The sequence below is a fragment of the Rhodanobacter thiooxydans genome (assembly GCF_021545845.1).
In the GTDB taxonomy this organism is placed as follows: Bacteria; Pseudomonadota; Gammaproteobacteria; order Xanthomonadales; family Rhodanobacteraceae; genus Rhodanobacter.
In genome coordinates this window covers 1642124-1872809 of the sequence record NZ_CP088923.1, presented here as the reverse complement: position 1 = coordinate 1872809, position 230686 = coordinate 1642124, and the positions used below count along the sequence as shown (strand labels likewise).

Here is a 230686-nt window from a genome sequence, read left to right as displayed (position 1 = left end):
GCCGCAACCGGCGCCGCAGCGACACTGGCGGCCGTGCTGGCGGTGGCGGTTTCCAGCTTCTCCACGGGCGCCGCGGGCACGGCGCCCGTGGCCTTCGTGTTGCTGGCGGCGGCCGCCGGCGATGCAGCCGCAGGCTGATTGGCCGCCTTGCGTGCGGCGGCCAGCTTGGCCTGCAGCTCGGCGATCTGGTTGTCCTTCAGCGACAGCAGGCGCTCGTTCTTGCTGTTGATGTCCGCCAGATCCTTCACGCGGGCCTTCAGATCCGTGGTCTGCTGCTGCAGGCTGGCCAGACTCTCCTTGGTGCGCAGCAGCTCCTGGCGCGCGCCATTGCCGGCCGCGCCGCCGCCCTGCGAGCCGGCGCCGGTGTTCGCCTTGGCCGGCATCAGGGCCAACCGGTCGCCGGTGTCGGGTGCGCCGGTCGACGCACCGGCACTGGACGTACGGGCGGCGGCGTTGGCCACGACCGCCGGCTTGCCCGGGGTACCGGCACGCCAGTCGCTGTTCTGCCGGCGCACTTCGGCGACGGCGGCGGCGATCGTCATGGCCTGCGCCTCGGCCGAGGTCGGCACGCGCAGCACCACGCCGGTCTTCAGCGCATTGATGTTGTTGCGGTAGAACGCATTCGGGTTGGCCTGCTGCAGCGCCAGCATCATCTGCTGCACGTCGACGCCGGACGGGGTCACGCTGCGCGCAATGCTGGACAGCGTCTGGCCACGCTCGACCGGAGCGGTCTGGCCGTTGCCGGCCTCTACGGACGCGGGAGCGGGCGCCGCCTTCGCCACAGCCGCCTTGGCGGGCTTGGCCGGGGCAGCCGTCTTCGTCGCCGGAGCCTCCGCCGCCTTGGCCGGCCGGGTCACCCTCGGGTACGGCGCGGAGGGCGCCGTGGTGGTCGCGACGGGCGCCGCCTGGGAACCGTTCGGCGGATCGAGCAGGATCGCGTACTCGCGCACGCTCCTGCCGGCCTTGCCGTTCACTTCGATCAACAGGTCGAGGAAGGGGTCGCCCACCGGCGTGCTGCTGGTGATGCGGATCACCGGTTGCCCAGCGCCGGCGGTGGCCACGCTGAAATGCAGCGGGACCGCGGTGCGCCCGCCAACGATGCCGGCACGCGCGAATTCGTCGCTGGAAGCCAGCTGGACGGTGAGCCCCTGCAACTCCGCCGGGCTTTCGGGATGCAGCGGAATCTCGGCCAGCAGCGGCTGTCCCAGCGCCGATTTGACCCGGATCTGACCAAGGTCCACAGCCATGACCTGGCTGCTGCCCAGCGCCAGCGCGATCAGCATCGACAATTTCAACGAACGATTCATTGCATGTTCCCCCGAACGATCCTGGCGCGACCCTTTATTTGTTCATGGCGCCGCCGCAAGGGCGGCCTGCCCCAAAATGAGCTGCCACTTTAGTTATATGCAGGCCAATCAACAATAGCTGCGGCGAATACTTGCAGTGCATTGCTGCAGTGTGTTCTCACCGCGGCGACACTTCTCAACGCGCGCCCGAGGCCGCCTGGGCCTGCAGTTTATGCAGCTGTTGCTGCAGCTCGGCGATGGTCTGGTCCTGCTGCTGCAGCCGTTCGCTGGCCCGCCTGCTGTCCGATTCCTGCCGGCCGAGGTGCTGCTTCAGCCGTGCCACTTCGGCCTGGCTGCCCGCCAGTCGCTGCCGGGCCGTCGACAGTAATTTTGCCGGCGCCGGCGCAGCCGGCGACGGCTTCGCCCGGTCACCGGCCCAGGCCGCCGACGCGAGGACGAACCCAGCAATTACAAGGAGTTGCATCAAACGCCTGTTCAGAGATAGTCCTCGATCAGCAATTCGGCGATCTGTACCGCGTTCAGCGCCGCGCCCTTGCGGATGTTGTCCGAGACGATCCACAGATCCAGCCCGCGTTCGTACGAGATGTCCTCGCGGATGCGCCCCACGTACACCGGATCGTTGCCGGCCGCCTCGCCCACCGGGGTCGGATAGCCGCCCGGCTTGCGCTCGTCCACCAGCACCACGCCCGGCGCCTGGCGCAGCAGCTCGCGGGCCTGCTCGGCGGTGATCTTGTCGCTGGTCTCGATGTGCACTGCCTCGGAATGGCCATAGAACACCGGCACGCGCACCGCGGTCGGGTTCACCTGGATCGACTCGTCCTCCAGGATCTTGCGGGTCTCCCACACCAGCTTCATTTCTTCCTTGGTGTAGCCGTTCGGCTGGAAATCGTCGATCTGCGGGATCACATTGAACGCGATCTGGGCCGGGAATTTCTTGCCCGGTTCCACGCTTTGGAAGTTCAGCAGCGCCGCGGTCTCCCGGCCCAGCTCCTCCATGCCGCTGCGGCCGGCGCCGGAAACCGACTGGTAGGTGGCCACGTTGATCCGCTCGATCTGCACCGCGCGGTGGATCGGCGCCAGCGCCACCAGCATCTGCATGGTCGAGCAGTTCGGGTTGGCGATGATGCCGCGCGTGGTGTACTGCGCGATCGCATGCGGGTTGACCTCGCTGATCACCAGCGGGATGTCGTCCTGGTAGCGGAACTCGGAGGTGTTGTCGATCACCACCGCGCCGGCCGCCGCCGCGCGCGGCGCATGCACGCGGCTGACCGAGCCGCCGGCGGAGAAGAACGCGATGTCGACGCCGGCGAAGTCGTAGGTGTCCAGCAACTGCACGGTGATGTCCTTGCCGCCGAAGCTGACCTTGCCGCCGGCGGAACGCTCGCTGGCCAGCGGCACCAGCTCGCTGACCGGGAACTCGCGCTCGGCGAGGATCGCCAGCACGGTCTCGCCGACCGCGCCGGTGGCGCCGACCATGGCGACCTTGTAACTGCTCTTCTGACTCATGGGATTGTCTGCTCGCGGGTGGTGATCGTGCCGGTTACAGCACGTTGGGATTGAGGATGTTGGGCGGGCGCCCGGTGCGCGGGCCGTGGCCGAACCGCGCCAGCACATTGTCGACCGCCGCCGAGGTCATTGCGCGGCGGGGGTCGGTCGTGGCGCTGGCGATATGCGGGCTGAGCACCACGTTGTCGAGTTCGAGCAGGCCCGGGTACAGCGCCGGTTCGCCCTCGAACACGTCCAGCACGGCGCCGGCCTGCCGCCGCTCGCGCAGGGCCGCGGCCAGCGCCTTGTCGTCCACGATGCCGCCGCAGGCCACGTTCACCAGCATCGCGGTCGGCTTCATCAGCGCCAGCTCGGGCGCGCCGATCGCATGCCGGGTCTGCGGCGTCAACGGCAACGCCAGCACCAGGAAGTCGGCCTCGCGCAGCAGCTGCGACTTGTCGACGAAGCGCGCGTTGCAGGCGCGCGATGGCCTCCGGCAGCGGCGAACGGTTGTGGTACAGCACCGGCATGCCGAAACCGACCGCACGCTGCGCAATGGCCTGGCCGACCCGGCCCATGCCGAGGATGCCCAGGCTGCGGCCGCGCACGTCGCTGCCCAGCCACGCCTCGAATTCGGTGGCCTTCCAGTGCCCGGCGCGCAGCCAGCGCTCGGCCGCGGTCATCCGCCGTGCCGCGCCGAGCAGCAGAGCCCAAGCGTAATCGGCCACGCTCTCGTTGAGCACGTCGGCGGTGTTGGAGACAGCGATGCCGGCGGCGCTGAGCGCGTCGAGGTCTAGATTGTCGTGGCCGACGGCAAGGTTGGCGACGATGCGCAGGCGGTGTGCGCCGGCAATCTCCGCCGCGCCGATACGGTCCTTCAGGCCGACGATCGCAGCGTCCTGCCCGGCCAGCTTCGCCGCCAGTTCGGCCGGACTGAACTTGCGCTCCTCCGCCTCGGCGGTCACCTCGAAATGCGGTTCGAGCCGGGCGATGACGCCCGGGAAGGTGGGTCGCGAGATCCAGATGCGCGGCTTGTCAGTCATCGACTTGGTTCCGGTTGCAGCACACGCCCCGTCACGGGATGCGCGGAGCCACCACGCCCACGTCGCCGCACTGAGCGCGGTGGCGCAAGGCGTGATCCATCAGCACCAGCGCCATCATCGCTTCGGCGATCGGGGTAGCGCGGATGCCGACGCAGGGGTCGTGGCGGCCCTTGGTCACCACCTCGACCGGTTCGCCGGCCAGGTTCACGCTGTGTCCGGGGATCAGGATACTGGAGGTGGGTTTCAGCGCGATCGAGGCGACTACTGCCTGTCCCGTGCTGATACCGCCGAGAATGCCACCGGCGTGATTGGACGTAAAGCCGTCCAGATACATCTCGTCGCGATGCCCGCTGCCGCGCTGGGCGACGGCGGCGAAGCCGTCGCCGATCTCCACGCCCTTGACCGCGTTGATCGACATCAACGCACCGGCCAGGTCGCCGTCCAGCTTGCCGTAGATCGGCTCGCCCCAGCCCGGCGGTACGCCGTCGGCGATCACGTTGACGCGCGCGCCGACCGAGTCGCCGGACTTGCGCAGCGCGTTGATGTAGTCCTCCAGCGCCGGCACCTGGGCCGCGTCCGGCCAGAAGAACGGGCTCTGCTCCACCGCGTCCCAGTCGAACGCATCCGGCACGACGTCGCCGATCTGCGCCAGGTAGCCGCGCACGCGCACGCCGTGATGTTCGGCCAGCCACTTCTTGGCGACCACCGCGGCGGCCACGCGCATGGTGGTCTCGCGCGCCGAAGAACGACCGCCGCCGCGCGGGTCGCGGATGCCGTATTTCTGCCAGTAGGTGTAATCGGCGTGGCCGGGGCGGAAGGTCTGCCCGATCTCGCCGTAGTCCTTGCTGCGCTGGTCGGTGTTGCGGATCAGCAGCGCGATCGGCGTGCCGGTGGTCCTGCCCTGGTAGACGCCGGAAAGGATTTCCACCTCGTCCGCTTCGTGCCGCTGCGAGGTGTAGCGGCTGCGGCCGGTGGCGCGGCGTTCGAGATCGTGACGGAACTGTTCCGGCACGATGGCCAGCCCCGGCGGGCAGCCGTCGATCACGCAGCCGATCGCCGGCCCGTGGCTTTCGCCGAAGGTGGTGACGGTGAACAGCTTGCCGAAGGAATTGCTGGACATGGCGCGTCCGGGATCAAAACTCCAAGCATACCGGCACCGCCCTTCCTGTAGGAGCCCGCTCACGGGCGATGCCTTGAAAGCCGGGATTCGGGATTCGGGATTCGGGATTCGAAAGAGCATTGCCCGCGAGCGGGCTCCTACAGTGGTGGCGTGGGCCGGTCGCGGGATGGCATGGCGAAGATCATGTCGTCGACCCATTCGCCGTGCAGCCACAGGCTCTCGCGGTGGTGGGGGGCTTCCTGGCGCATGCCGAGGGAACGCAGCAAGGCGAGGCAGGCCAGGTTGCGCGGGTCGACCGAGGCCTGCACGCGGTGCCGGCCCCACGGACCGAACACCTGGTCGAACAGCGCGCGCAACGCCTCGCCGGCGTAGCCGCCGCCCTGCGCGACCGGCACCAGGCTGACGCCGAACTCGACCGAGGCCTGCGCATCCTCCGGCAGGTTCACGCCGAGGTCGCCGATCAGCCGGCCGCCCTCGCGCAGGCGGATCGCGCGCTGGAACCAGCCGACGGGGGTCGCCGCGGAAGATTGCCGCTCGATGAAGGCACGCGCGGCGGCGGGATCGGCTGGCCGCCAGCCCTGGTAGCGCGCCACCGCGGGGTCGCTGCGCAGCGCGAACAGCGCCGCGGCGTCGTCAGGGCGCAGCGCGTCGATCCGCAGCTGCGCCGTGACCAGCTCCATCGCTCAGCCCGGCCGGCGCGCAGCGGCCACCGCACGGATCGCCGACGCGTGCTCGACCAGGTCACGCCGCTCCAGCGCGAACACGCCCATCGGGCCAACCTTGAACTCGATCCACACGAACGGCACTTCCGGCAGCAGCGCGGCCAGCGCGTGCTCGCTCTCGCCCACCTCGACGATCAGCAGGCCATCCTCGGTGAGATGGCCGGCGGCTTCGTCCAGCATGCGCAGGCATAGGTCCAGGCCGTCGGCGCCGGAGGTGAGACCGAGCTTCGGCTCGTGCGCATACTCGCCCGGCAGCGCGGCGTATTCGTCCTCGGTGACGTAGGGCGGATTGGAGACGATCAGGTCGTACCGGCGCCCGGCCACGCCGGCGAACAGGTCGGACTGGATCGCCTCGACGCGGCCCTCGACGTGCTGGAACGCGATGTTCTCGCGCGCCAGCGACAACGCCTCGTCGCTGACGTCGACGATGTCGACCTGCCAGTCCGGGTTGTACTCGGCCATGGCGATGCCGATGCAGCCCGAGCCCGTGCACAGGTCGAGCGCGCGCTCGACCTGACGCTGGTCCAGCCACGGCGCGAAGCCCGTCTCGATCAACTCGGCGATCGGCGAGCGCGGCACCAGCGCGCGGCGGTCGCTCTTGAACTTCAGCCCGGCGAACCAGGTTTCGCCGACCAGGTAGGCCACCGGCAGGCGCTCGTTGACACGGCGCTCGATCAGCGCCAGCACATTCGCGCGTTCGGCCGTGGTCAACCGACCAGCGCCGTACGCCGGCGGGATATCCGGCGGCAGGTGCAGGCTGGCCAGCACCAGGTGGGTGGCCTCGTCGATCGGGTTGTCGTGGCTGTGGCCGAAGGTGAGCCCCGCCGCCGAGAAGCGGCTGGCGCCATAGCGAATGAAGTCGATGATGGTGGCGAGTTCGGCGGTCACGGTGGTTCCGGCTGGGCGGCGAAAGGCCAGCGATTATAAGGCCGCGCCCCGTATACTTCGGTGGATGACCTTCAAGATCCTCCTGCAATACATGCTTCCGCACCGCTTCCTGTCGCGGGTGGTCTACTGGGCCACGCGCTGGACGTTCGCGCCGTGGAAGAACTGGCTGATCGCCACCATCGTGCGCAACTACGATGTGGACATGGCCGAAGCGGCGCAGCCCGATCCGCTGGCCTATCAGCACTTCAATGCGTTCTTCACCCGCAAGCTGAGGCCCGGCGCGCGCCGGGCCGACGCCGACCCGGCCGCCCTGCTTTCGCCAGCCGACGGCCGCATCAGCCAGGCCGGCGCGATCGTGGACGGCCGCATCTTCCAGGCCAAGGGCCAGGAATACACTGCTGCCGAGCTGCTCGGTGGCGACGAGGCCACCGCCGCGCCGTACCGCAACGGTCGCTTCGTCACCGTATATCTGTCGCCACGCGACTACCACCGCGTGCACATGCCGCTGGCCGGCACGCTGAAGGAAACTGTGCACGTGCCGGGGCGCATCTTCAGCGTGGCGCCGTTCACGGTGGAGGCGATTCCGCGGCTGTTCGCGCGCAATGAGCGGCTGGTCTGCCATTTCGAGGGCGAGCACGGCCCATTCGTGGTGGTGATGGTGGGCGCAATCCTGGTCTCGTCGGTGGCCACCGTATGGGACGGCCTGGTGATCCCGCCGTATGCGCCGTCGATCCGGCGCAAGTCGTTTGCCGGCCAGCACGTCACGCTGGACCGCTTCGCCGAGATGGCCCGCTTCAACATGGGCTCCACCGTGATCGTGCTGCTGCCCGAGGGGGCGGCCGAGCTGGATGCCTTGCAGCCGCAGCAGGCCGTGCGGGTCGGTCAGCGGCTGGGACGCCGTCGGCAATCGACGCCGAACTGACGCCGCGCGTCATTTTGTGACGCCCTAGGCGCTATTGCCGCAACCGCTTCGCTACGCTCGTGGCTTCGCCGCACGTGCTGCGTGCCACGAAACTCCAGCGCCGAAGGGGATCCCATGCAAATACTCACTCCGTTGCTCGTGGCGGTGCGCGCACGCCAGCTGGGTCGCCAGTTCCGCGACATCGAACGTAGCGTGCGTGCCCTGCCCAAGCGCAACCGCGAGCGCCTGGGCATGCTCACCCTGCGCGAGATCGGGCAGGCCTCGCGCAGCGATTTCCCGCACCTGTACGGCACCGCGCCGGAAGCGCGCTACCTACCCTGGGGCCATGGCACCGAGGCCGGTTACGAGCGCGCCTGCTCGACCAACGCCGAAGTGGCGCTGCGCGGCATCGCGCTGTGGCTGGCGGTGGCCTACTACGAAACCAAGAATTCCCCGTACCCCAGCCTGCAACCGCAGCACCGCCAGCTGATGCAGTTGCTGCGCGAACTGAAGGAAGTGTACGGGGCCGGCCACGTCGACACCGGCAATGGCAACAACTGGGGGCAGGAGAGCGCCGTCGCCTGAAGGCGCTACGGCGCGGCAGCGGATCAGCGGATCATCGGCAGACCGGCAGTTTCAGCGTCTGCCCGATGCTCAGGTAGTGATGCTTCAGCCCGTTCGCCTCGGCGACTTCCTGCACGCTGGAGCAATGCAGCTTGCGCACGATGCTGATCAGCGTGTCGCCACGGCGCACCTTGTAGCGGCTGGTTCCTCTCGCCGCCGGCGGCGGCGCCGGCTCTACCGGAGCGGCCGCCACCGGCACCACCGCATGGTGCAGGTCGCCGGCGAGGATCGGCCACGGACCGTCGACGCAGCGCGATGCGTATGCCTTCTCCAGCAGCTTCGGCAACTGCAGCGGCGTACCGGCCGGTTGGGTCACCTGCGGATCCAGCCGCGGGTTGAGGTTGCGCAGGGTGCGGAACCAGCCATCGCCCATGCCGCCGGCCGAGCCCAGGCAGACGGTAAGTTCCGACAACGAGGCCGGCCGCTTCAGCGTGACCGTGCCGGGCGCACCATCGACCTTCGGGAAGCGCAGGTTATAGCTATCCGGGTGCTGGAACAGCCACGCCGCGGCGAGCACCGCCGGCACGTAGTCGCGGGTTTCCTGCGACAGCTGGTCGTAGACGCGCGGGTCGTAGAAGCTCACCGAGGTGTCGTCGCCGACCGTGCGGCGCATGCGTCCCTCGCCGCCGTTGTAGGCGCCGAGGGCGAGTTCGAGGTTGTCGTTGAAGACCCGCAACTGCTCGTTGATGTACTCGGCGTTCGCCCGCGCCGATGCCGCGGGATCGAAGCGCAGGTCAAAACCGCTGTCGCTGCCCAGCCCGAAACGCATGCCGGTGGCGTACATGAACTGCAGCGGGCCTGACGCGCCCGAGCGCGAGACGGCATGCACCTTGCCGCCGGATTCCTTGGCCATGATGCCGAACAGCAGTGCCTCGGGCAGGTCCGCCTTCTGGTACTGCGGCCACATCTGGTAGCGCAGGTACTGGTAGTTCACCCAGGCATCCATCAGCTGCGGACGCCACTGGGTCAGCCACATCTCCAGCGCCGCCTTCACCGGGCCGTTCATCGCGATCAGCTGCGACAGCTTCTGCCCGTGCAGCAGGGTCACGCTGCGCTGCGCCTGCGGCAGGCTGGCCGCGCCGGTGCTGCCGCTGGCCAGCGCGGCCTGCGCCGGGTCGACGTCGCTGTCCAGGTCCTGGCCGCTGCCGAAATCGCCGTCCTTCAGGCGCAGCAGGTGGTCGAACACGGAGAAGAACCGCTGCGGATCGCAGCCGGGCGTGTTGCCGCAACGCGCCGATGCTTCCTTCAGGCGGTCCAGCGCGCGGGTCAGGGTCAGCCGCGAGGCCTGCAGGTTGCCTTCGCGCGACTGCTGCAGGGCGGTCTCGTAACCCTTGCTGGCCTGGTCGAGTTCGCCGTACAGCGTATCCAGAGGGGTGGTCGGCCTGGTGCTGCCGGTGCTGGCGCAGGCGGCCAGCAGACTGATCGCGACGGCCAGCGCGGCCAGACGCAGGGTACGCACAACGGAACGCGACAGCATCACGAACTTCACCCGCGGAAAACGCTCACCATAGCGGGCGCAGGGCCTCGACTCAACGCGCCGCGACAGCGCCGCCGGCTTGGCTACAATCGCTCGACCCGCAATGGATGGAACGCCATGACCGAGATCCTGATCGGCCGCAACGACAGCACCAGCGTCAATCTCGACCCGCACTACGGCAACCGTCACGGCATGATCGCCGGCGCCACCGGCACCGGCAAATCCGTTTCGCTGATGGTGCTGGCCGAAGGCTTTTCGCGGCTGGGCGTGCCGTGCTTCCTGGCCGACGCCAAGGGCGACCTGGCTGGTCTGGCGATGGCCGCCGGCGCGCCCGGCGACAAGCTCAAGGCGCGGCTGGACAAGCTCAAGCTCAGCGACTGGAAGCCGCAGGCCAACCCGGTGATCTTCTGGGACATCTACGGCAAGCTCGGCCACCCGGTGCGCGCCACCGTCAGCGAGATGGGCCCGGCCCTGCTCGGCCGCGTGCTGGAACTGAACGACACCCAGGAAGGCGTGCTGGAGGTGGTGTTCAAGGCCGCCGACGACCAGGGCTGGCTGCTGCTCGACCTGGCCGACCTGCGCGCCCTGCTCGGCTACGCCGCCGACAACGCCAAGGCACTCTCGGCCAAGTATGGGCTGATCAGCACCACCAGCATCGCGGCGATCCAGCGTGCGCTGCTGAAACTCGAGAACGACGGCGCCGACCAGTTCTTCGGCGAGCCGGCGCTGGAGCTGGCCGACCTGATGCGCCAGGACATGAGCGGGCGCGGCATCATCAATGTGCTGGCCGCCGACCAGCTGATCCTGAAGCCTCGGCTGTACTCCACCTTCCTGCTGTGGCTGCTGTCCGAACTGTTCGAGCAACTGCCCGAAGTGGGCGACCTCGACCAGCCGAAGATGGTGTTCTTCTTCGACGAGGCGCACCTCCTGTTCGACGACGCCTCGCCCGCGTTGCTGCAGCGGGTCGAACAAGTCGTGCGGCTGATCCGCTCCAAGGGTGTCGGCGTGTACTTCTGCTCGCAGAATCCCGACGACGTGCCCGGCGTGATCCTCGGCCAGCTCGGCAACCGCATCCAGCACGCGCTGCGCGCGTTCACCCCACGCGACCAGAAGGCGGTCAGGGCCGCGGCGGAAACCTTCGTCGCCAACCCGAAGCTCGACGTCAGCGTGGCGATCACCAAGCTCGCCGTCGGCGAGGCGCTGGCCTCTACCCTCGGCAACGGCGGCGTACCCTCGCCGGTGGAGCAGGTGCTGGTGACGGCGCCCTGCTGCCGCATCGGCGCGATCACTGACGCCGAGCGCGCCACCGTCCGCCAGCGCTCGCCGGTGGGCGGCAAGTACGACAACCCGCTCAACCGCGAATCGGCCGCCGAGATGCTGGCCAAGCGCGCCGACGACAAGGCGAGTGCCGACGCCGCGGCGGCAGACACGCCAGGCAAGGCCGAGGAAGCGGGCTGGGGCGGCGCGGTGCACGACGTGCTGTTCGGCACCAAGCGCCGTCAGGGCATGGTCGAGACGATGGGCAAGCAGGTGGTGCGCACGATGGGCAGCCAACTCGGCCGGCAGATCCTGCGCGGCGTGCCGGGCGGCATCTTCGGCGGCAAGCGCTGAGTGAGAGCCTGCTCCATGTCTTCGCATAGCCCGCGTTGCCTTGCCGTGGCCGTCAGGTGGTGGCGCGTGGCGCAGCGCCTGCCTGGCTGGCAGGTCAAGCCGCGCGCTGCCGCATGGCGGCCACGGCGAGGCAACCCGAAGGGCCGGGTCTGTTTGCCCGCATTCCTGCGTCATCACTCGGTCGTGGACGGACGTCCACTCCTTCGTTCTTCCTTGGTCTACGCGCAAACAGCTCCCGGCGCAGGCCATGCGAGGACATGGAGCAGGCTCTGATGCCGCGCGTCGAAGTCGTCGCTGCCGACACGCCGTTCGGCGAGCGCCTCGCGGCCGCTTTCGGCTATCCGCTGCGGGGCGCCGCGCTGCCCACCTGCGTGGTGCTGGCGCTGATCCACTACGTCGGCCTGCTGCCGTCGTGGACCGGTGCGCTGGCCAGCGCGCTGGTGTGGGCCGCCACCTGGCGTTACGCCGCCGACTGCCTGCTGCACACCGCCAACGGCTACGCCGACCCGCCCGACGTCGGCAGCGACGGCAACAGTGCGAGCGGCTGGGGCCTGACCGCGATCCACCTGCTGGTGGTCGCACTGTGCGTGGTCGCCATCGTGTTCTTTCCGCGATTGCTGTGGCCGGTGCTGATCCTGTCCGCCCTGGTGCTGCCGGCGATCGACATGTCGCTGGCGTTCGACGGCAACCTGGCGCTGGCGATCAACCCGTTGAACTGGGTGCGCGTGATCGGCGGTTTCGGTGCCGCCTACCTGATTCCCGTGGCGATCAACCTGCTGCTCGGTCTGCTCATCGTGCTGGCCTCGGTCACCACCGCGCTGCTGCCGCGGCTGCTGGCGCTGCCGCTGTTCGCCTTCGCCTACACCTACCTGGTCGTGCTGGCCTTCCACCTGATGGGTGCGCTGATCCACCAGCGCCACGAGCGCTTCGGCATCGAACCGGAAGCCGAGAAACTCGCCGCTGCCTCCGGCCAGGATGCCGACAGCAGGCTGGTCGACGAGGCGCGCCAGCTCGCCGTCGACGACCCACTGGCGGCGCTGCGGCGACTGGCCGCCCGCCTGCAGGATCGCGCCGCACCGGCAGCGGTGCACCAGCTTTATCGCGAGCTGCTGCAACGGCAGGGCCTGCGCGACGATCTGCTGGTGCATGGCCAGATCTGGATCGCTGCGCTGATCGCCCAGAAGGAATCGCGCCGCGCGCTCGGCGTGCTGCAGGAGTGCTGCGGCATCGACGCCGCGTTCGTGCCGGACGACCCGCGCACCTGCGGCGAGCTGGCCGACCTGGCCGCACGGCTGGGCATGGGCCGGCTCGCCATCCAGCTGTGCCGCGGCTACCTCGCGCACTGGCCGCGCGACGCACACGCGCCGTACTACGGCCTGCTGGCCGCGCGGCAGCTCGCGGCCCACGCCGACCAGCACGCCGAGGCCGTGGCGCTGCTGGACCGGCTCGCCACCGCGTGGCCGGACCACCCATTGCGCAGCGAGATCGACGCGCAACGGCGCCAGCTGGCCCCGGCATGAGCCGCTGGCGTCCGCCCTCGCCCGGCTCCACCGCGATCGTCACCCGCGAGGGTTTCGAGCGGCTGAAGGCCGAGCTCGACCAGCTGTGGCACGTGCTGCGCCCGGAGGTGGTGAAGGCGCTGGCCGCGGCCGCCGCCGAGGGCGACCGCTCGGAAAACGCCGAGTACACCTACCGCAAGAAGCAGCTCGGCGAGATCGACCGCCGCGTGCGCTACCTCAGCAAGCGCATCCCGTCGCTCAAGGTGGCCGAAGGCGTACCGGGCGACCGCCAGGCAGTGTTCTTCGGCGCCTGCATCGAACTGGAGAACGTCGCCACCGGCGAGGTTCACCGCTACCGCATCGTGGGCCCGGACGAGACCGATGCGAAACGCGGCTGGATCAGCGTCGACTCGCCGCTGGCGCGGGCAGTGCTGAAGAAGCACATCGACGACGAGTTCAGCGCCGAGCTGCCGGGCGGATTGACCACGTTTGCCGTGCTCGCGGTCGACTACGACGGAGCCTGACGCGGCATCGCGGCGGGAGCAGCGGGCCGCATGGCGCGGGGATTGCTCAGGCAGCCGGCGGGTACGCGCGCCCGGCGCGCCGCGGCTGATAACAGGCGGCATGGCGATGGAAGGCTTCGTCGGCATTGTCCGGATGCCAGCCCGGAATGCCCGACAGCGGCAGCGGCCGCAGCTCCAGTGGATCGAGCAGCAGGCGTTCCGCACCGACCGCCGCGGCGCAACGCACGGACAGGTCGGCGTCGCCGCCCGAGCGAAACGCCAGCGCCTTGCCCACCAGCAGCCGGCCCGGACTCAAGGCCAGCTCCAGCAGCGCGTGACCGAACAGCTCCAGCTGGATCGAACCGTCCAGCCATGCCTGCCGTCGGCGCCAGAACAGGCCATGCCAGTCATGCGCATCCCACAACGCCAGCAGCGCGGGATCGCGCACGGCGACGATCACGCCGGCTTCGTCGAAATGGGTCAACGCATACTGCGCGCGCGAGCGCCGCTTCGGCCCCATGCTGGCGATCCCGGCCACCTGCCGCGCGTTGAGCGTGCGCTTGAGGCTCGGGTAACGCAGCCAGACCAGCGCGTTGAACAGGTCGTGCCAGTTGTTTTCGCGGGTGGCTATTTCATCGCGTTCGGCGATGCGCTGCTCGTAGTGCAGGCCATCGGCGAGCAGCTCGTGGGTTTGCGCCACGAAGTGTTCGCGCATGCCGGCCGGGCGGCAGGCGTTGAGCGTGTCGATCGTCGGCCAGTCGCGGCCATCGATCAGCCCGGCATGTTCGCGCCACGCCGCCAGCGGCATCCGTCCGAACACCTGCGGATCGACCGCGTCGCAGGACGGAGCCACGTAGCGGGTTTTCTTCATGCGCCTGTCGGACACCTCGAAACCCCTCGACGACGTCATTCCCGCGCAAGCGGGAATCCATCCTGATCTTGCCAAACGGTAAACCGGATTCCCGCTTGCGCGGGAATGGCGAGCAGAAAAGCAGCTCCGATGCCGCTACTCATCGATGCCGGAACGGTCGTCCCTGGCCGTCCTTCAGATCACCTTGAGCGTCGGACGCGCCAGGCGCGCGGTGAGGTCGTGGTCACTGGCCGCCTCGACCACCACGTCGACGAACTGGCCGGGCTTGAGGTGCTGGCCGTCGGCGATCAGCACGCTGCCGTCGATCTCGGGTGCATCGGCGGCGGAGCGGGCCACGGCGCCGTCGGCGTTCGCCTCGTCCACCAGCACCTTGAGCGTGCGGCCAATCTTGCGCTGCAGCTTGGCGGCGGAGATTTCCGCCTGTACGGCCATGAATTGTTCCAGGCGGTCTTCCTTCAGCTCCTCGGAGACCGCACCGGGCAGCTCGTTGGCCTTGGCGCCGTCCACCGGCGAATAGGCGAACGCGCCCACGCGGTCCAGCTCGGCCTCACGCAGAAAATCCAGCAGCTCCTCGAACTCGGCGTCGGTCTCGCCGGGGAAGCCCACGATGAAGGTGCTGCGGATGGTGAGGTCAGGGACCTGGGCGCGCCAGTTGCGGATGCGCTCCAGCGTCTTGTCGATGTTGCCGGGGCGCTTCATCAGTTTCAGGATGCGCGGGCTGGCGTGCTGGAACGGGATGTCGAGGTACGGCAGCAGTTTCCCTTCCGCCATCAGCGGCATCAGCTCGTCCACGTGCGGGTACGGATAGACGTAGTGCAGGCGCGTCCACGCGCCCAGCTCGGCCAGGCCTTCGCACAGCTCGGTCATGCGCGTGCGGTACGCCTTGCCGCGCCACGGGCGCTCGGCGTACTTCAGGTCCACGCCGTAGGCGCTGGTGTCCTGCGAGATCACCAGCAGTTCCTTCACACCGCCCTTGACCAGCTTCTCGGCCTCCACCAGCACTTCGTCCACCGGGCGCGAGACCAGGTTGCCGCGCATCGACGGGATGATGCAGAAGCTGCAGCGGTGATTGCAGCCTTCGGAAATCTTCAAGTAGGCGTAGTGCTTCGGGGTGAGCTTCACGCCAGTGTCCGGCACGATGTCGATGAACTTGTTGCGCTGCGGCGGCAACGCCTGGTGCACCGCGCTCATCACGCTGGCGTAGTCCTGCGGGCCGCTGATCGACAGCACGTCGGGATAGGCCTCGCGGATCAACGCCTCGCGCTTGCCCAGGCAGCCGGTGACGATCACCTTGCCGTTCTCATTGAGCGCGGTGCCGATCGAGTCCAATGACTCCTGCACCGCGGCGTCGATGAAGCCGCAAGTGTTCACCACCACCGCGTCGGCCTCGCCGTAGCTGGGCACGATCTGGTAGCCCTCGACCTTGAGCTGGGTGAGGATGCGCTCGGAGTCGACCAGCGCCTTGGGGCAGCCGAGACTGACGAAGCCGATCTTGTGGGCGGTCTGGGACATGCGGGGCCACCGGGAACATGCGGAGTAACCGCAAATTATACGGCAGTGCGGCGCGGCCACCGGCGCGGCTAGACTTCACGCGATCCCCGCCAAGGAGCCAGCCATGGGCCAGCACATCAACATCCCCACCACCCGCACCCAGTGCATCGGCGGCTACCTCGCCCAGCCGCACGGCAAGCCGAAGGGTGGCATCGTGGTGATCCAGGAAATCTTCGGCGTCACCGCACACATCCGCCGTGTGGCCGACGGCTTCGCCGCGCACGGCTACACCGCGATCGCGCCGGCGTTCTTCGACCATCTGGAGAGCGGCGTGGAACTGGGCTATGACCAGGTCGGCGCCAACAAGGGCAAGCAACTGGTTGCGGAGCTGGGGCTGGAGCGGGCGCTGGAGGACGTCGCCAGCGCGGCCGAGTCGATCGCCTCGGCCGGCAAGATCGGCACCGTCGGCTATTGCTGGGGCGGCACCGTGGCCCTGCTCGCCGCATTGCGCCTGGGCCTGCCCTCGGTGAGTTACTACGGCGCGCGCAACCTGCCGTTCCTGCACGAGACGCCGCAGGCGCCGGTGATGTTCCACTTCGGCGAGAAGGACCGCAGCATCACGCCGGAGATGGTGGCAAAGCACCGCGAGGCGCTGCCGCAGATGGAACTCTTCACCTACCCGGCCGACCACGCCTTCAACCGCGACGGCAGCACGCCCTACCACGAGCCCAGCGCGAAGCTGGCGCTGGAGCGCACGCTGGCGTTCTTCGACCGGCAGCTGGCCAGCGCATGAGCGAGACCGGCTTTGTACTCAATCCGCGGCTGGCGGCAGATACCCACACGGTCGCCTCGCTGCCGCTGTGCGACGTGCGGCTGATGGACGACGCGCGCTGGCCGTGGCTGGTGCTGGTGCCGCGCCGCGCCGGGCTGGTGGAGATTGCCGACCTGCACGGCGACGAACAGGCCGTGCTGTGGCAGGAAGTGAACCGCGCCGCCGCCGCGCTGCGCGCGGTGACACCCTGCGACAAGCTCAACCTCGGCGCGCTCGGCAACATCGTGCGGCAGTTGCACGTGCACGTGATCGCGCGGGTCGAAGGCGATGCGGCGTGGCCGGGGCCGGTCTGGGGGCATGGTGCCCGCGTGGCCCGTGACGAGAAAGACGCCGCCACGTCGATCGCGGCGCTGAGGCGGGCATTGGCCGCCTGAGCCACAGTGATGGCCAATGAAAAGCCCGCGGCGCTGGCCGCGGGCTTTTCGCCGGGAAACCGCCGGGCGTCAGTGCTGCTGCGAAGGATCGTAGCTGCCGCCGGCAGCGGACTTGCCCTTCATCTCGTCGTTCATCTGCACCGGCGCGCGGTAATCCTCCAGCCGGCGCGCCTTGGTATCCACCGGGTTGATCTTCTTCAACGTGCCGTCGTCGTCGTAGTACACGGCGAAGCCGTAGTCGAGCTGCATGCGCGCCATGTATTCGAGATGCTGCTTGCGCACCTTGGAATCGTCGCTGCGCTCCAGCAGCACGGTCTTCGGCAGCTTGCCCTGCTCCTTCAGGTAGGCGAAATGGCTGCCCAGATCCAGCGCCGACAGTACCGCGTCGTCCAGCAGGAACTGGCCGCTCTTATAGGCCTTGACGGTGGTGTCGAACTGGCTTTGCGCCTGGGCGGCGCTGATCTCATCCTTGGTACTGCCGCGATGGCAGCCAGCCAGCACCAGCAGGCTGCCAAGCATGGCTGCCGCGGCTGCACGGATAAGCAGGGACGAAAAACGGATCATCGGTGTCTCCTGGAAAACGGGTCGGTGCGCCAGGCGAGTGTAGCGCCCGGCCATGATCGTGGGCAGCGTCCGGCGCCGCCCGTTCAGGGGAACGATCAGGTGCGCGGCAGGGTCACGCCCTGCTGGCCCTGGTACTTGCCGCCACGGTCCTTGTAGCTGGTCTCGCATTCCTCATCGGATTCGAGGAACAGCATCTGCGCCACGCCCTCGTTGGCGTAGATTTTCGCGGGCAGCGGCGTGGTGTTGGAGAACTCCAGCGTCACATGGCCTTCCCACTCCGGCTCCAGCGGCGTCACGTTGACGATGATGCCGCAGCGCGCGTAGGTGCTCTTGCCCAGGCACACCACCAGCACGTTGCGCGGGATGCGGAAGTACTCCACCGTGCGCGCCAATGCAAACGAGTTGGGCGGGATGATGCACACGTCCGCCTCGACGTCGACGAAGCTGGTCGGGTCGAACGACTTGGGGTCGACGATGGTGGAGTTGATGTTGGTGAAGATCTTGAACTCGCGCGCGCAGCGCACGTCGTAGCCGTAGCTGGAGGTGCCCCAGGACACGGCGCGGCCGCCGTCGGCGCCCTGCTTCATCTGCCCCGGCTCGAACGGCTCGATCATGCCGTGGCCCTGGGCCATGCGGCGGATCCACTTGTCGGATTTGATGCTCACACGGTCTCCGGTCGATTGCGGGCAGCCCGAGTCAACCGGGCGCAAAGCGGTAAAAATACATGGTCGGGACGCCCCCACGCCAGCCGACCGGTTCGCCATCGCTCCGTAGGAGCCCGCTGGCAGGCGATAGCTTTGAAAGCCGGGATTTGGGATTCGGGATTCGCAAAAGCTATCGCCCGCCAGCGGGCTCCTACGGGCGGGATGGAAGGTCGGTCAGGATGTCCAGCGCCGCGCGGTTGGACGACACGCGGCGCAGGCTGCTGCACAGGCACAGCACGCGCCGTGCCGTCACCGTCACGCCGCCGGCACGCCCTGCACCACGATCTTGCCCAGCCCCAGCGACTTGTTGCGCGGCTGCCGCGACAGCCGGCCGGCCACGTTGCGGGCGATCTCGCGATAACGCATGGCGAGGTCGGAGTCGGGGATCGCCGCCACCGTGGGGTTGCCGCCGTCGGTCTGCTCGCGGATGCGGATGTCCAGCGGCAGCGAGCCGAGATAGGCCGCGCCGTACTGCGTGGCCATGCGCTCGCCGCCGCCCTCGCCGAAGATGTTCTCCTCATGGCCGCAGTTGGAGCAGACGTGGGTGGCCATGTTCTCCACCACGCCGAGCACCGGCACCTCGACCTTCTCGAACATCTTGAGCGCCTTGCGCGCATCCAGCAGGGCGATGTCCTGCGGCGTGGTAACGATCACCGCGCCGGCCACCGGCACCTTCTGCGACAGCGTGAGCTGGATGTCGCCGGTGCCCGGCGGCAGGTCGACGATCAGGTAGTCGAGCTGCTCCCAGCGCGTGTCGGTGAGCAGCTGCATCATCGCCTGGGTGACCATCGGGCCGCGCCAGATCATCGGCGTGTCTTCTTCCACCAGGAAGCCGATCGACATCACCGGCATGCCGTGCGCCTGCATCGGGATGATGCTCTTGCCGTCCGGCGAAGCCGGCTTGCCGTGCACGCCGAGCATGGTCGGCTGGCTGGGGCCGTAGATGTCCGCATCCATCACACCGACCTTCGCGCCTTCGGCCTGCAGCGCCAGCGCCAGGTTCGCCGACACCGTGGACTTGCCCACGCCGCCCTTGCCTGAGGCCACCACGATGATGTTCTTCACGTTCGGCAGCGGCCCCAGCGTGCCCTGCACCTTGTGCACGTGGATGCGGCTGGTGATCGACACGACGGCCGCGTCGATCGTCGGATCGGCTTCCAGCGCCTGGCGCACGCGCGCGGCGAGGGCGTCGACGGCGCCGGCGGCCGGGTAGCCCAGTTGCAGGTCCACTGACACCTTCGTCCCGTCCACACCGACCGCACGCAGCGCCTCGGCCAGCGGCGCGCCGGTATGGGTGTCGATGAGGCCGCCAAGGATCTGGCGGACCAGGGCTTCGTTGGCCTGGGTCATGGTTCGGTATCGGGGCGTTTGCGGGACTGACATTATGCCAGCCCGCCGCTGCGGCCCCGCTGATCCAGGTCAGCGACGGGCTTGGCGCAATGCAGCTTGACGCCGCCGCGCCAGCCCGCCAGCCTCACCCCATACGCTTTCGTACGGAGGAGCACCCATGAAGCAAGCAGTTCGTCTCACCTTCGCCGCCGGCCTGCTGCTGGCTGCCGGCGCAGCGCTGGCCGCCAACGACACCCCGGTCGGCACCTGGAAGACCATCGACGACAGCACCCACCAGCCGAAGTCGATCGTCGAGATCACCGAGCACAACGGCGAGTACCAGGCGAAGATCATGCAGTTGTTGAACCGCACGCCCGAGGACGTGGCGCGCGACGGCGAGCATCCGGTCTGCGCCAAGTGCGACGGCGAGCGCAAGAACCAGCCGATCGTCGGCATGACCTTCATGTGGGGCGTCAGCCAGGATGGCGACGAATGGAGTGGCGGCAAGATCCTCGATCCGAAGAACGGCAAGGTCTACAAGGTGAAGCTCAAGCTGGTGGACGGCGGCAGCAAGCTCGACGTGCATGGCTACATCGGCTTCGCCCTGCTCGGCCGCTCGCAGATCTGGGAACGCCAGGACTGACCCCACCTCCACGCCTGACCCGACGCCCCGCACCGCCCGTCGGTGCGGGGCGTTTTCACGTGCGGCCGCTCAGTCGGCCGTCGGTTCGGCCCGGTGCACGCTGACGCCGCGGGCGCTGAACGCGGCGCGTGCCTGGCGCCCTACGGCATGCTCGAGCACCAGATGCTGCACCTCCTCGATGCGTGCGATGCGGTGCGTGGCCAGCGTACCCAGTTTGTCGCTGGTGGCCACCACCACGGTCTCGCCGCTGGCCTCGACCATCGCCCGCTTCAGCAGCGACTCCTCGCTATCGAAGCCCCACAGGCCAGTGCCCGCGTCGATGGCGCAGGCGCCGGGGAAACACAGGTCGGCGCGCACGCGCTGCAGCTCCTGCAGGGTCTGCGCACCCACCGCACCGCCGATCCGCGGGTCGATGCGACCGCCCAGCAGCAGGATCTCGAAACCTTCGCGCTCGATCAGCGCCAGCGCGATGTCCGGCGCATTGGTGACCACGGTGAGGCCCAACCGCTCGGGCAGGGTCGCGGCGATCGCGGCGTTGGTGGAGCCGGCGTCGATCAGCAGCACCTGTCCCGGGCGCACCAGGCTCACCGCCTTGCGCGCCAGCGCCAGCTTGCGGCCGACCTGCTCGCCGCGCCGCTGTTTCAACGGTGCGACGGCGGCCGAGAGCGGCAGCGCGCCGCCGTAGACGCGCTTGCACAAGCCCTGCGCGGCCAGCTCGCGCAGGTCGCGGCGGATCGAATCCTCCGACGCCGCCAACTCCGCCGCCAGTTCTGCCGCCACCACCCGTCCGCGGCTGCGCAGGCGCTGCAGGATCTCGCGCTGGCGCTCCTGCGGCAGCAATTCGCCGGGCCGCGTCGGCTTAGCCATGCGCCGCCTCCAGCAGGCCCGCACGGCACAGCTCCGCGCGCAAGGTGGCTGGATCGCGGAAGTGCAGCGCGTGCATGCCCAGCCGCGCCGCAGCCTCGACATTGCGCGGCGCGTCGTCGATGTACACCGTGCGCGCGGCATCCAGCCCATGGCGCGACAACAGCACGTGGAAAATCGCCGGGTCGGGCTTGATCAAGCGCTCCTCGCCCGACACCACGATGCCGCGGAACGCGTCCATGAAGCCGTAGCGTTGCCGCGCCAGCGGAAAGGTTTCCTGTGACCAGTTGGTCAGCGCGTACAGCGGCACGCCGCGTGCGCGCAACTCGCCGAGGATGGCCACGCTGCCCTCGATCGGCCCACGCAGCATCTCGTCCCAGCGCTCGCGGTAGGCGGCGATCAGTTCGGCATGCTGCGGATGCTGCGCGCTGAGCCCGTCGATGGCCTCGCGCCAGGGGCGTCCCGCATCCTGCTGCTCGTTCCAGTGCGCGGTGCACACCTCGGCCAGGAAGCGCTCCATCGCCGCCTCGTCATCGAACAACCGGCGATACAGATGGCGCGGGTTCCAGTCCAGCAGCACGCCGCCGAAGTCGAACACCACGGTGTCGAAGCGCGGCGCACTCATGGCCGCACCAGCCTTGCCGAAGCGGCGGTCAGCAGCAGCAGGCCGGCCACCGCCGCCAGCGCCACTGCGAGCGAGCTGGCCTGGGCGAGGAAACCGATCAGCGCCGGGCCGCTGAGCAGGCCGGCATAACCCAGCGTGGTCACCGTGGCGATGGCCACGCCCGGCGAGGTGCCGGGCAAGCGCCCGGCCGCACCGAACATCACCGGCACGATGTTGGCCGCGCCCAGCCCCACCAGTACGAAGCCGAGCAGCGCCGCACCCGGCCACGCCAGCGTCGACGCCAGCAGGAAACCCGCCGCCGCGATGCAGGCGCCGATGCGCACCGTCCACACCGGGCCGTAGCGCGCAACGACACGATCGCCGCTGAGCCGGCCCAGCGCCATCGCCACCGAGAAGGCGGCATAGCCGATGCCCGCCGACGCCGCCGGGAAACCGCGGAACTCGCGCAGGAACACCGCGCTCCAGTCCAGCATCGCGCCCTCGGCGAAGAAGCTGACGAAGCACAGCAGGCCCAGCAGCAGCACGACGCCGCGCGACATGCCGAGTGCTGCCGCGCGCCCGGCGGTTTCGCCAGCTCCGTCGAGCAGACGGGGCCATTGGCTCGCCACCACGATGGCCAGCAGCAGGGAGATGGCGACGGCCGCCATGGCGAGCGGCAGGCCCAGCGCGAGCAGCAGGCTCATGCCGGCCGCCCCGCCCAGGCCGCCGATGCTGAACAGGCCGTGGAAACCCGACATCAGCGGGCGGCCGTCACGGCGCTCCACTTCCACCGCATGCGCGTTCATCGCCACGTCCACCGCGCCCAGCGCGGCACCGAAGTACGCCAGTCCGAACGCCAGGCTGGCCACGCCGGGTGCCGTCGCCAGCAGCGGCAGCGCCAGGCACAGCAGCAAGCCGCCGACGCCGATCACGCGGCGGCTGCCGAAGCGGTGGGTGAGCCAGCCGACCAGCGGCATCGAGGCCATCGAGCCGCCGCCGAAAGCCAGTAACAACAAGCCGAGCTGGGCCTCGTCCAGGCCCAGCCGCGCCTTCGCGTACGGCACCATCGGTGCCCACGCGGCCATGCCGATGCCGGAGATCAGGAAGATCAGGCGGGTCGCAAGGATGGCCGGGGCCAATCTGCTGCGCGCACCCGCCGCCGTGGAACTGTCGCTGTACTGCACGCTCGTGGCCCTGCGATTCAATACGCATGAACGTACACAAACACGCATGAACGTGCAATCCACGCACGTCCGTTCCGCCCGTCCGGGCGGTCGGCCCGGATCGCCGAAACCTTGCCCTGCCAAGCGTGCCGGCCATGCCGCGGCGGCGGCGTGGCATAATCCGCAGTCATTTCGACCGAATGCCGCCATGAGTCGCCGCCTGCTCGTCACCAACGCCCTTCCCTACGCCAACGGCCCGCTGCACATGGGCCACCTGCTGGGCTACATCCAGGCCGACATCTGGGTACGCGCGCAGCGGATGAGCGGCAACAAGGTGGTCTACGTGTGCGCCGACGATGCGCACGGCACGCCGATCATGCTGGCCGCGGAGAAGGCCGGCATGACGCCGGAGGCCTTCATCGCCGGCATCCGCGAGGGCCACGAGGCCGACTTCGCCGCGTTCGGCGTGGCCTTCGACCAGTACCACAGCACCCATTCGGACGAGAACCGCGAGCTGTCGACGCTGATCTACACGCGGTTGCGTGACGGCGGCTACATCGCCAAGCGCAACATCCAGCAGCTGTTCGACCCCGACAAGCAGATGTTCCTGCCGGACCGCTACATCAAGGGCGTGTGCCCCAACTGCGGTACGCCCGACCAGTACGGCGACAACTGCGAGCACTGCGGCGCCACCTACGCGCCCACCGACCTGATCAATCCGTACTCGGTGGTATCTGGCGCTGCGCCGGTGCTGAAGGACTCGGAGCATTACTTCTTCGAACTGGGCAAGTTCGAGGGACTGCTGCGCGACTGGTTCGCCGGCAGGCTCACCCACGGCAAACCGGTGGCGAACAGCGGCGTCGCGGCGAAGCTTCGCGAATGGCTGGACGGCGGCCTGCGGGACTGGGACATCTCGCGCGACGCCCCCTATTTCGGCTTCCCGATCCCCGACGCGCCGGGCAAGTTCTTCTACGTGTGGCTGGACGCGCCGGTAGGCTACCTGGCCAGCTTCAAGGCGCTGTGCGACCGCACCGCCCGCCTCAAGTTCGACGACTTCCTCGCCCCCGGCAGCACGGCCGAGATGCACCACTTCATCGGCAAGGACATCATCAATTTCCACGGACTGTTCTGGCCGGCCATGCTGCACGGCGCGCAGATGCGCGTGCCCACCGCGCTGCACGTCAACGGCTACCTGACGGTGAACGGCGCGAAGATGTCCAAGTCGCGCGGCACCTTCATCCAGGCGCGCACTTACCTGGACGCCGGCCTGCATCCGGGATTCCTGCGCTACTACTTCGCCAGCATGCTCAGCGACGCGCCGGTCGACGTGGACCTCGACCTCAAGGCGTTCGAGGAGCGCGTCAACTCGCACCTGGTCGGCAAGTGGGTGAACATCGCCAGCCGCACCGCCGGCTTCGTGCACAAGTTCTTCGACGGCCGCCTGGCGCCGCAGTTCGGCGCAGAGGAAACCGCGCTGTGGAACACCCTGCTGGAACACTACGACGGCATCGCCGCGCTGTACGACAGCGGCGACTTCGCCGAGGTCACCCGCCGCTTCGTGCTGATGGCCGACCTGGTCAACGGCCACATCGCCGCCAAGGCGCCGTGGGCGATGGCCAAGGACGAGAGCCGCCGCGACGAACTGCACCAGGTGTGCTCGTTCGCGCTGACCGCGTTCCGCCTGCTGGCCGGCATGCTCAAGCCGATCCTGCCGATCACCGTGGCCGCCGCCGAACGGTTCCTGGCCGCGCCGATCGCCGACTTCGACGACGCCCGCGCCGGCCTGCGCAACCACGCCATCAACACCTTCGAGCCGCTGCTCGGCCGCATCGACCCCAAGCGCATCGAAGCGATGATCGAAGCATCGAAGGATTCGCTGGGCGCTCCCGCCGCCCCGAAAAAGAAAAAAGCCATGAACGACACCGCCACGCCGACCGCACCCGCTGCGCCGAATCCCGGCTCTCAAGCGACGAATGTCGGGTCATCCCGAGTCCCGGCCCCCGACACCATCGGCATCGACGACTTCGCCAGGCTCGACCTGCGCATCGGCAAGGTCATCGCCTGCGGGTTCGTGGACGGCTCGGACAAGCTGCTGCGCTTCGAACTCGATGCCGGCGCACTGGGCACCCGGCAGATTTTCTCCGGCATCCGCGCCGCCTACGCCGAGCCGGGAAAGCTGGTCGGCCGCAACGTGGTGTTCATCGCCAACCTCGCCCCGCGCAAGATGCGCTTCGGCCTGTCCGAGGGCATGATCCTGTCCGCTGGTGACGGCGGCAGCGACCTGTTCCTGCTCGACGCCGATCCGGGCGCCAAGCCAGGCGCCACGGTGCGTTAGGCGAGGAAAAGGGAATAGAGAATAGGGAATAAAAAAGCCGCCAGCCTGGCGCACAGCGCTCTTTGCTATTCCCTACTCCCTATTCCCCGCTCCCATGACCGACCTCGCCGACCGCATCGACGCCCTGCTGCCGCAGACGCAATGCGAGCAGTGCGGCTATCACGGCTGCCGGCCGTATGCGGAGGCGATCGCGCGCGGCGAGGCGGCGATCAACCGCTGCCCGCCCGGCGGTACGGCCGGCATCGCGAAGCTGGCGGCGCTGCTGGAGCGACCCATGTTGCCGCTGGACCGCGCCTGCGGCGTGGAGAAGCCGCGCATGCTGGCGCGCATCGTCGAAGCCGACTGCATCGGCTGCACCAAGTGCACCCAGGCCTGCCCGGTCGATGCCATCGTGGGTGCGTCGAAGCTGATGCACACCGTGCTCGCCGACGACTGCACCGGCTGCGAACTGTGCGTGCCGGCCTGCCCGGTCGACTGCATCGTGCTCGAACCGATGCCGATGGAACAGATCGATCAGACGCACGCCGACGCGGCGCGCGGACATTTCCAGCGCCGCGAGGCGCGACTGGCACGCGAAGCGACCGAGCGCGAGGCGGAACTGGCCATGCGCAAGACAGCGGTGGACACCGCCGCATCCAGCAACCCGGTGCTGGCCGCGCTGGCGCGCGCCCGTGCGAAGCAGGACAAATCGTCATGAAAACGCGAAGCCGCTCATCGTCGTTCCAGCGCAAGCTGGAACCCAGTGACTGTCAGGCCGGGGCAGCGGCAAGACACTGGATGCCAGCTTGCGCTGGCATGACGGACGTTTCGCCATGCCCATGAAACGCGCCGACGTGGTCGAGCTGTTCACCCGCCTGCGCGAGCTGAACCCGCATCCGACCACCGAACTCGCCTACTCCACCCCGTTCGAGTTGCTGGTAGCCGTGGTGCTGTCTGCGCAGGCCACCGACGTGGGCGTGAACAAGGCCACGAAGAAACTCTATCCGGTAGCCAACACGCCGCAGGCGATCCTCGCGCTGGGCGAGGAGGGGCTGAAGAAGTACATCAGCACGATCGGCCTGTTCAACGCCAAGGCGAAGAACGTGATCGCGCTGTGCCGGCTGCTGATCGAGCAGCACGGCGGCGAGGTGCCGCACACGCGCGAGGCGCTGGAAGCGCTGCCCGGGGTGGGTCGCAAGACCGCCAACGTGATACTCAACACCGCCTTCGGCGAGCCGACCATCGCGGTGGACACGCACATCTTCCGCGTCGCCAACCGCACCGGCCTCGCCCCCGGCAAGGACGTGCGCGCGGTCGAGGACAAGCTGGCGAAGGTGGTGCCGCCAGAGTTCAAACACGACGCCCACCACTGGCTGATCCTGCACGGCCGCTACGTATGCAAGGCGCGCAAGCCGGACTGCCCGCACTGCCCGATCCGCGACCTGTGCCGCTACAAGCACAAGACCGTCGAATAATGGGAAAAACGCCCACGCAGCCTGGTTTTTGTAGGAGCGCACCCTGTGCGCGATGCTCTTGGCTCCGATCAACATCAGAGCATCGCGCACGACCGAAGGAAGTCCCTTGTGGACAGGGTGCGCTCCTACACGCACCGTAACCCGGGCGTCAGGCCGGCAGCTGCGCCCGCTCCAGCGCCGCGATGTGGCGTTCCAGCCGTGGCCCCAGGTAGCAGTGCGAGCCGCACGGCAGCAACCCCACCTTGCCGAACTCGCGCAGATACCAGGCCGGCGCGCGCGCCACGAAACCGTGGTGGTCGCCGGCCACGTCGTCGCGGCTGGTGAACACCTCCAGGAACGCCACGCCTTCGAGCATCTCGCCGATGCCCTGCAGCCCGGCGCGGATCTCCGCCGGCTTCAGGTAATGCAGCACGTCGGTACACACGATCAGGTCGAAGCGGGTATCGAAGCGCAATTGCTCCAGCTGGCCGAACCGCGCCAGCCCGATGTGGCGGCTGCGCCCGTAACGCGCCACCACGTACTCGCTGGCGTCCAGTCCGCGATATACGATGCCCGGCCGCAGCGCTCGCAGCGGCGCGCGCCAGGTCGCCTCGCCGCAGCCCACGTCGAGTACGTTGTGCACCGGCCGGCCCAGGTAGTACTCGGCCTGCGCCACCACCATCGCCATCTTGCGCTTCAGCTCCGCCGGCGAGCCCACCGCATGCCGCCGGTCGCGGTACCACTTGTCGAAATAGGCGCGGTCGTAGGTCTTGGGCATCGGCGGTCGGTCCGGCAAAGGCCGCATGGTAACCGGGTGGTCCTCAATCCGCCGCGCGTGGCACCAGCATGTGCTTGGCGACCTGGCCGTGCACCCGGCCCAGCGTGCGCGCCAGATGCAGGGTGGCGAACAGCAGCACGATGCCGATCACGCACATCGCGATCGCGTCGCCCCAACCCGGCACATGTGCGCCGAAACCCCAGTCCACGGTGACCTGGCGCGGCCAGGACAACCAGCTGTCGTCGCGGAACAGCATCGCCAGCGGCGCGCCGATGAACGCCACCGACACGCTGAGCAGGGTCACCGCCAGCGTGAAATACACGATGCCCAACGGCAGCATCAGCCACATGTAGCAAAGAGTGGTCCAGGTATGCACGTCGGTGAACATGCTGCCGATACGCTGCATCAGGCTCATGCCCTGGGTGGGATACACCGGCCGGCGCGGCATGCGCATGCCCAGCATCGCCTCCACGATGCGCCCTTCCACCAGCGACAGCACGCGCACGCTGCCGAAGAACAGCACGATGAACGGCAAGCCGATGATCAGCACCGACAGCCCCAGCGACAGCGACAGGCCGGTCACCGCCCAGGTGAAGTAGAAGATGCCGGTGGCCAGCGCCAACAGCATGTAGAACAGCGCGCCGTAGGTGCGCGGGTCGGCGGCGACGCCGAAGAAGCGCCCGGCCAGCGAGCGCCGCTTCGGCGACGGCGGCGGACGCAGTGCGCGCTGGATCTTGATCTCCTGGTCGCGGTAGATCTCAGCCACCTCATCCGGCGCGCCGTAGCTGCCGACGACGTGCTCCAGCATCGCCGCTTCGCTGCGCCCGGGCTGCTCGGCCAGTTCGGCGCGCAGGTGTTCCTCGGCGTCGTACAAAGCGTCCTGGACCAGCGCCGGGTCGGCGCCGCGCAGCGCGACACGCAACTGTTCAAGGTATTCGACGATGGTGCGTGGCGCGTTCATGACACCCCTCCTTGCAAGACGTTGTCGACGGAATCGCGGGTGGCGTTCCATGCGGCGACCCATTCGCGCAGTACCTCGCGCCCCGGTCGGGTGATGCGGTAATAGCGGCGCGGCGGCCCGCTGACGGACGGCTCGACCTCGCTGGCGAGCAGGCCGGCCGCCTCCAGGTTGCGCAGCACGGGATACAGCGCGCTCTGCTTGCCGGCCAGCACTCCCTCGCCCGTTTCTTCGAGCCGCTTGGCGATCTGGTAGCCGTACATCGGCTGGCGCGACTGCCCCAGCACCGCCAGCAGCACCAGCGACACGGTGCCGCTGGACAGCTCCTTCTGGAACTTCTTCAACTGGCTGGCGCTGTCGTCCACTTCAGCTCACCCGCACTGCCGCATGGCATTGAGTGAACCATAGTGTGAACTTGATACTAGTGCATAGGCCTGAAGTCATGCCCGGCCGGACCGCATCCGCGAACATGGCACCGCAACCACATCGCTCCGATGCGGCTCAGCGGGCAGGCTCCGTCGCCTCGCTCGCGGGGGCCAGCAACACGTGGAAGCCCAGCCGCTCGCGCTTGGCGTGCCGCTTGGCGCGGGCCGCCAGCGTGGCGATCACTTCCGGGCGTCGGGGAAACGGGGCCTGGATGCGCACCGCACCGATCGACGCGGTGGCCAGCGCGAAGAACTGCCTCGCGCCACGGCGATCCTCGCCCTCGATGCCGCCCTGGGCGAGGTCCTCGGCGTCGAACAGGGCCCGCGAACGCTCGTTGAACTCGGCGATGATGGTGCGGCAGCGCGGCTCCCAGTCGGCGCTCTGGAACAGCAGGATGAAATCGTCGCCGCCGATGTGGCCGACGAAGTCGCGCGCCGGATCGATCCGCGCGGTGAGGGTCGCCGCCAGCAGGCGGATCATCTCGTCGCCGCGGAAGTAGCCGTACTGGTCGTTGAATGGCTTGAAGTCGTTCAGGTCGACGTAGGCGGCGACGAAGATGCGCTGTTCGCGCAGCAGCCGCTCCATATGCTCGGTCACCGGGATGTTGCCCGGCAGGAAGGTGAGCGGGTTGGCGTAGCGCGCCGCCTCGATGCGCTGCTCGGTCACGCGCCGCACCAGCGACTCGCCGGTGCCGAGCCCGAGGTAGCGCCCGCCGCGGGTGATGATGAAACCGTCGGTCAGGTAGCGCTGGTCCTCGCCGCGCAGCACGTCGGCCATGCTCTCCAGCGACTGGCCCTCCTCGCACAGCAGGGGCGCGACGTGCATGAAGGCGTCGCAGGATTTCCGCCCGAACAGCTCGCGCGCGAACGGCTGTGCAAGGCGCTCGGTGAACACGCGGCGATTGATGAGGCCCACTGGGCGTTCCGCGTCGGTGACCGCTATGGCGTGCAGTTCGTTGTGCCGCGCGAACAGCACCGCCACGTCGTCGTTGGTCTGCTGCAGGGTGACGGCCGGGGCAGAAATTACCAGATGCCCGGCCCGCACCGGCCGCAGCGTGACCGGGCCGCGCGGTCGCGGCGGTACCGGCACCACGTGCCCGCGGATCGCCTCGCGGGCCTCGTCGCTGACCGCGGCAGCGGCCTCGGCCTGCGGCCTCCCCAGCAGGAAGCCCTGGACGTAGGAGATGCCCAGCTCCCGCAGCAGCCGCAGGTCCGCGGCATCCTCCACGCCTTCGCCCACCAGGTCGGCGCCGAGCGTCTCGGCGACGCTGCACAGTGCGCGGACGATCGCGAGTTTTTCGGCGCTGCGCGCCAGTCCGTGCACAAGGTAGCGATCGATCTTCACTATTTCGGGGTGAAGCTCGTTCCACATTTCGAAGTTGGAATGGCCGTTGCCGAAATCATCCAGCGCGATGCGCGTACCGCGGGCGCGCAGATAGCCGACGGCGTGCGCGAGCTCGGTGGGGTTCTGCACGATGTCGCGCTCGGTGATCTCGACCGTGATGCGGTCGATGCTGATGCCGGCGCCCGACAGGACCGCGATCAGCAGGTCCGGCTGCAGCCCGCCGTCCAGGATGGCGTGCGCGCTGAGATTGACCAGCAGGCGGCCGCCCGCGGACTGCCTGGCGAAGGCGGTGCAGACGGTGCGGGCGGCCAGCAGCTCGAACTCGCCGAGCCGGCCCTTGGCGCGGGCCAGGTCGAGCATGTCGAGCACGCTGAGGTCCTGCGCGCCTTCCGCCGGCCGGCACAGGCCCTCGTGCGCAACCACGGTCATGTCCTCGAGCCGCACCACCGGCTGGAACACCGCCCGCAGCCCGCTGCCGCCGGCCGCCTGGTCGAGCAGGGATGGACCGCGATTGTCTGGACCGATGACCATGCTCATGTGGGCTTGACCGTCTGCTCAGGTGAGGGCCGGAAGAAGGCGGGCGACCAAGGGACGCGCAGGTGTGACGGGCTCGTCTTCGACCGGCGGCGGGTCCGGCGCCTCCGCCAGGGTGAAGAAGCCGACTTCATCCAGCAGGGCCGTGGCGCTCTCCCGCATCGCGCGGCTCGCCATGGCGGCCTGTTCGCCGAGCGCGGCGTTCTCCCGCGTCATCGCATCCATGTCGATCACCGCCTGGTTCACCGCGGTGATCTCGCCGGCCTGCCCGCGGCCGGCCACCAGCATGGCCGCCATCGCCTCGGCCAGGCGATCGACGCTGCTGCCGATGCTTTCGATCACCCCGCCGGCCTGGGCGACCCGGCCCAGCCCACTGCGCACGGCGTCGTCGCTCGCCTTGACCAGCCCGCGGATGTCCCGCGCCGCCTCCGCGCAGCGCTGGACCAGCTGGCGCACCTCGACGGCCACGGCAGCGAACCCGCGGCCGTGTGCGCCGGCCCGGGCAGCCTCGATGGCTGCATTGAGGGAAAGCAGCCGGGTCTGGAAGGCCACCTGGTCGATCAGATCCAGCATGTCTCCCATGCGGCGGCTGGTGCGGTCGATGGCTTCCATCGAACCAATGGCTTCGTCGACGGCAAGGCGACCGTGCGCGGTCTGCTCGCGCGCCTCGCCCGCCGCGCGATCGGCGTCCCTGCCCAGCCGCGCGTTTTCGGTGAGGGTCGCCGCGATGCTGGCCATGGCGCCGGAGGTGCGCCGCAGTTGCTGCGCCTGCAGCTCGGTGCGCCGACCGAGCGCGTCATTGCCAGCGGCGATGTCGGCAGCATGATGGTCGAGCAGGCGCGACCGGTCACGCACCAGGCCGATCACCGCGGCCAGCTGGCGGTCCATGCCATCGAGGCTGCGCAGCAGGCGACCGATCTCGTCGTCGTGCCCAGGTTCGATCGGCTCGCCCAGCGATCCCTTCGCGATGCGCGCGGCCGCCCGCGCCGCGACAGCCAGGCGGCCGGTCAGCGAGCGCATGATGCGCAGGTCCATCCACAGCGTCAGCCCCAGCGCGGCGACCACCAGCAGAACCAACAAATACAGGCCGCGCCGGTTCGCCTGGTGCTGCAGCACCGCTTGCGCCTCGCCGTCGGCAAGTGCCAGCGCGAACAGGTTGGAAAAGTCGCTCTTGAGCGGACCGAAGGCGTTCTCCACGTCGTTGGAGACCTTGAGCCGCGCCAGGTCGAACTGCTCGGCCTTGAGCAGGGCGATGACCTCGTCGACGGCCGCATCCGCCGCGATGCGATGGGTTTCCGTCAGCGCCAGCAATTGCCGCTGCCGGGTGCCGAGGCCGCTCGCCCCGAGCGGCCCCCAGTGCTTGCGGACATCGATGCGGCGGGTCTTGACCTGGATCTCGGCGTCATCGACGGACGAGGGCAATTCGGTCAGCGCGGCGTGCGTCACCGACTGCAGCATGTCGTTGTAGTCGTTCTGGATCCGTCCCACGGACGCCACTGGCGCGAGGGTGTCCGACACCACGTGCCGCAGCCGCGTGTCGGCCCCTGCCAGCAACAGGGCGGACCCGGCACACACCAGCAGAAGCAGCACCACGGTGCCGGCCAGTCGCACCGCCAGGCGCGCACCGAACGAGGAGAAGGCAGGAAAGGCGAACGAGCGCAGGCGCATGGAGGGACCGGAGTGGACGAGGCCGCCAAGCTAACGGCGGCCACCTCGTTTACTTGAGGGGGAATCCAAATATTTCTTTTGTGTTTCAATTGCTTGGCAAATGCATTGCGGACCCGCCCGGTACATCCGGCGACTGGACTGGCGCTGCCACCACGGGCGACAAACATGCCCGGTTTGCAAGACAGTGCTGTTGCAGAGCCTTTGGTGTCGTGCCCGTCGGCACTCTGCTAAGTTGCCGCCCTCGCTCATCGTTTGCGCAGGGGGAATGCCATGCTCCGCCGCCACCTCGTCACCGCGCTTGCCCTGGCCGGCAGCCTGCTGGTGCCGCCTGCCGTCGCCGCCGAACAGGACAAGCCCACGCCGACCGCGAAGGAGATCCTGGCCAAGTCCGCGCCGGTCGAATGGCGCACGCCGGACCCGCAGAACCTGCTGCTGATGCAGCTGCCGAGCGGGCGCGTGCTGATCGAGCTGGCGCCGGACTTCACTCCGCTGCACGCCGCCAACATCCGCACCCTGGTGCGCCAGCACTACTTCGACGGGCTGGCGATCGTCCGCGTGCAGGACAACTTCGTCACTCAGTGGGGCGACCCCAACGACGACGACGGCGACAAGAGCAAGCTCCGATCGCTGGGCAAGGCCAGCAAGACGCTGCCCCCGGAGTTCACCCGCGCGATCGACGCGAAGCTGCCGTGGACACCACTGCCGGATGGCGACGTGTACGCGCCCCAGGTGGGTTTCAGCGAAGGCTTCCCGGTGGCGCGCGATCCCGCCAGCGGGCAGCAATGGCTGACGCACTGCTACGGCATGGTCGGCGTGGCGCGCGACGTCGCGCCGGAAACCGGCAGCGGCAGCTCGCTGTACGCGGTGATCGGGCAGGCGCCGCGCCGGCTCGACCGCAACCTCGCCGTCGCCGGCCGCGTGCTGGAAGGCATGCCGCTGCTCTCCGGCCTGCCGCGCGGCCCCGAGCCGATGGGCTTCTACGCGAAGCCGGAGCAACGCGTCAGCATCGAATCCGTGCGCCTGGTCGCCGATCTCCCCGCCACGCAGCGTCCGGCGATCGAGGCGCTGCGCACCGACAGCGCCACCTTCGCCACGCTGGTCGAAGCCAAGCGCAACGGCCGCAACGCGTTCTACGCGCGACCGGCCGGCAAGGTCGACCTGTGCGGCATCGACGTGCCGGTGCGCGAGGCGAAGCCGACGCACTGAAGCAACGCTGCCCGCCAGCGGGCAGCCTTTGCAGCGAGCGAACGCGGCATGGCCCCCGGCGCTGCCGCCCCGCTGTCCGCCAAGGAACGCATCCGCGCCGCGATCGCTGCCGCCGCCCGACTCCGCTGCAGGCTGCGCCGGCGACCGCGTGTGAACGGGGTCTGAAAGCAACCGGCCACCACCACACAACTTTTGCATGCCGGCGGCTATCACTGGGCATATGGCTCGACGCGCAGGCCAACCGCCGCGGGAGTGACGGATGCAACGCAGCCGAAAAGTACTCAGCTGGATCGCAGGCACGCTGCTGGTGCTGCTCGCGGTGCTGCTGCTCGCCGTCGCCACGTTCGACTGGAACCGCATGAAGCCGTTCATCGGCGACAAGGTCAGCCAGGCGATCGGGCGACCGTTCGCGATCAACGGCGCACTGACCGTGGACTGGCGACGCGACCGCCTCGCCGGCTGGCCCGGTTCGTGGCTGCCGTGGCCCGAGTTCACCGCGCGTGACATCCGCATCGCCAACCCGGACTGGGCTGCGCAGCCGCAGTTCGCCCACCTTGACGCGCTGCGCTTCCGGTTGTCGTTGCCGGCGTTGCTGGCGCATCGCATCGAGGTGCCCACGCTGCAACTGGTGCGCCCCACGGTCGACCTGGAGCGCGACAAGTCGGGCCGCGCCAGCTGGGATTTCGCGCTGCCGCAAAGCACCGTGCCCTCCGCCTGGAAACTGCAGCTGGGCACGATCGGCTTCGACCAGGGGCTGCTCACGCTCGACGATGCCGCACGCCGGGTGAAGCTGCAGCTGGTGGTGGAGCCGCTGCAGCAAGCCATTCCCTACGAGCAGATCGTGGCGCAGCAATCCAGTGATGCGCGCGAGCAGGCCGGCAAGACGGCCGGCGCGGCCGCGACCAGGGCCATGGCCGGCGGCGAGGCCACGCCGGAACGGGTCGGCCAGGCGACCGCGTCGACCGCCTACCAGTTCGGCTGGACCGCCGAAGGCAGCTACCAGGGCAGCCCGCTCAAGGGCAAGGGCCGCACCGGCGCCGTGCTGGCGCTGCAGGACAAGAGCATGCCGTTCCCGCTGCAGGCCGACCTGCGCATCGGCGACAGCCACATCGCGCTGGTCGGCACACTGACCGATCCGCTGCACCTGGGCGCGCTCGACGTGCGCCTGTGGTTCTCCGGCTCCAGCATGGCCAGGCTCTACCCGATCACCGGCATCACCCTGCCCGACACACCGCCCTACGCCACCGAGGGCCACCTCAAGGCCGAGCTGCACCGCCACGGCAGCCGCTACGACTACCAGGGTTTCCGCGGCCGCGTCGGCGGCAGCGATCTTTCCGGCAACCTGCTGTTCGTCACCGGCGGTGCACGGCCGAAGCTGAGCGGTGACCTGCACTCGAAGCTGCTGCAGTTCGCCGACCTGGCCCCGCTGATCGGCGCCGATTCCCGCGCCGGCAAGGAACGGCGCGGCGACGCCACGCCGCAGCCGGCCGACAAGCTGCTGCCGGTCGAACCGTTCCGCACCGACCGCTGGCAGGCGATGGACGCGGACGTCACCTTCACCGGCGCACGCATCGTGCGCGGCGCGGCGCTGCCGATCGACTCGCTCGGCACCCACCTGGTCCTGAACAACGGCGCGCTGTACCTCGACCCGCTGAGCTTCGGCCTGGCCGGCGGCACGGTGCGCAGCAACCTTACCCTCGACGGCAGCCGCACGCCGATGCGCGGCGTGCTGAAACTCGGCGCGCGGCGGCTCAAGCTCAAGCAGCTGTTCCCGACCTTCGAACCGATGCGCAGCAGCCTCGGCGAGATCAACGGCGACGCCACGCTCGATGCGCAGGGCAACTCGGTCGCCGCCCTGCTCGGCAGCGCGAACGGCGAACTGAAGCTGCTGATGAACGATGGCGCGATCAGCAAGACCCTGCTGGAAACCGCCGGCCTCAACGTGGCCAACATCGTCATCGGCAAGCTGTTCGGCGACAAGACGGTGCCGATCAACTGCGCCGCTGCCGACATGGCCGCGACCCACGGCCTGTTCGACATGCGCCTGTTCGTGTTCGACACCGGCGACGCGGTGGTCAACGTGACCGGTACGGTGAACTTCGCCGACGAGAAACTCGACCTCGACGTGAAGCCGCACACCAAGGGCTTCCGCGTGTTCTCGCTGCGCTCGCCGCTGTACGTCCACGGCACGCTGAAGAATCCGGACGTCGGCGTGCACGCCGGCCCGCTGCTGGCGCGCGGCGCCGGCGCCGTAGCGCTGGGCGCAGTCGCCGCCCCGGTCGCAGCCCTGCTCGCCCTGGTTGCGCCCAGCCACGGCGGCGATGGCGACAACACCTGCCGCAGCGTGCTGCAGCAGTTGCGCAGCTCCGGCACGATGATGCGGACGCGCCCCCGCCGGTAGGAGCCCGCTGGCGGGCGATGCTTTTGCTCTTGCGAATCCCGAATCCCGAATCCCGAATCCCAGCTTCAAAAGCATCGCCCGCCAGCGGGCTCCTACCGGTGCGTTGCTGTGACAACCGGTGTGCCTTGGCGATATTCGCGGCGAGGCCCGGCGCTAGAATGCCGGCTCCCTACTCTCGCACGATGCCCCCATGCAACCCGTCAACCAGGCCCGCCTGCAGATCCATTTCTGCGTGTTGCTGTGGGGTTTCACCGCAATCCTCGGCAAGCTGATCACGCTGCCCGCATTGCCGCTGGTGTGGTGGCGCATGCTGCTGGTGGTGGCGGCGCTGCTGCTGATGCCGCGGGTCTGGCGTGGTTTGCGCGCGATGCCGGCGCGGCTGATCTGGGCGTATGCCGGCATCGGCGTGCTGGTGTCGCTGCACTGGCTCACCTTCTACGCGGCGATCAAGCTGTCGAACGCCTCGGTCGGCGCCACCTGCATCGCGCTGGGTCCGGTGTTCCTGGCCTTCATCGAACCGTGGATCGCCAAGCGCCGGTTCGATCCGCGCGAGCTGCTGATCGGCGTGGCGGTGGTGCCGGGCGTGGTGATGGTGGTGGGCGGCGTGCCGCACGACATGCGTGCAGGGATCGCGGTGGGTGTGCTGTCGGCGCTGTTCGTGGCGTTCTTCGGCTCGCTCAACAAGCGCCTGGTCGAGCACGGCGACCCGCTCACGGTGACCTTCATCGAGCTGGGCACCGGCACCATCTTCCTCACCCTGATCGCGCCATTCATTCCGCACGCCGGCCCGGCCTTCATGCTGCCGGGCGCGCACGATGCGCTGCTGCTGCTGGTGCTCGCGTTCGGCTGCACCTTGCTGCCGTTCACGCTGGCGTTGGTGGCGCTGCGCCACATGAGCGCGTTCGGCACACAGATGGTGACCAACCTGGAGCCGGTCTACGCGATCGTGCTGGCGATCGTGCTGCTGGGCGAGCAGCGTGAGCTGGACGGCTGGTTCTATGCCGGCGTGGCGGTGATCCTGGCCGCAGTGTTCATGCACCCGCTGATGAACCGGCGCGCGCGCAGCACCAGGCAGCCCGAACTGCTCGGCACGACCGAAAGCCACTCCCTGGTCGACTGATCCATCGGCACCCGCTGACAGGTGCCCGGGCCATCGACCACTTCGGCAGTGGCCGATGGCGTCTCAGCCGGCGGGCACCGGTCGGCGTGCCTCGCTGGCACCGCGCACCCAGCGGTACAACGCCGGCAGCACCAGCAGGGTCAGCAGCGTCGAGGACAGGATGCCGCCGATCACCACCGTGGCCAGCGGACGTTGCACTTCGGCGCCGGTGCCCACGTTCAGCGCCATCGGCACGAAACCCAGCGATGCCACCAGCGCGGTCATCAGCACCGGCCGCAGGCGGGTCAGCGCACCTTCGACGATGGCACTGTCCAGGTCATGGCCTTCGTCGAGCAGGCGGCGGATGAACGACACCAGCACCACGCCGTTTAGCACCGCCACGCCCGACAGCGCGATGAAGCCCACGCCGGCGGAAATGGAGAACGGGATGCCGCGCAGCCACAGCGCCAGCACGCCGCCGGTCAGCGCCAGCGGCACGCCGCTGAAGATCACCGCGGCATCCCGCGCCGAACCGAACGCCATGAACAGCAAGCCGAAGATCAGCAGCAGCACGACCGGAACCACCACCTGCAGGCGCTGGCTGGCCGAGATCAACTGCTCGAAGGTGCCGCCGTAGTCGATCCAGTAGCCCTCCGGCAGGGTGACCCCGGCGGCCACGGCGCTGCGCAACTCCGCCACGAACGAGCCCAGGTCGCGGTCGCGCACGTTGGCGGTGACCACCACCCGGCGCTTGCCGCTTTCGCGGCTGATCTGGTTCGGCCCGGTGGACAGTTCGATGCGCGCCACCTCGCCCAGCGGTACCGTGATGGGGGCGGACGGATCAGCGCGCGCCGGCAGCGGTATCGGCAAGCTACCCAGCGCCTCCAGCCGGCTGCGCTGCGCCTCCGGCAGGCGCACCACGATGTCGATGCGCCGATCGCCCTCGAACACCTGGCCGGCGGGGCCGCCGCCCATCGCGATGGACACCGTGTCCTGCAGGTCGGCGACGGACAGCCCATAGCGGGCCAGCGCGGCGCGGTCGGGCTGGATCGTCAGCAGCGGCAGGCCGGTGGATTGCTCCTGCTTGACGTCGGCGGCACCGGCGACGCCGGCGGCAACCTGCTCCACCCGTTCGCCCAACGCCACCAGCGTGTCGAGGTCGTCGCCGAAGACCTTGACCGCCACCTCCGCGCGCACGCCGGCGATCAGCTCGTTCATGCGCATCTGCACCGGCTGCGTGAACTCGTAGTTGTTGCCCGGGATGGCGCGCACGGCCGCGTCCATCTCGCGGACCAGTTCGGTCTTGGGCTTGCGCGGATCGGGCCAGTCCTTGCGTTCCTTCATGATGATGTAGGTATCGGCGACGGACGGCGGCATCGGGTCGGTCGCCACATCGGCGGTGCCCAGCTTGGCGAACACGTGGTTGACCTCCGGGAACTGCTTGATGCGCGCTTCCAGTTGCACCTGCATGCCGATCGCCTGGTTCAGCCCGGTGCCCGGGATGCGCAGCGCATGCACGGCGATGTCGCCTTCGTCCAGGTCGGGGATGAATTCGGCGCCGAGCCGACCGGCCAGCAGCCCGGCGGCGACGACCAGCACGGTCGCCGCGGCGACCACCGCGATTCGCCACGCCATCACCCGCTGCAGCAGCGGCGCGTAGACGCGGCGAACCGCGAGCATCACCCGGTTCTCCCGCTCGGCCACGCGGCCGGTCACGAACATCGCCACCGCCGACGGCACGAAGGTCAGCGACAGCGCCATCGCCGCGGTGATTGCGATCACCACGGTGAACGCCATCGGGTGGAACATCTTTCCCTCGACCCCCGAGAGACTGAAGATCGGCAGGTACACGGCGGCGATGATGAACAGGCCGAACAGGCTCGGCTTGATCACCTCGGCCGTAGCGCTCGCCGCCAGCGCGAAACGCTCTTCCCGGCGCAGCATGCGGCCCAGGCGGTGCTGCGCCTCGCCGAAGCGGCGCAGGCAGTTCTCCACGATGATCACCGCGCCATCGACGATCAGGCCGAAGTCGAGCGCGCCCAGGCTCATCAGGTTGCCGGAAATGCCGTTGCCGACCATGCCGCTGATCGTCATCAGCATGGTCAGCGGAATGACCGCGGCGGTGATCAGCGCCGCGCGCAGGTTGCCCAGCAGCAGGAACAGCACCGCGATCACCAGCAACGCGCCTTCGACCAGGTTCTTCTGCACCGTGCCGATGGCCCGGTCGACCAGCAGCGTGCGGTCGTACACCGTGCGTGCACTGACCCCGTCGGGCAGGCTCGCGTTGATCGTCTTCAGCTCGGCCGCGACCCGCTGGGCCACGATGCGGCTGTTCTCGCCGATCAGCATGAACACGGTGCCCAGCACGGCCTCGTGACCGTTCTCGGTCGCCGCACCGGTGCGCAGTTCCTCGCCCTCGGCGACTTCGGCCACGTCGCGCACGCGCAGTGCCACGCCGTCCTTCTGCCCGATCACGACCTCGCGCAGGCCATCGAGGTCGGCGATCTGCCCAGGCACACGGATCAGGTACTGCTCGCCGAACCGCTCGATATAACCGGCACCGACATTCGCGTTGTTGCGTTCCAGCGCCTGTTGCACGTCGACCAGGCTCAGCCCGTAGGCAGCCAGCCGGGCCGGATCGGGGGTGACGTGGAACTGGCGCACGAAGCCGCCAATCGTGTTCACCTCGGTCACCCCGGCAAGGTTGCGCAGCTGCGGCCGGATCACCCAGTCCTGCAGTGAGCGCAGGTCGGTCGGCGTCCACGGCTGGCCGTCGGCACGCCGCGCAGCGGGAGCAGCCTCGACCATGTACATGAAGATCTCGCCCAGGCCGGTGGCCACCGGCCCCAGCGTCGGCTGCACGCCCGGCGGCAGTTGCGTGCCGACCTCCTTCAGCCGTTCGGCCACCTGCTGCCGCGCGAAGTACACGTCGGTGCCGTCCTCGAACACTGCGGTGATCTGCGACAGGCCGTAACGGGCGATCGAGCGCGTCTGCTGCAGATGCGGCAGCCCCGCCAGCGCCGTCTCGATCGGGTAGCTCAGGCGCCGTTCCGCTTCCAGCGGCGAATAGCCGGGCGCCTCGGTGTTGATCTGCACCTGCACGTTGGTGATGTCGGGCACTGCGTCGATCGGCAGCTTCGAATAGTTCCAGGCGCCAAGTGCACCCAGCCCCAGCGCCAGGATGAGCACCAGCAGGCGATGCGCGATCGCGGCGCGTACAAGTCGTTCAAGCATGCCGGCGTCCTCAGTGGTCGTGGCTGGCGCCGGACTTTTCGATGTCCGCGCGGATGAGGAAACTCTGCTCGCTCACGTAGGCCGTGCCGGGCTTGAGGCCGCCGAGCACCTCGACCGCCCCGGCATCGCGCGCACCCAGCTCCAGCATGCGCACCTCATAGGTGTCGCCGACCCGGGCGAACACCACGGTGAAGTCGCGAAAGCGCTGCAGGCCCGAAACCTTCACCGCCAGCGGCACTTCACGCTGGGCGACGGTGACATCCCCGACCACCGCCATACCCGGACGCCAGGCGCCGTCCGGGTTGAGGATGCGTGCGCGGGCCACCACGCTGGTGCCCATGTGGGTGACCGGTACCAGGGCGTCGATACGGGTCGCCAACGCCTCGCCGCCGCTGGCCGGGCGCACCCTCACCGCCTGCCCCGGCCGCAGCCGGTCGGCGTCGCGTCCGACCGCATGCAGTTCGACCCAGACCGAGGACAGGTCTGCGATCTCGAACAGCGGCGCCTCACCGGCGACGTCACCGACATTCGTGTTGCGCGCCAGCACCACGCCGTCCAGCGGTGCGGTGACGGTATAGCTGCGCATGCTGTCGTTGCCTTCCACCGTGGCCAGCGTCTGCCCGCGGCGTACGCGGTCGCCCAGGTTCACCGGCACGCTGCGCACGATGCCCGGAAAACGGGCGCGCACCATCGCCTGGCGGCTGCGGTCGATCGCCACGCGCCCCATCAGCGGCAGCACGTCGCGGATCGTGGCCGGGCCGGCCACCGAGGTTTTCACTCCTGACGCTACGGCAATCGCCGCCGGGATCGTGACGCGTCCTTCGTACGAGGCGTAGTTCCACGCATGCGTCTTGCCGGCGTGGACGGCACTGACCTTGACGTCGAACGAATGCGGCTCGATCACCGTGCCGTCGGCAACCAGCGCGTCGCCCTCGGGCCGGAACGTGAAGCGGGTGGTTTCGCCGTCCAGACGTCTGATCTCGATCAACGGCTGCAGCGCATCCGGCGGCAGCAGCTTGCCGTCGCGATAGCCGTACAGGCGGAACTCCGGCGGCACGCCGGCTTCGTAGACGGTGACTTCGAGTGCGAACGAACCGTCGCGCAGCAGGCGGCCGTTGTGCGGGCCGCGCTCGAACGCATCGGCGGCAGCGTGTTCGCCTGCGGCCGGTTCATGCGCGGCACGATCGCCGCAGGCGCCAAGGGCAACAGTGGCGAGAACCAGCAGTACCAGTGCAATGCGCTTGATGGGAGCGCTTTTCAGGGACATGAACTTCATGGCGACGAAACTCCGGCCGAGACCGTCATCCGTTCGATGTCGGTCAACAAGATGTGGTAACGGACGGCGGCGTCGATCTGCGCGTTGCGCAGTTCGAGCAGCGTGCGCTGGGCCTGCGACAGCGCGACGAAGCTGAAGCGCCCCGCCTCGAAACCCTTGCGGGTCAGCGCCAGCGCGGCTTCGGCCTTCGGGATCATGCGGTCGCGATGCGCCTCGAAGGCGGTACGCGCGTGGACCATTTCCTGGTACGCGGAGAACAGCCGCTGGCGCACGTCCATCTGCTGCGCCTGTGCGCGCGCGTCGGCCGCCTCGGTCTCGGCCTCCGACTGGGCTACGCTGAGCGCCGAGCGTCCGGCACTGCCCAGCGGCAGCGATACCCCGGCGATCAGCGCCGTGTCGTTGAACGTCGACAGCCGCCGCACGCCGACGTGCCAGGTAACGTCCGGCTTGGCGCTGGCGGCGGCGACGCGCTCGCGCGCCCGTGCCGCGTGCGCGTCCAGCGCCAGGCCGCGCAAAGCGGGGTTGTCGGGCAGGCGCGAAATGAGGGCTGCATACGACGGTACCGCGGGCAACTCGAACAGGTTGCCGGCCACCGCGTCGAAATCAGGCTCGGCGGCATGCCACAGCGCGGCCAGGGAGACCCTAGCACTGGCCAGCTCGTGGGACGCGTGCTCCACCTCGATGTCGGCGCGCGCCTCGGCGATCTGCATCAGGTCGAGGTCCGACTCCGGACTGCGGCCGGCCTGCACCCAGCGCCGCACGGTCGCCGTCAGCTCGTGCGCGAGGGCGAGGTCCTGCGCCGCCAGGGTGGTGCGCGCCTGGTCGGCGAGCACTTCGACGAAGCGCCGTGCGGCCTCGGTGGCCAGCTCCAGACGGACCTGTTCCAGCGCATTGCGCGACCGCTCGATGTCGATGGCACCCGCGGCCACGCGAGCGTCGCGCTTGCCGCCCCGTTCGAGGACACGGCCCAGCCGCAAGGTGGTCTCTGCCGCTCCGACGCCGGCCAGCGATCCGCTGCCGGCCACGTTCTCCACCTCCGCCCCCACCACCCAGGGCGGCGCAAGACCGGCAAGGTCCGCCTGCCGTTCGGCGGCGACGACGGTCCGGTCGCCGGCACGAATGGCCGGGTTGTGCGCAAGTGCACGAGCCACCGCTTGCGGCAGCGAAAGGGCCTCGCCCGCCACCGCAGGCGCACCGAAACCGCCCGCCAGCAGCAGGAGGCACAGACAGCGTAAAGAAAACACGACGATCTCCCATCGAATGCACAGTCAACGAGTTCAGGCCGCGAGGCGGCCGTCGGGACGTTGCCGTCAGACGATGGGAGGGCGATGCAGGCGGGTCAGCGAACCGTCGGGTGCGGAGGCATCCTGCCAGGGCGTGCAGGCGTCTGCCTGCACCGGTGCGCACAGCGCAACGACGACTTGCGGCAGGGTTGCCGCTGCGCCGGCCAGGTAATGCGCATGGACGTGCGAGCCGTCCGGCAACGGCACCACCGGCTCGCCGGCACTGTCGGCATGCTGGTGATCGGCGGCGGCATCGGCGGCGATCGCGTGCACTGCCGTGTGCGCGCCGTCATGGCTATGCGTGATCCATCTCGGCATCAAGGCCGACAGCACCATCGCCAGCGCGAACAGCAGCACCGTGCGCACCATGACGGGGCGACGATGGGGCAAGCGGCGAAGAGTACGAAGTACGCTCATGACCCGCCCACTATGCGCAGGAAAAGCCACGAAGGCAACCGGCGATGCGACGCACCACATGCCGTTCACCCGCCGCGACGATCAGCCGCGGCACCAGCAACGGAGGCGCCGCTGCTGTCGCCGGCATCGGTGCCCGGTGCGATTCCAGGTCGGAAACCGATGACGGCGTCAACCAACGGGCAGCGTGCCTGCTTCGCTCCACGGAACCAGCCATGCGTCATATCTTGAAGTCGTCGAAGGCTATGCGCTCGTCATCGACACCCAGGCTTCGCAGCAGCTTGATGGTGGCCGACAACATGCCTGGAGGGCCGCACAGGTAAAACTCGCAGGACTGCAAGTCAGGATGATCGCGCAGCAAACCCTGGTGGGTGGCCTCGTGTACCAGACCTTCGATCGACATGGCGCCATGTCCGGCCGTTTCCGACAACACGAGATGCCAGGTGAAGTTGGAATGACGCGATGCCAGTTCGGCCATCTCGTCGATGTAGGGCGCCTCCCCGCGATGACGGGCTCCATACCAGAAATGGATTCGCTCTTGCCCGCCCTGGTCGAGCCGGGAGTGGATCATCGCCCGCAATGGAGCCATGCCTGCACCGCCGCCGATAAAGATCTTTTCGCGATCGCCCGGACGCAGGGCGAAGTCGCCGAACGGCCCGCTGAAGCGGATCGCGTCGCCCGGCTTGAGCGAATACAGGTAGGCCGAACCCTTGCCCACGAACCGGTGTTTGCTGCCCGGGCTTCCCACGCTGAAACGGGCCAGCAAGGTGAGATGCCACCCGGCCTTCTCCACCGGCAGCGACAGCGAATACGAACGCCGGACCGGCTCCTTGCTGACCAGCACCGGCGGCAGGTTCAGCGCGCCCCATTCGTCACGATGTTCTTCCGGGTGTGAAATATGCTGGCGCGGCAGCGCGTAGTCGGGAACGTGAACCTGGAGATACGAACCCGGCTGAAACCCCCGCCTGATGGGCGACGACGGCAAGAGCCTTATCTCGCGCAGGAACGGAGTCACCGCGGTGATGCTCTCGACGATCGCCGTCTGCTCGTTCCACAGCTCGGCACCACCGGGCACCTCCAGCTCGAGATCGGCGTGCACCGGAACGTTGCAGGCCAATCGATAACCCAGCTTCAGGCTGCTGGCGCTGAGATGCTCGCGATCGGAACTCGTCGAGGGTGGCGCGTTGCCACGCAAACGGACCGCGCACAACCCGCAGCTCTGCCCGCCACCGCAATTGGACGGCAGGTGCAGGCCGCTTCGCCCCAGCGCCAGAAACACGCTGTCGCCTTCGCGCGAATCCACCAGGCAGAGCTTCGTCCCGTCCGGCGCGTAGACCGCCAGGCTCCGTTTCCGGCGCCAGCGAAGCGGGACGAATTCACTCAGGCGGAAACTTGCAACGAGCAGCCACAGTCCCGACAGCGCCATCCATAGTCCCCCCGAAGCCGCCAGGACCACCAATGGATTGTTGAAGTTCTGCTGCCCCGTGTAATCCATGAAGTGCAGCATCATGACCGTATCGAACAGCCGCCAGGTCGCGTTGCGGCGCTCGAGGATATGGCCATCGCGGGCCGACAGGTAGATCGTCGTATCGGCGCTGTCGCCGAACGCCACGCGCCAGACCGGGCCCTGGTAACCGCGGGTCTCGAAATTGGCCTTCGGCAGGAACTCCGGTGCCTCCGGTCGACCGTCGCCGACATAGTCGCGGGCGGCGATGATCGCCGCGATCGTGGCATCCACGGTCACGCTGTGCCCGGTGTGCGCGTCCACCAGCCACGCCTCGGCCTTTTCGGCAAGCCGGTAGACCGGGCGATCCGCCAGCCACATGGTTTCCAGCGTCTGTACCGAACGCCCTGCATCCGCCAACACGCGTTGCGGTGCAAGCATGCCGGTGGGCCAATCCGGTATTTCACGCGCCTGGGCGCGATGGGTCCGGCCTTCGACGGCGTCATGATCGAGCAGGCTCATGATCAGGCCGCTTCCCGTCCAGACCACGAATTGCGCCGCGACGATCAGGCCGATCCATTTATGCAGTTTGCGGATCCACGGCTTCATGTCGTCGCCTTCCTCTTGCGGAAACTGTGCACCAGCAGCCAGATCCCGCTGAGCGCAAAAAGCAGTCCGATGGAAGCCGCTACCCGCATCAGACCGTTGTTCACGTTCGAACGCGTCTCGTAGTCCATGATGTGGAACATCCAGAGAAAATCGTACAGGCGCCAGAAGTCGTGCCGCCGCGCCAGCAATTCGCCCGTCGTCGCGGACAGGTACAGCGTCGTGTGGCCGCGATCCGAGAAATTGGCTTGCCACATGGGTACCGGCCGCTTGGCCACCTCGCTCGGCACCTTCTCCAGCAGATGCACGGATTGAATGGCGCCATCGCCGCGGTAGAGCGACGAGGCCAACTGTCGCACCTGCTGCTCGCCCAGCGCGGGCAACTCGGCGCCGGTCGAGGCATCGACCAGGACGGTTTTCCCGCCCTGGCGCAGCTCGTATACCGCCTGCCCCATCAACTGCTTGAGCTTGAAACCCGTCGAGTGCGGATAACGCTCGCTCAACGTGCCGGCGTCGACCTGCACGGCCGGCTCGCGAAGCGGCTCGGCCGCGACGTGCGCCAGGTGGTCGCCATGGATGAGGTCGATCGAGATGGCGGTCATGTAAAGACCGCTCAGCGTCCAGAGGAGTGCCTGCACGCCCACGATCAGGGCGATCCAGCGATGGGCGCGCCGCGCCCAAAATGCGAGTTTCATCGAAAATATCCTGCTGACGGACAACCCGGGGGCGCATGACCGGATAGCTGCCGGCGCCATCGCGCCGGCAGCTTCCGACGAAGTCACCAGCGGTAGGTGAGCTTCGCGTTCCAGCGCCGACCGAGCAGGTCGTAGGTCATGGTGTCGGTGTTCGCGTCGGTATAGCTCTGGATGAATGGCGCCTGCTTGTCCCAGAGATTGTCGACGCCGAAAGCAACGTCGAGGAACGTGTTCACCACGTACTTCAGCTGCACGTTGTGATAGGTCAAGCCCGGTGCGTGGTCGCCGATATCGCCGCGCGAGGCGTTGATGTCGTCGGCGGCGCCGATGTACTGCACGCTGTAGGAGCCAGACCACGGCCCGCGCACCATCGTCAGCGAAGTGAACGAACGCCAGTGCGCGTAGCTGCCGCGACCGCCGGTGATCTTCCCCGCATAGTGGATGTCGTCCGCACCCAGGAACGGTTTCACGTCGTAGTTCTTCAGGTACGAGACGTCCGCGCTGAGGGACGCCTTCCAGCCGGCCAGATCGAACTGGTAGACCGCCCCCAGGTCGACGCCCGAGAGCCTTTCACTCGCGGCATTGACCGGCTGGGCCGAAAGGAAATCAATCTCGCCAGTCTGCCGATTGCGGGTGAAGTTCGACGCTGAGCAGAACGGATGCGAAAAACCGGGCGTGTTGTAGCACACCGCAAGCTTGGTCGAACCGGCGATACGCTGGATCGCGTTGTCGATCTTGATCTTGTAGTAGTCCAGCGTGACCGTCAGGTCGTTCACGAAGTTTGGCGTCCACACCACTCCCGCCGTCATCGTCTTTGCGGCCTCGGGCTGCAGTTTCGGGTTGCCGCCAACGGTCGTCAGTACCGTGTTCCCCAGCTGGGTATAGCCGGCCGGCACGCCGGAAGCGCGGCAGTTCTGCGCAACCACCGACGACGCCGGCAGCTTGCTCCAGCCGTTGCAGGGATCGGTCGTGGTCAGATTGCCCTCCGACACTCCGCCGAAGAGCTCGGGCACATTGGGAATGCGGAAAGCGGTGGCGTAGTTCGCGCGCAGCTTGAGCGACGGCACCATCTGCCAGTCCAGGCCGACCTTGTAGTTGCTGTCGTTGCCGAACAGGTCGTAGCTGGAATACCGCGCTGCCGCGCTGAGGTTCAGCGACTGCGCGAGGAACTTGTCCTGCAACAGGGGAACTGCGACTTCGGCGAAGGCTTCCTTGGCCGTGTATTCGCCCGCTATCGGATCCTGCTTGTTGGTGTTGGCGATGCCCAGCACCGTGAGCTGGTCCGGGTCGCGCCAGCCGCGTTCCTTGCGAATCTCCACGCCGGTTGCCACGCCGACGACGCCGGCCGGCAGTTCGAACAGCTCACCGCTGAGGTTCGCCGTGAAACTCTTCTGGTCGTTGCCGCCGTTGTCGCGGCTCTTGAAAAGGATGTAGTCGAGCACCCTGGGAGTCAGGTTGCCGTAACCGAGGTAGTTGCCGCAGGGAATGGCTGCACCTGCCGCATTGCTGCAGATGCTCGTGTTCAACGTCTGGTCGACGCGATCCAGATTGGCGATGTTGGTGGAACCATCGATGCCGGTGCTGCGCCCCCAGTTCACCGCCGCCGACCAATCCCAGCGGGTACCGATCCGGCCCTCCAGCCCCACTACCGCGCGGAAACTGTCGACTTCCTGATAGAAGTTGCGGGGACCCGCTTCCTGCAACCTTCTGCGCTGCAGCAAGAGGCTCTGACCCGTCGGGTTGGTCGGGTGATCAGCCGCGATACGGATCGGGCGGTATATGCCTATCGCGCCTGGCGTGGCGAGCTGGTCCGAACGCCGGTTCGTGTACATCAATTCGGTAAAGACACGAACCTCCTCCGTCAACGCCAAATTGCCGAACGAACTGAGGCTCAAACGCTTGATCGGATTGACCGCATTGAGATACGGATTGGAATTGTAGTTGTCGCGCGCCGGTGAGTAGGTGTGATAGCCATTCGCCGGGCCGTTGGGGTCCTGATTGAAATTGACTCTCCGGCCATCGGCCAGAACGGCCCGGCCGCCGATCGTCGAGGAGCTGCCGACGCACACGAGCTTTCCGCCGACTTCGCCGAACGAGCACGGCGCGCGATCCGCCATGTTGACCTCTCCGGTTTCGGCGTAGTTGATCGCCGCCATCAACGAGCCCCGGTCAGAGCTCATCCCCCAGGCCAGATCGACCGCCTTCTCGTCGCCGTCCTGCTGGAAGGTCCGGCCGTAGCGAACCGAGGCCTCGACGCCGTTGAACTTCTTCTTGGTGATGATGTTGACCACGCCGGCCACCGCATCGGCACCGTAGATCGCCGACGCACCATCCTTCAGCATCTCGATGCGGTCGATCAGCGCCACGGGAATGACGTTCAGGTCAGCGGAGCTGTTGGCTCCGGTGCCTCCGTTGACGATACGCCGGCCGTTGAGCAGAACGAGCGTCCGGTTGATGCCGAGGCCACGCAGGTTCACCTGCGCGGTGCCGTAGCCATTGTCGGCCCAATAGGCATTGGTCTGGTTGCCGGCAAAACCGGCCGAGGCCGGCAGCCGCTGGAGCAGATTTTCCACCGACACCACGCCGGAACGCGCGATCTCGTCGGCATCGATGACGGTTACCGGGCCGACGCCGGAGATCTCGGCTCCCTTGATGTGGCTGCCAGTCACTGCGACCGCCTCAAGGTTGGTGGCCGGCGGCGCGGCGGTGGACTGGGCAAAGGTGGTGCTGGCAAAACCGGCGGACAACAGCGCGCCGATAGCCAGCGCAAGGTGATTGCGCTCGTAGAACATGGAAAACTCCCCCCAACTCGGTCTGGGATGATCTGATCGGTGAATGCCTGCGACGCTGCCAGCGCGACTGCGCGGCAGAAAATTGCTCAAGGCAAAACATGCCGCCACAGAGGGCGGGCCGACGAGATCAACCGATGGGAGGTCGGAAGACGGAGGAGATGGCGGTGCGAACCGTGTGCATGACCGCCATCACGGAGGGATGCGTATCGAGAACATGCTGGGCGGCAAACACTACCGCCTGGTCGACGGATGCGGCCGGCGATACGCACATGCAGGCGCACCCCGGGGTACAGTCACAATCCGCATCCCCCTTGCGTTCGTGCACCGAGTCGGCATTGTCGTCACAACCATACGCGATCGAACGGATACCGGCCTGGCCGCGCTGGGCCTGCACCCCGGCCATCTCGGCCGAGCGCCACTGCGCCACACTGGCATCGAGGCAGAAAGCCGCAACCAGAAGGCACCGCAACAGTAGGACGCAGGTGGGCATGGCGTGGCGCTGCCGACTCGTAAAGTTGTCTATACCATCTAGTACCACGTCCAAAATCGGGCTGTCAATCATGCACCGCAGCGCGGTACCCGGTGCGCGACGACGTCTTCCACAAGTTGTATAGACATGCAATGCTCTGGCGATGAACGGACGCCAGCCGCAGTACCTCAAACTCAAGCGCCATATCCTCCGCCACATCACCAACGGCGACTGGCCGCCATTGAGCAAGGTACCCAGCGAAAACGAGCTGGCCTCCCGCTTTGGCATCTCCCGCATGACCGTCAACCGCGCCATGCGCGAGCTGACCGATGCCGGCATGCTCACCCGCACGCAGGGTGCGGGAACGTTCGTTGCGGAGCGCAAGGCCGAGTCGGCGATGTTCGAAGTGCGCAGCATCCGGAATGAAATCGTCTCCCGCGGGCAGGCGCATACCGTGGAGATATTGACCCGCGAACTTGTTTCCGCGCGCCCCGTCACGGCGCGCCAGTTCGCCCTGCCTGCCGGAACCAAGCTCTACCATTCGCGCCTGCTGCACCGGGCCGACGGCGAACCACTGCAGCTGGAAGACCGCTTCGTGAATCCGGTCTGCGCGCCGGACTATCTGGAGATCGATTTCTACAAGGAAATTCCGCATCAGTACCTGATGCGCACGGCGCCCTTGCAGCGAATCGAGCATGTCATCGAGGCCGAGGCCGCAAGCAAACGGCTGGCACGCCTGCTCGATGTCGAGCCGGGAAGCCCATTGCTGACGCTGACACGCCGCACCTGGTCGCGCGACCAGATCGCCAGCTACGTCCGCCTCAGCTATCCCGCCGGCAAGTTCCGCTTCGTCGGCGATTTCAATGTCGGCGATTTCAAAACTCCCTGATGGAAACACCCATGGATACGCTTGCCATGCCCAAGGCGGGCCCGCGCACGGTGCGGGCGCCGCGCGGTACCGCACTGACCTGCAAGAACTGGCTGGCTGAAGCCGCCTACCGGATGCTGCAGAACAATCTCGATCCGGATGTGGCCGAGCGGCCGGAAGATCTCGTGGTTTACGGCGGGATCGGCCGCGCCGCCAGAGACTGGCGCTGCTTCGACCTCATTCTCGAATCGCTGCGCACGCTGGAGGACGACCAGACGCTGCTGGTGCAATCCGGCAAGCCGGTGGGCGTCTTTCGCACCCACGCCGATGCTCCGCGGGTGCTCCTCGCCAACTCGAACCTGGTACCGCACTGGGCTACCTGGGATCACTTCAACGAGCTCGATCGCAAAGGATTGATGATGTACGGCCAGATGACGGCCGGTTCCTGGATCTACATCGGCTCGCAAGGCATCGTGCAGGGCACCTACGAAACCTTCGTCGAGCTTGGGCGCCAACACTACGCCGGCGACTGGTCGGGCAAGTGGATACTTACGGCCGGCCTGGGCGGCATGGGAGGCGCACAACCGCTCGCCGCCGTGCTGGCCGGCGCCAGCTGCATCGTCATCGAATGCCAGGAGTCGCGCATCGACTTCCGCCTGCGCACACGCTACCTCGACCGCAAGGCGCACAGCATCGAGGAAGCCCTGACGATCGTCGGGAATGCGGCCACGCCTGTCTCGGTCGGTCTGCTCGGCAACGCCGCCGATCTCATGCCCCGCTTCGCCGAACTTGCGCGCACCGGCGCGGCGCGCCCCGGCGCCGTGACCGACCAGACCTCGGCGCACGACCTGATCAACGGTTACCTGCCGGCCGGCTGGACGCTTGCGCAATGGGAGGCGGCCCGCCGCGGCGCCCCGTCGCAGCAGGACGCGCTGACCCAGGCCGCTGCCGCCAGTTGCGCAACGCACGTCAACGCGATGCTGGCCTTCCACCGCATGGGAGTACCGACGATCGACTATGGCAACAACATCCGCCAGGTCGCCTTCGACCAGGGCGTGCAGGACGCGTTTGCCTTCCCCGGTTTCGTGCCGGCCTGCATCCGTCCGCTGTTCTGCCAGGGCAAGGGGCCGTTCCGCTGGGTCGCGCTGTCCGGCGATCCGGAAGACATCTATCGCACCGATGCGAAGATCAAGGAACTCTTTCCGGAAGACGCACGCCTGCACGACTGGCTGGACCAGGCCCGGGAGCGCATCGCTTTCCAGGGCTTGCCGGCGCGCATCTGCTGGCTCGGCCTGGGTCAGCGCCATCGCGCGGCCGTGGCCTTCAACGAGATGGTGCGCACCGGAGAGCTGACCGCGCCCATCGTCATCGGCCGCGACCACCTCGACTGCGGTTCGGTCGCCAGCCCCAATCGCGAAACCGAGGCCATGCGCGACGGATCCGACGCCGTTTCCGATTGGCCGCTGCTCAACGCATTGCTGGCCGCATCCGGCGGCGCCACCTGGGTCAGCCTCCACCACGGCGGCGGCGTCGGCATGGGCTTCTCGCAGCACTCGGGCGTCGTGATCGTCTGCGATGGCACGGACGCGGCAGCCAGGCGCCTCGAACGCGTGCTGTGGAACGACCCGGCGACCGGCGTCATGCGCCATGCCGACGCCGGCTATGCAACGGCGTTGCAGTGTGCGCGCGAACACGGCCTGAACCTGCCCGCCATAACCGGATGACCATCCCATGCTAATGCTTACTCCCAGCCGGTTGACGCTGGCCCAGCTGCGCGGCCTTGCCGCTTCGCATGCGCCGATCGAACTGGCGCCGGAATGCGAGGCGCCGGTGCGCGCCGCCGCCACCGCCGTGCAAACCGTGGTCGCCGCAGGTGCGCCCGTGTACGGCATCAATACCGGCTTCGGCAAGCTGGCCCACGTCCGGATCGTCGACGACCAGCTCGAACAGTTGCAGGCCAATCTCGTCCGCTCCCACGCCGCAGGGGTGGGCTGCCTGCTCGAAGACGCCACCGTCCAATTGATCCTGGTGCTCAAGATTGCCTCCCTGGCCCGCGGCTATTCGGGCGTGCGCTGGGAGGTGGTGCAGACGCTCGTTGCCTTGCACAACGCGCAGATCTACGCCTGCATCCCTGCGCAGGGCTCCGTCGGCGCCTCGGGCGACCTGGCCCCTCTGGCTCACCTGACCCTGGCCGCGATGGGCGAGGGCGACGTGCGCGTGAACGGCGTGCGGATACCCGCCGCGGATGCCCTGGCGCATGCCGGCATCGTGCCGATACGTCTGGCCGCCAAGGAAGGCCTGGCCCTGCTCAACGGCACCCAGGCCTCGACCGGCATCGCACTGATGGCGTTGTTTGCCGCCGAGCGGGCGTTTTCCGCCGCCGTCGTCGCCGGTTCGCTTTCGGTCGATGCGGCCGCTGGCTCGGATACCCCCTTCGACCCACGCATCCATGCCGTGCGCGGCCAGCCCGGCCAGATACGCGCCGCCGGGTTCTACCGGCAGTTGCTGGCGGGCAGCGCGATTCGCGAGTCGCACCGCCACGACGACGCGCGCGTCCAGGACCCCTACAGCCTGCGTTGCCAGCCCCAGGTCATGGGGGCATGCCTGGATCTGCTGAACCAGGCGGCCACCACGCTGCAGATCGAAGCCAATGCGGTTTCCGACAACCCGCTGGTCTTTCCGGACGACGGCGAAGTGCTGTCCGGCGGCAACTTCCACGCCGAACCGGTCGCGTTCGCGGCCGACCAGATCACCATCGCGATCGCCGAAGTCGGTGCGCTGGCCGAGCGCCGGATCGCGCTGCTGATCGACGCCACGCTGTCCGGCCTGCCCGCGTTTCTCGTCGACGAACCGGGCATCAACTCCGGTTTCATGATCGCCCACGTCACTGCCGCGTCCCTGGCCAGCGAGAACAAGACGCTCGTGCACCCGGCCAGCACCGATTCGATCCCCACCTCGGCCAATCAGGAGGATCACGTCAGCATGGCCACGTTCGCCGCACGCAAGGCCATCGACGTGGCGGTCAACGTCCGGCGCATCGTGGCGATCGAATTGCTGGCCGCCTGCCAGGGCCTCGACTTCCGGCGCCCGCTGCGCTCCTCCGAGCCGCTCGAAGCCGCGCATGCCATCGTGCGCCGGGTCGTGCCGCGCTACGCCAGGGACCGCTATTTCGCCGCAGACATCGCCCACGCCGACGACCTGATCGCCGCCGATGCCTTCGCGACGGTGTTCGGCCACGTCCTTGCCGAGCCTTCCACGTGATGGAGGGGTGGCGGGGCCGTGTCGATTCCACCGACGATCCAGCGGCATTGACCGGAGAACCGCTCCAGCTGGATGACCTCGGCGTGGATGGGAACTTCGCGACCGAACGTCCGCAGCGTCGACGTACCCCCGCCAGGGCCGCGCCCCGCGTGCCACCGGCCTGGTAGCCCACGAGCACGATGGCATTGCGATCATCGGGGCCGAACGCTTCGATGTGATGCAGCACGCTCCCGCCGGTCGTCATGCCGCTGGCCGAGATGATGATCATCGGCCCGCGCTGGCGATTGAGCGCCGTGGACTCCTCGACGCTGTTGACGAAGGTCGCCAGTTCGAACATGCGGCGGCAGTCTTCGTCCGATACGTGGTGTTCGTCGTGATGGCGGTGGCCAATGTGGGTCGCATCGATGGCCATCGGGCTGTAAGGTAGACCGGAACCCGCGGGATCTCGCCCCGCTCCCGCAGGCGCGCTATGCGAGCCGTGTTTTACGACGTGCGTGAGCGGACCATCCGTCCGCTCACGATGAATGCTTCAGCAACTACTTTTGCAGGGGCTTAATGGAAGTCACGGTGCTCGCCATGCCGGCCGGGTGCACGGTGAACTGCACTTCGTCGCCCACCTTGGCGGCCTTGAGCACATCCGGTGAGCCAGCCTTGAAAGCCATGGTCATGGCCGGCCAGCCGATCGAGGCGATAGCCAGATGCTGAAGGGTGACGGTGCCCTCGTTGGTATCAATGGCTTTCACGATGCCGACGCCTTGGGCTTCCGCCGGCTTGGCCTGGTGCTGCATGGCGGGCATGTTCGGATCCATCTGCAGCGCAAAGGCCGGTACAGCGACCAGTGCGCCGGTGAGCGCCAGGGCGAAAAGAGCTTTTTTCATTGCGTGGATTTCCTTCGGTTGGGTTGGAGACATGCGTTCTAGACGTTCCTGCGCAAGCGGCGCAGGACCAGCACCCGGAACGCCGCGGGAATGACCAGCATCGACAGCAGCGGCGCGGTGAGCATGCCGCCGATCATCGGCGCCGCGATACGCTGCATCACCTCCGAACCGGCGCCGTGGCCGAGCAGGATCGGAAACAGGCCGGCAAGAATCACCGCCACCGTCATCGCCTTCGGCCGCACACGCTGCACCGCGCCCTCGCGGATCGCCTCATCCAGCTCGGCCGGCCCCGAGTGCGGATCGGCCGCCAGCTGGCGGTCCCACGCGTGGCGCAGGTACAGCATCATCACCACGCCGAACTCGGCGGCGACGCCGGCCAGCGCGATGAAGCCGATCATCGTCGCGATCGACACCGCATGCCCGAGCAGCCAGATCAGCCACAGGCCGCCGACCAGCGCCAGCGGCACGCTGGCCATGATCAGCGCCGCCTCGCTCATCCGACGGAACACCGCGTAGATCAGCACGAAGACGATCAGCAGCACGACCGGCACCACCAGGGTCAGCCGTTGCATCGCCTGCTCCAGGTATTCGAACTGGCCCGACCACGCCACCGTGATGCCTGGCGGCAACTTGACATCGCGCGCCACCGCACGTTGCAGGTCCGCCACCACCGTGCCCAGGTCGCGGCCGGCGGTGTCGACGTAGAGGTAGCTCGCCAACTGGCCGTTCTCGCTCTTGAGCTGGGGCGGGCCGGCGACCACCTTGATGTCGGCCACTTGCGCCAGCGTCAGCTGCGCGCCGTTGGCGGCGACGATCGGCAATACCTTCAATGCAGCGAGTGAATCGCGCTCGGCCCGCGGGTAGCGCAGCACGATGGGATAGCGCTCGCGGCCTTCGACGGTTTGCCCGATCGAATCGCCGCCGACCACCGTCGCCACCAGCTGTTGCACCTGCTGCTGGGTCAGGCCGTAGCGCGCGGCATCGACGCGCCGAATGCGCACGTCGACATAGCGACCGCTGGCCGCCCGCTCGGCAATGGCCGAACCTACGCCAGGCACCTGCCGAGCCACCGTCTCGATGCGATCGGTCACCTCCTGCAATGTCGATGGATCGGGGCCGAGTACCTTGATGCCGATCGGGCTCTTGATGCCGGTGGCCAGCATGTCGATGCGGTTGCGCAGCGGCGGCACGAACAGATTGGTCAGGCCCGGTACCTGTACCGCCTTGTTCAGCTCCGCCTTGATCTTCGCCATCGTCATGCCCGGTCGCCATTGGTCCTTGGGCTTGAAGGTGATGGTGGTCTCGAACATCTCCAGCGGCGCCGGGTCGGTCGCCGTGTTGGCACGACCAGCCTTGCCGAACACGTGATCGACCTCGGGCACGGTCTTGATCATGCGGTCGGTGAGCTGCAGCAGTTGCGAGGCCTTGCCCGCGGACAATCCGGGTAGCGCGGTGGGCATGTACAGCAGTGTGCCTTCGTCCATCGCCGGCATGAACTCGCTGCCGAGCCGGCTGAGCGGCAGCAACGCAGTGAGCAGCAGCAGCCCGGCCAGCGCCAGGGTCGTCTTCGGATGGTGCAGCACCGCCTCCAGGATCGGCCGGTACAGCGCAATCAATCCGCGGTTGAGCGGGTTGGTGTGTTCCGGTCGGATGCGCCCGCGGATCAGGTAGCCCATCAGCACCGGCACCAGGGTCACCGCCAGCCCGGCCGCCGCCGCCATCGCGTAGGTCTTGGTGAACGCCAGCGGCTTGAACAGCTTGCCCTCCTGCCCCTGCAGCGCGAACACCGGGATGAACGACAGCGCGATGATCAGCAGGCTGATGAACAGCGCCGGCCCCACCTCCGCCGCCGCCTCGACCACCACCGACCAGCGCACCGCGCCCTGCGGTTCCCCGCCGTCGTGCGCGTCGCGCCAGTGCTCCAGGTGCTTGTGCGTGTTCTCGATCATCACCACCGCCGCATCGACCATCGCGCCGATCGCGATGGCGATGCCGCCGAGCGACATCAGGTTCGCCGACACGCCCTGCAGGTGCAGCGCGATGAACGCGGCCAGCACGCCCAGCGGCAGGCTGACCACCGCCACCAGCGCCGAACGCAGGTGGCCGAGGAACAGCACGCATACCAGCGCGACCACCAGGAACTCTTCCAGCAGCTTGCCCCACAGGTTTTCCACCGCCGCGTCGATAAGTTGTGAGCGGTCGTAGGTCGGCACGATCTCGACGCCGGCTGGCAGGCTGCGCTTGAGTTCGGTGAGCTTCGCCTTGACCGCCTCGATCGCGGCCTTCGCGTTCTTGCCCGAGCGCAGCACGGCGACGCCGCCGACCACTTCGCCCTGGCCATCCAGCTCGACGATGCCGCGCCGGAAGCTCGGCCCGCGCCGCACCGTGGCGACCTCGCGCAGCAGCACCGGCACACCGTTCGTGTTGGTGCTGATCGGCACGTTCTCGAAGTCTTCGCGGCTGCGCAGGTAGCCTTCGCTGCGCACCATCAGCTCCGCCTCGCCCTGCTCGACCACCGAGCCGCCGCCGGCGCCGTTGGCCGCGCGCACCGCGTCAGTCAGCTGCGCCACGGTGATGCCGCGCGCGGTCAGCGCTCGCGGGTCCGGCACGATCTGCCAGGCGCGTTCCATGCCACCGAGGCTGGCCACTTCGGCGATATCCGGCACGGTCTTCAGCTGATAGCGCAGGAACCAGTCCTGCAGCGCGCGCAGTTCGCCGAGGTCATGCTTGCCTGTGCGATCGACCAGCGCATATTCGTAGACCCAGCCCAGGCCCGTGGCGTCGGGGCCCAGCGACGGGTTGACCCCGACCGGCAATTGATCGCGCACCTGGCTCAGGTACTCCAGCACGCGCGAGCGGGCCCAGTACAGGTCGGTGCTGTCGTCGAACAGCACATAGACGTAGGAGTCGCCAAAGAACGAATACGCGCGCACCGTCTTGGCGCCGGGCACCGACAGCATGGTGGTGGCCAGCGGATAGGTGATCTGGTCCTCCACCACCTGCGGCGATTGCCCGGCCCAACTGGTGCGGATGATCACCTGGGTGTCGGACAGGTCCGGCAAGGCATCCAGCGGCGTGCGCGTCAGCGAGAACACGCCGGCCGCCGCCAGCGCCAACGCGGCCAGCAGTACGAACACGCGGTTGGCGATGGCGGCGCGGATGAGGGCGGCGATCATGGGTGGCCTCCCATCGGCATCGCGTGCCCCGCATGCGAGGTATGGGAGGTGGCCGGCTGGGAGGCGCTGGTGGCCGCTGCAGGAACCGTCCCGCCCTCACCCAGACGCTCCAGCGCACCAGACAGGCTGGCCTCCGAGTCGATCAGGAACTGGCCGGAGACAACAACCTTCTCGCCACCCTGCAGGCCGTCCAGGATTTCCGTGTAACCGTCAGCCGAACGGCCGGTGCGCACGGCGAGGGGGCGGAAACGGCCGTCCGCCTCCGCCACGATCACCCGCGTCTGCACGCCGGTCGCGATCAGCGCGTCGCTCGGCACCACCGCTACCGCCTCGCCGGCGACCGGGTTCAACTGCACGGTGACGAACATGCCCGGACTCAGCTGAGCGCGCGGGTTGGCCAGCACGATGCGCGCGCGCTGGGTGCGCGTGGCGTTGTCGAGGTCCGGCAGCAGCGTCTCCACGCTGCCCTGAAACACCTGTCCGGGCAGCGCATCGGCGCTCACCGTGACCGGCGTACCACTATGCACCGTGCCGGCGACCGCCTGCGGCAACGCCGCCTCGACCCAGACCGTCGCCAGGCTGTTCAACGTCATCAGCGTCTGCCCGGCACCGACCCGCTGGCCTTCTTGTACCTCCAGCGCGGTGACCATGCCTGTTTGCGGCGCATCCAGCGTGATCGCCGCGCCCGCGCCACGGCGTGCCGTGCGGATCTCCGCGGCGGTCAGGCCGAGCACCCGCAGGCGCTCGCGGGCGGCGACGCGCAAGGCCTTTGCGTCAGCCGATTGCGCGCCCTGCAGCGCGTCGTACTCGGCCAGCGCGCTGCCCCACTGCGGCGCCAGCAGTTCGGCCAGCGGCTCGCCTGCCGTCACCTGCGTATACGGCGCACGCACCCACAGCTTGTTGATCACCGCGTCGACGCGGGCGCTGACCGTGGTGGCTTCGCGCGGATTCCACGTGACGGTGCCTGGCACCCATACCGCAGTAGACAAGACACGGCGTTCGACCGGCGTAGTCCTGATGCCCAGATTCTGTACCGTACCTGGGTCGATGCGTACGCCACCAGCCTGCTCGCCGTCATCCGCGTACTTGGGCACCATTTCCATGCCCATGGGTGATTTGCCGGGCTTCGGGAAGTGCTGCGCCGGCTCCATTGGGTCGTACCAGTACAGGATCTCTTTGGCAGAGGCCGACGAGGAAACCGGTGTGCCCGCGGGGGCTGCTGTGCCGACATGTTGGCGGCGGCCGCCGAGGTAGCCTGCCAGGAGCAATAGCGCCGCGAAAAAAACGGCGGAAAAAATGATCAATGGACGCTTCATGGCGTCACCTCCGAAGGCAATAGATAGGCCAGCGATGCCCACAACCGTGCGCGTGAAGCGAGCGCGGCGGCATAGCTCAGGCGCAGTTCGATCTCGTCGCGACGGGCGTCCAACCAAGGTTGCAGCACGCCACCACCGCGATAACCGGCCAGCGCTGTTTGCGCGCGGTCACGCGCCAGCGGCAGCAGTGTTTGCTGATAGCGCGCGATCTGGCGATTCCAGCCCTCCCAGGTTGCCGCGGCGCGCGCGACAGCTTCCTGCTGGGCGCGCCGAGCATCTTCATGGTCAGCCTGGACGGCATCGCGCTGCGCTTGCCTCGCGCTGATGCCGCGATCCTGTCGGTTGCGGGTAAACAGCGGCAGGCTGACGCTGAACTGCACCGTGACCATGTCCGACATCCGTGGCGCACGCTTGCCATATTCGGCACTGACGCTCCAGTCCGGGTGCTTGGCTGCACGCGCCTGGTCAAGCGCGGCTTGCGCCACCCGTTCGCGCGCCTCCCACGCCTGCATCGGCGCCTGCTCGTCGATGGATCGCTGCAGGCTTTGCTCACTCACCGGCAACCGACCGAAGTCCGGCGCCTCGGCAAGTGGGCCAGTGATGGGGCCTACCCAGCGCTGCAGACTGGCCTGCGCCGCCGCGAGGTCCGCGTCAGTGGCCTCCAGGCGATTGTCGAGCAGGGAAGCCGCCGCACGCGCGGCCAGTGCATCGGACGCCCCGCCTTCGCCGCCATGCAATCGCGCCTGCGTGGTCTCTACCGCCAGCGTGCTCTCACCGCGCAATTCAACCAACAGCGAGCGCGCAAGTTCCGTTGCCCATACGTCGATCCACGCGTCGGCGACACGCTCCTGCACGGTCTGCGTGGTGGCCACGCGGTTCGCTGCTGCCGCGTCGATTTGTGCGTTGGCCAATCCGCGCTCGGCAACGCGAGCCGCGCGCGACGGAATAGCTTGCATCACGCCTACCGTGCGCATGGTCGCGCCGTCCGAGCGCAAGCTGAAGGCGCCCGGCGCGGTCACCGGATAACTGGCGACTCCGAAGCTCAGCGCCGGGTCCGGCAAGCGTCCGGCACGCGCTGCCTCCTCGTGCATGGCTGCGACATCAGCGGCACGTGCCTCAACTTGCGGGGCATGCGCCAGCCCGCGCTGGACAGCCGTTGCAAACGTCAGCGGCGGTTCGGCGGCGGCTGCCGCCGTGGCCACTGCTCCCCACAGGAGCGTGGCCAAACCCGGCGCCAGCAGGCGTCGGGCGAAATACATGGATAACATGGAAGGACACTCCCTCGATCTGGAATCTGCACCGTGCCAGAACAGGCACGGCGATGCCACGTCAGTGGATACAGCGACGTGTCAGATCAAATCAGGAGCGAGCAGAACAACAATCGGGGAATGGGGGCCGGTGCACGCAGCTGCTCCTGCCGCACCAAGGCGCGATGCGACGGCAACGCTACCGCAGCCACGGACGGCAACTCCGGCGGCAACGCGGCTAGCGTGCTGGCCGGCACCGAGGCGCTGCGCGCATCGACCTGGGTGGCGTGGTTGGGCTGGCAGTGCTGCCGGCACAGCGGATCGACCGGCGCCGTCATGTCCGTGCAACCGTCATCCATCACCACCATAGCCGCCGCGGTCGTGGCGACCGGCGCCGGCGCGGAGACGCAGGCATACGCCGCCACCGCCACCTGCTGCCACAGCAGCAGCACGACCACCAGCCACGCAAGGCGGCGGCGGGTGAGCGGACGGAGGCGGAAGGCGGGTTTCATCTCACGGGCACTATAGCGTCGGCAGCGGGCGCGTCATTGACGCGGATCAAGTCAGCGGAACGCGATCGGGACACCGGCTTCGCTCACGCGGCCGGGCCGTGCGTCGCGTAGACCCGGGTCGAGCCGTCGCGGCCGATCAGCACCACGTCGTAGCGTTTGGGCGCGCCCATCTCCATGCCAGGCGAACCCACCGGCATGCCGGGCGCGGCCAGACCGCGCGCGTCCGGCCGTTCGGCGAGCAGGCGGCGGATGTCCTCCACCGGCACGTGCCCCTCGATCACGTAGCCGTCGATCACCGCGGTGTGACAAGACACCGCACCGGACGGCACGCCGAAACGCGCCTTCACCGCCGCCATCGGCTGGTCCTGGTGCACGGTCACGGTGTACCCCTGCGCGCGCATGTGGTCGACCCACGCGCCACAGCAGCCGCAAGATGGGTCGCGGTAGACGTCGAACGCATTCGCGGCCAACGCCGCCGGCGCGAACAGCATGGCAAACAGCAGGCTGATACCCATGCGGGAAAACCATCGTTTCATCATCATTCTCCGGTTGTCGGGGTGGTTTGCCACTGGACGGACACGATCTTCCAGCTATCGCCGTCCTTCCTGAGCTTGAGCATCTCGCGGCTGCGCAGTGTAACCGGCTTGCCCTTCATCGTGGCCCCGATCTCGCTTTCGCTGCCGACCATCGCGGTGTCGCCCATCGGCATCGAGCCCAGCGAGACCGGCGTCAGCTTCGCGGCCTTCAGGAACGCGATGTCCTCGCCCAGATGGCCGGCGACGTACTCGTCGCGTGTCTGCGTGTGGCCGCCTTCGCTGACGCCGACGTCGGGCGCCAGCAGCGCGAGCACGGCCTCGCGGTCGCCATGCTGCAACGCAGTCTGGAATGTCCGCGCCACCGCTTCGGCCGTCGGCGCTGCGCCCGGCTTCATGCCTTCCATCGACAGCGGCGCCTCGACTGCTGGCGCGGCGGAGTGTTCGTGGGCATCGCCATCAGCAGCGTCATGGCTGTGTCCCGCTTGGCCGGTCGCAGCCATGCCCTCCATCGCCGCCGCACCATGCGCATCCTCGTCGGCGGCCCCACCATGGCTGTGGCTGTGGCCGCCCGCCTCGTCCATGTCGTGGTCCTGCGGGGCCTTGGCCACGATGTCCTTGTATTGCGCCGGCGTCATGTCGGGCAGCTTCTGCAGGAACGCGACCATGCTCCAGATCGTGGCGTCATCGTGGCTGGCACCCCACGCCGGCATCGCACTCATCTTGACGCCGTGCTTGATCACCCAGAACGCCTCGCGCGGGTCGGGCCGGAATTTTGCCAACTCGGGCGGCAACGGGTACAGGCCCGGGCGCATCTCGTTCTCGGCCATGCCCGGTGCCAGGTGGCAGCCGGTGCACATCGCCGCGTACTGGCCGGCGCCCTTGAGGATCAGCTGCGGGTCGCCGAGGTTCGGCACGACGACGTCCTTCGCGTGATGATCGATCGAGCGCTCGCGCAGCGCCTGCATCAGCGCGTAGACGGGTTTCGTGTGGTGGGCGTCGGCACCGATGTCGTAGACGCCGGACCAGACGAAGGCGCCGACGCCAGCGATGACGACGGCGCAGAGAATCACAAAGGTGATGATGAGTCGTTTCATGGGCTCTCCTCAGAACCAGATGCGCAGGCCGGCAACCCATTGCCGGTCGAAGACTGCTTGATGATTGGCGTGGGCGAAATCGGCCGTGGCACCGAAATGGCGCGCCCAGACTACGCCGATGTACGGCGCGAATTCACGCCGTATCTCATAGCGCAGGCGCAGCCCCAGCTTCGCATCCGAGACGCCGCTGCCGATGCCGCGCGCCGGGTCGGATTTGCCGTACAGGTTGACCTCCAGTTCCGGCTGCAGGATCAGCCGCTGGGTGAACAGCAGCTCGTAGTCGGCACGCAGGCGTGCCGCGGTGCGTCCGGAAGGCCCGACATAGGCGGTGGCCTGGATCTCGAACCAGTACGGGGCCAGGCCCTGCACGCCGAACGCGGCCCAGTCGCGCGTCGGGCCTTCGCCGAAGTCGTGGCGCACGCCCAGTTGCGTACTCCAGAAGGTGGCGACGTTGCGGTTCCAGAAAGCCTCCACGCTGCCATCTTCGAGTTTGCCGCGGCTGCGTTCGCCTTCGCTGCGCAGCCACAGCTTGTCGCTGTCGTTGCCGTACCAGCCTTCGGCTTCCCACGTCTGGCCGTTGCCGTCGCGGCCGTGGAACGCTTCCAGTTGATCGACCAGCAACATGCCGGCCAACGCGCTGCCGTGCAGGTGCAGTCCATGCGCAGGGCTGGCGGCGATGCCGTCGGAATAATCGCCGCTGCGTGCATCCGCAGGTGCGCGGCCGCCCTGCATCGGCCCCATCGCCATGGCCGGCACCGCTCCCGTGCCGTGTGCCGCGCCATGGTCCATGCCGGGCATCGCGCCGTGATCCATCTCCGGCATCGCCTGCTGCTCCGTGCCCGCCATGACATGACTGGAGGCCGCGGGCGTGGTGGACGACGCTCCATGGTTCATCCCATGCATCGAGCCGTGGTCCATCGACGGCATCGCGCCATGGTCCATGTCGTGCATGGGGTGCGCGCCGGCGGGCGCAGCGGCCGGCGTGGCCGGGGCGTGCGGCTTCTTCGCCTTTTTGACCGGCGTCTTCGCCGCCGGTGGCGCACTGCTGCCGGTGCTGGCCGGCATCGTCATGCCGTGCATGCCGGCGTGGTCCATGCCCGGCATTGCGCCCATGTCCATCGGTGCGGTGCTGCCCGACGAGGCCGGCGCGCTCTGCGCCGTCGCCGCCAGCGGCATGGCCAGCAGCAGCGCGGCCAGCAGCAACGGGCGGCGCCCGGAAAATGCAATGATCCGGCGGTTCGTACTCATGCCACCACCACCTCGCGGAACATGCCCGCTTCCATGTGATACAGCAGGTGGCAGTGGTAGGCCCAGCGCCCCGGCGCGTCGGCCGTCACCGCGTAGCTGACGCGTTGCGCCGGCTGCACGTTGACGGTGTGCTTGCGCACCTGAAACTGCCCGCCGGGATTTTCCAGCTCGCTCCACATGCCGTGCAGGTGGATCGGGTGGTTCATCATGGTGTCGTTGACCAGCACGATGCGCAGGCGTTCGCCGGTATTGAAGTGCACCGGCCTGGCGTCGGAATACTTGATGCCGTCGAACGACCACATGAAACGCTCCATGTTGCCGGTCAGGTGCAGTTCGATCTCGCGGCTGGGCTCGCGTGCGTCGATCGGGCCGCCGATGGTGTGCAGGTCGGCATAGGTCAGCACGCGGCGGCCGTTGTCGCGCAGGCCGGTGCCCGGATCGTCGAGGTTGCTGCGCGGCATGTCGACGTGCATGTCCACGCCGGGGCCGTATTCGGCGCGGGCGTGGCGCACGACGGGTGCAGCCGCCATGCCGGACATGCTGCCGTGGTCCATGCCGCCGTGATCCATGCCGGGCATCGCGGCTTGGCCGCCGTGGTCCGCGTGCGACATCGCGCCCATCATGTCGCGCATGTCCAGCCACACGCGCTTGTCCACCGATGGCACCTCCGCCTCCATCCCGGCGCGCGGCGCCAGCGTGCCGCGCGCGTAGCCGCTGCGGTCGATCGACTGAGCGAACAGCGTGTACGCCCGCTCCTCCTGCGGCTCGACGATGACGTCGTAGATTTCGGCCGGCGAGAAGCGGAACTCGTCGACCGGCACCGGCTGTACGTCCTGGCCATCGGCGGCGATCACCGTCATCTTCAGGCCGGGAATGCGCACGTCGAAGATGGTGGACGACGAGCCGTTGATGAAGCGCAGCCGGATCTTCTCGCCGGGCTTGAAGATGCCGGTCCAGTTGCCCGCGGGCGCGGCGCCGTTCATCAGGTAGGTATAGGTATAGCCGGAGACGTCGCTCAGGTCGGTCGGGTTCATGCGCATCTGGTTCCACATCTTGCGCATGGCCAGCGCCTGACTCAGACCCTTCGCGCGCACGTCGCGGAGGAAATCCGGCACCGTCGGCTGGGCGAAGTTGTAGTAGTCGCTCTGCTTTTTCAGCTTGGCATAGATGCGCTCGGGATCCTCGTCGGTCCAGTCGTTGAGCATCACCACGTAATCGCGGTCGGTCGGGTAGCGCTCGGGGCCGTCCGGCTCGATCACCAGCGGGCCGTACAACGCGTTCTGCTCCTGGAAACCCGAGTGCGAGTGATACCAGTAGGTGCCGCTCTGGCGCACCTGGAACCGGTACAGAAAGCTTTCGCCCGGCGCGATGCCGCCGAAACTGATGCCGGGCACACCATCCATCTGGAACGGCAGGATGATGCCGTGCCAGTGGATCGAAGTCGGCACACGCAAGCGGTTGGTCACGCGCAGGTTTACCGTGGTGCCCTGCCTCCAGCGCAACAAGGGACCGGGCACGCTGCCATTGACCGTGATCGCGGGCCGCGCCGCGCCGGTGAAGTTGACGGCGGTCTCGACGACGTCCAGCGCAAAGTCGGTACCACTGAGCACGGTGGGCTGTCCCGGGCTGGTCAGCGCCCAGGCGTTCGGAGGACGCAGCAGGCCAAAGCCGGCCACCGCGCTGCCCAGGGCCAGGCCCTGCACGAAACGCCGCCGCGACAGGTCGGTCGCGGGCAATGGGGAAAATGGATTCACGTTCACTTCCTTCGAGGGGGCATCGGCGGCCGATGCCGATCAAGGGCCGCTTTCACGCCCGCTGCAGGGCGGGCGCGAAAGCGCTATCGCAGCGGGTGGAATCAGCCGACCGGGGGCCGCAATGGCACTGCGTGGACAACACTGGGCGCCGCCAGGACGGAGGAAGAAACATGCGGCGACTCCGGCGCCACCGGCACGAGCCCGGCCATGACCGGCGACGGCAGCACGCTGTCGCATACCGCCGCGCACTGGGCCGGTCCCGTCGACCCGTGCTGGTCGTGGTGCAGATCGCCGCAACAGTCCGTCGGAGCCGGCATGACCTGCCGACCGTGATCGGCCGCGTGCGCGATGGCCGCCGCAGGCGTCGCACCACTCGCGTCGCCGACCATCCCGCGCGGCATGCCGTGCAGCGGCACCAGCGCGAGGATCAGCCACGCCAACCAGGCCATCGCCCGGAGCGACGGCAAGCATGCGGCATGGCGCAGTGGGCGGTTCATCGGCACAGCATAGGGTTCGTGCCGGCGGGCCTCAACCCTGGACGAGGGTCCACCGGACCTCGCCGGCACGCCCACCGCGGAGGGTCGCCCAACGCTACTTGGTGTAGCCCATGTGCAGCGTGATCTTGTCGCCAGCCTTCAGGTTCGCCACCGAAGCGGGCGGGAAGTGCAGGCGCAGCGACATGCCTTCCGAGTCCGCCTCGACCAGGCCGGTCTTGGTGTCGACCGAGCTCACTGTGGCCGGCATCATGTGCATGCTGCCGTTCTTGTTGTGGTGCATCATCTTTTGATGCATGCCTTGATGCATGCCGCCCATCTGGTCCATGTGCCCCATGCTGCTCGACGGCGATGCCGGCGCCATGCCCCCAGTGTCCTGGGCGCTGACCGTGCCAAATGCCAGGCAAAGGCCGACAGCGGCCATCGGAACGATGATTCTTGGCGAAAACGTCATGATGATTCTCCGCGCAGATGGACAGCCGGAGCCGCACGTCCGGCCGGTTGCAACGCTGCAACAGGCGCAGCCTGCACCGGCCAATGTGCAGGAAAGGTTACGTCGCGCCCCGGGGAGCATGGCCCCAGCCCCTCTATACTGGTCCACCCCGCCGCCGTGACCGCCATGAACTACCGCCACGCCTATCACGCCGGCAATTTCGCCGATGTCCTCAAGCACGTCGTGCTGCTGGCGCTGGTCGAGGCGTTGCAGGCCAAATCCACGCCGTTCTGCTATGTCGACACCCATGCCGGCAGCGGCAGCTATGCGCTGGAAGGCCACGAGGCCAAGAAGACCGGCGAGTATCACGACGGCATCGCTCGCCTGCACCCGGCCGAGAAGCTGCCGCCGCTGCTGCGGCGCTGGCGCGACGGTATCCTCGGCGGCGAAGGCAACGAGCACGGCCTGAAGTACTACCCCGGCTCGCCGCTGCAGGTCGCCCGGGCGCTGCGCCCGGGCGACAGCGCGCAGCTGTGCGAGCTGCATGCCGAGGAAGCGGCGAAATTGCGCGAACTGTTCCGCGGCAACCCACAGGTGCACGTGCACCAGCGCGACGGCTATGAGGCGCTGAAGGCGCTGCTGCCGCCGAAGGAGAAGCGCGGCCTGGTGCTGATCGACCCGCCCTACGAGGCGCAGGAGGCCGAGTACAAGCTGATCGAGCAGGCGCTGAAGACCGCCCTGCCGCGCTGGCCCACCGGCGTCTACGCGGTGTGGTACCCGATCAAGCTGCGCAGCCAGGTGCAGCCGTTCCTGCGCAAGCTGCAGCACAGCGGGGTGAAGCGCATCCTGCGCGCCGAGTTGTTGGTGCATCCGGACGATTCGCCGCTGCGCCTCAACGGCTCGGGCATGGTCATCCTCAACGCGCCGTGGAAACTGGACGACACCCTGCGCGAACCGCTGCGCATGCTGGCCAGCCTGCTCTCGCAGGAGCGCCCGGCCGAATGGAAACTGGACTGGCTGCTGGACGAAGCCGGCAGCCAGCTGAACACGCCCAGCCCATTGCCGGCGTCGCGACTACCGCGAACCCCGGGGCGCCGCTAAGCTCGGCGCATCCAGGCTTCCCCCCAGGAGCACGACCATGCGCATCCGCCTCGCCTCCCAGCCGATCCGCCTCGCCGCGCCGGCCGCTCTGCTGATGCTGCTGGCCGCCTGCGCCCCGCCACCGATCTACAAGGCCAGCGGCGCCGCGGTCACCGCCGCGCCGTTCCAGGTCGCGCAATCGCCGGAGAACTTCAGCAACCGCGAGGTGATCTGGGGCGGGCGCATCGTGCAGGTCAAGGTGTTCGCCGATCACAGCGAGATCGAGCTGCTGGCCTACCCGCTGGATGCCTCGCAGCGCCCGAAGGCGAACGACAGCGGCAACGGCCGCTTCATCGCGGTGATGTCCGGCTACGTGGAACCGCTGGACTACCCCTCTGGCGCGCTGATGACCGTCAACGGCAAGCTCAACGGCAGCCGCGCCGGCAAGGTCGGCGAGGCCGACTATGTGTTCCCGCTGGTCGGCGTGGCGCAATCGCACGTGTGGACCACCGACGAGATGAACAAGGGCCGCAACAACGTCCGCTTCGGCGTGGGTGTGGGGGTGGGCATCCACTGATCGCCCCGCACAACGTCCTGTGCCGCCGGTACACTGGACGGCCTCATTCCAGGGACTGAAGCCGCATGTCGTCCAGTCATGCCAATCCCATCAAGGCCATCTTCCTCGCGCTGGGCGCCAACTTCGCCATCTTCGTGGCCAAGCTGTTCGCCGCCTTCGTCACCAGCTCGGGCGCGATGATGGCCGAAGCGGTGCACTCGCTGGCCGACTGCGGCAACCAGGGCCTGCTGCTGCTCGGCATCCGCCAGGCGAAGCGGCCTCCGTCCGACGAATTCCCGCTGGGCTGGGGGCGTGCGCTGTACTTCTGGTCGTTCCTGGTGGCGATCCTGCTGTTCAGCGTGGGCGGCATGTTTTCGATCTACGAGGGCATCCACAAACTCACCAACCCCGAGCCGCTGAAGTGGCCGTGGCTGGCGCTGGGCGTGCTGGTGTTCGGCATCGTGGTCGAGGGCATCTCGATGCGCGGTTGCCTGCAGGAAGTGAACAAGGCGCGCGGCGACCAGGACCTGTGGACATGGTTCCGCGAAACTCGCTCCAGCGAACTGCTGGTGATCTTCGGCGAGGACCTGGCCGCCCTGGTCGGCCTGTGCCTGGCCTCGCTCGCCGTCGGCGCCACCATGCTCACCGGCAACCTGATGTTCGACGCCGGCGGCACCATCGCGATCGGCGTGCTGCTGATCGTGGTGGCGGTGCTGGTGGCGATCGAGGTGAAGGCGCTGCTGATCGGCCAGGGCGTCGAGCCGCGCCGCCGCGACGAGCTGATGAGCTTCCTCAAAAGCCGCCCCGAAGTTGCCGAGGTGCTGAACCTGATCACCCTGCAGATGGGCCCGGACGTGATGGTGGCGGTGAAAGCCCGCATGCAGCCCACGGCCAACCTGATCGATGCGATCAACACTGTCGAGGCGGCGATGAAAGCGCAATTCGGCGATGTGCGCTGGAGCTTCTTCGAGCCGGACAACGCGGACTGAGCCGCCGCAACGCACCGCTCTCCTGCATCCCCACAAGACGTCCCCCGGCAAGTCCGATGCGCAATCCACTCCAGGAACAACTGCTCAAGGCCGGCCTGGTCAAGAAGAACCAGGTGGCGCAGGCCGCGCGCGAGCAGGCAAAGAAGCACCAGGGCAAGGCGCCGGTGGCGCCGAGTGCCGAAGAACTGCAAGCGCGGCGGCTGCAGGCGGAGAAGGCCGAGCGCGACCGCGCCATCGCCGCGGAACGCAATGCGCAGACGCGCGCGAACGAAGCGCGTGCGCAGATTCGGCAGATCGTCGAGGCGCACAAGGTGAAGCGCGAGGGGGAAATCGCTTATCGCTTCACCGACGGCGACCGGATCAGGGACGTGCTGGTGAACGCGGCGCTGCGCGCGCAGCTGGCCGGCGGCACGCTGGTGATCGTGCGCCACGGCGAAGGCTACGAACTGCTGCCGCGCGAGGCCGCCGACAAGGTGTACGAACGCGACGCGGCGATGGTCGTGCTGGACCACGGCCGCGCAGATACCGCCGGCGGCAACGACCCGGACGACGAGTACTACAAGCAGTTCGAAGTGCCGGACGACCTGATCTGGTAGCAGCCCGCTGGCGGGCGATGCTCTTGAAGGCCGGGATTCGGGATTCGGGATTCGGGATTCGGGATTCGCAAGAGCAGCCTCGTAGGGCGGGCACTGCCCGCCGGCCCTTGATGGCCAGAGCGGCGGGCAGTGCCCGCCCTACGCATTGGCGCGCGATCTTTTGCAAGCGCTCAGCGTTTCGGTTCCAGCAGATCCCAGCCGTTGCCGTACAGATCCTCGAACACCGCCACCGTGCCGTAGGCCTCTTGCCGCGGTTCCTCGCAGAAGTGCACGCCTTCGGCGCGCATGCGTTGCCAGTCGCGCTGGAAGTCGTCGGTGTGCAGCAGCAGGAACACGCGACCGCCGGTCTGGTTGCCGATGCGCGAGGTCTGCTCGTCGCCGTTCGCCTTCGCCAGCAGCAAACGCGTTTCGCGGGAACCCGGCGGCGCCAGCAGCACCCAGCGCTTGCCGCCGCCCAGGTCGGTATCCTCCACCAGCTCGAAACCCAACGCACGGGTGTACCAGGCGATCGCCTCGTCGTAGTCGGCGACCAGCAGCGCGAGCGCGCCGAGATGCTGTTTCATTTCTGCTTCACCTTGACGGTTGGCAACGGCCCCAGCGCCGCCCGCAGTTTTTTCGTCAGTTTCGCGCGCACCAGCGTATAGGCGTCGAGGATGAACGCCTCCAGCTCCGCCGTGGCGAAACGCTGCGGTTCGGTGATCGAGATCCAGTGCGCGCGCGCCAGGTACGGCGCGGGGACGATGCCGGGCTGGTCGGTGAGTTCGAGGAAACGGTCGTCGGCCACCTTGCACGACAGCCGCCCGCCTTCACTGCCGTCCGACGGCATCACCGCGAACATCTTGCCGCCGACGCTGAACACCATGTCGACGCCCCATTTGGTATCACGGGTGACGCCGGGCCAGTGGCCGCACAGCGCTTCCAGTTGGGCCGCGGTGAGACCGTTTGCCGGTTTGCGGGTCATGCCGTGCTCCGGGGAAATCCAGCCCTGCATTGTGCGGAGTGATGCGCTCCCTGTCTGCCACGCCCATACCACCCCGTACTGCAACATGGGCAAGCCAATAGCAGCGACGGTTCGCCGCAGATGCGTCAGCTTACCGCGGGGCTCGCCATTGCAAATTCATGTTGCGTTGCACACAATACGCAAAAGTATGGAATTGCCATGAATCCCGCCATCGACTTTTCTGCGCCGTCCCGCTATGCCTCGCTGCCGCCACGCAGCAGCGAGCGCTTTGCGCGCCCCAAGGTGGTGCCGTCGACGCGCGGCGAGCAGGTGCGTACCCAGGACGGCCGCGAACTGGTGCTGCGCGCGATCGAGCCGGGCGACGTGGCGGCGATGCAGCGCTGCTTCACCCGGCTGTCACCGGAGGACATCCGCCGCCGCTTCCTGCACGCGATGTCCGAGCTGCCCACGCCGATGGCGCAGCGGCTGTGCCGCATCGATCCCATGCTGGAGACCGCCTATGTGCTGATGGACGAATCCATCAAGCCGGCCGAGATGCGCGGCGTGGGCCGTATCTACATGGACGAGGCCACCGACAGCGCCGAGTTCTCGGTGCTGGTGGAACAGGACTGGAGCCGCCGCGGCCTCGGTGCGCTGCTTATGCAGCACCTGGTCGACGACTGCCGCCGCCGCGGCCTCGCCGAGCTGTGGGGCTACGTGCTGCTGGAGAACCGGCCAATGCTGGAACTGTGCAAGGAGCTGGGCTTCAGCCAGCGGATGATCCCGGACGAACCGGGCACCGCGCAGATCACGCTGAAGCTGTAGACCACGGCCAGCCCCACCCAGCAGGTCCGGCCGGACCGCCGCGTTACACTTGTCGGCTATGTCCAGCCCGATCAAGCACCCGCCCCTTCCCACCACCCCGAAGCAGCGCCGCTACTGGACGCCGCCGCACGGCTCCGCCCGGGCGTTGCTGCTGGCCGAGGCGGCGCGCTCGCACGAGGGCCTGCTGGTGGTGGTGGCACGCGACACCCAGCGCGCGCAGGCGCTGGAAGCGGAGCTGAAGATCTTCGCCGGCGGTCTGCCGGTGCTGCATTTCCCCGACTGGGAAACGCTGCCCTACGACGCGTTCAGCCCGCACCCGGAGATCGTCTCGCAGCGCATCGCCACCTTGTACCGCTTGCCGGGCGTGAAGCGCGGCGTGCTGGTGGTGCCGGTGGCCACGTTGATGCAGCGTATTGCCCCGCGTTCGCACATCACCGGCTCCGGGCTGGTGCTGGCGAAAGGCCAGAAGCTCGACCTCGCCACCGAGCAGCGCCGGCTGGAAGCCTCCGGCTACCGCCACGTGCCACAGGTGGCCGAGCCCGGCGACTTCGCCGTGCGCGGTGCATTGCTGGACATCTTTCCGATGGGCACGGCCGAGCCGTACCGCATCGAGCTGTTCGACGACGAGGTGGAGTCGATCCGCAGCTTCGACCCCGAAACGCAGCGCTCGCAGCAGCCGGTGGACAAGGTCGAGCTGCTGCCCGCACGCGAATTCCCGCTCACCGGGGAAGCGGCCAAGCTGTTCCGCGGCAACCTGCGCGAGCGCTTCCCGATCGACGTGCGCCACTGCCCGCTGTACCAGGACATGAAGGAAGGCGTGACGCCCGGCGGCATCGAGTATTACTTGCCATTGTTCTTCGAACAAACCGCAACCTTGTTCGACTACCTCGCCGACGACGCGCTGTTCGTGCTCGGCGAGGGCGCCGGTGAGGCCGCCGACCAGTTCTGGGTGCAGACCGCCGAACGCTACGACCAGCGCGCGCACGACATCGAGCGTCCGGTGCTGCCTCCGGCCGAGCTGTACCTGCCTCCGGAAAAGCTGCGCGAGCAGCTCAACAAGCGATTGCGCGTGGAAGTGGTCGAGCCCGGCCATGAACACGCCATCGACACCGGCACCCAGCCGGCACCGGAGCTGCCGCTGAATCGCAAGGGCGAGGAACCGGGTACGTCGCTGCGGCATTTCCTGGCCAGCTACCCGGGCCGGGTGCTGATCGCGGCGGACTCGGCGGGGCGGCGCGAGGCGTTGATCGAGACGCTGGCGGCGGCGGGGTTGAAGCCCGAGGTCCTTGAGGATTGGCGGGCCTTTCTCCTCCCCCTGCAAGCAGAGGGAGGTTGGGAGGGGGTTGCTCCGGCTGGCGAGGAAGCAGAAGCAAGAGCACTCCACCCTCTGCAAGGGATTCCCTTCGGTCACAACCCTCCCCTGCAAGCAGGGGAGGGGGCAGAAGCAGAGGGAGTCAAATTCGCGATCACCATCGCCCCGCTGGAGCAAGGCTTCGCGCTGACCAAGCCCGCCCTCGCCGTGCTCACCGAGCGCGAGCTGTATGGCGAGCGGGTGCGCAGCGAGCGCGAGCGCAAGCGGCGCCGCGGCGCCGCGCGCGACCCCGAGGCGATCATCCGCGACCTCACCGAGCTCACCCCCGGTGCGCCGATCGTGCACGTCGACCACGGCGTGGGCCGCTACCAGGGCCTGGTGTCGATGGACGTGGGCGGCATGGACGGCGAGTTCCTCACCATCGAATACGCCAAGGGCGACAAGCTGTACGTGCCGGTAGCGCAGCTGGGCCTGGTCAGCCGCTACTCCGGCACCGCGCCGGAGCTGGCGCCACTGCATTCGCTGGGCGGCGATGCGTGGGAGCGTGCGCGCCGCAAGGCCGCCGAAAAAGTACGCGACGTGGCCGCCGAGCTGCTGGCGATCTACGCGCAGCGGCAGGCGCGCGGCGGTGAATCGCTGCCGATCGACCGCCAGCTGGTGGAGGAGTTCGGCAGCACCTTCCCGTTCGAGGAAACCCCCGACCAGGAGAGCGCGATCGAGGCCGTGCTGGCCGACCTGGCCGCGCCGCGCGCGATGGACCGGGTGATCTGCGGCGACGTCGGCTTCGGCAAGACGGAGGTGGCGCTGCGCGCCGCGTTCGCCACCGCCACCGCCGGCAAGCAGGTCGCCGTGCTGGTGCCGACCACCCTGCTCGCCCAGCAGCACTACCGCAACTTTGCGGACAGGTTCGCCGACTGGCCGGTGCGGGTGGACGTGCTGTCGCGCTTCAAGTCAGCCAAGGAAGTGAACGAGGCGCTGAAGCGCCTCGCCGACGGCCAGATCGACGTGATCGTGGGTACCCACAAACTGCTGCAGCCGGACGTCAAGTTCAGGAACCTGGGCCTGGTGATCGTGGACGAGGAGCAGCGCTTCGGCGTACGCCAGAAGGAGCAGCTGAAGAAGCTGCGCGCCGAAGTGGACCTGCTGACCATGACCGCCACGCCGATCCCGCGCACGCTGAACATGGCGATGGCCGGCCTGCGCGATCTTTCATTGATCGCCACGCCGCCGGAGCACCGCTCGGCGGTGCGCACCTTCATCTCGGCATGGGACCCGGCGACGATCCGCGAGGCGCTGCAACGCGAGCTGTCGCGCGGCGGCCAGGTGTATTTCCTGCACAACGAGGTGCAGAGCATCGAGCGCACCGTGCGCGAGCTGGAGGAGCTGGTGCCGGATGCGCGCATCCGCATCGCCCACGGCCAGATGCCCGAGCGCGAGCTGGAACAGGTGATGGCGGATTTCCACCGCCAGCGCTTCAACGTGCTGGTGTGCACCACCATCATCGAAACCGGCATCGACATCCCCACCGCCAACACCATCATCATTGACCGCGCCGACCACTTCGGCCTGGCCCAGCTGCACCAGCTGCGCGGCCGCGTCGGGCGTTCGCACCACCGCGCGTATGCGTACCTGGTGGTGCCCGACCGCCGCTCGATCACCGCCGACGCGCAGAAGCGGCTGGAGGCGCTGGCCTCGCTGGAGGAACTCGGCGCCGGCTTCACCCTGGCCACCCACGACCTGGAAATCCGCGGCGCCGGCGAGCTGCTCGGCGACGAGCAGTCCGGCCAGATCCAGGAGATCGGCTTCGGCCTGTACACCGAATTGCTGGACCGCGCGGTGCGCGCGCTGAAGTCGGGCAAGGTGCCGGACTTCGACCTGAGCAGCGAACACGAAACCGAGGTCGAGCTGCACCTGGCCGCCTTGATTCCCGATGACTACCTGCCCGACGTGCACGCCCGGCTGACCCTGTACAAACGCATCGCCAGCGCGCGCAACGAGGACGAGCTGCGCGACCTGCAGGTGGAGATGATCGACCGTTTCGGCCTGCTGCCGGAGCCGACCAGGCAGCTTTTTGCCGTGGCCAGCCTGAAGCTGATGGCCACCCCGCTCGGCATCCGCAAGCTCGATTTCGGCGCCAACGGCGGCCGCATCGTGTTCCGCGAAAAACCCGAGATCGACCCGATGACCATCATCCAGCTGATTCAGCGCCAGCCGCGCGTATACAAGCTGGATGGCCAGGACAAGCTGAAGGTGATCCTCGAGCTGCCCGGCGCCAGCGAGCGCATCCGCAGCGCGCAGGACGTGCTGGTGACGCTGGGCGCGCGCCGGCCGGCCTGAGCCGGGCCGCCGCCGCCGGGGCTGAGGATAGTCACTGGCCGCCGCCCCGGGCTGCGTACAATGTTTGGACAGCCGACCGGATGACCCTCCGCGTCCGCATTGAACCAATTCTCGGCTGCCTCGTGCCGCCTCCTGGCCGCCCGCGGGCGCCGGCAAGCGGCCACGGCCGGGGAATCGGCCACGTGCGGCACCGTGGCACGGCCCGTGCTTGATACGATAGACGATGCGCGTTCGCCGGTTGCCACCCGCTCCGTCACCGGCGGCAGGCAGGCGGGGCGGCAAGCATGACGAGGGGCGACCCCCCGACATGCCGGGGGTGCAAACCGAACAGCCGGCAAGACGCTCGCACAGCGGGGGGGAACCCATGGAGAAGCCGACCACAACGCCGACAACGGCCCGCCCAGGGCGGTCGTGGTGCGGCTTCGTGCTCGGCCTGCTGTTCTGGCTGGGGTTCGGTACGGCCCAGGCCGCCATGCCGTTGAACGCCGCCTGGCGCGAGGCACGCCCCGGCGACACCCCGCAGAGCCTGCTGGACGAATACCACGCCGGCCTGCTGAAAAGCTTCGACCCGTCCCTGCTGCAACGGTTTCCGCAGGGTGCCGACGGCAGCTGGGTGGTGATTGCGGCGCAGCCGCCCTGGGACAACGACGCGCGGGTGCTGACGATCTACCCGGCTACGCTGGGCACGGTCACCGTGTTCGGCGGCAGCCAGCCGCAGACGCTGGCACTGGACGACTTCAGCGATTCCACCCATGGCCACGGCCGGCTGGCCTGGCAGCTACCGGCCGACATGGCCGCATCGGCGCCGATCCTGCTGAAGTTCGAACCCTCGCCGATGCTCAGCGCACCGGTGCGTTTCCACCTGGAAAGCTGGGGCGAATATGCGCGCAGCGACGCGCGCTGGCTGGTCCTGGCCAGCGCGTGCTTCGCGGTGATGCTGGCGATGGTACTGATGGCGCTGTGCTTCGCGCTGATGCTGCGCGACGTCACCTACGCGTGGTACGCCGGCTACGTGCTCTGCTATGCCCTGATCCAGGGCGTCCAGACCGGTTTCGTGTTCCATCCGCTGGAATGGCAATGGCTGTCGGGCAGGGCCTTGCTGGCCGGTTCGGCCGCCGTGGCGCTGTCGGTGGCGTTCGCCTCGCTGTTCATGATGCGGTTCTGCGAACTGCAGCGTTACGCACCGCTGCTGCGGGTGCCGGTCACGGCCGTGGCCGTCGGCATGATCCAGCTGGTGCTGATGCGCTGCAGCCGGATCCCGCCGTTCGTAGAGGTGGCGCAGGTGCTGCTCAACCCGCTGCTGATGATCGGCGCGGTGCTGCTGCTGGTGGCGGCGATCGTCGCGGCGGCACGCGGTTCGCGCCAGGCGTGGTTCTTCTTGGCCGGCTGGACGCCGCTGCTGCTGCTCACCGCGTTGACCAGCGCCCAGGTCGGCGGCGCGCTGCCGCAGCTGGACTGGCTCAACGACGCCAGCCTGGCCGGCGGCGCGTTCGAGGCGGTGGTGCTGTCGATCGGCCTGGCCGACCGCGCGCTGCGCCTGCGCCACGACCGCGACATCGTGCGGGTGCTGGCCGACCACGACGCACTCACCAACGTGTTCAACCGCCGCGCCTGGACCGAGCGGGCCAGTACCCTGCTGTCCGACGGGCCGCCGCGGCCGATCGCGCTGCTGTTCCTCGACCTGGACCATTTCAAGCTGCTGAACGACCGCCAGGGCCACAACGCCGGCGACCGCGCACTGGTCGCCGTGGCCAAGGCGCTGGCCGCCGAGCTGCGTCCAGCCGATCTGCTCGGCCGCTACGGCGGCGAGGAGTTCGTGGCCCTGCTCGACGGCATCCCGACGCAACAGGCGATGCAGGTGGCCACACGCCTGTGCCGGCGCGTGCATCGCCTGGAAATACCCGTCAGCGAGGAGTCGCTGCTGCTCACCGTCAGCATCGGCATCGCCATGCGCCAGGAAGGCGACGACCTGGAATCGCTGGTGGACCACGCCGACCAGGCCATGTACGACGCCAAGCTCGGCGGCCGCAACCGCGCCTGCCTGCACGCCGACAGCCTGGCGCCGCGCGGCGGTCCGCACCTGCATGTAGTGGAGAAGCGCGAGCGCTGAGCAGCGGTCCAGGAGCCGGCCCGCAGCCAGCCGCGAATCAGCCCGCGGCCAGCTCGCGCGCCGCCGCCACCACCTCGGCGTCGCCTGGCAGCACCAGCAGCGCCGCGCCGGCCAGCGGAGTGAACGTGTCGGCGCCGACCACGCGCTTCAGCGGCGTGGCGCCGCAGCCACCTTCGACGATCGCGGTGATCACGCCCTCGCCCACGCCGGCGCTCTTGCGGCCCTCGTCCAGCACCAGGATGCGTTTGGCCGTTTTCGCCTGCGCCGCGATGAAGGCGTCGTTGAGCGGTGCCAGCCAGCGCAGGTCGACCACGCGTACCTGCCAGCCCAGGTCCTGCTCGATCGTGCGCGCGGCGCGCAGTGCCATCGGCACGCCGTTGCCGAAGGTGAATACCACCAGGTCGTTCGCCGCCTCGTGGTAGATGCGGCCCTCGCCCAGCGTCATCGCCTGATTCGGCGCCGGATAGTCGAACTGCCACTGGCCGTCGCCTGCTTCGTACAGGTCCTTGGTCATGTACAGCGCGATCGGTTCGAGGAACGCGCAGACGCGGCCATCCACCTTCGCCAGCGCCATCAGCGTGCGCAGCATCATCGCCGCGTCGTCGCCGCGGCTGGGGCAGCCGACCACCAGGCCGGGAATGTCGCGCAGCGCGGTGATCGAGTTGTCGTTGTGGAAGTGGCCGCCGAAACCCTTCTGGTAGCCCAGCGAGGCGACGCGCATCACCAGCGGGTTGCGGTACTGGCCGTTGGAGAAGAACTGCAGCGAGGCCGCCTCGCCGCGGATCTGGTCGCAGGCGTTGTGGAAGTACGCCAGGTACTGGATCTCCGGAATCGGCAGCATGCCCATGTTGGCGTAGCCCTGGGCCAGGCCCAGGATCATGGTTTCATCGAGCAGCGTGTTGAACACGCGGCTGCCCTTGAAGGTCTTGTTCAGCCCCTTGGTGACGGTGTACACGCCGCCCTTCTGCGCCACGTCCTCGCCGAACAGCAGCGCCTCGGGATACTTCGCCAAGAGGTCGTGCAGGGCCTGGCCGATCTGGATCGCCAGGTGCCGCGGTGGCAGGTTTTCCGGCAGTTTCGCCTCGCCGCCGAACACCGCCAGGCGTTTGTCGGCGTAGTCGGCACGCTCGGCCTCGGCCTTCACCGCGGCCGGCGTGTACGGCGCCAGCGGCTTCATGACATCGGCAAGCGAGGTCAGCCGCGACCGCGAATCCGCGTCCTCGGCGGCGGCGAAGCAGCGCTTGCGGGTGGCCTCGTACAGGCCCAGCAGCGCGTCCTTCGAATACAGGCCCGACTCCAGGGCGATGCCGGCCGAGCGCAGCAGCGGGTCGGAGCATTCGACGGCGAACAGTTCCTCGATGCTGCGCCACTCGATCTCGAAATCGGTGCCGGCGTGGCCCATCACGCGGGTGGTCCGCAGATGCAGGAAGGTCGGCCGGCGCGTCGTGCGGCAATGCTCCACCGCGCGCTGCACCTGCGCGTAGCCTTCGGCCAGGTCGAGGCCGTCGGCGAAGAAGTAGTCGAGATTGGCGCGATGCTGGTAGTTGGCCGCGACCCAGCCGGAGGGCGTCTTCACCGAGATGCCGATGCCGTTGTCCTCGCACACGAACAGCACCGGCGCCGGCAGCTTCTGGTACGCCGTCCACGCTGCGGCGTTGAACGCGGTCTGCGCGGTGGCATGGTTGCTGGAGGCATCGCCGAACGAGCAGATCGCGATGCTGTCGCCGGGGATCGGCAGCGTGTGGCCAATGCGCGGTGCCTGCTCGATCGCCACCGCGGTGCCCAACGCCTTGGGCAGGTGCGAGGCGATCGTCGAGGTCTGCGGCAGTACCCACAGTGGCTTGCTGCCCCACACCTTGTGGCGGCCGCCGGAGGCTGGGTCTTCCTTGCTGGCGGCGAATGACAACGCCGAATCCATCACCGGGTCCATGCCCGGGATCTTGCGGAAGCGCTCGGCCATGAAGCCGCCGCTGCGGTAGTGCAGAAAGGCCGGATCGGTGTGACGGGTCAGCCGCGCCACCATCGCGTTGCCCTCGTGGCCGGACGAGCCGATCGTATAAAACACCTTGTTCTGCACGCGCAGCACGCGCGCCATCAGGTCGAGGTGGCGCGAGATCAATTGGGATTCCAGCAGCTCGCGGAAACCGCGCGCATCCAGCGCACTGCCCGGTAGCACCGCCTCATCGTCGCGCGGCGCGGTGCGCACCTCGCCCTGCCACAGCTGCACGAACTCGATGAAGTTCTGGTCGACGACTTCGGCGCGGTTGAAGCCCTTGTGGCGGGCGCTGAGGGTGAACGGAATGGACATGGCGTGTTGTCGGTGAGATGGAAGAATGTTTCCGTAGGAGCCCGCTTGCGGGCGATGCTCTTGCGAATCCCGAATCCCGAATCCCGGCTCCAAAAGCATCGCCCGCAAGCGGGCTCCTACAGCGGCAGGTGTTGCATCGGCGTGTGGCCGGGTTGAGCCCGCACGCGATCGAGCCACGCGCGGATGTTCGGGAACGCGGACAGCTCGAAACCGCCGTCGCCGGCACAGTGGGTGTACGCGTACAGCGCGATGTCGGCGATGCCGTAGCGTTCGCCGACGAACCAGTCGCGCCCGGCCAGGTGCTGCTCCATCACCGCCAGCACCTGCGCGCCCTTTTGCAGCAGCGCAGGGAGTTCGGCCTGGCGCGGGTGGTCGGGCGGCAGCCAGCCGCGGATGAAACGCGCCACCGCAATGCACGGCTCGTGACTGTACTGCTCGAAGAACAGCCACTGCAGCGTTTGCGCGCGCAGCCAGGCGTCGTCGGGCCAGAACGAGGTGCCTTCGGCAAGGAAGCACAGGATCGCGTCGGACTCCGCCAGTCGGCGACCGTCATCCAGCTCCAGCAGCGGTACCTTGCCGTTCGGGTTTTTCGCCAGGTAGTCCGGTGTGCGCGTCGCGCCGTGCGCGCTGTCCACGTCGACCCAGCGATAGTCGCGACCCAGCTGGTCCAGCAGCAGCTGCAGCTTGTAGCAGTTGCCGGAGGCGCGCATGCCGTAGATGGTGATCATGGCCGCTCCCCACTCAGCTGTTTAAGCAGTGCGGCGCGTTGCAGGTCCTTGGGACGACCGAAGCTTTCGCAAAGCCGGATCTGGTCTTTGGCCGACGGCACCGGCACGGCCAGGCCGTTCACGCCGACCAGCACGAGCTTCCCCGGCAGCACCGGCTGCCAACGATCGTCGGCATGAAGCTCGAGCGCACCCATCACCTCGACCGGCGCGCCGGGGAAGCGGAAGCGGGCGAAGTACGAACGGAACCGGTCGGCATCCGGCGGCGTGAACGCGGGCTCGCGCCACTGTGCCCAATGCGCCATCAACACCTCGGCGTCGGCGCGCGAGGTCAGCACGTCCACGTCCGCGGCGCTGGTCTGCGCGCCGAGCAGCAGCGCCGCGGCGCTGCCGATCAGGCACCACGGATCGACGCAATGCACGTGCAGCTCGGGCACGATCTCGGCCAGGGTGGCGTAAAGCGCGGGCGAGAGGTGGCTCATGCGCGGCGCCGGCGCCACTGTTCGCGCGTCTGCGCCCAGATCTCGGTGGGGGAATCCTCATACGGCGCGGGCAGCTTGCCCAGGCCACGGCAGATCGAGCCGAGCCGCTGCGCCAGCGCCTGCGAGGCACGGTTGTCCGGATGGATCGAATGGATCATCTCGCTCCAGCCCAGCTGGTCGAAGGTCCAGTCGATCGCCGCAATGCAGCCTTCCAGCGCGTAGCCCTTGCCCCAGGCGCCGCGCGCCAGGCCCCAGCCCACCTCGGTGCCGGGCCAGTCGACCGGGTGCCACGGCCCGAGTCGGCCGACCCATTGGCCGCTGCTCCGCTCGATCACCGAGAACATCGCGAACCCCTGCAGCGACCTGGCACCGGCGAGCGTCAGGAAGCCTCGCCACGCCGCAGCGCGCGCCTGCTGCCCGCCGATGAAGCGGGCGGCCTCGGCGTCGGCCATGTTCGCCGCGTAGGCGTCGAAATCCTCGATGCGCGGCGGGCGCAGGATTAGTCGATCGGTTTCGATGCGGATGTCGGGGATCTGCAAGGATTGGCTCCTGAAAGCCCCTCTCCCATCGGCGACCAAAGGAAGTCCCCTTGCGGGAGAGAGGGGTGGGGGTGATGGTACGGAGCTTGCGCGAACATCAACGATCACGCTCCGCCCGAACCCTCATCCGTCGCTTCGCGCCACCTTCTCACCCGCAAAGGGACTCCCTTTGGCCGCCAGAGGGAGAAGGGAAACATCAGAACGCGTTGATGCCGGTCAGCTCGCGGCCGACCACCAGCTCGTGCACGGTCTCGGTACCCTCGTAGGTGATCACGGATTCGAGGTTCAACGCATGGCGGATCGCCGAATGCTCGGTGGTGATGCCGGCGCCGCCGAGGATGTCGCGGCACTGGCGCGCGATGTCGATCGCCATGCGGCAGTTGTTCCACTTGGCCAGCGAGACCTGGGTCGGCTGCATCTTGCCGGCGTCCTTCAGCCGGCCCAGCTGCAGCGACAGCAGCTGCGCGGTGGTGATGCGCCGGGCCATGTCGGCCAGCTTCAGCTGGATTGCCTGGTTCGAGGCCAGCGGACGGCCGAACAGGATGCGTTCGGCGGTGTAGTCGAGCACTTCCCTGAGGCACGCCTGCGCCGCGCCGATCGGCCCCCAGGTGATGCCGTAGCGGGCCTGGGTGAGGCAGCCCAGCGGACCCTTCAGACCCTTCACGTTGGGCAGCCGCGCACTGTCCGGCACGCGCACGTTGTCGAAGAACAATGCACTGGTGACCGAGGCGCGCAGGCTCATCTTCTTGTGGATTTCCTGCGCCTTGAAGCCGGCACTGTCGGTCGGCACGATGAAGCCCTGGATGCCGTCCCCGGTCTGCGCCCACACGATCGCGATGTGCGCCAGGTTGCCGTTGGTGATCCACATCTTGGCGCCGTTGATGATCCAGTCGGCGCCGTCCTGCTTCGCATGGGTCTTCATGTTGGCCGGATCGGAGCCGCCGTGCGGCTCGGTCAGGCCGAAGCAGCCGATCACCTCGCCCGCCGCCATCTTCGGCAGGTAGTGCAGCTTCTGTTCCTCGCTGCCGTAGGCGTAGATCGGGTACATGCACAGCGAGCTCTGCACCGAGGCGAAGCTGCGCAGGCCCGAGTCGCCGCGCTCCAGCTCCTGGCAGATCAGGCCATAGCTCACGCCGCTCATGCCGGCGCAGCCGTACTTCTCGGGAATGGTGGCGCCGAGCAGGCCGAGGCCGGCGATCTCGGGCACCAGCTCCTTCGGGAAACGGCCCTGGTCGAAGCAGTCGCCGATGATAGGCAGTACGCGCTCATCGACGAAGCGGCCAACGGTGTCCTGCACCATGCGCTCCTCGTCGGTGAGCAGCGAGCGGACGTCGTACAGATCGAGCGGATTCAGACGGACAGCCATGGAAGCTCCGGAGAGGGCGCGTAAAAGCCGGTATTGTAGCGCGTGCCATGTTGCCGCACAGGCCGCCGCATACCCGACGGACGCGTACGGCCCGCGTTGGGCCTCGCCTTGCCCGGCCCCATCTTCCGCTCTCGTCCCCGGATTCACGTTTTCCCACGGAAACCCCATGGTCAAAGGTGTCCTGCTCGGCTTCATGGCCTTTGCCGCGTTCGCCATCAGCGATGCGTTCGTGAAGTCGCTGCGCGGCTCGCTGCCGGCCTATGAGGCGGTGTTCTTCGGCGCCGCGCTGGGCCTGACCGCGCTGCCGTTCATCAAGGGCGCCGACGACCGTTGGCGCGACGTGGTGCTGGCGCAGCGCCCGGGCCTGTGGCTGGTGCGCGCCGCCGCCAGCGCGGTCGGCAGCATCGCGGCGGTGATCGCCTTCACCGCGCTGCCGATGGCCGAGGCATTCGTGCTGATCTTCCTGCTGCCGATCTTCGTCACCATCCTGTCGGTGCTGGTGCTGAAGGAACAGGTCGGCTGGCGCCGCTGGTCGGCCGTGGTGGCCGGCTTCATCGGCGTGCTGGTGGTGCTGCGGCCGGGTTTTCGCGTGCTCGGCATCGGCCACCTGGCAGCCACCGTGTGCGGACTCTCCGGCGCCGTCTCGATGATCGCGCTGCGCCTGTCCGGCGCGCACGAGAAGCGCGTGACCCTGTACGGCGCCGGCGTGATCGGCTCGATGCTGGTCGCCGGAATGATGATGCTGGCCCGCTTCCGCTGGCCGGACCCTGCCCAGTGGGGGCTCCTGCTCGGCTACGGCCTGCTCGCCGCGCTCGGCTCCGTGCTGCTGATGCTGGCCACGCAGAAGGCGCCCGCCAACCACGTCGCGCCGACCCAGTACAGCCAGATGCTGTGGGCCGTGCTGTTCGGTTATGTGCTGTTCCACGACCCGCTGGACTGGCCGATGGCGATCGGCATCGCGATCATCCTCGGCGCCGGCCTGTTCACCTTCGTGCGCGAGGAACAGGTGACGCGCTGGTGGAAACGGGTACGCATCGTCTAATCATCCCCGGACGACCATCCGCCCGTGCCCCGTGCCTTGTTGCCGGGGCAATGGCTTGGCACACTGCCGCACCCATCGGTTGATCCCCCATGCCGCAACAAGCTGTCAGCGATCGTCCCCCGCCCCCGCCGGTCCGGCTTTCGCCCATCGTGGCGGGCCTGTGGCGCCTTGCCGAATGGAAGCTGGACGTCAAGCAGCGCGTGCGCTGGATCGAGCAGGCACTGGAACTGGGCATCACCAGCTTCGACCACGCGGACATCTACGGCGACTACCGCGCCGAGGCGCTGTTCGGGGAGGCGCTGAAGGCCGAACCGGCGCTGCGCGGGCGCATGCAGCTGGTGACCAAATGCGGCATCCGCCTGCGCTCGGCGCAGCGGCCGTACCGGATCAACCACTATGACACCTCGCCGGCCTATGTGCGGGCGCAGGTGGAGCGGTCGCTGCTCAACCTGCACACCGAGCGACTGGACCTGGTGCTGATCCACCGGCCGGATTACCTGATGGACGCCGCGGCACTCGCCGACACGTTCACCACGCTGACCCGCGAAGGCAAGGTGGCGCATTGGGGAGTGTCCAATCACAGCGCCAGCCAGTTCGCCCTGCTCCACCGGCATCACCCGCTGGCGACCAACCAGGTCGAGTTATCGCCCCTGACGATGGACGCGCTCGACGACGGCACCCTCGACCAGGCCCAGCAACTGGGCCTGCGCCCGATGATCTGGTCGCCGCTGGGCGGCGGGCGGCTGTTCACCAGTCGGGACGAACAGGCCGTGCGCCTGCGCACCGAAATGGATGCCATCGCCGCACGCCTCGGCATCAGCCTCGCCACCTTGGCTTATGCCTGGATCCTGCGCCACCCCTCGCGGCCGCATCCGATTACCGGCAGCGGTCGCATCGAGGGACTGCGCGAAGCGGTCGCCGCACTCGACGTGCCACTGGGCGCCGAAGACTGGTACGCGATCTGGACGGCCAGCAAGGGGCACGCCGTACCCTGAGTCGCTCAGGCCTTGCGACTTGCCCTGCGGCGTCGCATGCGCCTCGCCAGCGCGAACAGTGCAGCCAGCAACAGCAGCACGACACCGACGATCAGGCCGCGGTAATGCTCCTGCAGGAAGCGCGCTGCGCCATAGATCCGATCGAGACGCCGCAAGGTGGTCGTATCGCCGAAGGCCGTTTGCGTTATGCGCTCGCCCAGTTGCATGGTCCGCTGCGTTTTCGATTCAAACGCCGGCCACTCAGGCAGGCTCGGCCCATTGGGGTTGCCCGTCTTAGCAAAGTTGGTCCAGTAAGCGACCATCATGTCGGATAGCTGGCGGTCCTCCGCCGACCAAGCCAGTGGCTGCAGGTCCAGATGCCCGAATACGTACGGCATCTCCATGCTGTGTCCCGCGCCCCATCCGAAGTAGCGGTCACCCGGTCGATACGGTGGAACCCGTGCAAACTCGTACAGGAAAACCCGGGCGCGCCCGGCATTCGAAACGAGCCATGCCCACGTCCACATGTCCCAGCGAAAACGCATGTCGCGATGGAACATGGCGGCTGCGTTCCGCGCCGCCTCGTCAGTATCCCCTGGGTCGGGCGCAGCAAGTTTGACCAGCAGATCCGGGAAGCTGCGCCCCAACTCGTGTCGGAAATTTTCGCGCGTGATAGTCCGCCCGGCGATGAAGCTCGAGCCCTCGTCGCGGTTGAACCCGACAAGCAGCGGCATGTCCTGCTGTCGACCTGAGTGGTACGCGTCGTACGGAGGTTCGGGCAACACATGGCCATCCACGATGAGATGCGGATCGAAGCCGATCTGCAGCAATTGATCAGCTGGCAGGCGACGTAACGTCTCGATGGAACCACTTCCGGCGCGTTTCGCAAAACGCTGTCCCGCTTGTTCCGCTCCGTGCAGCATGAAGTCATCGGACAGGCTCATCGGTTCGAACAGGGCGCCGCTCTCGGCAATGGCACGCTGAAATAACCCTCGCGCCAGCGGCGATGTGGTCAGTGCGCTGATCGAAATGGCCCCCGACGACTGACCGAATACGGTTACCCGCGATGGATCACCACCGAATGCCGCAATATTCCGTTGCACCCACCGCAAGGCAGCGATCTGGTCGAGCAGCCCGTAGTTGCCGGAGCTGTGGTACGGCGATTCGTCGCTCAATTCCGGGTGCGCGAGGAAACCGAACACGCCAAGGCGATAGTTCAGCGTCACCACGATCACGCCCTGTCGCGCCAGTCGGTCACCCGCGTACAGCGGTGTCGACGATGAACCATTCTCCAGGCCGCCGCCGTAGATCCACACCATCACCGGCAGCTTGTCAGCCGCGGGATCGGCCGGGCGCCACAGATTGAGATAAAGACAATCTTCGCTGGTCGGCTCTGCCGCCGCATCGGGTGGGTAAGTGCCGCTTTGCATGCACACCGGCGCGAACCGATCAGCCTGCCGGACGCCCGGCCATGGCTCGGCAGGCACCGGGGCACGCCAGCGCAGCTCACCAACGGGTGGCCTGGCGAATGGCACCCCCTTGTAGACGAGCACATCGTTCTCGGCCACACCCCCCAACATGCCCGTATCGAGGCGTACCAGCCCAACTTGTGCGCACGCCGCCGTTACCCACAGCAACATGACACCCGCAAATGCCAGTGCCGCCAGATGCCGCGTGCGCCGGCGCCTCCCCAGCAAATCCATCATTCCCGCCCCCTGAAGACCCGCGTATGCCGGTCAGAACAGCTCCTCGCCGACGCCGATGCTAGCGGTTGCTCACCCCGTGCGGCACGTGCCCGGTCGCCACGTGCTTGCGCGCGGACTCCACGTTGGCCGGCGAGTCGTCGAAGAAGATGTCGGCGCCGAACGCGTCGAGGAACGGGCCCTTGTCGCGGCCGCCGAGGAACAGCGCCTCGTCGATGCGCACGCCCCAGCGGCGCAGGGTGAGGATCACCCGCTTGTGCGCGGGGGCGGAACGGGCGGTGACCAGCGCGGTGCGGATCGGCGAGTCCTCCGCCGGGAATGCGGTCTGCAGGCGGTGCAACGCGGCGAGGAAGCCGCGGAAAGGCCCCACCGACAGCGGCTCGGCGGCATGCTCGCGCTCGTTGCGGTGGAAGGCCTCCAGGCCTTCCTCGCGCGAGACGCGCTCGCCCTCGTCGCCGAAGATCACGGCGTCGCCGTCGAAGGCGATGCGCAACTGCTCGCTCATGCGCGGTGGCGCGACGCTGGGCAGGATGGTGGCCGCCGCCACGCCGGCGGCCAGGGCGCGGCCGACGTCCTCGGCGTTGGCGGAGAGGAACAGGTCGGCCTTGAACGGCGCGATGTAATCGGAGGTGGGCGCGCCACTGGTGAACGCGGCGCGGCTGATCTCCAGGCCGTAGTGCTGGATCGCGTTGAAGATGCGCAAGCCAGTGTCGCCGGAGTTGCGCGACAGCAGGATCACCTCGACCGGCGGCACGTCACCGGCCAGCTTGTTCAGCCCGAGCAGCTTCTGCACCAGCGGAAACGCCACGCCGGGCTGCAGGATCTCGTTTTCGTGCTCGATCTGGAACGAGCGGTAGGCGTCGAGGCCGTCGCGCTCGAACAGCGCGTGGCTGTCGCCGAGGTCGAACAGCGCGCGCGAGGAGATGGCGACGACCAGTCGGTTGTCGGTGGTGGAGGAGGCGTCGTGGACGCCAGAGCCTACGGTGGTCATGAGGCGATTGAAGGGGGCGTTGGCGTCGAATCTAGCAAAGCCCGCGAAAGATTTCCTGTAGGAGCGCACCCTGTGCGCGATGGCTCTTGCGTCACGTGACAAAAATTTCGCGCACGACCGGAGGAAGTCCCTCGTGGACAGGGTGCGCTCCTACAGATGCCATGTCTCATTCCACCGCGAACTGCTCGTCGAGGATACGCTGCTCCAGGTTGTGCTCGGGGTCGAACAGCAGCCGCACGCCCTGCCCGCCGGACTGGCGGATCGCCACCGTGTGCACGTCGCGCACCTCGTGGAAGTCGGCGGTGGCGCTGACCGGGCGCTTGCCCGGATCGAGCACGCGCAGCATCACCCCGGTGCGGTGCGGCAGGATCGCGCCGCGCCAGCGCCGCGGGCGGAACGGACTGATCGGGGTGAGCGCCAGCACGTTCGCGTCCAGCGGCAGGATCGGGCCGTGCGCGGACAGGTTGTAGGCCGTCGAGCCGGCCGGCGTGGCGACCATGATGCCGTCGCAGATCAGGTTCGGCAGCTTCACCGTGTCGTTGAGCTGCACCTCCAGGTGCGCGGCCTGGTTGCTCTGGCGCAACAACGAGACTTCGTTGAACGCCAGCGCGACGTGATGGTTGCCGGCCGCATCGACGACCGCCATCTGCAGCGGAAACAGCGAGGCCGTGTGTGCGCGCGCGACCCGCTCCGGCAGGCCGTCGAGCCGGTGCTTGTTCATCAGGAAGCCGACCCGGCCCAGCTTCATGCCGTACACCGGCACGTCCAGCGCGTGGTATGCGTGCAGGGTGCGCAACATGAAGCCGTCGCCGCCCAGCGTGACGATCAGCTCGGCCTGCTCCGGCGGCACGTTGCCATAGCGCTCCACCAGTTTGCGCCACGCCTGCTGGGCGACACTGACCTCACTGGCGACGAAGGCAATGCGCATGAAGGCCCCGGTGTGGCGGAAGGAGCACTAAGAGTACGACAGAGCGGCTAGTTCGCCCTACTCCAGACTTTTCGCAAAGAGCACCCCCTCCCGGCCTCCCCCTGCCAGCAGGGGGAGGAGCGAAAGCAAGCCACTGCATAGCTTCAGACGTGCCGGAATACCCTCCCCTGCTCGCAGGGGAGGGCAGGGGTGGGGTTCACGCTGCGACGAACTCCCGGAAGCGCCGTATCAGACCGGCACCTGCGCCAATTGCGCCAGCCGGCGCACCGCGACCGAGGCGATCGGGTAGTCCGCATTCTGGGTGAGGATTTCCGCCAGCATGCCGCGGGTATACTGCAAGGTGGCGTCGTCGCGCTGCAGCCATGCCTGCACCGGCGAGATGTCCCTGCTGCCGCCGCCGAGGCTGAGCACCTGCAGCGCCAGCGCCCGGTGCTGGTGGTTGAGCTCGTCCAGCAGCGAGCCACGGGCCTGGGCGTGCCAGTGGCCTTCCACCGGCAGCGCCTCGATCTGGTCGCGCAGCCATTCCAGGTCCAGCGCCTCGCCCAGTTCGAAGAACACGCCGGCGACCTTCTCGATCGACTGGCCGCTCTGCTGGCTCACCTCGACCATGTCCAGCGCGGCGCGCAGCTCCGGCAAGCGGGCCATCCGCAGCGCCAGCTCCGCCGGCAGGCCCAGGCCTTCCCACTTCTCCTGGCTGGAGGAGAAATCGCCCTTGCCGGTCGCCGTCAGCACCTCCGGCAGCGCCTTGCGCAGGGCCGACACGCCGGCCTGGTAGCGCTCGACGTTGGCGGCGATGTCCAGCGAGCCGCCGGGGCGGTTCAGCAGCCAGCGCGTCATGTGCCGCAGCAGCGACCAGATCTGCTTGATCGCGTCGATCTGGGTGTCCTCGGCGACCTTGGCGTCCAGCGCCTCGATCTCGGCCCACAGCTCGCGCGCCTCGAGGATCTCGCGCGCCGCGGTGTACGCCTTGGCGATCGCCGCCGGGCCCTGCCCGGTGTCTTCCTGCATGCGCATCATGAAGGTGGCGCCCATGCGGTTGATCGTCGAGTTGGTCACCGCGGTGGCGATGATCTCGCGCTTCAACCGGTGGCGCTGCATGTGCGCGGCGTAGGTTTCGTGCAGCGGCAGCGGGAAGTAGCGCACCAGCTCCTTCGACAGGTACGGGTCCTCCGGCACGTCCGAGTCCAGCAATTGCTGGAACAGGCGGATCTTGTCGTAGGACAGCAGCACCGCCAGCTCCGGCCGGGTCAGGCCCAAGCCACGGCTCTTGCGCTCGGTCAGCTCGGCCTCGCCGGGCAGGTTCTCGACCTGACGGTCGAGCGTGCCTTCGGCCTCCAGCGTGCGGATGAAGTGCGCCATCGAGCCGATGCGATGCACCGACTGGTGCTCCATCAGGGTGATCGCCTGGTTCTGCCGGTAGTTGTCCCACAGCACCAGCTGGGCCACCTCGTCGGTCATCGCGGCGAGCTGGGCGTTGCGCGCGTCGAAGCCGAGCTCGCCGCGCTGCACGGCGTCGTTGAGCAGGATCTTGATGTTCACCTCGTGGTCGGAGGTGTCCACGCCGGCGGAGTTGTCGATGAAGTCGGTGTTCAGCAGCACGCCATGCTGCGCCGCCTCGATGCGGCCCTTCTGGGTCATGCCCAGGTTGCCGCCCTCGCCGATGATCTTCGCGCGCACGTCGGCGCCGTTGATGCGCAGCGCGTTGTTGGCACGGTCGCTCACCTCGGCGTGCGTTTCACCGGACGACTTGATGTAGGTGCCGATGCCGCCGTTGAAGATCAGGTCCACTGGTGCCTTAAGGATCGCGCTGAGCAGGTCGCTCGGCGCCAGCTGCTCGACCTCGGGTTTGAGCCCCAGCACCGCGCGCATCTCCGGCGACAGCGGAATCGACTTGGCGCTGCGCGGGTAGATGCCGCCACCGGCGGAGATCAGCGATTTGTCGTAGTCGTCCCAGCTCGAGCGCGGCACGTCGAACATGCGCTTGCGCTCGACGAACGAGCGGGCCGCATCCGGGTTCGGGTCGAGGAACACGTGGCGATGGTCGAACGCGGCCACCAGCAGGGTGTGCTCGGACAGCAGCATGCCGTTGCCGAACACGTCGCCGGACATGTCGCCGATGCCCACGCAGGTGAAGTCCTGCGTCTGGCAATCGCGGCCGAGCGCGCGGAAATGACGCTTCACCGACTCCCACGCGCCACGGGCAGTGATGCCCATGCCCTTGTGGTCGTAGCCGTGCGAGCCGCCGGAGGCGAATGCGTCGCCGAGCCAGTAGTTGTGCTCGATCGAGATCGCGTTGGCAATGTCGGAGAACTTGGCGGTGCCCTTGTCGGCAGCCACCACCAGGTAGGGGTCGTCCGCGTCGTGGCGCACCACGTCGTGCGGGTGCACCACCTTGCCGTCGACCAGGTTGTCGGTGACGTCGAGCAGGCCGTTGATGAACAGGCGGTAGCAGGCGATGCCCTCGGCCAGTACCGCGTCGCGATCGCTGGCGGCCGGGGACTTCTTGACGAAGAAGCCGCCCTTGGAACCGACCGGCACGATCACCGTGTTCTTCACCATCTGCGCCTTGACCAGGCCCAGCACCTCGGTGCGGAAATCCTCGCGGCGGTCGGACCAGCGCAGGCCGCCGCGCGCCACCGCGCCGAAGCGCAGGTGAATGCCCTCGACGCGCGGCGCGCACACCCAGATCTCGCGGTACGGCACCGGCTTGGGCAGGCCGGGCACGGCATGCGAGTCGAGCTTGTAGCTGATGTAGTCGCGGTACGCGCCGTCCCACTGCTGGAAGAAGCTGGTGCGCAAGGTGGCGCGGATCAGCTTCACGAAGCCGCGCAGGATGCGGTCCTCGTCGAGGCTGGCCACGTTCTCCAGTAGGATGCCGACCAAGCTCTCCACCGCCTGGACCTGCTCGTCGCGCGGCTTCGACAGCGACCCGGCCAGCTCGCCGATCAGGCCCGGCTGCGCGGCCTGCACGTTGCCCGGGATCAGCGCCAGCATCTCGGCGGCGAGGGTCGCACCGGCGGCCTGCAATTCGTCGGCGGAAAGCGCCTCGCGGCGCGGATCGAACTTGGCCAGGAACAGCTCCACCAGCAGCCCGGCGATCGCCGGATAGCGGTTCAGAGTTTCCTCCATGTACGACTGCGAGAAGGTGGCGCCGGTCTGCAGCAGGTACTTGCAGTAGCCGCGCAGCATCGCCACCTGACGCCAGCTCAGCTTGGCGCCGAGCACCAGCCGGTTGAAGCCGTCGTTTTCGGCGTTGCCGCGCCAGATCTGCTCGAAGGCGTCCTCGAACAGCGCACCGACCTGCTCCACGCCGAAGGTGAGCTTGCCGACCGGCTGCACCTCGAAGTCCTGGATCGACAGCGGCGCCTCGCCGGAAACCTCGTAGACATGCTCGGTGAGCACGCGCAGGCCGAGGTTCTCCAGCTGCGGCAGCACTTCGGACAACGCGATGTCGCCACCGGAGCGGTAGACCTTGAAGCGCAGCGTCTCGGGCGCCTTCGGCGGGTGGTAGAACGACATCCGCAGCGCGTTGTCGCCGACCAGCTGCGAGAGCTGGTACACGTCCTCGGCGGCCACCGCGGGGCTGACGTCCTCGATGTAGCCGGCCGGCAGCGCGCGCGCGTAGCGGTTGGCCAGCACCACGCCCTCGTGCTCGCCGCGCAGGCGCACCAGCGCGTCGCGCACCTCGTCGTGCCAGTTGCGCACGATGCTGGCCACGCCCTGCTCCAGCTCGGCCAGGTCGTAGGACGGGTGGTCGCCGATCTTCGGCCGCAGCACGATGGTCAGCCGCGCCAGCACGGCCTCGCCCATCTGCACCGAGGAATCGCTCTGCTCGGCGTGCAGCGCCGTGCGCAGCAGCGACTCGATACGCTCGCGCACCGAGGTGTTGAAGCGGTCGCGCGGCACGAACACCATGCAGGTGAAGAAACGGCCGTAGCGGTCGCGGCGCATGAACAGCCGCGTGCGCGCGCGCTGGCGCAGTTCGAGGATGCCCATCGCGGTGGCGAACAACTCGTCCTCGGTGCTCTGGAACAGTTCCTCGCGCGGCAGGGTTTCCAGGATGTGGCGCAGCGACCTGCCGGAGTACGAGTCGCGCTTGAGGCCCGAGCGCGCCAGCACCGCTTCCGCCTTGTGCCGCACCAGCGGCACGTCCTGCGGGCGGGCCATGTAGGCGTTGGAGGAGAACAGGCCGAGGAAGCGCTGTTCGGCCACCGCACGGCCGTCGGCGCCGAACTGCAGCACGCCGATGTAATCCATGTAGCCGGTGCGGTGCACGCGCGAGCGCGCGTTGGTTTTGGTCAGGATGATCGCGTCGATGGCGCCCGATTGCGGCAGCTCGCTGGCGGCCAGCGTGCTCAGCGAGCGCGGCGCCATCGAGCGTTCGTTGCTGCGCAAGATGCCCAGGCCGGACGATTCGACCGCCCGCAGCACGCGGTCGCCGTCGGCGTCGGCGACTTCGTATTCGCGGTAGCCGAGGAAGGTGAAGTTGTCGGCGGCGATCCAGCGCATGAACTCGCTGGCTTCCTGCACCGAGGCGGTATCCAGCGGCAGCTTGCGCTGCGGCAGTTGGTTGGCCACCGCCAGCGCCTTGTCGCGCATCGCCGACCAGTCGCCCACCGCGGCACGCACGTCTTCCAGCGCGGCGGCAACCTGCCCTTCCAGCTGCGCCTGTTCGGCGGCATCAGCCACCCGGTCGATCTCGAAATGCATCAGCGATTCGGCGCTGCCGGCGGCGCCGCCAAGGCCGAGCAGCTTGCCGGAAGCGTCGCGCGCCACCTTCAGCGCCGGGTGGATCACCACATGGATCTGCAGCTTCGCCGAGACGACCATGCTGACCGTGTCGACCAGGAACGGCATGTCGTCGGTGACGATCTGCAGCAGGCTGCGGCCAGCCTGCACGTCCGCCGGACTGAGCACGCGCACGCAGGCCTGGCCTTCACGGCGCTTCTGCATGAACTCCAGCAAGCTGCCGACCAGCGCCGCCCATTGCACCGGTGTGTGCAGATGCGCGTCGCCGCCCCCGACCCGTGCAAAGAAAGCCTCGCAGAAAACCTGCGCTTCACTCAGGCGCTCGGGCGAAAAACCGCCCCTTTTCAGCTCGGCGAATACTACTGACGAAAGGGAAGGGTCGTTCGCTGCAGGGGTCGCATTCATGGCATCTTCTGATTGATGGAGACGATGATGGGTGTGGCGGGTATAAAGCCTTGGAAGGATACGCCGCGGGATAAGGCGAATCCAGCCGCGCACCCCGTCGCGGCCATGCACGCGCGCATGGTTTCGCGCCCGGCCGCGAGCGATGTCCACGGTGCCGCGAAGTGCACCGCGGCAATCGACGCACCGCGAAAAACTGCGTTGTCCGGCAAGCCGGCGTGATGACTCCGGCAGCGCCGGTCGGTCCGCTTGCCCCAGCACGTGTCCAGACCGTCATGCCCCCTGTCAATGGCTGGATTCGCGGTCTCCATAAAATGTAAACTGGTCGGTATAGTCTGAGTCCACACCGTTTTGCGCAGCGCTTTGCGGAGCAGATGCCGCTTCGAGGCACGACAACTCCCCATCGCGCCAACCTATGACACAGGACACGTCGAACGCTTTGCTGTATCCCGTCTACGGGATCCGGCCATGCATCCGACGTCACCCCCTATCCCCGTTCCAACAAGTTCTGGAGTTTCCATGAAGTCCTCATCACTGAGCACACCCTTGCTGTGCCTGAGCCTGTTGGCGCTGGCCGCCTGCGGCAAAGGCAAGGAACAGGGGCCGCCGCAAAAAATGCCGCCGCCGGAAGTCGGCGTGATCCAGGTGCAGCCACAAAACTCGCCGCTGACCAGGAACCTGGTCGGCCGGCTGTCGGCCTATCGCAGCGCCGACGTGCGCGCCCGCGTGGCCGGCGTGCTGCTCAAGCGCGCGTACAGCGAAGGCACCAACGTCAAGCAGGGCCAGCTACTGTTCCAGATCGACCCGGCCCCGCTGAAGGCCACGCTGAACGCTGCCCAGGCCTCACTGGCGCAGGCCCAGGCCACCTGGACCAACAACAAGATCACCGCCGCGCGCGTGCACGAGCTGGCGCCCAAGGGCTACGTGTCCAGGTCGGATCTGGACAACGCCCTGGCCGCCGAGCGCACCGCCGCCGCCGCCGTGCAGGCCGCGCAGGCGAACGTGCAGACCGCGCGCATCAACCTCGGCTACGCCAGCGTCAGTGCGCCGATCGCCGGTCGTGCCGGCCAGCAGCAGGTCACCGAGGGCGCGCTGGTCGGCAATGGCGAGGCCACGTTGCTCACCACGGTCGATCAGGTCGACCCGATGTACGTGAACTTCACCATGAGCGTGGATTCAATGGATCAGATGCGCCGCGCGCAGAGCAGCGGCAACGTCACCCTGACCGAACAGGACAAGGCCAGCGTGCAGATCGCCCTGCCCGACGGCAGCGCCTATGGCGAACCGGGCGTGCTGGACTTCTCCGACATCGCGGTCAACCCGGCCACCGGCGCGGTCAACCTGCGCGCGGTGGTGCCGAACCCGAAACACAGCCTGCTGCCGGGCATGTACGTGACGCTGAAGGCCAACCTCGGCCAGCAGCACAACGTGTTCATTGTTCCGCAGCAGGCGGTGCAGCGCGACACCGGCGGCACCTATGTGATGACGATCGGCAAGGACGGCAACGTCAAGCGCAAGAGCGTCACCACCACCGACATGCGCGACGGCAACTGGGTCGTCAGCGACGGCCTCGCCGCCGGCGACCAGATCATCGTGTCCGGATTGCAGAAAGTGAAGGACGGCGCGCCGGCCAAGTCCACTCCGTGGAAGCCGGCGACCACCAACGGATCCGTCACCGCCAGTGCTCCGGGCGCCGCCCCGAACGCCAAGTAACGGAGCCCGACCATGCCAAGTTTCTTCATCGACCGCCCGATCTTCGCGTGGGTGGTAGCCATCCTGATCGCGCTGGGCGGCGTACTGTCCATCCTCAACCTGGGCGTGGAGTCATACCCTTCGGTCGCCCCGCCGTCGGTCGTGGTCAACGCCGTCTACCCGGGCGCCAGCGCGGATACCACCGAGAAGAACGTCACCCAGGTGATCGAGCAACAGCTGACCGGCATCGATCACCTGCTGTACTTCAGCTCCTCGTCCAGTTCCAGCGGCCGCGCCAGCATCACGCTGACCTTCGAGAACGGCACCAACCCGGACATCGCCCAGGTGCAGGTGCAGAACAAGGTTTCGCTGGCTACGCCGCGCCTGCCCTCCGAGGTGACCAAGCAGGGTGTGGTGGTGGCCAAGGCCAACACCGGCTTCCTCGAGGTGGTCGCGCTGCGTTCGGACAACCCGGCGATCGACCGCGCCCGCCTCAACGACATCGTGGCGTCGCAGGTGCTCGACCAGATCGCGCGCGTGCCCGGCGTCGGCAGCACCCAGCAGTTCGGCGGCGAATACGCCATGCGCATCTGGCTGGACCCGGACAAGCTGCAGGGCTACGGCCTGTCGGCCAGCCAGGCGCTGGCCGCGGTCACCGCGCAGAACGTGCAGTTCGCGGCCGGCTCGCTGGGTTCCGACCCGGCGGCGAACGGCCAGGGCATCAGCGTCACCGTGGCTACCGAGGGCCGCTTCACCACGCCAGAGCAGTTCGAGAACATCATCCTGCGCGCCAACAACGACGGCACCACGGTCAAGCTCGGCGACGTGGCCTGGGTCAGCTTCGGCGCCGGCGTGTACGGCTTCAACACCACCTACAACGGCTTGCCGGTGGCGGCGTTCGCGATCCAGCTACTGCCCGGCGCCAACGCGCTGGACGTGGCCACCGCGGTGCACGGCAAGATGGACGAGCTGGCAGGCAGCTTCCCGCAGGGCGTCAGCTGGTTCACTCCGTACGACTCGACCACCTTCGTCAAGGTGTCGGTCAACGAGGTGGTGCATACGCTGATCGAGGCGATCGTCCTCGTGTTCCTGGTGATGCTGATCTTCCTGCAGAACATCCGCGCCACCATCATTCCCACCCTGGTGATCCCGGTGGCCCTGCTCGGCACCTTCATCGGCATGCTGCTGCTCGGCTTCACCATCAACCAGCTGACCCTGTTCGGCATGGTGCTGGCGATCGGCATCGTGGTCGACGACGCGATCGTGGTGATCGAGAACGTCGAACGCATCATGACCGAGGATGGCCTGTCGCCGAAGGAGGCCACCAAGAAGGCAATGGGCCAGATCACCGGCGCCGTGGTCGGCATCACCGTGGTGCTGATCGCGGTGTTCGTGCCGTCGTCATTCCAGCCGGGTGCCGCGGGCGTGATCTACAAGCAGTTCGCGCTGACCATCGCGATGTCGGTGGCGTTCTCCGCCTTCCTCGCGCTGTCGTTCACGCCGGCGCTGTGCGCCAGCTTCCTGACGCCGGTCCACGAAGAGAAGAAAAACTTCGTGTTCCGCTGGTTCAACACCGCGTTCGGGAAGATCACCCACACCTACACCGGCCACATCGGCAGCGCCGTGCGCCACGCGCCGCGCTGGGTGATGGTGTTCGTGCTGATCAGCGTGCTGACCGGCTTTCTGTACACCCGCCTGCCCGGCAGCTTTCTGCCCGAGGAGGACCAGGGCTTCGCGTTGGCGGTCGTGCAGCTGCCGCCCGGTGCCAGTCTGCAACGTACCAACGCGGTCATGAGGCAGATACTCACCGTGTTGAAGCAGGACCCCGCCGTCGATGGCGTCGTCCAGATCGCGGGCTTCAGCTTCCTCGGCATGGGCGAAAACGTGGGCATGTCCTTCATCCGGCTCAAACCCTGGGGTGAGCGTGGCTGGGCGCCGGATCAAAAGGCGGCACAGGAGCAACACGACAAGCTGGTCAAGGAGGGCAAGGCCAAGCCGATCGACCTGGGCGTCACCGCCGCGGAATTCATCCAGCGCGCGAACGGGGCCGTGCAATCGGTGCGCGACGCGCAGATCTTCATCGTCAACGTGCCGACGGTGCAGGGCCTGGGCCAGTTCGGCGGCTTCGACATGTACCTGCAGGACCGCGGCGGCACCGGGCGTGATGCGCTCACCGCTGCCCGCAACACCCTGCTTGGTGCGGCCAGCCAGAATCCGCTGCTGGTCGGCGTGCGCCCGAACGGGCTGGAGGACGCGCCGCAACTGCGCCTTGACGTCGACCGTACCCAGGCACTGTCGATGGGACTGTCAGTGGGCGACATCTACAACGCGATCAGCCTCATGCTGGCGCCGGTGTACGTCAACGACTTCTCCTACGGCGGTCGCGTCAAGCGCGTGATCATGCAGGCCGACTCGCCCCACCGGATGGGCCCGGAGGCATTCCAGCACATCTTCACGCCCAGCACGCGGACCAATGCCGACGGCACCCCGCAGATGATCCCGCTGTCCAACGTGGTGCAGGCGAAGTGGCAGATGGCGTCGCCATCGCTGGTCCGCTACAACGGCTACTCGGCGGTCGAGATCGTCGGCTCGCCGGCGCCGGGTCACGCCTCGGGCGAGGCGATGAACATCATGCAGAAAATCGTCAGCGACGACCTGCCCCACGGCTTCGGCTATGACTGGACCGGCCAGTCGTACCAGGAAATCCTCTCCGGCAACACGGCGATCCTGCTGATGGTGCTGTCGGTGGTGATCGTGTTCCTGTGCCTGACCGCGCTGTACGAGAGCTGGTCGATCCCGGTATCGGTGCTGCTGGTGGTGCCGCTGGGCATCCTCGGCGCGGTGGTGTTCACCCTGCTGCGCGGCCTCCCCGATGACATCTATTTCAAGATCGGCGTGATCACGGTGATGGGCCTGGCCGCGAAGAACGCAATCCTGATCGTGGAATTCGCGGTGATCGAGCAGCGCCAGGGACGCACCTTGCGCGAAGCCGTGGTGGACGCGGCCCGGCTGCGACTGCGGCCGATCCTGATGACCTCGATCGCGTTCATCGGCGGCGTGTTCCCGCTGTTCGTCTCCACCGGCGCCGGCGCCAACGCGCGCCATGCGATCGGCACCGGCGTGATCGGCGGCATGCTGTTCGCCACCTTCCTCGGCGTACTGCTGATCCCGGTGTTCTACGTGGTGGTGCGCCGGCTGCTCGGCGACAAGCTGGACGGCCACGAGCATCCGGCCATCCAGGGGCCGCACACGTTCGACTCTGATCCGCGACGCGGGCAGTGAGAGCCAGGAATCGGGAATAGGGAATAGGAAGAGCCCGCCACGCAGGCTCCAGACAAAAAACGCCCCGGCATCAGCCGGGGCGTTTTGTTTCCATCTGAAGCGGCGGGACCTCAGTCAGCCGGGTTGCATCGAGCCGCGACGCTCTTTCGATTCCCTATTCCCAGCCTCACCGCAACCCAGTCTCCGCCCGCGCGATCACCATGCGCTGGATCTCGCTGGTGCCTTCGTAGATCTCGGTGATCTTGGCGTCGCGGAAGTAGCGTTCCAGCGGCATCTCCTTCGAATAGCCCATGCCGCCGTGGATCTGCACCGCCTGATGGGCGATCCACATCGCCGCCTCCGAGGCGGTGAGCTTGGCCACCGCCGCCTCGGTGCCGAAGCGGCCGCCGTGCTTCTCGGTCTCGCCCTTGGTCCAGGCCGCGCGCAGGGTCAGCAGGGTCGCCGCGTCCAGCTTGCACTTCATGTCGGCGATCTTCGACTGCGTCATCTGGAAGCTGCCGATCGGCTGGCCGAACGCCTTGCGGTCACGCGACCACTGCAGCGTGGCCTCGTACGCGGCGCGGGCGATGCCAACCGCCTGCGAGGCGATGCCGATGCGGCCGGCGTCGAGCACGCCCATGGCGATCGAGAAGCCCCTGCCCTCCTCGCCCAGCAGGTTCTCCTTCGGCAGCACGTAGTCGGTGAACTCGATCTCGCAAGTGGCCGAAGCACGGATGCCCAGCTTCGGCTCGGTCTTGCCAGCGTGGAAGCCCGGCAGCTGGGTGTCGATGATGAAGGCCGATACGCCCTTGGCGCCGATGCCCGGCGTCGAGATGGCGAACAGCACGATGTAGCGCGCCACCGGGCCGGAAGTGATCCAGCTCTTCTTGCCGTTGATCACCCAGTCGCCGTTGGCGTTCTTCGTGGCGCGGGTGTGCATGGCCGAGGCGTCGGAGCCGGACTGCGGCTCGGTCAGCGCGTAGGCGCCGATCGCTTCGCCGGTGGCGATCGCGCGCACGTACTTCTGCTTCTGCTCCTCGTTGCCGTGCTTGAGGATGCCGTTGCAGAACAGCGAATTGTTCACGCTCATCACGGTCGCGGTGGCGGCGTCGGCAGCGGCGATCTCGATCATCGCCAGCACGTAGGCGATCGGGTCCATGCCCGCGCCGCCGTAGGCCTCCGGCACCTCGATGCCCATCAGGCCGAGCCGGCCCATCTCGCGGATGTTCTCCAACGGGAACTCGCCCTTTGCGTCCAGCTCGGCGGCCACCGGCACGATGCGCTTTTGCGCAAAATCACGGGCAACCGACTGGATCGACAACTGGTCTTCGGTAAAACGGAAATCCACGGGCGGGCTCCTTGAGGCAATCGAGCCGCCGATTTTAGCGGGAAATGGCCTGCCGACTCGCCGACCCGCGCTTGACGTATCGCAAGGCGCGGCCTAGCCTATACATCTTTGTATCGCGATACAGGGATAACCGATGGATCTGGCCACCGCTTCCAGCGTGCTGCGCCTGTTGGCCGACCCCACCCGTGTGCGCCTGCTGGCCCTGCTCGAACGCGAGGAGCTCACCGTAGCCGAACTGGCCGCGGTGCTGCACCTGGCGCAGCCGCGCGTGTCCACCCACCTGGCCAAGCTGAAGGAAGCCGGCCTGGTGCGCGACCGCCGCGCCGGCGTTTCCGCCTACTACCGCGCCAACAACGAGGGCGACGCAGCCCAGCACGACCTGCTCGCCTCGCTGCGCGCCAGCATCGACGACGCGCTGCTGCGCGAGGACGCGGCGCGCCTGCCCGGCGTGCTGGCCAACCGTGCCCGCGAGGAAGGCTGGGCCGACACCGTCGCCGGCGACATGGAGCGCCACTACTCGCCCGGCCGCACCTGGGAAACGCTGGCCCGTTCGTTGCTGCAGCTGCTGGAGACCGGCGACGTGCTCGACATCGCCTCCGGCGACGGCATCACCGCCGAGCTGCTGGCGCCGCACGCGCACTCCATCGTTTGCGTGGATTCCAGCGAGCGCGTGGTCGAGGCCGCCGCGAAACGGCTCAAGGCGTTCGCCAACGTGCGCGTGGTCCGCGGCGACATGCATGCGCTGGAACTGGGCCAGCAGCGCTTCGACCTGGTGCTGATGCTGCACGCGCTGACCTACGCCGAACGCCCGGCCAAGGCGGTGGCCGAGGCCGCGCGCCTGCTGCGCCCCGGCGGCCGCCTGCTGGCCGTGACGCTCGGCCAGCACGACCACCGCGCCGCGGTGGAGCCGTTCGACCACCGCAACCTCGGCTTCAGCGGCGAACAGCTCGATGGCTACGCCCGTGCCGCCGGCCTCGACGTGCTGAGCTGCAACCGGCTCAGCCGCGAGCGCAAGGCGCCCCATTTCGAAGTGATCAGCCTGCTGGCGCGCAAGCGCGCCTGAACACCGCCGCGCCGCCCGACACCGTTGCACCGCTCAACCAAAGGAAGTTCGATGAGTACCCTGCCCTGGCTCCATCCCGATCGCGTCGCCGCCCTGGAACAGGCGCTGCGCCAGCGCATCCTGATCCTCGATGGCGGCATGGGCACCATGCTGCAGGCACACGGGCTGGACGAGCTCGGCTTCCGCGGCGAGCGTTTCGAGCATGGCCACGACGGCCACGCGCACAAGGGCCATGCCCATGATCATCCCGGCAGCTGCGATCTCAAGGGCAACAACGACCTGCTCACGCTGACCCGCCCGGAGATCATCCGCGACGTGCACGAAGCCTACCTGGAAGCTGGCGCCGACCTGGTCGAGACCAACACCTTCAACTCCACCCGCATCAGCCAGTCCGACTACAAGCTGCAACATCTGGCGCACGAGTTGAACCTCGAAGGCGCGAAACTCGCCCGCGCCGCCTGCGACGCGATGACGGCGAGGACGCCGGAGAAACCACGCTTCGTGATCGGCGTGCTCGGCCCCACCAGCCGCACCGCCTCGCTGTCGCCGGACGTCAACGACCCCGGCTTCCGCAACGTCACCTTCGAGGAACTGGCGGCAAATTACATCGAGTCCGCCAGCGGCCTGATCGACGGCGGCGCCGACGTGATCATGGTCGAGACGATCTTCGACACGCTGAACGCCAAGGCCGCGCTGTTCGCGCTGAGTGAGCTGTTCCACCAGCGCGGCGCGCGCGTGCCGATAATGGTCTCCGGCACCATCACCGACCGCTCCGGCCGCACGCTCTCCGGCCAGACCGCCGAGGCGTTCTACTACTCGGTGCGCCACGCGAAGCCGCTGTCGGTCGGCTTCAACTGCGCGCTCGGCGCCGAGGACCTGCGCCCGCACCTCCAGACCCTGGCCAACCTGGCCGAGAGCTACGTCAGCACCCACCCGAACGCCGGCCTACCCAACGCGTTCGCCGAGTACGACGAAACGCCCGAGCACATGGCCGGGGTGATCGCCGGCTTCGCCCGCGACGGCCTGCTCAACCTGGTGGGCGGCTGCTGCGGCACCACGCCAGCGCACATCAAGGCAATCGCCGAGGCGGTGCGCGACTGCGCGCCGCGGGTGCTGCCCGGCGAAGTGCAGGAAGCTGCATGACGGCGCCCGTCCTCACCTCCGCCCGAGCGTCATTCCCGCGCAAGCGGGAATCCATCCTGCGCGCGTGCGTAAAAGCGAAACTGGATTCCCGCTTGCGCGGGAATGACGAGCAAAAAACAAGCAAGGCGAAAGCAAACGCATGACCACTTCCCGCCACACCCGCCTGTCCGGCCTCGAACCGCTGGTCATCACGCCCGACCTGCTGTTCGTCAACATCGGCGAACGCACCAATGTCACCGGCTCGGCGAAGTTCAAGAAGCTGATCAAGGAAGACCGCTACGACGAAGCGGTGGAAGTGGCCCGCCAGCAGGTGGAAAGCGGCGCGCAGATCCTCGACGTGAACATGGACGAGGGCCTGCTCGATGCCGAGGCGGCGATGGTGAAATTCCTCAACCTGATCGCCGCCGAGCCGGACATCGCCAAGATCCCGGTGATGGTGGACTCCTCCAAGTGGAGCGTGATCGAAGCCGGCCTCAAGTGCCTGCAGGGCAAGGGCGTGGTCAACTCGATCTCGCTGAAGGAAGGCGAGGGCCCGTTCCTGGAACAGGCGCGGAAGATCCTGCGCTACGGCGCCGCCACCGTGGTGATGGCGTTCGACGAGAACGGCCAGGCCGACACCGTGGCGCGCCGGTTGGAAATCTGCGAGCGCTCGTACAGGCTGCTCACCGAGGAAGTGGGTTTCCCGCCCGAAGACATCATCTTCGACTCCAACATCTTCCCGATCGCCACCGGCATCGAGGAGCACGCCGATAACGCGGTGAACTTCATCGAGGCGGCGAAGCTGCTCAAGCAGCGCTTCCCGCATTCGCACCTCTCCGGCGGCGTCTCCAACGTGTCGTTCTCGTTCCGCGGCAACGACAGCGTGCGCGAGGCGATCCACAGCGTGTTCCTCTACCACGCCATCCAGGCCGGCATGGACATGGGCATCGTCAACGCTGGTCAGCTGGCGATCTACGACGAGCTGGAACCCGAGCTGCGCGAGCGCGTGGAAGACGTGGTGCTGAACCGCCGCGCCGACGCCACCGAGCGGCTGATGGAAATCGCCGAGAGGCACAAGAAGGGCGCGCGCGGCCAGGACAACGGCAACGCGCTGGCCTGGCGCGAACTGCCGGTGCGCAAGCGGCTGGAACACGCACTGGTGCACGGCATCGACCAGTTCGTGGTGGAAGATACCGAAGAAGTGCGCCAGGGCGTCACGCGCACGCTGGATGTGATCGAAGGCCCGCTGATGGACGGCATGAACGTGGTCGGCGACCTGTTCGGCGCCGGCAAGATGTTCCTGCCGCAGGTGGTCAAATCCGCCCGCGTGATGAAGAAGGCGGTGGCCTACCTGCTGCCCTTCATGGAAGAGGAAAAGAAAAAGAGCGGCGACACTAGCCGCTCCAACGGCAAGATCGTGATGGCCACGGTCAAGGGCGACGTGCACGACATCGGCAAGAACATCGTGGGCGTGGTGCTCGCCTGCAACAACTTCGAGGTGGTCGACCTCGGCGTGATGGTGCCGGCGCAGAAGATCCTCGACACCGCGATCGAGGAGAAGGCCGACATGATCGGCGTCTCCGGCCTGATCACCCCCTCGCTGGAGGAGATGGCCAACGTCGCCCGCGAAATGACGCGGCGCAACTTCAGCATCCCGCTGCTGATCGGCGGCGCCACCACCTCGCGCGCGCACACCGCGATCAAGATCGAGCCGCACTACGAAACCGCCTGCGTGTGGGTGAAGGACGCCTCACGCGCGGTCGGCGTGGCGCAGTCGCTGGTCAGCAAGGAACTGGTCGACGGCTTCCTGGCCAAGGTGCGCAGCGAGTACGCCGAGGTGCGCGAGCGCCACAAGCACCGCGGCCCCGGCAAGAAACTGGTGACGCTGGAACACGCGCGCGGCAACCGCTTCACCTGCGACTGGGCCAGCTACGACCCGCCGCAACCGGTGCAGCCCGGCATCACCGTGTTCGACGACTACCCGCTGGCCGAGCTGCGCGAAACCATCGACTGGACGCCGTTCTTCCAGGCCTGGGAACTGGCCGGCCACTACCCGGCCATCCTCACCGACGCCGTGGTCGGCGCGCAGGCCAGCGAGCTGTTCGCCGACGCGCAGGCGATGCTGGACAAGATCGTGGGCGAGAAGTGGCTGAAGGCCCGCGCGGTGATCGGCTTCTGGCCGGCTGCCAACCTCATGGACGACGTGGAGATATACACCGACGACACCCGCACCCAGCCGCTGGCCAGGCTGCACCACCTGCGCCAGCAGGCCGACAAGCCGGTGGAACGCCCCAACCTGTGCCTGGCCGATTTCATCGCGCCGAAGGCGTTCGGCAAGCCCGACTGGATCGGCGGCTTCGCCGTTACCGCGGGCCTCGGCATCGAGCCGCACCTCGACCGCTTCCATGCCGAGCATGACGACTATTCCGCCATCATCCTCAAAGCCCTGGCCGATCGCTTCGCCGAGGCCTTCGCCGAACGCATGCACCAGCGCGTGCGCAAGGAGTTCTGGGGTTTCGTGCCCGACGAAAAACTGGACAACGAGGCGCTGATCGCCGAGCAGTACCAGGGCGTGCGCCCCGCCCCCGGCTACCCCGCCTGCCCCGACCACACCGAGAAGGCGACGCTGTTCAAGCTGCTCGACGCCACCCGCAACGCCGGTATCGAACTTACCGAAGGCTTTTCGATGTACCCGGCGGCGGCTGTCTCCGGCTGGTACTTCTCGCACCCCGGCAGCCAGTACTTCGTGGTCGGCCGGCTCGGTCGCGACCAGGTCGCCGACTACGCCCGCCGCAAGGACTGGACGCTTGCCGAAGCGGAACGCTGGCTCGCCGCCAACCTCGACTACGACCCGGACTAGCCGCACAGCGCCCGCATGGGCGCCATGCCATCACGCGGTAGCGTCGCCGGTGGCGCTGTTCTTGCGGTGGCGCAGGTGCACCACCAGGTTGTAGACCGAGACGAACACCGGGAAGAAGTTCGAGATGATGCCTACCGAGTCGTTCTTGCCGACCACGAAATACGCCAGCAACAGCGCGCTGCCGAACACCGACAGCCACCAGAACGCCAGCGGCATCACCACCCGCTTGTACTTGCGCGTGTAGTAGAGCTGCACGAACCAGCGGCTGGTGAACAGCAAGGTTCCGGTAAAACCAACCATCTTCCACGGCGTCAGCTCGAACTGCTGCAGGGCACGCAGAATATCGGCCAGGTAATCGTTGATGAATTCCATGGTGGTGCGCTTTGACGTGAGGTTGGGAGGACGCAAGTCTAGCAACCTGCGCCGCCGGCCTCGCGCGCTCCGGTCCGTACCGGGCATTGACCCACCCGGCGACTGCCCCTAGAATGCCGCGTTCTCGACGGGGCGATTAGCTCAGCGGTAGAGCACTGCCTTCACACGGCAGGTGTCGCAAGTTCGATCCTTGCATCGCCCACCAATAGATTCAACGATTTAGGCCACCTCAACGGGTGGCCTTTTTCGTGCAAGTGAAAAAATACGTGGAAAAGATTTTCCGGACGGTGGACGAGGCGAACGGCGCGCGCCTAGCATGCCGCTTCCTCGGATCGCTCGACGGGTGGACAGGCCATGAGAGGCGGCGACCTTGATGCCTATCGCAACGACGACCTGATTGTCGGTGTGCGGTGGCTTGGCACACTCGACACAGTATCGCGCCCCGAGTGCAGGATCAGGGATGGGCTGATTTACTCCAAGGCCCCGAGCCATGCGCCGATCAATCATGAAGTTCCGTGGCTTGGCGGTCCCGGGCACATCCATGCGCGCTGTCGGTGCATGGGGCTGCCCGTCATGCGCACGTGGCGAGAGGTAAGTATCCCCCGGCAAAGCCGGGGGCTTTAGTTGTGTGAGCCGCTCAAAGCGGCTTGGGCGGGGTCGCTAACGCGGCCCCTCTGATCGGGCCACCCTACGGTGGCCTGCCTATCGAAGCAGTTGCAACTGCTCCAATCGTCGATCCTCTTCCTCCTGATTGCGAATGTACGCCCGGATCACTTGCTCATCCCGACCCACCGTCGAGACGAAGTAGCCCCTCGCCCAGAAGCTCTGCCCTACAAAATTTCGCTTGCGCTCTGCATACACTCGCGCCAAGTGGATAGCACTCTTCCCTTTGATGTAACCCTCCACCTCCGACACCGCATACTTCGGCGGAATACTCAGCATCATATGCACATGATCGGACATCAGGTGTCCCTCTTCGACCCGACTCTCCTTCTGCTCCGCCAACCGGCGGAACACCTCTCCCAGATACTTTCGAAGCTCGACGTACAACGTGCGACGTCGACACTTCGGGATGAACACCACGTGGTACAGGCATTCCCATGGCGTGTGGTTTAAGCTCTTGTACTCGTCCATCGGCGGACTCTCCTCTCGTGTGCTTGGCGGCTCACGAGTTGGAGTTTCCCCGATGGACTCCTGTAAACGTCAAACTTCTACTGCCTCCCCGGCAGAGCCGGGGGGACTCCCTCGTTGGTCTAGGCATAGACCTTCCCGAAATGCTACCGGGGACGCGTGCAAACATGACCGGACCTGTATCCGCAGCGCTCACCTACGGGGAATGGATCGCTGCGCAAGCGGACGAGATTCAACGCAAAGCGTTGGGCGACGAGCGCGCGACGTTGATGCGTGTTGGCGGCCTTGCCTCCTACCAGCTCTACGACGCGAGCGGTACATACCTGTCGATTGATCGGCTGCGCACTCTGTTTCCCGTGGCCTTCGCAATCTGCGGCATGCGCTAAGCTCGCCTGCTTGATCGTATCGACTTGCACCAGGCAAGGGATGCCATCAGAGACCAGTCACATCCACGACGAATCCCGTCGCTGCAGTCGAATACGGCGGCGGGCTCGTCACACCATAGTGGACCGCGGCAAATTCGCCGGCCACTGCCGAGATGACATTGCTGGCTACCTTGAAGCATCCCCGCATTGAATACAGAAACCAGTCCTGCTCTGCCGGCACTGGTGATTGATTCACTATCTTGGCGTAGGCCATCGGGTCGTTTTGCATGACCGCATAGGTTTTTCCTGCTGCCAGCGTTATCGAATTCGACGGCAAGCTGGGGCCGGCGCTGGCAGTGAGGGAACCGACGATTCGCACATATCGATGCGACGATGAAAACACCATGTCCCCGGCGGCGTTGAAAAACTTGTAATCCGGCATTATCGCCAGCTATCGGTTGCGGGAGATCGAATATGTAGTAATCAACCGGGCATAGCATCGTCCACCAACGCCGCCCACGAAAAAGCCCGCACAGGGCGGGCTTGATCGGGACATGAGTGGCGTGCTGGTTAACTCACTCTGCGACCAGCTCCACCTTCACACGATAGCCGAGCGCCTGCGCGCCACGGCTCAGAGTCTCCAGAGTAAGGCCGGTATCGTTCTCATCCAGCAACCGGCCAAGTGATGCGCGACTGGTATTCATGCGCTCTGCCATGGCGGTCTTGGTGATCCCAGAGGCTTTCATAGCCTGCTCGAACTGCCAAGTGATGACACGCTTGATGGCGATAGCGGTCGCCTCCTCCAGCCGGCCATCTTCCGCCAGGAAGTCGTCGAAGCTGCTACCGATGTGAACATTCTTCTTAGCCATGGCGGCGTACCTCTTTCATGCGTTTGCGGGCAAGCTCAAGGTCTTGCTTGGATGTCTTCTGCGTTTTCTTGATGAAGCCATGTAACAGAATCATGGCCGGACCTTCTGTCATGAACAGTACGCGGGCAATGCCATCAGGCAGGTTGATGCGTACTTCCCACAATCCCGGCTCCAGGTTACGTACCAGCGGCATCCCTAGCGGCCAACCCATCTGCACCGTCTTGATGTCTTCGCCGATGGCCTTGCGGGACTCGGCTGGAAGAGAGCGCAGCCAATCTCGTACCGGCTCAGTCCCGGCCTCGGTGGCGTAGAAAAGAACGCTTAGAACCCAGGCTGGGAGGAGAACCATGGCGCCATGGTGTACCTATTTTGATACAATATCAACTCTTGAAAGTCTTTCAATGTTCATCGTGAGCGGTCTGTAACAGATTGTTACAGCGCCAGCCCCGCCATCGCCTTAGCCGCGTGGTCGTGTAGCAGGTGGCCGTAGTGCTTTTCGATCATCGCCAGGGACGTGCCCGCTATCCTCGCCACGGTCAGCGAGTCCATGCCGCCGACCAGCACGTCGGTAATGACGCTATGGCGCAGCGTGTAGGCACAGACGCCTAACGGAAGCTTCGCGGCGGCGGCTTTCTTGATCGGCTGCTTCCACCGCTCCTTGTGCCAGTGCGAGCCGTCCGCATAGGCGATCAGCGGAGCGCCCGGGAGCTTGCCCTTGCCCTGCTTGCGCATCAGCTTGGAAGCGTCCGGCGACAGCGCGATAACGCTCCCTGCCCCGGCCTTGTCCTTCACGATCCGCAGCGCCGTCCGCTTGGCGTCCAGGTCGCCCACGGTCGCCGATGCCAGCGCATCAGGGCGCAGCGGTAGCAGACACAGGCCACGGACGAAGGGGCGGGCATGCTCCGGCAGTTTCTCGACCAGGGCATGGCGCTGCTTGCGGTTCAAGTACAGGTCTCGCCGCGTGGTGACCTCGTGCGGCTTGACGCCCGTCCACTCGATAGCCAGTCCCGCCTCGACGTACCGCGATGACACGGCATAGTTCAGCGCGGCCTTGAGCGCGGACAGCGTGCGGTTCTTGCTGGCATCGCTCATGTCCAGGCCGGCGCGCCAGTCCTTGACCTGCTGCATGCGCAACTTCGCCAGCTTCACCTTGCCGATGGAATGGCCGTAGACCGTGCGCTCGAATCGGCCATCTGCATCGTCGGCGTTCGCGTCACCCACTTCCTGCCGGCGATCCTTCACGTATGCCCTGCATGCGTCCGCTACGGTCTCGACCTCGGACGTATCCACGCCAGCACACAGCCTTGGCCCAAGCCCGCGCAGCCTTCACCGCGTCATCATGCGCGATGCTGGCGGCATGCCCGATGGACTGATAACGCTGCCTGCCATCCTCGTCACGCTGGCGCGCGATCCACGTCCCGCCATCCTCCAGCTTGCGGAAGCCCAGGAACAGGCCGCGCGCAATCGGAGCGCCCCAGTACGGTTCACGCCGGACGGCCAAACGGTTGCGAACGCGAACCTTGTCGATCTCGAAAACGGGCCATGATTCTTTGCCGTACGGACATAGTACGGAAAAATTATCACGCATCACGGCGGACGAAGTACGTGTTTACTGCTATTTCAATGACTTATATCGTCCGCACCAGTCCGCAAAAGTCCGTTTTCTTGCCTTCACACGGCAGGTGTCGCAAGTTCGATCCTTGCATCGCCCACCATCCGATCCGGAAACCGGCCCCTTGCGGCCGGTTTCGTCGTTTCAGCACCACCAAAGCGCAGCGTGCGTGCACGCAACGGCTCACTGCTGAAAATTGTCCAGCACGTGCCCGACCAGCAGCGCGAGGAAGGCTTCGCGCTCGCGGCGGTAGACCGGGTCGGCCGGGCCGGCCAGGGCGGCCCGGTGCATGGCCTGGTGACTGGCATCCAGCACATCGCCGGGTTCCGGCCGTTGCAGATACTCGCCGGGGTCGCAGCTGATCTGCGCAAGCCGGGCCCAGCACGCGGGATCCGGCGGCAAGGCGACGAACTGCTCCTCCCAGCGCAGCTCGCCGGCAAGTGCGCCCAGCCCGGTTTGCGGCCGCATGGAGCCCGGTACCGGCCGGTAGCCCGCCAGCCAGGTGGACAACGCGCCGGCGGGTATCGGTCGCGCCAGTGCGTAGCCCTGGCCGAAATCCGCGCCGAGGATCGTCGCCGCCTCGATCAGCTCGGGCGATTCCAGCCCTTCGACCACCACCTCGAGCCGCAGGTCGTGTCCGATGCGGATCAGCTGCCGGATGAAGCGCAAGGTGCCCAGCGGATCCTGCCTTACCTGGCCGACGATGGCCTGATCGATCTTGATGCGGTCGAACGGCCACTGGCGCAGGCGGATCAGCGAGCTGTAGCCCGCGCCGAGATCGTCCTCGACCAGACGCACCCCCAGCGCCTTCAGCGACTGCATGCCCGAGCCATGCGGCATGGCGGCATGCTCGGTGCCGATCGGCGATTCGAGTATCTCGAACAGCAGCGCCTGCGCCACGCAGCCGCTGCGCGCGATGACCGCCGCCGCCACCTCCGCATAGCGTGGGTCCTGCAGTGAGGCCGCCGGCGCGTTTACCGAGACGTCCAGCGCATGGCCCGCGCGCAACAGCGCCTCGCGGCAGGCGACGGCCTGGCCCAACCCCTGGCGAAACAGCGCCAGCAGCTCGTCCGCGCCCAGCGCGGGAAGGAAGCGCGCCGGCGCCAGCAGCTCGCCATCCTCGTCGCGCAGCCTGGCCAGCGCCTCGATCTCGGCGACCCGGCCGTCGGCCAGCCTGACCAGCGGCTGGTAGTGCATCTGCAGCGCGTCGGTGGCGACCATCGCGCGCCAGCGTTCGCGCACGAAGAACGGCAGCAGCTCGGTGCCCTGGCGCGGCGGCGCCAGCCGCGCCAGGGCAAGGTCCAGCACGGTCTTGATCTGTTCGAGGAAGGCGCGCTGGTCCTCGCTGTGGAAACCGCCCGCGTAGGGGCTGTAGACGGTCAACACCACTGCCGGCTGCAGCGGCGACGCGCACAGCGGAATGGCCACGCTGGATACCACCCCGAGGCTCAGCGCGATGTCGCGCCACGACGCCATCGCCGGATCGCTGCCGTAGTGGGCGCAGCGCTGGATCCGCGCCGTGCGCCAGGCGCGCCCGCTGGGTCCCTGCCCCGTCGGCTGGTCGGCGTCGACCCGGATCGGCACCGCCTTGCCGCTGACCAGCGCGTGCAGGTACTCGGCAAAGGCCACCCCCGCCACCGCCTCGTAGGTCAGCTGGCCCATCGCATCCGGGCGCCCGGCCGAACAGGCGACGATCTCCTTGTGCGACACCAGGATGTCGGCCACGCCCTGGATCAGTTCCAGGTAGCCCTCGACCGACCACGCCAGCGCATTGACCCTGGCCAGCAAGGCCACCCGGCGGCGCTGCAGTTCACGCATGCTTTCCAGTTGCCACTGCCGTTCCATGCCCAGTCGCTGCAGCAGGATCGCCAGCGCGCGGCGGTCGTTCTGGCCGGTGCCGGCCAGCACCGCGGCCAGGATGTCGCGCAGCTGCTCGATCGCCTCCAGCAGCCAGACTTCCTCCAGCCCGCAGGCCGCATGGAACAGGCCGGTGCGGGTCGCCCGGGCGCGATGGCCGGCCAGGTCGAGATCGCCCTGCAGCAGGGCGCGCAAATGCTGCATCTGGTGCTGTTCGAACGCTTTCAGGTCCTCGGCCGGAAGCACGTCCAGCAGCCTGGCGACACCGTCATGCGCGCGCAGCGCGGCATGAAAGCTTTCCACGATGCCGGGCAGCCGCGGCTCCCACGCCTTGCTGCAGCCGTCCAGCAATACGGCGGCATGTTCGCCATAGGGCGTCGCCGCATCGGGTTCGTCGGTCTCGTCCACCACGCCCTCGGGCGAAACCAGCGACCACCAGCGCGAGCGATGCCGCTTGCGTGATTTCACCAGGTACATCGCCTGATCGGCGCGGCGCAGCAGCTGTTCGCCGGTGCTGCGCAGCTCGCTGGAGTACAGCGCAATGCCCAGGCTGGCGCCCACCGACATGACGGTGCCGTCGATGTTCATCGGAAAGCGCAGAACCTCGCCGATGCGCTCCAGCAAGCCGTCGATGTCCTGCGCCGCATCGAGATCCTCGAACACCAGCACGAACTCGTCGCCGCCGAGCCGGGCCACGTAGTCGCCGGGGCGAAGCATCAGGCGGAACCGTTCCGCCATCTCGGCCAGCAGGCGGTCGCCCACGGCATGGCCGTGACGGTCGTTGATCGGCTTCAGGTCGTCCAGGTCCAGCAGCCCCACCGCGACCATGCGGCGGCGACGCCTGGCGCGCTCCAGCATGATCTCCAGATGCCGGTCCAGCGCGCGGCGATTGGGCAGGCCGGTAAGGTCGTCGTGCAGGGCGAGGTAGGTCTGCCGCTCCTGCTCCCGCAGCAGGGCGTGCCGCTGCGCGTGCTGGCGCAGCGCCAGCCCGGTGGCATCGGCGATCTCGTCCAGCAGGCGGCACATCTCGTCGTCGAAGGCATCCGGCTCGACGGTGATCACCACGAACACGCCGGTCGGCCCCTGCGTCGCCCCGATCGCGTCGGTCGACGCGAACAACGGCCAGCAGCCCACCGTGGCGGCGTGTTCGAGCAACTCATGGCGGAACGCGGTGTTGCCCTGGCATGGCCCGGCCGAGCGGCGCCGGACGACCGGTACGCCCTGCATGAAGGCCTGCGTCGGCGCCAGCACCACCGCCCCGTCGTCGTGCCGCGGCGGCAGCGGCAGGCTGCGCACGACATCCGCGAGCGGCCCGACCAGCGCCATCCGCCGCAGCATCGGCTCATCGTCCTCGGCGGCGAATACGTCGACCGCGGCGGCACCGGCGATGTCGGCCAGCGCCTCGGCCAGCGTGCGATAGACCGCCGCCGGGTCGGGCTGCTCCAGCAAGGCGCGCTGGATCGCGCGCTGAGCATCGCGATAACGGCTCATCCGCGCGCTGCGTTCCAGCAAGCCGTGGTGGTCCCAGTACCGGCTCAGCTCGTCGACCAGCCGCTGCGCCCAGTCGAGCAGTCCGTCGCTCAGGCTGGGACCGTCGTCGCGGGAGTAGGCGGCCAGTACCAGTTGGCCGTCGTCGCGCGTCCTCGATGCGGCCGCGATGCAGGAGCCGAATCCGTGCCGGCGCGCGGCCTCGCGCCACGGCCCGAACTCCGGCGCGCCGACCGGGGTCGCCCGGGCCCGTTCATCGCGCAACACCCTGCCCACCGGCCCGCGCCCGCCAGGCACGGATTCGTCCGCGCTCAGCTTCAGCGCAGACGCGTAGGCCGCGGCAGTTCCGGCCGCCGCCACGACCTCGACGTCATGGCAAGCCGATTCACGCCGCCCGATCCATACCAGCGGAAGATCCATGGTCGACGCGAGGATGCCCGCGATCGTGGCCAGGGTGCGGCGGCGGTCGGGGTCCGGCGGGGCGTGCAACAGCGCAAGGGTTTCCGCCACGCTCCGGTAGAAGCGTTCGCGAAGCTCGCCATCTGCCTGCTGTTGGCTGTCCATCCGCTGGCCGGCTTCCCCCGAACGAAACGGCACACCGATAGTCGGCATACTTCATCACGGGACTACGCATTAATCCACTGCGCCGTGGCGGCAGCAGCGGACAGGCCCGGGGCGAGCCCGTTCAGCCGGGCGGTGCGCGGCCGACGCAGGCCCGGGCGCGGCGACGCATCAGCTCGCGCTCGCGCCGGTTCATCGCCAGGGTGGCGGCCCGCTCGAACTCCCGCTGCGCTTCCTCGATGCGGCCCAGCCGGACCAGCAAATCGCCGCGCACCGCCGGCAACAGGTGGTAGCGCTGCAGGCTCGGTTCGCCGACCAGGCCATCGACCAGGGCAAGGCCCGCCGCGGCGCCGTCCGCCATGCCCACGGCCACCGCGCGGTTGAGCTCGACCACCGGCGACGGCGCCACCCCGGCCAGCGTGGCGTACAGCGCCGCGATGCCCGACCAGTCGGTTTCCCCGCCGCTCAGCGCGCGCGCATGGCAGGCCGCGATCGCCGCCTGCAACGCATACGGGCCCAGCGCGCCGCCGAGCTTTCCGGCCCGCTCCAGCGCGGCCAGGCCGCGGCGGATCAGCAGCCGATCCCACAACGCCCGATCCTGCTCCAGCAGCAGGATCGGCTCGCCGTGCGCGTCCACCCGCGCGCGCGAGCGCGAGGCCTGCAGCTCCATCAGCGCCACCAGGCCGTGCACCTCCGGCTCGCACGGCATCAGCCCGGCCAACACGCGCCCCAGCCGCAAGGCGTCCCCGCATAGCCCCGGGCGCATCCAGTCGTCGCCGGCAGTAGCCGAATAGCCCTCGTTGAAGATCAGGTAGATCACCCCGAGCACCGAGGAAAGGCGCGCGGCGATCTCCTCGCCACGCGGCGCCTCGTAGGCCACCGCGGCCTTGGCCAGGCTGCGCTTGGCGCGCACGATGCGCTGCGCGATGGTCGGCTCGGGCAGCAGGAAGGCGCGCGCGATTTCCTCCGTGGTCAGGCCGCCGAGCAGGCGCAGGGTCAACGCCACGCGCGCCTCCATCGACAGCACCGGATGGCAGGCGGTGAAGATCAGCCGCAGCAGGTCGTCGCCGAACGGATCGTCCAGCGCCGCCTCGTTCGCCGACCTCGCCGATTCCTGCTCGTGTTCCAGCTCGTGCATCAATTGCTCGTGCTTGCGTTCGAGCAGCTTGCTGCGGCGCAGCCGGTCGATCGCGCGATGCTTTGCGGTGGTCATCAGCCAGGCGCCGGGGTTGTCCGGCACGCCGCTCTGCGGCCACTGCTCCAGCGCCACCACCAGCGCATCCTGCGCCAGCTCCTCGGCCAGGCCGACGTCGCGCAGCATGCGCGTCAGGCCGGCGATCAACCGGGCCGACTCGATCCGCCAGACGGCGTCGATGGTGCGATGGGTCTCGGTCACGCTCATGACGAGCGATCACAGCATCCCCATGGCACCGGCGCAAGGCCGGAAGTCACGGCCTGCCAGCGTCACGCAAACCGGCCCGCTGCGCGGCTCACGATTTCGCCGCGAGCTGCGCGCGCAGCCGTTCCTCCTGCTCGCGCAGTTGGGGAGTGAACTCAGCGCCGAAATCGTCGGCCTCGAACACCTGGCGAATCTCCAGCTCGGCATCGTCGTCGAACGGCGCGCGCTTGAGCCACTCGACCGCTTCCTCCATCGACTTCACCTGCCACAGCCAGAAGCCGGCAATCAGCTCCTTGGTCTCCGCGAACGGTCCGTCGGTCACCGTGCGCGCGCGGCCCGAGAACTTCACCCGCACACCCTTCGAGCTGGGATGCAGGCCCTCGCCTTCCAGCATGATGCCGGCCTTCACCAGTTCCTCGTTGTAGCGGCCCATCGCGGTCAGCAACTGCTCACTGGGCATCACGCCGGCCTCCGAATCGGGAGTCGCCTTCACCATCACCATGCATCGCATCGTCGTGTCTCCTTCGGTTCGTGCTGCAAACCAGGTTCTCGCCCGGATGACGAACGGTGGGTCGGCAAATCGACACATGGCCTCGCCTTCCTGCCGCCATCGCAAACGATGTGTCGCGGCTCGGTATGCTGTGCGCATTGCATCACCCAGGGCAGGAACGGATGAGGGACAACCCAGGCGGGCTGATCGTCCACCGCGGCAGCCGCACCGAGCGGCTGGCCGACGCGCTGGCGCTGCAGCTCGAAGCGCAGCGGCCGGCCAACCCGCTGGCGGCGCAGACCGTGGTGGTGGCACACCCGGGGTTGCAGCGCTGGCTGCTCGGCCACCTGGCGCAACGCAACGGGCCGCACGGCGGCCATGGCATCGCTGCCAACATCGAGATGATCCTGCCGTGGCAGTGGTTCGAACGCGCGGCCCGCCGCGTGCTGGGCGACGAGGCGCTGATCGGCGGCGCGTACCGGCACGAGCTGCTGCGCTGGCGCCTGCTGGCGGCCCTGCCCGCGCTGCAGGCGCCGGAAGTGGCGAGCTACCTGGCCGGCGACGGCGCCGCGCGGCGCAGCTTCCAGCTGGCCGAACACCTGGCCGGCCTGTACACCCAGTACCTGATCTACCGGCCGGACTGGATCCTCGACTGGGAACGGCACCCCGCGCGGTACGCCGGTGACTGGCAGGCGGCGCTGTGGCAGCGGCTGCGGGCCGCCACCCCGCGGCCGCATCGCGCGCAGCGCAGCGCGGCGCTGCTGGAGGCGCTGCGTACCGGCAACGCGCTGGCCGGCGACCCGCCGCTGCACGTGTTCGGCGTCAGCCACCTGCCGCCCGACGTGCTGGCGGCGCTGCAGGCCACCGCGCTGCACACGCCGGTGCATCTGTACTTCCCCGATCCCTGTCGCGAGCACTGGGTCTATCTGCGCCGGCAGCGCTTCCTGCTCGCCCACGCGGACGACCCACAAGCTCTGTACTACGAGGTCGGCCATCCGCTGCTGGTGGCGCTCGGCCGCATCGCGCAGGATTTCTGCCTGACCCTGGACAAATGCGATGCGACCGAAGAGCGCGACCCGCTCGACGAGGCCGAACCGCTCGACGACGCCACCTCGCTGCTCGCCCGGCTGCAGTCGAGCATCCGCTGCCTGCAGCCGGAGCTGGTCGGCGCACCGATCCGCGCACAACAAGCGGACGGGGCCGCGCTGGACGACATCCTGCCCGCGCTGCGCCACGACGCCAGCCTGCGCGTGCATGCCTGCCACACCCGCCTGCGCGAGCTGGAAGTGCTGAAGAACGCCCTGCTGCGTTGCCTGGCCGACGACTCCACCCTGCAGCATCGCGACATCGTGGTGATGGCGCCGGACATCGGGGCCTATGCACCGTACCTGGCGGCGGTGTTCGGCGAGCCGGCGCAGTACCGTCGCGACCCGCTGCACATTCCCTGGCATCTGGCCGACGTCGGGCTGGCGCACGCGCACCCGCTGATGCACGCGTTCTCGCAATGGCTGGACCTGGCCGAGAGCCGCTTCACGGTAAGCGAGGTGCTGGATTTCCTCGACGTGCCGGCGGTGGCGCGGCGCTTCGCGATCGACGCCGGCAGCCGCGACGCGCTGGAACGCTGGCTGCGCCGGGCGCGCGTGGCCTGGGGGCTGGACGCGGCGATGAAGGCCGAGGCCGGCGCGGCGGCGGTCGACGCGAACTCGTGGCAATTCGGCCTCGACCGCATGTACGCCGGGCTGATTGCCGGCCAGGACGCCGGCGGCGGCCTGCTCGACGGCATCCTGCCGCTGCGAGGCGTCGCTGGTGGCGCGGTGGAAGCCCTGGGCCAGCTCGACCGCCTGCTCGGCGAGCTGCGCCAGGCACGCCACGCCTTCGCCGGTGCGCGTCCGCTGGCCGCGTGGAGCACATGGCTGCTGGAACGGCTCGACGCGCTGTTCCTCGCCGACCCGCGCGACGCCGCCGAACAGCATGCGCTGGACGCCCTGCGCCGGCTGGCCGCCGGTCTCGCCAGCCAGGCCAGCGAAGCCGGCCTCGACGCACCGCTGCCATGGAGCGTGGTGCGCGAGGCGCTGCGTGGCGCGCTCGACGCGGTGCCGGAGCGCCAGGGCTTTCTGCTCGGCGGGGTGACCTTCTGCGGGCTGGTGCCGCAGCGCTCGATCCCGTTCCGCGTGGTCTGCCTGCTCGGCATGAACGAGGGCGAGTTCCCGCGCCCCGGCCACGACGCCGGCCTCAACCGGATCCTCGCCCAGCCACGCCGCGGCGACCGCGACACCCGCAACGAGGACCGCTACCTGTTCCTCGAGGCACTGATGTCGGCGCGCGACGCGCTGCACGTGAGCTACGTCGGCGAGGGCGTGCGCGACGGCAAGCCGCGCAACCCGGCCGCGCCACTGGCCGAGCTGCTGCAGTTTCTCGACGAGCAGCACGGCCTCGCCGCCGACGCCCAGGCCGAACGGCCGTGGCGCGTGCGCCACCCGCTGCAGCCGTTCGACGCGCGCTACTACGAACGCGACGCGCAGGGCCGGCCCCGCCACGATCCGCGGCTGTTCTCGTATGAACCTGCATTTCTCGCTGCCGCATCGTCCGGCGCCGACGCCCGGCCCTTCCTCGACTCGCCGACGGCCACGCCGCAAACCGTGACCGGCGAGCTTGCCCTGGGCGCGCTGCAGCGTTTCTGGCGCGACCCCGCGCGTGACGCCCTGCTGCGCAGCCAGGGCATCAGCCTGCAGGCGCTGGCCGACAACGGCTGGCCGGATCGCGAACCGCTGGAGACGCCGCTGGAAAAAATCGAGCGGGTCGATCACCGCCTGCTGTTCGAGTCGCTCGCCGCCGGCCACGCCGAGCTGCCCAGCGAACCGCCAGCATGGCTCGCCCGCTCCGGCATGCTGGCCGGCGGCGCGATCGGCGAGCGCAGCTGGACCCGGCTGCGCGACTCGCTGCGCCCGCTGCTCGCGCAGGCACGGCCGCTGTTCGCCGGTGGCGGCGTGCAGACGCTGGCCCAGGCCATTGACCTCGACCTCGGCGACGGCCTGCGCCTGACCGGCACGGTCGATCGCGTATTCCGCGGCGCCGATGGCGGACTGCTGTGGTTCGACGCCCGCCCGGGGCGCGCCGCCAACCTGAGGGACCTGCTGGGCTTCTACCTCGACTGGGCCTGCCTGCAACTCGCCCGTGCCGGCGACGACACGCCCCTGCAGGCCACGTTACTGGAGCAGGTCCGCCGCACGCAGGGCGGCGCCAGCGTGCTGGTCGCCCAGGCGGCGGGCATGCTCGACACCATCCGTGCGCAGGAGGGTAAGCAACTGCGCCATGGCCTGCGCCGCCTGATCGAGGCGTATCAAGCCGCCGGACGGCAGCCGCTGCTGTTCTTCCCACGCACCGCACAAGCCTGGGCCGCCAGCGAACCGTCGGAGCGCCTCGTCAGGGCAGCCGCGGTGTGGCAGGGCGATGGGCACCACCCCGGCGAGCGCGACTACGCGCCCGGCTATGCGGCCCTGCTCAGCCGCGGGCTGGAACTGTTCGACGTGGAGAGCCCGGCCCATCGCGCCTTCGTCGCCGCCACCGAACTGGTCTGTGGCGTGCTCGATCCGAACCATGCAAGCCTGTTGAAGAGCCCCGCCGATGATCACTGAAACACGTGAAGCCGGCAGGCAGTGCCCGCCCTACCTCGGTCGCTTCGTAGGGCGGGCACTGCCCGCCGGCCCTTCGATCCGCCATGTGGAAACGCTGTGACCGCCACCGATGCCACCGCCCTGCCACCGCTCGACTGGCGCGCCATGCCGCTGCACGGGCGCGTGCTGATCGAGGCCAGCGCCGGCACCGGCAAGACCTGGAACATCGGCGTGCTCTACCTGCGCCTGCTACTCGAACGCGGGCTGCGGGTGGAGCAGATCCTGGTGACCACCTTCACCGACGCCGCCGCGCAGGAACTGCGCGAGCGCCTGCGCCGCCGCCTGGTCGAGGCCGAACGCCTGCTCGAAGCCGCGGCGCGCGACGTGACCAGCGCCGATCCGCTGGAAAGCTGGCTGGCCGCGCTGTGCCCCGACGCGGACAGCGTCCGCCTCGCGCTGCGCCGGATCCAGCTCGCCCGCAGCGACCTCGACCGCGCGCCGGTCTCCACCATCCACGCGCTGTGCCAGCGCATCCAGCGCGACTACCCGCTGGAAAGCGGCGCCGCCTTCGCCGACGACCAGCTGTTCGACGAGCAGCAGCTGATGCGCGAATGCGTGGAGGATTTCTGGCGCCGCCGCTACCTCGCCGGCGCGGTCGACCCGCGCGAAGCCGAGCTGCTACTGAAGGACGGTCCGGAAGGCCTGCTGCGCGATCTCGGTGGGCTGGCCAACAGCGTCGACGCGCGGATCGAGGCCGGCGGCCTGACCGAACTCGATCATGCACTCGCCACGCTACGCGGCGACGACAGCATCGCCGAGCTGCAGCGGCTGGCGGGCGACGCCACGCTGTACAAGCGAGCCAACGCGGCACTACGCAGTCGACTGGGCGAGATCACTCAGGCGCTGCGCAACGGCGACGAGGCGCAACTGGCCAAGTCGATCAGCGACGTGTTCGAGCCGGATAAGCTGCTGGCCCAGGCCGCTGCCGGCCGAGCCGGCGAGCTCGCTGCGCATCCACTGATCCATGCGTTGCAGACGCTGCGCCCGCTGCTCGGGATACGCGACATCCTCGTGCGCGGCGAAGTGCTGGCCGCGGCCGCGCAAACCTGCCGCGATGAGATGCCGCGCCGCGCACGCCAGCGCCAGGTGCTGACCTTCTCCATGCTGATCGACGCGGTGTACCAGCGGCTGTGCGGCGACGCGTCCGACGACCTGCTAGCCGACCGCCTGTTCGAAGCCTTCCCGGTCGCCCTGATCGACGAGTTCCAGGACACCGACCAGCGCCAGTTCGCGATCTTCGAGCGGATCTACCGCGAGCGCGGCACGCTGGTGATGATCGGCGACCCCAAGCAGGCCATCTACAGTTTCCGCGGCGGCGACATTGCCGCCTACCTGCGCGCCGGCGAGCAGGCCGGCCAGCGCTTCTCGCTGGGCACCAACCATCGTTCCAGCCGTGCCCTGGTGGAGGCATTGAACGCCTGGTACGGCCACACCGAAGGCGGCTTCGGCCAGCCGCAGATCCGCTACCAGCCGGTCGAACCGGCCGGCAAGGCGGACGAGCAGCCGTACACCGTCGACGGCCAGCCGGTGACGCTGCCGCTGGTGATCCATCCGTTCCGCGGCGATGCGGTGGACGTGAAGTCCCTCGGCACCCTCGAAGCGCTGGCGCTGGACGACTGCGCCAACCGCATCGCCGAACTGCTCAACGACCCACGGCAGGCGATCGGCGGCCGCCGGCTGACGCCCGGCGACGTCGCCGTGCTGCTGTCCACCAACAAGCAGATCGTGGCGCTGCGCCAGCGGCTGGTCGCCCGCGGCGTGCCCTGCGTGGGCAGCGGCCGCGGCAACATCTTCGCCGGCGAGGTGGCGCGCGAGCTGGAGCTGGTGCTGTACGCCGTGCTGCACGCCGACGACGACCAGGCCGTGCGCGGCGCGCTGGCCACCACCTTGCTCGGCGCCACGCTGGAGCAGTTCCACGCGTGGCAGGCGCAGGCCGCCGCGTTCGAGCGTGAGCTGGAACGCTTCGAGGCGTGGCGCGCGCTGGTGCGCAGTCGCGGCGTGCTGGCGTTGGTCGGCGAACTGCTGGCCGCGCGCGCCACCGCCCTGCTGATGCTGCCGGAAGGCGAGCGCGTGCTCACCGACCTGCGCCACCTGGGCGAACTGCTCGCTGCGGAGGAAGGCGCACGGCAGGGGCTGGACGGCCTGTACGCATGGCTGCAGGAGATGCGCCGGGAAGGCGGCGACGGCGATGCCGAGGCGGCCGACGAACGCCAGCTGCGCATCGAGAGCGACGCCCGCCGCGTGCAGCTGTTGACCATCCACGCCAGCAAGGGACTGGAGTTTCCCATCGTGTTCCTGCCGCTGGCGTGGCGCATCGGCGACCGCAACGGCCCGCGCGCGCCGAAGCTGCTGCGCTACCACGATGCGGATGGCCAGCGCTGTGTGGACCTGGGCTCGGCGCATTTCGCCGGGCACCGCGTGCGCCACTTCCGCGAGGAACTGGAGGAACGCTTGCGCCTGCTCTACGTGGCGCTGACCCGCGCCGTGCACGCCGTGCACGTGTACTGGGCAGACCGCGGCCTGCGACCCGGCGACGACGCGCAGGCGTGGGCATGGGCGGCGATCGACCTGCTGCTCGGGCAGGCCCAGCGGAAGCTGGAGCTGCCCGAGGGCGAAGCCTCGCTCGCCGCGATGGCCACAGCACTCGGCGGCATGCAGTTGGCCGCGCCGTTCGCCGACATCTACACCCGCTACCGGCCGCCAGTCGAAGCCCCAGCGCCGCGCGCCACCCAGGCGCCGCTGCCGCAGTTGCGGCCGTTCCAGTGGTTGCACAGCTTCAGCGGCCTGACCCGCCATGCCGCCACCCTGATCGAGGACAGCGGCAGCGCCGACGAAACCGGCGCGGAAGAACCGGCTATCGAAGTGGGCGACGACACCGAAGACGGCCGCCTGCTCGCGCTGTACCCGCTGCGCGGCCCGCGCTTCGGCGACGCCGTGCACCAGGTGTTCGAGCTGGCGCAGCCCGGCCCGCTGTGGCCGGACCAGCGCCAGCTGCTGCACCGCCAGCTCGGCGCGCAGGCCGTCGCCGCGCCGCACCTCGCCCACGAGGAAGCGCTTGAGCGCGTGGGCCGGATGATCGACCGCGCGCGCCAGGCCGACCTGGGCGACGGCCTGCGCCTGCTCGACCTCGCCCCCGACCAGCGCATCGCCGAGTTCGAGTTCCAGTTCCCGGTGTGGCAGGTGCCGCTGGCGCCGTTGCGCCGGCTGTGCGCGGCCCACGGTCACGCCGAGGCGATTCCGGCCAGCCTCGACGCCACCACGCTGAACGGCATGCTGACCGGCTTCGTCGACCTGATCTTCGCCCGCGACGGCCGCTTCCACGTGCTCGACTACAAGACCAACTGGCTCGGCGCGCGGCTGCGCGACTACCAGGGCGATTCGCTCGCGGCCGCCATGACCGTGCACCACTACCCGCTGCAGGCGCTGCTCTACACCGTGGCGCTGCACCGCTACCTGCGCCAGCGGATGGACGGCTATACGGCCGAACGCCATCTCGGCGAAAGCTGGTACCTGTTCGTGCGTGCGCTGGGGCTGGCGCCCGGGCTCGGTGTGTGGCGCCGGCGCTGGCCGGCGGCGCTGGTCGAGGCGCTCGACGATGCGTTCGCCGGTGCACAGGAGGCCGCGGCATGAACCAACCGCTATCGCATGCTGCCGACGCCGACGAGCGCGCGATCGACCAGACCTTGGCGCAATGGGTGCTCGGGCGCACCGGCTCCGCCCTGCTCGCCGCCGCCGCACGCGCGGCCAGCCGCGCCGAGGGCCGCGGCCATTCCTGCGCGGTGCTGGCCGACCCGGACGTCGGCCTCGACGCCGACGCACTGGATGCGCTGCGCCGGCACGACTGGGTCGGCGACGGCAGTTCGTTCACGCCGTTCGTGCTCGACGCGCAAGGGCGCTTCTACCTGTGGCGCAACTGGCAGCACGAGGCGAAGCTCGCCGAGGCGATCCTGCAGCGCTGCGCGCAACGCACGCTGCCGCTCGCCGCCGATACCCTCGCCAACGACCTGGATGCGCTGTTCGCCGGCATGCCGCGCGGCGCCACCGATGGTCAGCGTGCCGCCGTGGCCGCGGTGCCCGGCGCGCATTTCTTCGTGCTCACCGGCGGCCCCGGCACTGGCAAGACCACCACCGTGGTGCGCATGCTGCTGATGCTGCTGCGCCATGCGCAGGCCTGCGGGTTACCGGCGCAGCCGTCGATCGCGCTCGCTGCGCCCACCGGCAAGGCCGCCCAGCGGCTGGCGCAGGCCATCGCCAGGGGCAAGGCCGAGCTGCAAGCTGCTCTACCCCCCGTAGGGCGGGCACCGCCCGCCGGCTCCGGCTTTTCGGCATCACGGGGAGCAGCGGCGGGCAGTGCCCGCCCTACGGAGCTGCAGGCAACATGGGACCCGGTAGGAGCGCAGCCTGTGCGCGATGGCTCTTCGTCCCGATCCACATCAGGCCATCGCGCACAGGCTGCGCTCCTACAGCAGATTCCGCATGCCGATGCGCGCACGCTGCACCGCCTGCTCGGCTACCGGCCGATGGACGACAGCTTCGAGCGCGGCCCGCACAACCCGCTGGCCGAGGACATCGTGGTGGTGGACGAGGCGTCGATGGTGGACCTGGCGATGATGCGCCAGCTGCTGCAGGCGCTGCGGCCCGCGGCGGTGCTGATCCTGCTCGGCGACCCGGGCCAGCTCGCCTCGGTCGATGCCGGCTCGGTGCTGGCCGACATCGTCGCCGCCGCCCCGCGCCAGCGGCTGCCGCCGCCGCTGGCCGGCCTGCTCGCGCCGCTGCTGCAACACCCACCAGGCGTCGCCGCCGACGATGCCCCGCTCGCCGGCCAGGTACTCACGCTGAGCCACAGCTGGCGCGCCGGCAGCGGCCTGCAGCGCGGCGTCGAGGCGCTGCGCGACGCCCCCGACCCGACATGGCTGGACGCACTGCTGGGCGAACGCCGCGATGGCGACCTGCACCTGCGCCACTGCCCCAACATGCATGCCCTGCGTGCCTGCGTGGATGGCTGGATCGAGCGCCACGCCGGGCTGCTGCAGTCGCTGCTGACGCCGGCCGTCGACGCTGCCGAAGCGTTGCAGCGGCTGCGCCAGCTGCAGATCCTGTGCGCGCTGCGCGACGGCCCGTTCGGCGCGCAGGGTATCAACGAGCTGATGCTGCGCCGGCTCGCCGTCCGTTTCGGCATCGACGCCGACCGCACCTGGTATCACGGTCGCCCCGTCATCATCACCCGCAACGATTACGCCCGCGGCCTGTTCAACGGCGACGTCGGCATCGCACAGGAAGGTGCCGAAGGGTTGCGTGTGTGGTTCGAGCTCAGCGACCGCGACGGCAACGCCGGCCTGCGCAGCTACTCGCCACGCGCGCTGCCCGCGCACGACAGCGCCTGGGCGATCACCATCCACCGCAGCCAGGGCTCGGAGTACCGCGACGTGGCCGTGCTGCTGCCGCCGGACGCCGACAATCGTATCCTCACCCGCGAACTGGTCTACACCGCCATCTCGCGCGCGAAGGAGCATGCCGAGATCTGGAGCACTGACGATGCGCTGCGCACCGCGCTGGCGCGGCCGATCCGGCGGCTGGGCGGCCTGCGCGAGCGGTTGCTGCCCGCATCGGCATGATGGCGAATGATGCCGGACTGCTCACCCCCACACCGCCAGCAAGTCGTCGAGCTTGCCCGCCCCTGACTCAATGTGTATGATACACACTATGAACAGCAAGGATCTGATCAGAGAACTGCTCAAGGACGGCTGGATACTCGACCGGATCAACGGTTCCCACCACATCTACAAGCACCCGCACAAAGCTGGCCATCTCAGCATCCCTCACCCAGAGAAGGAGCTTGGTACCGGACTGATCCGCCAGATCCGCAAGGCCGCAGGCCTGTTGAAGGAGACGCCATGAAATATCCCATCGCCATCGAAACCGGCAGCGAGACGACCGCCTGGGGTGTTGCCGTGCCGGATCTTCCGGGGTGCTTCTCTGCCGGCGATTCTCCAGACGAGGCATACACCAAGGCCAGAGAAGCCATTGAGCTATGGCTCAATGCCGCCCTCGATACCGGTCAGCCGATTCCCAAGGCAAAAACCTTGGAGGAACACATGGCAGATCCCGAATACAAGGGTTGGGCCTGGGGCGTGATTGAAATCGATCTCGCCGATTTCGACGACACCGTGGAGCGCATCAACATCACCGTTCCCAAGCGTGTCCTGAGGCAAATCGACAAGTACGTCGCCGTGCGCCACGAAAACCGCTCGGGCTTTCTCGCCAGGGCTGCCCTGGAAGCCATCTACGAAAACGCGTGACGCTGGCGGTCGCCATGCCGACGCCTCTTGTGCCATTACCCGGCGCTGTGCCTGCCCAAGGGGATTTTCCTCTCTCGCAATGGAGCGTCGAAGGTGGAAACAGCTTCGGGTCCTCCGCCAATTCCGCACGGAAGACCCATGGCATCACCAGCAACCGGCTGTGCTGGGCCCGCGTGTCCCGGTCTGGTCGATCGACAACGTGCCGCACGTGGTGTCGCGGGTCAGCTGGGCGCCCGTCGGCGTGGCCGTGATCTTGTAAGTCGATACGCTCAGCGAAGAGGACGGCAGATCGTAGCTGTAGTCGGCACCGGTACGCTGCGGGGTGGCGCAATCCAGCCCCGGCAACGCCGCGCCCTTGTAGCTGAGGTTGGTGGTGTAGTAACGCTCCATGTAGTTGGCATGCTCCGACAGGCAGCCTTCCGCCGCTGTCCGCTTGGTCCTGGTGATGTAGCTGGTGTACGCGGGCAAGGCGATCGCCGCCAGGATCGCGATGATCGCCACCACGATCATCAGCTCGATCAGGGTGAAGCCGGCGCTGCGTTGGCCGCGCACTGCGCGAGCACCGCGGGCGGGCGGCATCAGGCACCCATCCACGGATGCCGGCTTGCCTTCATTGGACGGAAGCGATGTCATCATTCATTCCTTTTACTGGGCGATCAGTTCGCGCCAGGAAACGCGTTGCAGGGTGCCGGAGGTGCCGGAGGTCTTGATGCTGGTGGCGCTGCCGTTGTCGAAACTCACCAGCATGCTGCCGCCCATGAAGATCGGATTGTTGGGCAGCGAACTGAAACCCATGCCGCCGGCCGCCACCGGCTTTCCGCCCACCACGATCCAGTCCGCCGGCTGGTTGATCTGGCCGTCGCCGTTGAGGTCGAAGAAGCTCGACTTCGGATTGGTGCCGGTGAACGGGTCGACCGCCATGATCCAGCCACGACCGGACGGGTTGCACAGGTCGGCGGCCTGCGGAATGCGCGTGGTCGCCAGCAGTTGGTTGCCCTGGAACTGGTTCGGGGTGACGATCCGCTCCCCTTGCTGTGTCTGGTTGGGGGTATAGGTCACCGTGCCGTCGGGCGCGGTGGTGCTGGTCGGCGACAGCAGGTCGATGTACCAGCCCGACTTGCCGGCCATGTCGGATGAACTCGGCGTGGCCGTGACCGCCCGCGCCGGTGCGATCGCCGCGGTAGCCACCGTGCCATCGGCGTTCAGCACCTCCGGTGTCCCGGGCGTCTCCGCAATGATGGAACGCTGCACGAGGCTGCTGCGGGCCTTGGTGCCATCGACCGCCAGCCCGCTGGTGGCGGAACTGACGATCAAGCCGTACCAGCTCTGCGTCGTCGTCGTCGTAAGGTCGCTGCTGTTCAGGTACTGCCCAGTGCCGAAAAACACCCACAAGTCCTGGGTGAGCGGATTCTTGCCGATCAGCATGCCGCCGGTGATCGGCTGCGCGTTGCCGCCGCTGGCGGCGTCCATCGCGGTGTACAGCTTGGTGCCGGTACTGATGGGCGTGGGGGCGTAGGTGGTGACGCCCCCCCTCGTGGTGGCCTTGTTGAGGCCGAACGACCACACCCGCCCCTGCGCATCGCCGGCATAGGCCACCGTGCTGATACCCACGGAGAGATCGCCCATCCACACCGCCGGCGCGGCCAGACCGTTCGCGGTCGTGGCATCGGTGGCATGCACACTGAGGGTACCGTCCTTGACGGCGAACTGCAGCAGGGCTGCCGTGCCGTTCTTGCTGTTGTAGCCGTTGCCGATCAGTACCGACCAGTTGGCGTCGCCGGTCGTATTGCTGGCGACAGCGTCGGTCTGCGCGATCACCGGCTTGCCGGTCATCTGGCCGATGGAATCGGCATTGGCCTTGCCGTCACCGGCGGAGCGCTCCCACAGCAGCGTGATGCTGGCGGGATTGGTCACGTCCAGCGCGTAGATCGCCCTGGCCGTACCACGACCGGTCGTGCCCACCGCCACGGTGTGCCAGGCCGAGCCGAAATACACGTCCGCTATTGTCAACTCGCCATCGTTGAAGAATTGATGCGGCACCGACGTCGAACCGTAGTCGGGCTTGGACAGGTTGGACAAGCCGCTGGTGATGACGGCGGCCGGCAGGTAGGCAAAGACCTCGGCTCCGGTATCGGCATTGAATGCGTGCAGCATGCCGTCATTGGCCGCCACGAAAATCAGCCCCTGGCGGGTGGTGGCGGAGTATGACCCGAAGGTGTCGCTGCCGGTGAACACCTGGCCGACGAACTGGTTCGCCTCGGGCTGCCCCGCGTAGACCGGCTGCGAGTTGACGATGTCGCCCAGCGGCGTTTCGCGCGTACGGTAGATGCCGTTCTTCGCGCTCATCTCCTTCGAGCTGTCGCCGCGCAGATAGTTGATCATGTTCTGCTGTGCGGTCGCGTCGACGCCCAGCGCCGGCCGCTCCGCACTGGACAGGGTTGCCGGGTCGGTGAACGCCACGGCCGCCACCGGGGCCACGTCCGGGTTGTAGGTGTAGATCTTCCGGTCGATGGCGGCGGGCAACTTGCTGGCCGCCGTCCAGGTCGGCGTCAGCGCGAGCATGGCGTTGTTCGGGTCCACCGCGATGGCCTTGAGATCGCCCTTCCAGTTGCCGGTGTAGTAATTGGCCTGGTAGGCGAACGCGCCGGTCTTCAGCTGGGTGGAGTTGGCGGCGAGGCTGGCGCCGGTGCCTACGCGATCGGAGGCGCGCTGCAGCGCCTTCTTCAACGCCGCGCTGAACTCGTCCGGCGTCTTCGCCGAGGCGAAGCCGCCGTGGCCGTTGACGGCCGCATGGGCCAGGTCGGCGATATTCTCGATCTTGTCCGCCCCCGGCACCGGCCAACTGAATCCACTGATCGCCTGGCTGCTGTCGCCATTGGCCCAGGCAAAGATCTGGTCGACCGGAACCGTCGCCCCACCCTTCGCATAGACCGGGTCGAAACCCAGACCCAGCGTGAACGTGACCATGTGCTGCCAGAACGCCGGATCTTCCTTGCTGGTAGGCACCTCGTTGACCGCCGGGCGCAAGTCGTTGATCCAGTACTTCATGGCTACGTCGGCCAGCGTATCGCTCTGGCTGTCCGAATAAGGCAATCCCGGGTTGTACGTAAAGGGCTGGTTGTTGGGCCCGGTGATCGGACCCTTTGTGGTGTTGTCCACGTTGCCGATACTGGAAGGCGTGCCGCCGTTCCAGAAGCCGTCCGTGGTCAGGATGGTGTACGACTGGCGGCAGGCCAGCTCGGTCGTGTCGCTCGCCGAGGTCTGCCAGGGTTGGTCAGCCTTGTAGTACTGGCCGACGGCATCCAGGGAGAGACGCAGTGGCGTACCACCTTTGAAAGGGGTGACGCCAGTAAGCCAACTCCACAGGCTCGCGCGCTGCGTTCCACTGCTGCCATCCCCAAACGGTTGGACCGCGGCAATTGTCTTGCCGCCTACCGTGACGGCACCGGTTGGCATACCGGCAGTATTTGTCCCGTTGATCGAGCTGAAACCAACGCGGAACAAGGGATCAATGGTCGCAAACGCACTCATCACTCCGCTGCGGGCCATCAAGATACGCGTGTGGTAATAGGAGAACCACGTGGCCACGTTCTGTCGTGCAGCATCCGTTTCATCACACACGTCGCTCGCCAGGCCGGCGGTTGTGCAGTCTCCTGCTACCTTGGCGACATAATGCCTGGTATAGCCACCGCCCGTGTTCACCGTCGTATACGTGAAGAACGAGTGCCCCGGGGTGCAGCTGTTGTTGCTGTCCGTATACACATCACTGATGCTTTTGCAACGACTAACGTAGAAGTAGCCGTTTGTCGCAAAAAAATTGAAACGTACGGTGGGGACGTTGCTTGTATCGTTGAACGCGCAGTAGCCCGGCTGCGCGCCACCAGAAATCGCGGTGTCCGCCGGACAGCCGCTCGCCGGCGCGTAACTGGACGCCCCTTTGTCAGCGACCGCAATCGAATATTGGACAAGCGTGCCCACGTAATTCGTGTTGTATACGTCGTAGGCACCGCGGTAGGTGCTCAGATCCACCGCGGGGCTGCTTTTATCGAAACCATTGGTCAATGCGGCGTCGAAAGTCGCACTGGGATATGGAGTCCCATTCGCTTGCGGCGGCACCGTGTACTTGACCGTGGGGTTGTAATAAACACCATTGACGTCGGAATTGACCAAGGCATCCCTGCTCTTGTCACTCAGCGAGCCATAGTCGGGCATGATGTCCCACCTCATCGACCCCGAGTCGTCCAGCATCAACACGATGTTCGGCGGCAGCGGTTTCTGGATGATCAACGGCGACTGGTCCACCGTCGGGCCTGGTGTGGTGGCCGCCAGCGCCGGCGAAAAGGCAACGCCCAGCAGCCAGACGGAGAAACCGCTGGCCAGCAGCCGGGTGGCGAAGTGGCGGGGCTTGCCGTGCAGACGGGAGATGATGTTCATGTCGATTCCGCTCTTTGCGATGGTGCGGCACGGGAAAGTCCATGCGTCCGTTTGAAGTCGGCGCAGGACCGAAGACTCAACCCTGCTTGATCATGGCCTGCAGTACGACGACCGCGCGCCCGCCCACCTGGGCGGGGTCGCCGCTGCGGGCCGTCACGCGGTAGTAGATGTTGGTGATGGCGCCGCCGTTGACGCCGTAGTTGTGCGAGTTGGCGCTCTGGTTGAAGCCGGTGTTGGCCGACGGGTCCTGGAAGTTGCCCATGTTCTCGACCACGTACTGCGGCTGGCCGGTGGCCAGGGTGCCGGCCGTGTATTGCGCGGTGGACAAGGTCTTGATGCTGCCTGCCGGCAGGTCGGGATCGCTGAACGGGTCGGCCAGGCATTTCACGCTGGCCGACTGGCAGTTCCGCGCGACATCGCCCGGGCTGGTGGGGATGCTGGCCGCCGCCGCGCGCATGGCTGCCTCGGCGCCCTGGAACGCCACCTGCCGGTCGTACATGTTGGCGGACATCTTCTGCTGCATGATGGTGCCGCGCACTGCGGCCAGCCCCACCAGGGTGATCACCACCAGCAGGATCAGCGCCACCACCAGGGCCACGCCGCGCTGTGCTCCGCGTCGCGGCGAAGGATGACGGCGGGCGGGATGGAAAGAGCGGGAAGTCGGGACGAGGCGGCTCATGTCATGGCACCCGGTTGCGCACGGTGGTGGTGGCCGAGAACTGGCGTGTGATGGGTTTGGTGTCGGTGCCGGCGCGCTTGTCCACGCTTTCCACCGTGAGCTGGACCCGCACGGAGTCGACGGCGCCCCAGTTGGCCGCCACCGTCTTGGCATCGACGAAGCTGGCCACGCCTGCCTGGTGGTAGCTGATGACCATGCCGGTGACGTCGCGCACCATCTCCTGCGCCGTCGGCGTGGGTGCGCCAGCCGTGGTGACCACGTTCACGCGGTACAGGGATTTGCCGCCCAGCGGGTTGTAGCCGATGTACCAGTCCACCGCGCCGAGCTTGAAGATCTGCGAATTCGGCCCGAACGCGTAGCCGTTTCCGTTGGGGCTGGCGCAATTGGTGGGAAAGGCCAGCCCCTTGGAGCAATTGCCGGGAACCGTGCTGCCACCGGCGTTGTGGACCAGCGTGACGTTGCTGCTGTTGTAGCTGGTGACCTGGGCGATGGCCGCATGGTCGGGATCGCAGACGATGACCACGTCGCCCGTCACGATATCCGAGGTCTTGTCGTTGAGCTTGAAATTGGCAGCCGTCGAGCTGGGCGTGGCCGCCACGCTCAGCCCCGAGTCGGCGGCGCCGATCAGTTGCAGCGAGTCGGTGCCGCCCACCTGGTTGGTCGCGGCCGTGCCCACGGTCAACGCCGGGTCCGCCGTGGCCGTACCGACGCCATAGCCATGCACGGCATTGCCCCAGTCGGCCCACCACGCGGTGCTCTGGTTGTTGAGTACGTTGGCCACGCGCCCGTTGTTGTTGCAGCCGGTGAGGCCGGCCTCGCGGATGTCGCGCGCCATCAGTTCGAACGCGAGGCGCGAGCCATCCTGCACGTCGCCCAGTGCCTGGTTGGTGCGGTAGGTGCGCTGGTTGGCCAGGAACACGCTGACCACCCCGCCCACCACGATCAGCCCCAGCACCATCGCCACCATCAGCTCGATCAGGGTGAAGCCTGCCGCGGGTTTCGCCGGCGCCACGCCACGGCAGGCCGCCCGGGTGGGGGAATGACGCTTGCTCATAGCATGGCCTTGGTGGTGACGGTCTGGTTGCTGCTGCCGCCCTTCCCCGCGCGGCTGTCGTCGAAGGCGATGGTGACGGTGCATACCCCGGCACCGGTGCAGTCGACCGTGCCCTTGGTCGCGGCCGCCGCGCCCAGATTCCGGCCCAGCTGGTTGCACCACTGCGCGAGCTGGGTATCCGCCAGCGTGGTCACCGTCGAACTGCAGGCGTTGGCGGTGACGGTCTTGTTGTAGTTGCCGTTCTTGGCGCTGACGATGTCCGCGCGCATGGCATCGAGGATCGAGTAGCTGGCGACCGTGGCCATGCTGCGCGCCATGGCGCTGTTGTTGGTGGAAAGCGATACCGCCTGCAATGCGGCGATGCCGAGGAAGGCGATGGACAGCACCAGTACGGCGATCAGCACCTCGATCAGGCTGACGCCGGACTGCGCCGGGCGCGCCGCCACGCACGGCATGGCTGGAACAGGGCGACGGATCATGGGCAGGCTCCCGAACTGGTATCGACCACGAGAATCGAGCCGGTGGTCATGCTGATGGTGCGATGGTTGTCCTTGCTCATCTGGCCGGTGCAGATGTCGGCCACCGTGCCGGTGTAGGGGACGGTGGTGCCAGCTTTCTGCCCCAGCCCCTGCCCGCCGAAACGGATCGCCGTCATATCGCCCTTCAGCTGCACGGCCCCGGTGATGCCGACCGTGCCGGCCAGCACCTGGCTGGCGGCGCCATTGGCCACGGCATAGACCGCGCCGCTCTGGGTGCTGCAGGCGACGCCTAGGGCGTCGGCGCCGTTGGCGCTGGCCGAGTTGCTGCACAGCTGGGTGTTCGCGTTGCGCTTGACCGCTTCCATCCGCGCCACGTGGATCGCATTGACGATGTCGTTGGCGGCGGTGGTGAGCTTGTTGGAAAGCGTGATGTTCTTGAAGCTCGGCACCGCGATCACGATCAGCACCACGGCCACAGCCATGGTGATCAGCAGCTCGACCAGGGTGAAGCCGCGCTCGCGCCTCCGTACCGGCGTGCGCCACCAGGGGCGGTCGCCGGCATCTGCCGACGTGCGCGCCCGGATCAACGAGACGTCTCGCTGACGCGACCAGACCTGCATGGAACTCTCCCCCTGATGTCCCTGCCGGCACTGTACCCATCCGCCCGGCGCCGGCCAGCCCTCAGCCGACCGGCGGTAGGAATTGGCCGACGAGCGGCGGCTGAGGGCATCAGAAAAGTGATTGCGGTCAAGAGGCGGCAGCCGCCCGCATGCGTCGGCGCCGTGGTGGGTCCGGATCGCTACGGTGCCGCCTCGACCCGGTTCCTGCCGTTGTCCTTGGCGTGGTACAGCGCGGCATCGGCACGACGCACCAGCGAGGCCGCGCCGGTCTCGGTCGGCCTCAGCTGGGCTACGCCGAGGCTGATCGAGAGCTGCAGCTCCACGCTTTCGACCACCAGCCACGCCGCCGCCACGCAGACGCGCAGGCGCTCGGCCACCTGCAGACCGCCCTCCAGGTCGGTATCCGGCAGCACCACCAGGAATTCCTCGCCGCCCATCCGCCCGAGGCGGTCGTGCTGACGCAGCGCGCCCAGGCAGACACGCACGAGCTGTTCCAGTACCTGGTCGCCGGCCGTGTGGCCATGGCCATCGTTGACGCTCTTGAAGTGGTCGATGTCGAGCATGATCACGGCCAGCTCCCGCTGGCTGCGGCGGGCCTCGTCGACGGCTTCGCCCAGCATGTACTCGATATGGCGTCGATTGGAGATGCCGGTGAGCGCATCGGTGAGCGCCAGCCGGTGCAGGTGGCGACTCCGGCGCAGCTGCCGCCACGCCAGCCACAGCATCAGCAGCAACAGCACGCCGGCCAGCAGGATGGCCAGCCACTGCCAGCCGCGCACGCGCTCCAGCGCGGCCAGCTGCTGCTCCTTGAGCGCCTTGTCGGCGGCCAGCTTGCGGTTCTCCAGTTCGCGCCGCTCGGTGTCGAACTGCCAGCTCATCAGCGTGGTCAGCTGGGTCTTGGCCATGCGCGCCAGCGCCGCATCGGTCTCCATTTTCAGCTTGAGATCGGCCAGCGCGGCGGCCGGCTTGCCTAGTGCCTCCTGGTTCCTGGAGCGCTCCTCGTACAGCTCGGCCAGGTAGCGCATGTTGCGGTTTTGTCTGACGCTCGCCTCGGCCAGGTCGAACTCGCGTGCGGCCAGTTCGTGCTGGCCCAGGCCCGCATGCGCCTCGGCCGACTGCAGCGCCAGCATGCCGGTGTTGGACTGGTCCGATACCGCCTGGAATTCCTTCGTGGCGGCCTCCACCTGCTGCAGCGCCTCGGCATGACGCTGACGGGCGTTGTTGCTTTCGGCCAGCGCCAGCAGGGCGGAACCCACGCTTTGCCGCGAACCGGTTTCGTGCGCCAAGGCCAGCGCCCGCTGCAGCGGGGCGATGGCCCCCGCGGGGTCGCCCCGCTCGGTGGCCAGGAAACCCAGCTGCATGTAGATCACCATCTGTTCATGCTCGTCGTCCTTGCGTTGTGCCGACTGCATCGACTGGCGCAGGTAATCGCCGGCCTTGTCGTACTCGCCCAGCCGGCGGTAGATGGTGGCGATGCTGATGAGGTTGGACTGCGCCGGCGTCGTGTTGCCCACGGTTTCGTACAGGTGCTGCGCTTCCAGGAAATCGAACAGCGCCTTGGCCTGCTCGCCCAGCAGCGACTGGGCGCCGCCGCGCCAGGTCAGCGCGTCGGCGATCAGGCGCGGGTTTTCCAGGCGCCGGGCGAGCCGGATGCCGGCTTCGTAATCCGGCAGCGCGTCGCGCTCCGTGGTCAGCTTGCTCTGGTAGAGGCCACGACAAATCCGGAAGTTGGCCTCCGCATCCAGGTCGCCCACCTTCTGCGCCTGCTCGGTGCCGCGACTCGCATAGGCGTGGCCGCCCTTGACGTCGTTGTCGAAGGCCAGGAAGCAGTACACGTAGTCGTAGCGGCGCTGCCGGTAGGCATCGCCGGGCGGCAGCAGCGCGCCCAGGCGGTCGAGCGCCTGCCTGGTCGCGGTCTGGTTGTTGAGCGGTATATCGCCGTTGTCCAGCTGCCGGACGAGCAGGTCGAACGCCGCCGCGTCGTGCGCCGGAGGCGGTGTCGCCGGTCCCGCAAATGCGCACGGCGTCGCCGCCAACAGCAACGCGAGCAAACCTGGCAAATCACGGAATAGTCCGGACAACACGCCCCCAAGAAAGTCGATTCAGACCCTCCCTAGTCCGCACGGCAAAGGCCGTCGTCCCGTTATCGGCCGCGCCCCGGAAAACCTGAGCGACGCGCCTGCGCAGCCGCCATCCGGCAGCCGCCGAATGCAAGGCCGGAGCCATCGTCTCACGGCCGCCTGACGCCGCAAATACCGGCGCCGTCGCTTGCGCCATCGCGACGCGGCCCGTAGAATTCGCGGTTCTCCGCCGGAGTAGCTCAGTTGGTAGAGCACGTCATTCGTAATGATGGGGTCGTAGGTTCGATTCCTATCTCCGGCACCAGTTGACTGGCCCGTCCTGATTCAGGTTGACACCTTTTGGGAAGGCAAGGAGGCAGGTTGGCCCTGCCGGAAGAACGCCCGATGAACCTCATCGGGCGTTCTGCATTTCAGGGACAGGTGGGGCCGCTCGTGGCTGCAGATGGCCACGGACTCTTTGACCATCCGGCGAGCCTGTTGCAGGTCGCTGGGTCGATGCAGCAGGGACGAGACTTTGCGCGAGGACTTGCCCAAAGGTTTTTTACGACGCGCACTCCATAGTCCTGCTTGAGCACGTCCAGCATCTCCTCGAGCAGGCGGGCCTTCTCATTGGCTTGTTGCAGTTCGACCTGCAGCGCCTTGATCTGTTGTTCCGGCGTCAGAGCTTGTGAAGAAAACCACATCCTGTGGTTTTCTTCAGTCACGAGTCCGGTACACGCCCGGACTCGCTCACATGAAACAGTCACTGGCGTGACTGTTTCATGTCCGGCCATCGGGCAACCGCTCCCTGCGTTGCCTCAACTCGGGCATCGGGCAACTGCTCCTGCGTTGCCTCAACTCGGGCATGGGGCAACTGCTCCTGCGTTGCCTCAACTCGGGCATCCATGCCCTCGCCATGCCCTCGACATGCCCTCGCCGTGGCCGGCCTGAGCGGTTGAAAAAATCACAACCTCGCAGTGGTTTGGGTTGGGTAGACATGGTGCCGATGATGCGCCATCGCGCCGGTCTTGCCGGCCGTACTTGCGCAGCCACACCAGCACGGTCGATCGGCCTTGGATCCCGTAGCGATCCTTAGCCTGTTTGCAGGTCAGCTCGCCTTTTTCCACCTGCTCGACCACCGTCAGTTTGAAGGCCAGCGTGTAGTCTCGTTGCGTGCGTCTGATCCTTGGATTCATGAGGTCGCCTTTTCTTCGGGAAAAGGTGTCAACTCATTTCAGGACGGGTCACAGCACGGGGCATTCTCAACAGCCTGCTAAAGAATGCTTTGCGCAACAAAGATACAGCCGAAGCGACGGAAAGCTTTTTTCGCGGGGTGCCGCAATGATGCTTCAGTTCAAGCGGGCAGCACCCCATCACTTGACGCCAAAGTCGAAACCACGAAGACCGTTGATACGAACGCTCTCAAATAGAGGCCAAGCGATGGGCTGTAGATGAATGGTCGAGCGAATAGCCCATGCCGTCATTGGCCCCGCCCTGCCGTCAGCTTTCGCTGCGGGGTAAATCACTTTGGTGAACAGGGGTTCCTTCGTAAGGGTGGTCGTGGGCAGGACACCGACCACACCAAGCACACCCATGCAAAAGGTAATCAGTGCACCCGTCAGTACCCAGGCATTGCGATAGACCCATCCCGTCAACATCATGCCCATCCATACCGCCAGCTTGAGGATGTGGACCAACGCCCCCGCCAAAGAGAACGCCAGCGAAATCGGTGGAACCACCACGGCCCGATAAGCGTCGCGACCCTCCTTCTCATAAACCCCATGGTCAGCGAAGTCTTCCACCGGGGCATTCAGGCGCTTCACGGTGTCGCCTATGCGGGTCTCGAGCATGGGCCCGTAGATCTCGGCATCGAAGGCGTCTGGTGAACCAAGGAGGTGCACGGTCATGCTCGCCGGCACGCCCAGTGCCTGTTTCCAGGCTTTCTGGATTTCAGGTCGGCTAACAAATTGCGCGAACGTCAGGTTGCGGGGTAACCGCACACCGTTACCGACGTTGAGAGTGCCACCCACGCTGCCCTCCACCTTCCGGTGGTAGGCCTCATAGAATCCTTCCCTGTCCGACGGCACCCAGTCATTGGCGACGGGCAGGCCCTGTTTGCGCACGGACTTCCGCACATCGCCCCAGTTGCGGCTGGGAACCGTGTCCGGCGTCCAACGGTAACGAGCGAGCCTGGCCTCGTACCTGGCCCATTGTGCATCCACATCGCGGTCGATGTTGTTGAGCGCCTGGGCACCCTTGTTCACGGCGCCGACGTAGGCGTTGTACCGCCCTTCTATATCCCGTCGACTCTGCACGTAGCCTTGCCACGCCTTGTCGAACATGCCGGTGTTATCCCGCATCTCCCGGCGAACGATGTCGGCCTTCTTGTCCTCGATGCGCTTCTCGACGCTCTTGATTGACGATGCCAGGAAGGGAAAAGTTGCCATGAACGTCTTGACGTCTGGTTTTACCGGCTGGGAGACGTCGAGCTTCAGGCCATCCAGCTTGATCTCGCCACTGATGAAGGCTTGCTGCAGCAGTTGCAGATTGATCGCTTCCTGCCTCGCTTCCGGGCTGGAGTGATCGACCAGTTGATCCACGATGGCGACCTTTTCCAGCACGAACACGGTGGTCATCGTGATGGCGGTGAGGATCGCCGTCGACGCAACGAGCCGGCGGGTGCTCCAATGTCGCTTCTCCGCCTTGTGGAACTGCGAGGGCCACAGGGCCAGGGCCAGCGCGAAGCCGGACAGGCAACGCCCCCAGCGCTCGATCGACTCGACGGCACCCGGCGACACGTTGCTGCCGACCACATCCAGCAGGCGGGCGTTGAAGCCGAACTCGATCGCCAGGTAGGCCAGCGTCACGCAAAGCATGACGCCGCCCCAGAGCTTGCGGCCTTCGTAGCGAACCAGATACCGAGTCAGAACATTGCCATTCGCAGGCGACGTCGCGCTCATTACTCGTAGTCGCCCAGGTTCACCGTGATCGGCTTTGCCGGCGTGCTCGCTTTTGTGCCCGTGGCGTGCGTGGCGTTGGTCACCGGAATGGTCTTCAGCATCACCGCGGTAGGTGGCGGTGCGGCGGCAGGCGCCTCCGATCTCCGGGCGGTAGCCGCCGAGCGGGTCCGGGCCGTGCTGCCGGCGGAGCGGCTGTAGGACGATGGCAGCGTATTGACGGGCCTGGGCGGCGGCGCCAACCCCGGGGGAATCGGCGCACCAGGGACTGAGCTGAGGAAGGCGTAATCGGGCGTACCTTCCCAAATGGACGGATTCATGTCGACGTTGTCGGCCTTGATGTACCAGTCGTGCAGACGCGGCTCGTACTGGATGGCAACAAAGTCATTGCCCCGCTGGAAGAACTTCAGGTCGCTGTGACAGTTCGTACGGGGCTTGAACGGGAGCACACTGCGTTGCGTGACGATGAGCACGGTGTAATCGTGCGCACAAGAGGCCGAGGTCTTCTCGAAAATGGCAAAGCTTGCGCCAGCTATGGATTTCACTTCATCAAGCTGGACCAGGCGGGTGCCGGACGGGAAGTTGATCAGCTGATAAGAGTCGAGGAACTTCAGCTGGAACAGCGGCTGTCCTCGCTGGTCTCGTGTTTCGCGCAGCACCATCGGCCCTTTCGGCGTGTCGACAGTGGCCAATGTGCGGGCACCCAAGGCCTGCACGTCAAGCGTCGGGTTGCCTGCCGGATCGAGGGCGCAACCCGCAAGCATACTCAACAGCCCACTGGCCAACACCCACCGGGCTGGCCTCATCAATGGCATCCACATATATTCATACCCCCTGTATCAATGAAACGATTGATGACACTTGCCGGTGGCGTGCAGTCACTGGGAAAGTGCGCCCTGTCACGACGGGCAAACCGGCCGCCCGGCTGCCCGCAGCGATTCGGCCAGCGCTCGCATGCGATGGGCCGACAGCAGGCTCCAAGCATACTGGCTGACCACCTCTAACTGGGCGCGCTTGGTGCTCTGCGCCGCCGCCTTGACACCACACAGGATCGGATGCGCTTGGCAATCCATCGCTGGTTGCTGCACGCCTTGCGATACCGAGGCAACCAGTCGGTCGAGACTGGCTTGCAGATTGGCGTCAAAGGCCCGGTACGCAGCCGTGCTGAAACTGGCGCAGACGGGCAAGACATACTGATGCCCCATGACCTTCATCGAAGGTATGCCTTCGTCGTCGCCAAGCGCATGGGTCATGTGTGATACCGGATCAAGGACGGCCGGCCGGCCTTCCGACGGTGGCACATAGGCCGAGTAATAGCGCACGCGCGCCTCGACACCGGCTCGATCGGCACCGATATCCGCCAGCTGGCGTGCATTGAGTGGCGCCGGGTTGAAACCGACTACCCGCCCAACATGCTGGTGAATGCCGGCGTAGGTCGCATAGGCACCGCCAAGGGAATGACCTGCAACCACCATGTGTTCCGGCGCGGTGCCGGCCCGGATGATGGCGGCCACGACCTGGTCGGCTACATCGAAATTTGCCGGACGGCCTGCCCGCGCCTCGTCGCGCTGGCCGGCCAGCAAGGCCAGTTTTCCCGACAGTAGCGGAAAACTCGTCTGAAGGTCCGCCAACACCTCGGGCGACAGGCCGATGCCAAGATCCGTGGCGACGTCACTCGTGTTGTCCGTGCCGCGGAAGACAACGGCCCGCAAACCCTGCGTTAGATCATAGGCTTCGAAATAGACCCCACGCGCCCGCGCCATTGCTTCGATTTCGGGCAGAGGTACCCGCCGGACACCATCAGTCGACAGTCGCTGCTTGGTGGCCATCTGATCCTTCAACTGATCCAGACGCCGTTGCTGCGCGTCGATCGCACTGGCAACTGCCGCCTGGTCGCCCGGCGGTGCAAGGGCGCCTGCCCTGAGCTGCTCCAGCGAGCGAGTCGCTTCCTGGACGTGGGTTTCATCGGCGTATACGGCGTAAGCGAGGAAGGCCAGCTCTGTATCGCGCTGCCGCACGGAGGCATCGTCCGGCAAGCGAGGCGAGATCATTTCCAGAGACACCTGCCCGGCCTGGCTGGCGGGAGCCGCGAAGGACTCCGTCACCCACAAGGGAAGCAACAAAGCAGACGCCAACAGGATCCAGCCAAATCGGTACGGGATGGTGTTATGCATCGGTTCCTTCCGAACGTCGCCGAGCCTCATGGGACTCATGGTGAGCGAAGACATGGTTCCCGCGATCAGTGGCTATCCAGCCCTTCTTGCGCCAGCGCCTGTCGGGCGCGTGCATCGCCGTGGCTTGCTGCCTTGTTCCACCACTGCCGTGCACGTGCCTTGTCAGGACCTGGCAGGCCTTCGCCCCGCCAGTCCATCAACCCCAGGTTGTACATGTCATCAGCACGCCCCGTGTTGGCCGCCTCTGTAAACCAATGGCGGGCCTGCGTGGAATCTTTTGGGATCTGGCCACCCATGATATACATCAGCCCCAGTGTGTGCATCGCCTCACCGTTGCCCTTGGCGGCTGCGCGTTTGAGCATCGCCACGCCCTTTGCCACGTTGGCCGGTGACTGATTCGCCATCGTCGTGAGCTGCCCCGCCAAGAGCAGTGCCTCGGTATCTTCCGGCAATGCGTCCACCGCCCTCAGTGCCCAGTCCCTCGCCGCCAGGCGATCGGACGTGGAGGATGGCCCCTGCTCGTTCCTGGACTTCTCCCATAGGGCCTGTGCCAGGCAGGAATAGGCCTGTGCATTGCCCTGCTCTGCCAGCCTCTGGAGCGCTGGCCGCGCCTTGGCAAATGTCTTGCTCTGGCAATCGGCCATTGCCTGCCGCAGCGTCGCATCCCCGCCCAGGCGAGCCAAGGGTGCGGAGGACACAGGCGAGCTCCTGTCGGCGGTGTACTGACGGGCAGCACCGACCACCGACAACGCCAGCACCAACAGCGAAGGCAACAGGTGAAGCCACAACCCCTTGCGGTGGTGCTTGGCCTTGCGAACATATTGCAGGGCCTTATCGGACCGGGCCTGATCGCCAAGGGTGCTTTCGAAAACACGACTCGACTGGAAATGCAGCAAGCCCAGAGACATCGGCAAGGCGCAGACGGCTGGAAGCATTGCCCAGTACGGATGGTTCAGCTGCCAGGTTGCCAAGGCAACGAGACTGCAAACCAGCGGCATCTGCCACCAGGTATGCATGGCGACGTCGTCGTAGATGCGTTTCAACGCCGACAGCAACGCATCCTTCAGCTTCTCCGCGTAATCGGCGGAAACCAGCGTATGCAGTTCGACCAGTGAGCGACCGTCGAGCGTGGCTTCGACCAGCGCCGTGTTGAGTTCGGATTCCACCACATCGCGCAACGGTCCGGTAAGCCGCTCCTTGCGCGCCTTCGCGTGGCCGCTGGTGTCGGCCGAGACCAGTGCTGACCGCAGCGCTTCGAGATCGCCGTTCAGCAGATCCCTGATGATGTGGTTCAGATCCAGCCACTGACGATTCACGCCATAGGCGACCACGTGATAGTTCTGTTCCCCGTGGGTGACATCAAGATGAAGGACATCCAGTTCGCCCCGATACCCGGCGAGCACTGCACCGGACATTCCATCCTTTGTGCGATGAAGCTCGGCAAGGGCAAGCCCCCCCGATTCGCTGGCGATGGCGTGGACGTCCGCTCGGCGCCCGATCTCGTTCGCCCGCTGGTCGATGGGGGAAAGCCAGTTTTGGCCGTATTTTACCTTGTGGTGGACCTCCACCCAAGCGGCCGTGCCCACTCGCCCGGAACCTTCGCATGGTTCGCAGACCAGGTCGCCCATGCCCGTGCAGGTCCGGCACGTGATGGTTCCGGTCGTCGAGCACCTGACGCAGCCGATCCGGCCCTGGCCAACGCAGTAACTGCAGTTGACCCGGCCATAGCTGCAGTTGCAGGCGACCTGTTTTTCCACCCAGCGGGACTTGGTTTGGGAGTCGTAGCGATCTCCCAGCCACACCTGCTCCGTGTAGTACTCCATCGAGCCGACGGTGACGGTCGAGGTTCCGGAACAGCGCGTGCACATGACCTTGCCGGTGCTCGAGCACCACGTGCAGCTCGTTCGGCCGGCGCCGCCGCAGTTGTAGCAGATTTCCGTGCAACTTCCCGAGCACGTGTAGCAGGTGACGCGTCCCTTGCCGTAGCAGGGACTGCATCGATGCAGTTCAACGTGGATCGCTTCCGCAGGGAGCCAGAGTCCGTCGCGCAGTTCGTCGTAGACGGTCGCCGGGTTCTGGAGCTTCGTGTAGAGCAGGTCCAGGCCCAAGTTCAGGCGGTGGCCAGTATCGGACGCCGCGTCGGTAATCGCGCTACGCGAAGGTTGGGCTCCCTTGCCGGTCGGCTGGCTGCGCCCGGTGATCCCCACCGACTCGAGTCGGGCTTCCAATGCGTGCGTGGCATCGATGGTCAATCCCTGCGCTACGCAGGTTTCGTTCACGCCATTGACATCCGTATCGTCGAAGCGGGTGCGGTCGCGAACCAAGCGCCGCAGCTTGGCGAGCGCCGAGCCATCATCATGCTCCGTGGATCCACTCGAATCGGTATCCTCCGTCACCAATGCTGTGGGCGCCGTCATCGGATCGGCTGCCGGGGGCGCGTCACCATCACGCTCCGTGCCTGGTGCTTCGTCGATCGTTGCTTCAGTGTTGGAGACAGGCTCGACAGGGATATTCACAGGGTGAGATTCCTTGGCATCGATGCCGACTGTGTGCTGAGCCTACGGGTTGCCAGAGGACCCACGGAACATCGGGGAGTACCACGGGCTTCCATTCACCCCTGAAAACAACGCCCGATTATATCCGCCCGATTATATCGGTGGATATCGGCACACCGCGAGCAAACTTGAATGACCTAGCCAACACCAGCCTCGCACGGAAAGCGGGGTCAGCCTTCGAGAGAGGTTGCAAACCGTGGATAAACCGGGCGAGGCCTATACATCAGGCGAAATTACGGATGAGTGGCGTCGACGCACCGGCAAGATCCGTTCGACCGCGTAATACCCGTGGATATGTGCCCGGTACCGAATGGCGCTTACTTAAGCCCCGTTCGTCCCGGATCAAGTCCGGGGCAGGCTCTGAGCGTAGGCCGAAGGCCGAAGTCGAAGGACACGCCGGCAATGGGGGCGGCCCTCACCTGGCGGTGCTTCGACTCCGCCCGCCGCGCGGGCTACGCTCAGCGAGAACGGGGCTTAAGTAAGTGCCATTCTGCCCGGTACCCTGTCGGACGCCTCGCCTGTGACTGCCTGATTTGCCGAAGCCAGTCGTAGCCGCCCTCAGGTTGCAGGCCAGGACTGACACGCGTGCCGCGTGACGTTGCGACCCATTGCCGCGGCCTGGGTGCCTTCGACTCGGCCGCATCCGGTAGCTCTTCCCCTCACGTGACGAAGAGCATTGCGCACGACCGAAGGAAGTTCCTCGTGAACAGGGCTGCGCCCCTGCGGGCTCGACGCGGGAAGTCAGAGGCTGGCCGAGCCGTTACCGCCGACCAGGCGCAGTTCCTTGGGCAGGGCGAAGGTGATGTTCTCCGCTTCACCGTCGAGTTCGCGCACCTCGCCGGCGCCCCACGACTGCAGGCGGGCGATCACGTCGCACACCAGTTTTTCCGGGGCCGAGGCGCCGGCGGTAAGGCCGATGCGGGTTACGCCGTCGAGCCAGCTGCGTTCGATGTGCTCGGCGCCGTCGATCAGGAACGAGCGCACGCCCTGCTTCTCGGCCAGCTCGCGCAGGCGGTTGGAGTTGGAGCTGTTGACCGAACCGACCACCAGCATCAGGTCGACCGTGTCGGCCAGCCGGCGCACCGCATCCTGGCGGTTCTGCGTGGCGTAGCAGATGTCGTCCTTGCGCGGCCCCTCGATGTCGGAGAACCTCGCGCGCAGCGCGGCGATGATCGCCTTAGTGTCGTCCACCGACAGCGTGGTCTGGGTGACGTAGGACAGCGCATGCGGGAACTTCGGCGCGAGCGTGGCCACGTCCTCCACCGATTCCACCAGCAGGATCTCGCCGGCATGGGCACGGCTCCACTGACCCATGGTGCCCTCGACCTCGGGGTGCCCGGCGTGGCCGACCAGCACCACGCTGCGCCCGGTACGCCCCAGCCGCGCCACTTCCATGTGCACCTTGGTGACCAGCGGACAGGTGGCGTCGAACACCTTGAGGTGCCGCTGCTCGGCCTCCTCGCGCACCGCCTGCGACACGCCGTGCGCGCTGAAGATCACGGTGGCGCCGTCGGGGACCTCATGCAATTCCTCGACGAACACCGCGCCGTCGGCGCGCAGCTTGTCGACCACGTAGCGGTTGTGCACCACCTCGTGGCGCACGTAGATCGGCGCGCCGTAGGATTCCAGCGCGCGCTCGACGATGGCGATGGCGCGATCGACGCCGGCACAGAAACCGCGGGGGTTGGCGAGCAGGATGTCCAAGACGACCTCGATACGGAATCCCGTAGGAGCCCGCTGGCGGGCGATGCTTTTGCGAATCCCGAATCCCGGCTCCAAAAGCATCGCCCGCCAGCGGGCTCCTACATCAAGATCGGTGATTATCGCACGCCGTCCGCTGGCTTGCCGGCGAACAGGCCGAACGCGATCAGCATCACCGCGCCCACCGTGATACCGCAATCGGCGAGGTTGAACACCGGGTAGCTCCACTGGCGGAAATACACGTGGATGAAGTCGGTGACCTGGGCCGCATGCAGGCGGTCGATCAGGTTGCCGACCGCGCCACCCACGATCAGCGCCAGCGGCAGCGCGGTGCGCCAGTCGCGCCGCGGCGTGCGCGCCAGCCACGCCACCAGCACCGCGCCGATGGCCAGCGCCAGCAGCACGAAGAACCAGCGCTGCCAGCCCGCACCACCAGCGAGAAAACTGAAGGCGGCGCCGGTGTTGAACGCCAACGTCCAGTTGAGGAGGCCGGGGATTACCGGATGCGGCATGCCGGCCGGCTGCAGCGTCGACAACGCCCACCACTTGCTGAGCTGGTCGAGCGCGATGACCGCGGCGGACAGCCACAGCCAGGAGAGTGCATTGGGTTTCGAGGTCATGTGCGAAGGCTCGATCGGAATGCCTCCTCCCCCTGCAACGCAGGGGGAGGTTGGGAGGGGGTCGCTTTTGATTCTGAGTGATCAGATCAAGAGCCCCCCTCCCCGACCCTCCCCTGCTGCGCAGGGGAGGGAGAACAGCAAATCAGAACCAGCGACGATTCTCGCCCGGCCCTTCCACGTTGCCGACGCAGCGGCTGCACAGCTCGGGGTGTTCAGCGTGGCTGCCCACGTCGTCGCGGCGATGCCAGCAGCGCACACACTTGGCCGCACCGCTGACCTCGGCGGAAACCCAGGCTTCGACACCGTCCAGCTCCACCCTCGCCGCATCGTCCGCACGCGGCGTCACGGGCGCCAAGGTGAACTCGGAGGTGATGAAGAAAAAGCGCAGCTCGTCGGCAACCTCGGCGTAGCGAGCCTGCGTGGCGACATCGGCATGAACCACCAGCTTCGCCTCCAGCGCCGCGCCGATCCGCTCGGCCTTGCGCATGCCCTCGAGCACGCGTGCAGCAGTCTCGCGGATCGCCAGCAGGTCGGCCCACCAGTGCCGCTGCTCCGGCGAAGCCTGGGTGGCGGCGAGTCCGTCGTACCAGGTTTCGAACAGCACGCTGTCACCACGCTCGCCCGGCATCGCCTGCCAGATTTCCTCGGCGGTGAAGCTGAGGATCGGCGCCAGCCAGCGCACCATCGCCTCGGCAATGCGGTACATCGCGCTCTGCGCGCTGCGCCGGCCGCGGCTGTCGGTCGGCATGGTGTAGAGCCGGTCCTTGGTGATGTCCAGGTACAGCGCGCCCAGTTCGTTGGTGCAGAAGTTCTGGATGCGCGACACCACCTCGGGATAGTCGTAGCGCTCGTACGCGGCGGTCACCGCCTGCTGCACGTCGTACGCCTGCTGCACCGCCCACTGGTCGAGCAGCACGCTGTCTTCCACCGGCAGCAGGTGTTTCGCCGGATCGAAGCCGTCGAGGTTGCCGAGCAGGAAGCGCGCGGTGTTGCGGATGCGGCGGTACGCATCGGAGACGCGCTTGAGGATCTCGTCGGAAACGGTCATCTCGTTGCGGTAGTCGGCCGAGGCCACCCACAGGCGAAGCACGTCGGCGCCCAGCGTGTCCATCACCTTCTGCGGCGCCACCACGTTGCCCAGCGACTTGGACATCTTGCGGCCGTTCGCGTCCACCGCGAAGCCGTGGGTGAGTACCTCGTTGTACGGCGCGCGGCCATGGATCGCCGCCGAGGTCAGCAGCGACGACTGGAACCAGCCGCGGTGCTGGTCGGAGCCTTCCAGGTACATCACCTTGTAGTGCGACGCCCTGCCCTGCTGCAGTTCCGGGCGCTGGCCGATCACCGCGTAGTGGGTGACGCCGGAATCGAACCAGACGTCCAGCACGTCGGTGACTTTCTCGTAGTCGCTCGCCTGGTCGCCGAGCAGTTCGGCCGCGTCCAGCGCGAACCACGCGTCGATGCCGCCCTGCTCCACTTTCTTCGCGACTTGCTCCAGCAGCGCGACGGAATCCGGGTGCGGCTCCTGCGTGGCCTTGTGCACGAACAGCGCGATCGGCACGCCCCAGGTGCGCTGGCGGCTGATGCACCAGTCCGGGCGCCCGGCGACCATGCCGGCGATGCGCTCCTCGCCCCAGCCCGGCACCCAGCGCACGTTCTTGATCGAGGTGAGCGCCGTCTCGCGCAATTGCGCCTGCTCCATCGAGATGAACCACTGCGGCGTGGTGCGGTAGATCACCGGCGTCTTGTGCCGCCAGCAGTTCGGATAGCTGTGTTCGATCTTCGCGAACGCCAGCAGCACACCGCGTTGGCGCAGCAGCTCGACGATGGCGTCGTTCGCCTTCCAGATATGCATGCCGGCCAGTTCGAGACCGTCGGCCGCCGGCGTGTCGGCGCGGTAGCTGCCGCGCGAGCCGATGTAGTTGAGCAGGCCGATGCCGTACTCGCGCGCCACCACGAAATCCTCGACGCCGTGGTCGGGTGAGGTATGCACCGCACCGGTACCGTCCTCGGCGCTGACGTGCTCGCCGAGGATCACCGGCACTTCGCGCGGGTAGAACGGATGGTGCAGCTTGAGGCCTTCCAGCGCCTTGCCTTCGGCATGACCGAACACTTGGCTCCCCTCTCCCGTCGGCGACCCCAAGGGAGTCCCCTCGCGGGTGAGAGGGGTTGGGGGTGAGGGTTCGAGCGCGCGGGGAGGCTGCGCTCCGGCCGTACCCTCATCCGCCCTGCGGGCACCTTCTCCCGAGGGGAGAAGGGAATAGCGGGCGCGCACCTTGTCGACCAGCGCGCTGGCGACGACGAGCAGCACCCGCCTGCCGTCACGCAGCGGACCCTCGATCAACGCATATTCGAGGCCACCGCCGAGCGACACCGCCTGGCTTTCCGGCAAGGTCCACGGCGTGGTGGTCCAGATCGGGATGGCGACGATGGCGTCGCCGGCATCCACGCCGAACTTCGCCGCCAGCGCTTTCGGGTCGACCGCGTCATACGCCACATCGACTGCGGGCGAGACCTTGTCGCCGTATTCGATTTCCGCCTCGGCCAGCGCCGAGGCGCAGTCGAAGCACCAGTACACCGGCTTGGCGCCGCGCACCACGTGACCGTTGGAAACGATGCGCGCCAGTGCACGCAGCATGTCGGCCTCGTACTTGAAATCCATCGTGCGGTACGGATGCTCCCAGTCGCCGAGCACGCCGAGCCGCCTGAAGCCGGCGCGCTGGTCGTCGATCTGCTGCTGGGCGTACTCGCGGCACTTCTGGCGGAACTGGGCGGCGTCGAGCTTCTCGCCCGGCTTGCCGTACTTCTTCTCCACCGCGATCTCGATCGGCAAGCCGTGGCAGTCCCAGCCCGGCACGTAGGGCGCGCGCTGGCCGGCCAGCAGCTTGGACTTGACCACCATGTCCTTGAGGATCTTGTTGACCGCATGGCCGATGTGGATCGATCCGTTCGCGTACGGCGGGCCGTCGTGCAGCACGAACACGCTGTCGCGGTGCGCGGTCTTGCGCTGGATCTGCGCATAGCGACCGACCCGCTCCCACTCCGCCAGCCAGCCGGGCTCGCGCTTCGGCAAATCGCCACGCATCGGGAAATCCGTCTGCGGCAGGTTGATCGTGCTCTTGTAATCGTGGGTCATGGGCGTGGAAATCTTCGGACGGTACGGGGCGGCAGCGCCGGCCGGACAGGCCGTGCGATGCGAATTGGCGGAAAGGCCCTGCAAAATAGCCGATCAGGACGGTCCAATGAACGGATTGCATACGCGCAATTGCCGATCGATCAGCAATCCGTGCTGCATGTCCTCGGAATAAAGCCGGTTACAGCCGGCCAGCAGCGCCGACGAGGCAATCATCGCGTCGTACACCGACAAGCCGTACCGCTCCGCCAGCCGCCGCCCGGTGTCATGGGTATCGGCGGTCAATGACTCCACCGGGCAGACGGCGCGCAACCCGGCGAGCACTTCGGCGGTCTCGCTCCAGCTCATGCCCAGTTTGCGCCGGGCGACGCTGGTCACTTCGTTCAACACCTGCACGCTGACCACGCCACCAGCCGCGATCACGGCCTCGGCGCGATCGGCCTTGCCGGTGTCCGCCGACAACAGGTACAGCACGATATTGCTGTCGATGAACGCCTTAGCGCTCATGCGCGCCATCACGCTCGAACACGAAACCTGCGGGAAGCCGTCCGCGGAACTTGCGCAACCGCTGCAGCAGTTCCTGCCGGCCGGGTTCCTTTTTCACCTCGAACACGCGCGCACCGGCAACGCGCACCTCGATGTCGTCGCCATCGCGCAGCTGCAGCGCATCGACCACCGCGGCGGGCAGGCGAATCGCCAGACTGTTGCCCCACTTCGAAACCTGCATGGCGTACCTCCACGTGGATATACAAAATATATGTATATCCTAGAAGCTGACCTGCCTGAAGTCAACGCGGGAAACAGGTCTCACGCCTCGGCCAGCCGCGGGTTCATGCCCAGCAGCTCGCGCGCCCGGCGCGCATCCAGCGCCATCTGCGCCTTGAGCGGTTCCAATCCGTCGAACTTCTGCTCGTCGCGCAGCTTGGCGACGAACTGCACCGCCATACGCTGGCCATACAGGTCGCCCTCGAAGTCGAACAGGTGCACTTCCAGCAGCGGCTCGACGACCTCGTTCACGGTGGGGCGCACGCCGAGGCTGGCCACGCCGGGCCAGCTGCATTCGCCCTCGCCCAGCCCCACGCGCACCGCGAAGATGCCCTGCACCGGGCTGACCCGCTGCTGCAGATGGATGTTGGCGGTGGGGTAGCCGAGTGTGCGACCGAGCTGGTTGCCGTATTCCACCCTGCCGTCGATCACGAACGGCCGGCCCAGCAGCGGTTCGACCCCGGTAAACTCGCCAGCGGCGAGCAAGGCACGCACGCGGCTGGCCGATACGCGCGCGCCGTCGAGCTGGATCGTCGGCATGGCGCAGGCGCGGAAGCCGAGCTGCGCCCCCATGCGCTCCAGCAGCGCCACGTCGCCACCGCGCCCGTTGCCGAAACGAAAATCGCCACCCACCCAGACCTCGCGCGTGGCCAGCCGCTCGACCAGCACCCGTCGCACGAAGTCCTCGGCCGGCATCAGGGTCAGCGCCCGGTTGAAGCGCAGCAGCAGGGTGTGCTCCATGCAGGCGGCGGCAAAGCCGCGCAGCTTCTCGCGCACGCTGGACAACCGCGGCACCGGCGCCGGCGAGAAGAACGCCCGCGGCAGCGGTTCGAAGCTCACCACCACCGGGCTGCAGCCGAGCGCCTGTGCGCGTTCGCGCACCTGGCTCAGCAATGCCTGGTGGCCGCGATGCAGCCCGTCGAACGCGCCGACCGCGATCACGCTGCCGCGCGGCGCCAGGCAAGGGCCTGCGACATCCCGGGAAAGTCTCATCATCGCGTGAGTATAACGGTCGGCCGGGTGGGTTCACGCAGCCCGCAGGTCGCGCAGACGGAAGCCGCCGGCGAACAGCACGGCCACATAACCGGCCCCGCCGGCCAGCACCAGCGCGGCCAGGTGCCACAGCCGGGTCAGCACCGGCACGCCATGGGTCCAGTTCGGCCACCACCACAGGCCTGCCAGCAGCAACGCCACCATCGCCGCGCAGGCCGCCGCCAGCCGCAGCAGATGTCGCGGCCAGCCCGGCTGGCGCTGGTACACACCGGCCTGCTTCAGCCAATGCCACAGCAGCCACAGGTTCACGTAGGCCGCCACCGCGCTGGCCATGCCCAACGCCATGTGCAGGCCCGGCAACCGGGCCAGGCCGTCCATCCACGGCAAGCGTTTCAGCTCCGCCGGCGCCCACAGCTCGAACAGCAGCGCCAGGAACACCACGTTCAGCAGCATGTTGGCCAGCAGCGAGGCCACCGCCGCGCGCACTGGCGTGCGCGTGTCCTGGCGCGCGTAGAACGCCGGCAGCAGCACCTTCACCAGCGCGAACGCCGGCAGGCCGAAGCTCAGCGCGGTGATCGACAGCGTCGCCATGTGAGTGTCGTGCGCGCTCCAGTGCCCGTGCTGAAACAGCGTGGCCACCAGCGGTCCGGCCAGCAGCATCAGTGCGAACATCGCCGGCACCGCGATCAGCAGGGTGACCCGCAGGCCCCAGTCCAGCGCGTGCGAGAAGCCGGCGGTGTCGGTGGTGACGTGATGGCGCGACAGCGAGGGCAGGATCACCGTGCCCAGCGCCACGCCGAACACGCCCAGCGGCAGCTCCAGGAAACGGTCCGCCTGCGACAGCCAGCTCTGCGAGCCGACCACCAGCAGCGAGGCGATCACCGTGTCGAACAGCAGGTTGATCTGCGCCACCGACGAGCCGAACAGGGTCGGCACCATCAGCCGCATGATCTTGCGCACCTGCGGATGGCTCCAGCCCCAGCGCGGCAGGGTCAGCAGGTCCAGCCCGCGCAGCGCCGGCAACTGGAACAGCAACTGCAGGATACCGGCCGCCAGGATCGCCCAGCCCATCGCCAGAATCGGCGTCTGCAGCCGCTTCGACAGCCACAGCGCGCCGGCGATCATGCACAGATTGAGGATCACCGGGGTCAGCGCCGGCAGCGCAAAACGGTGGAAGCTGTTCAGCGCGCCGCCACACAGCGCAGTCAACGACACGAACAGCAGGAACGGGAAGGTCAGCCGCAGCAGCTCGACGGTGAGGCCGAACTTCACCGGCTCGTCGATCGCGCCGGGCGAAAACAGCACAGTCACCTGCGGCGCAAAGATGATCCCGAGCGCGGTGATCAGCAGCAGCACCCCGCCCAGCGTGCCCGATACCCGCGCCATCAACTCCTTCAGTTGCGCATGGGTGCCGGTTTCCTTCACTTCCGTGAATACCGGCACGAAGGCGGTGGAGAACGAACCCTCGGCAAACAGCCGGCGCATGAAGTTGGGAATGCGGAATGCCACCCAGAACGCGTCGGTGGCGCCATTGGCGCCGAACGCGGCGTTGATCGACATGTCGCGCACCAGGCCGAGCACCCGCGAGACCATCGTCATGCTGCTGAACGAGAGCAGCCCGCGGAGCATGCTGGGGGACTTCATGGGCAGCGGTTCTACCTTCGGCGTCGGTCGCACGGGGCGCACAGTTTGACAGCCCGCGGCGGCGGGATCACGGCCCGCCTATGGCAAAATGCCGGCACGGTCGTCGCCGCGGCACGGTCCGCCCCTGGGCGCCGCCGCCCAAGTGATTGACGCATCGGCGAATCGACCGCATAATTGGCGTCTTTTTCCACCCAACCAACCCTGCATCCGGAGTTCTACCTTGGCCAACATCAAGTCCGCGAAGAAGCGCGCGCGCCAGTCCGAACAGCGCCGCCTGCGCAACATCAGCGCACGCTCCATGGTCCGCACCGCCCTGAAGAAGGTCGTCAAGGCCATCGACGCCAAGGACAAGGCCGGCGCCGTCGCCGCGTTCAGCGCCGCCCAGCCGGTGATGGACCGCTACGCCGCCCGCGGCCTGATCCACAAGAACAAGGCCGCCCGTCACAAGAGCCGTCTGAACGCGAAGATCCGCGAACTGGCGTAAGCCGGAGCGCGACCCGTGTTGCACGAAAAAGCCGGCGCAAGCCGGCTTTTTTCATGCTCCGCTTTTGCCCCTCCCCTGCAACGCAGTGGAGGGTTGGGGTGGGGTCGCTCTTCGCCGCAAGGTCAAAAGCTACCCCCTCACCTGAAGGACTCCCTTCGGTCGCCAACCTCCCCCTGCCTGCAGGGGGAGGGGCCGAGGCGCAACCGCTGTGCTCCCTCCCCTGCCTGCAGTGGAGGGTTGGGGTGGGGTCGCTCTTCGCCGCAAGTCGAAAGTACCCCCTCACCTGAAGGACTCCCTTCGGTCGCCGACCTCCCGCTGCTTGCAGAGGAAGGAGCCAGCTTCATAGGGCGGGCACCGCCCGCCGCTTTTACATACGGGCAGCAAGAGTCGGCGGGCAGCGCCCGCCCTACACAGTTCACTGGCAAGAACGGGCGGATGCGTACCCGCCCACACGGCATCAACGGCGCGGGCGAAACTCCAGCGGCATCGGTTCGCTGGCTCGTGCCGCCGCCGGTGGCTTGGGGCCGCAGGCGCCGCAGGTGCTGCAGCCGTCGCTGCAATCACCGGTGGCCTCGGCCGGTTGCAGGCACCGGCCGATCGCGCGCGCCAACGCGCCGCGGCCGGACCGGCTGAACTGGATGGACGCCGCAGCCAGCCAGCGGTTGGTCGTTTTCCGGGCCAGCTTGCGCAACACGATCCACACGCTGGCCAGCACCGCCAGGGCGATCACCACGTACTGCATCAGCAGCCCGGTGCTCATGTCAGCGTCCTCGTCACCTGGTAGACGATGAACGAGGCGGTGTAGGCCATCACGAACATGTAGCCGAACGAGATCGCCACGTTGCGCCAGGAATCGGTCTCGCGCTTGATGATCGCCAGCGTGGACATGCACTGCGGCGCATACGCGAACCACACCAGCAGCGACAGTGCACTGGCCAGCGGGATCTGCCCGACCAGCGCCTGCCCCAGCCCTTCCGCCTCGCCGCCGACCAGGTAGACGGTGGCCAGCGCCGCCACCGCGGTCTCGCGCGCGGCAAACGCCGGGATCAGCGCCAGGCTGATCTGCCAGTTGAAGCCGATCGGCGCGAACACGTACTGCAGGCCGCGACCGATGTAGCCAGCGAAGCTGTAGTCGATCGCCGGCAGCGTCGCGCCCTCCGGCGCGCCCGGGAAGGTGGAGAGGAACCACATCAGCACGGTCAGGCCCAGGATCACCCCGGTCAGCCGCTTCAGGAAGATCATGCCGCGCTCGTACAGGCCGATCGCCACGTCGCGCACCTTCGGCAGGCGGTACGAAGGCAGCTCCATCAGCAGCGCGTGCTCGCTCTTGTCGCGGCGCAGATGCTTCATCACCCAGCCCACCAGCATCGCGCCGAGGATGCCGGCCAGGTACAGCGCGAACAGCACCACGCCCTGCAGGTTGAACAGGCCGAACACCTTGCGCGCTGGGATGAACGCGCCGATCAGCAGCGCATACACCGGCAGCCGCGCCGAGCAGGTCATCAGCGGCGCGATCAGGATGGTAGCGAGGCGGTCGCGCGGGTCGGTGATGCTGCGCGTGCCCATGATGCCGGGGATGGCGCAGGCGAAACTGGACAACAGCGGGATGAACGAGCGCCCGGTCAGCCCCACCGACAGCATCAGGCGGTCGAGCAGGAACGCCGCGCGCGGCAGGTAGCCGGACTCCTCCAGCGTGAGGATGAAGAAGAACAGCACCAGGATCACCGGCAGGAAGCCCAGCACCGTGCCGACGCCGCCGAACAGGCCGTCGACCACCAGGCTCCGCAGCGGCCCGTCCGGCATCAGCGCGGCGACGTGCCCGCCCAGCCAGCCAAAACCGCCGCCGATCAGATCGCTCATCGGCTTGCCCGCCGCGTAGACCGCCTGGAACACCAGGAACATCACCAGCGCCAGGATCGCCAGGCCGAACACCGGGTGCAGGGTCCAGCGGTCCAATGCGTCGTCGAGCTCGGCGGTGACCCGCGGCATGCGCACCGTCGCCGCCAGCAGTTCGCGCACCTGCGCGTGCAGGTCGGCGTGGTCAGCCGCGTCGTCCGACTGCACCGGCGCTGCCGGCGGCACCTCGCCGTCGACCCGCTCGATCAGCGCCCGCGCGCCACCACGCTTCACCGCCACCGTCTCCACCACCGGCAGGCCCAGCCGGCGCGACAGCTCCGGCACGTCGATGACGATGCCGCGCGAGCGTGCGGTGTCCATCATGTTCAGCGCCAGCACCACCGGCCGCCCCAGCCGCTTCACTTCCAGCACGAAGCGCAGGTGCAGGCGCAGGTTGGTGGCGTCGGCCACGCAGACGATCAGGTCCGGCGGCGCCTCGCCCGGGTAGTTGCCGGCGCAGACGTCGCGGGTGATCTGCTCGTCCGGGCTGCTGGCGTCGAAGCTGTAGGCGCCGGGCAGGTCGAGAATCTGCAGCACGCGACCGGACGGCGCGGTGAAACGGCCCTCCTTGCGCTCGACCGTGACGCCGGCGTAGTTCGCCACCTTCTGGCGGCCGCCGGTGAGCAGGTTGAACAGTGCGGTCTTGCCGCAGTTCGGGTTGCCGACCAGGGCGATGCGCAGGGTCGAGGCGCTCATGCCGCCACCTCGCTGCGCACGCTGACCCGGGCCGCCTCGGCGCGACGCAGGGCGAAGCGGGTGAAGCCGATCTGGATCAGCAGCGGGTCGCCGCCCATCGGTCCCACCGCGACCACCCGTACCGGCTCGCCGCCGACGAAGCCGAGGTCGCGCAGGCGCTGCGCGATCGGATCGGACGCATGGGCGTCATCCACGCGGTCGACCACGGCGGGAGCACCCTTGGGCAATTCGGACAGACGCACGGGCCGTCTCTCAAATAAGAACGGTTCGCATTGTAGCCCACGCCAGCTCCGTTGCACCACGCCAATTGCCGCACCCCGCTGCGTTTATCATCACGTCATTTGCCACAGGGACGACCGATGACTGATTCCATCCTCAGCGTACGCCGTGGCGCCACCGCCTGGCTCACCCTGAACCGTCCGCAGGTGCACAACGCCTTCGACGACGGCCTGATCGCCGCACTGACCGAGGCGCTGGCGGCCGCCGACGCCGATCCGGCGGTGCGCTGCGTCGTGCTCACCGGCAGCGGCAGCACGTTTTCCGCCGGCGCCGACCTGAACTGGATGCGCGGCATGGCCGCCGCCAGCGAGCAGGAAAACCGCGAGGATTCGCTGCGCCTGGCGCGGCTGATGCGCACGCTGCAGTTCCTGTCCAAGCCCACCCTCGCCCGCGTCAACGGCGCGGCCTACGGCGGCGGCGTGGGCCTGGTCGCCTGCTGCGACATTGCGATCGGCGTGGACAGCGCCAAGTTCGCGCTGTCCGAGGTGAAGCTGGGCCTTGTGCCGGCGGTGATCTCGCCCTACGTGGTCGCCGCGATCGGCCTGCGCCAGGCGCGCCGGCTGTTCGTCAGCGGCGAGGTGTTCGAGGCCGTCGAGGCGCAGCGCATCGGCCTGCTGCATGCCGTGGTGTCGGGCAGCGAACTCGACGCGGCGATCGAGCGCCAGCTGCATTTCCTCGCCAAGGCCGGCCCGCTGGCCCAGCGCGAGGCCAAGCAGCTGGCGCTGCGCATCGGCGGCGCCGATCCGGCGCAAGCCGAGCGTATCGACACCGAAAACGCCGCACTGATCGCCCGCCTGCGCATCTCGCCGGAAGGCCAGCAAGGCCTGACCGCCTTCCTCGACAAGCGCGCGCCGTCGTGGGTCGCGCAACGGTAGATACCGTCTCGTTCCGCGTTATGCAAGCGAGCATCCAGGTGATGCGTGCGCAGAGGCAACGAGGCGGTGTCTGGGGTAGTCAGGATCAAACAGCGAGTTGGTATGGATGACGCCCCAGACTAGGTGCAGGAGCTTCCGCATGGCGGCACACACGGTCACGATGGGGAGCTTCCCGCGTGCGAGCAACCGTTCGCAGAAGGCACGAACCACGGGGTTGTGGTTCTTGGCGCAGATGGCGGGAAAGTAGAGTTTGGCGCGCAAGCCGGGGGCACCGGTTTTGGAGATCCGGACCTGTCCCTTGAGCGTGCCCGACTCGCGCCGTGCCGGGTTGAGGCCGGCGAAGGCGACCAGCTTGCCCGGCGCGTCGAAGCGTCGCAGGTCGCCCAGTGCGGCGAGCAGGGAGGCCGACGTGGTCTTGGCGATGCCGGGGATGGACGTCATCAACGCCGCGTCGTAGCGCAGCTGGGGATCCTTGTCGATGTGATTGTTGATGCGCTGCTCCAGCGCCTTGATCTGCTTGCGCAGTTCCTTGAGCGACGCTTCCACCGAGTCGCGTACGGCGTCATTGGCGACGTCGAGTCGGTTCGCTTCCATCCGCTCCATGCCCTTGAGATCGTCCAGCCGTTCGACCAGCGCGCGCAAGGTGCGCTGGGCCGCTGTCGGCGGCATCCACGGCGCCATCGGATGGGTGCCGGCCTGCTGACTGGTGGCGAACTGCGCAATGAGCTTGGCGTCTGTGCGGTCGGTCTTGGTTCGCGTCAGCTGGCTCTTGCCGAAGTACTTTACTTGCGCCGGATTGGCCACGTAGACCGTCTTGCCTTGCTGTACCAGGAAGATGGCCAGTGCCTCGTGATAGATCCCCGTCGCTTCCATGCACACCGCCGCTTCCGGCGCGTGCTTGTCCAACCAGGTCATCAACTCCTGGAAGCCTTCTTCACGATTGGCCACCTTGGCGCGTGTCTGGAATTTGCCCGGCTTGGCCAGACCAACGGCCACATCAAACGTGGCCTTGGCCACATCCACTCCCACAACGTTTGTCATCGCCTTACCTCGCATGGTTTGTTCCGATCACCATGCTCATCCGGCTGATCCTTAGGTGTGCAGGCTCACGCCAGTGGCGGGCCGAGGGTACCGTTCAAACTTCTGGATGAGCGAAATCGGAACCGGGGTGTGCATCTACGTCACGGGCTCGAAGCCAAAGGAGCGCATCGGCATCACCCGGTTCCCCCGATGATCAGTCGGGAATGCTCGACCCTGACAGGTCGGACATCAAGACCTAAGGAGCGCACCCTGTGCGCGATGCTCTTCGTCACGTGACGAAAGGCATCGCGCACAGGGTGCGCTCCTACACGTGCGTCGCAATCTGCTAGCTTTAGACGATTTGCATCGACAGGGATTCGCATGTTCGAACGCGTACTGATCGCCAACCGCGGTGAAATTGCCTGCCGGGTGATCCGCACCTGCCGCCGGCTTGGCATCCGCACCATCGCGGTATATTCGGAAGCCGACAAGGATGCGCAGCACGTGCGACTGGCCGACGAGGCGTGGCCGATCGGCGGCCCGCTGCCGACCGAGTCCTACCTGCGCATCGACGCGATCCTCGACGCCGCGAAGAACAGCGGCGCCCAGGCCATCCACCCCGGCTACGGCTTCCTGTCCGAGAACACCGCCTTCTCGCGCGCCTGCCGGGACGCCGGCATCGTGTTCATCGGCCCCGATCCGGAGAGCATCGAGGCGATGGGCTCCAAGGCCGCCGCCAAGCACCTGATGGCGAAGCACGCCGTGCCGCTGGTGCCCGGCTACGACGGCGACGAGCAGGACAACGCGTACCTTGCCGAACAGGCGCACGCCATCGGCTATCCGCTGATCATCAAGCCCTCGGCCGGCGGCGGCGGCAAGGGCATGCAGATCGTCCGCTCGGATGCCGAGTTCGCCGAGGCGCTGGCCACCGCGCAGCGCGTGGCGCTGGCCGCGTTCGGCGACGCCAGTATGCTGCTGGAGCGTTATGTCGAGCAGCCGCGCCACATCGAGTTCCAGGTGTTCGGTGACCGCCACGGCCATGTGATCCACCTCAACGAGCGCGAGTGCTCGGCCCAGCGCCGCTATCAGAAGGTGCTGGAGGAAACCCCCTCGCCGTTCCTCGACGACACGCGCCGCCAGGCGATGGGTGCGGCTGCCGTGGCCGCCGCGAAAGCAGTGGATTACGTCGGCGCCGGCACGGTGGAGTTCATCGTGGCGCAGGACGGCACGTTCTTCTTCATGGAGATGAACACGCGCCTGCAGGTCGAGCACCCGGTCACCGAGCTGACCCTGGGCCTGGACCTGGTCGAATGGCAGCTGCGCGTGGCGAACGGCGAAGCGCTGCCGCTCACGCAGGATGAAGTGGCCTCGCACGGCCACGCCATCGAGGTGCGCATCTACGCCGAGGACCCCGACCAGAACTTCCTGCCCGGCTCCGGCAAGCTGCACACGCTGCGCCTGCCCGCGCCGTCGGCCCACGTGCGCCTCGACGGCGGCGTGGTCGAGGGCGATACGGTGACGATCTTCTACGACCCGATGATCGCCAAGCTGATCGTGTTCGACGCGGACCGGCCGCAGGCCCTGCAACGGCTGCGCGAAGCGCTGGCGGCGTGCGAGATCACCGGCCCGAAATCGAACATCGGCTTCCTCGAACGGCTGGCGCGGCACCCGGCCGTGGTCGAGGGGCGCATCGACACTGGCTACCTGGATCGCCACCTCGACGAATTCCTGGTCGGCGATGCGGCACCGACCGCTGGCGTACTGTTCGCGGCCGCGACGGCGGTGTTGCTGCGCGACGAGTCGCACCTGGCCACCGCCGCCTCCGACCCGCATTCACCCTGGGCCAGCGCCGACGCTTGGCGCATCAGCCATGCTGGCAAGCGCATCGTGGCGCTGACCTGGCGCGAGCAGCGCTTCGAGATCGAGGCGCGTGGCCACGCCGGCGATTACCAGCTGCGCCATGGCGAAACCGGCTGCAGCGTGCGCGGCGCGCGCCTGCTCGACGACCATCTCAGCGCCCGCTTCGACGGCGAATCGCGCCGCGTGCCGCTGCGCGCTGACGCCGCCCACGTGCTGCTGCACGACGCCCACGGCCAGCGCTACAGCTTCGCCCGCGCCGCCGCATTCGCGTGGGCGTCCAGCGACGACGCCGGCGGCAACCAGGTGATCGCGCCGATGCCCGGCCGCATCGTGCTGGTGAAGGCGAAAGCCGGCGACACGGTCGAGCAAGGCCAGGAGCTGCTGGTGATGGAAGCGATGAAGATGGAACTGGCCTTGAAGGCGCCTCGCGCCGGCACCATCGAGAGCGTGAATGCCACACAGGGCGAGTTTGTCGAAGCCGACGCGGTGCTGGTGCGTTTCGCCGATCGAGCTTCTTGAGCCCCTCTCCCCTCGGGAGAGGGGTTGGGGTGAGGGTTCGGGCAGGCAGGATGGTTCACCTCGACCCCGCACCCTCATCCGCCCCTTCGGGGCACCTTCTCCCGGAGGGAGAAGGACATTACGTCCTTCGGAACTTTTTCATGAACGCTTCCAACCACGTCCGCATCGTCGAAGTCGGCGCCCGCGACGGCCTGCAGAACGAGAAGACCATGCTGCCGGCCGAGGTGAAGATCGCGCTGATCGACCGGCTCTCCTCCACCGGTCTGAAGACCATCGAGGCGACCAGCTTCGTCAGCCCGAAGTGGGTGCCGCAGCTCGCCGACGCAGCCGAAGTGTTCGCCGGCATCCGCAAGCTGCCGGGGGTGAGCTACCCGGTGCTGGTGCCGAACCTGCAGGGCTACCAGCGCGCGCGCGAAGCCGGCGCCACGCATGTCGCCGTGTTCACCGCCGCGTCCGAAGCGTTCAACCGCCGGAACATCAACGCCTCGATCGACGAGTCGATCGAGCGCTTCATCCCGGTGATGGAACAGGCCCAGGCCGACGAGGTGAAGGTGCGCGGCTACGTCTCCACCGTGCTCGGCTGCCCCTACCAGGGCGCGGTGCCGGTGGCCGACGTGGTGCGCGTGGCGCGGCGCATGTACGAGCTGGGCTGCGACGAGATCTCGCTGGGCGACACCATCGGCGTAGGCACTCCGGCGAAGGCGCGCGCGATGCTGCACGCGGTGGCGCAGGAGGTGCCGATCCATGCGCTCGCCGTGCACTTCCACGACACCTACGGCCAGGCGCTGGCGAACATCCTGGCCTGCCTGGAGGAAGGCGTGCGCGTGGTCGACAGCGCCGTCTCCGGCACCGGCGGCTGCCCGTACGCAAAGGGCGCCACCGGCAACGTAGCCAGCGAGGACGTGGTCTACATGCTGTACGGCCTGGGGCTGGAAACCGGCATCGACCTCGACCTGCTCATCGCCACCGGCGCCTGGCTCGCCGCGCAGCTGCACAAGGAAACCGCCAGCCGGGTCACCCGCGCGCGCACGGCCGCCGGCTGAGCCGCCCGTGCTCCCCGCGCGACTCGTTATGATCGAAACCTCGATCGACGAGGGGCAGGACACGATGCGCGCAAACCCGACGATCCGGCGAACGACGACACTCCTGCTGCTCCTGCTGTGCGCCGTGCTCGCACCCGTGGCGGCGGGCGGCACCACACCCAAGGGCGACTGGCTGCTGCTGCCCGAGCGCGTGTGGACCGGCGACGGCGACGGCGCGCACAGTGGTTGGGCGGTGCTGGTGCACGACGGCGCGATCGCCGCGGTGGGTCCGGCGGCGTCGATCCAGGCGCCAGCCAATGCGCAGCGCATCGAACTGCCCGGCGCCACGCTCACACCCGGCCTGATCGACCTGCACTCGCACCTGTTCCTGCATCCGTACAACGAGACGCTGTGGAACGACCAGGTGCTTACCGAGCCGCAGGACTACCGCACGCTGGAAGCCGCCGCGCACGCGAAGGCCACTCTGCTCGCCGGCTTCACCACCCTACGCGATCTCGGCACTGAGGGTGCCGGCTACGCCGACGTGTCCGTGAAACGCGCGATCGACGAAGGCCTAATCCCCGGTCCGCGGTTGTTCGTGGCCACCCGCGCGATCGTGGCCACCGCCAGCTACGGCCCCGGCCCGCGCGGCTTCCGCCCGGATCTCGAACTACCCGGCGGCGCGCAGGAAGTCAGCGGCGTCGACCAGGCGATGGCCGCGGTGCGCGAGCAGGCCGCGCGCGGCGCCGACTGGATCAAGCTCTACGGCGACTACCGCGTCGGCCCCGACGGCGCCACCGCGCCCACCTTTACCCCCGCCGAGCTGAAGGCGCTGGTCGACACCGCGCACCAGCTCGGCCGTCCGGTCGCCATGCACGCAGCCAGCGACGTCGGCGTGCGCATGGCGGCGGAAGCCGGTGCGGACAGCATCGAGCACGGCTACGGCGCCAGCGAGGCGACCTTCAAGCTGCTCAAGCAGAAGGCCATTGCCTACGAGCCCACGCTCACTGCGGTCGCGTCTACCGAGCAGTACTTCCACCACTACGTGCCCGGCCGCGACCCACCCACCCCACGCATGCAGGAGGCCGCCCGCGCGTTCCGCACCGCGCTGAAGCTGGGCGTGACCATCGGCAACGGCAGCGACGTGGGCGTGTTCACGCATGGCGAGAACTGGCGCGAACCAGCCGCAATGGTCGCTGACGGCATGACGCCCGCGCAGGCGCTGCACGCCGCTACCGACGTGGCGGCGAAGATCCTGCGCCAGCAGGCCGCGTTCGGCCGCATCGCGCCCGGCCTGCGCGCCGACCTCGCCGCCTTCGCGGGCGACCCGGACGCGCAGATCGACGCCCTGAAAAAACCGGTGTTCGTGATGAAGGACGGCAGCGTCTACCGCCACCCCTGACCGCAAGCCCGGCGCGTACCGCTCAGTCGAGCGCGAGGCGCAGGAACGGCGAGGGCTCGCGCTCCACGAATTCGCGGCGTACGTGCGCCAGCAGCTCGCGCTGGCTGCCGAACGGCAGCAGCGCGGCGGCCTCATCCAGGGTGACCCAGCGGAACGCCGAGTGCTCGCCGTTGAGGCGCACCTGCACTCCCTCGGCCACGCGCGCCACGAAGGCAGGCACGATTTCGATGGCGTCCGCTGCAGCGAGATAGACCTGCTCGCAGAAGCTGGTGGCCCAGAAGCTTTGCGGCACCAGCGCGGTTTCCTCGCGCAATTCGCGCAACGCGGCCTGCCAGCCCGTCTCGCCCGCCTCGACATGGCCGGCGAAGTAACTCCACGCACCGTCGAGATAGGCGCCGGCGCGCCGCGCCACCAGCATGTGCGTCGCCGCGCCCGAGCCGCGCAACGCCACCACGGACACCATGGTGCTGCGCACCGGCAGGCCGCGTCCGACGCTCATGCGGATGCCAGCAGCTCGCGGCTGGCCGCCGCGCTCGGCCGTGCCGCCACGCGCGTGAACCACGGGCCGATGCTCGGCAGCGTGCGGTCGAAGGGCTGGTTCACACCGGCGCCGAAATCCAGCCACACGTAAAGCCAGATATCCGCCGCGCTGAAGCACTCGCCGCACAGCCACGGCCCGGCGCCGAACAGGCCATCGAGCCAGGCCAGGCGATCCTGCGCGATGCGCTTCAGGCCTGCCGCTGCCTCGGGCGCCACCGGGATGCGCGGCGCGAAGCGCGACAGACCCTCGGCGTAGTGGAAGGCGTTGTGGATGAACTCGGTGACGTTGAGCTCCACCCGCCGCCACCATTGGCGGGTCAGTGCGCGCTGTTCCGGCGTTGCGCCGACCAGCGCCGGCGCGGGGTGCAGCTCCTCCAGGTATTCGGCGATCGCCACCGCCTCGGCCAGCGTCGAGCCGTCGTCCAGCCGCAGCGCCGGTGTCTGCCCGGCCGGGTTGATCGCAAGATAAGCGGGCTCGCGGTTCTCGCCGCGCATCACGTCCACCGTCACGGCCGGCAGGCGCAGGCCTTTCTCCAGCAGGAACATGCGCAGGCAACGCGGCGCGGGGCTTATGGCATCGTAGACCAGCACAGCACGACTCCCGGGCGGCACCAACTCGGTGCACACTACACCCTCTCCTTTCCCCGCACCCCGCTTCCATGGCCAACGACTACCTGATCCGCCGGATCGAGCCTTCCGACAACGCGGCCATCGCCGCGATCATCCGCACCGTGATGCCCGAGTTCGGCGCCGACGGCCCCGGCTTCGCGATCCACGACGCCGAGGTGGACACGATGTGCGAGGCCTACGCACAGCCACGCAGCAGCTATTTCGTGGTCGAGCGCGACGGGGCGGTGATCGGCGGCGGCGGCGTGGCGCCGCTGCAGAATGCCGAAGCGGACGTGTGCGAGCTGCGCAAGATGTATTTCCTGCCCGCCGCGCGCGGCATCGGCGCGGGTGCGGCGATGATGCAGCGTTGCCTCGACGCGGCGCGCACGCACGGCTTCCAGCGCTGCTACCTGGAAACGCTGACCGGCATGGACGCGGCGCAGGCGCTGTACAAGCGCAGCGGTTTCACGCCGTTGTGCGCACCGCTGGGCGGTACCGGACACTTCAGCTGCGACCGCTTCTTCATCCGCGAGCTGTGACCGTGATGACCGCCATCCGCACCGCCCGCGACGAAGACGCCGCAGCCATCCACGCCATCTACGCCCCTTCGGTCAGCGCCGGCACGGCCACCTTCGAGACCGAACTGCCCGGCGTGGACGCCATGCGCGAACGCCTGCGCGCTCGCCTCAAGCACTACCCGTGGCTGGTGTGGGAAGAGGCCGGCGAGGTGCTGGCCTATGCCTATGCCGGACGCTTCCGCGAGCGCGCCGCCTACGACTGGATCGCCGAGACCTCGATCTACGTGCGCGCCGACGCGCAGCGTCGCGGCATCGCACGCCAACTGTACGGCGCGCTGCTGGACGTGATGCGGCAGCAGGGCATCACCCAGGCCGTCGGCGTGATCACCCTGCCCGGTGCGGCCAGCGTGGCGATGCATGAGGCCATGGGCTTCCAGCCCGCCGGCGTGTGGCGCCAGTGCGGCTACAAGCTGGGGCAGTGGTGGGACGTGGGGGTGTGGCAGAAGGAACTGCAGCCGGCGGCGAATCCGCCCGCAGCCGTCATCCCGTTCCCCCGGCTGCCGCCAGCGCAGTTGCAATCACTGCTGGAACGCCAACACTGAATTCCCAACGCGCGTAGGGCGGGCACGGCCCGCCGCTTTGTCCTCACGATGCCGAAGAAGCCAAAGCTGGCGGGCAGTGCCCGCCCTACAACTGTGCGATGCCATAAAAAAAACGTGCCCGCGGTGGCGGGCACGTCTTCATGCGTCGCGGTCGAACCGACTTACTGGTTGAGCAGCAGGTCGACGATCACGCCGGTGGCGATCGCCACCAGCAGGTAGTCGCCGCTATCGCTGCGCACCCAGCGATAGCCGCGCGGCGGTTCGCGCAGGTCGGCGTCGCGCCAGTCGTACACCACGTAGCGGGTGCTGCGGTATTCCTCCGGCAGGTAGCCGCCGCGCTTGTACCAGCCCTCGTGGCGGCCACGGTCGTGCCAGTTCTTGTAATGGCCGTAGGCATGGCCGCGGCCACGACCGTGACCCGGTCCCTGGTCGTCGTCATCGTCGTAGCGCACGTAGCGACCGCCATCCTGATCATGGCCGCGACCGCGATCGCCATCATCCTGCTCATACCCGTCATTGTCGTGACCATGGCCACGACCGTGGCCGTAACCCTGCGCCAGCACGGAGCCGCTGGCCAGCATCAGCATCGCACCGCACACGACGGACAGACCTAGCAGCTTCTTCATGTGTCGATCTCCACTTCTATGGACCATGGGGCCGCCCGCATCGTACCGGCAATCACCCCGGCACTGCTGTGCGGCCCGGCACAAAGCTTGCCCCGGCCAGCCCAACCCGGCATGAACCGCCCGGACCCGGTCGGATTCGCGTTCAGCCTGCAGCAACCGGGGCCGCTCGGCTACCATTGGCGGCTTTCAGCATCCATTTCGGGGGAATTCCTATGCAGCTCGATCAGGTCAAGGCGATCATCACCGGCGGCGCCTCCGGTCTCGGCCACGCGGTGGCGCAGCACTTCGTCGCCCACGGCGGCAAGGTCGCGCTGTTCGACGTCAACGACGACAAGGGCCAGGCCGCCGCGAAGGAGCTGGGCGGCGCCGCGCGCTTCTTCCGCACCGACGTCACCTCCGAGGACGGCGTGGCCACCAACGTGGCCGCCGCGCACCACGCGATGGGCGGCCTCAACGTGGTGATGAACTGCGCTGGCATCCTCGGCGCCGGCCGCGTGCTGGGCAAGGAGGGCCCGATGGCGCTGTCCACCTTCGCCACCACCGTGATGGTGAACCTGGTCGGCAGCTTCAACGTGGCCAAGGCCGGCGCGGCGCTGATGCAGAACAACGAGGCCGGTGAGGACGGCGAGCGCGGCGTGATCGTCAACACCGCCAGCGTGGCCGCGTATGAAGGCCAGATCGGCCAGGCGGCGTACTCCGCCTCCAAGGGCGGCGTGGTTGGCATGACCCTGCCAATGGCGCGCGAGCTGGCCCGCTTCGGCATCCGCGTGGCGACCATCGCACCGGGCATCTTCTGGACTCCCATGATGGACGGCATGCCCGAGTCCGTGCAGCAGTCGCTGTCCGCCTCGATCCCGTTCCCCTCGCGCCTCGGCAAGCCGCAGGAGTTCGCGCAGACCGTCGCCTTCATCCTCGGCAACCGCTACATCAACGGCGAGACCATTCGCCTCGATGGCGCGGTGCGGTTGGCTGCCAAATAGCCGGGATTCGGGATTCGAGATTCGGGATTCGTACAATCCGCATCGCGCAAGCCCTGACGCCCCGGCTCCAGAACGAATCCCGAATCCCCAATCCCGAATCCCGGAAAAAAAATGAAAGCTTCCGACGTCAAGAAAGGCAACGTGGTCGAACACGACGGTACCGTCTACCAGGTGCGCGACATCGAGCGCAGCGCGCCCACTGCGCGCGGCGGCAACGTCACCTTCCGCTTCACCATGTATTCGATCCCCGGCGGGCGCAAGTACGACCTCAGCCTGCGCGCCGACGACGATCTGCGCGAGATGGACCTGGTGCGCCGCGCGGCGAACTTCTCCTACATGGATGGCGAGGCCTTCGTGTTCATGGACGCCGAGGATTACACCCAGTACCCACTGTCGCCGGAACTGGTGGGCGACAACGCCGGCTACATCGTCGAGAGCGTCGAGGGCTACTACGTGCAGCTGATCGACGACGCCCCGGTGGGCCTGCAGGTGCCCACCAGCGTGGTGCTCACCGTGGTCGACACCGCGCCGGAGATGAAGGGCGCCAGCGCCACCAAGCGCACCAAGCCGGCCAAGCTCGACACCGGCATCGAGATCCAGGTGCCTGAGTACATCAGCAACGACGAGAAGGTGTGGGTGAACACGCTGACCGGCGAGTTCGCGGGTAGAGCCTGACGCGTTTGCGACAGTCCAGTGGACTGTCGCGCGTCAGGCTCCGGTGAGGCATGGATGCCGGGCGGACAGCGCCGCAAGGACGCCTGCTCGCCCTCCCCTGTTGCGCTGACACACAGAACGCGAGCGTGAGGCCTGCGGCACCTGGTTTTGCCATACTCGTCCCTCACCTCGCTGCTCATCACGCCTGATGCCCTCCAGCGCCTATTCGCTCCGCGCCCACGCGCTCGAAAGCCTGACCGCCATCAAGCGGCCGGACGTACCGTGGCGGGTGGTGCTGCGCAATACCGCGGCGGTGGTGCTGCCGCTGGGTGTGGGCATGGCCACCGGCCACCCGCAGATCGGCCTGGGCGTGGCCGCCGGCGCGCTGGACACGATGTTCTCCGACCAGCACGGGCCCTATCGCCAGCGCATGCAGCAATTGCTGCTGGCCTCGCTGGCCGCCGGCCTCGCCGCGCTGGTGGGTTTCCTGATCGGCGGCCAGTTGCTGCCGATCCTGCTGGCTACGGCGGCCTGCGGCTTCTTCGGCGGCCTGCTGGTGGTGTTCGGCACCGACACCGCGCGGGTCGGCATGACCAGCATGATCCTGCTGGTGATCACCGCCTCGACGCCGGCCTCGCTCGAGCATGCGCTCGGCGGCGCCGCGCTGATCTTCGCCGGCGGCCTGCTGCTGATGGTGTTCTCGCTGGCGGCGTGGCCGCTGCAGCGTTACTGGCCGGAGCGCATGGCGCTGGCCAACGTATACGCGGGGCTGGCGGAACTGGCCCGGCAGCCATCGCACGACGAGGCCGACGTGCCGGCGCTGACCGAGGCGATGACCACGCTGCAGCAGACCCTGCTCGGCCGCCACCGCGCGCACGGCCGCGCGATGGAGGCGTTCGGCGTGCTGCTGGAGCTGGCCGAGCGGATCCGGTTGGAACTCACCGCGATGAGCGCGCTGCACGCCGAGCCGGGCATCCATGCGCGGTTTCGCGACGACGCCGCACACGTGCTGGCAGCCATCGCCGAGGCGCTGGAACGCGGCGACTCGCCCGAACGCGCGCAGCGCATGCTTGAGGCCCTGCGCGCCAGCGAGCGCATCCTGCTCGACGGCAACGAACGGGCGCCTGGGCTGGCCGCGCACATCCACGCGCTGGCCGGCCAGCTGGCCGCCGCGGTGCGCAACGCCGACTGGGCCGGCAGCCGCGGCGAACTGCGCGCCAACGCGGCCGAAACCCGGCTGCCGCCGTCGCTGCGCAGCAACTCCCCCTGGGCCACCCTGCGCGCCAGCCTCACGCCGCGCTCGGTGGCGTTCCGCCATGCCGTGCGCATGGCGGTCTGCCTCACTGCCGCCCTGTGGCTCTCGCGCCAGCTGCAGCTGCCGCACGGCTACTGGCTGCCGATGACTGCGGCGATCGTGCTGCGCCCGGACTTCGCCGCCACCTTCAACTTCGGCCTGCTGCGCGTGCTCGGCACCGTGCTCGGGTTGGTGCTGACCACCGTGCTGCTGCACGTCACGCCGGACGAACCGTGGGCGCACCTGGCGCTGATGGCGCTGCTGTGCATGGCGTTCCGCTACCTGGCCAGCGCGCACTACGGCATTGCGGTGGCGGCGCTGACCGGCACCGTGGTGATCCTGCTCTCGTTCGACGGCGTGAACCCGGGCCTGGCGGTAACCGACCGCGTGATCAACACGGCGCTGGGCTGCGGCATGGCCCTGCTCGCCTACGTGGCCTGGCCGACCTGGGAGCGTGGCCGCGCGCGCGCCGCACTGGCCGACATGCTGGACGCCTACGCCAGCTATCTGCACGCCCTGGCAAAGCCCGGGCAAACCGCCCTCCACAACGACACGCGCAGCGCGGCACGCACCGCGCGCACCAACGCGCAAGCCTCGATCGACCGCATGCGCACCGAGCCGGCCACGCCGCCGGAACTGCTGGCCCTGGCGCGCGCGCTGTTCGCCAACGGCAACCGCCTGGCGCGCAGCGCAATGTCCCTGGAAGCCACCCTCGACGATCTCGCCACACTGGCCGAACCGGCCGGCGTCGCACGCTTCGTCGAACAGGCGGCCGGCAACCTGCGCGCGATCGCCGCCGCCCTGCGCGAACAGCACCCGACCGGCCCGCTGCGCGACCTGCGCGCGCTGCAGCGCCGGCTGGTCGGTGCGATGCAGGAAGGTGATGCCCCTGCGGCCGCCGAGCTGCTGGCACGCATCAGCGACCGCCTGGTGGACAACGTCGACACGCTGGCCTACGTGACGAACCGCAGCCGGCCGGACGTTCCCGTCCGGTAGGGCGGGCACCGCCCGCCGCTGTTTGCTTCAAGGGCCGGCGGGCAGTGCCCGCCCTACCAAGCGCGACGCCACTGCACGGAGGTTTTACACTGCGCGAATGCTGAAGATCGACACCCACGCGCACATCCTGCCCCGCGACTGGCCGAATCTGGCGGCGAAGTTCGGCGATGACCGCTTCCCGGTGATGACGCATACCGACGGGCGCCACCGCATCTACAAGGACAGCCGCTTCTTCCGCGAAGTGTGGGATTCGGCGTTCGATCCACAGACGCGCATCGACGACTACGCCCGCTTCGGCGTCGACGTGCAGGTGATCTCCACCGTGCCGGTGCTGTTCTCGTACTGGGCGCCGGGCCACCAGGCGCTGGAACTTCATCGCCACCTGAACGAGCACATGGCCGGCATCTGCCGCGACTTTCCGCGCCACTACGCCGGCATAGGCACCGTGCCGCTGCAGGCGCCGCAGCTGGCCGTGCGCGAGCTGGAACGCTGCATCGACGAGCTGGGCCTGCAGGGCGTGCAGATCGGCTCGCATTGCGGCGACTGGAACCTGGATGCGCCAGAGCTGTTCCCGTTCTTCGAGGCCGCCGCCGATCTCGGCGCCGCGGTGCTGGTGCACCCGTGGGACATGATGGGCATGGCCAGCATGCCGAAGTACTGGATGCCGTGGCTGGTCGGCATGCCCGCCGAACAGTCGCGCGCCGCCTGCTGCCTGGCCTTCGGCGGCGTGCTGGAGCGGCTGCCGAAGCTACGCGTGATGCTGGCCCACGGCGGCGGCAGCTTCCCCTACACCATCGGCCGCATCGAGCACGGCTTCAAGATGCGCCCCGACCTGGTCGCCACCGACAACCCGCGCAACCCGCGCGAGTACCTGCAGCGTTTCTACTTCGACTCCTGCGTGCACGACGACCGGGCGCTGCACTATCTGCTGGATGTGACGGGCGCCCGCCAGGTGATGCTCGGCACCGACTATCCTTTCCCGCTGGGGGAACAGCAACCCGGCAGCGGCATCGAGGCGCTGGGCCTGGACGAAGCCGACCGCGCGCGGCTGTTCCACGGCACCGCGTTGGAATGGCTGAGTCTGCCCCGCCACCGCTTCGCTCCCGATCCCATCACGAAGGAACCCGCATGAGCCTTCTGCGCAGCACCATCCTCGCGATCGTCTTCGCCACTGCCCTGCTGGCCGGTGGTGCGCGCGCCGCCGACGTCAGCATGGCCGACGGCAGCGTCCACTTCAGCACGCCGGGCAACTGGCTCGACATCATGGAAACCCAGGGTGACCCCGAAGCCCGCGTGTTCCAGGTGCCCGACCCCTCGCCCACCGGCAAGAACAGCCTCGCCCGCGTCACCGTCACGGTGAAGCAGGTGGCCGACCTCAACGGCTTCAACCAATACCGCAGCGAAGCCACCGCCAAAGCCATGGCGCTGCCCGGCTACAAAGCCAACGAAGTGCCGCCAGGCCCGAACAGCAACGTCTACACCGCGCAGGAAAACGCCGCCGCCTTCAGCTACACCGAGCACTACTGGTTCAAGAACGGCCACGCGATCCAGCTGCGCTGCATGCGCCCCAGCCAGACGCAGGCCGGTGCCGACTGGAAGGCCGCCTTCGACAAGGGTTGCGACGCGATCGCCGCACAGTTGAAATAATCAACTGCCTTGCTCCCTCCCCTGCCCCGCAGGGGAGGGTTGGGCGACCGAAGGGAGTCCTTTAGGTGTGGGGTAGCTCTTGATCTTCCCGCACGCCCGGACAACCCCCTCCCAACCTCCCCCTGCGACCGAAGGAAGTCCCTTTGGGACGTGCAAGGGGAGGAGCCGCTCTCAGAGACTGAACGATGCCCGCAAGTTTCGAAGCCACCCTCGACTGGGCCAACGCCCGCGATGCCGCCGACCCGCTGCGCGCATTCCGCGACGAGTTCCTGATCCCGCCGCACGAAGGGCGCGACAGCGCGTACTTCTGCGGCAATTCGCTCGGCCTGCAGCCGCGCGCGGTACGCGAAGCCGTCAACGCGGAGCTGGACTACTGGGGTGAACTGGGCGTGGAAGGCCACTTCAAGGGCCGCCTGCCGTGGATGGATTACCACGAGTTCGTCCGCGACGACCTCGCCACCATCGTCGGTGCGCAGCCCACCGAGGTGGTGACGATGAACACCCTGGGCGTGAACCTGCACCTGATGATGGTGAGCTTCTACCGCCCCCGCGCCGAGCGTCCGGCGATCCTGATCGAGGCCGGCGCGTTCCCCACCGACCGCTACGCGGTGGAATCGCAGATCCGCTTCCATGGCTTCGACCCGGCCAGCGCGCTGATCGAGCTGCAGAGCGACGAACCGAACGGCACCACCTCGCTCGCCGCCATCGAGCGCGCGCTGGCCGAACATGGCTCGCGCATCGCGCTGGTGCTGCTGCCCGGCGTGCAGTACCGCACCGGCCAGGCCTTCGACCTCGAGGCGATCACCGCACTCGGCCACAAGCACGGCTGCACCGTCGGTTTCGACCTCGCCCACGCCGTCGGCAACCTGCCGCTGCAACTGCACGACAGCGGCGCCGACTTCGCCATCTGGTGCAGCTACAAATACTTGAACAGCGGCCCCGGCGCGGTCGGCGGCGCCTTCGTGCACGAACGCCACGCCCAAGCCGTGCTGCCGCGCTTCGCCGGCTGGTGGGGCCACGACAAGGCCACCCGCTTCCAGATGGGCCCCGAGTTCCGCCCGACCCCAGGCGCCGACGGCTGGCAACTGTCCAACCCGCCGATCCTCGCGCTGGCGCCACTGCGCGTGTCACTCGAGATCTTCCGCCGCGCCGGCATGAACGCACTGCGCGAGAAGTCGCTGCAACTCACCGGCTACCTGGAATGGCTGGTGCAGACGCAGCTAGCCGACGTGCTGCAGGTACTGACCCCCGCCGAACCGCAGCGCCGCGGCGCCCAGCTCTCCATCCGCGTGACCGGCGGCCGCGAGCGCGGCCGTGCCCTGTTCGAATACCTGATGGACCACGGCATCATCGGCGACTGGCGCGAGCCGGATGTGATCCGCATCTCGCCCGCGCCCCTGTACAACCGGTTCGCGGATTGTCTGGCGTTTGCGGAGGCGGTACGGGCCTGGGGTCGCGGCGACTGATTCGGGTCCTGTAGAGGCTCGTTGAGCTAGCTCTTTACGCCGGCTCCCCTCGGCTCGAGTCCGCACTCCGCATGACGCGGCAGCGATGGGGTCAGCGAGCCGAAAACTCGCCAGGGTCCTTTCGAGTCAATGTCTGGAACGCCTGCATGATCTGCTCCGGCGTAAATCCGCAATGGCCTTCGCCGACCGGCGGCAATACCGTCGGCGCACGGCCATGCGCGGCCTGCACCATGGCCGGATATACCGGCTGGTAGCGCGCGGGAATGAGGGGATCGTCGTTGTCGTACTGCAGGACCAATGGCTTGCGGATCTTGCCGCTGAGCGAGGTTGCTGCTGCCAGGTAACGCACCGCTTGTGGGTCGCCCGCGTAGCGGTGCACACCGCGATTGAACGCCGCATCGTCACCGAAGCCGGCATAAATCGTCGCGCGATTGTCAACCGGCAGGCCTTTCGCACGCGCGACCATTTGGTGCAGGACCAGGTAATGCACGCCGATGGTGCCGGCCAGGCGTTCGCGCGATACCTGCGCGTGCCTGGCAAGGAGCCGTGCGGCGTCTTCATTGGTCTTCAGCGCGGCATCCACCGCGTGCATCACCTCCATCTGGCCCAGCGTCGGCCCGGCAGGATCGGCAAGGCCGCCCTGCGGCAATCCGGCTGTGCGGGGAAAAAAGTAGTCGAACGCCACGAGAGAGGTCAGCACATCGTCGAACACGCGCGTGCCGGGCACGTTGGCGCCGCACAGGGACAACGCGCCGTCGTAGTACTTGCCGTGGTGCTCCAGACTCGCCAGCGCGACGTAGCCGCCCATCGAGAAACCGACGAGGTAAGTGCGCCTGGGCTTGCCGTACTTGTGTCCGAACCACGCACGCAGCCGCTCGTTGTCGCGCAGCGCGTCATCCACCGCCCACCCTTGCGAGGCAAAGCTGCTCTGCGCCACCGCGTACCCGGCCGCGAGAAACAGCGGAGCTTCATCGCCCAGCGGTTTCGGCATGGTGCGCGGCGTGCCGATCGGCTCGAAGCCGTGCAGTTGCATGACCAGTTCGCCGTTCCAGTTCGCGGGGATATCCACCCGGTACGGCGCGCCTTCCAGAACGCCGGTGTCCACCGTGGGAGTGGACTCCGCTTTACGTTCGGGGGCGGCATCGCGCGCGTGCGCCATCCCCAGACTCAGAGCGACCACCATCAAGAGGACGACTGCACCATTGGGTTTCCGGATCATCTGGAGCAACTCCTTAGCTTTGGGAAGGAAACAGAGGTCAGGCCAATCTTCAACGATGCCCCGGAACAAGCCATATATCAGCTGTGGTGCGGAGCATACCGCCGCTGGCTCACCGCCCGGCGAACACCACCGCCGGTTGCAGCTTCACCACCGGGCGCACGCTGATCAGCGCGGCCACCACGCTCACCACGACCACGCCCAGCAACCCCGCCAGCGGGGTGAACCACAGCATGCGGAACGGGAAGCCCAGCCGCACCACGACCTCGCCGGCGATGCCGCACAACCCCAGGCCCATGCCGGTGCCCAGCAAGGCGCACATCGCGGTCTGCGCCAGCACCATCGCGGTCAACGTTCCCGACGGCGTGCCCAGTGCCTTGAGCACGGCGTACTGGCTCTGGTGCTCGTAGGTGAACATGTAGAGCATGATGCCGGTGACGCCGAAGCCCATGGTCATCGCCAGCATGAGCATCGCCGCGATGTCGCCGACGTCCTCGGAGTTGACCAGGAACCAGCGCACCGTGTCGGACTTGAAATCCGCCGTGGTGCGTGCGCGCAGGCCTGTGCGCTGCTCGATGCGCCTGGCCACCTCGGGCGGCGAGGCGCCCGCCACGGTCCGCGCCATCACGAAGGTCAGCGTATGCGGCTCCACCGGCAGGATGAGCAACGCGTTGGACAGCGTGGTGTAGAGCAGCGGCCGCGGTGGGAAACGCGGCAGGGTCGAGGACTGGCCCAGCACGCGCACCAGGTGCTCGTTGACCAGCAGCTCGTCGCCGCTGCGCAACTCGCGCGTCGGCACATCCAGGTGCGCGCCGTCGTGCGGCCACTGGTCCTGCGGCAGCGCCGGCGTCTCCAGCTTGCCGCTGGTGCCGCCGGCGTCGACGATCACCGCAGCGCGCGCGCGCAGCTCGTCGGGATTCCGTCCGGGCACCACCGGCGCGCCGGCCAGCGAGGCGTCGTCCACGCCGATCACCTGGAAGGTCTGGAACTGTCCGTTTGCGAAACGCACATCCGCGTTGCCCAGCGCCAGCGGCACCGCGCGGCTGACGCCGTCGACGCTGCGCACCCGGTCCAGCGCGGAGGCCGGCATGTTGATGGTCTGCTCCACCGACTGCACCGCCGGGTCCATCACCCACACGTCGGTGGCGCCGTTCTCGGAGATCAGCGCGAAGCCGTTGGTCATGAAGCCGCAGAAATACGAGGCGGCGAAGGTGACCAGGAAGGAGGTAAAGGCGATCCCGAACAGCAACCCCACGAACTTCGCGCGATCCGCCGCCAGCATCTTCAGCGCGATGCGGAACATCAGCGCTGTCCGCCCGCCGGCTGGCCCGGCGCGGGCGGCACCTCGATGAAGGCATCCATCTGCTGCCCGAGGTACACCGGCAGCGTGCCGCGCTCGAAGCTGTAGATCACCTGCAGCACGCGGACGTCGGTGCGCTCCGTGCTCAGTCCGGTCAGCGACGTCTTGGGAGTGACGTACGGCTCGATGTACTCGAAGTGCAGCGGGATGGACAGGCGCGAATTGCCGCGCACGAACGCGCGTGCCTGCGTGTGCGGACGGACGCGCCACGCGTCGTTCTCGTCGATGTCCACGCGCAGGTACATGCGCTGGTCGTCGCCGATCAGCACCAGCGGCTTGGCCACCTCACCCGCCGGCGCGAACTCGCCCACCCGCACGTTGACCTGCAGGATGCGTCCAGCGATGGGGGCATGAGCCACCGCGCGGGCGATATCGACCTCGATCTGCTGCTCGGTCGCCGCAGCCGTCTCCACCGCAGAAGCAGCCGCCTCCATGTCGTCCCTGGCGTTGGTCAGCGCCTCGACGCTGAGGGCAGACTTGTCGAGGCGCTGCAGATTCGTGAGGTAATCCAGCCGGTGTGCGGGCTTCGCCAGTGCCGCCCGGGCCAGCCGGACATTGGCCTTGGCCACGCCCAGGCGCGCCTGCAGGTCGCGGTCGTCGATGCTGAAGAGCGGAGCGCCGGCCTCGACCTCGTCGCCCGGTCGCACGTCGATCGCGCTGACCACCCCGGGCACGGCGGTGCCGACCGACACGTTGCCCAGGCCGGTTTCGGTGATGCCGGTGCCGACCACATAGTCGGCGAAGGACACCTGCTCCATCGGCGCCGCCGAGGTCGTCACCACGGCCGAATCGCCGGAGCGGAACACCACCGCCACCGCGATGATGGCGCCGGCCAGCGCCAGGCCGGCCAGCAGGTAGATCCGCTTCTCGAATGGCGCCATCACGACTGCTCCCCCTGCCGCCCGCCCTCGCTGATCTCGATGATCCGCCCGTCCTCCATGCGCGCCATGCGATCGGCGTAGTCGAAGGTCCGGTTGTCGTGCGTGACCACGATCAGCGCCCGGTCGGACGCACGGGCCACGCCGCGCAGGATGTCCATCATCTCGTGTCCCGTCTTCGCATCCAGGTTGCTGGTCGGTTCGTCGCACACCACCAGTTTCGGATCGTGCACCAGCGCACGCCCGATGGCGACGCGCTGCTGCTGTCCGCCGCTGAGCTTGCGCGGCAGCGCATCGGCGCGCGCCCCCAGCCCGACTTCCTCGAGCACGGACCTGGCACGCTGCTCGGCCACCTCCCGCGCCACGCCGGATATCAGCAACGGCACCGACACGTTCTCCACCGCCGTGAGCGCGGGCAGCAGGTTGAAGGCCTGGAAGACGAAACCGATGCTCTCGCCGCGAAAGTGCGTGCGCTCCGCCTCCGTCATGCGGCCGATATCGCGGCCCAGCACCTCGCAGCTGCCGTCATCCCGGTCGAGGATCGTGGTGATGATCGAGATCAGCGTGGTCTTGCCGCAACCCGATGGCCCCACCAGCATCAGCAGCTCCCCGCTGCGCACATCGAGATCCACGCCGCGCAGCGCATCCACGCGCTCGTCGCCCGAGCCATAGTGCTTGGTCAGGCCGCGGCAGCGCACGGCAGGTTCCTGGTCTGCGCCTGTCATCGATGGCCGCTGCCTTCAGGAGTATCAAGACCCGATTGTAGCCCGCCACCATGAACGCGAAAGGCATGGACGCTGCGCAAGAAATCTCGCGGATTCGCTGGCAGCAGCCGGCGACCCTCGAGCGTGCCGATCCCTGCGCTGGCGCCGCTGCGCATGGCGCAACCGCGCGAAAAGCTTCTTCAGCTCATCCATGTGAGCGTTGGTCACAAGCGCAGCGGCGTCCTGTTCGACTGCCTGATGAGCCACGGCACCAGGGATGACTGGCGCAAACCCGTCGTGGTCCGCCTCCCGCCTGCGCCGCTGCACAACCGGTTTGCGGATTGTCTGGCGTTTGCGGAGGCAGTCCTCAGTGTGTTGCATCGATGAATTGAATCCACAACCCATTGCTGACAGTCGCGACAGTCAGCTTTCGGCGACACTGGTTGTGCCCGCGGCAGCTAGCTTCGGGCCAGCCTTGAGCATGCAGACATCGTCTACCGACCGACCCTGCAGCGTCGCGGCATGCAAGTTCTATACTCAGCGAATCTCTGGGCGGAGGTCTTGCCGTGGAAGAGTTCCTTGCACGCCTGAAACAGCACAAGCTTGTGCAATGGGCGATCGGTTACGCCGCCGTGGCGATCGCACTGATCCCAGTATTGGATGTGATTGCCGTTCAGTTCGGATGGCCGGAAGGTTTGCGGCGAGGCATCACACTGACGCTGATCATGGGGTTCTTCGTAGTACTGGTAGTGGCGTGGTATCACGGTGAGCGCAGTGCCCAAAAAATGCCACGCTCCGAAATGCTCGCAGTCGCAGGTCTGGTCATCCTCAGCAGCGCACTGATGTGGCGTGTCGCGCCAGTTACCCACGATGCCGTCACCGCAACCCGCACGACAGCAACAATCGATACCGCGACACTCGCCGCCGAACTGGCGAAAGTCCCGGACAAGTCCGTCGCAGTGCTGCCGCTGGCCAACCAAAGCGGCGATCCCAAGCAGCAGTACTTCTCCGACGGCCTATCCGAGGAGCTGATCTCCGACCTCACCCAGATCAACGGGCTGAAGGTGATCGGCAAGTACTCCAGCTTCAAGTTCCGCGATTCCGAGGACAGTCCGGCGCAGATCGGCGCAGCGCTCGGGGTGGCCAACCTGATCCAGGGTTCGGTGTTCCAGCAAGGCGATCGCATTCGGGTCACGGTCGGCATGATCCGCGCCAAAGACGGCAGCAGTGCCTGGTCCCGCAGTTACGATGAACAACTCAAAGACGTGTTCGCGATCCAGTCGAAGATCGGCCAGGCCATCGCCGCGGCGCTCAAGGTCCAGTTGCTGGGGAAGGCCATCATCTCAAGCGACAAACCGCCCGGCGGCAATGTCGAGGCTTACCAGCTGATGCTGCAAGGGCGCGCGTTTGCCATGCACTTCACCGAATCAGACATGCGCCAAGGCATCACGCTGCTCAAACAGGCAATCAGGCTCGAACCCAACTACGCCTATGCATGGGGCGCACTGTCTACTGCCTTGGTCAATCAGGGGCAGATATCCATGACTGGCGATGCGCGCCACCAGGCGTACGAGCAAGCCCGCACGGCGGCAGACAGGCAGCAGGCGCTGACGCCGGACGCGGCGGCTACCCACAGTACTCGCGGCTACTTGTTGTCAAACGTCGATAACGATCCGGTGGGTGCATTGGATGAATACCGGAAGGCGCTGGTGCTGGAACCGAACGATGGCAGAACGATGAGTTTCATGGCCTACGGACTGGCGACCGTCGGGCAACTGCAGCCGGCGGCGGAATTGATGCGCAAAGCCATCGCCACTGATCCGTTGAAAGCCGACATGTATGCCAATTTGGCTGCCGTACTGTTGGCGCAAGGCCAGTTCGATGCTGCCGAGCAGGCGACGCGCAAGGTACTGGCCTTGCAGTCGGATTTCCCGGGGATGTATGCGACTCTGGCCGAGATCGACATCCTGCGTGGCGATGCGGCCGCCGCGCTGCGCAACGCGAAGCAGGAAACCGACCCGGTACTCGGATCGCTGGTGCGCGCACTGGCGGAACAGATCGGTCCCCATCACAAGCAGGCCGACGTGGCCTTGCACGATTACATCGCCAAAAACGGCAAGGATCAGCCTTATTTCGTCGCCGACCTGTACGCACTGCGCAAGCAACCCGACGAAATGTTCGACTGGCTTCTGCGTGCCTGGAATCAACACGATCCGGCCTTTTTCAGCCTGCTCTTCGACCCCTTCGCGCTTACCTACCAGCACGATCCGCGTTTTGCTGCCTTGTGCAAGCAGGCGGGATTGCCATTGCCGAGCCAGCGGTTGCCTGCGGCGGTCAGCGCCAGCGTACATTGAGCGACGGCTGGATTGACGACGTGTGTGCGACAACCGGGGGTGGCGGATTGCACGCCGCGGCGGCTGACGGAATCGCATGCTGGATGCGGCGTTGTCGCTTGGGTGTCGAAGGGCAGCCGTTGAGAGCGGTTAGGGGACTCTGGTTTTGCCCGTCATCCGGAACCTCGAATCGATATCCTGGATCCAGCGCCCTTGTGCATTGACGCATTGCAGGAAAGACACTGGATTCCCGCTTTCGTGGGAATGACGACAAGGGCGGGTCGATCAGGCCTTCCTAGGCAGCCAGTGGCAGCCAACCGATTCTATTGGAAAATTTCTGTTGGAAAATTCGCAGGGCACCGATTCTTGACAAACGCCTGACCATCAGAGTTGGCTTGGAGATCGTTGCCACTCACACCGTAGTACTTCGCGTCGCTCGTTGCGGTCGGCTCACGAAGGGACCTTCCCTTTCAGGATCACGCCCATGCCGGACGCGCAAAAAAAGCAGCCCCCGTTACGGGGGCTGCTCAAAGTCAACGAACCTCAAGCTGTGGCCGTCAGCTAGTCCGGCGCCGGCGCAAGCCCACGAACGCGCCGATCAGCAGGAGACCCTGTCCGAAGATGCCCAACGCCTTCGGCTCCGGCACCGTGTTCAGCACGAAGTCCCCGCCCAACAGGATGTTGCCGTTGTCGGTGCCACTCTGGTCCGTGGTGCTGGATGCAACCCATATATCGGTGATGCTCTGGCCGAGAAGGTCCGCTGCGGTAAAGTTGAACATGCACTGCGCCGCGTGACTGGACCAATTGCCGAAGCCGGTGCAGCTATCCAAGACGATCGGCGTGCAGCTACCGCCCACCGTGCAAGTGGCTCCGAGCAGATAGCCGGTTTCATCGCCGCCCAAACTTGCTGCGTTGACCGAGCCGAGGTATAGCGTCAGGCTTTTCCAGCCGGTGAGCTGGCTGATGTTCAGGTCTAGCATCTGCCACGGCGTGGCACCGATCTCGTGCTGGCCGCACTCGTTATCGGATGGTTGCTGATTGCAGATGACGCCCATGCCTGTTTCGGCGGCAGATCCAGATTTATACGACATGACGGCGTCGGTCCAAACCTGGTTATCGTATTCCCAAGCGGTGAGGGTCACGGTGCCGTGCGGGTCACCGATGACCGGAGACGTCCAGCTATGGCTGCCGGCAGCATCCTGAAGCCCTACGTGGATGGGTATGGCGCTGGCGTCGAACGACACCAGTTCCAGCAATGCGCTGCAGCCCAGTGCCAGCGATGTGAGCAAGGATTTGTGCATGTTCGATCCCTTGAAAAAAACCGTGAAGGCTTTCCCTGGAATCTGAATCTATCGATCGTCCGTGGAGTCAGGGATCGCTGGGGCTCAGTCTGAGTCTTAACTAAAAGGCATATTGCATGCCATATCTCCAGTCGATTGATTTTATTAGTTATTGAATTTTTTCACTCCAGATTTTGTGAAAAAAATGAAAAATATTCCGACAGATCATGATCGCCAAAACGGTGATTATGGATCTGCAACCCTCACCTGCCTCGGGTTGGAAGGTGTGCAGAATTTTGTGTACCAGGGATATGAGTTGCCGCCGAGGAAGTCGCTCCTCGAGCTGAATCGTGAAGCGATTCAGTGCAGCCCTCCGGTCGTGGATCGGCATCGTCCATTTCTTGCTGATGTTGCGGGGCCAGGTAGAACAGTTTCAGCAACGCCTCGTCACTCGGGAAGCCTCCCATGTCCGCTATCGGGCAACACGACTCAGGTTGCGACCGGCTTCTTCCACCCAAAGCGGACATTCAACACTGCGCCCGGCTCAGCGGATGCCTCACCTGCCCCGCCCCGCGGACCACGAAGCGCTCCACCGTGAGCGCCTCCGCACCCATCGGGCCGTAGGCATGCAGGCGGGTGGTGGAGATGCCGATTTCGGCGCCGAGGCCGAGTTCGCCGCCGTCGCTGAAACGGGAGGAGGCGTTGACCATCACCACGGCGGAACGGATCGCCCGCACGAAGCGTTGCGCGGCGGCTTCGTCGGCGGTGGCGATGACTTCGGTGTGGTCGGAGCCGTAGCGGTGGATGTGGGCGATCGCTTCGTCCAGGCTGTCCACCACGCGCACGGCGAGGATCAGGTCGAGGAACTCGGCGGCGTAGTCGTCATCCGTGGCGGCATGCATGGTGGGCACCAGCGCGCGGCTGGGGTCGTCGCCGCGCAGCTCGACGCTGCGCTCGCGCAAAGCCGCGGCGGCGCGCGGCAGGAACGCTTCGGCGACGTCACGATGCACCAGCAGGGTCTCCAGTGCGTTGCACACACCGGGGCGCGAGGTCTTGCCGTCGATCAGCAGCCCCAGCGCCAGCTCGAGATCGGCGGCGCGGTCCACGTACAGGTGGCACACGCCCTTGTAGTGCTTGATCACCGGCACGCGCGCATGTTCGGCGACGAAGCGGATCAGCCCCTCGCCGCCGCGCGGGATGGCCAGGTCGACGAGGTCACCGAGCTGCAGCAATTCGACCATCGCCTCGCGGCTCAGGTCGTCGAGCACGGTGACGGCGGCCTCGGGCACACCGTGCACGCGCAGCGCGGCGTGCAGCGCGGCGGCGATGGCGAGGTTGGAATGGATCGCCTCGGAACCGCCGCGCAGGATCACCGCGTTGCCGGCCATCAGGCATAGCGCCGCAGCGTCGGCGGTGACGTTGGGACGCGCCTCGTAGATCATCGCGATCACGCCGAGCGGGATGCGCACGCGTTCGATCGACAGGCCATTCGGCCGCGTCTCGCGGCGGGTCGTCACACCGACTGGATCGGGCAGTTCGGCCACTTCGCGCAGCGCGCCGGCAATGCCGGCCACGCGTGCCTCGTCCAGCCGCAGGCGGTCGAGCATGGCACCCTGCACGCCTTTCGCGGCAGCCTGACGCATGTCTTCGGCGTTGGCCGCCAGCACCGCGGCGGACTGCGCCTCCAGCGCTGCGGCCATGTCGCGCAGTAGCGCGCACTTGGCCGTCGTGTCGAGTCCGACGACCACCTGGGCCGCGTCGCGGCAGGCCTGTGCCTGTTCCCTGATCGTACTCATGCGCTGATCTCCTGCCCGGATGTCACCGGACGATTCATGGTGACGAGGTCGTCGCGATGCACCACCTCGTCGCCGTAGCTGTAGCCGAGCACGCCGCCGATCTCGCGGCTGTGCCGGCCGGCCAGCCGGCGCACCTCGGCGGCGCCGTACTGGCTGAGTCCGCGCGCGACGGCGGCGCCGTCCATGTCGACGATCTCGACCAGGTCGCCGCGGTGGAACTCACCGTCGGCACCGAGCACGCCGCCCGGCAGCAGCGAGACGCGCCCGCCGGCCAGCGCCTTCGCGGCACCGGCGTCGATGCGGATGCGGCCTGGTGCGGCGGGTGCATGGCGCAGCCAGTACTTGCGCGCCTGCAGACGCGTGGAGGCCGCGGCGATCAGGGTGCCGCGCAGCTGCCCGCGTTGCAGCGCCTGCACGGTGACCGCCTCGCGGCCGCTGAACAAGGCAGTGGGAATGCCGGCCGCCGCGGCCTTCGCCGCTGCCTGCAGCTTGGTGCGCATGCCGCCGGTGCCGGCCGCGCTGCCGCTGCCGCCGGCCATCGCCACGATCTCGGGCGTCAGCGCAGCGACGTGTGTGATCGGCGTGGCCGCTGGATCGTGCCGCGGGTCGGCGCTGTACAGCGCATCGACATCGGAGGCGATCAGCAGCAGGTCGGCATCGACCAGTGCGGCGACGATGGCGGCGAGGTTGTCGTTGTCGCCGAGTTTCAATTCGTCCACCGAGACGGTGTCGTTCTCGTTGACCACCGGCAGCACGCCGAGCTGCAGCAGCTCGCGCAGGGTGGCGCGCGCGTTGAGGTAGCGACGGCGGTTGCGCAGGTCGTCGTGGGTCAGCAGCACCTGCGCCACCGGCCGCGCGGACAGCGACTGCCACAGCGCGATCATCGGCGCCTGGCCCAGCGCGGCCAGGGCCTGCCGCGCGGCGAGGCCACCACCGTCGCGCGCATGCTGGCGCAGCAGCGAGCGCCCCGCCGCCACTGCGCCGGAAGACACCAGCACCACCTGGCGGCCCTCCGCGTGGCTGGCGGCGATGAAGGCGGCCAGCGTTTCGGCATAGCGCGGCGTGAGGCCGCCGCCGTCGGCGGCGAGCAGGTTGCTGCCCACCTTCAGTACGGCGCGACGCCAGGAAGGCAGCGCCTGCGCGGGCAGCTCGGTGTGCGTGTTCCCGGTGTCGATCGCCGCCATGCCCGTGTCTCCGCTTCAGTCGTCGAGTGCGCGCAAGCGCGCGTGCAGTTCATCCAGCCGCAGGTCGTTGCCGGCGCCCGGCGACACGCGGGCGGCGAGGCTGCCTTCCGGCGTGCGCCCCTGCCCCGCGGACGCCGCGGCTTCCGCCGCGGCACGGTAGGCGTCGCGGAACGGCACGCCGGCGGCGGCCTGCTCGATCGCCACGTCGGTGGCGTACATCGCCGGCTCGATCGCAGCGCGCATCGCGCCCTCGTTCCAGCCGAACCGCGCCAGCAGGTCGGGCACCAGCTCCAGCGCCATCAGGCCATGGCGCACGCCATGGAAGATCGAGCCCTTGGAGAACTGCAGGTCGCGCTGGTAGCCGGACGGCAGCGACAGCAGCTGCTCGATCTCGGTACGCGCGGCAGCTACGCTGGCATAGCTGGCGCGCAGCAGTTCGATCACGTCGGGGTTGCGCTTGTTCGGCATGATCGAGCTGCCGGTGGTGTACTCGGGCGGCAGCTTGACGAAGTCGAACTCGGCGGTGGTGAACAGCGACAGATCCCAGGCCAGCCGGCGCAGGTCGAGCAGCGCGCCGCCGATCGCCTCCAGCACGGCCATCTCGAACTTGCCGCGCGACAGCTGCGCGTAGATCGGGCTGAGCTGCATGCGTGCGAAACCGAGTGCCTGGGTGGTGTGTTCGCGGTCCAGCTTCAGGTTCACGCCGTAGCCGGCGGCCGTGCCGAGCGGGTTGGCGTCGATCAGCGCCATCGTCTGGCGGGCGCGCAACGTATTGTCGATGAAGCCCTCGGCGAAACCGGCGAACCACATCGCGGTGGACGACACCACCGCGCGCTGCAGATGGGTGTAGCCCGGCAGCGGCACGGCTGGCTGCGCCGCGCGGTCGAGACAGACCTGCGCGATGGCGCGGCAATGCGTTTCCAGCGCGATGAGCTGGTCCTTCAGCCACAAGCGCGTGGCGACCAGGATCTGGTCGTTGCGGCTGCGCCCGGTGTGCACGCGGCGGCCAGCGTCGCCGAGGCGCTCGGTAAGCCGTGCCTCAATCGCCGAATGGCCGTCCTCGTAGCGCTCGTCCAGCACGAAGGCGCCGCTGGCGAAATCGTCGGCCAGCGCATCCAGCTCGTGCTTCAGCGCGGCCGCTTCGTCGGCGTCGACCACGCCGATGTTGGCCAGCCCCTCCACGTGCGCCTTGCTGGCGGTGATGTCGTGCAGGAAGAACTCGCGGTCCAGCAGCACGTCGTCGCCAGCGAGGAACTTCATGATCTTTGCGTCGATCTGGATGCCGGATTTTTGCCAGAGGGGTTGGTTCATGGTGTGATCTCAAAGCTCTCGTCGGAGACTGCCCGTCATCCCAGCGTACGCTGGGACCCAGAGCCTTTGCTCACGAAAGGCACTGGATGACCAGCTTCGCTGTTGTAAAGCGCTGCCGGCTTTCGCCGGAATGACGATTCATTGCGGAATGGCGGTGTATTCGTCCAGGCCGATCGCGCGGTTGATGTTCTGCATCGCCTGCGTGGCGGCGCCTTTCAGCAGGTTGTCCAGCGTGGCCACGATCACCACGCGCTTGCCGTCGGCCGAGACGGCAAAACCACCAATCTCGGCGTAGTGCTTGTGCGCAACGCGACTGACCCACGGTGCCTCGTCGGTCACGTTGACCAGATTCTCGCCGTCGTAGGCCGCATGGAAACGCTGCAGCACGTCCTCGCGTTTCAGCGGGCGGGTGAGGTACAGGTTGGTGGTGACGGTGAGGCCGCGAAAGTGCGGCGCCACGTGCGGCATGAACTCCACCGGGATGCCGAGCCGGAAGCTGGCTTCCTTCTCGTGCATGTGGCCGGTGAGTGCGTACGGCATCAGGTTGTCGCGCAGCTTGTCCGGATCGTTCTTGTCCGACGGCGTGGTGCCGGCGCCGGAGTAGCCGGAGACGCCGAAGCACACTGGCGGAGCGGCCAGCAGGTCCTTCAGCGGCGTGATCGACAACTCCATTGCGGTGGCGTAGCAGCCGGGGTTGCTGATCCTTTTTTCGCCACGCCATTGCCCGCGGGTGAGTTCGGGCAGGCCGTAGTACCACGACGGATCGAAGCGGTAGTCGGCGGAAAGATCGAGGATCAGCGTGTCCGGCCTCGCCGCGTCGATCGCCGCCACGTACGGCGCCGCCTTGCCGTTCGGCAGCGCCAGGATCACCACGTCGGCGCGCTTGGCGGCCACGGCGTCGGGGTCGAGGTTCTCGTAGCGCAGTTCACCGGCGAAGCCATCGACATGATCGGCCACGCGCTGGCCATCCAGTTCACGCGAGGAGACGAAAGCCAGCTCCAGCGCAGGATGCGCAGCGATCAGGCGGATCAGCTCCATGCCGGTGTGGCCGCGCGCGCCGACGATGCCGATGATTTTCTTGTCGTGTGTCACCGATTCACTCCTGCGATTTTTTTGCTCCTCCCCCTGCACCGCAGGGGGAGGTCGGGAGGGGGTAGGCTTTTGATCTTCCAGCAAGATCAAGAGCGACCCCACCCCCAGCCCTCCCCTGCTTCGCAGGGGAGGGCTATACCGCTCACCCCACCAGCGTCGGCTGGCGTTGCGCGCAATGCGCCACGCAGCGGGCGATGGTGTCGAAATTGCCGTCCAGGCCGTACCAGAACACCTTCCACTTCGGCTGCTTCAGACAGCCGTCGGACTCGGCGTAGTAGAAGATATTGACCGGGTTGTGGTGGCGCGAGCGCCAGAACAGCTGCGGGTTCTCCTCGCGCATCACCTGCCACACTGCGCGGCCCAGGCCTTCGCCCTGCGCGTCGTCGAGCACGGCGAACTTGTCCAGGTACGGCAGGCCGCCTTCCATGGTGAGGATCATCGCGGCACGGTAGTTCTCGCTGACGTAGATGCGGAACGGTTGCGTGCGTTCGAAGTAATCCGGCACCAGGGTGCGGCCGAAGCTGGATTCGATCAGCCCGCGCATGCGCTCGCGGTCCACGCCCTCCCAGGAGTCGAAGCGCAGCACCTTCTCGCCACGCCGCACCAGGGTGCCCGAACCTTTGTGGGTGAACAGTTCCTTGGCCAGTTCGGACGGCCGGGTGATCGACACCGACGAGGTCAGCGGCAGGTCGGCCAGCAGGTCGGCGATCTGCTCGATCTTCAGGCGCATGCCGCCGTTGATCCACGGCTGCGCCATCAGGTGCTCGAACTCGGTGCTGAGGTTGATCGAGTCGATCACCTTGCCCTCGCCGTCGAGCAGGCCGCCAGTGCCGGTGAGGAACACGATCTTGTACGGCTGCAGTGCGCGCACCAGTTCGTTCGCGGCGACGTCGGCGTTGACGTTGAGGATCTGCCCCTCGTCGGTCTCGCCCAGGCTGGCGATCACCGGGATCGAGTTCGCGTGCAGGCTGGCCTCGATCGGCGCCAGGTTGATGCTCTCCACCTTGCCGACCAGCCCCAGGGTCTCGCGGTCGAGGTAGCTGGCCATGAACACGCCCGACGGCACCGCGGTGGCGCGGGTGTCCATCGACTGCAGCGCCTCGACCAGCTTCAGGTTCTGCTGCATGAACACGCGCCGCACGATGCCCAGCGCCTTCGGCGAGGTCACGCGCAGGCCGCCCACCGTCTGCTTCACGATGCCGGCGGCAGCCAGCTCCTCGTCGAGCTGCGGGCCGGCGCCGTGCAGCACGATTGGGGTCAGTCCCACCTGCTGCAGGAAAGTCAGCGACGAGGCGAGGTCGGCCAGCTCGTCGCGCAGCACGGCACCACCGACCTTCACCACGGCGAAACGCTTGGCGTCCACCTCGGAAAAGCGCTTCAGGTACTGCTGGATTTCCTTCGCGCTGCCCATGCTGGAGAGCAGGCGCACGATGGTCTTGCGGGTGTTGTGCTTAGCCGTGTCCATTGTTTGTTCCTTACGCTCATCCATGCTCGCGGGGGTCAAAAACCGGCCGTCCCTGGCCGGACTTCTCAACGATTCGATAAACCGTTTGCGCATAGTGTTCGAGTTGTTCCAGCGCAACCCACTCGTCGGCGCTGTGCGCCTGGGCGATGTCGCCGGGGCCGTAGACAAAAGCGGTGCAGCCGGCGGCGGAGAACAGTGCGGCCTCGGTCCAGAAATCCACCGCATTGCCGATCGGGATGCCCAGCTCGTCGGCAAGGTCGCGCGCCGCCAGTCGACGCTCCTCGGCGCGCGCGGTGTCGCCGGCCGGCAACGTGGCGCCACGGAAAGTCTCGGTGAATTCCACCGGCTGCGGTTCCACCAGATTGCGGAAACGGATCAGCAGGTGATCCGGATTCATCGTGGGCAACGCGCGAAAGCCGAAGCGCACTTCCGCCGTGGGCGCGATCATGTTCGCCTTGATGCCGCCTTCGATGCGACCGATATTGAAGCGCAGGCCGGTCAGGCCACCGAAGCGCTCGTGCGCCTGCGCCGCGACGAAGTCCAGCGCCGCATCGCCCCAGCGCACCGCCTGGTGCAAGGCGCTGTCGCCCGGCTTCTGCTCGCCCGAGGCATGCCCGGCGTGGCCGGCGAAACGCATCAGCACCGACTGGATGCCGCGATGGGCCAGCACCGCCTCGCCTTTGGTTGGCTCGGCCACGATCACCGCTTGATAGCCCCTCTCCCTTTGGGAGAGGGGCTGGGGTGAGGGTGCGCTCGAAGCCGGATCTCCCGCTTCGCCCGTACCCTCTCCCCGGCCCTCTCCCAGAGGCGACCCTGAGGGAGTCCCCTTGTGGGTGAGAGGGGGCAAAGCGCGCAGGAAGCCGGCGATGCAGCGTGCGTCGTTGGCTTCCTCATCGGTGGTGAACAGCAGCGCCATGGCGCCGTCGCTGGCCTCCGCCACCGCCAGCAGCGCTGCCGCCGCGCCCTTGATGTCGCAAGCGCCGAGACCGATTGCGCGATCGTCGCTGATCCGCAGCACATGCGGATCGGCCGTCCACGCCGGCGAATCCGGCACCGTATCCAGATGCACGTTGAACAGCAGCTTCGGCTCGCCGCGCACCGCATGCAAGGCCACTGCACCGGCACCGAAATCGGTGACCGTCACCGTGAAACCAGGCAGCTGCGCGCGCAGGTAGTCGAAGACGCCGCCGGTGTCGATCGCCCGCGGCGGATTGCGCGTATCGAAACCGACCAGCACGCGCAGGTGTTCCAGCGTGGCGTCGAGCAGCGCACTCATCGCGCGGCTCCACGCTGCGAAGCCCCGCTCCCTGCCGGAGAGGGGTTGGGGTGAGGGTTCGGGCGGAGCGAGGCGTCGCGGCACGGCCGGACCGTCACCCCCGGCCCCTCTCCCGCAGGCGGCCCTGCGGGAGTCCCCTTGCGGGTGAGCGGGGAGAAAAGCTCGCTGCTCATGCGCCACCGCTCCGATTGACCTCGGCCCACAGCGTGCTGCTCATGCCGAACAGCTTGATGAAGCCTTCGGCTTCCTCGACGCCCCAGTCGGCCGACTGCGCGTAGGTGGCGCCCTTGGCGTTGAGGATGTGCTTCGACTCCACCGCCACCGCGCCGACGCTGCCGCCGTTCGTCTCCAGCGTCACAGTGCCGTTGACGGTGGTCTGGCTGGAGGCCAGGAACGCTTCCAGGTCGGTCTTCAGCGGATCGTGGAAGAAGCCCTCGTAGACCAGCTCCACCCACTTGCGCGCCACCTCCGGCTTGAAGCGGTTCTGCTGCTTGCTGAGCACCGCCTCTTCCAGCGCACGATGCGCGGCGAGCAGCGCGGTGAGGCCAGGCGCCTCGAAGATGATGCGGCCCTTCAGGCCGATGGTGGTGTCGCCGGTGTAGAGGCCGCGGCCCACGCCGTAGGCAGCGAACAGGCCGTTCAACTTGGCCAGCATCTTGTGGCCGGCGAGCTTTTCTCCGTCCAGCGTCACCGCCTCGCCATTGACGAAGCCGATCTTCACTCGAAGCGGTTTGGACGGCCATTCGGCGCGCGGCTTGCACCAGCCCACCGCGCCGGCACCGGGCGCCTGCCACTGGTCGATCTCGCCGCCGGACATGGTCAGGCCGAGCAGGTTCTCGTTGATGGTGTAGGCCTGCTGCTTGGCGCGCACGCCGAAGCCGCGATCTTCCAGGAACTTCTGTTCGTAGGCGCGGGTCTGCGTGTGTTCCTTCTGGATCTCGCGGATCGGCGCCACGATCTGGTAGTCGCCCAGCGCCTTCACCGCCAGGTCGAAACGCACCTGGTCGTTGCCCATGCCGGTGCAGCCATGCGCGATGGCGCGCGTGCCCAGCTCCGCGGCGCGCTTGATCGCGGCGTCGACGATCAGATAGCGGTCGGACACCAGCAGCGGGTACTGGCCCTGGTAGCCCTCGCCCGCCCACACGAACGGCTTGACGAAACCGTTCCAGATCGCCGGGCCGCCGTCCACGGTGACGTGGCTGGCCACGCCCAGCTCCTTCGCGCGGTTCTCGATGAAGGCGCGCTCCTCGGCATCGACACCGCCGGTGTCGGCGAACACGGTATGCACGGCCCAGCCGCGCTCCTGCAGATAAGGCACGCAGAAGCTGGTGTCGAGGCCGCCGGAGAAGGCCAAGACGATGTCTCGGCCTTCTCCGGTGGCGGGATTCAGGATACGGGATACGGGATTCGTGGGAGCGGTTTGCGACGACATGGGAGTTCTCGGTGTAGATGGAAGGGTTGATGCGGCGGTTTGGCTTCTGCTGTTACGAATCCCCAATCCCGTATCCCGTATCCCGGCTCACAACAATGCGCGGCTCGCAGCGCACCGGGAAGTTGACGGAATTGGCGATGAAGCAGGCGTGGTGTGCGGTTTCGTGCGCCGCCTCGGCCCTCGCCGGATCGCTGGCGGCGCTGATCGTCACCACCGGATGCAGCACCACTTCGGCGAAGCGGCCGCCATCGCCTTCGGTGACCATCGTGCCTTCGGCGGCGTCGGTGTAGGCCGTCACCACCACGCCGGCCACGGTGGCCATGTGCAGGTAGGACAACATGTGGCAGGTCGACAGCGCGGTCACCAGCATGTCCTCCGGATTGTGCCGGGTGGCATCGCCGCGAAACGTCGGATCGGACGAACCGGCCAGCTCGGGTTTCCCTGCGACGCGGATCACGTGGTCGCGGCTGTAGTTGCGGTAGCCGTCCGTACCGCTGCCGCGGTTGCCGGTCCACTCCACGTCGACGAGGTAACGATGCGGGCGGTTCATGGCTTCGACTCCTCCTGCAGGGCCATCAACGCGGCCAGTTCCGCGTCGCCATCGCCGTCGCGCTCGCGCAGGCCGGCGATCACGCCGGCACGATTGCGCGCGGGGTGGTTCTGGTTGAGCTTGAACTTGCCCTCGATGCGCTCGATCGCGACTTCGAGGCCGACGATCGCCTGCAGCGACTTCTCGATGTGGTCATCCGGCGCATCGGTGATCTTCCACGGCTGCGGCTGGCCCGCTTCGTGGCGATTGGTCAGGGTTTCCAGCAGGCGACGCAACCAGTCGGCATCGTCGATCACGCGCAGGCGGCCATGCACATGCACCACCGCATAGTTCCAGGTCGGCACCTCGCGATGCGTCTCCTGCTTGGTCGGGTACCAGTTCGGGCTGATGTAGCCGTCCGGGCCCTGGAATATCAGCAGCACCTCGGCGCCGTCCAGCCGTGCCAGTTCATTGCCGCGGGCGACATGGCCGTGCAGCAGCCCGCCGACCAGCTCGAACGGCAGGTGGTTAGCGACCAGGCCGTCGGCCGCGTTCGCCACCACGGTGGCGAACGGGTAGTCACGCATCAGCCCGTGCACGACCTCGACGCGCGTTTCGACAAAATGCTTCGGCATGTACATGGCAGCTCCGAGATGCACCTATTCCCAATTCCCCATTCCCCGCTACGCCAGCAGCGATGCCATCACCGCCTTCTGCACGTGCAGGCGGTTCTCGGCTTCGTCGATGGCGATGCAGTACGGCGCGTCCATCACCGCGTCGGTGGCCTTGACGTTGCGACGCAGCGGCAGGCAGTGGCTGAACAGGCCGTGGTTAGTCAGCGCCATCTTCGCCTCGTCCACGATGAAATGCTTGTGCGCCTCGCGGATCGGCTTCTCCTGCTCCCAGCGACCGAAGAACGGCAGCGCGCCCCAGCTCTTGGCGTAGACCACGCCGGCGCCGGCGTAGGCTTCCTCGATGTCGTGGCTGACCCTCAGCGAACCGCCGTTCTGCTCGGCGTTCAGACGGCCAAACGCCATGTAGCGCTCGTCCAGCACGTAGTCCGGGGTGGGACACAGCAGGGTCACGTCCATGCCCATCTTGGTGGCGATCAGCAGCGCCGAGTTCGCCACCGCGGTGTTCAGCGGCTTCGGATGATAGGTCCAGGTGAGCACATACTTCTTCCTGGTGAGGTCGCCCAGGTGCTCCTTCAACGCCAGCGCATGGGCCAGCTCCTGGCAGGGGTGGGTGATCGTCTCCATGTTGATCACCGGCACCGTGGCGTACTGCGCGAACGCCTTGATCACCTTGTCCTGGCGGTCCACCGCCCAGTCCTGGAACTTCGGAAACGCGCGCACCGCGATCAGGTCGACGTAGCGGCTGAGCACGCGCGCCACCTCGGCGATGTGCTCCTCGGTGTCGCCGTCCATCACGCTGCCCACCTCGAATTCGATCGGCCACGCGTCCTTGCCCGGCGCCAGCACGATGGCGTGGCCACCCAGCTGGAACGCGCCCAGCTCGAAGCTGGTGCGGGTGCGCATCGAGGGATTGAAGAACAGCAGCGCGATCGACTTGCCGGCCAATTGCCCGCCGCGCACTTCACGCTTGAATCGCGCGGCCTGCTCCAGCAGCGCGTCGATCTCGGCGCGGCTGTAATCCTGGGTGGTGATGAAATGCCGTGGTGCCATGGTTAACTCCCATCCAAAAACAAAAAACCCGGCGCAAGAGCCGGGTTTATCGTCGATGCACATGAAACGCGTGCGACTGCCTACCCGGCCAAATGTCCGTCCAGCGGTCGGCGCGCACGCGACGTCATGCCAGCGGCCGCGCGGGCGCTGGTCAGTACGGTGGCGGTATAGACGGCTGTGGACATGCAGAATCCAGATGGCGAGCGCGCATCATGGCGGCAATTTCGCTGCCATGCAACAAAAAAATCGATGCCCCTGAACGACAGCGCCGCCAACGGGTGGCGGCGCTGCTGCTGGCAGGCAAAGACGGATCAGTCGGCTGGGTCGACCCGCACGCGCACGCGCAGGCGCTCGCCGGGGTCGTAGCTCAGACGCGAGGTGTAGACCTCGCCGCGATAGCGGTATTCCACGTCGTAGCCGATGATCCGGCGCTGTTCGCTGATCGAGCTGACCTGGCGGCATTCGGTCTGGCTGGATTCGTACTCGCCACCCCGGGTGGCGCGGTTGCCGATGGCGCCGCCGGCCACGGCACCGGCGACGGTGGCCGCCTTGCGCCCGTCGCCCTTGCCCACGGTGTTGCCCAGCACGCCGCCGATCACCGCACCCAGCACGGTGCCGGCGGTGGTGTTGCCGCCCTCGCGGCGAACCACCGGCTGCTCGTAGCACTCCTGGCGCGGCACTTCGGTGCGGGTGACGCCCTGCACCGGGTCGGCCCGCAGCACGTCGGCCCAACCATAGTGGGCATTGTCGTCAGCATTGGCGTAACGCCCATCCTGGGCGTAGACACCGGTAGCCATCACGGCGAGTACCAGAGCGGAAAGCCATGGTTTGGTCATGGTGACCTCCCAAATTCGGAAACTGCAGGTGCGTCTGCACCCGTACTGGCGGCATTCCAGCAAATTCACGCTGAATACACCCTTAGAACCCATCCCCCGGGCGCTTGCGCGACTCGTCCGCTTACACCTTGTTAAGATGCCGGGCTGGCCGCGCTGCCGCCGGCCGGCCCCCTCGTTGCGGATTCCACCGATGCCGATTTCGCTCTACAACAGCCTGACCCGCCGCACCGAACCGTTCGCCCCGCTCGATCCCGAGCGCGTGACGATGTACCTGTGCGGCCCCACCGTCTACAACTACGTGCATATCGGCAATGCGCGCGGGCCGGTGGTGTTCGATGTGCTGGTGAGGCTGCTGCGGCGGCACTACCCGCAGGTGACGTACGCGCGCAACATCACCGACGTCGACGACAAGATCAACACCGCCGCGCAGCAGCAGGGCGTGCCGATCGGCACGATCACCGAGCGCTTCGCGCAGGCCTATCGCGAGGACATGGCCGAGCTCGGAGTGGCGCCGCCGGACGTCGAGCCGCGCGCCACCACCCACATCGGCCCCATCATCACGATGATCGAGAGCCTGCTGGATGGCGGCCATGCCTACGCCGCCGAAGGCCACGTGCTGTTCGACGTCGGCTCGTTTCCGGCCTACGGCGAGCTGTCCGGCCGCGACCCCGAGGAACTGATCGCCGGCGCCCGCGTGGAAGTGGCCCCGTACAAGCGCAACCCTGGCGATTTCGTGCTGTGGAAACCGTCCACGCCGGAGCTGCCCGGCTGGGACAGCCCGTGGGGCCGCGGCCGCCCCGGCTGGCACATCGAGTGTTCGGCGATGAGCGCGGCGCACCTGGGCGAGACCATCGACATCCATGCCGGCGGCGTCGACCTCTTGTTCCCGCACCACGAGAACGAGGTCGCCCAGTCCACCTGCGCGCACGGCGGCAAGACCTTCGCGCGCTGGTGGATGCACAACGGCATGCTCACCTTCGACGGTCGCAAGATGTCCAAGTCGCTGGGCAACGTGCTGCTGGTGCACGAGCTGCTCAAGCAGCATCCGCCCGAGGCGCTGCGCCTGCGCCTGCTGAGCGGCCACTACCGGCAGCCGCTGGACTGGTCGGAAGCCGCCATCGCGCAGGCGACCAGCACGCTGGACGGCTGGTATCGCGTGCTGCGCGACCTGGCCGCGATCGAGCTGCCGGCTGGCGAACTGCCGGTGCCGGAGCGTATCGAGGCGGCGCTGTGCGACGACCTCAACACGCCGCAGGCGCTGGCCGAGCTGTCTGTGCTGGCCGACGCGGCGCGCCAGTCCGGCAGCGCCGAGGCCAAGGCCGCGCTGCTCGGCGGCGGCGCCGTGCTCGGCCTGCTGCAGCAGGACCCGCAGGCCTGGTTCCGCCGCGGCGAAGAGGCTGTCGATGCGGCGCACGTCGAGGACCTGCTGCAGCAGCGCCAGGCCGCCCGCGCGGCCCGCGACTTCGCGCGCGCCGATGCGATCCGCGACGAGCTGGCTGCCATGCACATCGCGATCGAGGACAGCGCCCAGGGCACGCGCTGGAGCATCGCCAAGCCGTGACGCACGTGTAGGAGCGCACCCTGTGCGCGATGCCTTCCGTCACGTGGCGAGGAGCATCGCGCACAGAGCCTGCCCCGGACTCGATCCGGGGGTGCGCTCCTACACATTTCATCTCCCGCCCTGCTGCGCGCGATAATGGACGCATGAACGCCACCGCCACCACCAGCACCGACCAGACCCAGCAGGGCATCGCCGAGGAATTCGCCTTCCTGGGCGACTGGACCGAGCGCTACCAGTATCTGATCGATCTCGGCCGGCAGCTGCCGCCGTTCCCGGACGAGTACAAGACCGAGGCGTACCGCGTGCACGGTTGCCAGTCGATGGTCTGGCTGGTGCCCAGCGGCGATGCGTCGGGCATGCACTTCGAGGCGAGCAGCGATTCGGCGATCGTGTCCGGCCTGATCGCGCTGGTGCTGCGCGTCTATTCCGACCGCCCCGCAGCGGAGATTCTCGCCACCGAGCCGGCCTTCATCGGCACGATCGGCCTGGCCAAGCATCTCTCGCCAACCCGCTCGAACGGCCTGGCCGCGATGCTGGCCAAGCTGAAGGGCTACGCCGCCGCGGCAGGCGGTGGCTGATCACAAAGCGGGGACGCCACGCGTCTTCCGCCCTCTTCGCCGTTGCCTGCAACCCGCAGCGATACCTGTCGCACACCGCACGGTGCGTCCATTCAATGCAGTGTTGACGCCCTTCGCGAAAATAAGAATAATTCGCAACAACTTGCTGACCGCTCCCGGCCGGCAACGATGAAAGCGTTCCATCCGTTCGCCGCGGCCTGAGCCAGCCAGCGCCACGCCGGCCCGGCGCCAACCCCTGTGTGCTCATCGCGCCCCCGCGAGGGATGCGCGTGGCCCACTGCTGCCCAGGATTTTTCCATGCGCCTGCTGCCTCTCTCCCTCGCCCTGCTCACCATCCTGGGCTCGCCCTGGGCCCATGCCGACGCTTCCCCCGACCAGGCCAAACTGCTGCCCGGCGTCAACGTGCAGGCCACCCACCCCGGCGATTACCGCGTGCCGGACGCCACCAGCGCCACCAAAATCGCCGCCGCCCTGCGCGACGTGCCGCAGACGGTGAACGTGGTTCCGGCCAGCGTGCTGCGCGACCAGCACGCCACCTCGATCCAGGATGCGCTGAAGAACGTGCCCGGCGTCGGTTTCTCGACTGGTGACGGCCAGCGCGACCAGGTTTCCATCCGCGGCTTCACCGCGATCGCCGACCAGTTCGTCGATGGCCTGCGCGACGACGCGCTGTACTTCCGCGACCTCTCCAACATCGAGCGCATCGAGGTGCTGAAAGGGCCGGCGTCGGTGCTGTACGGACGCGGCTCGTCGGGCGGCCTGATCAATCGCATCACGCGGCAGCCGGGCACCGACGGCGGCCAGGTCGCGCTCAGCTACGGCAGCTGGGCCGATCGCCGCGGCGAACTGGACGTCGGCCGGCGCTTCGGCGACGCCGGCAGCGCGTGGCGCCTCACCGGCGCGGTCGAGGACGCCAACGGCTATCGCGACCCGCAGTTCCTCAAGCGCCGCGCCGTGGCTCCCTCGGTGCTGCTGCATCCCGGCAGCAACACCACGCTGCTGCTGCAGGCCGATTACCTGAACGACCGCCGCGTCACCGATTTCGGCATTCCGGCCTGGCACGGGCGCCCGGTCGACGTGCCGAGGGAAACCTATTACGGCGCAGCCAACGCGCGCGATGTCGACACCAGCGAGTCGACCGTGACCTCGACCACCGCGACCCTGACCCACGCCTTCAGCGACGACCTGACGCTGCGCAACGCCATGCGCTGGTACGACTACAAGCTCGACCGCAACAACACGCTGCCGGGCAGCGTCAACGAAAACGCGCGAACCGTTTCACTCAACCGCTCCAACGTCGACCGGCACGAGCACGGCTGGTTCAACCAGACCGAACTCAGCCAGCGCCTGGCCGGCGACACGCTCAGCCACGACCTGCTCTACGGCTTGGAACTGGGGCGGCAGGACAAGGCCCAGCTCAATCGCAGCGCCAGTGGCGTGGCCGTGGTCGACCTGTTCCATCCGGTGCTGCCGGTACTGCCGCTGCAGGTGTCTCGCGCGCCGGCCGCCGACAACCTTGGCATCTTCGACACCAGCGCCGTCTACCTGCAGGATCTGCTGAGCCTGGGTTCGCAGTGGAAAGCCCTGCTGGGCGTGCGCTACGACCGCTTTCGCCAGAGGACGGAAAACCACCTGCCGGGCCAGCGGAACCTCGCGCGCACCGACAAGGCATTGAGCCCGCGCGTGGGCGTGGTCTGGCAGCCTTCCGCCATGCAGTCCTACTACGTGTCCTGGAGTCGTTCGTTCCAGCCTTCCGGCGAGGCGTTCGCTCTCGCGGCGAGCAATGCTGACATCGCACCCGAGCGCACGCACAACACCGAGGTCGGCGCGAAGTACGACCTGCTGGACGGACGCGTCACCTTCAACGCCGCGATCTTCGAGCTGGAGCGCAGCGGCATCAAGGCCACCGATCCGGTCACGCAGAAAGTGCTGACGATCGGCACACAACGCACGCGCGGCGTCGAGCTGAGCGCCGCCGCGGACCTGGCGGACGGCTGGCGCTTGCTCGCCGGCTACGCCTGGCTGGATGCGCGCGTCACCCGTTCCGTGGCCAGGGATGCCGGGCGCCCTGTGCAGGGCAAGCGCGCCACCCTCACCCCGCGCCACAGCGGCAACCTGTGGATCACCCGCGCGTTCGCGGAGCACTGGCAACTGGGCGGCGGCCTGAACCTGGTCGGTGCGCGACAGGCCAACCCGGGCAACACGGTGACCCTGCCCGGCTACGTGACCGCCGACCTCATGGCGCAGTACCGCACCGGGCCGGTCTCGCTGCAGCTCAACCTGACCAACCTGTTCGACACGCGCTACATCGTGTCCGCCCACGGCACCAGCCCGAACCTCAACCTGCCGGGCGCGCCGCGTGGCGCGAACCTGACCTTGCGCTACCAGTTCTAGCGTCGACCGCGGCGGGCGCGAGCCCGCCCGGAAAAAAACAAAACCCCCGAGCCGCGAGGTTCGGGGGTTTTGTTGATGGTGGATGTGGGCAACGACGCCATCCCTGGCCGCAGGGATGGCGCGGCGATCAGTCGCCCATCTGCTTCTGCAGGTGCTCGCGACGTTCCTGCGCATCCAGCGACAGCGTGGCGATCGGGCGCGCATCGAGGCGGTCGATGCCGATTTCCTCGTCGGTCTCCTCGCAGAAGCCGTAGCTGCCCTCCTCGATCCGGCGCAGCGCCTTGTCGATCTTCGAGATCAGCTTGCGGTAGCGGTCGCGGGTGCGCAGCTCCAGCGAGTTCTCCGTTTCACGCGTGGCGCGCTCGGCCTCGTCGCCGACGTCACGCACTTCCTCGCGCAGGTTGTCCATAGTCTGGCGCGACTCTTCCACCAGCTGATCGCGCCAGTCGCGCAGCTTGTTGCGGAAGTAGGCCAGATGCATCGGGTTCATGTACTCCTCGGCAAGCGAGGGGTGGTATCCCTTGGGCAGGTTGATGATGCTGGTGGACGGCAGCGCATACCGGCCATCTTCGCGGGTGATGCCGTTGTCGAGTTTCGTTGCAGCGGATTTGTTCATTGAGGACGACGAATTTTTCGGACTTTTGTGGGGAGGGGCGTGACCTGCGGCACCTTGGGTTGCACGCGGGATCACCATGGCGGTTGCGCTCGCCACCTTGCCCTTGAACAGGGTGCTGGCAGGCGCCGGGGACACGTGGTTGACGGCGACCGCTGCCGGTTTGGCAACGGATTTTGCAGCGGGTTCGGCCGGCGGGTTCGGCCGGGTGGCGGGTTTGGCGGCGGGTTTGGCGGCGGGTTTCGCCACCGGCTTCGCCGGCACCGCCTTCTTGGCGACCACCTTGGTCGCCGGCTTCGCGACCTTCTTCACCGCAGCGCCGCTCCCGGGCCTGGCGTTCGTAACGGCAGGCTTCTTCGCGACAACTTTCTTCACGGCAGGCTTCTTCAAGGCAGGCTTCTTCGCGACGGCTTTCTTCGCCGGCGCGTTCTTCATCGCGGATTTCTTCACCGTCACCTTCTTCACGACGGACTTCTTCGCCGGCGACTTGGCGGCGGCTTTCCCGGCCACGGGCTTGGCGGCCGGCTTCTTCGCCGCCACCGGCTTGGCGACGGCCTTCTTCGGCGCGGCCTTGGCGGCGCTCTTCACCGGCCGTTCCCTGCCTGCGGCCGGCTTCGACCTGGCGCCCCTGCTCCCTGTCGGAGACTTGCCCTTCTGCGCCTTGGCAGCGGTCGAACTACGCGTCGTTTTCGCCATATCCCTTCACCGTTTTTGGCCGTGGCGGCCGGGTGTTATAGCCCATGTGTCCTACACCGGCAAGCTCGCATCTGGAATACTTGTACCACTACCCATCGCTGGCCGCTCCGGCACCGTGAATGTCCTGACCCGATTGATACTGTGGATGCTGCGTTTGTACAAGCGCTGGCTCAGTCCCCTGCTCGGCCCGCGCTGCCGCTTCCACCCCAGTTGCTCCGATTATGCACGGATTGCGGTCACCCGCTTCGGCCCGTGGCGCGGCAGCTTGCTGGCCGGCTGGCGCGTGCTGCGCTGCCAGCCGCTGTGCGATGGCGGCGAGGATCCGGTGCCCGAGCACTTCCATTTTTCCCGCTGTCGCCACCACGTAGATTCTCCCGAGGCGCACTGACCGTTCCGGAATACGGAGTCGTCGCCGCGAGGCCGCCCCCGTCTCGCGTGAAGCGCGGCTAGCTCGGGATGGCCGCCGACGCCGGACCGGCGCAAGCGGCAGCGATCGTCACGGAGCGATCGTCACGGCGTGGAGCCGTAGCCGCCTTCCACGCCCTTGCTCGCATAGGCCACGGCATCGTGCGGGTGCAGGCTTTCCTGGTGCTCGACGCGGACATGGAAATCACCGAGCGCGGCATCGGTGTCGAGTGCCTTCTGGATGCGTCGGGCGGCATCCTCGCAGAACATCAGGTTGCCGCCGTTGGCCAGCGCGAAGGCCTGTTCGTCCTCGCGCTTCACCGCGGTCTGCACCGGCGTGCCTAGCGCATGCTCGACGCGATCGATCAAGCCGATCAGGTGGAAGTCGGCGCCGGGCACGAGGCGGATGCGCAGGCGCGCCACGCTGCGCTGGGCATGCGGGGTAGCGACGATGCCGCGCTCGCTGCCGAGCCAGGCCAGCACCGCAGCATGGTCGAGCGGCTGACCGGCATCGAAGTCGCTGGCGAACTGGTCCTGGATCAGCTGGCGCGACAGCGCCGCCGAGGCCGGGCAGGTGGAGGAATAGACCACCTCGGTGCCGAACTCGAGCAGGAACTCGTCGCCGGTGAGGCTGGCCTCGATGCATACCGGGTAGGCGCGCCAGCCGCTGTTGGCGCTCTTCAGCGCGGGGCGGCGCACCAGGTGCTCGAACTGGATGCTGAGGCAGGCCCGGTCGGACAGATCCTTGTGTGAATCGAGGAAGCCGCGCAGCAGCGCGTGCAGCATCGACGCATCCAGCGTCTGCGTGCTCAGCGCCTGTTCGACCTGCAGGTACAGCCGCGACATGTGGATGCCGCGCTTGTCTGGCCGGCTCAGGTTGACGAAGGCACCGACCCGGGCGCTGGAACGCTGCACCTGGCCATCGCCGGCGTCGAACAGCACCGGCACCTGGATGTCGGCCATGCCGACCCAGTCCAGCGCGCCGGCAAGATGCGGCTGCGCGTGCACGGCGACATCGGGCAGCAGGCGGGCGGTATTTTCCTGGTTCGGCATGATGGGGAATCCTGGCATCGGCGAGCGGGCGCCGTGAAGCAGACAATCTTGGGGCAGGCAGGCGGCCGCGCAATAGTGGCGTGGTGGAAACGCTGCGTCCGTGGCCGTTTTACGCCACGTACCGGCGCCATGCGCGCGCCGCCTGCCAGGCCTGCAGCGCGGTGGTCAGCACGGTGCGCGACTGGCCGGCCTGCAGTACTGCCAGCGCGTCGCCGGCACGCGCCGCCCGCCGCGCCAGACTGCTGGCATGACGCGATTCCAGCGCGCGAAACACGCTGAGCGGCCCGGCCAGCGTGGACGACTCCTGCCAGCTGGCCAGCAGGTCGCCCAATTGCGCCCTGACCGCCTGCTGCCGCGCCGCGCCGGCCGTACGCAACTGCGCGCGGCTCAGGCCATGTCGCGCCAGGCACGCCATCGGCAGCGGCAGGCGGTCGCGCTCGACATCCTGCTGCAGCCGCACCAGCGCATGCAGCAGATGATTCAGCACGGCCACCCGCGACGCCTGCGCCGGCGACGCCTCGGCACCGTACCACCAGGCGGTTTCCAGCGCGGCCAGCGCACCGTGCAGCGGCAGCGCGGCTTCGATCTGTGCGGGGAAGTCGGCGGCGGTGCCCTGTTCCAGCTGTGCCATCGCGGCCAGCACCGGCGCCAGCCAGAGCTCGCTGGCGATGGCATGCGCGCGCTCGTCGTCGAACAGCACCTGGCTCAGCGGGTGACGCCCGCCGCTGGCTGGCGCGCCGGCCAGTTCCTCGGCCCACCAGTTGAGCTTGGCGGTGGCCACCAGCGGTTCGCGGATGCCGTAGGCGGCGCCGAGCAGTTCCTGCTCCAGCGCGGCCAATGCAACGTGGCCGGGATAATGCCGGCCATCGACGAAGGCCAGCGCCACGCGCTGCTGCGGCTGCACCGCCAGCCACTTGTCGATGAAGCCCTGCAGTACCGCGTTCTGTTCGACCAGTTCGATCATGCGACTACCGGTTGCAGTTTCAGCAGCTCGACCAGCCCGGCCGGGTGGTCCAGCACGGCATCGGCGCCCCAGTCGTGGGGATCGCCGCCGTCGAGATAGCCCCAGCTCACCGCCACCGTGTACAGGCCGGCCGCCGCGCCGGCCTGTACGTCGCGACGGTCGTCGCCGACGAACAGGCTTTGCGCGGGCGCCACGCCGGCACGCTCGCAGGCCAGCAGCACCGGCGCCGGGTCCGGCTTCTTTACTGCCAGGGTGTCACCCGAGACCACCGCACCGGCGCGCCCCGCCCAGCCGATGCGGGCCACCAGCTCGTCGGTGAGGAAACCCGCCTTGTTGGTGACGATGCCCCAGCGCAGGCCGTGCGCCTCGATCCGCGCCAGCAGCTCGTCGATGCCGTCGAACGCACGCGTCTGCTGCGCCATCACGTCCTGGTACAACTGCAGATAGCGCGGCACCAGCGCCTCCAGCGCCGGCTCGCCACACGCGGCGAACGCGGTGCGCAGCACAGCGCGCGCACCGCGCGACACCACCTCGCGCACCGCTGCATACGGCGGCGGCGCCACGTTCTCTTCCGCGCACTGCGCCAGCAGCGCGGCATAGAGGTCGGGAGCGCTGTCGAGCAAGGTGCCGTCCAGGTCGAACAGCACGCCCTGGATGTTCTCGGGCAAGGGCTTCATGCCGGTTTGCGACCGTAGGAAGTCCCCGTGGGACGTGCGCTGAGCACGTAGTTGACCGCGGTGATCGAACTCAGCCAGGCCTTGCGGCTGAGCGGGTTGTAGGCCAGCCCGGAGACATCCTCCAGCTCCAGCCCGGCGTGGCGCAGCAGGCGGCCCAGCTCGGACGGCTTGAGGAACTGCGCGTAGTGGTGGGTGCCGCGCGGCAGCAGGCGCATCACGTATTCCGCGCCCACGATCGCCGCGCCGAACGCGGCCGGCGTGCGGTTGAGCGTGGACATGAACAGCCGCCCGCCTGGCTTCAGCAGCGCAGCCAGGTCGTTGACCAATGCCTGTGGGTCGGGTACGTGCTCGACCAGTTCCATGCAGCACACCGCGTCGAAGCTCGCCGGCTCGGCCGCCGCCAGTTCGGTCGAGGACTGCACGCGATAATCGACGGCGAGGCCGGATTCATGCAGGTGCAGCTTCGCGACCTCGATCACCTTCCCGCCCAGGTCGATGCCGGTGACCTTCGCGCCGGCGCGCGCCAGCGCCTCGCTGAGCAGGCCGCCGCCGCAACCGACGTCGGCGACCTTCGCCCCGCACAGGTCGACGCGGGCGGCGGCGTAGGCCGCGCGCACCGGGTTGAGGTCGTGCAGCGGGCGCGACTCGCCATCGGGATCCCACCAGCGTGCCGCCAGGCTGTCGAAGCGGGCGATCTCGGCGGGGTTGACGTTGGCGGTGGTCATGTTCGAGTCCACGGTGAGCCCATGAGTCTATTGGAAAGTGCGGCCATGGATGACTCCCTGTTGATTCTCCCGCTCAGATCAAACCGCCTGCCACTCGTACACCGTGATGTCCCAACCGCCACTGACGTGGGCCGGATCGCGGTGCACCAGTGCGGTCGCCTCGGCCAGGTCGGCCGCACGCAGCAGGTAGGCACCGCCGGACTTGTCGCTGAAGCCGCCGGACAGCTCGACCCGGCCCTCCTTGCGCAAGCCCTGCAGGAAGGCCAGATGCAGCGGTACCGCGGCGGGATCGAGCTGCGGCCGGCGGATCAGCAGGACCAGGTAACGGTTCATCGAGGGACTCCGCTTCAGGCCGAGGCGATACGCTCGCGCCAGGCGCGCGTGCGCTCCAGGATCGCGACGGTATCCATGCCGACCAGTTCGCGCGTGGCCAGCTTGCGCTTGCCGGCAATCCACACGTCGCTGACCTGATGGCGGCCGGTGGCATAGACCAGCTGCGAGACGACGTGGAACAGCGGCTGGGTTTCCAGGTCGCTCAATCGCACGGCGGCGAAGTCGGCCTGCTTGCCGACTTCGATCGAGCCGATCTTCGCCTCCAGTCCGACCGCCTTCGCGCCGTTGAGCGTGGCCGCACGTAGCGCGAACGCCGCATCGAACGCCGCGGCGTCGCCGGCCACCGCCTTGGCCAGCAGCGCGGCGGTACGCATCTCACCGAACATGTCCAGGTCGTTGTTGGAGGCGCAGCCATCGGTGCCAAGCGCCAGGTTGACCCCGGCGACGCGCAGTTTTTCCGCCGGGCAGAAGCCGGAGGCGAGCTTGAGATTGGACTCCGGGCAATGCACCACCGACACGCCGGCGGCGGCGCAGGCGGCGATCTCGCCGTCGGTCAGCTGGGTCATGTGCACCGCGATCAGGCGGTCGTTGACCAGGCCCAGCTTCTGCAGCCGCTGGAACGGGCGCAGCCCGCTCCTGGCCTTCTCGTCCTCGACCTCGTGCGCAGTCTCGTGCGTGTGCAGGTGCACCGGGATGTCGAGCTGGTCGGACAACACGCGGATGCGCTCGAAGCTCTCGTCCGACACCGTATACGGCGCATGCGGCGCGAACGCGGTGCTGATCAGGTGGTCACCGCGGAAGCTGTCGTACACCTCGCCGGCACGTTCGAAGTACTCGTCCTGGCTTTTCGCCCAGGCGGTGGGGAATTCGATCACCGGCAGGCCGACCACCGCGCGGAAACCCAGCTTGCGGTAAGTGGCGCCGATCACGTCGGGGAAGAAGTAGTTCTCGTTGGCACAGGTGGTGCCGCCGCGCAGCATCTCGGCCACCGCCAGTTCCACGCCGTCGCGCACGAACTCCGGCCCCAGTACCTTCGCCTCGGCCGGCCAGATGTGCTGCTGCAGCCACACCATCAGCGGCAGGTCGTCGGCAAGGCCGCGCAGCAGGGTCATCGGATTGTGCGTGTGGCTGTTGACCAGACCGGGAATCAACGCGTGTTCGGAAAGCGAAACACGCTCGCGCGGCGCGTAGGCGGCATGCGCCTCGGCCATGGGGAGCACGGCCACGATGCGGCCGCCGTCGACGGCGACGGCGTGGTTGTCGAGCACCACGCCATGCGGTTCGATCGGGACGACCCAGCGCGCTTCGATCATCAGGTCGACGGGCTGCGGAGGCATCTGGCTCATCGCTCACTCACTGTGCAAGGGATAAATACGAGACGGGGCGGCGCACCTTGCGGCGTCCGCCCCAGAATCGTCATGTCTCGGCATCGTCATTCCGGCGATAGGCCGGAGTCCAGGGCTCTCGTGCAGCCGGGTGAAGGGTTTGGCGTGCTGCGCACGAGTACTTCACTGGATCCCGGCCTTCGCCGGGATGACGAACCGGCAAAGGCGCGGGCACAGCCCGCGCGCCGGTTCGTCACTTGACGCGGCTGACGTACTCGCCGGTGCGGGTGTCGACCTTGATCACCTCGTCGGTGCCCACGAACAGCGGCACGCGCACCACCGCGCCGGTTTCCAGCGTGGCCGGTTTGCCGCCGCCGCCGGAGGTGTCGCCGCGCACGCCGGGATCGGTCTCGGTGATCTTCAGCTCGACGAAGTTCGGCGGCTGCACCGCGATGATCTCGCCGTTGAACAGCGTGACCACGCACTCTTCCTCGCCCTTCAGCCACTTCGCCGTGTCGCCGACGCCGGTCTTGCCGGCCTGGTGCTGCTCGAACGATTCCTGGTGCATGAAGTGCCAGAACTCGCCGTCGGAGTACAGGTACTGCATGTCGGTGTCGGTGATGTCCGCCACCTCGAACGAATCGCTGGACTTCATCGTCTGCTCGGTGGTGCGCCCCGTCTTCAGGTTGCGGATGAAGATGCGGGTGAACGCCTGTCCCTTGCCGGGCTTGATGAACTCGGCTTCGGTGATGATCCACGGATCGTTGTTGTGAAGGATCTTCATACCCTTCTTGACGTCGTTGAGACCGGCGGTGGCCATGCAGTGCGCTCCGATATATGAATTTCAATGTTCAAGGGCCCGAAACGGGCCCTTGCGCCGCTGCCGGCGGCTAAAATAGATGGTTTGACGGGCCGGCCGGCCCAGACAAGGCCACACATGATAACCGCAAGCCCTGCCGCACGCATTACGCCGGACGCCCCGGCCGCCGACTGGCGCCAGCTGTGGCGCGAGGCTGTCACCGATGCTGGCGAACTGCTGGACCTGCTCGGGCTGCAGCATCTCGCCGGCCAGCTGCCGCCGGCGGACGCCGGTTTCCAGCTGCGCGTGCCGCGCGGCTTCGTGGCTCGCATGCGCCACGGCGATCCGCGCGATCCGCTGCTGCTGCAGGTGTTGCCGCAACTGGTCGAGCTGGACGAGGTGCCCGGCTTCGTTACCGATGCGGTCGGCGACATGGCAGCGCGTGAGGCGCGCGGCGTGCTGCACAAGTACCACGGGCGCGCCCTGCTGATCGCCAGCGGCAGCTGCGCGATCAACTGTCGCTACTGCTTCCGCCGTCACTTCCCGTATGGCGAGGAGATGGCCGCCGCCGGCCAGTGGAAGCAGGCGCTGGAGCATCTGCGCCAGGACCCCTCGATTAGCGAGCTGATCCTGTCCGGCGGAGACCCGCTGGCGCTGGCCACCACCAAACTGGAGGAACTGGGCCGCGGCCTGGCCGAATTGCCGCAGGTCATCCGCCTGCGCATCCACAGCCGCCTGCCGGTGGTGCTGCCGGAGCGCATCGATGACGCCTTCACCGGCTGGCTGGGCGCGCTGCCGCTGCAGAAGGTGGTGGTGCTGCACGCGAACCATGCCAACGAACTGGACGCCAGCGTCGACGCCGCCTGCGCCCGGCTGCGCGCGGCCGGCGCCACCGTGCTGAACCAGTCGGTGCTGCTGCGCGGGGTCAACGACGACGCCAACGCGCTGGCCGAGCTGTCCGAGCGGCTGTTCGCCGCTGGCGTGCTGCCGTACTACCTGCACCAGCTCGACCGCGTACAGGGCGCCGCGCACTTCGAGGTCGACGACCACCGCGCCCTGGTCCTGGTGGAAGCGCTGCGCGCCCGCCTGCCGGGCTACCTGGTGCCCCGACTGGTGCGCGAGGTGGGCGGCGACGCCTCCAAACGGCCGCTGTAAAGCGGCAGTGGCGCCCGTCGCATGATTTTCCCGCTGGCGGCTGCTGGCGGAATCCGTTACAAACGGTCACTGCGGCCAAATGCGCCGACCGTCCAGCACCGCCCGCGATGAACAACGGACAGCGTCACGCCCCATGAAAAAAGATTTCGTCATCAAGATCCTCTTCGTCGAAAGCTCGCTGGAGGAGGCCGAGCAGATCATCAGCCTGCTGCGCAACACCGGCATTGCCGTGCGGCCAGCCCGCGCCACCAACGTCGAGCAGATGCAGGCCGCGGTGAACGAGCTGGAACCGGACGTGGTGATGTTCGACCCGGCGATCACCGGCATCACCCTGGAAGAGGCGGTCAAGGTGCTCGATGCCTACGGCCGCGATTATTCGCTGTTGGGACTGGTCAACACGATCGACAACCAGATCGTGGCGGATCTGTTCGTGCACGGTGCCCGCGGCGTCGCCTCGCGCAGCCAGCCGAAGCAGCTGATCGCGGTGCTGCAGCGCGAGTTCGACTCGCTGCAGACGCGCCGCCAGGTCCGCCGCCTGGAAACCGCCCTGCGCGAATCGGAGCGGCGCTGCGACGCGCTGCTCGACTCCTCCACCGACGCGATCGCCTACGTGCACGAGGGCATGCACGTGCGCGCCAACCAGGCCTACCTGGAAACCTTCGGCTACGACAGCTTCGACGACCTGCTCGGCTTGCCGGTGCTGGACATGATCGACTCGACCCATGCCGACGAGTTCAAGACCCTGCTGCGCGGACACGCGCGGCAGGAGAAGACACCATCCCAGCTCACCCTGCATGCGCGCCGCGCCGACGGCAGCCAGTTCGACGCCACGGTGGAGTTCGCGCCGGCCACCTTCGAGGGCGAGTCCTGCCTGCAGATCGTGTTCCGCCGGCAACTGGTCGACCAGACGGTGCTGGAGCAGCTGCAGCGCGACCCGGTCACCGGCCTGTTCAATCGCGCCCGCATGCTGGAATCCATCGATGATGCCGTGACCGCCGCGGCGAAGGGCAAGAAGGGCCAGTCGCTGCTGCTGGTCGAGCCGGACAACTGGGCCTCGCTGGTGGGCGGCATCGGCCTGGGCAAGGCCGACGAGTTGCTGGCCGGCTTCGCCGACCGCATCCGCATGCTGCTCGGCGCCGATGATGTCGCCGGCATGCTCGCCGAGCACACCCTGGGCGTGGTGCTCGATGCGCGTCCGGACGAGGCGATCAAGGAGTGGATCGCCAGGCTGCAACACAGCGTCAGCAACGAGATTTTCGACGCCGGCTCGCGCTCGATCACGGTCACCGCCAGCATCGGCGGCAGCCTGCTGGGCGAAAAGAACGCCAACGCCGAACTGCTGCTCAACCAGGCCAGCCAGGCCCTGCGCACCGCGCAGAGCCTGGGCGGCAGCCAGGTGGAGCTGCATGACCCGGCCGCGCGCGAAAAGGCCGACGAGGAACGCGAGCGCTACTGGCTGGAACTGCTGCGCAAGGCGCTCACCGGGGAAGGCCTGGTGCTCTATCATCAGCAGACCATCAGCCTGCAAGACGCCGAGGGTGACTATTCGGAGATCCTGCTGCGCATGAACGGCCCGCAGGGCGAGGTGCTGCCCGGCTTCTTCATGCCGATCGCCGAGAAGCACGGGCTTACCGGCGCGATCGACCGCTGGGTGCTCGACCAGGCCATCAGGGCACTGCAGGCGCGCGAGGGCCTGGGCCAGCAGACCACGTTCTTCATCAAGCTCACCGCCGCCTCGCTACAGGACGACAAGTTGCTGGCGTGGCTGGGCGATCGGCTCAAGCGGGCCGGGTTGAAGCGCGGCCAACTGGTGCTGGAGATGACCGAGAGCAAGGTGATGACCTTGCTGCGCCCGGCCCAGGAGTTCGTCAACGGCTGGAAGAAAGTGGGCGGCCGCTTCGCGCTGGAGCAGTTCGGCTCGGGCCTGAACTCGTTCCAGTTGCTCAACCACATCGACGCGGACTACCTGAAGATCGACCGCAGCTACATGGCTGACCTGCCGCAGCACCCGGAAAGCCAGAAGAAGGTGACCGAGATCTGCCAGCAGGCCCACGAGCTGAAGCGCCTGACCATCGCCGAATGGGTCGAGGACGCCACCAGCACCTCGCTGCTGTTCGCCTGCGGCGTGGATTTCGTGCAGGGCAATTTCCTGCAGCAGCCGCAACGCCTGGAGTGACGGCCTGCGGCAAAGCGCGCCGCCAGCCGCCCCGGAAGCACGAAAAAACCCGCGGATCGCTCCGCGGGTTTTTCATGCCACGGCGATCGCCGGGCGAATTACTCGGCAGCAGCAGCCTTCGCGTTGGCCTTGGCGGCGGCAGCGGCGGCGACGTCTTCCTTGATGCGAGCAGCCTTGCCTTCCAGACCACGCAGGTAGTACAGCTTGGCGCCGCGCACCTTGCCCCGGCGCTTCACCGTCACCGAGTCGATGGCCGGGCTGTGCGCCTGGAACACGCGCTCCACGCCGGTGCCGTGCGAGATCTTGCGCACGGTGAAGGCCGAATGCAGGCCGCGGCTGCGCCGGGCGATGACGATGCCCTCGAACGCCTGCACACGCTCGCGGTTGCCTTCCTTCACCTTGACGTTGACCACCACGGTGTCGCCGGGGTTGAATTCCGGCAGCTGGCGGGTGATCTGCTCGGATTCGAACTGTTCAATGATCTTGTTCATGGCGCACCTGTCGGTTCACGTTTGCGATATCAATGGCTGCGACCGTCAACCGGTCGCATCGTCTTGCCGTGTCGGCCTTCGCGAGGCGTGTTCACGGCGGAATTCATCCAGCAGGGCCCGGGATGGCGCATCCAGCCCCCGCTGTGACAACAAGTCGGGCCGCCGCAACCAGGTCCGTCCCAGCGACTGCTTCAGGCGCCAGCGGGCAATCGCCGCATGGTCGCCGGACAGCAGCACCTCCGGCACGGAACCCAGCGCATCGTGCACCGGTTTTGCATAGTGCGGACAATCCAGCAGGCCATCCGAGAATGAATCCTGCTCGGCCGACTGCGCATCGTTCAACGCGCCATCCTGCAAGCGCCCCACCGCGTCGATGACCACCGCGGCGGCGAGCTCGCCGCCGGACAGCACATAATCGCCGATGGAAAGCTCCTCGTCGACCTCGTGCGCCAGCAGACGCTCGTCCACACCTTCATAACGCCCGCAGAGCAAGGCGACGCGCGGCATTTTCGCCAGCGCTTCCACCCTGCCCTGCGTCAGCCGCGCTCCCTGCGGACTGAGATAAACCAGATGCACCGGTTCCGGTGCCGCCGCACGCATGGCCGCCAGGGTCGTGCGCAACGGCTCGATCATCATCACCATCCCGGGACCGCCGCCATACGAGCTGCTGTCCACGCTGCGATGCCGGTCGGTGGCGTAGTCGCGCGGGTTCCAGGTTTCCACCTGCAGCAGCTCGCGCTGCTGCGCGCGTCCCACCACACCGACCGCGGCGCACTGGCGCACGAAGTCGGGAAACAGGCTGACGACATCGATGCGCATGGGCCTCAAACTCCAGCTTTCAGAATTCGGGATCCCAGTCCACCACCATGCGCCCTGCGGACAGATCCACCGAACGCACATACGAACCCTGGACGAAGGGAACCAGCCGCTCGCGCTCGCCGTCCCTCACCACCACCACGTCATTGGCGCCGGTGGCGAACAGGTGACTGACCCGCCCCAGCTTCACGCCTTCCGTGGTGACGACCTCAAGTCCCTCGAGATCGACCCAGTAATACTCGCCTTCCGCAGGAGGCGGCAGCTGCTCGCGGGCGACATGGATGTCGGTACCGACCAGCGCCGCTGCCTGCTCCCGGTCGTCCACCCCAGGCAGATGGGCCACCAGCCCCTTGCCCTGCGTGCGACCCTTCACTTCGCTGACCTGCGTCTCCGTGCCGGGCGCTGCACCGAGCAGCCACGGCTGGTAGTCGAAGATCCGCATGCGCGGCTCGGCCCAGGATTCGATCTTGAGCCAGCCCTGCACGCCATACAGTCCGACGATGCGCCCGATCAGGACGCGCCGACCGGCTGCAGTCATACTCAGGCAGCCTGCTGCTTGCCGGCTTCCTTGACCAGGGCGGCGACCTTGTCGGTCAGCTGGGCGCCCTTGCCGACCCACTCCTGCACGCGCGCGACGTTCAGCTCAAGGCGCTTGTCCTTGCCCGCCGCGACCGGGTTGTAGAAGCCCACGTTCTCGATATTGCGGCCGTCGCGCTTGTTGCGCTGGTCGGTCACGACGACGTGGTAGAACGGACGGCCCTTGGCGCCACCGCGCGAAAGACGAATCTTGACCATGGTAGAACTCCAGAATTGCCGAATCAGCGGCAGGCGCACGAGAGTCGTGCGCGGGAAACGGGGCATTTTAGCGGATTTTCGGGAAAAGGGAAGGCTTTCGCGACATGACAGCCCCGCACCGGAATCATTCCCGCGAGAGCGGGAATCCATCTTGCTCTGGCCGCAAAAGTCAAAATGGGTTCCCGCTTGACCGGCCCTTCGGCCGTTGAAAAGCGCCTCGCGGGAATGACGGTCGGCTTCGGGTAGGGGTTCCTCAGCGCAGCGGCGGCAGCCCACCCATGCCGCCCATGCCCTTCATGGCGCCGCGCATCTGCCGCAGCAGGCCCTTGCTGCCACCCTTGGACAGCTTGGACATCATCTTTTCCATCTGCATGTACTGCTTCAGCAGGCGGTTGACGTCGGCCGGCTGGGTACCCGAACCACGCGCCACGCGCGCGCGGCGCGAGCCGTTCAGCAGATCCGGGTGGCGACGTTCCTTCTTCGTCATCGAGCCGATGATCGCGATCATTCGCCTCATCTCGCCGTCGTTGACCTTGGACTTGACGCTGTCCGGCAGGCTGGACACGCCCGGCAGCTTGTCCATCAGGCCGGCCAGGCCGCCCATGTTGCCCATCTGCTCCAGTTGGTCCCTCATGTCGTTCAGGTCGAAGCGCTTGCCCTTCATCACCTTCTGGGCCAGCTTCTGCGCCTTGTCCTGGTCGACCTTGCGCTCGACCTCCTCGACCAGGCTCAGCACGTCGCCCATGCCGAGGATGCGCTGGGCCAGCCGGTCCGGATGGAACGGCTCCAGTGCGTCGGTCTTCTCGCCGGCGCCGAGGAACTTGATCGGCTTGCCGGTGACGTAGCGCACCGACAGTGCCGCGCCGCCGCGGGCATCGCCGTCGGTCTTGGTGAGGATCACGCCGGTCAGCGGCAGCGCCTCGTTGAATGCCTTGGCGGTGTTGGCGGCGTCCTGGCCGGTCATCGAGTCGACCACGAACAGGGTTTCGATCGGCGTGATCGCGGCATGCAGCGCCTTGATCTCGGCCATCATCGTCTCGTCCACGTGCAGGCGGCCGGCGGTGTCGACCAGCAGCACGTCGACCACCTCGCGCCGCGCGGCGGCGATGGCGTCCTTCGCGATCTGCACCGGATCCTGGCCCGTCGCGGACGGGAAGAACTTCACCCCGACCTGCTCGGCCAGCGTGCGCAGCTGCTCGATCGCGGCCGGACGGTAGACGTCGCAGCTCACCACCATCACCTTTTTCTTCTTGCGCTCGGTCAGCAGCCGCGCCAGCTTGGCCACCGTAGTGGTCTTGCCGGCGCCCTGCAGGCCCGCCATCAGCACCACCGCCGGCGGCTGCTGGGCCAGGTTCAGTTCGGTGTTGGCGGTACCCATCACCACGGTCAGCTCGTCGCTGACCACCTTGATCAGCGCCTGGCTCGGCGACAGGCTCTTGATCACGTCCTGGCCGACCGCGCGCACCTTGATCCGCTGGATCAGCGCCTGCACCACCGGCAGCGCCACGTCGGCTTCCAGCAGCGCAATGCGCACCTCACGCAGGGCTTCGCGGATGTTCTCTTCGGTCAGCCGGCCGCGGCCGCGCAGGCGGTTGACGGTGGTGGCAAGGCGTTGGCTGAGCGACTCGAACATGACGGGACCGGCAAACGGGAAAGCAGCCGATTATAGCGGACGGATCGCCCCACTCCGCATGCAAGCCGGCACGACCCTGTGCGACACTGCCCGGCAATGACCATCCACGTTCTGGCCCTGTTCGCCATCGCGCTCTACCTCGCTGCCGCCGCCGGGCTGGCGCGCCCGCTGCTGGGCGGCGGCCAGCCGCTGAACCGGCTGGCGCTGGCACTGGCCGGCGCCGCGGTGCTGATCCACGCCGGCATCCTGCTCGGCATGCATCGCGGCGCGCTGGACCTGCACTTCTTCGCCGCGCTGTCGCTGGTCGCATTCGTCGTCTCGGCGCTGACCCTGCTGGTGAACGTCTCGCGCCCGGTCGCCGCGCTCGGCGTGATCGTGTTTCCGCTGACCGCCGCGCTGCTCGCGCTGGACAGCTTCCTGGCGCCGCCCACCCTGCCGCAGCCAATGGACTGGCAGATCAAGCTGCACGTGACGGTGGCGCTGCTCGCGTTCGGCGTGCTGTCGATCGCCGCCGTGCTGGCGATCATGCTGGCGCTGCAGGAGCGCGCCCTGCGCCATCGCCAGCTCGGCCGCTGGCTGCGCGCGCTGCCGCCGCTGACGCTGACCGAAACCCTGCTGTTCCGTCTGATCAGCGCCGGCTTCGTGCTGCTCACGCTGACCCTGCTCACCGGCGTGCTGTTCGTCGACAACCTGTTCGGCCAGCACCTGGCGCACAAGACCGTGCTGTCGATCGGCGCCTGGCTGGTGTTCGGCGTGCTGCTGTACGGCCGCTGGCGGCATGGCTGGCGCGGCACCCGCGCAGTCAACCTGACCCTGATCGGCATGGCGGTGCTGGTGCTGGCATTCTTCGGCTCGAAATTCGTGCTGGAGCTGATCCTGCACCGCACGGTGCCCTGAGCACGCACGCCGGCCGTCAGTCGCTGGGCCGCTCAGCGGCAGGCGTCGATCGCCTCGCCCAGCCGCTCCACCCCGACCACTTCCATCTCGCCCACGCGCCCTTTCTTCGGTGCGTTCGCCTTCGGCACGATGGCGCGGCGGAAACCGTGGTGGGCGGCCTCCTTCAAGCGCTCCTCGCCGTTCGGCACCGGGCGGATCTCGCCGGACAGGCCCACTTCGCCGAAGGCGATGGTGTGCTCCGGCAGCGGCCGGTCGCGCAAGCTGGACAGCACCGCCAGCAGCACCGGCAGGTCGGCCGCCGTCTCCTGCACGCGGATGCCGCCGACCACGTTGACGAACACGTCCTGGTCGTAGGCCGCCACGCCACCGTGCCGGTGCAGCACCGCCAACAGCATCGCCAGCCGGTTCTGTTCCAGGCCCAGGGTGACCCGGCGCGGGTTGCCCAGCGAGCTCTGGTCCACCAGCGCCTGCACCTCCACCAGCAGCGGCCGGGTGCCTTCGCGGGTGACCATCACCGCGCTGCCCGGCGTGGGGCCCGCGTGCGTGGACAGGAAGATCGCCGACGGGTTCGGCACCTCGCGCAGGCCCTTGTCGCCCATCGCGAACACGCCCAGCTCGTTGACCGCGCCGAAGCGGTTCTTGAATGCGCGCAGCACGCGGAAGCGCGAACCGGATTCGCCCTCGAAATACAGCACCGCGTCGACCATGTGCTCCAGCACGCGCGGACCGGCGATGCCGCCTTCCTTGGTGACGTGGCCGACCAGGAACACGCTGGTGCCGGTTTCCTTGGCGTAGCGGGTGAGCTTGGCCGCCGACTCGCGTACCTGCGACACCGAGCCGGGCGCGGCGGTGAGCAGTTCGGTCCAGATGGTCTGGATCGAGTCGACCACCAGCACCCGCGGCCGCGTCGCCGCCGCCTGTTCGAGGATGCGTTCGATGCAGGTCTCGGCCAGCGCCTGCAGCGGCTCCAGCGGCAGGCCCAGGCGCTGCGCCCGCGCCGCCACCTGGGCCAGCGACTCCTCGCCGGTGACGTAGACGCTGGGCAGTTGCCCGCCCAGCGTGCCCAGCATCTGCAGCAGCAGGGTCGACTTGCCGATGCCTGGATCGCCGCCGATCAGCACCACCGAGCCCTGCACCAGGCCGCCGCCGAGCACGCGGTCCAGCTCACCGATGCCGGTCAGCGTGCGGGCCTCGGTGGTCAGCGCCACCGCGGTCAGCGGCGTGATACGCGGCGCGCCCGCGGCGGCGCCGGCGTAACTGGAACGCTGCGCGCCCACCGACGGCTTCGCCGCCGACGCCGGCGCCAGCACGATCTCGCTGAGCGTGTTCCACGCGCCGCACTCGGCGCACGCGCCCTGCCACTTCGGATGCTCGGCACCGCAATCGGTGCAGACATAGGCGGTCTTGGCCTTGGCCATGCGGGTTCCCGGCTGAATACGTAGAGGCGAGCTTGGCACGCGATCATCGCAGACGGCGAGACGCATCGGCGCGAAAAGCTGTCCGTTTTCGCCGCGTGGTTTCCTTGCGCTCAGTCGAACGAGCCGACGAACGAGTCCGACGCGTAGTTCACGAACTGGGTGTAGTGGCCAAGGAAGGTCAGCTTGCAGGTATCGGTGGGGCCATTGCGCTGCTTGCCGATGATGATCTCGGCGATGCCCTTGTCGGGCGATTCCTTGTTGTAGTACTCGTCGCGGTAGATGAACATGATCACGTCGGCGTCCTGCTCGATCGCGCCGGACTCGCGCAGGTCGGACATCATCGGGCGCTTGTCGGCGCGCTGCTCCAGCGACCGGTTCAGCTGCGACAGGGCGATCACCGGCACGTTCAGTTCCTTGGCCAACCCCTTCAGCGAACGCGAGATTTCCGATATTTCGGTGGCGCGGTTCTCCTTGTTGCCGGGCACCTGCATCAGCTGCAGGTAGTCGATCACGATCAGGCCCAGCCCGCCATGCTCGCGGTGCAGCCGGCGCGCGCGCGAACGCAGTTCCACCGGCGACAGGCTGGGCGTGTCGTCGATGAAGATCTTCGCCTCGGACAACAGCGCGATGGCGTTGGAGACACGCGGCCAATCCTCTTCTTCGAGAGTGCCGTTGCGCAGGTGCTGCTGGTGGATGCGGCCGACCGAGGAGATCAGGCGGAACGCCAGCTGCGAGGAGGACATTTCCATCGAGAACACCACCACCGCCTTCTTGCCGCCCAGCGCGGCGGCCTCGGCGATGTTCAGCGCGAAGGCGGTCTTGCCCATCGAGGGGCGCGCCGCGACGATGATCAGGTCCGATGGCTGCAAGCCGGAGGTGAGCTTGTCCAGGTCGGTGAAACCGGTGCTCACGCCGGTGAGCTGGCCGCGGTTCTCGTAGCGCTCGGTGAGCAGGCGGAACGCGTCCTTCACCGCCTCGCGCATCGAGACCGAATCCTTCTTGCCGCGTGCGCCGGATTCGGCGATATGGAACACGCGCTGCTCGGCGCTTTCCAGCACCTCGTGCACGCTCTTGCCCTCGGGCCGGTAGCCGTCCTCGGTGATCGAGGTGCCGGCATCGATCAGCTGGCGCAGCACCGATTTCTCGCGCACGATCTCCGCGTAGGCGGCGATGTTGGCCGCGCTGGGCGTGCTGTTGGCCAGCTCGATCAGGTAGCCGGCGCCGCCGACCATCTCGGCCAGGCCGTTGCTCTCGAACCAGTCGCCCAGGGTCACCGCGTCGCACGGCATGCCCTTGTTCGCCAGCTCGTTGATCGCGCGCCAGATCAGCCGGTGGTCCTTGCGGTAGAAATCGTCCTCACCGAGGCGGTCGGCCACCTTGTCCAGCGCGTCCGGCGCCAGCATCAGGCCGCCCAGCACCGCCTGCTCGGCATCGATGGAATGCGGCGGCACCCGCAGCGCCTCGATGGCGGGCGACGAGGGTTTGCGTTCGGGCACGAAGGACATCGACTTACCTCTGGGAATGGCCCCACGAGCGGCGCGCCATGCGCCGACAGGTCGCGGGTAACCCCACGGACACCATGATGCGCGGCGGCGTCTCAACTTTCGATACAACAACCCTGTGGATATGTTGGGGACGGCTGGGGATAAATGCGGGATTCGGGATTCGGACAAGCGACTCCCGCGCAAACCTGCGGCATCCGCTTTCAACGAATCCCCAATCCCCAATCCCGAATCTCGGCCCTCCAAAAACAAACAGGCGCCTCGCGGCGCCCGTTGGTCCCATCGCGCGGATGGCGTACGGCTTACTTGTCGCCGACCACGATCACCTTGACCGTGGTCTGCACGTCGGCGTGCAGGTTCACCACCACGTCGTACTCGCCGACGTTGCGCAGCGGGCCTTCGCCCAGGATCACTTCGTTCTTGTGGACTTCGTGGCCGGCGGCGGCCAGCGCCTCGGCGATGTCACGCGGGCCGACCGAGCCGAACAGCTTGCCTTCGGCGCTGGAGTGCGCGGCGATGGTCACCGCGACCTCGGCCAGCCTGGCCTTGCGCGACTCGGCATTGGCCAGCATGGTGTTGGCCTTCGCCTCGTATTCGGCGCGACGCTGCTCGAACGCGGCCAGGTTGGCGGCATTGACGCGCACGGCCTTGCCCTGCGGCAGCAGGTAGTTGCGGCCGTAGCCCGGCTTCACCACGACCTTGTCGCCGAGGTTGCCCAGGTTGCGGACTTTCTGCAGAAGAATGAGTTCCATGATGCTTTCCTGTTCGTTAGCGCCGGTGTGGCCCGACGCAGCCAGAGGACGGTTGTCCGAAGGGCGGAGATTCGGGAGACGGGATTCGGAAAGGCGCGATGCGGCGAGTCGCCGCTTCTACCGAATTCCGAATCCCCAATCCCGAATCCCGGACGTCATCAGACGTCGTGGTTGTCGGTGTACGGCAGCAGCGAGAGGAAGCGCGCGCGCTTGATCGCGGTGGCCAGCTGACGCTGGTAGCGGGCCTTGGTACCGGTGATGCGGCTCGGCACGATCTTGCCGTTCTCGGTGACGTACTGGCGCAGGGTGTTGAGATCCTTGTAGTCGATCTCCTTCACGTTTTCGGCGGTAAAGCGGCAGAACTTGCGGCGGCGGAAAAACTTGGACATGGGTGTGCTCCTGATCAGTCGTCGCTGTCGCGATCGTTTTCGCGGTCACGGCCGCGGCCCTCGCCGTCACCCTCGTCGTCGCGGCGACGGGTGGACTTGGCGTCGTCCTTTTCCTTCGACTTCAGGATGAAGGACGGCTCGGTGTCGGCCTCGTCGCGACGGATCACCAGGTGGCGCAACACGGCGTCGTTGAAGCGGAAACCCGACTCCAGCTCGTTCAGCGCATGCTGGCTCACTTCGATGTTGAGCAGCACGTAGTGCGCCTTGGCCAGGTTGACGATCGGGTAGGCCAGCTGGCGGCGGCCCCAGTCTTCCAGGCGGTGGATCTTGCCGCCATCGGTCTCGATCAGCGCCTTGTAGCGCTCGAGCATCGCGGGGACCTGCTCGCTCTGGTCCGGATGGACCATGAACACGACTTCGTAATGACGCAGGGTCATCGTGGTTTGACTCCTTGTGGATGCGGCCAAAAGCGGCCTTGCAGCCTCCCGCCGGTGCGGTGAGGCAAGTGTCCTGCCGGCGCCGGTTGGGACGCGGACAGAAGCGGAATTCTACGTGGAACGCGGAATGCGGCGCAAGTGGCTGAATCTGAAGAGGGCTCCATGGATGCCTCCCTTCCGGCTCATGCGTCCACGGAGGATCGCACGGGACTTGAAAGGTACGGCCTCGGATGACCGCTTTTTGACCTTCGCGCTCAGGGATGAGCACACAAGGACCACCCCGTTCAACCCACCGTGAAACTCTCGCCGCAGCCGCATTCGCCGGTGGCGTTGGGGTTGTGGAACACGAAGCTGGCGTTGAGGCCCTGCCGCTGGAAGTCGATCACCGTGCCGTCCACCAGCGCCAGGCTCTTGTTGTCGACGATCAACGGCAGCCCGTCCACCTCGACCAGCCGGTCGCTCGCGCCGACCACGTCGGCCAGGTCCACCACGTAGGCGAAGCCGGAGCAGCCGCTGCGCCGGACGCCGAAGCGCACGCCGGCCGCCGTCGGCGTACCGGCCAGGAAGTGACGCATGCGTTCGTTGGCGGCGGGAGTGATGGTGATGCTCATGACGATGGATCGACCTCGGCAGATGGCCCGGAAAGTCGCAGCGCGGGCGACAGCTACATTATCATGCCGGCTTGGCCTTGCGGCTTCGCCGCGCGCGCCGTTCATCATCATTGCGTGCCGGCAGGCGGCGCACCAGCAGGAGTTTCAAGCGATGGCCGTGGTCAGTGTGAAGCAGGCTCTTTCCGGCAAGCTCGATGCCGGCAGCACGGTGACGGTGCGCGGCTGGGTGCGCACCCGCCGCGACTCCAAGGCTGGCCTCTCCTTCGTCAACGTCACCGACGGCTCCTGCTTCGACCCGATCCAGGCGGTGGTGCCGGCCACCCTGGCCAACTACGAGTCCGAGGTGAAGCACCTCACCGCCGGCGCCGGCGTGATCGTCTCCGGCACCCTGGTGCCGTCGCAGGGCAAGGGCCAGGCGTTCGAGCTGCAGGCCGACAGCGTGCAGGTCACCGGCTTCGTCGACGACCCGGAAACCTACCCGATCCAACCCAAGCAGCACACCATGGAATTCCTGCGCGAGGTGGCCCACCTGCGCCCGCGCACCAACCTGTTCGGCGCGGTGACCCGCGTGCGCCACACCATGATGACGGCGATCCACCGCCACCTCACCGAACAGGGCTTCTTCTGGATCAACACGCCGATCATCACCACCTCCGACGCCGAGGGCGCCGGCGACATGTTCCGCCTGTCCACGCTGGACCTGGCCAACCTGCCGCGGCTGCCCGACGGCAAGATCGACTTCCGCAAGGATTTCTTCGGCCGCGAGGCGTTCCTCACCGTATCCGGCCAGCTCAACGTCGAGGCGTACGCGCTGGCGATGAGCAAGGTCTACACCTTCGGCCCCACCTTCCGTGCCGAGAACTCCAACACGCCGCGCCACCTGGCCGAGTTCTGGATGGTCGAGCCGGAGATCGCCTTCGCCGACCTAGCTGCCGATGCGGATTGCGCCGAGGCGTTCCTCAAGGCGATCTTCAAGGCCGTGCTGGAGGAGCGCCCGGACGACATGGCGTTCTTCGCCGAACGCGTGCAGAGCGATGCCATCACCCGGATGGAGGCGTTCATCGCCAAGCCGTTCGAGCGCATCGACTACACCGACGCCATCGCGATCCTGCAGAAGTCGGGCCAGAAGTTCGAATATCCCGTGGCCTGGGGCATCGACCTGCAGACCGAACACGAGCGCTACCTCGCCGAGAAACATATCGGCCGCCCGGTGGTCGTCATGAACTACCCCGAGGCGATCAAGGCGTTCTACATGCGTCTGAACGATGACGAGAAGACCGTCGCGGCGATGGACGTGCTGGCTCCGGGCATCGGCGAGATCATCGGCGGCAGCCAGCGCGAGGAGCGGCTGGACTACCTCGACCGCCGCATGGTCCAGTTCGGCCTCGACCCCGCGGCCTATGGCTGGTACCGCGACCTGCGCCGTTACGGCACGGTGCCGCATGCCGGCTTCGGCCTCGGCTTCGAGCGCCTGCTGGTCTACATCTGCGGGCTGTCCAACATCCGCGATGCCATCCCCTACCCCCGAGCCGCCGGGACCGCCGAATTCTGAGTACACCCTTGCCCATGCCGATCCGACTCCCCGCCGCCGCACTGGCCCTCGCCGTCCTGCTGGGCGGCTGCCACAACGCCAAGGTCCTGCTGCCGCCGAACCTGCGCCCGCCGTCGGAAAACACCGGCGATGCACTGAAGCTGGCCCAGCTGCAGCTGCTGCAGGCCAGCCCGTGCTGCAGCAACTTCGCCGACTTCTCCTATCGCAGCATGCTGCCGTGGCAGCCGCAGAAGTTCGTGCTGGGCAGCGGCAGCATGGTGGCGAACCTCAACGGCACGCAGAGCTACTTCCTCGCCTTCCGCCTGCCCACCGAGGCGAAATTGCCGTACCGGGTCGCCATGAAGGCGGAATTGAACGGGCGCTGGCTGCATGCCAGCTACCTGTTCGCGCCGACCGTGGTGCTGCTGGACGAGGGGTTCCAGCCGATCCGCGCCGAGGACATCGGGCTGTGCGAGCACATGGGCTGGAGCGACGAGACCAGCGGCGCCTTCGGCAGCCTGAACATCGACAGCGCCAAGGCACGCTACCTGCTGGTCTACAGTTCCGCCGAGCAGCAGTCGGGCAAGACCTACTGGGAACAGTCGCCGGCGTCGTTCTCCAGCTCCAGCGCCGCCTCGTTGCAGATGAATTCCACCGGCAGCTTCAGCATCCCGCACGGGCCTGACGGCACCCTGTGGGTCGGCATGATGAACAAGATCTACGAGAAGGCGCTCGACAACGCGATCTGCAAGAAGGCCGCGAAGGGGGAAGGCGTGCTCAACACCCTGCGCACCGCGTTGCCGCTGCCCTGGAGCAACGGCAGCGGCGGCAAGAACGGCCATAGTCCTTCGCCATGATCGCCCTCTATCTCGCCCTGCTGGCGAGCGGCGTCGGCCTGTTCGTGTTGTCGTACGTGGCGCCGTTCCGTGCTGCCGCGCTGCTGCGCACGCGCTACCCGCAACACTGGCAGGTCATCGCCACGGCCGCGCAGGGCCGGTTCTCCGGGTTCCGTGTCTGGGCCAACATGCAGCAGGTACTGCGCTCGCCGGCCCTGCCGGCGCTGGGCGACGCCACGATCAACCGCTGGCGCCTGGTGTGGCGCTACAGCCAATGGCTGGGCTGGTTGTGCTGGCTCGCCGCGCTGACCATGCGGCTGTGGGTGCACTGAAAGGAGCCGACGGACATGCAACTGGATCTGGGTGGACGTCACGCGCTGGTCTGCGGCGCCTCGCAAGGCATTGGTCGCGCCAGCGCGATCGAGCTGGCCGAACTCGGCGCCAGCGTCACCCTGCTGGCGCGCTCGGGCGATCGGCTCAAGGCCGCCGCCGAGAGCCTGCCGCAGACACGCACCGGGCAGCGGCACGACTGGTGCGGCGTCGACATGCTGGACACGGCCGGCCTGCAAGCCACCGCCACCGACCTTGCTGCCCGCACCCCGGTGCACATCCTGATCAACAACAGCGGCGGCCCTCCGGGCGGCCCGGCATACAGCGCGGACCTGGCCGCCTTCGAGACCGCGTTCCGCCAGCATCTGCTGGCCGGCCAGGTGCTGCTGCAGGCGCTGCTGCCCGGCATGCGCGCGAGCGGCTACGGCCGCATCGTCAACGTGATCTCCACCTCGGTGAAGGAACCGATCGCCGGGCTGGGCGTGTCCAACACCGTGCGCGCCGCCGTCGCCGGCTGGGCCAAGACCCTGTCCGCCGAACTGGCCGCCGACGGCATCACCGTCAACAACGTGCTGCCCGGCTACATCCGCACCCAGCGTCTGGACAGCCTGCTCGCCGCGCAGGCCGCGGCCAGCGGATGCGACGAGGACACCATCGCCCAGAGCATGCTGGCCTCGGTGCCGGCCCGCCGTTTCGGTGAAGCCGGCGAAGTGGCCGCGGTGATCGCCTTCCTGTGCACGCCCGCCGCCGCCTACGTCAATGGCGTCAGCATCGCGGTGGACGGTGGCCGCACCCGCGCGTTGAGCTGAGCGGGCGTCTGCTGCCGACCCGCTTCCCGCTCGCGCATACGCCAGCGTCCGGTGCAATTGCGGCACGCTGGTCCTAAGCTTGTCGCGATGTCCACCCCGCGCCTAGCCAATCTGATCGATGGTCGCCCGCAAGCGCCCCGCGTCGATGCCTGGCTCGACGTGCACGAGCCGGCGACCGGCCAGGTCTTCATGCAATGCCCCGATTCGACGGCGGCGGATGTCGCTGCCGCGGTGGATGCCGCCCGCCGCGCCGCGCCGGGATGGGCCGGCACGCCGATCGAGCAGCGCGCGCAATACCTGAACCGGCTGGCCGACCTGGTCGAGGCGCGGCTGCAGGAATTCGCCGCACTGGAATCGCGCGACAGCGGCAAGCCGCTGGAGCTCGCGCGCCGGCTCGACATCCCGCGCGCGGTCAGCAACCTGCGTTATTTCGCCGCCGCGATCGTCGGCTGGGGCAGCGAATCGCACGCGATGGAGGCCGGCTCCGGCGGCATCGGCGCGATCAACTACACCTTGCGCCAGCCGCTCGGCGTGGTCGGCTGCATCAGCCCGTGGAACCTGCCGCTGTACCTGTTCACCTGGAAGATCGCCCCCGCGCTGGCTGCCGGCAACACGGTGGTGGCCAAGCCGTCGGAAGTAACGCCCTGCACTGCCGCGCTGCTCGGCGAGCTGAGCATCGAGGCCGGCTTTCCGCCCGGCGTGCTGAACATCGTGCAGGGCCGCGGGCCTGCTGTGGGCCAGGCGATCGTCGAGCACCCCGAGGTCAAGGCGGTCTCCTTCACCGGCAGCACTGCCACCGGCGCGCGGATCGCCGCCATCGCGGCGACGCAGTTCAAGAAGGTGTCGCTGGAGATGGGCGGCAAGAACCCGGCGATCGTGTTCGCCGACGCCGAGCTGTCCGACGCCAACCTCGACACCATCGTGCGCTCGGGTTTCGCCAACCAGGGCGAGATCTGCCTGTGCGGCTCGCGTCTGCTGGTACAGCGCTCGATCTACGGGGCGTTCCGCGAACGCTACCTGGCGCGCGTGCAGGCGCTGCGTGTGGGCGACCCGGATGACGCCGCCAGCGACCTCGGCGCGATGGTCTCGCAAGCGCACCACGACAAGGTGCTCGGCTGCATCGAGCAGGCCCGTGCCGAAGGCGGCCGCGTACTCTGCGGCGGCGGCGCACTCACCCTGCCCGGCCGCTGTGCCGGCGGCTGGTTCATCGCGCCGACGGTGATCGACGGCCTGCCCTCGGCGGCCCCGACCAACCAGCAGGAAATCTTCGGCCCGGTGGTCAGCCTGATTCCGTTCGAGGACGAAGCCGAGGCGCTGGCGATCGCCAACGACAGCCGCTACGGGCTGGCCGCCTCGCTGTGGACGCAGGACCTCGCGCGCGCCCACCGGCTCGCCGCCCGGCTCGAATTCGGCATCGTCTGGATCAACTGCTGGCTGCTGCGCGACCTGCGCACGCCGTTCGGCGGAGTCAAGCAATCCGGGCTCGGCCGCGAGGGCGGCAATGAAGCGCTGCACTTTTTCACCGAACCGAAGAACATCTGCCTTGCCTACGAGGCGACCCCGCCGCAGCGCTAGAACACACAGGCGCGAACCCATGGAGCCCTGATGAATTCACTGAAAGACCTGCTTGCCAACAACCGCCGCTGGGCCGCCCAGGTCACCGCGCAGGATCCGACCTTTTTCGAGCAGCTCTCGCAGCAGCAGGCGCCGCGCTACCTGTGGATCGGCTGCTCGGACTCGCGCGTGCCGGCCACCCAGATCGTCGACCTGCCGCCGGGCGAGATCTTCGTGCACCGCAACGTCGCCAACGTGGTGGTGCACACCGACCTCAACGCGCTCAGCACCATCCAGTTCGCGGTCGACGTGCTGCACGTGAAACACATCCTGGTGGTCGGCCACTACGGTTGCGGCGGCGTCGGCGCGGTGCTGAAGGAAAGCCGTCTGGGCCTGATCGACAACTGGCTCAGGCACATCACCGACATCGCCATGAAGCACGCCGACAAACTCGATCCGGCACAGTCGTTCGCGATACGTCATGCCCGCCTGTGCGAACTGAACGCGCTGGAACAGGCGCTTAATGTGTGCCACACCACGGTGGTGCGCGAGGCGTGGGAGCGCGGCCAGCAGCTGGCAGTGCACGCATGGATCTACGGGCTGGACGATGGCCACATCCACGACCTGGGCCTGGACGTACGCAGCCGCGAGCAATTGCCCGAGGCCTACCACCAGGCGATGACCCAGCTCACCCGTCGCTGGGAAGGCGCAGCGTGAGCAGCGGCAGCATCCGCGCCGACACTGCCCCCGCGCCGGTCGGCGCCTATCCGCACGCACGGCGCGTCGGCAACCTGCTGTTCCTCTCCGGCGTCGGCCCGCGCCAGCCTGGCAGCAACGCGATCCCCGGCAACGTGCACGACGCGGATGGTCGGCTGACCGACTACGACATCGAGGCGCAGTGCCGGCAGGTGTTCGCCAACGTGCGCGCCGTGCTGGAGGCCAGCGGCGCATGCTGGGAGGACCTGCTCGACGTCACTGTGTTCCTCACCGACATGCAGCGCGACTTCGCCGCCTACAACCGCCTCTACGCGGAACACTTCGCCGGTGTCGATGCCTGCCGCACCACGGTGGGCATCGCCGCGCTGCCCACGCCGATCGCGATCGAGCTGAAGTGCATCGCCGCCTTGCCGGTGTCGTCGCACTGAACCCCGCGAACGGCGCGCGAACCGGCCACGCATGAAAAACCCCGCCGGACGGTGCCGGCGGGGTTCCGATCCACTACGACGGCATCAACCCGCCGTCGATGCCGGCGCCGGCTCGGCACCGGCGGCCGCCTGGTGGCTCTTGTGATGACGGGACTTGTGGTGCGACTTGTGGTGCGTGGCCGTTTTCGGCGCGGTGTTCTCAGTCGTGGCCGGAGCAGGAGTGGCCGGCTCTGTTTGCGCCGCCGGAGTGGTCGCTTGCGGGGCCGGGGTCGCCTGGGCGAACACGGAACCGGAAAGCACAACACCTGCCACGACTAGGGCAGCGGTCAGAAGTTTACGCATCATGATGTCGAGCCTCGGACGTTGGAGGAATCGCGGACCCGGCCGGAACCCGGCACCTCGGGCGGCGCGACGAAACCGACGATGCGACGACCATGGCGTACGAGCGCTGAATGAGCGCCGCGATTGCCCGCGCAACGGGCACGCGGCGGCTTGACTTTCACCGCAGCCGATCGTGGCCGCAATTACTTGCGCTCAAGCCAGGCAGAGCTGCAGCAGGCGGCCGATCAGCTCCTGCACCGCCGGCGCTTTCGCCTCGTCGTAGGCGAAGCTCTGCTCGTCCATGTAATTGAGCTGGGCCAGCTCCAGCTGCACCGCCTGCACGCCGTTCGCCGGCGTGCCGTAGTGGCGCGTGATGTAGCCGCCCTTGAAGCGGCCGTTGACGGCAAAATCGAAGCGCGACTGCGACGTCAGGCAAGACTGCAGCCGGGCCTGCAGCGCGGGAGTGCAACTCGCTCCCCCCGCCGTGCCGAGATTGAAATCCGGCAGTCGCCCGTCGAACAGCATGGGTACCCGGCTGCGGATCGAATGCCCCTCCCACAGCACCACCCGGCCATGCTCGGCGCGCAGCCGCGCAAGTTCCTGCGCAATCGCCTGGTGGTAGGGTCGCCAGCCGTCATTCACGCGCCGTTGAATTTCGGCGTCATCGGGCTCCTCGCCTTCCAGATACAACGGTTCACCATCGAAACCGAGCAGCGGAATCAGGCCGGTCTCGCGCTGGCCTGGATACAGCGCGTGGCCATCGGCGGGGCGATTCAGGTCGACCACGTAGCGCGATGCCACCGGTTTCAGCACGCTGGCGCCAAGCGCCTGCGCCAGCGGCTCGTACAGCCGGCCGACATGCCAGTCGGTGTCCGGGGCGCGCCGGGCCGCCGGACGCATCCGCACCGCGATATCGCCGGGGACGAAACTGCCATCGTGCGGCAGGCTGATCAGCAGCGGCGCATGGCCGCGCTGCAGAGTGAAGGCGGTAGTCATCGCGGCATTGTACTCAGTCCCCCGCCGCGTCCCTGCGCCTGGCCGGGACGCGCTTGCCTGCGGAAGCATACGCAGGCACGCTAGCTCCGAATCGTCCACGGGGGTCGAAGATGCCGGCCAGGGTACTGCTCCGATGGATTCCCGTCGCGCTCTGCCTGAGCGCGTCACTGATCCCACCGGCGCGGGCGCAGAGCTTCAGCCCTGCGGCGGTCGAGATGTTCCACGGGCTGAGGCAGCAACCCAACGACCTGGCCCGTTACGTTTACCTGATCAAGACGGCGCAGGAACTTTCCGCCGCCGACCGGCCGCTCGCGATGCAGATGCTCGCCTCGGTCGAGAACGAAGTAAGTATCCCCCGGCAAAGCCGGGGGCTTTAGTTGTGTGAGCCGCTCAAAGCGGCTTGGGCGGGGTCGCTAACGCGGCCCCTCTGATCGGGCCACCCTACGGTGGCCTGCCTATCGAAGCAGTTGCAACTGCTCCAATCGTCGATCCTCTTCCTCCTGATTGCGAATGTACGCCCGGATCACTTGCTCATCCCGACCCACCGTCGAGACGAAGTAGCCCCTCGCCCAGAAGCTCTGCCCTACAAAATTTCGCTTGCGCTCTGCATACACTCGCGCCAAGTGGATAGCACTCTTCCCTTTGATGTAACCCACCACCTCCGACACCGCATACTTCGGCGGAATACTCAGCATCATATGCACATGATCGGACATCAGGTGTCCCTCTTCGACCCGACTCTCCTTCTGCTCCGCCAACCGGCGGAACACCTCTCCCAGATACTTTCGAAGCTCGACGTACAACGTGCGACGTCGACACTTCGGGATGAACACCACGTGGTACAGGCATTCCCATGGCGTGTGGTTTAAGCTCTTGTACTCGTCCATCGGCGGACTCTCCTCTCGTGTGCTTGGCGGCTCACGAGTTGGAGTTTCCCCGATGGACTCCTGTAAACGTCAAACTTCTACTGCCTCCCCGGCAGAGCCGGGGGGACTCCCTCGTTGGTCTAGGCCTCTACAACGAGGCATTGCGCGACTTCCCGCTGAAGAGCCACGTGGCGGCGGACACCGCCATCCCCACGGCGGCACGGTGGAAGGCCGCCGATGCCGCCGACGTCATCGTCAGGCAGGCCGCCGACCGCCGCATCGTCCTGATCAACGAGGCGCACCATGACGCCCACACCCGGCAGCTCACGCTGGCCCTGCTGCCTCGCCTGCGCGCACTCGGCTTCGACCATTTCGCGGCCGAGGCGTTGCTCGACAAGGACGCCAGCCTGATGGGCCGCGGCTATCCGACCGCGGACAGCGGCAGCGACTACCTGCACGAACCCTCGTATGGCGAAATCGTGCGCACGGCGATCAGACTGGGCTTCAAGGTCGTGTCCTACGACGTGGACAGCCGCAGCACGCAGGAGCGCGAGACCGGGCAGGCCAACAACCTGTACCGGAAAGTGTTCGCCAGGAGCCCCGATGCCAGACTGTTCGTCCATGCCGGCTACGCACACATCGACAAGGCCAAGGGGCGCCTGGGCAGCACCGCACCGATGGCCATGCAGCTGCAACAGCTGACTGGCATCGAACCGCTGTCGATCGATCAGACCCAGTTCCGCGAGCAGATTCCCAGCGAAGCGGACCCCTACACGGCACTGGTCGGGAACTTCCCTTCCAAGGGCCCCCTCGTGCTGCTCGACCGCAGCACCGGCAAGCCATGGAGCGCACATCCGGAGCAATACGACATCAACGTGCTGCTGCCACCCGCCGCCGGCCAGCGCGCCGTCGAGAGCGGTTACACCCAGCCTTCGACGATCGTGCACGACATGGTCCGCAACCAGCCCATGCTGGCGCACTTCGTCAACACGCAACGACCGGAGTGGCTCACTTTGCACGACGAACGCCACCCGTACACCATCAGCACCACCCTGTGCCGGGTCACCACGCCCTGTGTCGTCGACGCGCACTACGTCGATGAAGGCAACGACGCCATCGCTGCCGACCGCTACGCCTTCATGCAGGGCGACACGACAAGCAAGCTGTATCTACGACCTGGCCGTTATCGACTGCGCGCCTGGGATACTCGCGGCAGGACCCTGGCTGAGCAGGTCATCACGGTCAACGAGCGCTAGGCCATCGGAAAGCCGCTGGCGTTGCCTGGCGTGGCATCGTGGAACCCCGGTCCGGACCCGCATAACGCATTGCAGGTGGAAAGCTCATGCATCCTGCCGCCACATGGGTCCTGCTGACGCTTGCCATGGCTTGCAGCGGTGCTCACGCCGCGCAAAAGGGAGCGCCATCGAACCTGTTCGATGAGCTGCAGCCGTTGACCGGCGAACTGGCCCGGTACGAATACCTCATCGCGGCAACGCCGCAGTTGACCGGCAACGACCAGTTGCTCGCCCAGCAGATGCTGGCCTTCAGCGAAAACGAACTGGGGCTCTACAGCGAGGCGGTTCGCGATTTCCCGCTGCGCAACGAACTGCCAAAAGGATTGACCGCCCCGCAAGCCGATCGCTGGCAGGCGGTGGACGCGGTCGATGCCATCGACACGCTGGCCGGCAACCGGCACCTGGTGATGGTGAACGAGGCCCCACGTCCCGGCCCTACCGATTGCGCAGCGTGGTGCCGATGGGCGGACCTTGAACGAGCGCGCCATCGTGGTCGCGAGGCCCTGACGCGACCCACCCTGCGGCGGCCAGCGATGCGGCAATGGGCTGCTGTTTCAACCTGGCCGTCAGCAGCGGCCCTGGTTAAGGGTTTCCCTTCAAACAGACATTGAATCAATTGATTTGCATGTGATTTGTCGAATTGATAACCTCGCTGCGTCGCACCCCGAGGTCGTCTGATGCAGCAGAACCCCTCCGTTCCCGAAACGGCCGTGTTGCCGACGCATCGAGCCATGCGGCATGCACTGCTGCTAGCGGCCGTGTTGTTGCTGGCCGCGTGCGCCAGTGGTCCGCAACGGCGACCACCCGGCTCGGGAACATCGCACTCCGCACTGGCCGGCCTGCCGCCGCGCGTGCCTTCGGCCGCCAGCGCCGGCGAGGCGAACGACATCCTGTTCCGCGCGATCGGCCTGGTCGGCACACCGTACCGCTGGGGCGGCAACACGCCCGCCGGCGGCTTCGACTGCAGCGGACTGGTCGACTACATCTACCGCACCGCCGCCAACATCCAGCTGCCGCGCACCTCGCACGAGATGGCCACGATGGATGCCCGCAAGGTGCGCCAGATGACCCAGCTGGCCAGTGGCGACCTGGTGTTCTTCGACATCGGCGGCGCGATCAGCCATGTCGGCGTGTACGTCGGCAAGGGCCGCTTCGTGCACGCGCCGAACAGCGGCGGCACGGTGCGGCTGGACGACATCGACGGGCCGTATTGGGGCGGGCATTTTGCCTATGGGAAGCGGGTGCTGGATTGAGGGTTCCGGCGGGTGAACTATCGGGATCAAGGTTAGCCTGGCGATCCTCTTCCCTGAAAAGCGGCATGGCAGTGGGGGGTTTGAGGTGATCTTGTGCTTTCCCTCTCCAACTCTCCCCCGGAGGGGGAGAGGGCAAACGAATAACGGCGCCCGACGGCGCCGTTATTGCTCAGGCTTTATTGAGGCGGGTGCTCTGCACTGTCCGGCGCATGGGCGTGGCCGTGGGCGAGCTCTTCCTCGGTGGCGTCGCGCACTTCGCCGAGGGCCACGTCGAAATGCAGGGTCTTGCCCGCCATCGGGTGGTTCAGGTCCACGTCGATCGCGCTCATGCCTACCTTGTGCACAGTCACCGCGCGCTGGCCGCCCTGCTTCAGCTGCAGCACGGTGGTCATGCCCGGCTTGAGCCGGTTGGCCTGCGGGAAGTACTTCTTCGACATGCGCTGGATCTGGCCTTCCTGGCGCTCGCCGTAAGCGTCGACCGGCGCCACGTCCACACTCAGCGTCTCGCCGGCCTCGTGGCCATCCAGTGCGGTTTCCAGGCCCGCGATCAACTGGCCGTGACCAAGCAGGATCCACAGCTGCTCATCGCGGTCGTGCGAGCTCTCAACCTTTTCACCGTCCACCGTCAGTGTGTAGTGGATCGCGATGACCTTGTCCTTGCCAGCCTTCATTGCCTGTCTCGTCGATGGGATCAAACGGCGGATTCTAGCAGTAGCCTGGCCGCGCTAGGACCTGCGATGGCCGAAGCCCACCCCGCGCGCCTCCGGCCCCAGCCACAGCAACGCCGCCAGCAACAACGCCACCAGCACCATCCACAGCGACATCGCGAACGCGAAATTGCCGCCATGGCGCTGCGCCAGCCAGGTCTGCGCGGTGGCGGTGACCGCCGCCAGCAGGTTGCCCATCTGGTAGGCAAACCCGGGCAAGGTGCCGCGCACCGCGGCCGGCGACAGCTCGTTCAGATGCGTCGGCACCACGCCCCAGGCGCCCTGCACCATCACCTGGATCAGGAACGCGCCCAGCCCCAGCAGGATCAGCGAGCCGCCGTACATCCACAGCGGAATCACCGGTATCGCCAGCAGCGCGGCGATCATCATCGCCTGGCGCCGGCCGATCCGCTCCGACAACGCGCCGAAATACAGGCCGCCTACCAGCGCGCCGAAATTCAGCAGCGCCACCAGCACGAAGGCCGTGGCCGAGCCGGTAGGCAGGTGCAGGTTCACCTCCTCGAAGGTGTGGTACATGTCCTGCGAGCCATGGCTGAACATGTTGAACGCCATCATCAGCAGCATCAGGTAGACCGCCAGCTTCCAGTGCCCGCGCATGGCTTCCAGCAGACCCGGCCGCTTCACCGCCCGCGCGCCTTCCTGCCAGACTGCCGACTCCGGCACCTTGCGGCGGATGTACAGCACCAGCAAGGCCGGGATCGCGCCGACCACGAACAGGCCGCGCCAGCCGATGTGGTCGACCAGCAGCCAGTTCGCCAGTGCGGCGAGAAAGAAGCCGCACGGGTAGCCGCTCTGCAACAGGCCCGACACCACGCCGCGTGCCTTCGCCGGGATCGACTCCATCACCAGCGACGCGCCGATGCCCCACTCGCCACCCATCGCCACGCCGAACAGGAATCGCAGCACCAGCAAGGCGGTCAGCGACGAGGCAAATGCCGTGGCGAACTCGAACAGCGAAAACAGGACCACGTCGAGCATCAGGATCGGCCGCCGCCCGAAGCGGTCGGCCAGCCGGCCGAACAGCAGCGCGCCCAGCGGTCGCGCCGCCAGGGTCAGGAACAGCGCGTAGGTGATCTCGGCGGTGCCCACCTGGAACTCCCTCGCCACCGTGACGATGACGAAGGTCAGCAGGAAGTAATCGAATGCATCCAGCGTCCAGCCCAGGAAGCCGGCCAGCACCGTATGCCTCTCGGTCGAATCGAGTTCATGCAAAGGTGCGAGCAGCGACATCGGAGCATTCCCGGACAGATGGCATAAAGGCGTATCGTAAACGCCGGCAGGGCCTCATCGCACAGCCCCACGGGCGACAAGGCCACCGATCGGGTGGCTGCATCGGCAGCCTCGCCAGAATCGACAACGCGCTCACGTGCGACGACGCAGACAGGAGGCCGTCCATGACAGACGTGGCTGAGATGGATCGCACCGCTCGCGAGCTGATCGCCAGACGCTACGACGGCTGGCTGCAGCGAAACCATGTGCGCTGGAAGCTCCGCGTCGACCCCGCCTACGCCGCCACGGCGGCCATCATTACCCGCACCCCTCTGCCGTTGCTCGACATCGGTTGTGGCCTCGGCCTGCTCGGTCAGTATTTGAATGCCGGGAGAAACGCGCAGTCCTACGTGGGGCTTGATCACGATCACCGAAAAATCCTTGCCGGTCAGCGCGCGGCACATCGCGGTGGACTCGATGTCGTGGTGGAACTGCAGCACGCCGACGCCAATGAACTCCCCGCCGTGCACGGACACGTCGCCCTGCTTGACGTGCTGCATTACCTGGACGCCCGGCGACAACGCAGCTTGCTGAAAGCCGCCACCGAACACCTGACCGCTGACGGCTGCCTGGTCATCCGCAGTGTGCTGCGCGAGCCGAATTGGCGCTTTCACGCCACCCGCGTAGAAGAGTTCTTTCTGCGCACCTCGGGCTGGATCCCCGGCGGTGCTCAGCATTATCCGACAGCGGCCGAATTGCGCGGGCCGCTGGAGGACGCCGGGCTGGAGGTCGGCATCCGCCCCTTGCGCGGCCGAACCCCATACAACAGCTACCTGATCGTGGCGTGCGCTCCGCCGAGAGCTATCGCGCTCCGTGGCGACCGGCCTGCCAAATCAGTTTGACTCCCATGCACACGCCACCTCCGATACCCGCTATACTGCGCGGCGCAATCACTCTGACTGCTGCGGCCCAGGCTGCCCCCTTTCCCTCGATACGCAACACGGTATGAACACTCCGGGTTGCCCAGGAGTGTTCCATGTCTTTCGATTCGCTGGGCCTTGCGCCCGCGTTGCTGCGTGCGCTTGCCGATTACGGCTACACCCAGCCCACCCCGATCCAGGCCGCCGCGATTCCGCCCGCGCTGGAAGGCCACGACCTGCTCGCCGCCGCGCAGACCGGTACCGGCAAGACCGCCGCGTTCGCACTGCCGCTGCTGCAGAAGCTCTCGACCAGCGGCCAGACCATGACCCGCCGCCCGCGCGCGCTGATCCTCACCCCCACCCGTGAGTTGGCCGCGCAGATCCACGAGAACATGCGCGACTACGGCAAGCACATCCATGTCAGCGCCGCCACCATCTTCGGCGGCGTCGGCATGGGCCCGCAGATCAATGCGCTGCGCCGCGGTGTGGACGTGGTCATCGCCACCCCCGGCCGGCTGATCGACCACCTGCAGCAGCGCACGCTGGATCTGTCGGCGGTAGAGACGCTGGTGCTGGACGAAGCCGACCGCATGCTCGACATGGGCTTCCTGCCGGCGCTGAAGCGCATCTTGCAGTCGGTACCGAAGAAGCGTCAGACCCTGCTGTTCTCGGCCACTTTTGCGCCGGCGATCAAGGCGCTGGCACTGGACTTCATGCACAACCCGCGCGAGATCTCGGTCTCGGCGCCGAACACCGTCACCACCCTGGTCAGCCACCAGGTGCATCCGGTCGATGCCTCGCGCAAGCGCGACCTGCTGCTGCACGTGCTGTCGCAGGACAGTCGTCGGCAGACCCTGGTGTTTAGCCGCACCAAGCACGGCGCCGACAAGCTGGTCACCTTCCTCAACGCCTCCGGCCTGCGCGCTGCCGCGATCCACGGTAACAAGAGCCAGAATGCGCGCACCCGTGCGCTCGCCGATTTCAAGTCCGGCCGCGTCACCGTGCTGGTCGCCACCGATATCGCCGCCCGCGGCATCGACATCGAGCAGCTGCCGATCGTGATCAACTTCGACCTGCCGTCGGTGGCCGAGGATTACGTGCACCGCATCGGCCGCACCGGCCGTGCCGGCATGGAAGGCCTGGCGCTGTCGCTGGTCAGCCACGACGAAAGCGGCCTGCTGTTCGACATCCGCAAGCTGCTGAAGCAGGACATCGCGATCACC

198 protein-coding genes, 2 tRNA genes and 5 pseudogenes (2 of these 205 cut by a window edge) are annotated in these 230686 nt (G+C 67.6%); 76 read left to right on the top strand and 129 right to left on the bottom strand.

The annotated features are described in order from the left end of the window. The 7 genes and pseudogenes from LRK53_RS08330 to prmB all read right to left on the bottom strand — a co-directional run. A protein-coding gene (locus LRK53_RS08330) for a motility hub landmark protein FimV (RefSeq protein ID WP_027492432.1) crosses the window boundary here: on the bottom strand, positions 1-1307 show its 5' portion. Its footprint begins 1057 nt before the window's first position; the window shows 1307 of its 2364 coding nt (coding positions 1-1307); it begins with the start codon at positions 1305-1307; its stop codon lies off the left edge, out of view. 175 nt (positions 1308-1482) lie between these two features. Further along, positions 1483-1770 (bottom strand): hypothetical protein, encoded by a 288-nt coding sequence (locus tag LRK53_RS08325; RefSeq protein ID WP_037089448.1) that lies wholly within the window; start codon positions 1768-1770, stop codon positions 1483-1485. A gap of 11 nt (positions 1771-1781) precedes the next feature. Continuing rightward, positions 1782-2813, bottom strand: coding sequence for an aspartate-semialdehyde dehydrogenase (locus tag LRK53_RS08320; RefSeq protein WP_027492430.1), 1032 nt, complete (start codon positions 2811-2813; stop codon positions 1782-1784). 34 nt (positions 2814-2847) lie between these two features. Further along, positions 2848-3835, bottom strand: a pseudogene (locus tag LRK53_RS08315) (2-hydroxyacid dehydrogenase). A 31-nt stretch (positions 3836-3866) separates the two neighbouring features. Further along, positions 3867-4955 (bottom strand): chorismate synthase, encoded by a 1089-nt coding sequence (gene aroC / locus LRK53_RS08310; RefSeq protein WP_027492427.1) that lies wholly within the window; start codon positions 4953-4955, stop codon positions 3867-3869. 137 nt (positions 4956-5092) lie between these two features. After that, positions 5093-5635 (bottom strand): GNAT family N-acetyltransferase, encoded by a 543-nt coding sequence (locus tag LRK53_RS08305; protein ID WP_027492426.1) that lies wholly within the window; start codon positions 5633-5635, stop codon positions 5093-5095. 3 nt (positions 5636-5638) lie between these two features. Further along, positions 5639-6565: a 50S ribosomal protein L3 N(5)-glutamine methyltransferase gene (gene prmB, locus LRK53_RS08300; protein ID WP_027492425.1), complete on the bottom strand. Its 927-nt coding sequence runs from the start codon at positions 6563-6565 to the stop codon at positions 5639-5641. A gap of 64 nt (positions 6566-6629) precedes the next feature. Here prmB and asd point away from each other — a divergent pair, with 64 nt between their 5' ends. Both asd and LRK53_RS08290 read left to right on the top strand, forming a co-directional pair. Further along, positions 6630-7487, top strand: coding sequence for an archaetidylserine decarboxylase (asd, locus tag LRK53_RS08295; RefSeq protein WP_027492424.1), 858 nt, complete (start codon positions 6630-6632; stop codon positions 7485-7487). 114 nt (positions 7488-7601) lie between these two features. After that, positions 7602-8051: a hypothetical protein gene (locus tag LRK53_RS08290; RefSeq protein ID WP_235642623.1), complete on the top strand. Its 450-nt coding sequence runs from the start codon at positions 7602-7604 to the stop codon at positions 8049-8051. Between the two features lie 31 nt (positions 8052-8082). Here LRK53_RS08290 and LRK53_RS08285 read toward each other — a convergent pair whose 3' ends face one another. Continuing rightward, a complete protein-coding gene (locus LRK53_RS08285) occupies positions 8083-9567 on the bottom strand; it encodes a transglycosylase SLT domain-containing protein (protein WP_235642622.1) in 1485 nt (494 codons plus the stop codon). 117 nt (positions 9568-9684) lie between these two features. On the opposite strand from LRK53_RS08285, the gene LRK53_RS08280 reads away from it, so the two are divergent. The 3 genes from LRK53_RS08280 to greB all read left to right on the top strand — a co-directional run bounded on the left by LRK53_RS08280 (position 9685) and on the right by greB (position 13201). Beyond that, positions 9685-11178: a helicase HerA-like domain-containing protein gene (locus tag LRK53_RS08280; RefSeq protein WP_027492423.1), complete on the top strand. Its 1494-nt coding sequence runs from the start codon at positions 9685-9687 to the stop codon at positions 11176-11178. Between the two features lie 272 nt (positions 11179-11450). After that, entirely contained in the window at positions 11451-12698 is a 1248-nt protein-coding gene (locus LRK53_RS08275; RefSeq protein WP_027492422.1) for a tetratricopeptide repeat protein, read from the top strand. Beyond that, positions 12695-13201, top strand: a complete 507-nt coding sequence (greB, locus tag LRK53_RS08270; protein WP_027492421.1) for a transcription elongation factor GreB — start codon at positions 12695-12697, stop codon at positions 13199-13201. The genes LRK53_RS08275 and greB overlap by 4 nt, the downstream gene beginning before the upstream one ends. Before the next feature lie 46 nt (positions 13202-13247). Here greB and LRK53_RS08265 read toward each other — a convergent pair whose 3' ends face one another. Together LRK53_RS08265 and rimO are read right to left on the bottom strand one after the other, a co-directional pair. After that, complete coding sequence (locus LRK53_RS08265) at positions 13248-14051, bottom strand: DUF3025 domain-containing protein (RefSeq protein ID WP_037089438.1); 804 nt, start codon at positions 14049-14051, stop codon at positions 13248-13250. 174 nt (positions 14052-14225) lie between these two features. Further along, complete coding sequence (rimO, locus tag LRK53_RS08260; protein ID WP_027492419.1) at positions 14226-15563, bottom strand: 30S ribosomal protein S12 methylthiotransferase RimO; 1338 nt, start codon at positions 15561-15563, stop codon at positions 14226-14228. Positions 15564-15666: 103 nt separating this feature from the next. Between rimO and LRK53_RS08255 the strand changes: the two genes are divergently transcribed. Continuing rightward, on the top strand, positions 15667-16335 hold the full coding sequence (locus LRK53_RS08255; protein WP_027492418.1) for a dienelactone hydrolase family protein: 669 nt from the start codon (positions 15667-15669) through the stop codon (positions 16333-16335). Then, positions 16332-16748: an HIT domain-containing protein gene (locus tag LRK53_RS08250; protein WP_235642621.1), complete on the top strand. Its 417-nt coding sequence runs from the start codon at positions 16332-16334 to the stop codon at positions 16746-16748. The genes LRK53_RS08255 and LRK53_RS08250 overlap by 4 nt, the downstream gene beginning before the upstream one ends. Before the next feature lie 69 nt (positions 16749-16817). Here the strand turns inward: LRK53_RS08250 and LRK53_RS08245 are convergent, their stop codons facing one another. The 3 genes from LRK53_RS08245 to apbC form a co-directional block, all read right to left on the bottom strand. Further along, entirely contained in the window at positions 16818-17312 is a 495-nt protein-coding gene (locus LRK53_RS08245) for a hypothetical protein (RefSeq protein WP_027492416.1), read from the bottom strand. A 95-nt stretch (positions 17313-17407) separates the two neighbouring features. Then, on the bottom strand, positions 17408-17977 hold the full coding sequence (dcd, locus tag LRK53_RS08240) for a dCTP deaminase (RefSeq protein ID WP_235642620.1): 570 nt from the start codon (positions 17975-17977) through the stop codon (positions 17408-17410). Between the two features lie 294 nt (positions 17978-18271). Next, positions 18272-19366, bottom strand: coding sequence for an iron-sulfur cluster carrier protein ApbC (apbC, locus tag LRK53_RS08235; protein WP_027492414.1), 1095 nt, complete (start codon positions 19364-19366; stop codon positions 18272-18274). Positions 19367-19523: 157 nt separating this feature from the next. Between apbC and LRK53_RS08230 the strand changes: the two genes are divergently transcribed. Beyond that, the gene (locus tag LRK53_RS08230) at positions 19524-19988 is read left to right on the top strand and encodes a DUF2147 domain-containing protein (protein WP_027492413.1); all 465 of its coding nucleotides are present in this window, start codon (positions 19524-19526) and stop codon (positions 19986-19988) included. 69 nt (positions 19989-20057) lie between these two features. On the opposite strand, the gene LRK53_RS08225 is transcribed toward LRK53_RS08230, so the two are convergent. From LRK53_RS08225 to LRK53_RS08215, 3 genes are read right to left on the bottom strand one after another with little or no spacing between them, the layout of a single operon-like run. Next, positions 20058-20855 carry a DeoR/GlpR family DNA-binding transcription regulator gene (locus LRK53_RS08225; protein WP_027492412.1) on the bottom strand — a complete coding sequence of 266 codons (798 nt, stop codon included), beginning with the start codon at positions 20853-20855 and terminating at the stop codon, positions 20058-20060. Next, positions 20848-21477, bottom strand: a complete 630-nt coding sequence (locus LRK53_RS08220; protein ID WP_027492411.1) for an HAD family hydrolase — start codon at positions 21475-21477, stop codon at positions 20848-20850. The genes LRK53_RS08225 and LRK53_RS08220 overlap by 8 nt, the downstream gene beginning before the upstream one ends. Then, the gene (locus LRK53_RS08215) at positions 21474-22595 is read right to left on the bottom strand and encodes an MFS transporter (protein ID WP_037089465.1); all 1122 of its coding nucleotides are present in this window, start codon (positions 22593-22595) and stop codon (positions 21474-21476) included. Before LRK53_RS08215 ends, LRK53_RS08220 begins: the two co-directional genes overlap by 4 nt. Positions 22596-22827: 232 nt before the next feature. On the opposite strand from LRK53_RS08215, the gene metG reads away from it, so the two are divergent. The 3 genes from metG to nth all read left to right on the top strand — a co-directional run bounded on the left by metG (position 22828) and on the right by nth (position 26408). Continuing rightward, on the top strand, positions 22828-24954 hold the full coding sequence (metG, locus tag LRK53_RS08210) for a methionine--tRNA ligase (protein WP_027492409.1): 2127 nt from the start codon (positions 22828-22830) through the stop codon (positions 24952-24954). Between the two features lie 94 nt (positions 24955-25048). Further along, the gene (locus LRK53_RS08205; RefSeq protein ID WP_027492408.1) at positions 25049-25651 is read left to right on the top strand and encodes an RnfABCDGE type electron transport complex subunit B; all 603 of its coding nucleotides are present in this window, start codon (positions 25049-25051) and stop codon (positions 25649-25651) included. A 121-nt stretch (positions 25652-25772) separates the two neighbouring features. Next, positions 25773-26408 carry an endonuclease III gene (nth, locus tag LRK53_RS08200; RefSeq protein ID WP_027492407.1) on the top strand — a complete coding sequence of 212 codons (636 nt, stop codon included), beginning with the start codon at positions 25773-25775 and terminating at the stop codon, positions 26406-26408. A 148-nt stretch (positions 26409-26556) separates the two neighbouring features. Here the strand turns inward: nth and LRK53_RS08195 are convergent, their stop codons facing one another. The 5 genes from LRK53_RS08195 to LRK53_RS08175 form a co-directional block, all read right to left on the bottom strand. Beyond that, a complete protein-coding gene (locus tag LRK53_RS08195) occupies positions 26557-27165 on the bottom strand; it encodes a class I SAM-dependent DNA methyltransferase (RefSeq protein WP_027492406.1) in 609 nt (202 codons plus the stop codon). 43 nt (positions 27166-27208) lie between these two features. Then, a complete protein-coding gene (locus LRK53_RS08190; protein WP_027492405.1) occupies positions 27209-28126 on the bottom strand; it encodes a sensor domain-containing protein in 918 nt (305 codons plus the stop codon). Then, complete coding sequence (locus LRK53_RS08185; RefSeq protein WP_027492404.1) at positions 28123-28488, bottom strand: PadR family transcriptional regulator; 366 nt, start codon at positions 28486-28488, stop codon at positions 28123-28125. Before LRK53_RS08185 ends, LRK53_RS08190 begins: the two co-directional genes overlap by 4 nt. Positions 28489-28624: 136 nt before the next feature. Further along, positions 28625-30430, bottom strand: coding sequence for an EAL domain-containing protein (locus LRK53_RS08180; protein WP_027492403.1), 1806 nt, complete (start codon positions 30428-30430; stop codon positions 28625-28627). Positions 30431-30448: 18 nt separating this feature from the next. Next, positions 30449-32095, bottom strand: a complete 1647-nt coding sequence (locus tag LRK53_RS08175; RefSeq protein ID WP_027492402.1) for a methyl-accepting chemotaxis protein — start codon at positions 32093-32095, stop codon at positions 30449-30451. 270 nt (positions 32096-32365) lie between these two features. Between LRK53_RS08175 and LRK53_RS08170 the strand changes: the two genes are divergently transcribed. The 3 genes from LRK53_RS08170 to LRK53_RS08160 all read left to right on the top strand — a co-directional run bounded on the left by LRK53_RS08170 (position 32366) and on the right by LRK53_RS08160 (position 36822). After that, entirely contained in the window at positions 32366-33301 is a 936-nt protein-coding gene (locus tag LRK53_RS08170; RefSeq protein ID WP_027492401.1) for a peptidylprolyl isomerase, read from the top strand. Positions 33302-33560: 259 nt separating this feature from the next. Continuing rightward, the gene (locus tag LRK53_RS08165) at positions 33561-35702 is read left to right on the top strand and encodes an AsmA family protein (protein WP_027492400.1); all 2142 of its coding nucleotides are present in this window, start codon (positions 33561-33563) and stop codon (positions 35700-35702) included. A 190-nt stretch (positions 35703-35892) separates the two neighbouring features. Continuing rightward, complete coding sequence (locus LRK53_RS08160; RefSeq protein ID WP_027492399.1) at positions 35893-36822, top strand: DMT family transporter; 930 nt, start codon at positions 35893-35895, stop codon at positions 36820-36822. 63 nt (positions 36823-36885) lie between these two features. On the opposite strand, the gene LRK53_RS08155 is transcribed toward LRK53_RS08160, so the two are convergent. The 8 genes from LRK53_RS08155 to LRK53_RS08120 all read right to left on the bottom strand — a co-directional run bounded on the left by LRK53_RS08155 (position 36886) and on the right by LRK53_RS08120 (position 49035). After that, positions 36886-40035, bottom strand: coding sequence for an efflux RND transporter permease subunit (locus tag LRK53_RS08155; protein WP_235642619.1), 3150 nt, complete (start codon positions 40033-40035; stop codon positions 36886-36888). A gap of 10 nt (positions 40036-40045) precedes the next feature. After that, positions 40046-41281: an efflux RND transporter periplasmic adaptor subunit gene (locus LRK53_RS08150; protein ID WP_027492397.1), complete on the bottom strand. Its 1236-nt coding sequence runs from the start codon at positions 41279-41281 to the stop codon at positions 40046-40048. A 26-nt stretch (positions 41282-41307) separates the two neighbouring features. Then, entirely contained in the window at positions 41308-42555 is a 1248-nt protein-coding gene (locus LRK53_RS08145; protein WP_051257547.1) for a TolC family protein, read from the bottom strand. 66 nt (positions 42556-42621) lie between these two features. After that, positions 42622-43011, bottom strand: a complete 390-nt coding sequence (locus tag LRK53_RS08140) for a hypothetical protein (protein ID WP_185754620.1) — start codon at positions 43009-43011, stop codon at positions 42622-42624. Between the two features lie 217 nt (positions 43012-43228). After that, positions 43229-45061 carry a 2Fe-2S iron-sulfur cluster-binding protein gene (locus tag LRK53_RS08135; protein WP_235642618.1) on the bottom strand — a complete coding sequence of 611 codons (1833 nt, stop codon included), beginning with the start codon at positions 45059-45061 and terminating at the stop codon, positions 43229-43231. After that, complete coding sequence (locus LRK53_RS08130) at positions 45058-45777, bottom strand: PepSY domain-containing protein (protein ID WP_221174191.1); 720 nt, start codon at positions 45775-45777, stop codon at positions 45058-45060. Before LRK53_RS08130 ends, LRK53_RS08135 begins: the two co-directional genes overlap by 4 nt. A gap of 59 nt (positions 45778-45836) precedes the next feature. Next, positions 45837-48545, bottom strand: a complete 2709-nt coding sequence (locus tag LRK53_RS08125) for a TonB-dependent receptor domain-containing protein (RefSeq protein WP_235642617.1) — start codon at positions 48543-48545, stop codon at positions 45837-45839. Positions 48546-48672: 127 nt separating this feature from the next. Continuing rightward, positions 48673-49035, bottom strand: a complete 363-nt coding sequence (locus tag LRK53_RS08120; RefSeq protein ID WP_235642616.1) for a CopL family metal-binding regulatory protein — start codon at positions 49033-49035, stop codon at positions 48673-48675. A gap of 142 nt (positions 49036-49177) precedes the next feature. Between LRK53_RS08120 and hutC the strand changes: the two genes are divergently transcribed. Genes hutC through hutH form a run of 3 tightly spaced genes read left to right on the top strand, consistent with a single transcriptional unit; the run spans position 49178 to position 53143 of the window. Then, entirely contained in the window at positions 49178-49903 is a 726-nt protein-coding gene (gene hutC, locus LRK53_RS08115) for a histidine utilization transcriptional repressor HutC (RefSeq protein ID WP_027492390.1), read from the top strand. 11 nt (positions 49904-49914) lie between these two features. Beyond that, positions 49915-51606, top strand: coding sequence for a urocanate hydratase (gene hutU, locus LRK53_RS08110; RefSeq protein ID WP_027492389.1), 1692 nt, complete (start codon positions 49915-49917; stop codon positions 51604-51606). 7 nt (positions 51607-51613) lie between these two features. Beyond that, a complete protein-coding gene (gene hutH, locus LRK53_RS08105) occupies positions 51614-53143 on the top strand; it encodes a histidine ammonia-lyase (RefSeq protein ID WP_051257545.1) in 1530 nt (509 codons plus the stop codon). Between the two features lie 193 nt (positions 53144-53336). On the opposite strand, the pseudogene LRK53_RS08100 reads toward hutH, so the two are convergent. From LRK53_RS08100 to LRK53_RS08045, 12 genes and pseudogenes are all read right to left on the bottom strand, one after another. Next, positions 53337-53555: pseudogene (locus tag LRK53_RS08100) on the bottom strand (MBL fold metallo-hydrolase); the annotation flags it as partial. A 124-nt stretch (positions 53556-53679) separates the two neighbouring features. Beyond that, entirely contained in the window at positions 53680-54021 is a 342-nt protein-coding gene (locus LRK53_RS08095; RefSeq protein WP_027492388.1) for a copper-binding protein, read from the bottom strand. Between the two features lie 38 nt (positions 54022-54059). Next, the gene (locus tag LRK53_RS08090) at positions 54060-57197 is read right to left on the bottom strand and encodes an efflux RND transporter permease subunit (protein WP_027492387.1); all 3138 of its coding nucleotides are present in this window, start codon (positions 57195-57197) and stop codon (positions 54060-54062) included. Next, positions 57194-58513, bottom strand: a complete 1320-nt coding sequence (locus tag LRK53_RS08085; protein WP_027492386.1) for an efflux RND transporter periplasmic adaptor subunit — start codon at positions 58511-58513, stop codon at positions 57194-57196. The genes LRK53_RS08090 and LRK53_RS08085 overlap by 4 nt, the downstream gene beginning before the upstream one ends. Continuing rightward, positions 58510-59781: a TolC family protein gene (locus LRK53_RS08080; RefSeq protein WP_027492385.1), complete on the bottom strand. Its 1272-nt coding sequence runs from the start codon at positions 59779-59781 to the stop codon at positions 58510-58512. Before LRK53_RS08080 ends, LRK53_RS08085 begins: the two co-directional genes overlap by 4 nt. 86 nt (positions 59782-59867) lie before the next feature. Beyond that, entirely contained in the window at positions 59868-60272 is a 405-nt protein-coding gene (locus tag LRK53_RS08075) for a hypothetical protein (protein WP_027492384.1), read from the bottom strand. Positions 60273-60355: 83 nt separating this feature from the next. Beyond that, positions 60356-60808: a DUF411 domain-containing protein gene (locus tag LRK53_RS08070; RefSeq protein ID WP_027492383.1), complete on the bottom strand. Its 453-nt coding sequence runs from the start codon at positions 60806-60808 to the stop codon at positions 60356-60358. 2 nt (positions 60809-60810) lie between these two features. Beyond that, positions 60811-61902 (bottom strand): c-type cytochrome, encoded by a 1092-nt coding sequence (locus tag LRK53_RS08065; protein ID WP_027492382.1) that lies wholly within the window; start codon positions 61900-61902, stop codon positions 60811-60813. A gap of 9 nt (positions 61903-61911) precedes the next feature. Continuing rightward, a complete protein-coding gene (locus LRK53_RS08060; RefSeq protein ID WP_235642615.1) occupies positions 61912-63150 on the bottom strand; it encodes a copper resistance protein B in 1239 nt (412 codons plus the stop codon). Beyond that, positions 63147-64904, bottom strand: coding sequence for a copper resistance system multicopper oxidase (locus tag LRK53_RS08055; RefSeq protein ID WP_027492380.1), 1758 nt, complete (start codon positions 64902-64904; stop codon positions 63147-63149). Before LRK53_RS08055 ends, LRK53_RS08060 begins: the two co-directional genes overlap by 4 nt. A gap of 101 nt (positions 64905-65005) precedes the next feature. After that, entirely contained in the window at positions 65006-65401 is a 396-nt protein-coding gene (locus LRK53_RS08050; RefSeq protein ID WP_235642614.1) for a hypothetical protein, read from the bottom strand. Between the two features lie 94 nt (positions 65402-65495). Continuing rightward, positions 65496-65762, bottom strand: coding sequence for a hypothetical protein (locus LRK53_RS08045; RefSeq protein ID WP_235642613.1), 267 nt, complete (start codon positions 65760-65762; stop codon positions 65496-65498). 255 nt (positions 65763-66017) lie between these two features. Here LRK53_RS08045 and LRK53_RS08040 point away from each other — a divergent pair, with 255 nt between their 5' ends. From LRK53_RS08040 to LRK53_RS08025, 4 genes are all read left to right on the top strand, one after another. Next, complete coding sequence (locus LRK53_RS08040; RefSeq protein WP_027492377.1) at positions 66018-66932, top strand: 23S rRNA (adenine(2030)-N(6))-methyltransferase RlmJ; 915 nt, start codon at positions 66018-66020, stop codon at positions 66930-66932. Positions 66933-66969: 37 nt separating this feature from the next. Beyond that, a complete protein-coding gene (locus LRK53_RS08035; RefSeq protein ID WP_027492376.1) occupies positions 66970-67488 on the top strand; it encodes a Slp family lipoprotein in 519 nt (172 codons plus the stop codon). A 65-nt stretch (positions 67489-67553) separates the two neighbouring features. Beyond that, positions 67554-68456 (top strand): cation diffusion facilitator family transporter, encoded by a 903-nt coding sequence (locus LRK53_RS08030; RefSeq protein ID WP_027492375.1) that lies wholly within the window; start codon positions 67554-67556, stop codon positions 68454-68456. 56 nt (positions 68457-68512) lie between these two features. Continuing rightward, positions 68513-69052 (top strand): DUF2058 domain-containing protein, encoded by a 540-nt coding sequence (locus tag LRK53_RS08025; RefSeq protein WP_027492374.1) that lies wholly within the window; start codon positions 68513-68515, stop codon positions 69050-69052. Positions 69053-69222: 170 nt separating this feature from the next. On the opposite strand, the gene LRK53_RS08020 is transcribed toward LRK53_RS08025, so the two are convergent. Both LRK53_RS08020 and LRK53_RS08015 read right to left on the bottom strand, forming a co-directional pair. Then, positions 69223-69615 carry a VOC family protein gene (locus tag LRK53_RS08020; RefSeq protein ID WP_027492373.1) on the bottom strand — a complete coding sequence of 131 codons (393 nt, stop codon included), beginning with the start codon at positions 69613-69615 and terminating at the stop codon, positions 69223-69225. Then, positions 69612-70013 carry an MmcQ/YjbR family DNA-binding protein gene (locus LRK53_RS08015; protein WP_027492372.1) on the bottom strand — a complete coding sequence of 134 codons (402 nt, stop codon included), beginning with the start codon at positions 70011-70013 and terminating at the stop codon, positions 69612-69614. Before LRK53_RS08015 ends, LRK53_RS08020 begins: the two co-directional genes overlap by 4 nt. Positions 70014-70211: 198 nt before the next feature. On the opposite strand from LRK53_RS08015, the gene LRK53_RS08010 reads away from it, so the two are divergent. The 3 genes from LRK53_RS08010 to LRK53_RS08000 all read left to right on the top strand — a co-directional run bounded on the left by LRK53_RS08010 (position 70212) and on the right by LRK53_RS08000 (position 76576). Next, the gene (locus LRK53_RS08010) at positions 70212-70817 is read left to right on the top strand and encodes a GNAT family N-acetyltransferase (RefSeq protein ID WP_027492371.1); all 606 of its coding nucleotides are present in this window, start codon (positions 70212-70214) and stop codon (positions 70815-70817) included. A gap of 58 nt (positions 70818-70875) precedes the next feature. Continuing rightward, positions 70876-74466: a transcription-repair coupling factor gene (gene mfd, locus LRK53_RS08005; RefSeq protein WP_027492370.1), complete on the top strand. Its 3591-nt coding sequence runs from the start codon at positions 70876-70878 to the stop codon at positions 74464-74466. Between the two features lie 364 nt (positions 74467-74830). After that, positions 74831-76576, top strand: a complete 1746-nt coding sequence (locus tag LRK53_RS08000) for a sensor domain-containing diguanylate cyclase (RefSeq protein WP_027492369.1) — start codon at positions 74831-74833, stop codon at positions 76574-76576. A 37-nt stretch (positions 76577-76613) separates the two neighbouring features. Here LRK53_RS08000 and LRK53_RS07995 read toward each other — a convergent pair whose 3' ends face one another. The 5 genes from LRK53_RS07995 to LRK53_RS07975 form a co-directional block, all read right to left on the bottom strand. Then, positions 76614-78884 carry a thiamine pyrophosphate-dependent enzyme gene (locus LRK53_RS07995; protein WP_027492368.1) on the bottom strand — a complete coding sequence of 757 codons (2271 nt, stop codon included), beginning with the start codon at positions 78882-78884 and terminating at the stop codon, positions 76614-76616. A gap of 116 nt (positions 78885-79000) precedes the next feature. Further along, on the bottom strand, positions 79001-79612 hold the full coding sequence (locus LRK53_RS07990) for a glutathione S-transferase family protein (RefSeq protein ID WP_027492367.1): 612 nt from the start codon (positions 79610-79612) through the stop codon (positions 79001-79003). Beyond that, the gene (locus LRK53_RS07985; RefSeq protein WP_027492366.1) at positions 79609-80091 is read right to left on the bottom strand and encodes a nucleotidyltransferase family protein; all 483 of its coding nucleotides are present in this window, start codon (positions 80089-80091) and stop codon (positions 79609-79611) included. The genes LRK53_RS07990 and LRK53_RS07985 overlap by 4 nt, the downstream gene beginning before the upstream one ends. Next, positions 80088-80630 carry a GNAT family N-acetyltransferase gene (locus tag LRK53_RS07980; protein WP_027492365.1) on the bottom strand — a complete coding sequence of 181 codons (543 nt, stop codon included), beginning with the start codon at positions 80628-80630 and terminating at the stop codon, positions 80088-80090. The genes LRK53_RS07985 and LRK53_RS07980 overlap by 4 nt, the downstream gene beginning before the upstream one ends. Before the next feature lie 196 nt (positions 80631-80826). After that, positions 80827-81996, bottom strand: a complete 1170-nt coding sequence (locus LRK53_RS07975; protein WP_235642612.1) for an acyl-CoA dehydrogenase family protein — start codon at positions 81994-81996, stop codon at positions 80827-80829. A gap of 166 nt (positions 81997-82162) precedes the next feature. On the opposite strand from LRK53_RS07975, the gene LRK53_RS07970 reads away from it, so the two are divergent. Both LRK53_RS07970 and LRK53_RS07965 read left to right on the top strand, forming a co-directional pair. After that, the gene (locus LRK53_RS07970) at positions 82163-83038 is read left to right on the top strand and encodes a DMT family transporter (protein ID WP_235642611.1); all 876 of its coding nucleotides are present in this window, start codon (positions 82163-82165) and stop codon (positions 83036-83038) included. A gap of 149 nt (positions 83039-83187) precedes the next feature. Next, entirely contained in the window at positions 83188-84033 is an 846-nt protein-coding gene (locus LRK53_RS07965) for an aldo/keto reductase (protein WP_235642610.1), read from the top strand. 5 nt (positions 84034-84038) lie between these two features. On the opposite strand, the gene LRK53_RS07960 is transcribed toward LRK53_RS07965, so the two are convergent. From LRK53_RS07960 to LRK53_RS07945, 4 genes are all read right to left on the bottom strand, one after another. Then, complete coding sequence (locus LRK53_RS07960) at positions 84039-85718, bottom strand: carboxylesterase/lipase family protein (RefSeq protein WP_235642609.1); 1680 nt, start codon at positions 85716-85718, stop codon at positions 84039-84041. 58 nt (positions 85719-85776) lie between these two features. After that, the gene (locus tag LRK53_RS07955) at positions 85777-86706 is read right to left on the bottom strand and encodes a 5'-nucleotidase (protein ID WP_235642608.1); all 930 of its coding nucleotides are present in this window, start codon (positions 86704-86706) and stop codon (positions 85777-85779) included. A 166-nt stretch (positions 86707-86872) separates the two neighbouring features. Then, the gene (locus LRK53_RS07950; RefSeq protein ID WP_027492362.1) at positions 86873-87634 is read right to left on the bottom strand and encodes an NAD kinase; all 762 of its coding nucleotides are present in this window, start codon (positions 87632-87634) and stop codon (positions 86873-86875) included. A 228-nt stretch (positions 87635-87862) separates the two neighbouring features. Continuing rightward, positions 87863-92788 carry an NAD-glutamate dehydrogenase gene (locus tag LRK53_RS07945; RefSeq protein WP_027491372.1) on the bottom strand — a complete coding sequence of 1642 codons (4926 nt, stop codon included), beginning with the start codon at positions 92786-92788 and terminating at the stop codon, positions 87863-87865. A gap of 516 nt (positions 92789-93304) precedes the next feature. On the opposite strand from LRK53_RS07945, the gene LRK53_RS07940 reads away from it, so the two are divergent. Together LRK53_RS07940 and LRK53_RS07935 are read left to right on the top strand one after the other, a co-directional pair. Next, on the top strand, positions 93305-94498 hold the full coding sequence (locus tag LRK53_RS07940) for an efflux RND transporter periplasmic adaptor subunit (RefSeq protein WP_037088806.1): 1194 nt from the start codon (positions 93305-93307) through the stop codon (positions 94496-94498). 12 nt (positions 94499-94510) lie between these two features. Further along, positions 94511-97759: an efflux RND transporter permease subunit gene (locus tag LRK53_RS07935; protein WP_027491374.1), complete on the top strand. Its 3249-nt coding sequence runs from the start codon at positions 94511-94513 to the stop codon at positions 97757-97759. Positions 97760-97925: 166 nt separating this feature from the next. Here LRK53_RS07935 and LRK53_RS07930 read toward each other — a convergent pair whose 3' ends face one another. Then, positions 97926-99119, bottom strand: a complete 1194-nt coding sequence (locus tag LRK53_RS07930; RefSeq protein WP_425504550.1) for an acyl-CoA dehydrogenase family protein — start codon at positions 99117-99119, stop codon at positions 97926-97928. Positions 99120-99219: 100 nt separating this feature from the next. On the opposite strand from LRK53_RS07930, the gene LRK53_RS07925 reads away from it, so the two are divergent. From LRK53_RS07925 to metH, 3 genes are all read left to right on the top strand, one after another. After that, positions 99220-100149 (top strand): ArsR/SmtB family transcription factor, encoded by a 930-nt coding sequence (locus LRK53_RS07925; protein ID WP_027491376.1) that lies wholly within the window; start codon positions 99220-99222, stop codon positions 100147-100149. Positions 100150-100200: 51 nt separating this feature from the next. Beyond that, the gene (locus LRK53_RS07920) at positions 100201-101292 is read left to right on the top strand and encodes a homocysteine S-methyltransferase family protein (RefSeq protein WP_027491377.1); all 1092 of its coding nucleotides are present in this window, start codon (positions 100201-100203) and stop codon (positions 101290-101292) included. Positions 101293-101431: 139 nt separating this feature from the next. Continuing rightward, a complete protein-coding gene (gene metH, locus LRK53_RS07915; protein WP_235642607.1) occupies positions 101432-104131 on the top strand; it encodes a methionine synthase in 2700 nt (899 codons plus the stop codon). Between the two features lie 30 nt (positions 104132-104161). Here metH and LRK53_RS07910 read toward each other — a convergent pair whose 3' ends face one another. After that, a complete protein-coding gene (locus LRK53_RS07910) occupies positions 104162-104503 on the bottom strand; it encodes a lipid-A-disaccharide synthase N-terminal domain-containing protein (RefSeq protein WP_027491378.1) in 342 nt (113 codons plus the stop codon). 130 nt (positions 104504-104633) lie between these two features. On the opposite strand from LRK53_RS07910, the gene LRK53_RS07905 reads away from it, so the two are divergent. Then, positions 104634-104708: transfer RNA gene (locus tag LRK53_RS07905), tRNA-Val, on the top strand. Positions 104709-105205: 497 nt separating this feature from the next. On the opposite strand, the gene tnpA (LRK53_RS07900) is transcribed toward LRK53_RS07905, so the two are convergent. Continuing rightward, a complete protein-coding gene (tnpA, locus tag LRK53_RS07900; RefSeq protein WP_027491642.1) occupies positions 105206-105637 on the bottom strand; it encodes an IS200/IS605 family transposase in 432 nt (143 codons plus the stop codon). Positions 105638-105801: 164 nt separating this feature from the next. On the opposite strand from tnpA (LRK53_RS07900), the gene LRK53_RS07895 reads away from it, so the two are divergent. Beyond that, positions 105802-106020 carry a hypothetical protein gene (locus LRK53_RS07895; protein ID WP_027492979.1) on the top strand — a complete coding sequence of 73 codons (219 nt, stop codon included), beginning with the start codon at positions 105802-105804 and terminating at the stop codon, positions 106018-106020. 46 nt (positions 106021-106066) lie between these two features. On the opposite strand, the gene LRK53_RS07890 is transcribed toward LRK53_RS07895, so the two are convergent. The 4 genes from LRK53_RS07890 to LRK53_RS07875 all read right to left on the bottom strand — a co-directional run bounded on the left by LRK53_RS07890 (position 106067) and on the right by LRK53_RS07875 (position 108158). Continuing rightward, positions 106067-106441, bottom strand: a complete 375-nt coding sequence (locus LRK53_RS07890) for a hypothetical protein (protein WP_185754647.1) — start codon at positions 106439-106441, stop codon at positions 106067-106069. Positions 106442-106574: 133 nt separating this feature from the next. After that, positions 106575-106868, bottom strand: a complete 294-nt coding sequence (locus tag LRK53_RS07885) for a helix-turn-helix domain-containing protein (protein WP_027492980.1) — start codon at positions 106866-106868, stop codon at positions 106575-106577. Then, positions 106861-107217: a type II toxin-antitoxin system RelE/ParE family toxin gene (locus LRK53_RS07880; RefSeq protein ID WP_027492981.1), complete on the bottom strand. Its 357-nt coding sequence runs from the start codon at positions 107215-107217 to the stop codon at positions 106861-106863. The genes LRK53_RS07885 and LRK53_RS07880 overlap by 8 nt, the downstream gene beginning before the upstream one ends. A gap of 83 nt (positions 107218-107300) precedes the next feature. Next, entirely contained in the window at positions 107301-108158 is an 858-nt protein-coding gene (locus LRK53_RS07875) for a tyrosine-type recombinase/integrase (protein WP_185754648.1), read from the bottom strand. Between the two features lie 67 nt (positions 108159-108225). Between LRK53_RS07875 and LRK53_RS07870 the strand changes: the two genes are divergently transcribed. Further along, positions 108226-108414 (top strand): hypothetical protein, encoded by a 189-nt coding sequence (locus LRK53_RS07870; protein ID WP_051257581.1) that lies wholly within the window; start codon positions 108226-108228, stop codon positions 108412-108414. A 249-nt stretch (positions 108415-108663) separates the two neighbouring features. On the opposite strand, the gene LRK53_RS07865 is transcribed toward LRK53_RS07870, so the two are convergent. The 3 genes from LRK53_RS07865 to LRK53_RS07855 all read right to left on the bottom strand — a co-directional run bounded on the left by LRK53_RS07865 (position 108664) and on the right by LRK53_RS07855 (position 114296). Then, entirely contained in the window at positions 108664-112389 is a 3726-nt protein-coding gene (locus LRK53_RS07865) for an EAL domain-containing protein (RefSeq protein ID WP_027492982.1), read from the bottom strand. A gap of 121 nt (positions 112390-112510) precedes the next feature. Then, positions 112511-113788: an RNA polymerase sigma factor gene (locus LRK53_RS07860; RefSeq protein ID WP_027492983.1), complete on the bottom strand. Its 1278-nt coding sequence runs from the start codon at positions 113786-113788 to the stop codon at positions 112511-112513. A gap of 88 nt (positions 113789-113876) precedes the next feature. Then, positions 113877-114296 carry a YciI family protein gene (locus tag LRK53_RS07855; protein ID WP_027492984.1) on the bottom strand — a complete coding sequence of 140 codons (420 nt, stop codon included), beginning with the start codon at positions 114294-114296 and terminating at the stop codon, positions 113877-113879. A gap of 125 nt (positions 114297-114421) precedes the next feature. Between LRK53_RS07855 and recC the strand changes: the two genes are divergently transcribed. From recC to LRK53_RS07830, 5 genes are all read left to right on the top strand, one after another. Further along, positions 114422-117910, top strand: a complete 3489-nt coding sequence (recC, locus tag LRK53_RS07850) for an exodeoxyribonuclease V subunit gamma (protein WP_425504549.1) — start codon at positions 114422-114424, stop codon at positions 117908-117910. Between the two features lie 96 nt (positions 117911-118006). Continuing rightward, on the top strand, positions 118007-121579 hold the full coding sequence (locus LRK53_RS07845; protein WP_027492985.1) for a UvrD-helicase domain-containing protein: 3573 nt from the start codon (positions 118007-118009) through the stop codon (positions 121577-121579). Further along, on the top strand, positions 121576-123564 hold the full coding sequence (gene recD / locus LRK53_RS07840) for an exodeoxyribonuclease V subunit alpha (RefSeq protein WP_027492986.1): 1989 nt from the start codon (positions 121576-121578) through the stop codon (positions 123562-123564). Before LRK53_RS07845 ends, recD begins: the two co-directional genes overlap by 4 nt. 88 nt (positions 123565-123652) lie before the next feature. Beyond that, entirely contained in the window at positions 123653-123847 is a 195-nt protein-coding gene (locus tag LRK53_RS07835) for a type II toxin-antitoxin system HicA family toxin (protein WP_027492987.1), read from the top strand. Further along, on the top strand, positions 123844-124248 hold the full coding sequence (locus tag LRK53_RS07830; protein ID WP_027492988.1) for a type II toxin-antitoxin system HicB family antitoxin: 405 nt from the start codon (positions 123844-123846) through the stop codon (positions 124246-124248). The genes LRK53_RS07835 and LRK53_RS07830 overlap by 4 nt, the downstream gene beginning before the upstream one ends. 144 nt (positions 124249-124392) lie before the next feature. Here LRK53_RS07830 and LRK53_RS07825 read toward each other — a convergent pair whose 3' ends face one another. Both LRK53_RS07825 and LRK53_RS07820 read right to left on the bottom strand, forming a co-directional pair. Next, positions 124393-124827: a type IV pilin protein gene (locus LRK53_RS07825; protein WP_037089839.1), complete on the bottom strand. Its 435-nt coding sequence runs from the start codon at positions 124825-124827 to the stop codon at positions 124393-124395. 66 nt (positions 124828-124893) lie between these two features. Beyond that, a complete protein-coding gene (locus tag LRK53_RS07820) occupies positions 124894-128496 on the bottom strand; it encodes a pilus assembly protein (protein ID WP_235642655.1) in 3603 nt (1200 codons plus the stop codon). Positions 128497-128503: 7 nt separating this feature from the next. Here LRK53_RS07820 and LRK53_RS07815 point away from each other — a divergent pair, with 7 nt between their 5' ends. After that, positions 128504-128737, top strand: coding sequence for a hypothetical protein (locus tag LRK53_RS07815; RefSeq protein ID WP_235642605.1), 234 nt, complete (start codon positions 128504-128506; stop codon positions 128735-128737). Positions 128738-128758: 21 nt separating this feature from the next. Here LRK53_RS07815 and LRK53_RS07810 read toward each other — a convergent pair whose 3' ends face one another. The 5 genes from LRK53_RS07810 to LRK53_RS07790 all read right to left on the bottom strand — a co-directional run bounded on the left by LRK53_RS07810 (position 128759) and on the right by LRK53_RS07790 (position 133565). Then, entirely contained in the window at positions 128759-129361 is a 603-nt protein-coding gene (locus tag LRK53_RS07810; protein ID WP_235642604.1) for a pilus assembly PilX family protein, read from the bottom strand. Between the two features lies 1 nt (position 129362). Next, positions 129363-130415 carry a prepilin-type N-terminal cleavage/methylation domain-containing protein gene (locus tag LRK53_RS07805; protein ID WP_235642603.1) on the bottom strand — a complete coding sequence of 351 codons (1053 nt, stop codon included), beginning with the start codon at positions 130413-130415 and terminating at the stop codon, positions 129363-129365. Continuing rightward, the gene (gene pilV, locus LRK53_RS07800) at positions 130412-130894 is read right to left on the bottom strand and encodes a type IV pilus modification protein PilV (RefSeq protein WP_037089841.1); all 483 of its coding nucleotides are present in this window, start codon (positions 130892-130894) and stop codon (positions 130412-130414) included. Before pilV ends, LRK53_RS07805 begins: the two co-directional genes overlap by 4 nt. Further along, complete coding sequence (locus LRK53_RS07795; RefSeq protein WP_027492994.1) at positions 130891-131514, bottom strand: GspH/FimT family pseudopilin; 624 nt, start codon at positions 131512-131514, stop codon at positions 130891-130893. The genes pilV and LRK53_RS07795 overlap by 4 nt, the downstream gene beginning before the upstream one ends. Before the next feature lie 179 nt (positions 131515-131693). After that, positions 131694-133565, bottom strand: coding sequence for a GGDEF domain-containing protein (locus tag LRK53_RS07790; RefSeq protein ID WP_027492995.1), 1872 nt, complete (start codon positions 133563-133565; stop codon positions 131694-131696). Positions 133566-133823: 258 nt separating this feature from the next. On the opposite strand from LRK53_RS07790, the gene LRK53_RS07785 reads away from it, so the two are divergent. Beyond that, positions 133824-133899: transfer RNA gene (locus LRK53_RS07785), tRNA-Thr, on the top strand. Positions 133900-133919: 20 nt separating this feature from the next. On the opposite strand, the pseudogene LRK53_RS07780 reads toward LRK53_RS07785, so the two are convergent. The 13 genes and pseudogenes from LRK53_RS07780 to murJ all read right to left on the bottom strand — a co-directional run. Further along, positions 133920-134099 (bottom strand): annotated as a pseudogene (locus LRK53_RS07780) (hypothetical protein); the annotation flags it as partial. Positions 134100-134599: 500 nt separating this feature from the next. Then, a pseudogene (locus LRK53_RS07775) lies at positions 134600-134770 on the bottom strand (helix-turn-helix domain-containing protein); the annotation flags it as partial. Between the two features lie 177 nt (positions 134771-134947). Beyond that, entirely contained in the window at positions 134948-136534 is a 1587-nt protein-coding gene (locus LRK53_RS07770; protein WP_027492996.1) for a hypothetical protein, read from the bottom strand. Beyond that, complete coding sequence (locus LRK53_RS07765; protein WP_185754650.1) at positions 136534-137301, bottom strand: hypothetical protein; 768 nt, start codon at positions 137299-137301, stop codon at positions 136534-136536. Before LRK53_RS07765 ends, LRK53_RS07770 begins: the two co-directional genes overlap by 1 nt. Positions 137302-137430: 129 nt before the next feature. Then, positions 137431-138705, bottom strand: a complete 1275-nt coding sequence (locus tag LRK53_RS07760; RefSeq protein ID WP_185754651.1) for a lipase family protein — start codon at positions 138703-138705, stop codon at positions 137431-137433. A 65-nt stretch (positions 138706-138770) separates the two neighbouring features. Continuing rightward, positions 138771-141221: an SEL1-like repeat protein gene (locus LRK53_RS07755; RefSeq protein WP_185754652.1), complete on the bottom strand. Its 2451-nt coding sequence runs from the start codon at positions 141219-141221 to the stop codon at positions 138771-138773. 780 nt (positions 141222-142001) lie between these two features. Next, positions 142002-142964: a 4-hydroxy-3-methylbut-2-enyl diphosphate reductase gene (ispH, locus tag LRK53_RS07750; protein WP_027493000.1), complete on the bottom strand. Its 963-nt coding sequence runs from the start codon at positions 142962-142964 to the stop codon at positions 142002-142004. Positions 142965-143080: 116 nt separating this feature from the next. Then, complete coding sequence (gene lspA, locus LRK53_RS07745; protein WP_027493001.1) at positions 143081-143581, bottom strand: signal peptidase II; 501 nt, start codon at positions 143579-143581, stop codon at positions 143081-143083. Positions 143582-143723: 142 nt separating this feature from the next. Further along, positions 143724-146714, bottom strand: coding sequence for an isoleucine--tRNA ligase (locus LRK53_RS07740; protein WP_027493002.1), 2991 nt, complete (start codon positions 146712-146714; stop codon positions 143724-143726). A gap of 93 nt (positions 146715-146807) precedes the next feature. Further along, positions 146808-147218, bottom strand: a complete 411-nt coding sequence (locus LRK53_RS07735) for a PIN domain-containing protein (protein ID WP_027493003.1) — start codon at positions 147216-147218, stop codon at positions 146808-146810. Next, on the bottom strand, positions 147208-147438 hold the full coding sequence (locus LRK53_RS07730) for an AbrB/MazE/SpoVT family DNA-binding domain-containing protein (protein WP_027493004.1): 231 nt from the start codon (positions 147436-147438) through the stop codon (positions 147208-147210). The genes LRK53_RS07735 and LRK53_RS07730 overlap by 11 nt, the downstream gene beginning before the upstream one ends. Positions 147439-147518: 80 nt before the next feature. Beyond that, on the bottom strand, positions 147519-148472 hold the full coding sequence (locus LRK53_RS07725; RefSeq protein WP_027493005.1) for a bifunctional riboflavin kinase/FAD synthetase: 954 nt from the start codon (positions 148470-148472) through the stop codon (positions 147519-147521). Between the two features lie 30 nt (positions 148473-148502). Continuing rightward, entirely contained in the window at positions 148503-150113 is a 1611-nt protein-coding gene (gene murJ, locus LRK53_RS07720) for a murein biosynthesis integral membrane protein MurJ (RefSeq protein WP_037089850.1), read from the bottom strand. A 220-nt stretch (positions 150114-150333) separates the two neighbouring features. Here murJ and rpsT point away from each other — a divergent pair, with 220 nt between their 5' ends. Continuing rightward, positions 150334-150597 (top strand): 30S ribosomal protein S20, encoded by a 264-nt coding sequence (rpsT, locus tag LRK53_RS07715; protein WP_027493007.1) that lies wholly within the window; start codon positions 150334-150336, stop codon positions 150595-150597. A 457-nt stretch (positions 150598-151054) separates the two neighbouring features. Here rpsT and LRK53_RS07710 read toward each other — a convergent pair whose 3' ends face one another. The 3 genes from LRK53_RS07710 to LRK53_RS07700 are packed head-to-tail and all read right to left on the bottom strand — an operon-like array spanning position 151055 to position 153431. Continuing rightward, complete coding sequence (locus LRK53_RS07710; RefSeq protein ID WP_027493008.1) at positions 151055-151357, bottom strand: DUF6587 family protein; 303 nt, start codon at positions 151355-151357, stop codon at positions 151055-151057. Next, complete coding sequence (gene feoB, locus LRK53_RS07705; RefSeq protein WP_027493009.1) at positions 151354-153189, bottom strand: ferrous iron transporter B; 1836 nt, start codon at positions 153187-153189, stop codon at positions 151354-151356. The genes LRK53_RS07710 and feoB overlap by 4 nt, the downstream gene beginning before the upstream one ends. Then, positions 153186-153431, bottom strand: a complete 246-nt coding sequence (locus LRK53_RS07700) for a FeoA family protein (protein ID WP_027493010.1) — start codon at positions 153429-153431, stop codon at positions 153186-153188. The genes feoB and LRK53_RS07700 overlap by 4 nt, the downstream gene beginning before the upstream one ends. A 117-nt stretch (positions 153432-153548) precedes the next feature. Between LRK53_RS07700 and LRK53_RS07695 the strand changes: the two genes are divergently transcribed. Continuing rightward, positions 153549-154343 (top strand): enoyl-CoA hydratase-related protein, encoded by a 795-nt coding sequence (locus LRK53_RS07695; protein ID WP_027493011.1) that lies wholly within the window; start codon positions 153549-153551, stop codon positions 154341-154343. Between the two features lie 18 nt (positions 154344-154361). On the opposite strand, the gene LRK53_RS07690 is transcribed toward LRK53_RS07695, so the two are convergent. Further along, positions 154362-155384, bottom strand: coding sequence for an IS110 family RNA-guided transposase (locus tag LRK53_RS07690; protein ID WP_081666535.1), 1023 nt, complete (start codon positions 155382-155384; stop codon positions 154362-154364). 360 nt (positions 155385-155744) lie between these two features. On the opposite strand from LRK53_RS07690, the gene LRK53_RS07685 reads away from it, so the two are divergent. The 3 genes from LRK53_RS07685 to LRK53_RS07675 all read left to right on the top strand — a co-directional run bounded on the left by LRK53_RS07685 (position 155745) and on the right by LRK53_RS07675 (position 160166). Further along, the gene (locus LRK53_RS07685) at positions 155745-157742 is read left to right on the top strand and encodes an acetyl/propionyl/methylcrotonyl-CoA carboxylase subunit alpha (protein ID WP_027492741.1); all 1998 of its coding nucleotides are present in this window, start codon (positions 155745-155747) and stop codon (positions 157740-157742) included. Between the two features lie 140 nt (positions 157743-157882). After that, on the top strand, positions 157883-158785 hold the full coding sequence (locus LRK53_RS07680; RefSeq protein WP_027492742.1) for a hydroxymethylglutaryl-CoA lyase: 903 nt from the start codon (positions 157883-157885) through the stop codon (positions 158783-158785). Between the two features lie 64 nt (positions 158786-158849). Beyond that, positions 158850-160166, top strand: coding sequence for a metal-dependent hydrolase family protein (locus LRK53_RS07675; RefSeq protein ID WP_235642654.1), 1317 nt, complete (start codon positions 158850-158852; stop codon positions 160164-160166). Between the two features lie 22 nt (positions 160167-160188). On the opposite strand, the gene LRK53_RS07670 is transcribed toward LRK53_RS07675, so the two are convergent. Next, positions 160189-160665 carry an NUDIX hydrolase gene (locus LRK53_RS07670; protein ID WP_235642602.1) on the bottom strand — a complete coding sequence of 159 codons (477 nt, stop codon included), beginning with the start codon at positions 160663-160665 and terminating at the stop codon, positions 160189-160191. After that, on the bottom strand, positions 160662-161297 hold the full coding sequence (locus LRK53_RS07665) for a glutathione S-transferase family protein (protein ID WP_027492744.1): 636 nt from the start codon (positions 161295-161297) through the stop codon (positions 160662-160664). Before LRK53_RS07665 ends, LRK53_RS07670 begins: the two co-directional genes overlap by 4 nt. A 68-nt stretch (positions 161298-161365) precedes the next feature. Here LRK53_RS07665 and LRK53_RS07660 point away from each other — a divergent pair, with 68 nt between their 5' ends. Together LRK53_RS07660 and LRK53_RS07655 are read left to right on the top strand one after the other, a co-directional pair. Further along, positions 161366-161854, top strand: a complete 489-nt coding sequence (locus LRK53_RS07660) for a GNAT family N-acetyltransferase (RefSeq protein WP_027492745.1) — start codon at positions 161366-161368, stop codon at positions 161852-161854. Between the two features lie 5 nt (positions 161855-161859). Beyond that, complete coding sequence (locus LRK53_RS07655) at positions 161860-162435, top strand: GNAT family N-acetyltransferase (RefSeq protein ID WP_027492746.1); 576 nt, start codon at positions 161860-161862, stop codon at positions 162433-162435. 161 nt (positions 162436-162596) lie between these two features. On the opposite strand, the gene LRK53_RS07650 is transcribed toward LRK53_RS07655, so the two are convergent. Beyond that, entirely contained in the window at positions 162597-163061 is a 465-nt protein-coding gene (locus LRK53_RS07650) for an RcnB family protein (RefSeq protein ID WP_027492747.1), read from the bottom strand. A 212-nt stretch (positions 163062-163273) separates the two neighbouring features. On the opposite strand from LRK53_RS07650, the gene LRK53_RS07645 reads away from it, so the two are divergent. The 6 genes from LRK53_RS07645 (at position 163274) to kynU (ending at position 170098) form a co-directional block, all read left to right on the top strand. Continuing rightward, complete coding sequence (locus LRK53_RS07645) at positions 163274-164041, top strand: SDR family NAD(P)-dependent oxidoreductase (RefSeq protein ID WP_027492748.1); 768 nt, start codon at positions 163274-163276, stop codon at positions 164039-164041. A 111-nt stretch (positions 164042-164152) separates the two neighbouring features. Then, a complete protein-coding gene (gene efpL, locus LRK53_RS07640) occupies positions 164153-164716 on the top strand; it encodes an elongation factor P-like protein EfpL (RefSeq protein ID WP_027492749.1) in 564 nt (187 codons plus the stop codon). Positions 164717-164903: 187 nt separating this feature from the next. After that, positions 164904-166985: an FUSC family protein gene (locus LRK53_RS07635; protein WP_027492750.1), complete on the top strand. Its 2082-nt coding sequence runs from the start codon at positions 164904-164906 to the stop codon at positions 166983-166985. A gap of 97 nt (positions 166986-167082) precedes the next feature. Next, a complete protein-coding gene (locus LRK53_RS07630; protein ID WP_235642601.1) occupies positions 167083-168117 on the top strand; it encodes an amidohydrolase family protein in 1035 nt (344 codons plus the stop codon). Further along, the gene (locus tag LRK53_RS07625) at positions 168114-168632 is read left to right on the top strand and encodes a hypothetical protein (RefSeq protein WP_027492751.1); all 519 of its coding nucleotides are present in this window, start codon (positions 168114-168116) and stop codon (positions 168630-168632) included. The genes LRK53_RS07630 and LRK53_RS07625 overlap by 4 nt, the downstream gene beginning before the upstream one ends. A 185-nt stretch (positions 168633-168817) precedes the next feature. Then, positions 168818-170098, top strand: coding sequence for a kynureninase (kynU, locus tag LRK53_RS07620; RefSeq protein ID WP_027492752.1), 1281 nt, complete (start codon positions 168818-168820; stop codon positions 170096-170098). 91 nt (positions 170099-170189) lie between these two features. Here the strand turns inward: kynU and LRK53_RS07615 are convergent, their stop codons facing one another. From LRK53_RS07615 to LRK53_RS07600, 4 genes are all read right to left on the bottom strand, one after another. Continuing rightward, the gene (locus LRK53_RS07615; protein ID WP_027492753.1) at positions 170190-171317 is read right to left on the bottom strand and encodes an alpha/beta hydrolase family protein; all 1128 of its coding nucleotides are present in this window, start codon (positions 171315-171317) and stop codon (positions 170190-170192) included. 109 nt (positions 171318-171426) lie between these two features. Next, positions 171427-172617 carry an ABC transporter permease gene (locus LRK53_RS07610; protein WP_027492754.1) on the bottom strand — a complete coding sequence of 397 codons (1191 nt, stop codon included), beginning with the start codon at positions 172615-172617 and terminating at the stop codon, positions 171427-171429. Continuing rightward, positions 172617-173555 (bottom strand): efflux RND transporter periplasmic adaptor subunit, encoded by a 939-nt coding sequence (locus tag LRK53_RS07605; RefSeq protein WP_027492755.1) that lies wholly within the window; start codon positions 173553-173555, stop codon positions 172617-172619. Before LRK53_RS07605 ends, LRK53_RS07610 begins: the two co-directional genes overlap by 1 nt. Next, a complete protein-coding gene (locus LRK53_RS07600; RefSeq protein ID WP_027492756.1) occupies positions 173555-174250 on the bottom strand; it encodes an ABC transporter ATP-binding protein in 696 nt (231 codons plus the stop codon). The genes LRK53_RS07605 and LRK53_RS07600 overlap by 1 nt, the downstream gene beginning before the upstream one ends. 150 nt (positions 174251-174400) lie before the next feature. Between LRK53_RS07600 and LRK53_RS07595 the strand changes: the two genes are divergently transcribed. Together LRK53_RS07595 and LRK53_RS07590 are read left to right on the top strand one after the other, a co-directional pair. Continuing rightward, positions 174401-174643, top strand: coding sequence for a kynureninase/PvdN C-terminal domain-containing protein (locus LRK53_RS07595; protein ID WP_185754638.1), 243 nt, complete (start codon positions 174401-174403; stop codon positions 174641-174643). Between the two features lie 179 nt (positions 174644-174822). Further along, positions 174823-176610: a tetratricopeptide repeat protein gene (locus LRK53_RS07590; RefSeq protein WP_027492758.1), complete on the top strand. Its 1788-nt coding sequence runs from the start codon at positions 174823-174825 to the stop codon at positions 176608-176610. Positions 176611-177146: 536 nt separating this feature from the next. On the opposite strand, the gene LRK53_RS07585 is transcribed toward LRK53_RS07590, so the two are convergent. The 13 genes and pseudogenes from LRK53_RS07585 to LRK53_RS07525 form a co-directional block, all read right to left on the bottom strand. Further along, entirely contained in the window at positions 177147-177890 is a 744-nt protein-coding gene (locus tag LRK53_RS07585) for a hypothetical protein (protein WP_185754639.1), read from the bottom strand. A 298-nt stretch (positions 177891-178188) separates the two neighbouring features. Next, positions 178189-178333, bottom strand: a pseudogene (locus tag LRK53_RS07580) (IS256 family transposase); the annotation flags it as partial. A 63-nt stretch (positions 178334-178396) separates the two neighbouring features. Continuing rightward, positions 178397-179665, bottom strand: coding sequence for a glutamate-5-semialdehyde dehydrogenase (locus LRK53_RS07575; RefSeq protein WP_235642600.1), 1269 nt, complete (start codon positions 179663-179665; stop codon positions 178397-178399). Then, positions 179662-180849, bottom strand: coding sequence for a glutamate 5-kinase (gene proB, locus LRK53_RS07570; RefSeq protein ID WP_027492760.1), 1188 nt, complete (start codon positions 180847-180849; stop codon positions 179662-179664). The genes LRK53_RS07575 and proB overlap by 4 nt, the downstream gene beginning before the upstream one ends. 15 nt (positions 180850-180864) lie before the next feature. Further along, on the bottom strand, positions 180865-182160 hold the full coding sequence (locus LRK53_RS07565) for an argininosuccinate lyase (RefSeq protein ID WP_027492761.1): 1296 nt from the start codon (positions 182158-182160) through the stop codon (positions 180865-180867). A 138-nt stretch (positions 182161-182298) separates the two neighbouring features. After that, a complete protein-coding gene (gene argC, locus LRK53_RS07560; RefSeq protein WP_051257571.1) occupies positions 182299-183198 on the bottom strand; it encodes an N-acetyl-gamma-glutamyl-phosphate reductase in 900 nt (299 codons plus the stop codon). Positions 183199-183394: 196 nt separating this feature from the next. Next, positions 183395-184717, bottom strand: coding sequence for an acetylglutamate kinase (locus LRK53_RS07555; protein ID WP_027492763.1), 1323 nt, complete (start codon positions 184715-184717; stop codon positions 183395-183397). Positions 184718-184733: 16 nt separating this feature from the next. Then, positions 184734-185993: an acetylornithine deacetylase gene (locus LRK53_RS07550; RefSeq protein ID WP_027492764.1), complete on the bottom strand. Its 1260-nt coding sequence runs from the start codon at positions 185991-185993 to the stop codon at positions 184734-184736. A gap of 169 nt (positions 185994-186162) precedes the next feature. Then, positions 186163-187425, bottom strand: coding sequence for an argininosuccinate synthase (locus LRK53_RS07545; protein WP_081666611.1), 1263 nt, complete (start codon positions 187423-187425; stop codon positions 186163-186165). 52 nt (positions 187426-187477) lie between these two features. Continuing rightward, on the bottom strand, positions 187478-187975 hold the full coding sequence (locus tag LRK53_RS07540) for an OsmC family protein (protein ID WP_027492766.1): 498 nt from the start codon (positions 187973-187975) through the stop codon (positions 187478-187480). Beyond that, a complete protein-coding gene (locus tag LRK53_RS07535) occupies positions 187972-188595 on the bottom strand; it encodes an FMN-binding negative transcriptional regulator (RefSeq protein WP_027492767.1) in 624 nt (207 codons plus the stop codon). Before LRK53_RS07535 ends, LRK53_RS07540 begins: the two co-directional genes overlap by 4 nt. Positions 188596-188637: 42 nt before the next feature. Then, positions 188638-189639: an N-acetylornithine carbamoyltransferase gene (locus tag LRK53_RS07530; RefSeq protein WP_027492768.1), complete on the bottom strand. Its 1002-nt coding sequence runs from the start codon at positions 189637-189639 to the stop codon at positions 188638-188640. 311 nt (positions 189640-189950) lie between these two features. Further along, on the bottom strand, positions 189951-190475 hold the full coding sequence (locus LRK53_RS07525; RefSeq protein WP_027492769.1) for a glycine zipper 2TM domain-containing protein: 525 nt from the start codon (positions 190473-190475) through the stop codon (positions 189951-189953). 190 nt (positions 190476-190665) lie between these two features. Here LRK53_RS07525 and cysS point away from each other — a divergent pair, with 190 nt between their 5' ends. From cysS to LRK53_RS07510, 3 genes are all read left to right on the top strand, one after another. Continuing rightward, a complete protein-coding gene (gene cysS / locus LRK53_RS07520) occupies positions 190666-192036 on the top strand; it encodes a cysteine--tRNA ligase (RefSeq protein ID WP_027492770.1) in 1371 nt (456 codons plus the stop codon). A 143-nt stretch (positions 192037-192179) separates the two neighbouring features. Further along, positions 192180-192614, top strand: coding sequence for a SufE family protein (locus LRK53_RS07515; RefSeq protein ID WP_027492771.1), 435 nt, complete (start codon positions 192180-192182; stop codon positions 192612-192614). Between the two features lie 297 nt (positions 192615-192911). Continuing rightward, positions 192912-195008 (top strand): TonB-dependent receptor, encoded by a 2097-nt coding sequence (locus LRK53_RS07510; protein WP_027492772.1) that lies wholly within the window; start codon positions 192912-192914, stop codon positions 195006-195008. Between the two features lie 127 nt (positions 195009-195135). Here the strand turns inward: LRK53_RS07510 and dksA are convergent, their stop codons facing one another. Then, on the bottom strand, positions 195136-196317 hold the full coding sequence (dksA, locus tag LRK53_RS19420; protein ID WP_425504537.1) for an RNA polymerase-binding protein DksA: 1182 nt from the start codon (positions 196315-196317) through the stop codon (positions 195136-195138). A 145-nt stretch (positions 196318-196462) separates the two neighbouring features. Between dksA and yidD the strand changes: the two genes are divergently transcribed. Beyond that, complete coding sequence (yidD, locus tag LRK53_RS07500) at positions 196463-196705, top strand: membrane protein insertion efficiency factor YidD (protein WP_221174207.1); 243 nt, start codon at positions 196463-196465, stop codon at positions 196703-196705. Positions 196706-196827: 122 nt separating this feature from the next. On the opposite strand, the gene folE2 is transcribed toward yidD, so the two are convergent. The 7 genes from folE2 to efp form a co-directional block, all read right to left on the bottom strand. Beyond that, positions 196828-197775, bottom strand: a complete 948-nt coding sequence (gene folE2 / locus LRK53_RS07495; RefSeq protein ID WP_027492775.1) for a GTP cyclohydrolase FolE2 — start codon at positions 197773-197775, stop codon at positions 196828-196830. Positions 197776-197884: 109 nt separating this feature from the next. Further along, complete coding sequence (locus LRK53_RS07490; RefSeq protein ID WP_235642599.1) at positions 197885-198739, bottom strand: isoprenoid biosynthesis enzyme family protein; 855 nt, start codon at positions 198737-198739, stop codon at positions 197885-197887. Further along, positions 198736-199416, bottom strand: coding sequence for a phosphoglycolate phosphatase (gene gph, locus LRK53_RS07485; protein ID WP_027492776.1), 681 nt, complete (start codon positions 199414-199416; stop codon positions 198736-198738). Before gph ends, LRK53_RS07490 begins: the two co-directional genes overlap by 4 nt. After that, the gene (ubiG, locus tag LRK53_RS07480) at positions 199413-200141 is read right to left on the bottom strand and encodes a bifunctional 2-polyprenyl-6-hydroxyphenol methylase/3-demethylubiquinol 3-O-methyltransferase UbiG (RefSeq protein ID WP_027492777.1); all 729 of its coding nucleotides are present in this window, start codon (positions 200139-200141) and stop codon (positions 199413-199415) included. The genes gph and ubiG overlap by 4 nt, the downstream gene beginning before the upstream one ends. Positions 200142-200219: 78 nt before the next feature. Further along, positions 200220-200474: a YciI family protein gene (locus LRK53_RS07475; RefSeq protein ID WP_027492778.1), complete on the bottom strand. Its 255-nt coding sequence runs from the start codon at positions 200472-200474 to the stop codon at positions 200220-200222. A 14-nt stretch (positions 200475-200488) separates the two neighbouring features. Beyond that, positions 200489-201820: a TRZ/ATZ family hydrolase gene (locus LRK53_RS07470; RefSeq protein ID WP_027492779.1), complete on the bottom strand. Its 1332-nt coding sequence runs from the start codon at positions 201818-201820 to the stop codon at positions 200489-200491. Between the two features lie 232 nt (positions 201821-202052). Continuing rightward, positions 202053-202619, bottom strand: coding sequence for an elongation factor P (gene efp, locus LRK53_RS07465; RefSeq protein ID WP_235642598.1), 567 nt, complete (start codon positions 202617-202619; stop codon positions 202053-202055). A gap of 117 nt (positions 202620-202736) precedes the next feature. Here efp and epmB point away from each other — a divergent pair, with 117 nt between their 5' ends. Further along, complete coding sequence (epmB, locus tag LRK53_RS07460) at positions 202737-203753, top strand: EF-P beta-lysylation protein EpmB (RefSeq protein ID WP_235642597.1); 1017 nt, start codon at positions 202737-202739, stop codon at positions 203751-203753. Positions 203754-203886: 133 nt separating this feature from the next. Then, positions 203887-205929 (top strand): EAL domain-containing response regulator, encoded by a 2043-nt coding sequence (locus LRK53_RS07455; protein ID WP_027492781.1) that lies wholly within the window; start codon positions 203887-203889, stop codon positions 205927-205929. 98 nt (positions 205930-206027) lie between these two features. Here the strand turns inward: LRK53_RS07455 and rplS are convergent, their stop codons facing one another. The 5 genes from rplS to ffh all read right to left on the bottom strand — a co-directional run bounded on the left by rplS (position 206028) and on the right by ffh (position 209664). Beyond that, positions 206028-206420: a 50S ribosomal protein L19 gene (rplS, locus tag LRK53_RS07450; protein ID WP_027492782.1), complete on the bottom strand. Its 393-nt coding sequence runs from the start codon at positions 206418-206420 to the stop codon at positions 206028-206030. A 45-nt stretch (positions 206421-206465) separates the two neighbouring features. Beyond that, positions 206466-207239, bottom strand: a complete 774-nt coding sequence (gene trmD / locus LRK53_RS07445) for a tRNA (guanosine(37)-N1)-methyltransferase TrmD (RefSeq protein WP_027492783.1) — start codon at positions 207237-207239, stop codon at positions 206466-206468. Positions 207240-207258: 19 nt separating this feature from the next. After that, complete coding sequence (gene rimM, locus LRK53_RS07440) at positions 207259-207774, bottom strand: ribosome maturation factor RimM (protein ID WP_027492784.1); 516 nt, start codon at positions 207772-207774, stop codon at positions 207259-207261. 2 nt (positions 207775-207776) lie between these two features. Next, on the bottom strand, positions 207777-208031 hold the full coding sequence (gene rpsP / locus LRK53_RS07435) for a 30S ribosomal protein S16 (protein WP_007510510.1): 255 nt from the start codon (positions 208029-208031) through the stop codon (positions 207777-207779). Positions 208032-208284: 253 nt separating this feature from the next. Further along, positions 208285-209664 (bottom strand): signal recognition particle protein, encoded by a 1380-nt coding sequence (gene ffh / locus LRK53_RS07430; RefSeq protein ID WP_027492785.1) that lies wholly within the window; start codon positions 209662-209664, stop codon positions 208285-208287. 96 nt (positions 209665-209760) lie between these two features. Here ffh and LRK53_RS07425 point away from each other — a divergent pair, with 96 nt between their 5' ends. Beyond that, positions 209761-210561, top strand: a complete 801-nt coding sequence (locus LRK53_RS07425) for a cytochrome C assembly family protein (protein WP_027492786.1) — start codon at positions 209761-209763, stop codon at positions 210559-210561. A gap of 32 nt (positions 210562-210593) precedes the next feature. On the opposite strand, the gene radA is transcribed toward LRK53_RS07425, so the two are convergent. From radA to LRK53_RS07395, 6 genes are all read right to left on the bottom strand, one after another. Beyond that, entirely contained in the window at positions 210594-211979 is a 1386-nt protein-coding gene (gene radA, locus LRK53_RS07420; protein ID WP_235642596.1) for a DNA repair protein RadA, read from the bottom strand. A gap of 110 nt (positions 211980-212089) precedes the next feature. Then, positions 212090-213484: a replicative DNA helicase gene (locus LRK53_RS07415; RefSeq protein WP_027492788.1), complete on the bottom strand. Its 1395-nt coding sequence runs from the start codon at positions 213482-213484 to the stop codon at positions 212090-212092. A 299-nt stretch (positions 213485-213783) separates the two neighbouring features. After that, positions 213784-214233 carry a 50S ribosomal protein L9 gene (gene rplI, locus LRK53_RS07410; RefSeq protein WP_027492789.1) on the bottom strand — a complete coding sequence of 150 codons (450 nt, stop codon included), beginning with the start codon at positions 214231-214233 and terminating at the stop codon, positions 213784-213786. A 158-nt stretch (positions 214234-214391) separates the two neighbouring features. After that, a complete protein-coding gene (rpsR, locus tag LRK53_RS07405) occupies positions 214392-214622 on the bottom strand; it encodes a 30S ribosomal protein S18 (RefSeq protein ID WP_008434437.1) in 231 nt (76 codons plus the stop codon). Positions 214623-214636: 14 nt separating this feature from the next. Next, positions 214637-215059: a 30S ribosomal protein S6 gene (rpsF, locus tag LRK53_RS07400; protein WP_027492790.1), complete on the bottom strand. Its 423-nt coding sequence runs from the start codon at positions 215057-215059 to the stop codon at positions 214637-214639. A gap of 284 nt (positions 215060-215343) precedes the next feature. Continuing rightward, entirely contained in the window at positions 215344-215670 is a 327-nt protein-coding gene (locus LRK53_RS07395) for a HesB/IscA family protein (protein ID WP_027492791.1), read from the bottom strand. A gap of 151 nt (positions 215671-215821) precedes the next feature. Here LRK53_RS07395 and asnS point away from each other — a divergent pair, with 151 nt between their 5' ends. The 7 genes from asnS to LRK53_RS07360 all read left to right on the top strand — a co-directional run bounded on the left by asnS (position 215822) and on the right by LRK53_RS07360 (position 221875). After that, a complete protein-coding gene (asnS, locus tag LRK53_RS07390) occupies positions 215822-217222 on the top strand; it encodes an asparagine--tRNA ligase (RefSeq protein ID WP_027492792.1) in 1401 nt (466 codons plus the stop codon). 14 nt (positions 217223-217236) lie between these two features. Beyond that, positions 217237-218058, top strand: coding sequence for a MalM family protein (locus LRK53_RS07385; RefSeq protein WP_027492793.1), 822 nt, complete (start codon positions 217237-217239; stop codon positions 218056-218058). Beyond that, the gene (locus LRK53_RS07380) at positions 218055-218369 is read left to right on the top strand and encodes a hypothetical protein (RefSeq protein WP_027492794.1); all 315 of its coding nucleotides are present in this window, start codon (positions 218055-218057) and stop codon (positions 218367-218369) included. Before LRK53_RS07385 ends, LRK53_RS07380 begins: the two co-directional genes overlap by 4 nt. A 15-nt stretch (positions 218370-218384) precedes the next feature. Continuing rightward, positions 218385-219176, top strand: coding sequence for an SDR family oxidoreductase (locus tag LRK53_RS07375; protein ID WP_027492795.1), 792 nt, complete (start codon positions 218385-218387; stop codon positions 219174-219176). A gap of 87 nt (positions 219177-219263) precedes the next feature. Next, positions 219264-220751, top strand: coding sequence for an aldehyde dehydrogenase (locus LRK53_RS07370; protein ID WP_027492796.1), 1488 nt, complete (start codon positions 219264-219266; stop codon positions 220749-220751). Between the two features lie 30 nt (positions 220752-220781). Then, positions 220782-221447, top strand: a complete 666-nt coding sequence (gene can, locus LRK53_RS07365) for a carbonate dehydratase (RefSeq protein ID WP_027492797.1) — start codon at positions 220782-220784, stop codon at positions 221445-221447. After that, positions 221444-221875: a RidA family protein gene (locus LRK53_RS07360; RefSeq protein WP_027492798.1), complete on the top strand. Its 432-nt coding sequence runs from the start codon at positions 221444-221446 to the stop codon at positions 221873-221875. The genes can and LRK53_RS07360 overlap by 4 nt, the downstream gene beginning before the upstream one ends. A gap of 534 nt (positions 221876-222409) precedes the next feature. Here LRK53_RS07360 and hutG read toward each other — a convergent pair. Continuing rightward, the gene (hutG, locus tag LRK53_RS07355; protein ID WP_027492799.1) at positions 222410-223192 is read right to left on the bottom strand and encodes an N-formylglutamate deformylase; all 783 of its coding nucleotides are present in this window, start codon (positions 223190-223192) and stop codon (positions 222410-222412) included. A gap of 110 nt (positions 223193-223302) precedes the next feature. Between hutG and LRK53_RS07350 the strand changes: the two genes are divergently transcribed. After that, a complete protein-coding gene (locus LRK53_RS07350) occupies positions 223303-223569 on the top strand; it encodes a hypothetical protein (protein WP_027492800.1) in 267 nt (88 codons plus the stop codon). Positions 223570-223647: 78 nt separating this feature from the next. Here the strand turns inward: LRK53_RS07350 and tnpA (LRK53_RS07345) are convergent, their stop codons facing one another. Then, positions 223648-224079 (bottom strand): IS200/IS605 family transposase, encoded by a 432-nt coding sequence (tnpA, locus tag LRK53_RS07345; protein ID WP_235642595.1) that lies wholly within the window; start codon positions 224077-224079, stop codon positions 223648-223650. Between the two features lie 140 nt (positions 224080-224219). On the opposite strand from tnpA (LRK53_RS07345), the gene LRK53_RS07340 reads away from it, so the two are divergent. The 3 genes from LRK53_RS07340 to LRK53_RS07330 all read left to right on the top strand — a co-directional run bounded on the left by LRK53_RS07340 (position 224220) and on the right by LRK53_RS07330 (position 226606). After that, the gene (locus tag LRK53_RS07340) at positions 224220-225314 is read left to right on the top strand and encodes a hypothetical protein (RefSeq protein ID WP_235642594.1); all 1095 of its coding nucleotides are present in this window, start codon (positions 224220-224222) and stop codon (positions 225312-225314) included. A gap of 86 nt (positions 225315-225400) precedes the next feature. Further along, a complete protein-coding gene (locus tag LRK53_RS07335) occupies positions 225401-225964 on the top strand; it encodes a hypothetical protein (protein ID WP_027493496.1) in 564 nt (187 codons plus the stop codon). 120 nt (positions 225965-226084) lie between these two features. Next, positions 226085-226606 (top strand): C40 family peptidase, encoded by a 522-nt coding sequence (locus LRK53_RS07330; RefSeq protein WP_037090169.1) that lies wholly within the window; start codon positions 226085-226087, stop codon positions 226604-226606. 176 nt (positions 226607-226782) lie between these two features. Here the strand turns inward: LRK53_RS07330 and LRK53_RS07325 are convergent, their stop codons facing one another. Both LRK53_RS07325 and LRK53_RS07320 read right to left on the bottom strand, forming a co-directional pair. Then, complete coding sequence (locus LRK53_RS07325) at positions 226783-227277, bottom strand: FKBP-type peptidyl-prolyl cis-trans isomerase (RefSeq protein ID WP_027493498.1); 495 nt, start codon at positions 227275-227277, stop codon at positions 226783-226785. Between the two features lie 54 nt (positions 227278-227331). Continuing rightward, positions 227332-228564 (bottom strand): MFS transporter, encoded by a 1233-nt coding sequence (locus tag LRK53_RS07320; protein WP_027493499.1) that lies wholly within the window; start codon positions 228562-228564, stop codon positions 227332-227334. 164 nt (positions 228565-228728) lie between these two features. Here LRK53_RS07320 and LRK53_RS07315 point away from each other — a divergent pair, with 164 nt between their 5' ends. Together LRK53_RS07315 and LRK53_RS07310 are read left to right on the top strand one after the other, a co-directional pair. Continuing rightward, positions 228729-229445: an SAM-dependent methyltransferase gene (locus LRK53_RS07315; protein WP_338109851.1), complete on the top strand. Its 717-nt coding sequence runs from the start codon at positions 228729-228731 to the stop codon at positions 229443-229445. Between the two features lie 134 nt (positions 229446-229579). Next, positions 229580-230686, top strand: partial view of a DEAD/DEAH box helicase gene (locus LRK53_RS07310; RefSeq protein ID WP_235642593.1) — the 5' portion only. The gene runs 222 nt beyond the window's last position; 1107 of the gene's 1329 nt are visible here — the first part of the coding sequence; the start codon lies at positions 229580-229582; its stop codon lies off the right edge, out of view.

Bases quoted from the DNA above. Each gene is read 5' to 3' on its own strand.
- LRK53_RS08325 (WP_037089448.1), bottom strand. From the start codon at position 1,770: ATGCAACTCCTTGTAATTGCTGGGTTCGTCCTCGCGTCGGCGGCCTGG.
- LRK53_RS08320 (WP_027492430.1), bottom strand. From the start codon at position 2,813: ATGAGTCAGAAGAGCAGTTACAAGGTCGCCATGGTCGGCGCCACCGGC.
- aroC (WP_027492427.1), bottom strand. From the start codon at position 4,955: ATGTCCAGCAATTCCTTCGGCAAGCTGTTCACCGTCACCACCTTCGGC.
- LRK53_RS08305 (WP_027492426.1), bottom strand. From the start codon at position 5,635: ATGGAGCTGGTCACGGCGCAGCTGCGGATCGACGCGCTGCGCCCTGAC.
- asd (WP_027492424.1), top strand. From the start codon at position 6,630: ATGACCTTCAAGATCCTCCTGCAATACATGCTTCCGCACCGCTTCCTG.
- LRK53_RS08290 (WP_235642623.1), top strand. From the start codon at position 7,602: ATGCAAATACTCACTCCGTTGCTCGTGGCGGTGCGCGCACGCCAGCTG.
- LRK53_RS08285 (WP_235642622.1), bottom strand. From the start codon at position 9,567: ATGCTGTCGCGTTCCGTTGTGCGTACCCTGCGTCTGGCCGCGCTGGCC.
- LRK53_RS08280 (WP_027492423.1), top strand. From the start codon at position 9,685: ATGACCGAGATCCTGATCGGCCGCAACGACAGCACCAGCGTCAATCTC.
- LRK53_RS08275 (WP_027492422.1), top strand. From the start codon at position 11,451: ATGCCGCGCGTCGAAGTCGTCGCTGCCGACACGCCGTTCGGCGAGCGC.
- greB (WP_027492421.1), top strand. From the start codon at position 12,695: ATGAGCCGCTGGCGTCCGCCCTCGCCCGGCTCCACCGCGATCGTCACC.
- LRK53_RS08265 (WP_037089438.1), bottom strand. From the start codon at position 14,051: ATGAAGAAAACCCGCTACGTGGCTCCGTCCTGCGACGCGGTCGATCCG.
- rimO (WP_027492419.1), bottom strand. From the start codon at position 15,563: ATGTCCCAGACCGCCCACAAGATCGGCTTCGTCAGTCTCGGCTGCCCC.
- LRK53_RS08255 (WP_027492418.1), top strand. From the start codon at position 15,667: ATGGGCCAGCACATCAACATCCCCACCACCCGCACCCAGTGCATCGGC.
- LRK53_RS08250 (WP_235642621.1), top strand. From the start codon at position 16,332: ATGAGCGAGACCGGCTTTGTACTCAATCCGCGGCTGGCGGCAGATACC.
- LRK53_RS08245 (WP_027492416.1), bottom strand. From the start codon at position 17,312: ATGATCCGTTTTTCGTCCCTGCTTATCCGTGCAGCCGCGGCAGCCATG.
- apbC (WP_027492414.1), bottom strand. From the start codon at position 19,366: ATGACCCAGGCCAACGAAGCCCTGGTCCGCCAGATCCTTGGCGGCCTC.
- LRK53_RS08230 (WP_027492413.1), top strand. From the start codon at position 19,524: ATGAAGCAAGCAGTTCGTCTCACCTTCGCCGCCGGCCTGCTGCTGGCT.
- LRK53_RS08225 (WP_027492412.1), bottom strand. From the start codon at position 20,855: ATGGCTAAGCCGACGCGGCCCGGCGAATTGCTGCCGCAGGAGCGCCAG.
- LRK53_RS08220 (WP_027492411.1), bottom strand. From the start codon at position 21,477: ATGAGTGCGCCGCGCTTCGACACCGTGGTGTTCGACTTCGGCGGCGTG.
- metG (WP_027492409.1), top strand. From the start codon at position 22,828: ATGAGTCGCCGCCTGCTCGTCACCAACGCCCTTCCCTACGCCAACGGC.
- LRK53_RS08205 (WP_027492408.1), top strand. From the start codon at position 25,049: ATGACCGACCTCGCCGACCGCATCGACGCCCTGCTGCCGCAGACGCAA.
- nth (WP_027492407.1), top strand. From the start codon at position 25,773: ATGAAACGCGCCGACGTGGTCGAGCTGTTCACCCGCCTGCGCGAGCTG.
- LRK53_RS08195 (WP_027492406.1), bottom strand. From the start codon at position 27,165: ATGCCCAAGACCTACGACCGCGCCTATTTCGACAAGTGGTACCGCGAC.
- LRK53_RS08190 (WP_027492405.1), bottom strand. From the start codon at position 28,126: ATGAACGCGCCACGCACCATCGTCGAATACCTTGAACAGTTGCGTGTC.
- LRK53_RS08180 (WP_027492403.1), bottom strand. From the start codon at position 30,430: ATGAGCATGGTCATCGGTCCAGACAATCGCGGTCCATCCCTGCTCGAC.
- LRK53_RS08175 (WP_027492402.1), bottom strand. From the start codon at position 32,095: ATGCGCCTGCGCTCGTTCGCCTTTCCTGCCTTCTCCTCGTTCGGTGCG.
- LRK53_RS08170 (WP_027492401.1), top strand. From the start codon at position 32,366: ATGCTCCGCCGCCACCTCGTCACCGCGCTTGCCCTGGCCGGCAGCCTG.
- LRK53_RS08165 (WP_027492400.1), top strand. From the start codon at position 33,561: ATGCAACGCAGCCGAAAAGTACTCAGCTGGATCGCAGGCACGCTGCTG.
- LRK53_RS08160 (WP_027492399.1), top strand. From the start codon at position 35,893: ATGCAACCCGTCAACCAGGCCCGCCTGCAGATCCATTTCTGCGTGTTG.
- LRK53_RS08155 (WP_235642619.1), bottom strand. From the start codon at position 40,035: ATGCTTGAACGACTTGTACGCGCCGCGATCGCGCATCGCCTGCTGGTG.
- LRK53_RS08140 (WP_185754620.1), bottom strand. From the start codon at position 43,011: ATGAGCGTACTTCGTACTCTTCGCCGCTTGCCCCATCGTCGCCCCGTC.
- LRK53_RS08135 (WP_235642618.1), bottom strand. From the start codon at position 45,061: ATGAAGCCGTGGATCCGCAAACTGCATAAATGGATCGGCCTGATCGTC.
- LRK53_RS08125 (WP_235642617.1), bottom strand. From the start codon at position 48,545: ATGTTCTACGAGCGCAATCACCTTGCGCTGGCTATCGGCGCGCTGTTG.
- LRK53_RS08120 (WP_235642616.1), bottom strand. From the start codon at position 49,035: ATGCCCACCTGCGTCCTACTGTTGCGGTGCCTTCTGGTTGCGGCTTTC.
- hutC (WP_027492390.1), top strand. From the start codon at position 49,178: ATGAACGGACGCCAGCCGCAGTACCTCAAACTCAAGCGCCATATCCTC.
- hutU (WP_027492389.1), top strand. From the start codon at position 49,915: ATGGATACGCTTGCCATGCCCAAGGCGGGCCCGCGCACGGTGCGGGCG.
- hutH (WP_051257545.1), top strand. From the start codon at position 51,614: ATGCTAATGCTTACTCCCAGCCGGTTGACGCTGGCCCAGCTGCGCGGC.
- LRK53_RS08095 (WP_027492388.1), bottom strand. From the start codon at position 54,021: ATGAAAAAAGCTCTTTTCGCCCTGGCGCTCACCGGCGCACTGGTCGCT.
- LRK53_RS08090 (WP_027492387.1), bottom strand. From the start codon at position 57,197: ATGATCGCCGCCCTCATCCGCGCCGCCATCGCCAACCGCGTGTTCGTA.
- LRK53_RS08085 (WP_027492386.1), bottom strand. From the start codon at position 58,513: ATGAAGCGTCCATTGATCATTTTTTCCGCCGTTTTTTTCGCGGCGCTA.
- LRK53_RS08080 (WP_027492385.1), bottom strand. From the start codon at position 59,781: ATGTTATCCATGTATTTCGCCCGACGCCTGCTGGCGCCGGGTTTGGCC.
- LRK53_RS08075 (WP_027492384.1), bottom strand. From the start codon at position 60,272: ATGAAACCCGCCTTCCGCCTCCGTCCGCTCACCCGCCGCCGCCTTGCG.
- LRK53_RS08070 (WP_027492383.1), bottom strand. From the start codon at position 60,808: ATGAAACGATGGTTTTCCCGCATGGGTATCAGCCTGCTGTTTGCCATG.
- LRK53_RS08065 (WP_027492382.1), bottom strand. From the start codon at position 61,902: ATGAAACGACTCATCATCACCTTTGTGATTCTCTGCGCCGTCGTCATC.
- LRK53_RS08060 (WP_235642615.1), bottom strand. From the start codon at position 63,150: ATGAGTACGAACCGCCGGATCATTGCATTTTCCGGGCGCCGCCCGTTG.
- LRK53_RS08050 (WP_235642614.1), bottom strand. From the start codon at position 65,401: ATGAACCGCCCACTGCGCCATGCCGCATGCTTGCCGTCGCTCCGGGCG.
- LRK53_RS08045 (WP_235642613.1), bottom strand. From the start codon at position 65,762: ATGGCGCCGGCATCGCCGTCGAGCAGCATGGGGCACATGGACCAGATG.
- LRK53_RS08040 (WP_027492377.1), top strand. From the start codon at position 66,018: ATGAACTACCGCCACGCCTATCACGCCGGCAATTTCGCCGATGTCCTC.
- LRK53_RS08035 (WP_027492376.1), top strand. From the start codon at position 66,970: ATGCGCATCCGCCTCGCCTCCCAGCCGATCCGCCTCGCCGCGCCGGCC.
- LRK53_RS08030 (WP_027492375.1), top strand. From the start codon at position 67,554: ATGTCGTCCAGTCATGCCAATCCCATCAAGGCCATCTTCCTCGCGCTG.
- LRK53_RS08025 (WP_027492374.1), top strand. From the start codon at position 68,513: ATGCGCAATCCACTCCAGGAACAACTGCTCAAGGCCGGCCTGGTCAAG.
- LRK53_RS08020 (WP_027492373.1), bottom strand. From the start codon at position 69,615: ATGAAACAGCATCTCGGCGCGCTCGCGCTGCTGGTCGCCGACTACGAC.
- LRK53_RS08015 (WP_027492372.1), bottom strand. From the start codon at position 70,013: ATGACCCGCAAACCGGCAAACGGTCTCACCGCGGCCCAACTGGAAGCG.
- LRK53_RS08010 (WP_027492371.1), top strand. From the start codon at position 70,212: ATGAATCCCGCCATCGACTTTTCTGCGCCGTCCCGCTATGCCTCGCTG.
- mfd (WP_027492370.1), top strand. From the start codon at position 70,876: ATGTCCAGCCCGATCAAGCACCCGCCCCTTCCCACCACCCCGAAGCAG.
- LRK53_RS08000 (WP_027492369.1), top strand. From the start codon at position 74,831: ATGGAGAAGCCGACCACAACGCCGACAACGGCCCGCCCAGGGCGGTCG.
- LRK53_RS07995 (WP_027492368.1), bottom strand. From the start codon at position 78,884: ATGTCCATTCCGTTCACCCTCAGCGCCCGCCACAAGGGCTTCAACCGC.
- LRK53_RS07990 (WP_027492367.1), bottom strand. From the start codon at position 79,612: ATGATCACCATCTACGGCATGCGCGCCTCCGGCAACTGCTACAAGCTG.
- LRK53_RS07985 (WP_027492366.1), bottom strand. From the start codon at position 80,091: ATGAGCCACCTCTCGCCCGCGCTTTACGCCACCCTGGCCGAGATCGTG.
- LRK53_RS07975 (WP_235642612.1), bottom strand. From the start codon at position 81,996: ATGGCTGTCCGTCTGAATCCGCTCGATCTGTACGACGTCCGCTCGCTG.
- LRK53_RS07970 (WP_235642611.1), top strand. From the start codon at position 82,163: ATGGTCAAAGGTGTCCTGCTCGGCTTCATGGCCTTTGCCGCGTTCGCC.
- LRK53_RS07960 (WP_235642609.1), bottom strand. From the start codon at position 85,718: ATGATGGATTTGCTGGGGAGGCGCCGGCGCACGCGGCATCTGGCGGCA.
- LRK53_RS07955 (WP_235642608.1), bottom strand. From the start codon at position 86,706: ATGACCACCGTAGGCTCTGGCGTCCACGACGCCTCCTCCACCACCGAC.
- LRK53_RS07950 (WP_027492362.1), bottom strand. From the start codon at position 87,634: ATGCGCATTGCCTTCGTCGCCAGTGAGGTCAGTGTCGCCCAGCAGGCG.
- LRK53_RS07945 (WP_027491372.1), bottom strand. From the start codon at position 92,788: ATGAATGCGACCCCTGCAGCGAACGACCCTTCCCTTTCGTCAGTAGTA.
- LRK53_RS07940 (WP_037088806.1), top strand. From the start codon at position 93,305: ATGAAGTCCTCATCACTGAGCACACCCTTGCTGTGCCTGAGCCTGTTG.
- LRK53_RS07935 (WP_027491374.1), top strand. From the start codon at position 94,511: ATGCCAAGTTTCTTCATCGACCGCCCGATCTTCGCGTGGGTGGTAGCC.
- LRK53_RS07925 (WP_027491376.1), top strand. From the start codon at position 99,220: ATGGATCTGGCCACCGCTTCCAGCGTGCTGCGCCTGTTGGCCGACCCC.
- LRK53_RS07920 (WP_027491377.1), top strand. From the start codon at position 100,201: ATGAGTACCCTGCCCTGGCTCCATCCCGATCGCGTCGCCGCCCTGGAA.
- metH (WP_235642607.1), top strand. From the start codon at position 101,432: ATGACCACTTCCCGCCACACCCGCCTGTCCGGCCTCGAACCGCTGGTC.
- LRK53_RS07910 (WP_027491378.1), bottom strand. From the start codon at position 104,503: ATGGAATTCATCAACGATTACCTGGCCGATATTCTGCGTGCCCTGCAG.
- tnpA (WP_027491642.1), bottom strand. From the start codon at position 105,637: ATGGACGAGTACAAGAGCTTAAACCACACGCCATGGGAATGCCTGTAC.
- LRK53_RS07895 (WP_027492979.1), top strand. From the start codon at position 105,802: ATGACCGGACCTGTATCCGCAGCGCTCACCTACGGGGAATGGATCGCT.
- LRK53_RS07890 (WP_185754647.1), bottom strand. From the start codon at position 106,441: ATGCCGGATTACAAGTTTTTCAACGCCGCCGGGGACATGGTGTTTTCA.
- LRK53_RS07885 (WP_027492980.1), bottom strand. From the start codon at position 106,868: ATGGCTAAGAAGAATGTTCACATCGGTAGCAGCTTCGACGACTTCCTG.
- LRK53_RS07880 (WP_027492981.1), bottom strand. From the start codon at position 107,217: ATGGTTCTCCTCCCAGCCTGGGTTCTAAGCGTTCTTTTCTACGCCACC.
- LRK53_RS07870 (WP_051257581.1), top strand. From the start codon at position 108,226: ATGCCCGATGGACTGATAACGCTGCCTGCCATCCTCGTCACGCTGGCG.
- LRK53_RS07865 (WP_027492982.1), bottom strand. From the start codon at position 112,389: ATGGACAGCCAACAGCAGGCAGATGGCGAGCTTCGCGAACGCTTCTAC.
- LRK53_RS07860 (WP_027492983.1), bottom strand. From the start codon at position 113,788: ATGAGCGTGACCGAGACCCATCGCACCATCGACGCCGTCTGGCGGATC.
- LRK53_RS07855 (WP_027492984.1), bottom strand. From the start codon at position 114,296: ATGCGATGCATGGTGATGGTGAAGGCGACTCCCGATTCGGAGGCCGGC.
- recC (WP_425504549.1), top strand. From the start codon at position 114,422: ATGCTGTGCGCATTGCATCACCCAGGGCAGGAACGGATGAGGGACAAC.
- recD (WP_027492986.1), top strand. From the start codon at position 121,576: ATGAACCAACCGCTATCGCATGCTGCCGACGCCGACGAGCGCGCGATC.
- LRK53_RS07835 (WP_027492987.1), top strand. From the start codon at position 123,653: ATGAACAGCAAGGATCTGATCAGAGAACTGCTCAAGGACGGCTGGATA.
- LRK53_RS07830 (WP_027492988.1), top strand. From the start codon at position 123,844: ATGAAATATCCCATCGCCATCGAAACCGGCAGCGAGACGACCGCCTGG.
- LRK53_RS07825 (WP_037089839.1), bottom strand. From the start codon at position 124,827: ATGCCGCCCGCCCGCGGTGCTCGCGCAGTGCGCGGCCAACGCAGCGCC.
- LRK53_RS07820 (WP_235642655.1), bottom strand. From the start codon at position 128,496: ATGCTGGACGACTCGGGGTCGATGAGGTGGGACATCATGCCCGACTAT.
- LRK53_RS07815 (WP_235642605.1), top strand. From the start codon at position 128,504: ATGTTCGGCGGCAGCGGTTTCTGGATGATCAACGGCGACTGGTCCACC.
- LRK53_RS07810 (WP_235642604.1), bottom strand. From the start codon at position 129,361: ATGAGCCGCCTCGTCCCGACTTCCCGCTCTTTCCATCCCGCCCGCCGT.
- LRK53_RS07805 (WP_235642603.1), bottom strand. From the start codon at position 130,415: ATGAGCAAGCGTCATTCCCCCACCCGGGCGGCCTGCCGTGGCGTGGCG.
- pilV (WP_037089841.1), bottom strand. From the start codon at position 130,894: ATGATCCGTCGCCCTGTTCCAGCCATGCCGTGCGTGGCGGCGCGCCCG.
- LRK53_RS07795 (WP_027492994.1), bottom strand. From the start codon at position 131,514: ATGCAGGTCTGGTCGCGTCAGCGAGACGTCTCGTTGATCCGGGCGCGC.
- LRK53_RS07770 (WP_027492996.1), bottom strand. From the start codon at position 136,534: ATGAGCGCGACGTCGCCTGCGAATGGCAATGTTCTGACTCGGTATCTG.
- LRK53_RS07760 (WP_185754651.1), bottom strand. From the start codon at position 138,705: ATGCATAACACCATCCCGTACCGATTTGGCTGGATCCTGTTGGCGTCT.
- lspA (WP_027493001.1), bottom strand. From the start codon at position 143,581: ATGACCTCGAAACCCAATGCACTCTCCTGGCTGTGGCTGTCCGCCGCG.
- LRK53_RS07740 (WP_027493002.1), bottom strand. From the start codon at position 146,714: ATGACCCACGATTACAAGAGCACGATCAACCTGCCGCAGACGGATTTC.
- LRK53_RS07735 (WP_027493003.1), bottom strand. From the start codon at position 147,218: ATGAGCGCTAAGGCGTTCATCGACAGCAATATCGTGCTGTACCTGTTG.
- LRK53_RS07730 (WP_027493004.1), bottom strand. From the start codon at position 147,438: ATGCAGGTTTCGAAGTGGGGCAACAGTCTGGCGATTCGCCTGCCCGCC.
- LRK53_RS07725 (WP_027493005.1), bottom strand. From the start codon at position 148,472: ATGATGAGACTTTCCCGGGATGTCGCAGGCCCTTGCCTGGCGCCGCGC.
- murJ (WP_037089850.1), bottom strand. From the start codon at position 150,113: ATGAAGTCCCCCAGCATGCTCCGCGGGCTGCTCTCGTTCAGCAGCATG.
- LRK53_RS07710 (WP_027493008.1), bottom strand. From the start codon at position 151,357: ATGAGCACCGGGCTGCTGATGCAGTACGTGGTGATCGCCCTGGCGGTG.
- feoB (WP_027493009.1), bottom strand. From the start codon at position 153,189: ATGAGCGCCTCGACCCTGCGCATCGCCCTGGTCGGCAACCCGAACTGC.
- LRK53_RS07695 (WP_027493011.1), top strand. From the start codon at position 153,549: ATGACTGATTCCATCCTCAGCGTACGCCGTGGCGCCACCGCCTGGCTC.
- LRK53_RS07690 (WP_081666535.1), bottom strand. From the start codon at position 155,384: ATGACAAACGTTGTGGGAGTGGATGTGGCCAAGGCCACGTTTGATGTG.
- LRK53_RS07685 (WP_027492741.1), top strand. From the start codon at position 155,745: ATGTTCGAACGCGTACTGATCGCCAACCGCGGTGAAATTGCCTGCCGG.
- LRK53_RS07680 (WP_027492742.1), top strand. From the start codon at position 157,883: ATGAACGCTTCCAACCACGTCCGCATCGTCGAAGTCGGCGCCCGCGAC.
- LRK53_RS07675 (WP_235642654.1), top strand. From the start codon at position 158,850: ATGCGCGCAAACCCGACGATCCGGCGAACGACGACACTCCTGCTGCTC.
- LRK53_RS07670 (WP_235642602.1), bottom strand. From the start codon at position 160,665: ATGAGCGTCGGACGCGGCCTGCCGGTGCGCAGCACCATGGTGTCCGTG.
- LRK53_RS07660 (WP_027492745.1), top strand. From the start codon at position 161,366: ATGGCCAACGACTACCTGATCCGCCGGATCGAGCCTTCCGACAACGCG.
- LRK53_RS07655 (WP_027492746.1), top strand. From the start codon at position 161,860: ATGACCGCCATCCGCACCGCCCGCGACGAAGACGCCGCAGCCATCCAC.
- LRK53_RS07650 (WP_027492747.1), bottom strand. From the start codon at position 163,061: ATGAAGAAGCTGCTAGGTCTGTCCGTCGTGTGCGGTGCGATGCTGATG.
- LRK53_RS07645 (WP_027492748.1), top strand. From the start codon at position 163,274: ATGCAGCTCGATCAGGTCAAGGCGATCATCACCGGCGGCGCCTCCGGT.
- efpL (WP_027492749.1), top strand. From the start codon at position 164,153: ATGAAAGCTTCCGACGTCAAGAAAGGCAACGTGGTCGAACACGACGGT.
- LRK53_RS07635 (WP_027492750.1), top strand. From the start codon at position 164,904: ATGCCCTCCAGCGCCTATTCGCTCCGCGCCCACGCGCTCGAAAGCCTG.
- LRK53_RS07630 (WP_235642601.1), top strand. From the start codon at position 167,083: ATGCTGAAGATCGACACCCACGCGCACATCCTGCCCCGCGACTGGCCG.
- LRK53_RS07625 (WP_027492751.1), top strand. From the start codon at position 168,114: ATGAGCCTTCTGCGCAGCACCATCCTCGCGATCGTCTTCGCCACTGCC.
- kynU (WP_027492752.1), top strand. From the start codon at position 168,818: ATGCCCGCAAGTTTCGAAGCCACCCTCGACTGGGCCAACGCCCGCGAT.
- LRK53_RS07615 (WP_027492753.1), bottom strand. From the start codon at position 171,317: ATGATCCGGAAACCCAATGGTGCAGTCGTCCTCTTGATGGTGGTCGCT.
- LRK53_RS07610 (WP_027492754.1), bottom strand. From the start codon at position 172,617: ATGTTCCGCATCGCGCTGAAGATGCTGGCGGCGGATCGCGCGAAGTTC.
- LRK53_RS07605 (WP_027492755.1), bottom strand. From the start codon at position 173,555: ATGGCGCCATTCGAGAAGCGGATCTACCTGCTGGCCGGCCTGGCGCTG.
- LRK53_RS07585 (WP_185754639.1), bottom strand. From the start codon at position 177,890: ATGCACAAATCCTTGCTCACATCGCTGGCACTGGGCTGCAGCGCATTG.
- LRK53_RS07575 (WP_235642600.1), bottom strand. From the start codon at position 179,665: ATGAGTACGATCAGGGAACAGGCACAGGCCTGCCGCGACGCGGCCCAG.
- proB (WP_027492760.1), bottom strand. From the start codon at position 180,849: ATGGCGGCGATCGACACCGGGAACACGCACACCGAGCTGCCCGCGCAG.
- LRK53_RS07565 (WP_027492761.1), bottom strand. From the start codon at position 182,160: ATGAACCAACCCCTCTGGCAAAAATCCGGCATCCAGATCGACGCAAAG.
- argC (WP_051257571.1), bottom strand. From the start codon at position 183,198: ATGGAGCTGATCCGCCTGATCGCTGCGCATCCTGCGCTGGAGCTGGCT.
- LRK53_RS07555 (WP_027492763.1), bottom strand. From the start codon at position 184,717: ATGGACACGGCTAAGCACAACACCCGCAAGACCATCGTGCGCCTGCTC.
- LRK53_RS07550 (WP_027492764.1), bottom strand. From the start codon at position 185,993: ATGAGTGCGCTGCTCGACGCCACGCTGGAACACCTGCGCGTGCTGGTC.
- LRK53_RS07545 (WP_081666611.1), bottom strand. From the start codon at position 187,425: ATGTCGTCGCAAACCGCTCCCACGAATCCCGTATCCCGTATCCTGAAT.
- LRK53_RS07540 (WP_027492766.1), bottom strand. From the start codon at position 187,975: ATGAACCGCCCGCATCGTTACCTCGTCGACGTGGAGTGGACCGGCAAC.
- LRK53_RS07535 (WP_027492767.1), bottom strand. From the start codon at position 188,595: ATGTACATGCCGAAGCATTTTGTCGAAACGCGCGTCGAGGTCGTGCAC.
- LRK53_RS07530 (WP_027492768.1), bottom strand. From the start codon at position 189,639: ATGGCACCACGGCATTTCATCACCACCCAGGATTACAGCCGCGCCGAG.
- LRK53_RS07525 (WP_027492769.1), bottom strand. From the start codon at position 190,475: ATGACCAAACCATGGCTTTCCGCTCTGGTACTCGCCGTGATGGCTACC.
- cysS (WP_027492770.1), top strand. From the start codon at position 190,666: ATGCCGATTTCGCTCTACAACAGCCTGACCCGCCGCACCGAACCGTTC.
- LRK53_RS07515 (WP_027492771.1), top strand. From the start codon at position 192,180: ATGAACGCCACCGCCACCACCAGCACCGACCAGACCCAGCAGGGCATC.
- LRK53_RS07510 (WP_027492772.1), top strand. From the start codon at position 192,912: ATGCGCCTGCTGCCTCTCTCCCTCGCCCTGCTCACCATCCTGGGCTCG.
- dksA (WP_425504537.1), bottom strand. From the start codon at position 196,317: ATGGCGAAAACGACGCGTAGTTCGACCGCTGCCAAGGCGCAGAAGGGC.
- yidD (WP_221174207.1), top strand. From the start codon at position 196,463: ATGCTGCGTTTGTACAAGCGCTGGCTCAGTCCCCTGCTCGGCCCGCGC.
- folE2 (WP_027492775.1), bottom strand. From the start codon at position 197,775: ATGCCGAACCAGGAAAATACCGCCCGCCTGCTGCCCGATGTCGCCGTG.
- LRK53_RS07490 (WP_235642599.1), bottom strand. From the start codon at position 198,739: ATGATCGAACTGGTCGAACAGAACGCGGTACTGCAGGGCTTCATCGAC.
- gph (WP_027492776.1), bottom strand. From the start codon at position 199,416: ATGAAGCCCTTGCCCGAGAACATCCAGGGCGTGCTGTTCGACCTGGAC.
- ubiG (WP_027492777.1), bottom strand. From the start codon at position 200,141: ATGACCACCGCCAACGTCAACCCCGCCGAGATCGCCCGCTTCGACAGC.
- LRK53_RS07475 (WP_027492778.1), bottom strand. From the start codon at position 200,474: ATGAACCGTTACCTGGTCCTGCTGATCCGCCGGCCGCAGCTCGATCCC.
- LRK53_RS07470 (WP_027492779.1), bottom strand. From the start codon at position 201,820: ATGAGCCAGATGCCTCCGCAGCCCGTCGACCTGATGATCGAAGCGCGC.
- efp (WP_235642598.1), bottom strand. From the start codon at position 202,619: ATGGCCACCGCCGGTCTCAACGACGTCAAGAAGGGTATGAAGATCCTT.
- epmB (WP_235642597.1), top strand. From the start codon at position 202,737: ATGATAACCGCAAGCCCTGCCGCACGCATTACGCCGGACGCCCCGGCC.
- LRK53_RS07455 (WP_027492781.1), top strand. From the start codon at position 203,887: ATGAAAAAAGATTTCGTCATCAAGATCCTCTTCGTCGAAAGCTCGCTG.
- rplS (WP_027492782.1), bottom strand. From the start codon at position 206,420: ATGAACAAGATCATTGAACAGTTCGAATCCGAGCAGATCACCCGCCAG.
- trmD (WP_027492783.1), bottom strand. From the start codon at position 207,239: ATGCGCATCGATGTCGTCAGCCTGTTTCCCGACTTCGTGCGCCAGTGC.
- rimM (WP_027492784.1), bottom strand. From the start codon at position 207,774: ATGACTGCAGCCGGTCGGCGCGTCCTGATCGGGCGCATCGTCGGACTG.
- rpsP (WP_007510510.1), bottom strand. From the start codon at position 208,031: ATGGTCAAGATTCGTCTTTCGCGCGGTGGCGCCAAGGGCCGTCCGTTC.
- ffh (WP_027492785.1), bottom strand. From the start codon at position 209,664: ATGTTCGAGTCGCTCAGCCAACGCCTTGCCACCACCGTCAACCGCCTG.
- LRK53_RS07425 (WP_027492786.1), top strand. From the start codon at position 209,761: ATGACCATCCACGTTCTGGCCCTGTTCGCCATCGCGCTCTACCTCGCT.
- radA (WP_235642596.1), bottom strand. From the start codon at position 211,979: ATGGCCAAGGCCAAGACCGCCTATGTCTGCACCGATTGCGGTGCCGAG.
- LRK53_RS07415 (WP_027492788.1), bottom strand. From the start codon at position 213,484: ATGTCCTTCGTGCCCGAACGCAAACCCTCGTCGCCCGCCATCGAGGCG.
- rplI (WP_027492789.1), bottom strand. From the start codon at position 214,233: ATGGAACTCATTCTTCTGCAGAAAGTCCGCAACCTGGGCAACCTCGGC.
- rpsR (WP_008434437.1), bottom strand. From the start codon at position 214,622: ATGTCCAAGTTTTTCCGCCGCCGCAAGTTCTGCCGCTTTACCGCCGAA.
- rpsF (WP_027492790.1), bottom strand. From the start codon at position 215,059: ATGACCCTGCGTCATTACGAAGTCGTGTTCATGGTCCATCCGGACCAG.
- LRK53_RS07395 (WP_027492791.1), bottom strand. From the start codon at position 215,670: ATGAGCATCACCATCACTCCCGCCGCCAACGAACGCATGCGTCACTTC.
- asnS (WP_027492792.1), top strand. From the start codon at position 215,822: ATGGCCGTGGTCAGTGTGAAGCAGGCTCTTTCCGGCAAGCTCGATGCC.
- LRK53_RS07385 (WP_027492793.1), top strand. From the start codon at position 217,237: ATGCCGATCCGACTCCCCGCCGCCGCACTGGCCCTCGCCGTCCTGCTG.
- LRK53_RS07380 (WP_027492794.1), top strand. From the start codon at position 218,055: ATGATCGCCCTCTATCTCGCCCTGCTGGCGAGCGGCGTCGGCCTGTTC.
- LRK53_RS07375 (WP_027492795.1), top strand. From the start codon at position 218,385: ATGCAACTGGATCTGGGTGGACGTCACGCGCTGGTCTGCGGCGCCTCG.
- LRK53_RS07370 (WP_027492796.1), top strand. From the start codon at position 219,264: ATGTCCACCCCGCGCCTAGCCAATCTGATCGATGGTCGCCCGCAAGCG.
- can (WP_027492797.1), top strand. From the start codon at position 220,782: ATGAATTCACTGAAAGACCTGCTTGCCAACAACCGCCGCTGGGCCGCC.
- hutG (WP_027492799.1), bottom strand. From the start codon at position 223,192: ATGACTACCGCCTTCACTCTGCAGCGCGGCCATGCGCCGCTGCTGATC.
- LRK53_RS07350 (WP_027492800.1), top strand. From the start codon at position 223,303: ATGCCGGCCAGGGTACTGCTCCGATGGATTCCCGTCGCGCTCTGCCTG.
- tnpA (WP_235642595.1), bottom strand. From the start codon at position 224,079: ATGGACGAGTACAAGAGCTTAAACCACACGCCATGGGAATGCCTGTAC.
- LRK53_RS07335 (WP_027493496.1), top strand. From the start codon at position 225,401: ATGCATCCTGCCGCCACATGGGTCCTGCTGACGCTTGCCATGGCTTGC.
- LRK53_RS07330 (WP_037090169.1), top strand. From the start codon at position 226,085: ATGCGGCATGCACTGCTGCTAGCGGCCGTGTTGTTGCTGGCCGCGTGC.
- LRK53_RS07325 (WP_027493498.1), bottom strand. From the start codon at position 227,277: ATGAAGGCTGGCAAGGACAAGGTCATCGCGATCCACTACACACTGACG.
- LRK53_RS07320 (WP_027493499.1), bottom strand. From the start codon at position 228,564: ATGTCGCTGCTCGCACCTTTGCATGAACTCGATTCGACCGAGAGGCAT.
- LRK53_RS07315 (WP_338109851.1), top strand. From the start codon at position 228,729: ATGACAGACGTGGCTGAGATGGATCGCACCGCTCGCGAGCTGATCGCC.